Origin of the sequence: Streptomyces sp. RFCAC02 (assembly GCF_004193175.1) — a bacterium.
Classification (GTDB): domain Bacteria; phylum Actinomycetota; class Actinomycetes; order Streptomycetales; family Streptomycetaceae; genus Streptomyces.
In genome coordinates this window covers 5151351-5374196 of sequence record NZ_SAUH01000001.1, presented here as the reverse complement: position 1 = coordinate 5374196, position 222846 = coordinate 5151351, and the positions used below count along the sequence as shown (strand labels likewise).

General features: G+C 73.9%; 215 protein-coding genes, 5 pseudogenes and 4 CRISPR repeat arrays (2 of these 224 running past the window's edge). Of the genes and pseudogenes, 107 read left to right on the top strand and 113 right to left on the bottom strand.

Annotated elements, in window-relative coordinates:
* Together EMA09_RS24870 and EMA09_RS24865 are read left to right on the top strand one after the other, a co-directional pair.
* Positions 1–21, top strand: a pseudogene (locus EMA09_RS24870) (acetyl-CoA C-acetyltransferase); its annotated part reaches 1257 nt to the left of the window's first position; the annotation flags it as partial.
* A gap of 70 nt (positions 22–91) precedes the next feature.
* Positions 92–2002, top strand: coding sequence for an AMP-dependent synthetase/ligase (locus EMA09_RS24865; RefSeq protein WP_129843197.1), 1911 nt, complete (start codon positions 92–94; stop codon positions 2000–2002).
* Positions 2003–2008: 6 nt separating this feature from the next.
* Here the strand turns inward: EMA09_RS24865 and EMA09_RS24860 are convergent, their stop codons facing one another.
* Positions 2009–2413 carry a DUF3592 domain-containing protein gene (locus tag EMA09_RS24860; RefSeq protein WP_168220799.1) on the bottom strand — a complete coding sequence of 135 codons (405 nt, stop codon included), beginning with the start codon at positions 2411–2413 and terminating at the stop codon, positions 2009–2011.
* Between the two features lie 75 nt (positions 2414–2488).
* A complete protein-coding gene (locus EMA09_RS24855; protein ID WP_129843195.1) occupies positions 2489–3367 on the bottom strand; it encodes a glutathione S-transferase C-terminal domain-containing protein in 879 nt (292 codons plus the stop codon).
* Positions 3368–3909: 542 nt separating this feature from the next.
* On the opposite strand from EMA09_RS24855, the pseudogene EMA09_RS24850 reads away from it, so the two are divergent.
* Positions 3910–7058, top strand: a pseudogene (locus tag EMA09_RS24850) (glycosyl hydrolase 115 family protein).
* Between the two features lie 57 nt (positions 7059–7115).
* Entirely contained in the window at positions 7116–7973 is an 858-nt protein-coding gene (gene fdhD, locus EMA09_RS24845) for a formate dehydrogenase accessory sulfurtransferase FdhD (RefSeq protein ID WP_129843194.1), read from the top strand.
* Here fdhD and EMA09_RS24840 read toward each other — a convergent pair.
* The gene (locus EMA09_RS24840) at positions 7916–8953 is read right to left on the bottom strand and encodes a bile acid:sodium symporter family protein (protein ID WP_129843193.1); all 1038 of its coding nucleotides are present in this window, start codon (positions 8951–8953) and stop codon (positions 7916–7918) included. The two genes, fdhD and EMA09_RS24840, sit on opposite strands and share 58 nt — an antisense overlap.
* A 231-nt stretch (positions 8954–9184) precedes the next feature.
* On the opposite strand from EMA09_RS24840, the gene EMA09_RS24835 reads away from it, so the two are divergent.
* A complete protein-coding gene (locus tag EMA09_RS24835; protein WP_129844241.1) occupies positions 9185–9985 on the top strand; it encodes an aldo/keto reductase in 801 nt (266 codons plus the stop codon).
* 41 nt (positions 9986–10026) lie between these two features.
* Here EMA09_RS24835 and EMA09_RS24830 read toward each other — a convergent pair whose 3' ends face one another.
* On the bottom strand, positions 10027–10332 hold the full coding sequence (locus EMA09_RS24830; protein ID WP_129843192.1) for a 4a-hydroxytetrahydrobiopterin dehydratase: 306 nt from the start codon (positions 10330–10332) through the stop codon (positions 10027–10029).
* 49 nt (positions 10333–10381) lie between these two features.
* Positions 10382–12508, bottom strand: coding sequence for an alkaline phosphatase family protein (locus tag EMA09_RS24825; protein WP_129844240.1), 2127 nt, complete (start codon positions 12506–12508; stop codon positions 10382–10384).
* Positions 12509–12664: 156 nt separating this feature from the next.
* Here EMA09_RS24825 and EMA09_RS24820 point away from each other — a divergent pair, with 156 nt between their 5' ends.
* Positions 12665–13441 carry an MBL fold metallo-hydrolase gene (locus EMA09_RS24820; RefSeq protein WP_129843191.1) on the top strand — a complete coding sequence of 259 codons (777 nt, stop codon included), beginning with the start codon at positions 12665–12667 and terminating at the stop codon, positions 13439–13441.
* A 5-nt stretch (positions 13442–13446) separates the two neighbouring features.
* Complete coding sequence (locus tag EMA09_RS24815; RefSeq protein WP_240796721.1) at positions 13447–14133, top strand: VTT domain-containing protein; 687 nt, start codon at positions 13447–13449, stop codon at positions 14131–14133.
* A gap of 6 nt (positions 14134–14139) precedes the next feature.
* On the opposite strand, the gene EMA09_RS24810 is transcribed toward EMA09_RS24815, so the two are convergent.
* Complete coding sequence (locus EMA09_RS24810) at positions 14140–14748, bottom strand: TetR/AcrR family transcriptional regulator (RefSeq protein WP_129843190.1); 609 nt, start codon at positions 14746–14748, stop codon at positions 14140–14142.
* Positions 14749–14838: 90 nt separating this feature from the next.
* On the opposite strand from EMA09_RS24810, the gene EMA09_RS24805 reads away from it, so the two are divergent.
* Positions 14839–15072 (top strand): hypothetical protein, encoded by a 234-nt coding sequence (locus EMA09_RS24805; RefSeq protein WP_129843189.1) that lies wholly within the window; start codon positions 14839–14841, stop codon positions 15070–15072.
* Here EMA09_RS24805 and EMA09_RS24800 read toward each other — a convergent pair.
* Positions 15046–16080, bottom strand: a complete 1035-nt coding sequence (locus EMA09_RS24800) for an MBL fold metallo-hydrolase (RefSeq protein WP_129843188.1) — start codon at positions 16078–16080, stop codon at positions 15046–15048. The genes EMA09_RS24805 and EMA09_RS24800 overlap by 27 nt on opposite strands.
* Positions 16081–16241: 161 nt before the next feature.
* Here EMA09_RS24800 and EMA09_RS24795 point away from each other — a divergent pair, with 161 nt between their 5' ends.
* A complete protein-coding gene (locus tag EMA09_RS24795) occupies positions 16242–17048 on the top strand; it encodes a methyltransferase domain-containing protein (protein WP_129843187.1) in 807 nt (268 codons plus the stop codon).
* Positions 17049–17069: 21 nt separating this feature from the next.
* On the opposite strand, the gene EMA09_RS24790 is transcribed toward EMA09_RS24795, so the two are convergent.
* From EMA09_RS24790 to EMA09_RS24750, 9 genes are all read right to left on the bottom strand, one after another.
* Complete coding sequence (locus EMA09_RS24790) at positions 17070–17552, bottom strand: anthrone oxygenase family protein (RefSeq protein WP_129843186.1); 483 nt, start codon at positions 17550–17552, stop codon at positions 17070–17072.
* Positions 17553–17644: 92 nt separating this feature from the next.
* Positions 17645–17878 (bottom strand): LapA family protein, encoded by a 234-nt coding sequence (locus EMA09_RS24785; protein ID WP_240796553.1) that lies wholly within the window; start codon positions 17876–17878, stop codon positions 17645–17647.
* A 71-nt stretch (positions 17879–17949) separates the two neighbouring features.
* Complete coding sequence (locus tag EMA09_RS24780; RefSeq protein WP_129843185.1) at positions 17950–18366, bottom strand: CBS domain-containing protein; 417 nt, start codon at positions 18364–18366, stop codon at positions 17950–17952.
* A gap of 127 nt (positions 18367–18493) precedes the next feature.
* Positions 18494–19021 carry a DinB family protein gene (locus EMA09_RS24775; protein ID WP_129843184.1) on the bottom strand — a complete coding sequence of 176 codons (528 nt, stop codon included), beginning with the start codon at positions 19019–19021 and terminating at the stop codon, positions 18494–18496.
* 63 nt (positions 19022–19084) lie between these two features.
* Positions 19085–21100, bottom strand: coding sequence for an LpqB family beta-propeller domain-containing protein (locus tag EMA09_RS24770; protein WP_129843183.1), 2016 nt, complete (start codon positions 21098–21100; stop codon positions 19085–19087).
* Positions 21101–21114: 14 nt separating this feature from the next.
* On the bottom strand, positions 21115–22461 hold the full coding sequence (locus tag EMA09_RS24765) for a M20/M25/M40 family metallo-hydrolase (RefSeq protein ID WP_129843182.1): 1347 nt from the start codon (positions 22459–22461) through the stop codon (positions 21115–21117).
* The gene (locus EMA09_RS24760; protein ID WP_129843181.1) at positions 22454–23290 is read right to left on the bottom strand and encodes a M55 family metallopeptidase; all 837 of its coding nucleotides are present in this window, start codon (positions 23288–23290) and stop codon (positions 22454–22456) included. Before EMA09_RS24760 ends, EMA09_RS24765 begins: the two co-directional genes overlap by 8 nt.
* Positions 23291–23344: 54 nt before the next feature.
* Positions 23345–23680, bottom strand: coding sequence for an anti-sigma factor (locus tag EMA09_RS24755; RefSeq protein ID WP_129843180.1), 336 nt, complete (start codon positions 23678–23680; stop codon positions 23345–23347).
* 13 nt (positions 23681–23693) lie between these two features.
* Positions 23694–26456, bottom strand: a complete 2763-nt coding sequence (locus tag EMA09_RS24750) for an AAA family ATPase (protein ID WP_129843179.1) — start codon at positions 26454–26456, stop codon at positions 23694–23696.
* Between the two features lie 159 nt (positions 26457–26615).
* On the opposite strand from EMA09_RS24750, the gene EMA09_RS24745 reads away from it, so the two are divergent.
* From EMA09_RS24745 to EMA09_RS24735, 3 genes are all read left to right on the top strand, one after another.
* Positions 26616–26984: a nuclear transport factor 2 family protein gene (locus EMA09_RS24745; RefSeq protein ID WP_129843178.1), complete on the top strand. Its 369-nt coding sequence runs from the start codon at positions 26616–26618 to the stop codon at positions 26982–26984.
* Positions 26985–27044: 60 nt separating this feature from the next.
* Complete coding sequence (locus EMA09_RS24740; RefSeq protein WP_129843177.1) at positions 27045–27389, top strand: DUF1330 domain-containing protein; 345 nt, start codon at positions 27045–27047, stop codon at positions 27387–27389.
* Between the two features lie 186 nt (positions 27390–27575).
* Complete coding sequence (locus EMA09_RS24735; RefSeq protein ID WP_129843176.1) at positions 27576–28610, top strand: Rv2578c family radical SAM protein; 1035 nt, start codon at positions 27576–27578, stop codon at positions 28608–28610.
* 90 nt (positions 28611–28700) lie between these two features.
* On the opposite strand, the gene EMA09_RS24730 is transcribed toward EMA09_RS24735, so the two are convergent.
* The 3 genes from EMA09_RS24730 to EMA09_RS24720 all read right to left on the bottom strand — a co-directional run bounded on the left by EMA09_RS24730 (position 28701) and on the right by EMA09_RS24720 (position 30676).
* The gene (locus tag EMA09_RS24730; protein ID WP_129843175.1) at positions 28701–29186 is read right to left on the bottom strand and encodes a hypothetical protein; all 486 of its coding nucleotides are present in this window, start codon (positions 29184–29186) and stop codon (positions 28701–28703) included.
* Positions 29186–29854, bottom strand: coding sequence for a hypothetical protein (locus tag EMA09_RS24725; protein WP_129843174.1), 669 nt, complete (start codon positions 29852–29854; stop codon positions 29186–29188). Before EMA09_RS24725 ends, EMA09_RS24730 begins: the two co-directional genes overlap by 1 nt.
* Positions 29855–29965: 111 nt before the next feature.
* On the bottom strand, positions 29966–30676 hold the full coding sequence (locus EMA09_RS24720) for an HAD family hydrolase (protein WP_129843173.1): 711 nt from the start codon (positions 30674–30676) through the stop codon (positions 29966–29968).
* Between the two features lie 45 nt (positions 30677–30721).
* On the opposite strand from EMA09_RS24720, the gene EMA09_RS24715 reads away from it, so the two are divergent.
* Positions 30722–31525: an endonuclease/exonuclease/phosphatase family protein gene (locus EMA09_RS24715; protein WP_129843172.1), complete on the top strand. Its 804-nt coding sequence runs from the start codon at positions 30722–30724 to the stop codon at positions 31523–31525.
* A gap of 218 nt (positions 31526–31743) precedes the next feature.
* Here the strand turns inward: EMA09_RS24715 and prcB are convergent, their stop codons facing one another.
* The gene (gene prcB / locus EMA09_RS24710) at positions 31744–32595 is read right to left on the bottom strand and encodes a proteasome subunit beta (protein WP_240796552.1); all 852 of its coding nucleotides are present in this window, start codon (positions 32593–32595) and stop codon (positions 31744–31746) included.
* A 143-nt stretch (positions 32596–32738) separates the two neighbouring features.
* Between prcB and EMA09_RS24705 the strand changes: the two genes are divergently transcribed.
* The 10 genes from EMA09_RS24705 to EMA09_RS24660 all read left to right on the top strand — a co-directional run bounded on the left by EMA09_RS24705 (position 32739) and on the right by EMA09_RS24660 (position 42373).
* The gene (locus EMA09_RS24705; RefSeq protein WP_129843170.1) at positions 32739–33305 is read left to right on the top strand and encodes a GNAT family N-acetyltransferase; all 567 of its coding nucleotides are present in this window, start codon (positions 32739–32741) and stop codon (positions 33303–33305) included.
* A gap of 46 nt (positions 33306–33351) precedes the next feature.
* On the top strand, positions 33352–34134 hold the full coding sequence (locus EMA09_RS24700) for a TetR family transcriptional regulator (RefSeq protein ID WP_129843169.1): 783 nt from the start codon (positions 33352–33354) through the stop codon (positions 34132–34134).
* A 50-nt stretch (positions 34135–34184) separates the two neighbouring features.
* A complete protein-coding gene (locus EMA09_RS24695; protein ID WP_129843168.1) occupies positions 34185–35174 on the top strand; it encodes a CoA ester lyase in 990 nt (329 codons plus the stop codon).
* Positions 35175–35629: 455 nt separating this feature from the next.
* Positions 35630–36277 (top strand): phosphatidylserine decarboxylase, encoded by a 648-nt coding sequence (locus EMA09_RS24690; protein WP_129843167.1) that lies wholly within the window; start codon positions 35630–35632, stop codon positions 36275–36277.
* Entirely contained in the window at positions 36264–37121 is an 858-nt protein-coding gene (gene pssA / locus EMA09_RS24685) for a CDP-diacylglycerol--serine O-phosphatidyltransferase (RefSeq protein ID WP_129843166.1), read from the top strand. The genes EMA09_RS24690 and pssA overlap by 14 nt, the downstream gene beginning before the upstream one ends.
* A gap of 109 nt (positions 37122–37230) precedes the next feature.
* Positions 37231–37878: an MBL fold metallo-hydrolase gene (locus EMA09_RS24680; protein WP_129843165.1), complete on the top strand. Its 648-nt coding sequence runs from the start codon at positions 37231–37233 to the stop codon at positions 37876–37878.
* Positions 37879–37920: 42 nt separating this feature from the next.
* On the top strand, positions 37921–38700 hold the full coding sequence (locus EMA09_RS24675) for an exodeoxyribonuclease III (RefSeq protein WP_129843164.1): 780 nt from the start codon (positions 37921–37923) through the stop codon (positions 38698–38700).
* A gap of 75 nt (positions 38701–38775) precedes the next feature.
* Entirely contained in the window at positions 38776–39204 is a 429-nt protein-coding gene (locus EMA09_RS24670) for a DUF6278 family protein (RefSeq protein WP_129843163.1), read from the top strand.
* Between the two features lie 62 nt (positions 39205–39266).
* On the top strand, positions 39267–39683 hold the full coding sequence (locus EMA09_RS24665; RefSeq protein WP_129843162.1) for a hypothetical protein: 417 nt from the start codon (positions 39267–39269) through the stop codon (positions 39681–39683).
* Positions 39684–39688: 5 nt separating this feature from the next.
* Positions 39689–42373, top strand: coding sequence for an AAA family ATPase (locus tag EMA09_RS24660; protein WP_129843161.1), 2685 nt, complete (start codon positions 39689–39691; stop codon positions 42371–42373).
* Between the two features lie 28 nt (positions 42374–42401).
* Here the strand turns inward: EMA09_RS24660 and EMA09_RS24655 are convergent, their stop codons facing one another.
* Positions 42402–43145 (bottom strand): hypothetical protein, encoded by a 744-nt coding sequence (locus tag EMA09_RS24655; RefSeq protein ID WP_129843160.1) that lies wholly within the window; start codon positions 43143–43145, stop codon positions 42402–42404.
* Positions 43146–43275: 130 nt separating this feature from the next.
* Here EMA09_RS24655 and EMA09_RS24650 point away from each other — a divergent pair, with 130 nt between their 5' ends.
* Entirely contained in the window at positions 43276–43764 is a 489-nt protein-coding gene (locus EMA09_RS24650) for a MarR family winged helix-turn-helix transcriptional regulator (protein ID WP_129843159.1), read from the top strand.
* A 32-nt stretch (positions 43765–43796) separates the two neighbouring features.
* Here EMA09_RS24650 and EMA09_RS24645 read toward each other — a convergent pair whose 3' ends face one another.
* The 3 genes from EMA09_RS24645 to EMA09_RS24635 all read right to left on the bottom strand — a co-directional run bounded on the left by EMA09_RS24645 (position 43797) and on the right by EMA09_RS24635 (position 48099).
* Entirely contained in the window at positions 43797–44375 is a 579-nt protein-coding gene (locus EMA09_RS24645; protein ID WP_129843158.1) for a DUF305 domain-containing protein, read from the bottom strand.
* Between the two features lie 144 nt (positions 44376–44519).
* Positions 44520–46985: a SpoIIE family protein phosphatase gene (locus EMA09_RS24640; RefSeq protein WP_129843157.1), complete on the bottom strand. Its 2466-nt coding sequence runs from the start codon at positions 46983–46985 to the stop codon at positions 44520–44522.
* Between the two features lie 130 nt (positions 46986–47115).
* Positions 47116–48099, bottom strand: a complete 984-nt coding sequence (locus tag EMA09_RS24635; protein ID WP_129843156.1) for an aldo/keto reductase — start codon at positions 48097–48099, stop codon at positions 47116–47118.
* Between the two features lie 155 nt (positions 48100–48254).
* Between EMA09_RS24635 and EMA09_RS24630 the strand changes: the two genes are divergently transcribed.
* Positions 48255–49601 carry an MFS transporter gene (locus EMA09_RS24630; protein WP_129843155.1) on the top strand — a complete coding sequence of 449 codons (1347 nt, stop codon included), beginning with the start codon at positions 48255–48257 and terminating at the stop codon, positions 49599–49601.
* 113 nt (positions 49602–49714) lie between these two features.
* The gene (locus tag EMA09_RS24625) at positions 49715–50575 is read left to right on the top strand and encodes a siderophore-interacting protein (RefSeq protein WP_129843154.1); all 861 of its coding nucleotides are present in this window, start codon (positions 49715–49717) and stop codon (positions 50573–50575) included.
* Between the two features lie 17 nt (positions 50576–50592).
* Here EMA09_RS24625 and EMA09_RS24620 read toward each other — a convergent pair whose 3' ends face one another.
* Entirely contained in the window at positions 50593–51366 is a 774-nt protein-coding gene (locus EMA09_RS24620; protein ID WP_129843153.1) for a class I SAM-dependent methyltransferase, read from the bottom strand.
* A complete protein-coding gene (locus EMA09_RS24615) occupies positions 51363–52334 on the bottom strand; it encodes a UbiA family prenyltransferase (protein ID WP_240796551.1) in 972 nt (323 codons plus the stop codon). Before EMA09_RS24615 ends, EMA09_RS24620 begins: the two co-directional genes overlap by 4 nt.
* 237 nt (positions 52335–52571) lie before the next feature.
* On the opposite strand from EMA09_RS24615, the gene EMA09_RS24610 reads away from it, so the two are divergent.
* Positions 52572–53705: a Gfo/Idh/MocA family oxidoreductase gene (locus EMA09_RS24610; RefSeq protein WP_240796550.1), complete on the top strand. Its 1134-nt coding sequence runs from the start codon at positions 52572–52574 to the stop codon at positions 53703–53705.
* Between the two features lie 4 nt (positions 53706–53709).
* Positions 53710–54651 carry a sugar phosphate isomerase/epimerase gene (locus EMA09_RS24605; RefSeq protein ID WP_129843152.1) on the top strand — a complete coding sequence of 314 codons (942 nt, stop codon included), beginning with the start codon at positions 53710–53712 and terminating at the stop codon, positions 54649–54651.
* Positions 54652–54723: 72 nt separating this feature from the next.
* Here EMA09_RS24605 and EMA09_RS24600 read toward each other — a convergent pair whose 3' ends face one another.
* Both EMA09_RS24600 and EMA09_RS24595 read right to left on the bottom strand, forming a co-directional pair.
* Positions 54724–58572, bottom strand: a complete 3849-nt coding sequence (locus EMA09_RS24600) for a Pls/PosA family non-ribosomal peptide synthetase (RefSeq protein ID WP_240796549.1) — start codon at positions 58570–58572, stop codon at positions 54724–54726.
* Positions 58573–58996: 424 nt separating this feature from the next.
* Entirely contained in the window at positions 58997–59719 is a 723-nt protein-coding gene (locus tag EMA09_RS24595; RefSeq protein WP_129843150.1) for a FadR/GntR family transcriptional regulator, read from the bottom strand.
* Between the two features lie 162 nt (positions 59720–59881).
* Here EMA09_RS24595 and EMA09_RS24590 point away from each other — a divergent pair, with 162 nt between their 5' ends.
* Positions 59882–60367 (top strand): gluconokinase, encoded by a 486-nt coding sequence (locus EMA09_RS24590; RefSeq protein WP_129844235.1) that lies wholly within the window; start codon positions 59882–59884, stop codon positions 60365–60367.
* 38 nt (positions 60368–60405) lie between these two features.
* Positions 60406–61806, top strand: a complete 1401-nt coding sequence (locus EMA09_RS24585; protein ID WP_129843149.1) for a gluconate:H+ symporter — start codon at positions 60406–60408, stop codon at positions 61804–61806.
* 71 nt (positions 61807–61877) lie between these two features.
* On the opposite strand, the gene EMA09_RS24580 is transcribed toward EMA09_RS24585, so the two are convergent.
* A complete protein-coding gene (locus EMA09_RS24580; protein WP_240796548.1) occupies positions 61878–62678 on the bottom strand; it encodes a hydrolase in 801 nt (266 codons plus the stop codon).
* 260 nt (positions 62679–62938) lie between these two features.
* On the opposite strand from EMA09_RS24580, the gene EMA09_RS24575 reads away from it, so the two are divergent.
* The 5 genes from EMA09_RS24575 to EMA09_RS24555 all read left to right on the top strand — a co-directional run bounded on the left by EMA09_RS24575 (position 62939) and on the right by EMA09_RS24555 (position 66336).
* Complete coding sequence (locus EMA09_RS24575) at positions 62939–63424, top strand: hypothetical protein (protein ID WP_129843148.1); 486 nt, start codon at positions 62939–62941, stop codon at positions 63422–63424.
* A gap of 49 nt (positions 63425–63473) precedes the next feature.
* On the top strand, positions 63474–65264 hold the full coding sequence (locus EMA09_RS24570) for a gamma-glutamyltransferase (protein WP_129843147.1): 1791 nt from the start codon (positions 63474–63476) through the stop codon (positions 65262–65264).
* A 175-nt stretch (positions 65265–65439) separates the two neighbouring features.
* Positions 65440–65655 carry a hypothetical protein gene (locus EMA09_RS24565; RefSeq protein WP_129843146.1) on the top strand — a complete coding sequence of 72 codons (216 nt, stop codon included), beginning with the start codon at positions 65440–65442 and terminating at the stop codon, positions 65653–65655.
* Positions 65636–65848 (top strand): peptidoglycan-binding domain-containing protein, encoded by a 213-nt coding sequence (locus EMA09_RS24560; protein ID WP_129843145.1) that lies wholly within the window; start codon positions 65636–65638, stop codon positions 65846–65848. The genes EMA09_RS24565 and EMA09_RS24560 overlap by 20 nt, the downstream gene beginning before the upstream one ends.
* Before the next feature lie 74 nt (positions 65849–65922).
* Complete coding sequence (locus tag EMA09_RS24555; RefSeq protein WP_240796547.1) at positions 65923–66336, top strand: SgcJ/EcaC family oxidoreductase; 414 nt, start codon at positions 65923–65925, stop codon at positions 66334–66336.
* An 84-nt stretch (positions 66337–66420) separates the two neighbouring features.
* Here the strand turns inward: EMA09_RS24555 and EMA09_RS24550 are convergent, their stop codons facing one another.
* On the bottom strand, positions 66421–67158 hold the full coding sequence (locus EMA09_RS24550) for a dienelactone hydrolase family protein (RefSeq protein ID WP_129843143.1): 738 nt from the start codon (positions 67156–67158) through the stop codon (positions 66421–66423).
* 269 nt (positions 67159–67427) lie between these two features.
* On the opposite strand from EMA09_RS24550, the gene EMA09_RS24545 reads away from it, so the two are divergent.
* Both EMA09_RS24545 and EMA09_RS24540 read left to right on the top strand, forming a co-directional pair.
* Positions 67428–68252 carry an inositol monophosphatase family protein gene (locus EMA09_RS24545; RefSeq protein WP_129843142.1) on the top strand — a complete coding sequence of 275 codons (825 nt, stop codon included), beginning with the start codon at positions 67428–67430 and terminating at the stop codon, positions 68250–68252.
* Between the two features lie 193 nt (positions 68253–68445).
* Positions 68446–68856, top strand: coding sequence for a hypothetical protein (locus EMA09_RS24540; protein ID WP_129843141.1), 411 nt, complete (start codon positions 68446–68448; stop codon positions 68854–68856).
* A gap of 69 nt (positions 68857–68925) precedes the next feature.
* Here the strand turns inward: EMA09_RS24540 and EMA09_RS24535 are convergent, their stop codons facing one another.
* Positions 68926–69138, bottom strand: a complete 213-nt coding sequence (locus EMA09_RS24535) for a DUF397 domain-containing protein (RefSeq protein WP_129843140.1) — start codon at positions 69136–69138, stop codon at positions 68926–68928.
* 1 nt (position 69139) lies between these two features.
* Positions 69140–69985: a helix-turn-helix transcriptional regulator gene (locus tag EMA09_RS24530; RefSeq protein ID WP_129843139.1), complete on the bottom strand. Its 846-nt coding sequence runs from the start codon at positions 69983–69985 to the stop codon at positions 69140–69142.
* A 188-nt stretch (positions 69986–70173) separates the two neighbouring features.
* Here EMA09_RS24530 and EMA09_RS28510 point away from each other — a divergent pair, with 188 nt between their 5' ends.
* Both EMA09_RS28510 and EMA09_RS24525 read left to right on the top strand, forming a co-directional pair.
* On the top strand, positions 70174–70326 hold the full coding sequence (locus EMA09_RS28510; RefSeq protein ID WP_168220798.1) for a hypothetical protein: 153 nt from the start codon (positions 70174–70176) through the stop codon (positions 70324–70326).
* Between the two features lie 70 nt (positions 70327–70396).
* The gene (locus EMA09_RS24525) at positions 70397–71131 is read left to right on the top strand and encodes a radical SAM protein (RefSeq protein WP_129843138.1); all 735 of its coding nucleotides are present in this window, start codon (positions 70397–70399) and stop codon (positions 71129–71131) included.
* A 14-nt stretch (positions 71132–71145) separates the two neighbouring features.
* On the opposite strand, the gene EMA09_RS24520 is transcribed toward EMA09_RS24525, so the two are convergent.
* On the bottom strand, positions 71146–71529 hold the full coding sequence (locus EMA09_RS24520) for a hypothetical protein (protein ID WP_129843137.1): 384 nt from the start codon (positions 71527–71529) through the stop codon (positions 71146–71148).
* A gap of 80 nt (positions 71530–71609) precedes the next feature.
* Positions 71610–72353 (bottom strand): SDR family oxidoreductase, encoded by a 744-nt coding sequence (locus EMA09_RS24515; RefSeq protein WP_129843136.1) that lies wholly within the window; start codon positions 72351–72353, stop codon positions 71610–71612.
* 185 nt (positions 72354–72538) lie between these two features.
* Between EMA09_RS24515 and EMA09_RS24510 the strand changes: the two genes are divergently transcribed.
* From EMA09_RS24510 to EMA09_RS24500, 3 genes are all read left to right on the top strand, one after another.
* On the top strand, positions 72539–73438 hold the full coding sequence (locus tag EMA09_RS24510; protein ID WP_129844234.1) for a LysR family transcriptional regulator: 900 nt from the start codon (positions 72539–72541) through the stop codon (positions 73436–73438).
* Between the two features lie 79 nt (positions 73439–73517).
* Positions 73518–74939 carry an NAD(P)/FAD-dependent oxidoreductase gene (locus tag EMA09_RS24505; protein ID WP_129843135.1) on the top strand — a complete coding sequence of 474 codons (1422 nt, stop codon included), beginning with the start codon at positions 73518–73520 and terminating at the stop codon, positions 74937–74939.
* A 104-nt stretch (positions 74940–75043) separates the two neighbouring features.
* Positions 75044–76204 carry a glycerate kinase gene (locus EMA09_RS24500; protein WP_129843134.1) on the top strand — a complete coding sequence of 387 codons (1161 nt, stop codon included), beginning with the start codon at positions 75044–75046 and terminating at the stop codon, positions 76202–76204.
* 10 nt (positions 76205–76214) lie between these two features.
* Here the strand turns inward: EMA09_RS24500 and EMA09_RS24495 are convergent, their stop codons facing one another.
* The 5 genes from EMA09_RS24495 to EMA09_RS24475 form a co-directional block, all read right to left on the bottom strand.
* Entirely contained in the window at positions 76215–80702 is a 4488-nt protein-coding gene (locus EMA09_RS24495; RefSeq protein ID WP_346655854.1) for a putative adhesin, read from the bottom strand.
* Positions 80703–80972: 270 nt separating this feature from the next.
* Positions 80973–81338 carry a hypothetical protein gene (locus EMA09_RS24490; RefSeq protein WP_129843132.1) on the bottom strand — a complete coding sequence of 122 codons (366 nt, stop codon included), beginning with the start codon at positions 81336–81338 and terminating at the stop codon, positions 80973–80975.
* A gap of 16 nt (positions 81339–81354) precedes the next feature.
* A complete protein-coding gene (locus tag EMA09_RS24485; protein WP_129843131.1) occupies positions 81355–81606 on the bottom strand; it encodes a tetratricopeptide repeat protein in 252 nt (83 codons plus the stop codon).
* A 159-nt stretch (positions 81607–81765) separates the two neighbouring features.
* A complete protein-coding gene (locus EMA09_RS24480) occupies positions 81766–82326 on the bottom strand; it encodes a hypothetical protein (RefSeq protein WP_129843130.1) in 561 nt (186 codons plus the stop codon).
* On the bottom strand, positions 82323–83471 hold the full coding sequence (locus EMA09_RS24475; RefSeq protein ID WP_129843129.1) for an ROK family glucokinase: 1149 nt from the start codon (positions 83469–83471) through the stop codon (positions 82323–82325). Before EMA09_RS24475 ends, EMA09_RS24480 begins: the two co-directional genes overlap by 4 nt.
* Before the next feature lie 238 nt (positions 83472–83709).
* On the opposite strand from EMA09_RS24475, the gene EMA09_RS24470 reads away from it, so the two are divergent.
* Positions 83710–84699, top strand: coding sequence for a LacI family DNA-binding transcriptional regulator (locus tag EMA09_RS24470; protein ID WP_240796546.1), 990 nt, complete (start codon positions 83710–83712; stop codon positions 84697–84699).
* A gap of 426 nt (positions 84700–85125) precedes the next feature.
* Positions 85126–86280, top strand: a complete 1155-nt coding sequence (locus EMA09_RS24465; RefSeq protein WP_129843127.1) for an amidase — start codon at positions 85126–85128, stop codon at positions 86278–86280.
* A 16-nt stretch (positions 86281–86296) separates the two neighbouring features.
* On the opposite strand, the gene EMA09_RS24460 is transcribed toward EMA09_RS24465, so the two are convergent.
* Complete coding sequence (locus EMA09_RS24460; protein ID WP_129843126.1) at positions 86297–87487, bottom strand: cytochrome P450; 1191 nt, start codon at positions 87485–87487, stop codon at positions 86297–86299.
* A gap of 146 nt (positions 87488–87633) precedes the next feature.
* Entirely contained in the window at positions 87634–88044 is a 411-nt protein-coding gene (locus EMA09_RS24455; protein WP_129844233.1) for a ribonuclease domain-containing protein, read from the bottom strand.
* A gap of 378 nt (positions 88045–88422) precedes the next feature.
* Here EMA09_RS24455 and EMA09_RS24450 point away from each other — a divergent pair, with 378 nt between their 5' ends.
* From EMA09_RS24450 to aceB, 3 genes are read left to right on the top strand one after another with little or no spacing between them, the layout of a single operon-like run.
* The gene (locus EMA09_RS24450) at positions 88423–89214 is read left to right on the top strand and encodes an IclR family transcriptional regulator (protein ID WP_129843125.1); all 792 of its coding nucleotides are present in this window, start codon (positions 88423–88425) and stop codon (positions 89212–89214) included.
* A 51-nt stretch (positions 89215–89265) separates the two neighbouring features.
* Entirely contained in the window at positions 89266–89886 is a 621-nt protein-coding gene (locus EMA09_RS24445) for an NTP transferase domain-containing protein (RefSeq protein ID WP_129843124.1), read from the top strand.
* Between the two features lie 49 nt (positions 89887–89935).
* Positions 89936–91531, top strand: coding sequence for a malate synthase A (aceB, locus tag EMA09_RS24440; protein ID WP_129843123.1), 1596 nt, complete (start codon positions 89936–89938; stop codon positions 91529–91531).
* On the opposite strand, the gene EMA09_RS29130 is transcribed toward aceB, so the two are convergent.
* Both EMA09_RS29130 and EMA09_RS24430 read right to left on the bottom strand, forming a co-directional pair.
* Positions 91510–92040, bottom strand: a complete 531-nt coding sequence (locus tag EMA09_RS29130) for a DUF6204 family protein (RefSeq protein WP_240796719.1) — start codon at positions 92038–92040, stop codon at positions 91510–91512. The two genes, aceB and EMA09_RS29130, sit on opposite strands and share 22 nt — an antisense overlap.
* Entirely contained in the window at positions 92037–92702 is a 666-nt protein-coding gene (locus EMA09_RS24430) for a TetR/AcrR family transcriptional regulator (protein WP_129843121.1), read from the bottom strand. The genes EMA09_RS29130 and EMA09_RS24430 overlap by 4 nt, the downstream gene beginning before the upstream one ends.
* Positions 92703–92794: 92 nt before the next feature.
* On the opposite strand from EMA09_RS24430, the gene EMA09_RS24425 reads away from it, so the two are divergent.
* Positions 92795–93598 (top strand): ATP-binding cassette domain-containing protein, encoded by an 804-nt coding sequence (locus EMA09_RS24425; protein WP_129843120.1) that lies wholly within the window; start codon positions 92795–92797, stop codon positions 93596–93598.
* On the top strand, positions 93595–94371 hold the full coding sequence (locus EMA09_RS24420; RefSeq protein ID WP_129843119.1) for an ABC transporter permease: 777 nt from the start codon (positions 93595–93597) through the stop codon (positions 94369–94371). The genes EMA09_RS24425 and EMA09_RS24420 overlap by 4 nt, the downstream gene beginning before the upstream one ends.
* Before the next feature lie 314 nt (positions 94372–94685).
* Here the strand turns inward: EMA09_RS24420 and EMA09_RS24415 are convergent, their stop codons facing one another.
* The 3 genes from EMA09_RS24415 to EMA09_RS24405 form a co-directional block, all read right to left on the bottom strand.
* Positions 94686–95240 carry a glycoside hydrolase family 25 protein gene (locus EMA09_RS24415; protein WP_129843118.1) on the bottom strand — a complete coding sequence of 185 codons (555 nt, stop codon included), beginning with the start codon at positions 95238–95240 and terminating at the stop codon, positions 94686–94688.
* Between the two features lie 294 nt (positions 95241–95534).
* Positions 95535–97043, bottom strand: coding sequence for a glycoside hydrolase family 43 protein (locus EMA09_RS24410; protein ID WP_129843117.1), 1509 nt, complete (start codon positions 97041–97043; stop codon positions 95535–95537).
* A gap of 111 nt (positions 97044–97154) precedes the next feature.
* The gene (locus EMA09_RS24405; protein ID WP_206306095.1) at positions 97155–98207 is read right to left on the bottom strand and encodes a substrate-binding domain-containing protein; all 1053 of its coding nucleotides are present in this window, start codon (positions 98205–98207) and stop codon (positions 97155–97157) included.
* Positions 98208–98449: 242 nt separating this feature from the next.
* Between EMA09_RS24405 and EMA09_RS24400 the strand changes: the two genes are divergently transcribed.
* Together EMA09_RS24400 and EMA09_RS24395 are read left to right on the top strand one after the other, a co-directional pair.
* Positions 98450–100537 carry a cellulose binding domain-containing protein gene (locus EMA09_RS24400; protein WP_129843115.1) on the top strand — a complete coding sequence of 696 codons (2088 nt, stop codon included), beginning with the start codon at positions 98450–98452 and terminating at the stop codon, positions 100535–100537.
* Positions 100538–100717: 180 nt separating this feature from the next.
* On the top strand, positions 100718–101479 hold the full coding sequence (locus tag EMA09_RS24395; protein ID WP_240796545.1) for a class I SAM-dependent methyltransferase: 762 nt from the start codon (positions 100718–100720) through the stop codon (positions 101477–101479).
* 19 nt (positions 101480–101498) lie between these two features.
* A CRISPR array of direct repeats spans positions 101499–102320; the repeat unit is 29 nt; unit sequence GGGACCATCCCCGCGCGTGCGGGGAGCAC.
* A gap of 97 nt (positions 102321–102417) precedes the next feature.
* Here the strand turns inward: EMA09_RS24395 and cas2e are convergent.
* The 12 genes from cas2e to EMA09_RS24335 all read right to left on the bottom strand — a co-directional run bounded on the left by cas2e (position 102418) and on the right by EMA09_RS24335 (position 117599).
* Positions 102418–102768, bottom strand: a complete 351-nt coding sequence (cas2e, locus tag EMA09_RS24390; protein WP_129843113.1) for a type I-E CRISPR-associated endoribonuclease Cas2e — start codon at positions 102766–102768, stop codon at positions 102418–102420.
* On the bottom strand, positions 102765–103703 hold the full coding sequence (gene cas1e / locus EMA09_RS24385) for a type I-E CRISPR-associated endonuclease Cas1e (protein ID WP_129843112.1): 939 nt from the start codon (positions 103701–103703) through the stop codon (positions 102765–102767). The genes cas2e and cas1e overlap by 4 nt, the downstream gene beginning before the upstream one ends.
* Entirely contained in the window at positions 103700–104458 is a 759-nt protein-coding gene (cas6e, locus tag EMA09_RS24380; protein ID WP_129843111.1) for a type I-E CRISPR-associated protein Cas6/Cse3/CasE, read from the bottom strand. The genes cas1e and cas6e overlap by 4 nt, the downstream gene beginning before the upstream one ends.
* Positions 104458–105198: a type I-E CRISPR-associated protein Cas5/CasD gene (gene cas5e / locus EMA09_RS24375; RefSeq protein WP_129843110.1), complete on the bottom strand. Its 741-nt coding sequence runs from the start codon at positions 105196–105198 to the stop codon at positions 104458–104460. The genes cas6e and cas5e overlap by 1 nt, the downstream gene beginning before the upstream one ends.
* Positions 105195–106388 carry a type I-E CRISPR-associated protein Cas7/Cse4/CasC gene (gene cas7e / locus EMA09_RS24370; protein WP_129843109.1) on the bottom strand — a complete coding sequence of 398 codons (1194 nt, stop codon included), beginning with the start codon at positions 106386–106388 and terminating at the stop codon, positions 105195–105197. Before cas7e ends, cas5e begins: the two co-directional genes overlap by 4 nt.
* Positions 106385–108724 carry a type I-E CRISPR-associated protein Cse1/CasA gene (gene casA / locus EMA09_RS24365; protein ID WP_346655853.1) on the bottom strand — a complete coding sequence of 780 codons (2340 nt, stop codon included), beginning with the start codon at positions 108722–108724 and terminating at the stop codon, positions 106385–106387. Before casA ends, cas7e begins: the two co-directional genes overlap by 4 nt.
* Complete coding sequence (cas3, locus tag EMA09_RS24360; RefSeq protein WP_168220797.1) at positions 108717–111608, bottom strand: CRISPR-associated helicase Cas3'; 2892 nt, start codon at positions 111606–111608, stop codon at positions 108717–108719. Before cas3 ends, casA begins: the two co-directional genes overlap by 8 nt.
* 207 nt (positions 111609–111815) lie before the next feature.
* Positions 111816–112516: direct repeats of the CRISPR family, unit length 29 nt; unit sequence CTGCTCCCCGCACGCGCGGGGATGGTCCC.
* 97 nt (positions 112517–112613) lie between these two features.
* A complete protein-coding gene (locus tag EMA09_RS24355; protein WP_240796544.1) occupies positions 112614–114050 on the bottom strand; it encodes an MFS transporter in 1437 nt (478 codons plus the stop codon).
* 148 nt (positions 114051–114198) lie between these two features.
* Complete coding sequence (locus EMA09_RS24350; protein WP_129843107.1) at positions 114199–115569, bottom strand: 8-oxoguanine deaminase; 1371 nt, start codon at positions 115567–115569, stop codon at positions 114199–114201.
* Between the two features lie 77 nt (positions 115570–115646).
* Positions 115647–116561: a factor-independent urate hydroxylase gene (gene pucL / locus EMA09_RS24345; RefSeq protein ID WP_129843106.1), complete on the bottom strand. Its 915-nt coding sequence runs from the start codon at positions 116559–116561 to the stop codon at positions 115647–115649.
* 4 nt (positions 116562–116565) lie between these two features.
* Positions 116566–117180 (bottom strand): hydroxyisourate hydrolase, encoded by a 615-nt coding sequence (locus EMA09_RS29350; protein ID WP_129843105.1) that lies wholly within the window; start codon positions 117178–117180, stop codon positions 116566–116568.
* A 44-nt stretch (positions 117181–117224) separates the two neighbouring features.
* Complete coding sequence (locus EMA09_RS24335; protein ID WP_240796543.1) at positions 117225–117599, bottom strand: DUF5955 family protein; 375 nt, start codon at positions 117597–117599, stop codon at positions 117225–117227.
* 324 nt (positions 117600–117923) lie between these two features.
* Between EMA09_RS24335 and EMA09_RS24330 the strand changes: the two genes are divergently transcribed.
* Positions 117924–118610: a hypothetical protein gene (locus EMA09_RS24330; RefSeq protein WP_129843104.1), complete on the top strand. Its 687-nt coding sequence runs from the start codon at positions 117924–117926 to the stop codon at positions 118608–118610.
* Between the two features lie 15 nt (positions 118611–118625).
* Here the strand turns inward: EMA09_RS24330 and EMA09_RS24325 are convergent, their stop codons facing one another.
* From EMA09_RS24325 to EMA09_RS24305, 5 genes are read right to left on the bottom strand one after another with little or no spacing between them, the layout of a single operon-like run.
* Positions 118626–119729 carry a winged helix DNA-binding domain-containing protein gene (locus tag EMA09_RS24325; RefSeq protein WP_129843103.1) on the bottom strand — a complete coding sequence of 368 codons (1104 nt, stop codon included), beginning with the start codon at positions 119727–119729 and terminating at the stop codon, positions 118626–118628.
* Positions 119677–120879: an XdhC/CoxI family protein gene (locus tag EMA09_RS24320; protein ID WP_129843102.1), complete on the bottom strand. Its 1203-nt coding sequence runs from the start codon at positions 120877–120879 to the stop codon at positions 119677–119679. The genes EMA09_RS24325 and EMA09_RS24320 overlap by 53 nt, the downstream gene beginning before the upstream one ends.
* Positions 120880–120881: 2 nt before the next feature.
* Entirely contained in the window at positions 120882–123257 is a 2376-nt protein-coding gene (gene pucD, locus EMA09_RS24315) for a xanthine dehydrogenase subunit D (protein WP_129843101.1), read from the bottom strand.
* Positions 123254–123757 carry a (2Fe-2S)-binding protein gene (locus EMA09_RS24310; RefSeq protein WP_129843100.1) on the bottom strand — a complete coding sequence of 168 codons (504 nt, stop codon included), beginning with the start codon at positions 123755–123757 and terminating at the stop codon, positions 123254–123256. The genes pucD and EMA09_RS24310 overlap by 4 nt, the downstream gene beginning before the upstream one ends.
* Entirely contained in the window at positions 123748–124644 is an 897-nt protein-coding gene (locus tag EMA09_RS24305) for an FAD binding domain-containing protein (protein WP_129843099.1), read from the bottom strand. Before EMA09_RS24305 ends, EMA09_RS24310 begins: the two co-directional genes overlap by 10 nt.
* Positions 124645–124862: 218 nt before the next feature.
* On the opposite strand from EMA09_RS24305, the gene EMA09_RS24300 reads away from it, so the two are divergent.
* The gene (locus EMA09_RS24300) at positions 124863–126443 is read left to right on the top strand and encodes a PucR family transcriptional regulator ligand-binding domain-containing protein (RefSeq protein ID WP_129844231.1); all 1581 of its coding nucleotides are present in this window, start codon (positions 124863–124865) and stop codon (positions 126441–126443) included.
* Between the two features lie 146 nt (positions 126444–126589).
* The gene (locus EMA09_RS24295; protein ID WP_206305997.1) at positions 126590–127369 is read left to right on the top strand and encodes a hypothetical protein; all 780 of its coding nucleotides are present in this window, start codon (positions 126590–126592) and stop codon (positions 127367–127369) included.
* Here the strand turns inward: EMA09_RS24295 and EMA09_RS24290 are convergent, their stop codons facing one another.
* Positions 127370–128122, bottom strand: coding sequence for a GntR family transcriptional regulator (locus tag EMA09_RS24290; RefSeq protein ID WP_168220796.1), 753 nt, complete (start codon positions 128120–128122; stop codon positions 127370–127372).
* 159 nt (positions 128123–128281) lie between these two features.
* Between EMA09_RS24290 and EMA09_RS24285 the strand changes: the two genes are divergently transcribed.
* From EMA09_RS24285 to EMA09_RS24260, 6 genes are all read left to right on the top strand, one after another.
* Positions 128282–129115, top strand: a complete 834-nt coding sequence (locus tag EMA09_RS24285; RefSeq protein ID WP_129843098.1) for a (2Fe-2S)-binding protein — start codon at positions 128282–128284, stop codon at positions 129113–129115.
* Positions 129116–129339: 224 nt separating this feature from the next.
* Positions 129340–130350, top strand: a complete 1011-nt coding sequence (locus EMA09_RS24280) for a DUF2637 domain-containing protein (RefSeq protein ID WP_129843097.1) — start codon at positions 129340–129342, stop codon at positions 130348–130350.
* Positions 130351–130559: 209 nt separating this feature from the next.
* Complete coding sequence (locus EMA09_RS24275; RefSeq protein WP_129843096.1) at positions 130560–132014, top strand: FAD-dependent monooxygenase; 1455 nt, start codon at positions 130560–130562, stop codon at positions 132012–132014.
* Positions 132015–132087: 73 nt separating this feature from the next.
* Positions 132088–132414, top strand: a complete 327-nt coding sequence (locus tag EMA09_RS24270) for a PadR family transcriptional regulator (RefSeq protein WP_129843095.1) — start codon at positions 132088–132090, stop codon at positions 132412–132414.
* Positions 132411–132773, top strand: coding sequence for a DUF1048 domain-containing protein (locus EMA09_RS24265; protein ID WP_129843094.1), 363 nt, complete (start codon positions 132411–132413; stop codon positions 132771–132773). Before EMA09_RS24270 ends, EMA09_RS24265 begins: the two co-directional genes overlap by 4 nt.
* A complete protein-coding gene (locus EMA09_RS24260; protein WP_129843093.1) occupies positions 132770–133096 on the top strand; it encodes a DUF1048 domain-containing protein in 327 nt (108 codons plus the stop codon). The genes EMA09_RS24265 and EMA09_RS24260 overlap by 4 nt, the downstream gene beginning before the upstream one ends.
* 78 nt (positions 133097–133174) lie before the next feature.
* Here EMA09_RS24260 and EMA09_RS24255 read toward each other — a convergent pair whose 3' ends face one another.
* Genes EMA09_RS24255 through EMA09_RS24245 form a run of 3 tightly spaced genes read right to left on the bottom strand, consistent with a single transcriptional unit; the run spans position 133175 to position 136142 of the window.
* Positions 133175–133672, bottom strand: a complete 498-nt coding sequence (locus EMA09_RS24255) for a methylated-DNA--[protein]-cysteine S-methyltransferase (RefSeq protein WP_129843092.1) — start codon at positions 133670–133672, stop codon at positions 133175–133177.
* A complete protein-coding gene (locus EMA09_RS24250) occupies positions 133672–135195 on the bottom strand; it encodes an AlkA N-terminal domain-containing protein (RefSeq protein ID WP_240796542.1) in 1524 nt (507 codons plus the stop codon). The genes EMA09_RS24255 and EMA09_RS24250 overlap by 1 nt, the downstream gene beginning before the upstream one ends.
* A gap of 56 nt (positions 135196–135251) precedes the next feature.
* Positions 135252–136142, bottom strand: a complete 891-nt coding sequence (locus tag EMA09_RS24245; protein ID WP_129843091.1) for an MBL fold metallo-hydrolase — start codon at positions 136140–136142, stop codon at positions 135252–135254.
* 100 nt (positions 136143–136242) lie between these two features.
* On the opposite strand from EMA09_RS24245, the gene EMA09_RS24240 reads away from it, so the two are divergent.
* Complete coding sequence (locus EMA09_RS24240; protein WP_129843090.1) at positions 136243–136671, top strand: MarR family transcriptional regulator; 429 nt, start codon at positions 136243–136245, stop codon at positions 136669–136671.
* Here the strand turns inward: EMA09_RS24240 and EMA09_RS24235 are convergent.
* The 3 genes and pseudogenes from EMA09_RS24235 to EMA09_RS24225 form a co-directional block, all read right to left on the bottom strand.
* The gene (locus EMA09_RS24235) at positions 136662–137129 is read right to left on the bottom strand and encodes a PPOX class F420-dependent oxidoreductase (protein WP_129843089.1); all 468 of its coding nucleotides are present in this window, start codon (positions 137127–137129) and stop codon (positions 136662–136664) included. The genes EMA09_RS24240 and EMA09_RS24235 overlap by 10 nt on opposite strands.
* 116 nt (positions 137130–137245) lie before the next feature.
* Entirely contained in the window at positions 137246–139645 is a 2400-nt protein-coding gene (gene lon / locus EMA09_RS24230) for an endopeptidase La (RefSeq protein ID WP_129843088.1), read from the bottom strand.
* Positions 139646–139833: 188 nt separating this feature from the next.
* A pseudogene (locus tag EMA09_RS24225) lies at positions 139834–140960 on the bottom strand (NAD(P)/FAD-dependent oxidoreductase).
* 56 nt (positions 140961–141016) lie between these two features.
* On the opposite strand from EMA09_RS24225, the gene EMA09_RS24220 reads away from it, so the two are divergent.
* Positions 141017–141712 carry a TetR/AcrR family transcriptional regulator gene (locus EMA09_RS24220; protein ID WP_129843087.1) on the top strand — a complete coding sequence of 232 codons (696 nt, stop codon included), beginning with the start codon at positions 141017–141019 and terminating at the stop codon, positions 141710–141712.
* 40 nt (positions 141713–141752) lie between these two features.
* Here the strand turns inward: EMA09_RS24220 and EMA09_RS24215 are convergent, their stop codons facing one another.
* The 3 genes from EMA09_RS24215 to EMA09_RS24205 all read right to left on the bottom strand — a co-directional run bounded on the left by EMA09_RS24215 (position 141753) and on the right by EMA09_RS24205 (position 144717).
* Positions 141753–142181 (bottom strand): hypothetical protein, encoded by a 429-nt coding sequence (locus EMA09_RS24215; protein WP_129843086.1) that lies wholly within the window; start codon positions 142179–142181, stop codon positions 141753–141755.
* Between the two features lie 319 nt (positions 142182–142500).
* Positions 142501–143580, bottom strand: coding sequence for a cellulose binding domain-containing protein (locus tag EMA09_RS24210; RefSeq protein WP_129843085.1), 1080 nt, complete (start codon positions 143578–143580; stop codon positions 142501–142503).
* 192 nt (positions 143581–143772) lie between these two features.
* A complete protein-coding gene (locus EMA09_RS24205) occupies positions 143773–144717 on the bottom strand; it encodes a helix-turn-helix transcriptional regulator (protein WP_129843084.1) in 945 nt (314 codons plus the stop codon).
* A 151-nt stretch (positions 144718–144868) separates the two neighbouring features.
* Here EMA09_RS24205 and EMA09_RS24200 point away from each other — a divergent pair, with 151 nt between their 5' ends.
* The 12 genes from EMA09_RS24200 (at position 144869) to EMA09_RS24150 (ending at position 156324) form a co-directional block, all read left to right on the top strand.
* The gene (locus tag EMA09_RS24200) at positions 144869–146515 is read left to right on the top strand and encodes an acyl-CoA dehydrogenase family protein (protein ID WP_129843083.1); all 1647 of its coding nucleotides are present in this window, start codon (positions 144869–144871) and stop codon (positions 146513–146515) included.
* A gap of 133 nt (positions 146516–146648) precedes the next feature.
* Positions 146649–146732 (top strand): putative leader peptide, encoded by an 84-nt coding sequence (locus tag EMA09_RS29505; protein WP_346655876.1) that lies wholly within the window; start codon positions 146649–146651, stop codon positions 146730–146732.
* A 140-nt stretch (positions 146733–146872) separates the two neighbouring features.
* Positions 146873–148567 (top strand): nitrite/sulfite reductase, encoded by a 1695-nt coding sequence (locus EMA09_RS24195; RefSeq protein WP_129843082.1) that lies wholly within the window; start codon positions 146873–146875, stop codon positions 148565–148567.
* Positions 148564–148746 (top strand): hypothetical protein, encoded by a 183-nt coding sequence (locus EMA09_RS24190; protein WP_129843081.1) that lies wholly within the window; start codon positions 148564–148566, stop codon positions 148744–148746. Before EMA09_RS24195 ends, EMA09_RS24190 begins: the two co-directional genes overlap by 4 nt.
* Positions 148747–148840: 94 nt before the next feature.
* Entirely contained in the window at positions 148841–149560 is a 720-nt protein-coding gene (locus EMA09_RS24185) for a phosphoadenylyl-sulfate reductase (RefSeq protein ID WP_129843080.1), read from the top strand.
* The gene (gene cysC, locus EMA09_RS24180; protein ID WP_276324202.1) at positions 149557–150156 is read left to right on the top strand and encodes an adenylyl-sulfate kinase; all 600 of its coding nucleotides are present in this window, start codon (positions 149557–149559) and stop codon (positions 150154–150156) included. Before EMA09_RS24185 ends, cysC begins: the two co-directional genes overlap by 4 nt.
* 32 nt (positions 150157–150188) lie before the next feature.
* A complete protein-coding gene (gene cysD / locus EMA09_RS24175; protein ID WP_129843078.1) occupies positions 150189–151115 on the top strand; it encodes a sulfate adenylyltransferase subunit CysD in 927 nt (308 codons plus the stop codon).
* 1 nt (position 151116) lies between these two features.
* Entirely contained in the window at positions 151117–152457 is a 1341-nt protein-coding gene (locus EMA09_RS24170) for a GTP-binding protein (RefSeq protein ID WP_129843077.1), read from the top strand.
* A gap of 188 nt (positions 152458–152645) precedes the next feature.
* Positions 152646–153782, top strand: a complete 1137-nt coding sequence (locus EMA09_RS24165; protein ID WP_129843076.1) for an ABC transporter substrate-binding protein — start codon at positions 152646–152648, stop codon at positions 153780–153782.
* Positions 153783–153837: 55 nt separating this feature from the next.
* Positions 153838–154635, top strand: coding sequence for an ABC transporter ATP-binding protein (locus EMA09_RS24160; RefSeq protein WP_129843075.1), 798 nt, complete (start codon positions 153838–153840; stop codon positions 154633–154635).
* A complete protein-coding gene (locus EMA09_RS24155) occupies positions 154622–155584 on the top strand; it encodes an ABC transporter permease (protein ID WP_129843074.1) in 963 nt (320 codons plus the stop codon). The genes EMA09_RS24160 and EMA09_RS24155 overlap by 14 nt, the downstream gene beginning before the upstream one ends.
* Positions 155581–156324 carry a CbiX/SirB N-terminal domain-containing protein gene (locus tag EMA09_RS24150; RefSeq protein ID WP_129843073.1) on the top strand — a complete coding sequence of 248 codons (744 nt, stop codon included), beginning with the start codon at positions 155581–155583 and terminating at the stop codon, positions 156322–156324. The genes EMA09_RS24155 and EMA09_RS24150 overlap by 4 nt, the downstream gene beginning before the upstream one ends.
* A 40-nt stretch (positions 156325–156364) precedes the next feature.
* Here EMA09_RS24150 and EMA09_RS24145 read toward each other — a convergent pair whose 3' ends face one another.
* Complete coding sequence (locus EMA09_RS24145; RefSeq protein ID WP_129843072.1) at positions 156365–156838, bottom strand: hypothetical protein; 474 nt, start codon at positions 156836–156838, stop codon at positions 156365–156367.
* Positions 156839–156959: 121 nt separating this feature from the next.
* Entirely contained in the window at positions 156960–158060 is a 1101-nt protein-coding gene (locus EMA09_RS24140) for an FAD-dependent monooxygenase (protein ID WP_129843071.1), read from the bottom strand.
* Positions 158061–158227: 167 nt separating this feature from the next.
* Between EMA09_RS24140 and EMA09_RS24135 the strand changes: the two genes are divergently transcribed.
* Both EMA09_RS24135 and EMA09_RS24130 read left to right on the top strand, forming a co-directional pair.
* On the top strand, positions 158228–159184 hold the full coding sequence (locus EMA09_RS24135) for a GntR family transcriptional regulator (protein WP_129843070.1): 957 nt from the start codon (positions 158228–158230) through the stop codon (positions 159182–159184).
* Positions 159185–159283: 99 nt separating this feature from the next.
* Positions 159284–159688, top strand: coding sequence for a peptidase inhibitor family I36 protein (locus tag EMA09_RS24130; protein WP_129843069.1), 405 nt, complete (start codon positions 159284–159286; stop codon positions 159686–159688).
* A gap of 55 nt (positions 159689–159743) precedes the next feature.
* Here EMA09_RS24130 and EMA09_RS24125 read toward each other — a convergent pair whose 3' ends face one another.
* Complete coding sequence (locus tag EMA09_RS24125; protein ID WP_129843068.1) at positions 159744–160277, bottom strand: winged helix-turn-helix domain-containing protein; 534 nt, start codon at positions 160275–160277, stop codon at positions 159744–159746.
* A 432-nt stretch (positions 160278–160709) separates the two neighbouring features.
* Between EMA09_RS24125 and EMA09_RS29500 the strand changes: the two genes are divergently transcribed.
* From EMA09_RS29500 to EMA09_RS24105, 4 genes are all read left to right on the top strand, one after another.
* On the top strand, positions 160710–160808 hold the full coding sequence (locus EMA09_RS29500; RefSeq protein WP_346655852.1) for a putative leader peptide: 99 nt from the start codon (positions 160710–160712) through the stop codon (positions 160806–160808).
* 88 nt (positions 160809–160896) lie between these two features.
* Positions 160897–161394, top strand: coding sequence for a cysteine dioxygenase family protein (locus tag EMA09_RS24115; protein WP_129843067.1), 498 nt, complete (start codon positions 160897–160899; stop codon positions 161392–161394).
* Positions 161394–161807, top strand: coding sequence for a rhodanese-like domain-containing protein (locus EMA09_RS24110; RefSeq protein WP_129843066.1), 414 nt, complete (start codon positions 161394–161396; stop codon positions 161805–161807). Before EMA09_RS24115 ends, EMA09_RS24110 begins: the two co-directional genes overlap by 1 nt.
* A gap of 39 nt (positions 161808–161846) precedes the next feature.
* On the top strand, positions 161847–162398 hold the full coding sequence (locus EMA09_RS24105) for a GNAT family protein (RefSeq protein WP_240796541.1): 552 nt from the start codon (positions 161847–161849) through the stop codon (positions 162396–162398).
* Between the two features lie 22 nt (positions 162399–162420).
* Here EMA09_RS24105 and EMA09_RS24100 read toward each other — a convergent pair whose 3' ends face one another.
* Positions 162421–163650, bottom strand: a complete 1230-nt coding sequence (locus EMA09_RS24100; RefSeq protein WP_129843065.1) for an SAV2148 family HEPN domain-containing protein — start codon at positions 163648–163650, stop codon at positions 162421–162423.
* A gap of 123 nt (positions 163651–163773) precedes the next feature.
* Between EMA09_RS24100 and treY the strand changes: the two genes are divergently transcribed.
* On the top strand, positions 163774–166182 hold the full coding sequence (gene treY / locus EMA09_RS24095; RefSeq protein WP_129843064.1) for a malto-oligosyltrehalose synthase: 2409 nt from the start codon (positions 163774–163776) through the stop codon (positions 166180–166182).
* Between the two features lie 50 nt (positions 166183–166232).
* On the opposite strand, the gene EMA09_RS28505 is transcribed toward treY, so the two are convergent.
* From EMA09_RS28505 to EMA09_RS24075, 4 genes are all read right to left on the bottom strand, one after another.
* Positions 166233–167246: a DUF2599 domain-containing protein gene (locus EMA09_RS28505; RefSeq protein WP_168220795.1), complete on the bottom strand. Its 1014-nt coding sequence runs from the start codon at positions 167244–167246 to the stop codon at positions 166233–166235.
* Between the two features lie 197 nt (positions 167247–167443).
* Positions 167444–167838: direct repeats of the CRISPR family, unit length 29 nt; unit sequence GGGACCATCCCCGCGCGTGCGGGGAGCAC.
* Between the two features lie 84 nt (positions 167839–167922).
* The gene (locus EMA09_RS24085) at positions 167923–168720 is read right to left on the bottom strand and encodes a hypothetical protein (RefSeq protein WP_240796540.1); all 798 of its coding nucleotides are present in this window, start codon (positions 168718–168720) and stop codon (positions 167923–167925) included.
* Positions 168721–168822: 102 nt separating this feature from the next.
* A CRISPR array of direct repeats spans positions 168823–169400; the repeat unit is 29 nt; unit sequence GGGACCATCCCCGCGCGTGCGGGGAGCAC.
* A 139-nt stretch (positions 169401–169539) separates the two neighbouring features.
* Entirely contained in the window at positions 169540–169779 is a 240-nt protein-coding gene (locus EMA09_RS24080; protein WP_206305996.1) for a DUF397 domain-containing protein, read from the bottom strand.
* Entirely contained in the window at positions 169780–170649 is an 870-nt protein-coding gene (locus EMA09_RS24075) for a helix-turn-helix transcriptional regulator (protein ID WP_129843063.1), read from the bottom strand.
* Positions 170650–170925: 276 nt separating this feature from the next.
* On the opposite strand from EMA09_RS24075, the gene EMA09_RS24070 reads away from it, so the two are divergent.
* Genes EMA09_RS24070 through EMA09_RS24060 form a run of 4 tightly spaced genes read left to right on the top strand, consistent with a single transcriptional unit; the run spans position 170926 to position 172023 of the window.
* A complete protein-coding gene (locus EMA09_RS24070) occupies positions 170926–171282 on the top strand; it encodes an ATP-binding protein (protein WP_240796539.1) in 357 nt (118 codons plus the stop codon).
* On the top strand, positions 171279–171407 hold the full coding sequence (locus EMA09_RS29345; protein ID WP_276324201.1) for a hypothetical protein: 129 nt from the start codon (positions 171279–171281) through the stop codon (positions 171405–171407). The genes EMA09_RS24070 and EMA09_RS29345 overlap by 4 nt, the downstream gene beginning before the upstream one ends.
* Complete coding sequence (locus tag EMA09_RS24065) at positions 171404–171775, top strand: hypothetical protein (protein ID WP_129843061.1); 372 nt, start codon at positions 171404–171406, stop codon at positions 171773–171775. Before EMA09_RS29345 ends, EMA09_RS24065 begins: the two co-directional genes overlap by 4 nt.
* A 26-nt stretch (positions 171776–171801) precedes the next feature.
* A complete protein-coding gene (locus EMA09_RS24060; protein WP_129843060.1) occupies positions 171802–172023 on the top strand; it encodes a hypothetical protein in 222 nt (73 codons plus the stop codon).
* A 47-nt stretch (positions 172024–172070) separates the two neighbouring features.
* Here the strand turns inward: EMA09_RS24060 and EMA09_RS29120 are convergent, their stop codons facing one another.
* The gene (locus EMA09_RS29120; RefSeq protein ID WP_129843059.1) at positions 172071–172268 is read right to left on the bottom strand and encodes a DUF5708 family protein; all 198 of its coding nucleotides are present in this window, start codon (positions 172266–172268) and stop codon (positions 172071–172073) included.
* Positions 172269–172484: 216 nt separating this feature from the next.
* Here EMA09_RS29120 and EMA09_RS24050 point away from each other — a divergent pair, with 216 nt between their 5' ends.
* Together EMA09_RS24050 and EMA09_RS24045 are read left to right on the top strand one after the other, a co-directional pair.
* Positions 172485–173057: a hypothetical protein gene (locus tag EMA09_RS24050; RefSeq protein ID WP_240796538.1), complete on the top strand. Its 573-nt coding sequence runs from the start codon at positions 172485–172487 to the stop codon at positions 173055–173057.
* A 189-nt stretch (positions 173058–173246) separates the two neighbouring features.
* On the top strand, positions 173247–174179 hold the full coding sequence (locus EMA09_RS24045) for a hypothetical protein (protein WP_129843058.1): 933 nt from the start codon (positions 173247–173249) through the stop codon (positions 174177–174179).
* Positions 174180–174191: 12 nt separating this feature from the next.
* Here EMA09_RS24045 and EMA09_RS24040 read toward each other — a convergent pair.
* Together EMA09_RS24040 and EMA09_RS24035 are read right to left on the bottom strand one after the other, a co-directional pair.
* Positions 174192–174323 (bottom strand): annotated as a pseudogene (locus EMA09_RS24040) (aminoglycoside phosphotransferase family protein); the annotation flags it as partial.
* A gap of 76 nt (positions 174324–174399) precedes the next feature.
* On the bottom strand, positions 174400–175440 hold the full coding sequence (locus EMA09_RS24035; RefSeq protein WP_129843057.1) for an NAD(P)-dependent alcohol dehydrogenase: 1041 nt from the start codon (positions 175438–175440) through the stop codon (positions 174400–174402).
* 93 nt (positions 175441–175533) lie between these two features.
* Between EMA09_RS24035 and EMA09_RS24030 the strand changes: the two genes are divergently transcribed.
* Positions 175534–176142 carry a TetR/AcrR family transcriptional regulator gene (locus tag EMA09_RS24030; protein ID WP_129843056.1) on the top strand — a complete coding sequence of 203 codons (609 nt, stop codon included), beginning with the start codon at positions 175534–175536 and terminating at the stop codon, positions 176140–176142.
* Between the two features lie 79 nt (positions 176143–176221).
* On the opposite strand, the gene EMA09_RS24025 is transcribed toward EMA09_RS24030, so the two are convergent.
* Both EMA09_RS24025 and EMA09_RS24020 read right to left on the bottom strand, forming a co-directional pair.
* Positions 176222–177130, bottom strand: a complete 909-nt coding sequence (locus EMA09_RS24025; protein ID WP_129844222.1) for an aminoglycoside phosphotransferase family protein — start codon at positions 177128–177130, stop codon at positions 176222–176224.
* Positions 177131–177201: 71 nt separating this feature from the next.
* Positions 177202–178452: a neprosin family prolyl endopeptidase gene (locus EMA09_RS24020; RefSeq protein WP_129843055.1), complete on the bottom strand. Its 1251-nt coding sequence runs from the start codon at positions 178450–178452 to the stop codon at positions 177202–177204.
* 444 nt (positions 178453–178896) lie between these two features.
* On the opposite strand from EMA09_RS24020, the gene EMA09_RS24015 reads away from it, so the two are divergent.
* Positions 178897–179541, top strand: coding sequence for a hypothetical protein (locus tag EMA09_RS24015; protein WP_129843054.1), 645 nt, complete (start codon positions 178897–178899; stop codon positions 179539–179541).
* Here EMA09_RS24015 and EMA09_RS24010 read toward each other — a convergent pair.
* The 10 genes from EMA09_RS24010 to EMA09_RS23970 form a co-directional block, all read right to left on the bottom strand.
* A complete protein-coding gene (locus EMA09_RS24010) occupies positions 179507–180697 on the bottom strand; it encodes a pyridoxal phosphate-dependent aminotransferase family protein (protein WP_240796537.1) in 1191 nt (396 codons plus the stop codon). The two genes, EMA09_RS24015 and EMA09_RS24010, sit on opposite strands and share 35 nt — an antisense overlap.
* A complete protein-coding gene (locus EMA09_RS24005) occupies positions 180694–181152 on the bottom strand; it encodes a GNAT family N-acetyltransferase (RefSeq protein ID WP_206305995.1) in 459 nt (152 codons plus the stop codon). The genes EMA09_RS24010 and EMA09_RS24005 overlap by 4 nt, the downstream gene beginning before the upstream one ends.
* A 59-nt stretch (positions 181153–181211) precedes the next feature.
* Positions 181212–181904 carry a response regulator transcription factor gene (locus EMA09_RS24000; RefSeq protein WP_129843053.1) on the bottom strand — a complete coding sequence of 231 codons (693 nt, stop codon included), beginning with the start codon at positions 181902–181904 and terminating at the stop codon, positions 181212–181214.
* Complete coding sequence (locus tag EMA09_RS29340) at positions 181901–182029, bottom strand: hypothetical protein (protein ID WP_276324200.1); 129 nt, start codon at positions 182027–182029, stop codon at positions 181901–181903. The genes EMA09_RS24000 and EMA09_RS29340 overlap by 4 nt, the downstream gene beginning before the upstream one ends.
* 5 nt (positions 182030–182034) lie before the next feature.
* Complete coding sequence (locus EMA09_RS23995; protein ID WP_240796536.1) at positions 182035–183072, bottom strand: histidine kinase; 1038 nt, start codon at positions 183070–183072, stop codon at positions 182035–182037.
* Positions 183073–183403: 331 nt separating this feature from the next.
* Positions 183404–184006: a hypothetical protein gene (locus EMA09_RS23990; protein WP_129843052.1), complete on the bottom strand. Its 603-nt coding sequence runs from the start codon at positions 184004–184006 to the stop codon at positions 183404–183406.
* Positions 184007–184212: 206 nt separating this feature from the next.
* Positions 184213–184620 (bottom strand): hypothetical protein, encoded by a 408-nt coding sequence (locus tag EMA09_RS23985; protein WP_129843051.1) that lies wholly within the window; start codon positions 184618–184620, stop codon positions 184213–184215.
* A 207-nt stretch (positions 184621–184827) separates the two neighbouring features.
* Positions 184828–185409: a hypothetical protein gene (locus EMA09_RS23980; RefSeq protein ID WP_129843050.1), complete on the bottom strand. Its 582-nt coding sequence runs from the start codon at positions 185407–185409 to the stop codon at positions 184828–184830.
* A 15-nt stretch (positions 185410–185424) separates the two neighbouring features.
* Positions 185425–187647, bottom strand: coding sequence for a DUF6571 family protein (locus EMA09_RS23975; protein ID WP_129843049.1), 2223 nt, complete (start codon positions 187645–187647; stop codon positions 185425–185427).
* A 4-nt stretch (positions 187648–187651) separates the two neighbouring features.
* Positions 187652–187831: a hypothetical protein gene (locus EMA09_RS23970; protein ID WP_129843048.1), complete on the bottom strand. Its 180-nt coding sequence runs from the start codon at positions 187829–187831 to the stop codon at positions 187652–187654.
* Positions 187832–188326: 495 nt separating this feature from the next.
* On the opposite strand from EMA09_RS23970, the gene EMA09_RS23965 reads away from it, so the two are divergent.
* Both EMA09_RS23965 and treZ read left to right on the top strand, forming a co-directional pair.
* Positions 188327–189412, top strand: a complete 1086-nt coding sequence (locus EMA09_RS23965; RefSeq protein WP_129843047.1) for a lytic polysaccharide monooxygenase — start codon at positions 188327–188329, stop codon at positions 189410–189412.
* A 268-nt stretch (positions 189413–189680) separates the two neighbouring features.
* Positions 189681–191420: a malto-oligosyltrehalose trehalohydrolase gene (gene treZ / locus EMA09_RS23960; RefSeq protein ID WP_129843046.1), complete on the top strand. Its 1740-nt coding sequence runs from the start codon at positions 189681–189683 to the stop codon at positions 191418–191420.
* 4 nt (positions 191421–191424) lie between these two features.
* Here the strand turns inward: treZ and EMA09_RS23955 are convergent, their stop codons facing one another.
* Positions 191425–192060, bottom strand: coding sequence for a LysE family translocator (locus EMA09_RS23955; RefSeq protein ID WP_129843045.1), 636 nt, complete (start codon positions 192058–192060; stop codon positions 191425–191427).
* Positions 192061–192147: 87 nt separating this feature from the next.
* The gene (locus EMA09_RS23950) at positions 192148–192678 is read right to left on the bottom strand and encodes a CGNR zinc finger domain-containing protein (protein WP_129843044.1); all 531 of its coding nucleotides are present in this window, start codon (positions 192676–192678) and stop codon (positions 192148–192150) included.
* 86 nt (positions 192679–192764) lie between these two features.
* On the opposite strand from EMA09_RS23950, the gene EMA09_RS23945 reads away from it, so the two are divergent.
* From EMA09_RS23945 to EMA09_RS23935, 3 genes are read left to right on the top strand one after another with little or no spacing between them, the layout of a single operon-like run.
* Positions 192765–193358, top strand: a complete 594-nt coding sequence (locus EMA09_RS23945; RefSeq protein WP_129843043.1) for a putative glycolipid-binding domain-containing protein — start codon at positions 192765–192767, stop codon at positions 193356–193358.
* The gene (locus tag EMA09_RS23940; protein WP_129843042.1) at positions 193355–193897 is read left to right on the top strand and encodes a hypothetical protein; all 543 of its coding nucleotides are present in this window, start codon (positions 193355–193357) and stop codon (positions 193895–193897) included. Before EMA09_RS23945 ends, EMA09_RS23940 begins: the two co-directional genes overlap by 4 nt.
* Before the next feature lie 46 nt (positions 193898–193943).
* A complete protein-coding gene (locus tag EMA09_RS23935) occupies positions 193944–194930 on the top strand; it encodes a carbohydrate kinase family protein (protein ID WP_129843041.1) in 987 nt (328 codons plus the stop codon).
* Here the strand turns inward: EMA09_RS23935 and msrB are convergent.
* The 4 genes from msrB to EMA09_RS23915 form a co-directional block, all read right to left on the bottom strand.
* Positions 194884–195300: a peptide-methionine (R)-S-oxide reductase MsrB gene (gene msrB / locus EMA09_RS23930; protein ID WP_129843040.1), complete on the bottom strand. Its 417-nt coding sequence runs from the start codon at positions 195298–195300 to the stop codon at positions 194884–194886. The two genes, EMA09_RS23935 and msrB, sit on opposite strands and share 47 nt — an antisense overlap.
* 16 nt (positions 195301–195316) lie before the next feature.
* Positions 195317–196720, bottom strand: coding sequence for a UDP-N-acetylmuramate--L-alanine ligase (murC, locus tag EMA09_RS23925; protein ID WP_129843039.1), 1404 nt, complete (start codon positions 196718–196720; stop codon positions 195317–195319).
* A 95-nt stretch (positions 196721–196815) separates the two neighbouring features.
* On the bottom strand, positions 196816–197301 hold the full coding sequence (locus EMA09_RS23920; RefSeq protein WP_129843038.1) for an indole-3-glycerol phosphate synthase: 486 nt from the start codon (positions 197299–197301) through the stop codon (positions 196816–196818).
* Between the two features lie 254 nt (positions 197302–197555).
* Positions 197556–198326, bottom strand: coding sequence for a pyrimidine reductase family protein (locus EMA09_RS23915; protein ID WP_129843037.1), 771 nt, complete (start codon positions 198324–198326; stop codon positions 197556–197558).
* Positions 198327–198400: 74 nt separating this feature from the next.
* On the opposite strand from EMA09_RS23915, the gene zapE reads away from it, so the two are divergent.
* Positions 198401–199510, top strand: coding sequence for a cell division protein ZapE (zapE, locus tag EMA09_RS23910; protein ID WP_129843036.1), 1110 nt, complete (start codon positions 198401–198403; stop codon positions 199508–199510).
* A 15-nt stretch (positions 199511–199525) separates the two neighbouring features.
* Here zapE and EMA09_RS29335 read toward each other — a convergent pair whose 3' ends face one another.
* Complete coding sequence (locus EMA09_RS29335; RefSeq protein ID WP_276324199.1) at positions 199526–200905, bottom strand: serine/threonine-protein kinase; 1380 nt, start codon at positions 200903–200905, stop codon at positions 199526–199528.
* An 84-nt stretch (positions 200906–200989) separates the two neighbouring features.
* Complete coding sequence (locus EMA09_RS23900; protein ID WP_129843035.1) at positions 200990–201442, bottom strand: hypothetical protein; 453 nt, start codon at positions 201440–201442, stop codon at positions 200990–200992.
* A gap of 51 nt (positions 201443–201493) precedes the next feature.
* Here EMA09_RS23900 and EMA09_RS23895 point away from each other — a divergent pair, with 51 nt between their 5' ends.
* A complete protein-coding gene (locus EMA09_RS23895) occupies positions 201494–201676 on the top strand; it encodes a hypothetical protein (RefSeq protein WP_129843034.1) in 183 nt (60 codons plus the stop codon).
* Between the two features lie 54 nt (positions 201677–201730).
* On the opposite strand, the gene EMA09_RS23890 is transcribed toward EMA09_RS23895, so the two are convergent.
* Together EMA09_RS23890 and EMA09_RS23885 are read right to left on the bottom strand one after the other, a co-directional pair.
* Complete coding sequence (locus EMA09_RS23890; protein ID WP_129843033.1) at positions 201731–202084, bottom strand: hypothetical protein; 354 nt, start codon at positions 202082–202084, stop codon at positions 201731–201733.
* 22 nt (positions 202085–202106) lie between these two features.
* Positions 202107–202583 (bottom strand): hypothetical protein, encoded by a 477-nt coding sequence (locus EMA09_RS23885; protein ID WP_129843032.1) that lies wholly within the window; start codon positions 202581–202583, stop codon positions 202107–202109.
* Positions 202584–202703: 120 nt separating this feature from the next.
* Here EMA09_RS23885 and EMA09_RS23880 point away from each other — a divergent pair, with 120 nt between their 5' ends.
* The 3 genes and pseudogenes from EMA09_RS23880 to EMA09_RS23870 all read left to right on the top strand — a co-directional run bounded on the left by EMA09_RS23880 (position 202704) and on the right by EMA09_RS23870 (position 205629).
* The gene (locus tag EMA09_RS23880; protein ID WP_129843031.1) at positions 202704–203312 is read left to right on the top strand and encodes a GNAT family protein; all 609 of its coding nucleotides are present in this window, start codon (positions 202704–202706) and stop codon (positions 203310–203312) included.
* Between the two features lie 96 nt (positions 203313–203408).
* Positions 203409–204660 (top strand): annotated as a pseudogene (locus EMA09_RS23875) (DUF692 domain-containing protein).
* 42 nt (positions 204661–204702) lie between these two features.
* Positions 204703–205629, top strand: a complete 927-nt coding sequence (locus EMA09_RS23870; protein WP_129843030.1) for a TIGR04222 domain-containing membrane protein — start codon at positions 204703–204705, stop codon at positions 205627–205629.
* Positions 205630–205657: 28 nt separating this feature from the next.
* On the opposite strand, the gene hemQ is transcribed toward EMA09_RS23870, so the two are convergent.
* Both hemQ and hemG read right to left on the bottom strand, forming a co-directional pair.
* Positions 205658–206377, bottom strand: a complete 720-nt coding sequence (hemQ, locus tag EMA09_RS23865) for a hydrogen peroxide-dependent heme synthase (protein ID WP_129843029.1) — start codon at positions 206375–206377, stop codon at positions 205658–205660.
* 17 nt (positions 206378–206394) lie between these two features.
* A complete protein-coding gene (hemG, locus tag EMA09_RS23860; protein WP_129843028.1) occupies positions 206395–207798 on the bottom strand; it encodes a protoporphyrinogen oxidase in 1404 nt (467 codons plus the stop codon).
* A 203-nt stretch (positions 207799–208001) separates the two neighbouring features.
* Here hemG and EMA09_RS23855 point away from each other — a divergent pair, with 203 nt between their 5' ends.
* Complete coding sequence (locus EMA09_RS23855) at positions 208002–208958, top strand: DUF4349 domain-containing protein (protein WP_168220794.1); 957 nt, start codon at positions 208002–208004, stop codon at positions 208956–208958.
* A gap of 6 nt (positions 208959–208964) precedes the next feature.
* Here EMA09_RS23855 and hemE read toward each other — a convergent pair whose 3' ends face one another.
* Entirely contained in the window at positions 208965–209996 is a 1032-nt protein-coding gene (gene hemE, locus EMA09_RS23850; RefSeq protein WP_129843026.1) for a uroporphyrinogen decarboxylase, read from the bottom strand.
* A gap of 298 nt (positions 209997–210294) precedes the next feature.
* Here hemE and EMA09_RS23845 point away from each other — a divergent pair, with 298 nt between their 5' ends.
* The 7 genes from EMA09_RS23845 (at position 210295) to EMA09_RS23815 (ending at position 217720) form a co-directional block, all read left to right on the top strand.
* A complete protein-coding gene (locus tag EMA09_RS23845) occupies positions 210295–210885 on the top strand; it encodes a DUF3000 domain-containing protein (protein WP_206305994.1) in 591 nt (196 codons plus the stop codon).
* Between the two features lie 192 nt (positions 210886–211077).
* On the top strand, positions 211078–211743 hold the full coding sequence (locus EMA09_RS23840; protein ID WP_129843024.1) for a response regulator transcription factor: 666 nt from the start codon (positions 211078–211080) through the stop codon (positions 211741–211743).
* A 249-nt stretch (positions 211744–211992) separates the two neighbouring features.
* A complete protein-coding gene (locus EMA09_RS23835; RefSeq protein WP_129843023.1) occupies positions 211993–213261 on the top strand; it encodes an HRDC domain-containing protein in 1269 nt (422 codons plus the stop codon).
* 125 nt (positions 213262–213386) lie between these two features.
* Complete coding sequence (locus tag EMA09_RS23830) at positions 213387–214601, top strand: acetyl-CoA C-acyltransferase (RefSeq protein WP_129843022.1); 1215 nt, start codon at positions 213387–213389, stop codon at positions 214599–214601.
* Positions 214602–214662: 61 nt separating this feature from the next.
* Positions 214663–216792, top strand: a complete 2130-nt coding sequence (locus tag EMA09_RS23825; RefSeq protein WP_129843021.1) for a 3-hydroxyacyl-CoA dehydrogenase NAD-binding domain-containing protein — start codon at positions 214663–214665, stop codon at positions 216790–216792.
* 65 nt (positions 216793–216857) lie between these two features.
* Positions 216858–217196, top strand: a complete 339-nt coding sequence (locus EMA09_RS23820) for an NTP pyrophosphohydrolase (protein ID WP_129844218.1) — start codon at positions 216858–216860, stop codon at positions 217194–217196.
* Positions 217197–217312: 116 nt separating this feature from the next.
* The gene (locus EMA09_RS23815; RefSeq protein WP_129843020.1) at positions 217313–217720 is read left to right on the top strand and encodes a VOC family protein; all 408 of its coding nucleotides are present in this window, start codon (positions 217313–217315) and stop codon (positions 217718–217720) included.
* A gap of 24 nt (positions 217721–217744) precedes the next feature.
* On the opposite strand, the gene dxs is transcribed toward EMA09_RS23815, so the two are convergent.
* The 4 genes from dxs to EMA09_RS23795 all read right to left on the bottom strand — a co-directional run.
* Positions 217745–219652: a 1-deoxy-D-xylulose-5-phosphate synthase gene (dxs, locus tag EMA09_RS23810; protein WP_129843019.1), complete on the bottom strand. Its 1908-nt coding sequence runs from the start codon at positions 219650–219652 to the stop codon at positions 217745–217747.
* 163 nt (positions 219653–219815) lie between these two features.
* Positions 219816–221045 (bottom strand): sugar ABC transporter permease, encoded by a 1230-nt coding sequence (locus tag EMA09_RS23805; protein WP_129843018.1) that lies wholly within the window; start codon positions 221043–221045, stop codon positions 219816–219818.
* Positions 221042–221827: an ATP-binding cassette domain-containing protein gene (locus EMA09_RS23800; protein WP_129843017.1), complete on the bottom strand. Its 786-nt coding sequence runs from the start codon at positions 221825–221827 to the stop codon at positions 221042–221044. The genes EMA09_RS23805 and EMA09_RS23800 overlap by 4 nt, the downstream gene beginning before the upstream one ends.
* A gap of 118 nt (positions 221828–221945) precedes the next feature.
* Positions 221946–222846, bottom strand: partial view of a substrate-binding domain-containing protein gene (locus EMA09_RS23795; protein ID WP_129843016.1) — the 3' portion only. It continues 206 nt past the right edge of the window; the window shows 901 of its 1107 coding nt (coding positions 207–1107); its start codon lies beyond the right edge, outside the window — the gene reads right to left on this strand; its stop codon occupies positions 221946–221948.

Below are 222846 nucleotides of genomic sequence, written 5' to 3'. Positions count from 1 at the left end.
GGCGTGACGGCGCTGCTGGAGAGCACCGGCGAGCACGACGGCACGGAGCGGCGGGGCACGGGGACGGCGGCCGGCGGAAGGGCTGACTGACATGGGTGCGCGGCGTGATCTGCGGAGGGCCGCGCGGCGGCGCGACCTCGGCCGGCGGGCGGTGGTGGAGACGGTCCGCGAGAACGGGGTGGTGCGGGAGGCGCGGGTGCCGGCGCTGGTGCCGCCGCCGGCCGCGGGCAGTACGGCGGACATCCCGTTCACCAACGCGGCACAGGCGCCCGGCGCGGTCGTGGCCCGCCGCAGGGCGGCCGGCGGCGGGCGGTGGGAGGCGGTGACCGCCGCCGTGTTCGCGCGCGAGGTGACGGGCGTCGCCAAGGGGCTGATCGCCGCCGGACTCGCGCCGGGCGGCCGGGTCGCCCTGATGGCGCGCACACGGTACGAGTGGGCGGTCCTCGACTTCGCGATCTGGGCGGCCGGCGGGCAGAGCGTTCCCGTGTACGCGACGTCGTCCGCCGAGCAGATCGACTGGATCCTGCGGGACTCGGGCGCGGAGTTCGTCGTCGTGGAGACGGCGGAGAACGAGGCGACCGCGCGGGGCGTCTGCGGCGACCGCCGCCTGTGGCGGATCGACGACGGCGCGCTGGACGAGCTGACGGCGCTCGGCCGTGACGTGCCCGACGACGCGGTGACCGCCCGCCGCGCCGGGCTCGGCCCCGACGGCGTCGCGACGATCGTGTACACCTCGGGCACGACGGGGCGCCCCAGGGGCTGCGTCATCACGCACGCGAACCTGAGCGCCGAGACGGCGAACCTCGTGGAGCTGCTGAAACCCGTCTTCGATGAGGTCACGCGCCAGACCCCGACCACGCTGATCTTCCTGCCGCTGGCGCACATCCTCGGCCGCACCATCCAGATCGCGTGCCTCGCGGCGCGCATCGAGATCGGGCACTGCCCGAGCGTGCGGCCCGATGAGCTGCGGCCGGAGCTGGCGTCGTTCCGGCCGACGTTCGTCATCGGGGTGCCGTACCTGTTCGAGAAGATCCACGCGACGGGCCGCGCGCAGGCGGAGCGGATGGGGCGCGCGGCGTCGTTCGACCGGGCCGACCGGATCGCGGTGCGGTTCGCGGAGGCCGAACTGCGGGCGTTCCACGGGGGCGGCCGCGGCCCCGGCGTCGGGCTGCGGCTCGCGCACGCGCTGTACGACCTGCTGGTGTACCGGCGCGTACGGGCGGCGCTCGGCGGGCGGCTGCGGTACGCGATCAGCGGCGGGTCGCCGCTCGACCCCCGGCTCAACCTCTTCTTCTTCGGCTGCGGCGTCGTCGTCTACGAGGGCTACGGCCTCACCGAGACGACGTCGGCGACCACGCTCACGCCCCCGCTGGAGCCGCGCCCGGGGACGGTGGGGCGCCCGGTGCCCGGCACGGCGGTGCGGATCGCCGACGACGGCGAGGTCCTGGTGCGCGGCGGGATCGTGTTCCGGTCCTACTGGAACGACGCCGCGGCGACCGCCCGCGCCCTCGACGGCGACGCCTGGTTCGCGACCGGCGACCTCGGCGGCCTCGACGGCGACGGGCACCTCACGATCACGGGGCGGAAGAAGGACCTGATCGTCACGAGCGGCGGCAAGAACGTGTCGCCCGCCGTCCTGGAGGACCGGCTGCGCAGCCGCCCGCCGGTCGGGCCGTGCATGGTCGTCGGCGACGGGCGGCCGTACGTCGCCGCGCTGGTCACGCTGGAGCCGGACGCGCTCGCGCACTGGCTCGCGGTGCGCGGGCGGCCGCCCGGCACACCGCCGGCCGAGCTGTGCGACGACCCGGAGCTGCGGGCGGACGTGCAGCGGGCGGTGGACCACGCGAACGCGGCGGTGTCGCGGGCCGAGTCGATCCGGCGGTTCGTGATCCTGCCGGGCGCGTTCACCGAGGAGAACGGACTGCTGACGCCGTCGCTCAAGGTGCGGCGGCGCGCGGTGGCCGAGGCGTACGCCGGGGAGATCGCGCGCCTGTACCCCTGAGCCGTCTCAGAGGAACGCGCACACGATCCGCGCCGCGGCGGCCAGCACGCACACCGCGGCCGCGCAGGGCACGAGGACCCTCGCCCACCGGCCGTACGGGTCGACACGGTGGGCGGGGGCGGCGTGCCGGGGGCGGCGCGGGTCGTACAGGACGGTGAGCGCCCGTCCGACGGCGGGCGGCGTGGCCCTCGCGCGGGTCTCGTGGCGGACGTGCTGGCCGGTCAGGGTGGTGAAGGCCACGGCGTACCGCGCGCGGCGGTGGCCCGGCGCCCCGTGGGCGACGACTTCGCCGACCACACGCACGCCGTGCCGCCGCAGCCGTTCGTCGCGCAGGAAGGGGACGCCGGCCAGCAGGGTGACGGCCAGGGAGAGGAGCACGAGCAGATCGGCCGTGCCGGTCACTGCGGACACGGACCCTCCTATCGGCTGATTGCACGAATTTCCGGCGATCCTACTCGTTCCCGCCGGAAGCTCCCCTCCGGCCCCTCAGCGCGGCCGGCGATCCGAGGGAGCGGGCAGCGCGGCCACGGGAGTGTTCCAGTCCACGATCTGCACGGCCGCGCCCGCCGCCTCCCGGCCGCGGCAGCGGTGGTGGTGCCTGCGGGTGATGTCGTCGGGGCGCAGCAGCCCGCCGAACGCCGGCTCGGCGAGGAGGCGGCGGGCGTACGCCCACAGTCCCGCCCGGTCGGCGAGCCGGTGGACGGCCGCGGCGTCGAGGTGCCAGCGGTGCACGAGGTCGAGGTGGACGAGCGTCACCCACAGGTGGATGTCGGCCGCCGTGGGGGTGTCGCCGAGGAGGTAGGGGCGGCCGTGCGCGAGGCGTTCCTCCAGGAGGTCGAGGGAGGCGAACAGCCGGGCGAGCGCCGCGTCCCGCTCGGGGCCCGGATCCGTGGCGCCTGCGCGCTGGGCCGCCGCCGTGACGCCCCGGTCGCAGAGCCCGGCGACGGTGTCGACGGCCTCCGCCGCGCCGGCCGGACGCAGGTCGGCGCCGCCGCCGGGGAAGCGGACGGCCAGGTCGTGGCGTATGTCGGGGGCGTGATTGCTGACGACGCGGCCGGTCCAGCGGTCGGTGAGGGCCGGGGCGGCAGCGGGGCCGGGGTGCCGGTGGCTCGTCGCGGCGTACGCGTCGCGCAGGGCGCGGTACCCGCCGTCCGCGGTGTCGGGGACGGGAGGCAGCAGGGTCACGGGCATGCGGTCGGCCAGGCCCAGGAGGGCGTGCGTGATGGCGATGCCCAGGGAATCCGGACAGGAGAGGGCCAGGTACAGGTGGTAGCGGTGGGGCGCGGGATCGTATCCGTGGTCGGTGTCGGGGCCGATGCGGACGCGGATGGCGTGCGGCAGGGGGGACGACGGGTTCGCGGACATGGCTCTCCCTCGGGGGGGGCGGGACGGGACGGCGGGGGCGCGGCGGGAACACGCCCGCGCACGGGCCTACCGGGACGCTCGGGCCGGCGTACAGCCGGTGCTGCACACGCGCAGCAGGTCGATGTGACGGCGCGAGGTGAGCAGGGGCGGGTGCGGCGCCGGGCAGTCGGCCGCCGGTCCTCCGTCGCCCATGGGAGCCCCCGTCCGTCGTCCGGCCGCGCGGGCCGGGGCGCGGAGCGATACGGCGCGCCCGTTCCCCATCCTGTCCAGCCGGACGCCCGCTCAACCGCGGTCCGGGCACGCATCCAGCGCGCCGGCGGTTCCCCGCCCGGGTCGCGGACCGAAAATTTCCGGAGCCGGCCGAGTCCGGCAGGTCATCCCGTCAATGCTGCGGTGACACGGCCGGCCGGCGGAACCGACCGTTCACCGACTATTGACCTGGGCATGCCGCGTCATTAGCTTCATGCGGAACCCCGAAGGGGTGCTACCGGAATCCGTCTGAAAACTTTCGGTCCAACCTCCCCGTGTGGAGCCACGAACCCATGACGAGCCGCCGTTCCTTCCTCGGACTCCTCCCCCTGACCGTCGCGGCCACCGCCGCCACCACGGGCGCCGCGGCAGCGGCGCCCGCCCACCCCGCCGGCCACGGGGGCGCGGCCTCCGCGTCCCGGTTTCTGTCGACCTCCTGGCAGCCCGGCGCCCTCACGCTCGTGGCCGACGGCAGGGCGGCCCCCGTCCTGGTCAGCTCGGACGACCACCCCGGCGTCCTGCGGGCCGTGGGCGACCTGCGGGCCGACATCGAACGCGTCACCGGCGTCGAACCGGCGCTCGCCCACGACCGGCCGCCCGCGCGGGGGACGAACTCGTCATCATCGGCACGATCGGCCGCAGCCCGCTGATCGACCGGCTGGTCGAGGACGGCAAGCTGGACGTCGACGGCATCGCCGGGAAGTGGGAGACGACGCGCGAGCAACTGGTCCGCAACCCGCTGCCCGGCGTCCGCCGCGCCCTGGTCATCGCGGGCAGCGACCAGCGCGGCACGATCTACGGCGTGTACGAGGCGTCGCGGCAGCTCGGCGTCTCCCCCTGGTACTGGTGGGACGACGTGCCGCTCCCCCGGCACGAGCGCGTGTACGCCCTGCCCGGCCGCCACACGCAGGGCACACCCGCCGTGAAGTACCGCGGCTTCTTCATCAACGACGAGAACCCCGCGCTCGGCACGTGGGCACCCGCGTTCTTCGGCCCCGGCCTCGCCCCCGGCCACGAGGGCGGCTTCAACAGCGCGTTCCACAAGCAGGTCTTCGAGGTGATGCTGCGGCTGCGCGCCAACTACTTCTGGCCCGCCGTGTGGGGCCGCGCGTTCGCCGAGGACGACCCGCGCAACCACGCCGTCGCGAAGGAGTACGGCATCGTCATGGGCACCTCCCACGAGGCGCCCATGATGCGCGGCATCGAGGAGTGGAACCGGCACGCGGTCGCCGCACAGCGCGACGCCGCGGGGAACATCACGACGCCCGGCCACGACCCGTACGGCGGCACCGGCGAGTGGAGCTTCCGCCGCAACGGCGAGGCCATCAAGGAGTACTGGCGCGACGGCATCCGCCGCATGGTCGACGAGGACTTCGAGGGCGTCGTCACGCTCGGCATGCGCGGCAACGGCGACGTGAGCCTGCCCGACGGCGACGGCATCGAGCTGATGGAGTCGATCCTGGCCGCCCAGCGGGAGATCCTCACCGAGCTGGCCGGCCCCGACATCACCGGCATACCGCAGGTCCAGACGCTGTACAAGGAGGTCCAGCGCTACTGGACCGAGGGACTGCGCCCGCCGGACGACGTGACCGTCATCTTCTGCGACGACAACTGGGGCAACCTCCGCAAGGTCCCCGACCCCTCGCTGCCCGCGAGGTCCGGCGGATACGGCATGTACTACCACTTCGACTACGTCGGCGGCGGCCGCAACTACAAGTGGGTCGACACCGTCAACCTCGCCTCCACCTGGGAGCAGCTGAACCTCGCGCACACCGCCGGCATCGACCGCCTGTGGGTCGTGAACGTCGGCGACATGAAGGCCGAGGAGCTGCCGCTGCAGTTCTTCCTCGACTTCGCCTGGGATCCCGGGGCCTTCCCGGTCGACGGCCTGCACGACTGGGAACGCCGGTACGCCGCCGAGAACTTCGGCGAGGAGCACGCCGAGGACATCGCCGGGGTCCTGCACACCTACGGCGTCCTGCAGTCCCGCCGCAAGCCGGAGCTGCTGAACCGCCGCATCACCCTCGACCCGGCGAAGGACCCGGCGACCGACGCGTCGGCGGTGGTGTACGACGACCGCGCCACGCCGTTCAGCCTCACCGACTACCGCGAGATCGAGCGGGTCACCGACGAGTGGGAGCAGCTGGACGAGCGGGCGCAGCGCATCGGCGAGCGGCTGCCGGCCGCGTACCAGGACGCGTACTACCAGCTCGTGCAGTACCAGGTGGAGGCGTCGGCGAACCTGTACGCCCTGCGCTCCGCCGAGTTCACGAGCCTGCTGTACGCCGAGCAGGGCCGGGTGGCGGCAAACGGCCTCGCCGACGCCACGGACGCCCGGTTCGCCGACGACCAGGCCATGTCGGACTACTACAACAACACGCTCGCCGACGGGAAGTGGCACGGCTTCCAGACGCAGCCCAAGATCGGCTACGGGGACGTCGAGCGCTACGGCCCGAACGCGCCCTGGCAGCAGCCGGAGCGGGACAACGTCGCCCTCCCGGACGAGGTGTACCCGCCGGTGCGCAGGATCGCGCCGCGCGCGGGGGCCGAGATGGGGGTGGCGGTCGACGGGTCGGCGCTGTGGTGGCCGACCGCGGCGGAGGCGGCGGTGCTGCCGGAGTTCAGCCCGTACCAGAGCCAGCCGGAGCAGTACATCGAGGTGTTCAACCGGGGCGGCGAGCCGTTCGACTACCGAGTGGAGTCCGCCGAACCGTGGGTGACCGTCTCCGAGCCGGCGGGCCGTGTGGAGACGCAGGTGCGGCTGACCGTGGCCGTGGACTTCGACCGGGCGCCGCGCGGCCGTACGACGGTGCCGCTGACCGTGACGGGCGCGGGCACGAGCGTCGAGGTGTCGGCTGTGGTGGTCCGTCCCGAGGCGGGCCGGCACGGTCCGCGCGGTTTCGTGGAGGCGAACGGCTACGTGTCGATCGAGGCGGCGCACTACGACCGCGCCGTGGACTCGGGCGGCGTGCGCTGGACGCGCATCCCGGACATCGGCCGCACGGGCGACGGCATGACGCCGTTCCCCGTCACGGCGCGGCGCCGCACGCCGGGCGGCCGTTCGCCGCGCCTGGAGTACGAGCTGACGCTGTTCACGCCGGGCGAGGTGACCGTGCTGGCGTACCTGTCGCCGCGCAACAACGTGCTGCCGACGGACGGCCTCACCTACGCGGTCTCGTTCGACGACGACGATCCGCAGCGGGTGAACGTCACCGAGGTCACCGGCGCGGACGACACGACCATGAACCGGCAGTGGGAGCGGAACACGTCCGACAACGTGAACCTGACCCGCACGACCCACACGATCGACGGGCCGGGCCGGCACACCCTGAAGTTCTGGATGGTCGACCCGACCGTCGTCCTGCAGAAGCTGGTGGTGGACACCGGCGGCCTGCGCCCGAGCTACCTCGGCCCGCCCGAGAGCCTGCGCGTGCGGGACTGACGGCCCCGTCCGCCCCCGCGCGGCGCGGCCGGCGCCGCGCGGGGGCATGATGGCGGCATGGGAAGGGTCACCGAACGCCGCCGCACCGTCCGGGTCAGGAACGGCGCCGTGTCAGAGCGCGCCGACACCCTGGTGGGCGAGGAACCGCTGGAGATCCGGGTGAACGGGCGTCCGCTCGCCGTGACGATGCGGACCCCGGGGGACGACTTCGCGCTGGCCGCGGGCTTCCTGGTGTCGGAGGGGGTGATCGCCGGCCGGGCCGAGGTCGCGCGGGTCACCTACTGCGCGGGCGCCGCGGACGACGACGGCCGCAACACGTACAACGTCGTGGACGTGCGGCTGGCCGACGGGGTGGCGCCGCCCGCCGCGTCCCTGGAGCGCAACGTGTACACGACCTCGTCGTGCGGTGTGTGCGGCAAGGCCAGCCTGGACGCGGTGCGCACGACGGCCCGCTGGCCGCTGCCCCTGGCGGGCGGCCCGCGTCTCGCGCCGGAGACGCTCGCGGCGCTGCCGGACCGGTTGCGGGCGGCGCAGCGCGTGTTCGCGCGGACGGGCGGGCTGCACGCGGCGGGGCTGTTCTCCGGGGACGGCGAGCTGCTGGACGCGCGGGAGGACGTCGGCCGGCACAACGCGGTGGACAAGCTGGTGGGGCGTGCCCTGGAGCGGGGGCTGCTGCCGCTGCGGGACGCGGTGCTGCTGGTGTCAGGGCGTGCGTCGTTCGAGCTGGCGCAGAAGGCCGTGATGGCGGGTGTGCCGGTGCTCGCCGCGGTCTCCGCGCCCTCCGCGCTGGCCGTCGACCTGGCGCAGGAGGCGGGTCTGACGCTGGTGGGTTTCCTGCGCGGCGCGTCGATGAACGTCTACGCCGGCGCGGAACGGCTCGTGCTCGCCGCCCCGGCTCCGGCCCCGGCGTCCTGAGGAGCGGCGGCGGGCGCGTCGGCGGACCGTCCCCAGCGCCGCGCGAGCACCGCGCACACGATGAGCTGGAGCTGGTGGAACATCATCAGCGGCAGCACGGCGAGCGCGGTGTGCTCGGTGAAGATCACCCCGGCCATGGGGAGTCCCGAGGCGAGGGACTTCTTCGACCCGGCGAAGACGATCGCGAGCCGGTCGGCGCGGCCGAACCCGAGGCGCCGCGCCCCGTACCCGGTGAGCGTGAGCATGATCGTGAGCAGGACGCCCTGGACGCCGAGCAGGGCGACGAGGCGGGGCCAGCTCACCTCGCTCCAGACGCCGGCCGTCATGCCCTCGCTGAAGGCGGCGTAGACGACCACGAGGATGGAGCCCCGGTCCACCAGCGACAGCGTCGGTTTGTGCCGTTTCACGAAGCCGCCGATCCAGCGGCGCAGGAGCTGCCCGGCGACGAAGGGCAGCAGGAGCTGGCAGACGATGGCCAGCAGGGAGTCGGCGGAGAAGCCGCCGCTCGCGCCGATGAGTGCGGCGGCCAGCAGCGGTGTGACGAGGATGCCGAGGAGGCTGGAGAACGAGCCGGCGGCTATCGCGGCGGGGACGTTCCCCCCGGCCATGGAGGTGAAGGCTATGGACGACTGCACCGTCGACGGCACGAGGCACAGGAAGAGCAGGCCGTCGTAGAGGTTGTCCGGGAGGAGCCAGGGGACGAGCCCCCGTGCCGCGAGCCCGAGGAGCGGGAAGACGGCGAAGGTGCAGGTGATGATCGTGAGGTGCAGCCGCCAGTGCCGCAGTCCGTCCATGGCCTCCCGCGGGGAGAGCCGCGCGCCGTACAGGAAGAACAGCAGGCCGATGAGGACGGTGGCCGTGCGGTCGGCGGCGACGGCCGCCGGGCCGCTCGCCGGCAGCAGCGCGGCCAGGACGACCGTGCCGAGCAGCAGCACGATGAAGGGGTCGACGAACCGGGCCAGTCTGCGCATGGCGGACATTCTCTCCTCACCCCTCCTGGGCCGGGCCGGCGGGTCGGCGGAGCGGCACCGGGAACGGCGGGGAGGACACAGGTACGGTCATCACCGAATGGACGATAGAAAACGATAGAAGAAGAGCGAAAGTCCATCACCCATGGTCGCTCAGCGACCATCATCGATCAGAGAAGGAAAGAACAGCACGTGAGTACCGCTTCTCCGGTCCCCCTCGTCACGCTCGCCGACGGCGTCGCGATGCCGCAGCTCGGCTTCGGCGTGTGGCAGGTGCCCGACGACCAGGCGGAGACCGCCGTCGGCGAGGCGCTGCGGGCCGGGTACCGCAGCATCGACACGGCCCAGATCTACGGCAACGAGGAGGGCACCGGCCGGGCGCTCGCCGCCTGCGGCCTGCCGAGAGACGAGCTGTTCGTCACCACGAAGCTGTGGAACAGCCGCACCATCACCTGGACCAGGGACGAGGTCCTGCGCGCGTTCGACGCGTCCCTCGCCCGCCTCGGCCTCGACCGGCTCGACCTGTACCTCATCCACTGGCCGCGCCCCATGCGGGACGACTACCTGACGATCCTGCGGGCGTTCACCGAGCTGCGGGACAGCGGCCGGGTCCGCGCGATCGGCGTCTCCAACTTCAAGCCGGCCCACCTGCGGCGGCTGAAGGACGAGACGGGCATCGTGCCGACCATCAACCAGATCGAGCTGCACCCCTACCTCCAGCAGGAGGAGACCCGGGCCGTGCACGCGGATCTTGGCATCGTCACCGAGGCCTACTCCCCCCTCGGCTCCGGCAAGGGCCTCCTCGACGACCCGGTGATCACGCGCATCGCCGCCAAGCACGGCAGGACTCCGGCGCAGACCGTGCTGCGCTGGCACGTGCAGTCCGGCTTCGTCACCATCCCGAAGTCGGTCACGCCCGCCCGCATCAGGGAGAACCTCGACGTCTTCGGCTTCGCCCTGGACGACGAGGACATGGCGGCGTTCGCGGGGCTGAACCGCGACACCCGCTTCGGCGCCGACCCCGACGAGGCCGACTGGCCGTGACCGGCCACGCCCCGGCGCACAGGGCCGTCCCGACCAGGTGTCTAGACGGCCCCGTGCGCCGGGGCGATCTCCTCGATCCGGCCGGCCAGCCGCACATCCAGGTCGGTGAGCCGGCCGCCGGCGCTGTGCGTCGTCACGGAGACACCGACCCGGTCGTAGGTGACCGTGAGGTCGGCGTGGTGGTTCAGCTCCTCCTGGATCGACGCGATGTGCACCAGCAGCGCGACGGCCGCCAGGTGGTTCGGCATGCCGTAGCCGCGCACGAGGCGGCCGTCCTCCGCCGTCCAGCCGGACAGGCCCGTCAGTGCCCGGTCGATCTCCTGCTCCGTCAGCGGCTTCGCTGCCATGGCGCTCCACACTCCTCGTCGATCCGCGCGGCACCGTGCTGTCCCCACGCTACGGTGCCGCGGGCTCCGGTGCCTCCGCTGGGAGCGCCGGATGGATCATCGCCTCGTGCAGCCAGCGCCGCAGCACCCGGTGGACCGCCTCGGCGCCGACGAGTTCCCCGGACGGCTCGCCCGGCACCGCGGGCACCGGCGGCGACAGCGCGAGCGGCGACAGCAGGAACGCCCTGTTCTGCTCGCCGCCGAGACCGCCGTGACAGCCGAGCTGCTCCTCGAACGCGTGCACGGCACCGGTGTCCGGATCGACCGACGAGTTGATCATCAGATCGGCGGCGTGCGGGAACGCCGCCGCCCGCCGTACGGCCGCCGCCGCTCCCGGGCCGAACGGCGCCAGCGGATCGGCCCCCACCACGACGCCGCTCTCCAGCCGGAACTCCGATCCCCCCGCCCCCAGCACCACGGGACCGTGGCGCGCGCTGTCCACCAGGACGAAGCCGATGCCCGGGTGGTCGGTCAGCACGCGCAGCAGCCCGGGATGGCGGTCCTCGATCGTCTCGCGGTCCGCGCGCCCCGGCAGGTCGGGGAAGGAGACGAGCCCGAGGTTCCCCGAGCCGAGGACGACCGGCGCCGCGCCGCGGCCGGCCGCGGGCACCGGCGTCCCCGCGGCGCCGTCCCCCTCCTCGACGAGCGCGCGCGGCGGCTTCTCCGGCCGGCGCAGCGCCGCGCGCGCCGTGCCGCGCGCCTCCGCGCCGGCCTCGGGACGCCGGACCGTACGGGTGCCGGCGGCGGGCGCCCGGCCGCAGCCGGTCCGCACCAGCTCCTCCAGCGAGCAGCCGTGGGCGGCCTCGAACGTGGCGCCCCGGCTCTGCCCGTGGTCCGACAGCAGCACGAGGTGGTAGGGGCGCGGCGCGTGCGCGATGGCCTCGGCGACGTGCCCGACGCACCGGTCGAGCCGCCGCAGCACCTGCCGGGTGTCGCTGCCGCGCGGCCCCGAGTGGTGGGCCACCTCGTCGTAGGCGACGAGGTCGGCGTAGACGGCGGTGCGCCCGTTCAGCACGTCGCCGACGACGGCGGCCGTCACCACGTCGCGCTGCACGACCGTCGCGAACGCCCTGATCAGCGGATAGAGGCCGCCGCGCCCGACGCGCGGCCGGTCGCCGCGCAGCCGTGCCCGCAGCGCCTGGCACGGCTCACGCACCAGTTCGGCGAGGAAGGAGGCGGCGGTCCGCACGGCGTGGGCCGGGTCGGAGAAGTACGCGAAGTACCCGGCACGGGAGCGCTGCCCCCGGCCGCGCCGCGCCGCGACCGACAGGACGAGGGCGACCTGCCCCGCGCCGCCGGTGAACAGGTTGCCGCGGCTCGCGCCGTCGTGGCGGAGGAGCCCGGGGCCGCCGCTGCGGGCGACGGCGCGGCGCTGGAGCTCGGCGGCGGACGAGGGCCGGTTGCTGACGACGACCTCGCCCGTCTCCTTCTCGTACCAGCGGAAAGCGGGCACGTCATCGTTGCTGCCGTGCAGGATCGCGAGCTGGGCCGCGGCCGTCTGGCTCGACCAGTCCGTGCGCCAGGGCGTGAGGCGGTGCGTCGTGCCGCACAGCCGGGCGACGGTCGGCATGAGCGGCGCGGGTCCCGCCACCGCCTCGGCCAGCACGTCGTACCCCACGCCGTCGAGCTGGAGGAAGACGGTGCCGGGGGCGCGGCTGCGGGCCGGGACGCCGCGCAGGGCGCGCCAGCCGGCGAGGCGCCGCAGCCGCCTGCGCTGCTGCCCCCTGATGCGGACGGCGAGGAACGAGCTGGTCGCCGACGACGCAGTCGACACCACGGCGGCGACGAGCACCGCGGTCCCCGCGGCGAGCCCGCCGTGGCTCGACGGCACGATGCGCAGGGCGAGCAGCAGCAGCCAGCTGTTGAGGAGGAAGACGAGCAGGCCGAGCGCTATCGCGGGCACGAGGAGCAGCGCGCGGACGAGCCAGGGCCACACGATGGCGTTGAGGAACCCGAAGACGCCGGCGACCAGAGCCGCCGTCAGCCCGACCCGCGTGAAGCTCTCACCGTCCCGCGACTGGAGCGAGAAGTCGGGCAGGACGAGGGCGAGCGCGGCGAGGGTGGCCGTGCTGACCGCCCACACGACGAGGACGCGCAGCAGGACCGCACCGCCGGTCCGCCACGCCGTCACCCGCACCTGTCCGCCCTCCGCACTCCACCAATTCTCCACATCGCTCCCCCTCTGTCCCGGACCGCCTGCCCCTTCCTGGCATCCTGGAGCGTGTGCCCGGGCAGACGGACGCGGGTGCGCGGCGCTTCCGGAGGGCGCCGGCGGGCGGAAGGGGCTGGTGCGGTGCCGGTGGACATCACCTGGTGGGGACACGCCACCGTCACGCTCCGCGACTCCGGTACGACCGTACTGACCGATCCCCTGCTGACCCGCCGCTGCGCGCATCTGCGGCGGCGGCGCGGCGCGCTGCCCACCCCGGAGGCGCGGCGGCCCGACGCGGCCGTGATCTCCCACCTGCACGCGGACCATCTGCACGTCCCGTCGCTCGCCCTGCTCGCCCCCGGCACGACGCTGCTGGTGCCGCGCGGGGCGCTGCGGGCCGTGCCCCGGCTGCGGCGGCTGTGCCGGAGGCTTCGCGTGCGCGAGGTCGCCGAGGGGGACAGCGTGGCGGTGGGCGCGCTGACCGTACGGGCGGTCCCGGCGGTGCACGACGGGCGGCGGCTGCCGTTCGGCCCCGACCGGGTGCGGGCGCTCGGTTACGTGGTGGAGGGCGAGGCGCGCACGTACTACGCGGGCGACACGGACCTGTTCGAGGCGATGGCGCGGGAGGCCGGGCCGGTCGACCTGGCGCTGCTGCCGGTCGGCGGCTGGGGTCCCCGGCTCGGGCACGGCCACCTCGACGCGGAGCGGGCCGCCGAGGCGCTGACCCGGCTGCGCCCGCGCGCCGCCGTGCCGGTGCACTACGGCACCTACTGGCCGGTCGGCATGACGACGGTGCGGCCCTGGGAGTTCCACGCGCCGGGGGACGAGTTCGCGCGGCACGCGGCGCGGATGGCGCCCGGGGTGGCCGTGCACCGGCTCGGGCACGGCGAGAGCGTCCGGCTGGAGGTGGCCGGGTGACGGCGCTGTCGGTGACGGCGGAGTACGCGTCGGCGGTCGGGTCGGTGGTGCCCGAGTCGACGCAGCAGGCGACGGGCTACCCGTCGCTGTTCCTGCTGGTGCTGCTGGGTGCCCTGGTGCCGGTGGTGCCGACGGGGGCGGTGGTGAGTTCGGCGGCGGCCGTGTCGCTGCACCACTCGACGCCGTGGCTGTCGTCGCTGATCGTGTTCGGCCTGGCGACGTCGGCGGCGTTCCTCGGGGACGCGGCGCTGTACTGGCTGGGGCGGCGCGGGGTGCGTTCCGAGCACGGCTCGCGCTGGCTCGACCGCATGCACGACCAGGTGGCGCCGGACCGGCTGGTGCGGGCCGAGGAGCGGCTCGCACAGGGCAGCACGGCCGTGCTGCTCGTCTCGCGGCTGGTGCCTGCGGGCCGTATCCCGGTGATGCTGGCGTGCCTGCTGGCGAAGATGCCGATGCGGGTCTACCTGCGGGCGGACCTGCCCGCCGCGCTGGCGTGGGCGGCCACCTACCAACTGCTGGGGATGCTGGGCGGGGCGCTGTTCCCGCACCCGTGGCAGGGCGTGGTGGCGGCGCTGGTGCTGACGGTGCTGGTCGCGGCCGTGCCGCCGGTGTGGCGCCGGTTCCACGGCGGCGGGCACCGGGCGCAGGGCGCGCCGGGGCCGGAGGAGCGCACCGCGCCGGACGCGGGCTGAGGACCGTCAGGGAACGCCCCCGGCCCGCGGCAGGGCCGCCTCGACCAGGGTGTGCGCGGCGGCCGCGGCGGACCGGGCCGCCGTCGTCTCGCCCGCGATGGAGAAGCTGACGATGGCGCCCTCGTGCAGGCTCAGCAACTGGACGGCGAGGTCGTCGGGACGGGCCGCGCCCGCCTCGGCCAGGGTCGTGCGGAAGAGGTCGCGCAGCCACTTCTTCTCGGCGACGACGACGCGCCGCCCGGGGTGGTCGGGCTCGGGCAGTTCGGCGAAGGCGTTGATGAAGCTGCAGCCGCGCTCCGAGCGGTCGAGCCAGCCGGGGAGCACCTCGAACGGCACGAGGACGCGGCGCAGCGCGTCGCCGTCGGCCGCGCGGAGGGCCTCGGCGATCCGGTCGCGCCAGTTCCGGTCGCGTTCTTCCAGGTAGGCGACCAGCAGCCCGTCCTTCGAGCCGAAGCGGTCGTAGAGCGTGCGTTTGGTGACGCCCGACTCGGCCGCGATGGTGTCCACGCCGACCGCGTGGATGCCGCGCCGGTAGAACAGCTCCGACGCCACGTCGAGGATGCGCCGGGCGCCCGGCGTCAGACGGCCGTCCGTGCCCGTCCCGGTGGAACTCATGGATGGACCCCCTTGCGCTTCACAGATCTGTAAGCCTAGCATCGGAGTCACTTCACAGACCAGTGAACCAACGCGATGAGGAGAGGTCCGATGACCGGCGGATTCCGGGCACTGACCCGGCTGTTCAGTGATTTCGCCCAGGGAGTCCACGCCGCGCACGGCATACGCCACGGCGTCCCGCCCCGCCAGGAGCCCGAGGCGGGCGGGGTACGCGAGGCGCCCGACCCGCTCGGCCCGTCGCTGCGGCTGCGCTCCATCGGCACGGGCCGGTGGTACGCGCCCGGGCGGCCCACCGGCTCAGTCGCCGACGGCCAGGACGCGTGAGCCGCCCACCGGCAGGTCCCACAGCGTGTCGAAGGGCCGCCCGGCCGCGCGCCAGGCGGCCCGCAGCCTGACCAGCGGTTCGAGGGGCGCCTCCGCCGACAGCAGGAACGTCGCCCAGTGCATGGGCAGCATGAAGCGCGCCCCCACGTCGGCGAAGGCCCGCACGGCCTCCTCCGGGTTCAGGTGGACCGGCCGCAGCAGCCACGGCGGGTCGTACGCGCCGATCGGCAGCAGCGCTGCGTCCACCCCGCCGAAGCGTTCGCCCACCTCGGGGAGGAACGCGCCGTACCCCGTGTCCCCGGCGAAGTAGACCCGCCGGCCGCCGGGCGAGGTCAGCACCCAGCCGCACCACAGCGACCGGCACGTGTCCAGCAGGGTGCGCTTCGACCAGTGGTCGGCGGGCACGCAGTCGAACCGCACGGCGCCCCCCTCGCGCGCCGGCAGTTCCGCCGCCTCCCACCAGTCGAGCTCCGTGACGTGCGTGAAACCGCGCCTGCGGCACCAGGCCGCGAGCCCGGCCGGCACGAACAGCGGCGTACCGCTGGGCAGCCGCCGCAGCGTCGGCAGGTCCAGGTGGTCGAAGTGGTTGTGCGAGATGACCACCGCGTCCACGGGCGGCAGGTCCGCCCAGTCCACGCCGACCGGGGTGATGCGGGCCGGGGTGGCGAGGATGCGCCGTGACCAGACCGGGTCCGTCAGCACCGTGAGCCCGCCCAGGCGCACGACGAAGCTGGCGTGCCCGGCCCAGGTCAGGCCCACACCGCCGCGCGGCACCGCCGGCAGTGGCGCGGGCGCGTACGGCAGCCCGGCCGCCGCCCCGCGCACGACGTCCGCCGGCGGCCGCAGCGCGCCCCGGCGGGCCGCCCGCGCGAGGGTGCGCAGCCCCGGCAGCGGCGCGGTGAGCCGGTCGGCGAAGTCGCGCGGCCAGGACCGCCTCTCGAACAGGGGACGGAGCGCCACGCCGGCCGGCGGGACGGGGCGGCCCGGCGACCCGGTCAGGTCCGACATGCGCGCCTCCCTTCCCGGCCCCTCACACCTGCCGTTCCATGGACCGGCAGCACCGGGGCGGCGGCAACCCCGGGCGCCGGGACGATCGGCCGAAGCGGTGAGGTAGTCCGTATTCCGGAATGCAGTTGCTCGGAATGTGAGACGGGCGGCAGAGTACGAACATGCCGGAAGCCACGTACACCCATGGACATCACGAGTCGGTGCTCCGCTCGCACCGCTGGCGCACCGCCGAGAACTCGGCGGCCTACCTGCTGCCCGCCCTGCGGCCCGGGCAGGCCCTCCTCGACATCGGCTGCGGCCCCGGGACCCTGACCGCCGACCTCGCCGAACGCGTCGCCCCGGGCCTGGTCACCGGTGTCGACCGGGCGGCGGAGATCCTGCCGGCCGCCCGCGCGGAGGCCGAGCGGCGGGGGCTCACGAACGTCCGCTTCGCCGAGGCCGACGTCCACGCGCTGGACTTCCCCGACGACTCGTTCGACGTGGTCCACGCCCACCAGACGCTCCAGCACGTCACCGACCCGGTGGTGGCGCTGCGCGAGATGCGGCGGGTGTGCCGTCCCGGCGGCGTGGTGGCCGTACGGGACGTGGACTACGCGACGATGACCTGGTTCCCCGAGGTCCCGGGCCTCGACGGGTGGCTGGACCTCTACCGGCGGGTGGCGCGTGCCAACGGGGGTGAGCCGGACGCCGGACGCCGGCTGCTGTCCTGGGCGCGCGCGGCCGGGTTCACCGGCATCACCGCGTCGGCCTCCGTCTGGTGCCACGCCGACCCGGACGAGCGGGCCTGGTGGAGCGGACTGTGGGCCGACCGCACGGTGGCCTCGTCCTACGCCCGGCTGGCCGTGGACGGCGGGCACGCCACGCCGGACGATCTCACGGCGATCGCGGCGGCGTGGCGGGCGTGGGGCGCGGACGAGGACGCCTGGTTCGCCTCGACGCACGGCGAGCTGCTGGCCAGGGTCCCCTGACGGACGGCCGCCGCGGGCGCGTCAGCGGGCCGTCCGCCACAGGTGCATGCCCCAGCCGGCCAGGACGACGGTGACGACGCTCGCGGCGGTGCGGACCGCGTTCCAGCGCGCCCAGCGGGCCGAGAAGTCGGCCCAGGCGTCGGCGGAGGGCGTGGCGGCGGCCAGGACGTCGTTCATCGGCACGTTGATCGCGCCCGTGGGCATCAGTGCCCCGAAGAAGTAGACGGCGGCGGCCGCGAGGAACGCGATCGCGGCGGCGCGGTGCCCGGCGCGCAGCAGCAGCACGCCGGCGCCGGCCGCCGCCACGGGCACACCGACGAACGCCCCGAGGAAGAGCGGGTTCAGGATCTTCTCGTTCATGCTCTGCATCGCCCGCACGGCCTCCTCGGGTGCAATGGCGTCGAGCCCGGGGATCACCGAGACGGAGAAGCCGAAGAACGTCCCCGCCATCAGGCCGGCGGTGACGAGGGTGAGGATCGCGCAGATCAGCAGGAGTATCGCCATGCCGCCATTCAAGCGGGACCCAGTGCGCGGCGGCCATCGTCGAGGCGCTCACCCGGATGCGCGACCGTCCACCGGCGGCCCGTGCGGCCGGTTCAGTCGCGGGCGCGCAGGTGCGACCAGTACATGCCGCAGACGGCGCCGATGACGCCGGTCGCGAAGAGCGCGAGCCACAGCGGCATGGCGACCTCCGGCACGAGGAGCCGGATCTTGACGCTGCGGGTGTTCTCGAAGATGAAGACGAGCGTCAGGAGCGCCACGACCGCGACGATGACGCGGCCCCGGGTCCAGAACGCCATGGTCCTGCTGGTGCGCGGGCTGGAGGTCATGGCTCCAGGATGCGAGGAGCCCCCCGGTTCCGCCCGGCGGGCGGGCGCGGGGGGCGTACGCGGAGCGTGTGTCAGGCGTAGATGCGCGTGACGAAGTCGGCGATCCGGTCGTCGCTCAGCTCGCGCGCCAGGTCGGCCTCGCTGATCATCCCGACGAGGCGCTTGTCCCCGTCGATGACGGGCAGACGCCGGATCTGGTGGTCGCCCATCTCGTCCAGCACCTCGTCCAGCTCCGCGTCGGCGGCGATCCAGCGCGGGGTGCCCTGGGCCAGGTCGCCGGCGGTGACGCGGGACGGGTCGTGGCCGGCGGCCACGCACTTCACCACGATGTCGCGGTCGGTCAGGATGCCGCACATCCGCTCGTCGGCGTCGCTCACGGGGAGCGCGCCGACGTCCAGTTCGCGCATGACCTGGGCGGCCCGGTCGAGGGTCTCCGACGCGGTGATCCACTGGGCGCCCGGCGTCATGATGTCGGCGGCGGTGGTCATGGCATGCCTCCTGTTCGCCTCTTCGCGGTCGGCGCCGGCCGGCCGGGGCCGGCCGCGCCGCTGTTCCCGCCCATCCTCCCCCGGCCGGACATGTTGCGCCATTCGGGGGATTTCCACCGGGGCGGGCTCACACGCCGGTCTCGCCGGTCATCCCGTCGGCCAGCTCCCGCGCGATGTCGAGGTGCCCCGCGTGCCGCGCGTACTCCTGGAGGAGGTGGTGCAGGATCCAGCCGAGGGTGGGTGCCTCGGCCTCGGTCGCGAACCGGCCGCCGACGGGCGCCCGCGCGGCCAGGTCCGAGGCCAGCACGATGGACCGGGTGCGCGCGGCCTGCTCCTGGAAGAGGCGGGTGACCTCGGCGACGGTGAGCCCGTCGGGGACGGCCCAGCGGCCGTCCGAGCCGTGGTCGCCCCACGGGTCGGGGACGTCCTCGGCGAGGAAGCCCCAGATCAGCCAGCGGCGTTCCACGCGCTGGAGGTGCCACAGGAGTTGCAGCGGGGTCCAGCCGGAGGGCAGGCGGGAGCGGCCCATCTCCTCCTCGGTCAGCCCGGAGACCTTGGCGATCAGGACGGTGCGGTAGTGGTCGAGGTAGCCGAGCAGGAGCTCCTTGGGGTCGCCGAGGTCGTGTGAGGGCTCGGCGGGCAGGGGTGACGTCATGGGAGCAGGATGCCGCGCGGTGCCCGCGAGGCGTCAACAGCCGTACGGCCTCGGGTAGTTAGGTCATCCGGCCGGGTTCGGGGCGGCGAGGTCGAGCGGCGGCAGCTCCGGCCTGCTGACGCCGAACACCAGGGCGTACAGGGCGAGTTCCGCCTCCAGCGCACGGCGGATCGTGCCGGCCGCCCGGAAGCCGTGCCCCTCCCCCTCGAACGCGAGGTAGGCGTGCGGGACGCCGCGGCCGGCGACCTCGGCGAGGAACCGCTCGGCCTGCGCGGGCGGGCAGATCACGTCGTCGAGGCCCTGGAGCAGGACGAACGGCGCCGTGACCCGGTCGGCGTGGCCCACCGGTGAGCGCTCACGGTAGCGGTCGGGCACCTCGGCGAGCGGGCCGACCAGCGTCTCCAGGTAGTGGGACTCGAAGTCGTGCGTCTCGTCCGCGGCCCACGCGGTGAGGTCGAGGATCGGGTAGCTGATGGCGGCGCACGCGTAGCGGCCGGCCACGGCGGGCGCGACGAGGGAGGCGGCCGCCGTCCAGCCGCCGGCGCTGCCGCCGCGGATGGCGGTGCGGGCGGGGTCGGCGGCGCCCTCCTCCGCGAGCGCCGCGGCGACCGCGGCGCAGTCCGCCACGTCCACGACGCCCCAGGCGCCCTTCAGCCGGTCCCGGTACGCCCGGCCGTAGCCGGTGGAGCCGCCGTAGTCCACCTCGGCGACGCCGATGCCGCGCGAGGTGAAGTAGGCGATCTCCAGGTCGAGGACCAGCGGGGCGCGGGAGGTCGGGCCGCCGTGCGCCCAGACGACGTACGGCGGCAGCTCGCCGTCCGGTCCCGTGAACGACGGGTGGCGCGGCGGGTGGACGCGGGCGTGGACGGCGCGGCCGCCGGGCCCCGGCACGGTGACGGTGCGGGGCAGCGGGTAGTGCGCGGGGTCGACGGGGTCGTGGTGCGGCTCGGCGAGGACGCGGCAGTGGCCGGCGGCCGTGTCGAGGCCGACGATCTCGTGGTGGCGGTCGGGTCCTGCGGCGATGCCGGCGACCGAGGTGCCGCGCACGGCGAGCGAGGGCGACCACTCGGTCCACGGCCCCGGGGCGTCGGCGATCTCGCCGCGCGCGGGGTCGAGGACGCCGAGCCGCGCCTCGCCGCGGCCGTGCAGGACGGCGACCGTGCCGTCCGGGAGGGGCGCGAACCAGCGCTGTCCCACGCGCCACAGCGCGTCGGCGAACTCCTCGTCGCGCGGGCACAGGGCGGTGGCGTCGCCGGTGCCGGGGTCGACACGGTGGAGGTTCCACCAGCCGGTGCGGTCGGTCGCGGCCAGGAGCGTGCCGTCGGGCGCCCACTCGGCCTGCGCGATCGCCTCGGCCGGCCCGCCCATGATCGTGCGGGGGCCGGTCAGGCGCCGGGCCGCTCCCCCGCCGGTCACGTCGGCGAGCACCAGTTCGGTGCCGTCCCAGGGCATGCCGGGGTGGTCCCAGGCGAGCCACACGGCGCGGGCGCCGTCCGGGGACAGCCGGGGGCCGGTCACGAAGCGGTGCCGCTCGGCGGCGAGTTCGCGCACGGCGCGGCGGTCGCCCGCGGCCGACCCGTCGAGCGGTACGGCGACGGGCACCCGCCGCACGTCACCGGGACCCTCGCCGGTGAACTCCTCCAGGACGCCCCACACCTCCTCGCCCTCGATCCGCAGGTCGCCGAAGCGCAGGCCGCCGCCGACGGACGACAGCGGGGTCAGCGGGCGGGGCGCCGGGCCGCCCGGCGCGTCCGGCTCCATCGCGTACAGCCGCTGGTCGGCGAAGTGCGCGAACACCACGAGCGGCCCGCCGCGGTCGCGCGCCGCGCCGGCCCACGGGACGCCGCCGTACTCGATGAGGCGGCTGCGGACGTTCCACGGGGGCGGGAGCACCGACTCGGCCTGCCCGCCGCCGGCACGCAGCCGCAGCAGCGCGCGGCGGCCGCCCTCGGCGGGCCGGGGCGCGGTCCACCACAGCTCGTCGCCGACGGCGCCGAGGTACTCGGGCTTCCCGTCGTGGGCGGCGACCATGGCCGCGTCGATCGGTGAGGGCCAACTGCCGTACGGTGCGCGGTCCATGGGCTGGGTCTCCTCTAGAGGGCGAGCAGGGCGCGGTCGAGGACGCGGGTGCCGAAGTGCAGGCCGTCGACGGGCACGCGTTCGTCGACGCCGTGGAACATCGCCTGGTAGTCGAGGTCGGGCGGGATGCGCAGGGGCATGAACCCGTAAGCGGCCAGGCCGAGGCGGGAGAACTGCTTGGCGTCCGTGCCGCCGGACATGCAGTACGGGATGACGTGCGCGCCGGGGTCGAAGTGCAGCAGGGACTCCCTGAGCGCGGCGAACGCCGGCCCGTCCACCGGGGCTTCGAGGGGGATCTCGCGGTGCAGCGGCGACCAGGTGACGCCGGGGCCGGTGAGCCGGTCCATGGTGGCGGTGAACTCCTCGTCGCCGCCGGGCAGGACGCGGCCGTCGACGTGGGCAGTGGCGCGGCCGGGGATGACGTTCACCTTGTAACCGGCGTCGAACATCGTGGGGTTGGCGCTGTTGCGGAGGGTGGGGGCGACGAGGGCCGCAGCCGGGCCGATGGCTTCGACGAGGGCGTCCACCGCGCGCGCGACGGCGTCGGGGTCGGGGCCGTCGAAGTCGGGCACGGGGTGGCCGTACAGCACGGCGAGGTCCGTGAGGGCGGCGCGGACGGTCGCGGTGAGGCGCAGCGGCCAGGAGTGCTCGCCGATGCGCGCGACGGCGGCGGCGAGGCGGGTGACGGCGTTCTCCCGGTTGATCTTCGAGCCGTGGCCCGCGCGCCCGGTGGCGGTGAGGGTGAGCCAGGCGGTGCCGCGCTCCCCGCCGCCGACCGGGTAGAGGCGGCGGCCGTCGCCGGGGTGGAAGGTGTAGGCGCCGGACTCGCCGATGGCCTCGGTGCAGCCGTCGAAGAGGTCGGCGTGCTCGGCGACGAGGAAGCCGGCGCCGTACTGCGCGGTGTCCTCCTCGTCGGCGGTGAAGGCGAGGACGACGTCCCTGCGGGGCCGCACGCCGGCCCGCGCCCAGGCGCGGACGACGGCGAGGACCATGGCGATGGAGCCCTTCATGTCCACGGCCCCCCGGCCCCAGACGACGCCGTCGCGGATCTCGCCGGAGAACGGCGGCACGCTCCACTCGGCGGCGTCGGCCGGGACGACGTCGAGGTGGCCGTGGACCAGGAGCGCGGGGGCCGCCGGGTCGGTGCCGGGGACGCGGGCGACGACGTTGGTGCGGCCCGCCTCCTTCTCCAGCAGGCGCGGTTCGGCACCGGCCTCGGCGAGGCGGGCGGCGACGTACTCGGCGGCGGGCCGCTCGGCGCCGTCGCCGCCGCCGCGGTTGGTCGTGTCGAAGCGGATCAGGTCGGCCGTGCAGCGCACCGCCTCGTCCAGCGCTTCCGCGTCGATGTGGTGCTCAGCCATACCATTCCTCCACTGCGGCGGACACAACGGTCGTGACCGCCTTGAAACACCTGATTCCCTCGTACATGCTCGGCGCGCGGTACGCCACGCGGCAGGGGCCGGTCTGCTCGACGCCGGGCACGACGGTCGCCGCGCCGGCGAGGTGCTCGGCGTCGAACTCGATCTCCACCCGGCGCTCGCGCGGCGGGGCGGGCGCGTGGCGCACGGCGAGCGCCGCCGCCCGGGCCGCGGCGGCGCGGATGTCGGCGGCCGTACGGGCGGGCGTGCGGCAGACGGCGGCGTAGCGGGAGACGTAGTCCTTGACGGCGGCGCCGACCGCGTCGGGCGCCCACCGGGCGGCGTCGGCCACGGTGCGGTCGTCCCCGGTGACGAGGACGACGGGGGTGCCGTACTCGGCGGCGACGAGCGAGTTGAGCAGTCCCTCGCTCGCGCGCACGCCGTCCACGAAGACTCCGGTGAGGGAGTTGCCGAGGTAGGTGTGGGCGAGGACGCCCTCGTCGCCCGCGCCGGTGTGGTAGCCGACGAAGGCGATGCCGTCGATGTCGCCGTGCTGGACGCCCTCGACCATGCTGAGCGCCTTGTGCCGGCCGGTGAGGAGGGTGGCGCGGTCGTCGAGCTGTTCGAGGAGGAGGTTGCGCATGGTCATGTGCGCCTCGTTGACGATCACCTCGTCGGCGCCGCCGTCGAGGAAGCCGGCGATCGCCGCGTTCACGTCGGAGGTGAACATCGGCCGGCACCGCTGCCACTCGGGGGTGCCCGGGAGGCAGTCGGCGGGCCAGGTGACGCCCGTGGCGCCCTCCATGTCCGCCGAGATGAGGATCTTCGTCATGGCGCGCCACGTTACCGGCTGGGCCGGCCGGCGCACCTGATCACCGGGCCGCGGTCACACGTCGTAGTTGAAGCCGAAGGCGCGGACGCCCGTCTCGGTGCGCGGGCGGTGGCCGGTCCCCGCCCCGAAGGCCACGTAGGTGCCGGGGCCGTGGGTGTGTTCGCCCTCGATGATCTCGCCGGCGACGACGAAGTACGCCTCGCCGTACGCCGCGTGGACGTCCGGCTCGGGCCACTCGGCGCCGGGGTCCAGGTCGATGACCCACGTCCTGATGCCGGGCATGCCGGGGAGCGCCCGTACGCGGATGCCGGGGGCGAGGTCCTCGGCGGGCAGGTCGTCGACGGCGACGGAGAGGATCTCTCCGGTCCGTACCGTGCGGGGTGTCGTCATCCTCGGTGCTCTCTCAGAGTTCGTCGCGGGCGGCCAGGTCCCTCAGCTCGCCGCGGGAGGCGATGCCGAGTTTCGGGTAGGCCTTGTAGAGGTGGTAGCCGACCGTACGGTGGCTGAGGAACAGTTGCGCGGCGATGTCGCGGTTGGACAGTCCCCGGGCGGCGAGGCGGGCGATCTGGCGTTCCTGCGGCGTCAGGCCGGCCGCCGGGCCGCGTACGGGACGGGACGCGGTGTCCTTCGTGCCGGTCGCGGTGAGTTCGCCGCGGGCCCGCTCGGCCCAGGGCCGCATGCCGAGTCGCCCGAACGTCTCCAGGGCGTCGTTGAGGTGGGGGCGGGCCTCGGCCTTGCGCTGTGCCCGGCGCAGCCACTCGCCGTGGAGCAGGGCGGTCCTGGCGTACTCCAGGGGGCGGGCCTCCCTGTCGTGGGCGCGCAGCGCCGCCGGGTAGTGCCGCTCGGCGTCGCTGTCGGGACCGAGCAGGGCGCGGCAGCGCAGCAGGAGGGCGTCGGCCCACGGCTGCCGGACGGCCTCCGCCCACCGGGCGAAGCGCTCGACCGCCTCGCCGGCGCGTTCGGGGGCGCCCACCCGTACCGCGGCCTCCACCAGGTCGGGGACCGAGCGCACGGCGCAGAAGTGGTGGCGCATCGGTTCGCGGGTGAGCCGTTCGAAACGGGAGAGGGCGTCCTCGGCACGGCCGTGGCCGAGGGCGAGCAGGCCGAGCGACCAGTGTGCCCACGGCGCGCCGGGGGCGATGGAGCTCGCGGTGGCCCCCGACATCCCCGCGTCGGCGTGCCGTCGGCACGCCTCCTCGTCGCCCTCGGCGGCGTCCAGGTAGGCGAGCACGCTGCCGAACTGGCCGACCCACTGGCGCTGACCGGTGTCGCGGGCCAGCGCCAGCGCCTCGGCCGCGGTGGTGCGGGCGTCCCGGTGCCGGCCGGTGAAGACCTCGCCCTCGGCGACGAGGAACAGCACGGTGGGCAGGCGCCCGGCCGCACCGGCCGACCGGAGGTCCGCCGCGAGGGTCCTGGCCAGCCGGTAGGCGTCGGCGTCCTGGCCGCGTCCCATCGCCGCGCCGCAGAGAAGGACGAGCGACTGGTCGGGCACCCGGCCGCGACTGCGGACCGCGTCCAGGGTGTCGTCCAGGGAGGGCGGCGGACCCGGGCGTCCCCGGTCCAGCAGGCGACCGAGGAAACCGGCCACGGGGGCGAGAGGGTCGCTGTCCCGCAGCGGCACCCCCGCCAGCCGTTCCAGCGTCTGTGCGAGGTGCCGTTCGCCGAGGTACCAGGCGGTGTGCACGGCCTGGATGAGCATTCTCGCGGCCAGGGGCGGATCGGTGTCGCGGACGAGCGCGGCTCCGTCGATGAGCAGTTCCTGGGCGGCGGGGTACGCGCCCCGCCAGAACGCGGCGAGTGCCCGCACGTGCCGGGGCCCGGCCCCCAGCGCTGCGCTGTCGCCGGCGCGGTCGGCGGCGCGCCGTGCCAGTTCCTCGGCGCGGTCGAGCTCCCCCGCTTCGAGAGCGGCCTCCGCCGCGAGCAGTTCGCGGCGGGCTCGGCCGGCCGGCGCGACCGTGAGGCGGGCAGCTCGCTCGTACGCCGCGGCGGCCGCCCGGTGACCGCCGCGTCCGCGTGCCCGTGCGGCGGTGCTCTCCAGCGCGGTGGCGGCCTCGTCGTCGGGGCCGGTCGCGGCCGCCGCCAGGTGCCAGGCCCGGCGGTCGGCGTACTGCGGTGCGTCGAGCGCGGCGGCCAGGGCGCGGTGCGCCGCCAGCCGGTGGCCGAGCGCAGCACGCTGGTGGACGGCGGCGCGTATCAGCGGATGGCGGAAGACGACGGTGGTGCCGTCGGCGTCGCCGCGGCGGAGCAGCCCGGCTTCCTCGGCGCGGGCCAGGTCCTCGGTGCCCGCCCCGGCCGCCTCGGCCGCGCGCAGCAGCACGGCGACCTCGCCCCCTCCGTTCGCCGCGGCGAGCAGCAGGAGGTGCTGCGTGGTCGCGGGCAGGCGGCTGACCCGGCCGTGGAAGGCCAGGCACAGCCGGTCGGTCAGCGGCAGCGCGCCGGGGCTGAACCCGCTGTGCCGCTCGGCGGCGAGAGCCACGGGCAGCTCGGTCAGCGCGAGGGGGTTGCCCTGCGCTTCGGCGAGCGCGCGGTAGCGGACGGCCGGGGGGAGCGGGCGGCGGTCCAGCAGCGCCGCCGCCGCCTCGGGTGTCAGCCCGGTCAGGCGCCGCTCGGGCAGGCCGGTCCCCGGGAAGGTGCCCTCGCCGTCCCGGGCGGCGAAGACGATCACGACGCCCTCGGCGTGGAGTCTGCGGGCGGCGAAGACCAGCGCGTCCCGGGACGCGCCGTCGAGCCACTGCGCGTCGTCGACGGCGCACAACAGCCCCGCTCCGGCCGCGTACTCGGCCAGCAGCGACAGCACCGCGAGCCCGACGAGCAGGGGGTCGTGGCCCGGGGACGGGGCGAGGCCCAGCGCCGACTCCAGCGCGGCGCGCTGCGGTCCTGGCAGCGCCGCCAGGCGGTCGAGCACGGGGCGCAGCAGGAGATGCAGGCCGGCGAACGGCAGTTCGGCCTCGCCCTCCACTCCGGTGCCGCGCAGCAGCCGCATGTCCTGCGCGGCCGACGCGGCGTCGTCGAGCAGCGCCGTCTTCCCGATCCCCGGCTCCCCCCGCAGCACCAGCGCGCCGCTCCGACCGGCACGGGCGCCGTCGAGCAGAGCGGCGAGCGCCTGCCGCTCGGCCTGCCTGCCGTACAGCTCACCGGGTTGCCGCGCCACTCGCCGATCGTCCATGTCGCACGCATCATCGCTGCCGGGGGGACCGCGCGGCAACCGCCGACTCCGGTGAGGGGCGGCCGGTACGGAAGTACTTAAGCACGACGGATTCCGTGCCGCGCCGTGCTGCCTAGCTTTGTGGTCGTCGCCGCAGGGCGATCACAGAGAGGCAGATCCATGAGTGACATCAACGAGCTGGTCGAGCGCTACCTCGCCGCTTGGAACGAGACCGACACCGAGGCCCGCCGGCGCCTGATCGCCGAGGTCTTCACCGAGGACGCCGAGTACACCGACCCGCTGGTCACCGTCCGGGGCCACGCGGCGCTCGACGCCACCATCGCCGCCGTGCGGGGGCAGTTCGCCGGTCTGGTGTTCGGCCCGGGCGGCCCCGTCGACGCCCACCACGGCATCGCCCGGTTCACCTGGCACCTGGGACCCGAGGGGGGCGAACCGGTCGTCATCGGCTTCGACGTGGCGGTGCTCGGCGAGGACGGCCGCATCCGCCAGGTCCTCGGCTTCCTGGACAAGGTGCCCGCCGGCGCCTGACGTCCCTCGCCCCCCCGCGAACGCACACACGCACGGCAACGAACTCCGAGAGGTACGACGATGACCGCTTACATACTCGCCCACCTGCGCAGGACCGAGGAGACCCACCCCGAGGTGCTGGAGTACCTGGCGAGGATCCAGTCGACCCTCGACCCGTTCTCCGGGCGCTTCCTCATCCACGGCGGCACCGTGGACGTGAAGGAGGGCTCGTGGCCCGGCGACGTCATCCTGGTCGCGTTCCCCTCGATGGACCACGCCCGGCGGTTCTACGCCTCGCCCGCCTACCAGGAGATCAAGCCGCTGCGCACCAGGCACCTGGAGGGCGAGCTGATCATCGTCGAGGGTGTCGACCCCGACCACGACTCGTCGGAGATGGCCGCCGCGCTGCGGCGCACCGGCGAGTGACCCGCGCAGCGGGCCCGGCTCCCGCACGCGCACGGCCCTCCGCCGCACCCCCGCGCCGGAGGGCCGTCCGGGCGGGCTCAGGTCCGGCTTGACAGCATCGATTCGAACAGGTGTCCTAAGAAGGCCACAAGCGAATACGTGTTCGAATCAGCGGCACGAGCCCAGGACCCGAGGAGGCGGCCCCCCATGCGCTGGAACCACCTGAGCGACGACACCCCCGGCGCGGCCCCCGCCCTGTTCGGCACGGACGCGGTGACCCGGACGATCGACACCCCCGAGTTCCGCGGCATCACGTTCCACGAGGTCAGGGCCCGGTCGATCATCAACCGGGTGCCGGGCACCTCACGGATGCCGTTCGTCTGGACCGTGAACCCGTACCGGGGCTGCTCCCACGCGTGCGTCTACTGCTTCGCCAGGAACACGCACACATACCTCGATCTGGACACGGGCGCCGATTTCGATTCGCAGATCGTCGTCAAGGTGAACGCCCCGCAGCTCCTGCGCCACGAACTGGCCGGCCGCCGATGGCGCGGTGAGCACATCGCCATGGGCACGAACGTCGACCCGTACCAGCGCGCGGAGGGCCGCTACCGGCTCATGCCCGGCATCATCGAGGCGCTGCTCGACCGCGCGAACCCGTTCTCCATCCTCACCAAGGGCACGCTGATCCTCCGCGACCTGGAGCTGCTGCGCCGGGCGGCCGACGTCACCGACGTCGGCATCTCGGTGTCCGTCGGCTTCACCGACCGCGAGCTGTGGCGCACGGTCGAGCCCGGCACGCCCGCCCCCGAACGGCGGCTCGGCGTGATCCGCGCCCTCGCCGACGTCGGCATCCCCTGTTCGGTGCTGATGGCGCCGATCCTGCCGTACCTGTCGGACTCCCCCGCCCAGCTCCGCGAGACGGTGCGCGCCGTCGCCGCCGCCGGCGCCGTGTCCGTCACGCCGCTGACGCTGCACCTGCGGCCGGGCGCCCGCGAGTGGTACATGGCGTGGCTCGCCCGGCACCGCTCGGACCTGGTGCGGCGCTACGAGGTCATGTACGCCGGGGGCGCGTACGCCCCGAAGTGGTACCAGCGGCGCGTCACCCGCCAGGTGCACGAACTGGCCGCCGAGTACGGGATCGGCCCGGCCCGCAGGGGCGCGCCGCGCGGCCTGCGCGCGCCCGGGTCCGCGCCCGGCGCGGACGGCGAAGCGGCCGGCACGCAGCTCACCCTGCTGTGAGCGCGCGCCGGCCGCCGGCACGGTGTGGCGGCCCCGAGGCGTGGGGTACCCGGGGCCGCCGGTCGTCGCGGACGCCGTCGCGCCCGTGGGTCAGGCGCTGAGCAGCCGCTCCATGGTGTCGCGGTAGTCCAGCATGATCGTGCGCCACTGCTCGGTGTCGAGGCCGGCGCCGCGGCCGTCCCCGTCGCCGCCGTCCCAGTGCGTCCGCATCGCCCGCCGCCGCGCGGTGAGCGTCTCGGTGATGTGCGCCACGGCCGCCTCGAACACCGTGTCGACCTCGGCGACCGACTCGCGGGGTCCGTCGACGAACGAGCCGACCGCGTGCTGCAGGCGTTCGCGCAGCTCGGCCGCGTCGCTCGCCGGGATCAGCCCGTCACCGAGGCCGCCGGCGCCCGCCGGGGCGACCGGATCGACGGCGCCCACCGGGTCGACCGCCCCCGGCACCGGCTGCTCGTACGCTGCGGGCCCGGTCCCGTACGCCGGGGCGGGGGCCGTCGGCGGGTCCTGGGGCGCCGGGGGGACGGGCCGTTCCGCGGTCCTGGTGCCGTCCCGCATCGTGTCGCGCTGCTCCTCCATCACACACCGCCCTTCGTCGGTGCCGTCCCGCCGGGTGTGGTGCCGGCGGTACGGCTGTGCGTCGGCGTCCGGTCCGACCGGTTGCGCAGCAGGACGGACATCCGGCCGCCCTTGTGGTGCTGCTCGTCCTCGGGCTGGGCGCTCAGCAGGTCGTTGAACAGGTCGCGCGCCCGGACGACGGCCTCCCGCAGCTCCTCGGTCACCGCGCCGTCGGCCGGCTCCCGGCCGGCGAGGGCGTGGACCGTGCGGTAGCCCTCGACGTGCCGCGGGTGGTGCACCGACAGCGCGGACACCTGGTCGTCGTAGGCGTGCGACGGGTAGCCCCGCTCGTGGATGAGCTGGGTCAGCAGGTGGTCGGCCTCGGCGACCGCCCCGCCCGGGGACTCCACGAACTTCTCCTGGACGCGCGCCCAGCGCATCCGGTAGCGCTCGCGGTCCTCGGCGGACAGCGGGCGCATCCGCAGCCGGCCGTGCTCCCGCAGGCGCGCGGCCAGTTCCTTCCTGGCGGCCCTGGTGTCGCCGCCGTGCCGCGCGACCGTCCGGTCGTACTCGGGGCCGAACCGGTGCCGCAGTCTCCCGGCGCCGGCGGTCCGCGTGGACGGCGCCAGGACCAGCGCCAGTACGGCGAGGACGACCACGGCCAGGATGATGATCACTAGAGTGGACATGACTTCCCTTTCGCAGAGATCCTCTCGGCGAGGTTGTCGTGACCCTCCGGTTACCCCCGCTCCGCAGGACAAACGTCCCCGGCTGCGCGGAGCTTGGCCGCACCCCCGCCCTCAGGCGGCCGACCGCGCCAGCAGTGACGGGAGTTGACCGAGACCGGTGATACGGCGCGCGGGCGGCGGCACGCCGGCCGGCAGGCCCGGCGCGCCGGGCCGGTGGAGCCAGACGCCGAACAGCCCGGCCGCGTCGGCCGCCGCCGCGTCCCGGTCGGGCCGGTCCCCGACGTACGCCACCTCGCCCGGGGTCAGCCCCAGCGCGGCGCACGCGCCGTGGAACGCCTCGGGAGCCGGCTTGGCGTACCCCAGCTCCGCCGAGCACACGAGGGCTTCGAAACGGTCGCGCACACCGAGGGCGGAGAGTTTCGCGTGCTGGGTGGCGGCGCTGGAGTTCGACAGCAGGCCGTGCCGGTAGCCGGGCGTCAGGGCGTCGAGCGCCGGCAGGACGTCGGGGTGGAGCCGCGCCACCGCGTCGCAGCAGGCCCGGTACCGGCCGAACCACGCGTCGGCGGCGGCGTCGTCCAGCTCCTCGCCGAGGAAGTGGCGTACGCGCTCCCGCCGTTGCTCGTCGAAGGTCAGCTCGCCCGCCTCGAAGCGCGCGTACTGCGTCTCCATCACGGCGTGCCAGCGCTCCGCGGCGGCGGCCGGTGAGGCGTGCCGCCCGAGCACGCCCTCCGCGGCCAGGTGCCGCAGGACGCCGAGCCGTTCGGTCCCCGTGTAGTCGAAGATCGTGTCGTCGATGTCCCACACGACTGCCCGCAGCGCCATGCGGACGACGCTACCCGCCGCGCGGGAGCGGCGTAGCATCGGCGCGTGCGCGTCCTGACGTGGAACCTGTGGTGGCGCTTCGGCCCGTGGGAGCGGCGCCGCGAGGCGATCCTCGGCTGGCTGCGCCGCGAGCGGCCCGACGTGTGCGGCCTGCAGGAGGTGTGGGCGGCGGACGGCACGGACTTCGCGGCGCTGCTGGCGGACGAGCTGGGGCTGCACCGTGCGTTCGCGCCCATGGGCATGCCGTCCGCCTGGCGGGCGCGCGCCCCGGGCGTCGCGCTGCGCGCCGGTGTGGGGGTGGCGGTGCTCAGCCGGTGGCCGATCACGGAGACGGCGGTGCGCCGGCTGCCGAGCGGCGGCCCACGGAACGAGACCCGCGTCGCGCTGTTCGCCCGGATCGCCGCGGGGCGCCGTACGGTCCCGTTCTTCACGACGCACCTGCACTCGACTGCCGGCGCGACGGAGGTGCGGTGTGCGCAGGCCGCCGCGCTCGCGGACTTCGTGCGGGAGCGCGGCACGGGGGTGCCGGACGGCGTCCCCCCGGTGGTGACGGGGGACTTCAACGCGCCGCCGGACGCCGAGGAGGTGCGGCTGTTCCGGGCGGGTGCGGGGGTCGAGGACGTGTGGCGGTGCGCGCCGGCCGGCCGGCCCGACGCGACGCGGCGTCCGGGGCACAACGCGTACCGCCCGCCGGGCGCCGGGTCCCCGGACGAGTCGAGGATCGACCACGTCCTCGTGGGCGCGCCGGGCACGGGCCGGGTGCGGGACGTATGGCGCACCGGGGACCGGCCGCTGGGCGGGGTGTGGCCGTCGGACCACGCGGCGATCGTGGCGGATCTGGACGACTGAGCCCGGGCACGGGAGGCACAGCCACCGGGTCCCGTGCGGCGGACGCCGGACCGGCGGCCCTCCGACCGTCCACCCCGCGCGCCCCGAAGCAGCACGGCTCCCGCCATCGGGCGTGCGGGACAGCGGCCTTCGGGCTGCCCCGGCGCCCCCGCCCGGAGCCCGGACGAACACGGCCGTTGCCGACAGGCCGTGCGCCCTCGGGGGCACGGCCCCCGCCGTCAGGCGAACGGCACGGCCGCCTTCGGGCCGTCCGGGTCGGTGGCGCGCTGGGCGCCGACCGCGCGGGACCACTCCTCGACGGCCGCCTCGGGCACCTCCCGGTACCCGTCGTCCGTCACGAGCGCGACGATCGGGTACAGCCCCCGCGCCGTGTCCGGGCCGCCCGTCGCCGAGTCCTCGTCGGCCGCGTCCCACAGCGCCTGGAGCGCCGCCGTGACGGCCGCCTCCTCGTCCATCCCCGGCCGGTGCAGCTTCTTCAGCGCGCCCAGCGCGAAGACCGAACCCGAGCCGGTGCCGGCGAAGCCGTGCTCCTCCGAGACCCCGCCGATCACGTCGAACGAGAAGATCCGCCCCCGGCCGGCCGCCGTGTCGTACCCGGCGAACAGCGGGATGACGGCGAGCCCCTCCATCGCGGCGCCGAAGTTGCCCCGGACCATGGCGCTGAGCCGGTTCGCCTTGCCCGCCAGGGACAGGGACACGCCCTCGACCTTCTCGTAGTGCTCGAGTTCTAGCTGCAGCAGGCGGACCATCTCGACGGCGGGACCGACCGTGCCGGAGATCGCGACCGCCGAGAACTCGTCCGCCGGAAACACCTTCCGCGTCCCGCGGTGCGCGATCCGGCCGCCCGCCGTGACCCGGCGGTCGCCCGCGAGCAGCACGCCGCCCTCGTACGCGACGGCCACGATCGTCGTGCCGTGCGGGAGCGCGGAGGCGTCCCGCACCCGCGGCACGGGCCGCCCGCCGGGCAGCGCCCCGGGCGCGTGCCGCGCGAGGAAATCGAGGAACGAGGACGACCCGGGGGCCAGGAACGCCGGGGGCAGCGCCCCTCGGCCGGACACATCGACGGACACGGACAGTTCCCCTTCCCGCAGCCCAACTCTCCCCGGTCCCGGCCGGCGGGACCGCCGCCCATCGTAGGGGCGGAGCATCGTTCCGCGCCTCCCCGCGGCAAACCGCGGGACACCGCGCCCTGACCCCAACTACCGTGCACCGTATGCGCCCAGGGAAGGTGAAGTACGTCATCCGCGCGGCCACCGCGTCCGACGCCGAAGGCGTGGCCCGCGTCAGGGCGGCCGGCTGGCGCCACGCCTACGCCGAACTCGTCCCCCGCTCCTACCTCGACGCCATGGACCCCGCCGCCTGGGCGGACGGCATGCGCGACAGCTTCGCGCGGGGCGGCGCCCCGGCGCACCTCGTCGCCGACGCCGGCCCGGGACCGGACGGCGGCGTCGCCGGCTGGGCGTCCTTCGGCCCCTACCGGCCCGACCCGGCGCTCGACGGCCCGGCGCCCGACCCCGACGGCGGCGGCTGGGGCGAACTCCGCGCCCTCTACATCCGCCCCTCCCTCATCGGCACGGGACTCGGCCGCGCCCTGTGCGCGACCGCGCTCCACGGCCTGGAGACGCGCGGCCACCACCGCGTCCGCCTGTGGGTCCTCACCGGCAACGCCCGCGCCCGCCGCTTCTACGCCCGCGCCGGATTCACCCCCGACCCCGCCGCCACCCGCACCTTCACCGTCGCCGGTGAACCCGTCGAGGAGATCCGCTGCTCCCGCCCCTGACGGGCGACCCCGGCCGCGCGGAACGCCCGCGCACCCCGCCGGGGGCATGGAGTACGTTCGCCTCATGGCCCTTCCGCTGAAGTCCGCCCGACAGCCCAGTTCGCCGCAGCGCCTCCAGGTACGCCGCCGGCTCGCCGCCGCGGCGATGGAACTGTTCGCGAGCAAGGGCTACGAGGCGACCACGGTGGACGAGATCGCGGCCACCGCGGGCGTCGCGCGGCGCACGTTCTTCCGCCACTTCCGGTCCAAGGAGGAGGCGATCTTCCCGGACCACGACGACACGCTGGTGCGGGTCGAGGCCGTCCTCGCGGCGGCGCCCGCCCGCGAGCACCCCATCGACACGGTGTGCCGGGGCATCAAGCAGGTCATGCGGATGTACGCGGCGTCCCCCGCGGTCTCCGTGCAGCGCTACCGCCTCACCCGCGAGGTGCCGACGCTGCGCGAACGCGAGATCGCCTCCGTCTCCCGGTACGAGCGGCTGTTCACCCGCTACCTGCTGGGGCAGTTCGACGAGCAGTCCCACAACGGGGACGAGCCCCTCCTCGCCGAGGTCGCCGCCGGGGCCGTCGTCACCGCGCACAACCACGTCCTGCGGCGCTGGCTGCGCCGCGGCGGCGAGGGCGACGTGGAGGCCGAGCTGGACCACGCGTTCGCGATCGTCCGGCGGACCTTCGGCGCGCTGCCGGTGATCGCCGCGTCGTCCGGCGGTGCCGCCACCGCAGCCGTCGCGGGGAGCGGCGAGGTCGTCGTCGCCGTGGCCAGGACGAACGCCCCCCTCGACGAGGTCATGCGCACCATCGAGCGGGCGCTCGCCGGGCCGGCCGGCTGACCCGCGCACCGCACCCTCCGCCCGCACGCCGCTCCCGGAAGGCCACGCCCATGACCGTGCCCGCCCCGTCCGCCACCGCGCCGTCGCGTCCGCAGCGGGCGCGGCGCTCCTGCCTCGCGGTCCCGGGCAGCAACCCGCGCTTCATCGAGAAGGCCCGCACCCTGCCCGTCGACCTCGTCTTCCTCGACCTGGAGGACGCGTGCGCGCCGCTCGCGAAGGAGGACGCGCGGCACCGGATCGTCGCGGCGCTCACCGAGGGCGGCTGGGGCGGCAGGACGCGCGTCGTACGGGTCAACGACTGGACGTCCCCGTGGACGTACCGCGACGTGATCACGGTGGTCGAGGGGGCCGGCGCGCACCTGGACTGCCTCATGCTGCCGAAGGTCGCCGACGCCGCGCAGGTGCGGGCGCTCGACCTGCTGCTCACGCAGGTGGAGCGGGCGAGCGGGCTGCCGGTCGGCAGGATCGGGATCGAGGCGCAGATCGAGAGCGCCGAGGGCCTGGTGAACGCGGAGGCGATCGCCGCCGCGTCCCCGCGCCTGGAGACGCTGGTGTTCGGCCCGGCCGACCTCATGGCGTCGATCAACATGAAGTCCCTCGCGGTCGGCGAGCAGCCGCCGGGGTACCCGGCCGACGCGTACCACTACATCCTGATGCGGCTGCTGTTCGCCGCCCGGGCGCACGGGCTGCAGGCCATCGACGGACCGTACCTGCGAGTTCGCGACACCGACGGCTTCCGCGAGGTCGCGGGCCGCTCGGCCGCGCTGGGGTTCGACGGCAAGTGGGTCCTGCACCCGGCGCAGGTCGAGGCGGCCAACGAGATCTTCTCGCCCGCCCAGGAGGACTACGACCACGCCGAACTGATCCTCGACGCCTACGCGTACGCCACGTCGGGCGAGGGCGGGGCGCGCGGCGCCGCCATGCTGGGCGACGAGATGATCGACGAGGCGAGCCGGAAGATGGCCCTCGTCATCGCGGGCAAGGGGCGGGCCGCCGGGCTGCGGCGCACCGCGGTGTTCGAGCCGCCGGCCGCGGGCTGATCCGGGCGGCCGGGACCGGCGGATTTCCACGGCGGGCGGCCGTGCCGCCGGCGGCGGGGGCATTCGGGTGAGTGCCGCGCAATCCCCCCGTCCGGAACAGCGACTTCCGATGGCCGGAATACTTCGCGAAACCCTTCGCCGATCTCTTTGCCAAACATTGGGAAGCCCGGCGGGGCGACTCGGAATTGCACCCCGTCCGCGGTATTCGTCACACCGGGCGGCCCGGACCGGCCGCCGGGGGCAAAAGCCCTGCTCGCACGCCTGACGGCCGCGCGGCGCGGCCTGACGGGCCGGCACCGCGCGCCGGGGCGAATGTCCTCTTTGCACGCCGCGTTCCGCGATGCCCGGCGCCCCTACCGGCCCGCTGGCTTGCCGAGTTGCCGCCTGAAACCTATAGCATCGTCTCAGCCGCGCCGCTTCGGAAAGGCGTGGTTTCCCCGCTACGAAGGTCTTCCATGCCTTACCGCTCCTCTCCCCGTCCGGGCCGCCGGGTGCGTCTGGCGCGCGGCGCGTCCCCCTGGCTGCTGCCGACCGTGGCGGCCGCCGGTGTCAGCCTGGTGAAGTCCCGCCGGTCCGGCCGCTGGGCCGCCGTCGCCGTCCCCGCGACCGCGCTGGCCGCGGGCATGCTGTGGTTCTTCCGCGACCCGGAACGGGAGATCGGCCAGGGCCGGGTCATCAGCCCCGCCGACGGCGTCGTGCAGAGCATCATGCCGTGGCCGGACGGCAGGACCCGGGTCGCGATCTTCATGAGCCCGCTCAACGTGCACGTGAACCGCGCGCCGGTCGCCGGCACCGTCGCCTCCGTCGAGCACATCCCGGGCGGCTACGTCCCGGCGTTCGACAAGGAGAGCGAGAACAACGAGCGCGTCGTCTGGCGGTTCGACAGCGAGCTGGGCGACCTGGAGATGATCCAGATCGCCGGTGCCGTCGCGCGGCGGATCGTGCCGTACGTGCCGCAGGGCTGCAAGGTCGAGCAGGGCGACCGCGTGGGTCTCATCCGCTTCGGGTCCCGGGTGGACGTGTACCTGCCGGAGGGGATCGAGCCCGCCGTCGAGGTCGGACAGCACACCACGGCGGGAGTGACACGCCTTGACCGTGACTGACCGGAACGCGTCGGCGGCCTGGGTCGCCGACGCGGACGAGGGGGAGGAACCCGAGGACGCCATGCCGCTGTCGATGCGGCTGTCGATAGCGGACACCCTCACCCTCTCGAACGCCACCTGCGGCTTCCTCGCGGTCTACTTCACGACCACCGGTGTGCTGATCCCGCACCTCACCAACAGCGGCGACGCCGGCGTCGTGCGGAACAACGCCGCGACCGCCGTCCTGCTGATGCTGCTCGCGTCGGTCTTCGACCTGTGCGACGGCCTCGTCGCGCGCAAACTCCGCGCCTCCCCCATGGGCGCCGAGCTGGACAACCTGTCCGACCTGATCAGTTTCGGTCTCGCGCCGGCCTATTTCGTGCTGGTGTGGGGCATGGTCGTCGGGGACGTGCACGAGCCGCTGTCCGCGCTGGCCGCCACGGTCGTCCTGCTCGCGGTCGTCCTCAGACTCGCGCGCTTCAGCATCGTGACCATGCCGAACGGCGTCTTCCAGGGCATGCCGAGCCCCTTCGGGGCGCTCACGGTCGTGTCGATCGTGCTGCTGGAGCTGCCGTTCACGCCGACGCTGCTCGCGATCGTCGGCGTCGCGTGGCTGATGGTGAGCCGCGTCGAGTACCCCAAGCCGCGCGGCACGCTCGCCGTGGGCATGCTGGCGTGGATCGTGCTGAGCATGGCCCTGCTCACGGCCTGGGCGTTCGACGCGCCGGGCGGCCTGCTGATGCTGCAGACCGGCTGCTCGCTGCAGCTCGTGCTCGGGGCGGTCATCCCCCTGTTCGCGATGGCGCGGCGCGTGTACGCGTTCCGCGACCACCGGCGCGAGGCGCGGGCCGGCATCGAGCCGTGACGCGGGCGCCGGGGCCCGTCCGGCCGTCCCGCCCGCGTCCTGAGGGCGCGCGGGGCCGCCGGACAGGCCCTGCGGGCGGCTGTCAGTCGCCCGTAGCAGAATGGCGCGCATGGAGCTCACCAAGAAGGGACACGCCTGCGTACGCCTCACGCGGGCGGGGCGCACCCTCGTCATCGACCCCGGGGCGTTCAGCGAGCCGGACGCCGCCGCCGGCGCCGACGCCGTACTGATCACGCACGAGCACCCGGACCACTTCGACGAGGGCAGGCTGCGGGCCGTCCTCGACGGGTCGCCCGCCACCGAGCTGTGGACGCTGCGCAGCGTCGCCGACCAGCTCTCCGCCGCCTTCCCCGGCCGGGTCCACACCGTGGGTCACGGTGACACCTTCGAGGCCGCCGGCTTCTCCGTGGAGGTCCACGGCGAGCTGCACGCCGTCATCCACCCCGACATCCCCCGCATCACCAACGTCGGATACGTCATCGACGACGGCGCCCTCTTCCACCCCGGGGACGCGCTGACCGTCCCCGAGCGGCCCGTGCGGACGCTGCTGCTGCCCGTCCACGCCCCGTGGAACAAGCTCTCCGAGGTCGTGGACTACGTGCGCGCCGTCGGCGCCGACCACGCCTACGCCGTGCACGACGGCCTCCTCAACGACACGGGCCTCGGTCTCTTCACGAGGATGCTCGGCCCCGACGGGGTCGGCGTCGCCCCCACCGTCTACGACCGGATCGCCCCCGGCACGTCCGTCACCGTCTGACTCCCCCGCCGCGCACCGCCGCGCCCGTCCGGAAGTGTCCCCATGCGTATCGCCACCTGGAACGTCAACTCGATCACCGTCCGCCGCGAGCGGCTGCTGTCCTGGCTTGAGCGCACCGGCACGGACGTGCTGTGCCTGCAGGAGCTCAAGTGCGACACGGACGCCTTTCCCGCCGACACGCTCCGCGCCGCCGGGTACGAGGCGGCGGTCCACGCCGACGGCCGCTGGAACGGCGTGGCCGTCGTCTCCCGCGTCGGCCTCGACGGGGTGACCCACGGCTTCCCCGGCTGCCCCGAGTACGACGGGGTGGCGGAGCGCCGCGCGGTCGCCGCCACCTGCGGCGGGGTGCGCGTGTGGTCCGTGTACGTGCCGAACGGCCGGGAGGTCGGCCACCCGCACTTCGCGTACAAGCTGCGGTGGCTCGCCGCGCTGCGGGACACGGTGGAGGCTGACGCGGCGGGGAGCGCGCCGTTCGCGGTCCTCGGCGACTTCAACGTGGCCCCGGAGGACGCCGACGTGTGGGACATCTCCCTCTTCGAGGGCGCCACGCATGTGACGGCCGAGGAGCGCGCCGCCCTCGCGGCGCTGCGCGGCACCGGTCTGACCGACGTGATGCCGCGCCCGCTGAAGTACGACCGGCCGTTCACCTACTGGGACTACCGGCAGCTCGGCTTCCCGAAGAACCGGGGCATGCGCATCGATCTCGTCTACGGCAACGCCGCGTTCGCCGGGGCCGTGAGCGACGCCTACGTGGACCGCGAGGAGCGGAAGGGGAAGGGCGCATCCGATCACGCGCCGGTCGTCGTCGATCTGGACGTGTGAGATGACCGGAACTGTGAACAAGTAGTGACGCGTGCCTGTGGTGCGGGCGGGCGCGGGAATGGGATTCTTGGGGGCATGAACATCCCTTTCCTGGACAACTGGCGCAAGCACTCCACCACCACGGCCGTGCGTGCTTCCTGGCCGGACCCCGAAGGGGTTGCTCAGCTGCTCTCCGAGTGCGAGCTGCTGCGCGACCGCGCGCAGCGCGAGGGCGTGGTCCTCGGGGACACGCCGGTGTCCCTGGAGGCGCTCGACCAGTTGCTGCCGCGCTGGCGCGACGACCCGGAGGAACTCCCCTGGCTCGGCAACGACGCGGGGCTCTACCTGGGCACGGTGCTGGTGCGCACGGTGCCGGGCGCCCGCTGGGAGCCGGGTCCTGACGGCAGACCGGTCGTGGTGATGGCGTCGGGCCGCGAGATCGACGTCGTGTCGGCCGGCCAGGACTGGGCCGACACGGGCTCGCCCGAACTCTCGCAGGTTTACGCGGAGATCGCCGGCGACTGACCCCGCCCGCACAGCATCGTCGTCCGGTCGGATCCCCAGTCTCGAGCCAGTAGCCTGGTCCGGTGGTGGACGTGGGGGTCAGCGAGCTGCGACGGAGCCGTGAACGGCTCGCCAGGCAAGGCCGGGCGGCCGAGGAGGCAGGGGAGAGCGCGATCAGTGGGTTGCTGTTCTTCTACGCCGCGGAGTGCGGCCTGAAGGCCGAGGTACTGCACAGCATCCTGCAACGCAGAGACACATCCGGGCTGCCCGCGTATTTGCGTACGCATGATCTGCGTCGCCTCGCCAAGGCACTCAACCTCCGTGCTCCGTCACCGGATGGGGACCCGCTGCGCTGTCATCGGCACAGGGCAGGCACCCTCGTCGAGGGTCATCAACTGCACGAGGCATGGCGTTACGGTGCGGAGTTGCGCGCCGAAGATGAGAAGGCTGCGGTGGAAGCCTTGAAGTCGCTGCTTCGGAACGTCCGGAAGGGAGCATGAACGCCATGTCCGACAAGCTCTTCACCTGGGTGGACGTGGACGACCGGCTGGCAGGCGCGGCCGTCGACGGCCAATGGCCCCGGTGGCTGCTTGAAGCCGACGCGTGGTGGGACGGCCTGGAGCTCACCGTCCTGCCGGGTACCGGGAGCGACACGGTGCGCGACTGGCTCGACGGTCAGTTCGGCCTCGGATCGACCACTGGTTCCCCGGAGGAACCCGAACTGGCGTTGGACCGCCCACCATCTCTCCTTCCCCATGGACTGCCCATCCGTCTCGTCGAAGCGGAGTCCATCGATGTGGCTGCGCGCCGGCCGAGGCTCAGTGCACGGCGTGTCACCTCCGCACTCGCCGATGTCCTCCCCCGCCCGGCACCGGCGCAGTTCGCGGACAACACTCAACTGATCGCCTTCCATTCCTTCAAGGGCGGCGTGGGCCGGACCCTGCATGCCGTCGCACTGGCCGATCTCCTCGCCTCCCAGGGGCAGCGCGTGCTGCTGATCGACGCCGATCTGGAGGCGCCCGGGATCACGTGGATGTATCAGGCGCAGGGTGGACGCTGCGACATCGCGTACGAGGATGTGCTGGCTCTGCTGCATGCGTCGCAGGATGGTGATCCGACGCAGGCGGTCGAGATCGCCGCCGGTTACCTGCCCAACCAACGGGTGTCGCACTACCCGGGGACAGGCCGCGTGACGGTACTGCCGGCGAGCCGGCGGACGGCTCTCGGGCCGCCCCGCATCAGTCCGGCCGATCTGCTGACCGAGGACCGGTCCCCGTACTTCCTCACCGAGGCCATCACAGCGCTCGCCGTCGCCGCCGATGCCGACACCGTCGTCATGGATCTGCGGGCCGGGGCCTCCGAACTGGCGGCGCCCGTGCTGCTCGACCCACGAGTGACGAGAGTTTTCGTCACCACGGTCAGCAGTCAGTCCCTCCAGGGCACCGAGGCGATGATCCGGCAGTTGGGTGCCCAGTCCCCGGCTGTCGCCGGAGCCGATCCTACCCCCGGTGCGATCATCACCCAGTACCGGCTCGACGTCCATGACGGTCATGCGGACGCGGCGCGGCGAAGCCTGTCCGCAGCGCTCTCCTCCACTATCGCCCTGGCCGAAGCCGACGACTCCGCTCCCGACGATCTGGCGGTCGATGAGCAGGTACTGACGGAGCCCTCGCTGAGTCCATTCCGTGAGGAACTGCTGGCGCTCCCGCAGGGCTGGGACGCAGTGGTGGACGTGATCCGGCGCTGCGGCCTGCCGCAGACGGTGGCCGAGTTCGCGCCGAGCCGCGAGTTCGACACCGGGGCACTCGCGGAAGAACCGTCCTCCCTGGACGCGCGGCGACGGCAGCTGCAGGAGGCGGCGGGCCGTCTGGTCTTTGCCGAGCGACGCGGGATGGACGAGGGGCTCGGCTTCCTCACCACCGAGCCGGTGCGTCGGCTCATCGCCGATCACAGCACCGATCTTCCCGTGGTGATCGTCACCGGCGCGAAAGGCTCCGGCAAAACGTTCTCCTTCATGCGGATGTGCGCGGCCGGTTCCTGGGAGACTTTCGCACGGGAGAACGGTCAGGACGTCGAGCGGTCCGCCACGATCGTTCCGGTGCTCGACCCGGCCAATATCGCCGAACCCAGGACTGGCACCCTGTCCCCCCAGGATCTGCGCGATCGCGCGGCGCACGACGGACGGGGAGCCACGGCGGAGGGAATCAAGGACCTCCTCAGTGCCGCCCTCCGTGACGCACGGGCCGACGATCCGGAGTTCTGGCGATCCCGCTGGCTGGAGTCCCTCGCCTGGGCAGCGGGCGCCGAAAAGGGTGAGCCGGCCACGGAGTTCCTCGTGCGAAAGGGCCTGGACGGCCCTTCGGACCTCCCAGCGCGCCTCTTCGTCCTGGACGGCCTTGAGGATTGGCTGGAGTCACTGGATACGGAACCCAAGCGCGTCTGCCTGCGGACCCTGCTCATCGATGTCCCGGCATGGCTGCGACGGCTCCGGAACCGCCGCTTCGGTCTCGTGGTCTTCGTTCGACAGGACCTGGTGCGCGCGGCCATCAAGCAGAATCTCGGCCAGTTCCTCGATCGCTACTCCCCCTACGAGCTGCGCTGGGAGACCGAGGACGCACTGCGTCTCGCCCTGTGGGTCGCGGCGGGTTCCGAGGCGGTGCCGGAACCAAGAACCCCGATCGCGGACATGGTCTATGACGAGATCGTCGAGGCGCTCACCCCGCTATGGGGCGCGAAGCTGGGTACGGATCGGTCACGCGAGGCATGGACGGAGCGTTGGGTTCCCGCGGCGCTCGCGGACTTCAACGGACAGATCCAGGCCCGTGACGTCGTCCGGTTCATCTGCGAGGCAGCCGCGGCATCGATCGGAGACGGCCGTTGGTCGGACAGATTGCTGACCCCATCCGCCATGCGGCGGGCGCTGGGTGAGTGCAGTCGGGCGAAGGTGGACGAGATCCGCCAGGAGAATCCCCGTCTCGGACGACTGCTGCGGCACATGGCGACCTACGCCGACTCCGTGAAGATGCCGTTCGAGACGGCTGATCTGGGGCTGGGGACCGACGATGTGGATGCTCTCCGGCAATGGGGAGCCCTGAGCAGGGACACAGACGGCCGCTATCGCATGCCTGAGATCTATCGGCACGCGCTGGGCTTCCGCACCCAGGGCAGGGCACGTGTAGTACGCCTCTGAGATCCTTGCCGCCACAGCTCCGGCTCGGTCAGTTTCCCGCGGATTTGGCGAGTTTGGGGCCCGGGGTGGTCGCGCTGCGCGTCACGTCGGCGACGAGTTCGACCACGTCGGGGCCGTACGCCTGTGAGTTGACGACGCGCAGGAGAAGGCAGAAGTTGCCGCCCGAGCCGTGCTTGCGCGCCAGGCGGGTGTGGTGTTTCGCGAGGTAGCGGGCGGCGGCCTGGCTCGTGATCGACTTCTGGCCGCACGCGAGGAACACGGGGCGGCCCTCCTGGCCCGCCGTCAGCCGGGCGAGCAGCACGTGTTCGACCGAGCCGTTCTCCAGCCGGTACCGCTCACTGCCTATCAGGAACGCGCCGCGGTCCGGGCCGGGTTCACTGTCGGTGTTGACCATGACGCCGGGCAGCAGGCTGTGGAGGTGGGCGGCCATGCGGCGGTTGGTCATGGGGCCGCCGATGCAGAATTCGGTGCGTTCGCCGAAGCCCTGGCGCGCGCTCTCGCCGGAGAGCAGTTGCGCCTTGGCCCCGCAGTTCTTGATGACGGCGGCGAGTTCGATGAGGGCGAAGACGTCGTCGCGCGCCACCGAGCCGTCCGTGCCGGTGTCCCTGCCGACGACGAGCAGGCACTCGGAGTTGTCGGGCAGGCCGAAGAACCGCTGGAGGCGGCGGCGGGACCGGTCCGCCAGGTGTGCCCGCAGGAACCAGCCCACGGCCAGCGCGGCCAGTGCGGCGATGACCACGGCTGTCAGGAGGGTGCGCGCGTCCTCGTCCATGGCCGGGGACTCTACCGGTGCGCGCCCGGGTGGACGACCCCGCCCGCGAAACCGGTACGGACCGGGTCCTCGGGTACGGTGACCGGACGGGTGGGCGCGGGCGGCGCGCCCGCGGAGCAGAGGTGACGGAATGGCGGCGGACGGCGGGGAGCGGGCGGGTCTCGGCACCGACGAGGCGGTGCGGGCGATGCTGCTGCACATGCCGCGGGTGATCGGGCGGCTGAAGCGGACGCCGCTGCCGGAGCGGCTGCGGTCGGCCCGGCTCGCGCCGCGCCACCTGTCGCTGCTGGCGTATCTGCTGTTCGACGGGCCGATGGGGGTCGGGGAGCTGGCGGAGCGCCTCGAGGTCGCGCCGACGACGGTGAGCCTCATGGTGAGCGACCTCAGCCGGCAGGGCGTCCTGGACCGGCGCGCCGACCCGGCGGACCGGCGGCGGGCCATCGTCGCGCTCACGGAGGAGCCGGCGACGCGGGAGGCCATCGAGCGGTGGCTCGCGAACGGCTCCGCGGCCTGGCGCAAGGCGTTCGAGCCGCTGACGCCCGCGGAGCGCGCCCTGTTCGTGCGGACGATGCAGACGTACGAGGACGAGGCGGCGCGGGGCGACCTCCCTGGCGCCTGACCGGGCCGCCGCCGCGCGCGGCCTGCCGGGCGTCAGCCCGTGATGTCGTTCAGCAGCGCGGTCATCGCGCCGATCTCGGCGGTCCTGGTGGTGATGACGGCCTCGGCCAGCTCGCGGGCGGGTTCGTGGACGCCCCCGGACAGTTCGGTGCCGGCGAGGTCCACGGCCGTCTCGTGCCGGTCGATCATGAGGGTGAGGAAGGCGGCGTCGAACGCCTCGCCGTCCGTGGCGCTCAGTTCGTCGACCGCGTCGTCGCCCGGTGCGCCGGGGTCGGGGGCGGGTTCGTCCCAGTCGGCGAGCCAGTCGGTCATCGTGGCGATCTCGGGTTCCTGGGTGGCGACGACCCTGCCCGCCAGGTCGTCCACGTCGGTGGTGGCGGCGCGGCCGGGGGCCAGCCCGGCCAGCTCCACGGCCTCCCGGTGCAGCGGGATCATCGCGCGGAGGAACGCGGCGTCGGCCGCGTTGTGCCGGGGCTCGGGGCCGCCGGCGGCGTCGAGGGTGGCGTCGGCTGCGGGGGCGCCGTCACCGCCGCCGCAGGCCGTGAGCAGGACGAGGGCGGCACCGGCCGCGAACCGGGCGGCACGGCGTTGGGGGGAGCGGTGTGCGGTCATGCGGGTGCGACTCCTGGGACGGCGCGTGCGGGGCGTACGGGGGGCGGTACGCCGCTATGCACCGGAGTCGTGGACATCGCCGGGCAGCCATGCCGCTCATCATAAGTTCTGTCCGGTGGCGGGCCGGGGTGCGCGCGGGGCGCGTCAGCCGACCGGGCCGCCGAGCTGCTGCTCCGCCCAGATCGTCTTGCCCGTGGCCGTCTGGCGCGTGCCCCACTGCTGCGTGAGCTGGGCGACGAGCAGCAGACCCCGGCCGCCCTCGTCGTAGGTGCGGGCGCGCCGCAGGTGGGGGGCGGTGCTGCTGCTGTCGGAGACCTCGCAGATGAGGGACGACTCGCCGCGGATCAGGCGGAGCTGGATGGGGGGCGCGGCGTGCCGGATGGCGTTGGTGACGAGTTCGCTGACGACGAGTTCGGTGATGAACGCGGCGTCGGGCAGGTTCCACGCGACGAGCTGGTCGGCGGCGGCCTTGCGGGCGCGGGCGACGACGGACGGGTCGGCGGCCAGATCGAGGGTGGCGACGTGTTCCGCGTCGAGGGCGCGGGTGCGGGCCACCAGGAGGGCGGCGTCGTCGGTCTGCTTGTCGGGGAGCAGGGCGCTCATCACCGCGTCGCAGACGTCCTCCAGGGATTCGGAAGGCCCCGCGAGCACCTCCTCCAGCAGGTGCTGCCCGGTGTCGAAGGCGCGGTCGCGGGGGGTGAGGAGGCCGTTGGTGGCGAGGGCGACGAGGCTGCCCTCGGGCAGTTCGACCTCGCTGGCCTCGAACGGCAGGCCGCCGACGCCGAGCGGCGGGCCGGGCGTGACGTCGATGCGCACGGGGGTGCCGTCCGGGGCGACGATCACGGGCGGCGGATGGCCCGCGCTGGCGACGACGCAGCGCCGGGAGACCGGGTCGTAGATGGCGTACAGGCAGGTCGCGCCGATCTCGCCGACCGAGCTCGCGGCCGGGTCGATGGCGCCGGCCTGTTCGGCGAGGTGGGAGACGAGGTCGTCGAGGTGGGTGAGCAGCTCGTCGGGCGGCAGGTCCACGTCGGCGAGGGTGCGGACGGCGGTGCGCAGCCGGCCCATGGTGGCGGAGGCGTGCAGCCCGTGGCCGACGACGTCGCCGATGACGAGGGCGACCCGGGTGCCGGACAGCGGGACGACGTCGAACCAGTCGCCGCCGACCCCGCCGGCGCGGCTGCCGGCCGGCCGGTAGCGGGACGCGACGCGGACGGCGGCGTGGCCCTGGAGCCGCTGGGGCAGCAGGCTGCGCTGGAGGGCGAGGGCCGTGCCGCGCTCGCGGGCGTACCGGCGGGCGTTGTCGATGCTGACGGCGGCGCGGGCGCACAGCTCCTCGGCCAGCAGGAGGTCGTCGCGCACGAAGGGAGCGGCGCGGTTGCGCAGGAAGAGGGCGGTGCCGAGGACCGTGCCGCGGGCGCGCAGCGGCACGATCATCGCGGAGTGGAAGCCGAACCGTTCGGTGATCGCGTCGCGCTCGGGGTCCTCGCCGGACCAGCGGTCGAAGTCGGGGTCGCTGCTGTCGGCCATGATGGCGCGGCCCTCGGTGAGGCAGCGGACGGTCGTCGAGTCGGCCCGGTGGACGTAGGTGTCGCCGCGGGCGACGACGGCCTCGGGGATGCCCTCGGTGAGGGACTGGTGGGCGACGCGGCGCAGCCGGATCTCGCCGCGGGAGAGGGACGGTGGCGGCTCGCCGCCGCCGGTGACCTGCGGGAGCAGTTCGACGCTCGCGAAGTCGGCGAGGTCGGGCACGACGATGTCGGTGAGCTCCTGGGCCGTGCGGGTGACCTCCAGGGTGCTGCCGAGGCGGTCGCCGGCCTCCTTGAGGAGGGCGAGGCGGCGGCGGGCTGCGACCTGGTCGCTGATGTCCGATGAGGCGGCGAAGACACCGCGGACCTCGCCGTCCGGGGCGCGGACCGGGGAGATGTCGACGGCCCAGGTGATGTTCTCGGGGGTGGCGGGGTCGTCGGCGGTGCTGAACTCGAGCCGCTGGCGGCGGCCTCGCCGGCCGGCGTCGCGGGCGACCTCGGCCACGCGGCGGATGGCCTCGGCGATGTGCGGGCTGCTGGTGAGGAAGGGGGCGTCGGGCGCGACACCCGACCCTCCCGTGCTCAGCAGGTCCTCGGTCTCGCGCCCGATCGCCACGTCGCGGTCCACGCCCATGCGTTCGAGGGAGACGGCGTTGGTCCAGCGGATGCGGCCCTGGGTGTCGTAGACGCTGAGGGCGTTGCCCGACTGGTCGAAGGCCCATTCGAGGAGGCGGAGGTGCTCCTCGACGCGCTGCCATGGCGAGGCGGTCAGCAGCCAGCGCGTCTCGCCGGCGCCGTCGACGGAGGGGGCGGCGACCAGTCGGGCGGTGACGGCACGGCCGTCCGCGTGACGCAGGGCGACCCGGCCGTGCCAGGCGGCCCGTTCGGCGAGGCAGCGGCGGGCGAGCGCGGACACGTCCTGGGCGAGCAGCGGCGCGGCGGGCCGGTCGACGACCTCGCGGGCCGGCCGGCCGATGAGCCGCTCGGCGCCCGGGCTCCAGGCCCGGACGACGCCGTGGGCGTCCACCACCGCCGAGGCCGTGTCGGCCCCGGGGACGATGTCGCCTTCGGGTCGGTCCATCGTGTGCTTCCCTCTCACCGCGCCCGGGGGCGCGGGACGCCTCGCGCCGCCAATGCGCTCATACCTACGGAAACCGTATAGCCATGCGGGCGAATCCCGCCATGCCGTGCCCGCCGGGGCACGCGCGGTGTCACCAGCGGTGGTGGACCTGCTCGCGGATGCGCCGGTCGTACAGACCGGTGACGGCGTCGAGCGTGGCGGCGGGCAGGGGCGGCAGGTCGGCGGCGGCCGCGTTCGCCCGGGCCTGCTCGGGCGAACGGGCGCCGGGGATGACGGTGGTGACGCCGGGCTGCTGGATGATCCACCGCAGCGCCGTCTGCGCGGGCGTGGCACCGGCCGGCGCGAGGGCGGCGAACTCGGCCGCGGCCTCGATGCCGGTCGCCCAGTCGACACCGGAGAACGTCTCGCCCTGGTCGAACGCCTCACCGTGGCGGTTGAACGTGCGGTGGTCGTCGGCGGCGAACACGGTGTCGGCGGTGTAGCGGCCGGAGAGCAGGCCAGAGGCGAGGGGGACGCGGGCGATGATGCCGACGCCGGCCTCGCGGGCCGCGGGCAGCACCCGTTCGACGGGCTTGAGGCGGAACGGGTTGAGGATGATCTGGATGCTGGTGGTGCCGGGGCGCGCGATCGCGGCGAGCGCCTGGTCGCAGGTCTCGACGCTGACGCCGTAGCGGGCGACGCGGCCCTCGGCGACCAGCGTGTCGAGGGCGTCGAAGACCGCGTCGGAGGCGATGACCTCGCCGGGCGGGCAGTGGAGCTGCACCAGGTCCAGGGTGTCCACGGCCAGGTTGGCGCGGGAGCGGTCGGTCCAGGCGCGGAACGCGTCGAGGTGGTAGTTGGCCGGGTCCTGCGCCACGCGGCGGCCCATCTTGGTGGCCACCAGCAGGGGCGCGTCGGGGTGCGCGGCCCGGTAGCGGGCGATGAGGCGCTCGCTGCGGCCGTCGCCGTAGACGTCGGCCGTGTCGAGGAAGGCGACGCCCGAGGCGACGGCCGCGTCGAGGACGGCGAGCGCGTCGTCCTCGTCCACCTGTCCCCAGTCGGCGCCGAGCTGCCAGGTGCCGAGGCCGACGACGGACACCTGCTGTCCCGATCTGCTGAATGCTCGCTGCTCCACGGGGGCATTGTGGCAGGCGCCACTCCGCGGGAGAGAAGAGCCCCGGTCCGACCCCGTTGGCGGTGGTTTCGGCGACTTGAACCCGCTCGTCCCCGACGGACCGCACGGTTCTACGATGGTCGTACCGCATCCGCCCGATCCTCCCGAGGAGTGGCATGTCCTCGCCGTCGCCCACGGCCGTCCCCGACAGCGGCGCACCGGCGGGAGGCCGGCGGGCCTGGGCCGTCTGGGCGGTCGGGGTGCTGGCGTACGGGCTGTCGGTGATGCAGCGGACGTCGCTCGGCGCGACGGGACTCGACGCGTCCGAGCACTTCGGCGTCTCCCCCACGGCCCTGTCGGTCTTCGTGTTCGTGCAGGTCATCGTCTACCTGACGATGCAGATACCGGCCGGGCTGATCGTGGACCGGTGGGGGACGCGGCGGACCGTGGCGGTGAGCGGCACCGTCACGGCGTGCGGCCAGCTCCTGATGGCGCTGGCGCCGGGCGTGCCGGTGGCCGTGCTGGGGCGGGTGGTCGTCGGGGCGGGCGACGCGCTGACGTTCGTCGCGGTGCTCGCGCTGCTGCCGCGCTGGTTCCCGGCGCGGCGGGTCCCGCTGATCACGCAGATCACGATGATCCTGGGGCAGTCCGGGCAGATCCTGTCGGCGATGCCGTTCCTCGCGCTGCTGCACGGCGTGGGCTGGCCGGGGGCGTTCGGGTCGGCGGCGGCCCTGAGCCTGCTGGGCGGCGTGCTGGCGGTCGCGGTGGTGCGGGACGCGCCGGCCGGCGCGCGGGTGCCCGCGCGCGACCCCGTCTCCGCGCGGGAGATCCTGCGGCAGCTCCGGGTCATCTGGCGGCGGCCGGGGACACGGCTCGGCTTCTTCGGGCACATGGTGACGCAGTTCCCGATGACGGTGTTCTCGCTGCTGTGGGGCGTGCCGTACCTGGTGTCGGCGCAGGGCCTCTCGTCCGGGGCGGCGAGCGCGCTGCTCACGCTGTTCGTGGTGTGCGCGATGGGGATAGGGCCGGTGCTCGGCGTGCTGACGACGCGGTGTCCCCGGCGGCGGTCGTGGCTGCTGCTCGGGGTGGCGGGCGCGGCGGCGAGCGCGTGGACGGCGGTGCTGGCGCTGCCGGGTCCCGCGCCGCTGTGGCTGCTCGTGGTGCTCGTGGTCGTGCTGTCGGCTGGCGGTCCCGGCTCGGTGGTCGGGTTCGACATCGCGCGGACGTCGAACCCGCCGCGGTCGTTCGCGGTGGCGCAGAGCATGGTGAACATCGGCGGGTTCAGCGCGTCGCTCGCGGTGCTGTTCCTGGTGGGCGTGGTCCTGGACGCGGCGGGCGGGTACACGTTCGACGCGTTCCGGCTGGCGTGGCTCGTGCAGTACCCGTTCTGGGCGCTGGCGGTGACGGGGGTCCTCGTGACGCGGCGGAAGGCGCGGCGCGTCCTGGCCGAGGAACGGGTCGTGGCGTCGGGCGGCGGTGCGGAGCCGGTGCGGGCCGCCGGGGACGCGCCGGCCCGTGCCTGAGCAGCGGGAACAGCCGGAACCGGCCAAGTAAGGTATACCTAACATGAGGTGGGGGACGCCCCCCGTCTCCGGGACGCGCCCCGCGCCCGCCGCATGCCTGTACGGAGGACCACATGAACGACCGTCCGGCACCGCCCGCCCGCCGCAGGGTCACGCACCGGGGGCGCGTCCTGCGCACCGAACGCCTCACGCCGCACATGATCCGCGTCGTGCTGGGCGGCGACGGCCTCGCCGAGTTCCGCGCGGACGAGTGGACCGACCACTACGTGAAGCTGCTGTTCCCGGCCCCCGGGGCCGTCTACCCCGAGCCGTTCGACATGGCGGCGATCCGGGAGACCCTGCCGCGCGACCAGTGGCCGCGCACCCGCACCTACACCGTCCGCGCCTGGGACGCGGCCGCGCGCGAGCTGACGATCGACTTCGTGCACCACGGCACGTCCGGCATCGCCGGCCCCTGGGCCGACGCGGCGCGGCCCGGCGACGAGCTGCTGTTCATGGGTCCCGGCGGCGCGTACCGGCCCGACCCCGAGGCCGACTGGCACCTGCTGGCCGGTGACGAGAGCGCCCTGCCGGCGATCGCGGCGGCCCTCGAGGCCCTGCCGGACGAGGCGCCCGCGCACGTCCTCGTCGAGGTCGAGGGACCCGACGAGGAACAGAAGCTGCACTCGCCGGGCGACGCGCGGATCGTGTGGCTGCACCGGGGCGGGCGGCCCGTCGGCGAGGCGCTGGTGGAGGCCGTGACGGCGCTGGAGTTCCCCGAGGGGCGCGCCCATGTGTTCGTGCACGGTGAGGCGCACGCCGTGAAGGAGCTGCGGAGGCTGCTGCGGATCGACCGCGGTCTGACGCGCGAGCAGCTCTCCATCTCGGGCTACTGGCGGCTCGGGAAGGACGAGGACGGCTGGCAGTCGTCCAAGCGCGAGTGGAACCAGCGCATCGAGGAGGAGCAGGAGGGCGCCGCCCCCGCCGGGGACTGACGGGGGCTGGGCGGCGGTCAGGCGCGCGGGCGGGCGGTCGCGACGGCCTCCAGGTAGCCCGGCGGCACGAACCGCGTCGTCAGTCGTACGTCCGCGCCGCGCGGGCCTGCCATCTCCCGCAGCGCGGCCGGGCTGTACATCTTGCGGAAGCTGATGACGCCGTCGTGGACGTGCGCCGGGCCGCCCGTGAGGAACAGCAGGGGCACCGCGGCCAGGTACGCCGGGTGGCGCCAGCCGTCGATCAGCAGGAGGCGGCGTGCGACGCGTGTGCCCTCCCGCAGCACCCGGACGACGGCGGGCGGCGGCAGGTGGTGGAGCGACAGCGCGAAGACGGCGAGGTCGAAGCCGCCGTCGGGCGCGTCCATGGCCGTGGCGTCGAGGCGCAGGACGTCGGCCCGCGGATGCCGTCCGAGGGGTCCCTCGCGCAGCGCGCGGACGGTCGCGGGGTCGATGTCGCTGACGGTCAGCCGTACGGCCGGGTCGGCGGCGAGCAGCCGGCGTGCGAGGCCGCCGTGTCCCGCGCCGAGTTCGAGGACGCGCGGGGCCGGGGCGCCGTCCGCGCGGGCGAGGGCGAGCGTGCGGCGGGTGAAGACGCGGTGCCCGCCCGTCAGGCGGTGCATGCGGTCGAGGCCGCGCAGGACGCGGGCGGAGCGGTCGGGGCGTTCGGTGCCGTCGAGGTGTTCCGGCCGGTCGGTCTCGTAGCGGCGGTCGAGGCGGGAGGCACGGGGGCCGCCGCGTGGCAGGGCGGCGAACGGTTCCTCCGTCGCATGGTCCGTGCTGCGGTCCGTCATGCGGCCCGGCCGCCGGTGAGCGCGCCCACGAGCGCGCAGAACAGGACGAGCGCCGGGTAGAGGCTGGCCCGGTTGAACAGGGCGAGCGCGGTGTCGGGTCCCGGCGCGCGCAGCAGGCGCGTGGCCGGCCACAGCAGCGCCCAGGCCCCGGCGACGGCGGCGCCGGCCGGTGCGGCGGGGCCGATCGCGGGCGCGCAGGCGGCGAACAGGGCGACCCCGGCCCCGCTGGTGACGGTCAGGCAGACCACGACGACCGCGCCGGCGGCGCGCGGACCGTGCACGACGGGCACCGTCCGGATGCCGAGGGGCCGGTCGTCGTCCACGTCGGCCCAGTCGTTGGGCACGTTCCGCCCGCCGATCTCCCAGGCCGCCATCCACACGCAGAACAGGACGAGCAGCGGCCAGTCCGGCTGCCGCGTGACGACGAACCAGCCGGCCGCGGCGCCGACGGCCACCATGAGGCCGCTGAGCAGCGTCTTGTACGGGGTGACGCGGGCCAGGGCGCAGTAGCCGGCCTCCAGGAGGGCGGCGGCGAGGAACAGGACGGCGCACACGGCGTCGATGCGGGCGGCGAGGGTGAGGGCCGTGCCGCTGAGCAGGACGACCCAGGCGACGGCGACGCCGTACGGGAGCCGTCCCGTCGCGATGGGGTGGCGGGTGCCGGCGCCGTCGATGTCGAAGCCGCCGGCGGCGGGCGGCGCGGTGGCCGCCGGTGCCGGGGCGGCGGCGCGGCGGCGTTCGGCGTCGGCGCGGTCCACACGGGCGTCGATCAGGTCGTTGGCGGCGAAGACGGCCGCGTAGCCGGCGAACGCGGCGAGCAGCGCGGCCAGCAGCCGGCCGGCCGGGGGCGGCCCCGCCGCGGCGGCCGCGGCGACCATGGCGAGGAGGGGCTGCGCGACGCTGAGGGCGGCCTGAGTGCCGCGCGAGAGTCCGTAGAGTGCCCGGAAGGTCAGGGCGGGTGCGGTCACGCGTACTCCCGGTGGCGGTTGCCGTTCGTGATCGCCGACACCGTAGCGGGGCGGCGCGGTCGGGCGCCGGGGAACGGGCTGGGCCGTCCGGGTGGTTCGGCCGCGGGACGGGTTGGGCGGCTCCGCCCGCAGCTCCGCGCAGTGCGGCACGTACGCTCGCGCGGGGACACCCGCCGCCCCGGCGCGCGCCCGGCGTGCGCGGGACGGGTGTGCCCCGAGAGAAAGGAGACACCGAACGTGACGACCCGTTCCGCACGGCCCCGCGTCGCGATCCTCGGCCTCGGCATGATCGGCGAGGTCCACCGGCGCGCGGCGCTGCTGGCCGGCGCCGAGGTGACCGGCGTGCTGGGCCGCGATCCCGGACGGACCCGCGCCACCGCCGACGCCTGGGGCGTGCCCACGGTCTACCGCAGCGTGGAGGAGGTCGCCGCCGGCGACGCCGACATCGTGCACGTCTGCACCCCGAACGCCACCCACGCCCCGTACGCCCTCGCCCTCCTCGCCGCCGGCGGCAAGCACGTCGTGTGCGAGAAGCCGCTCGGCACGACCGTCGCCGAGGCGGAGGCCATGGCGGAGGCGGCGCGCGGCACGGGCGTGGTGACGGCCGTCCCGTTCGTCTACCGCTACCACCCGGTGGTGCGGGAGATCAGGGCGCGGCGCCTCGCCGGCGACCTGGGGACGCCGTACGCGCTGCACGGCAGCTACCTGCAGGACTGGCTGCTGTCGCCCGGCGCGACGAGCTGGCGCGTCGACCCGGCGGCCGGCGGCGCGTCGCGCGCGTTCGCCGACATCGGGTCGCACTGGTTCGACCTGGTGGAGTGGGTGAGCGGCGAGCGGGTCGCCTCGCTGGTGGCCGACACGCGGATCGCGGTGCCCGAGCGGCCGGCCGGGTCGGTGGCGTCGTTCTCGGGCGACGCGCCGGCGGACGCGGGGCGGGTGGCCGTCACGACGGAGGACATGGCGCTCGTCATGGGCCGCACCGCGAACGGCGTCCCCGTGTCGGCGACGATCTCGCAGGTCGCCGCGGGCCGCAAGAACCGGCTGTGGTTCGAGCTGGACGGGTCGGGCGGCAGCGCCGTCTTCGACCAGGAGAACCCGGAGTCCGCCTGGTTCGGCACGGCCACCGGTGCCGAGATCTTCCTGCGCGACCCGGGCGCGGGCGCGGCCGAGCAGCGGCGTCTCGCGACCCTGCCGCCCGGTCACGCGCAGGGCTATGCGCAGTGCTTCGAGTCCTTCGTCGCGGACACGTACGCCGTGGTCCGGGGCGAGGAGCGCGAGGGGCTGCCCACCTTCGAGGACGGCCTGCGCGCCGCCCGTCTCACCGAGGCGGTGCTGCGGTCGGCCGTGGAACGCAACTGGACGGAGGTCTGACGACATGAAGCTGGGATTCCTCACCGCGTGCCTGCCTGCGTGGCCGCTGGAGCGCATCGCGGAGTTCGCGGCGGCGACGGGCTATCAGGCGCTGGAGGTCGCCGTGTGGCCGACGGTCGGGGGCCGGGCCTTCGAGGCCGGGCACCTGCCCGTCGCGACGTTCACGGAGGCCGACGCCGACGCGGCGCGCGCGCTGTTCGACCGGCACGGTCTCGAACTGAGCGCGTTCGCCTACTACGAGAACAACCTGCACCCCGACCCGGCGCGGCGGGGCGAGATCGCCGCGCACCTGCGGCACGCGATCGACGCGGCGGCGGCGCTGGACGTCCCGTGGGTGGGGACGTTCATCGGCCGTGACCCGTCGAAGTCGGTGGCCGAGAACCAGCGCGAGGCGGAGCGCGTCCTGCCGCCGCTGGTGGAGTACGCGGGCGAGCGCGGTGTCGGCATCATCATCGAGAACTGCGTGATGGAGGGCTGGCACCCGGACGGCTACCCGGGCAACATCGCGTACTCGCCGGAGCTGTGGGAGTGGATGTTCTCCCTCGGCCTGTACCTGAACTGGGACCCGTCGCACCTGATGTGGCTCGGGATCGACCCGGTGGAGACGATCCTCCCGTACGCCGACCGCATCGTGCACGCGCAGGCGAAGGACGTGGAGCTCGACCCGCGCGCGAGGAACCGTTTCGGCTTCTTCGGCACGGTCGACAAGGAGGGTGACCCGTGGCGCACCGGCTGGTGGCGCTACCGCATCCCGGGCCGTGGCCAGGTGGACTGGACGCGGGTCGTGGACCGGCTGCACGAGGCCGGCTTCGGCGGGGTGCTGTCCGTGGAGCACGAGGACCCGCTGTGGGGCGGTGACGACGCGCGGATCACGGAGGGCCTGCGCATCGCGCACGCGACGCTGCGGCCGCACATCGGCCCGGCGGACCTGCCGCCGCGCGGCTGACCCCGCTGCGGGCGCGCCCCGGACCCCCGCGGTGGGGTCCGGGGCGCGCCGCGTTCCGTATGTGGCAGGGCCTCAGCGGGCGTCAGGGTGCACGGGGTTGCCCTGCCAGCGGGTGCCGGCGGGGAGGTGCTCGGCGGCCATGACGAGGGACGCGGGCCCGGCGGACGCGCCCGCGCCGATCCGGCCGCCGGGCAGGACGATGCCGTGCGGGCCGAGGGCGCCGCCCGTGTCGACGGTGACGGTGTCCAGGCGCATCACGCGGTCGTGGAAGAGGTGGGTCTGCAGGACGCAGCCGCGTCCGACGGCGGTGTCGTCGCCGAGGCGGACGAGGTCGGGTTCCGGGAGCCAGTGAGTCTCGCACCAGACGCGGCGGCCGACGCGCGCCCCGAGGGTGCGCAGCCACGCGGTGAGCAGGGGCGTGCCGAGGGCGGGGCGTACGAACCAGGGGACGGCCAGCGTCTCGACGAACGTGTCGTACAGCTCGTCGCGCCACACGAACGCGCTCCACAGGGGGTGCCTGCCGGGCTCGAAACGGCCGGTCAGGAGCCATTTGGCGGCGGTGGTCACGGTGGCGGCGGCGAGTCCGGCGGCCGTCAGGACCGGGCCGCACAGGGCGGCGGCGAGTGCCGGGCCGCCGTGCTCCCAGGCGAGGAGCAGGGCGTAGGTGACGGTGAGGCGGATGGCCGCGTCGAGGACGACCGGGACGGTGCGGCAGAGTTCGACGGCGGCGCGGGCGGCCCGGAGGCGGGTGGTGGGGGCGTAGGTGCGGGACGGGTCGGTGGGTTCGGGGGTCCGCTGGAGCGGGAGCGGGGGGTTGCCCAGCCAGGACGAGCTGGCGGGTACGGCGGGCGGGGTGGTGGCGAGGACGCCGATCAGGGCGCGGGGCGCGACGCCGCGGTCCGGGCCGACGATGCCGGAGTTGCCGACGAACGCGCCGTCGCCGACCCGCGCGGTACCGAGGTGGACCCGGCCGCCGGGACGCAGGGCGTAGGGGGCCGCGAGGACGTTGTCCGCCAGGAACGCCCGGTCGCCGACGCGCAGCAGGGACGGGAGGGCGTGCACGGTGGACAGTTCCGTGTCGTGGCCGATGCGGGCGCCCAGGAGCCTGAACCAGAGGGGGGTGAGCAGGGAGGCGTAGAGGGGGAAGAGCGTCCTGCGGGAGATGTCCAGCAGCGCGTGCGTGAGCCAGGCCGCCCAGCCGGCCGCGCTGTCGGCGGGGTGGACGCCCGGGCGTACGAGGCGGCCGAGGAGACGGACGGTCAGCGCGAGCGCCAGGGCGTGTGCCGTGACGCCGAGGGCGACCAGGAGGGTGGCGCGCAGCGGCAGGGCGGCAGGGCCGCCGATGGGGACGGTGAGGACCAGGAGGACGGCCGGGGCGGCGGCGGTCCAGGTGAGGAGCGTCAGCAGGGCGGGGCTGAGGAGGCGGACCAGCGTCCAGCGGCGGGCGTACGGCCGTGGGGTGGCGGTCGGCGCGTGACGGGCGGGAACGCGGCCCGTGACGCAGGTGCCCGGCGGGACATCGGCGTGGGCGCCGACCCGGGCACCGGGCTGGAGGACGGCGCGGGCACCGATCCTCGCGCCGCGTCCGATGCGCAGGGGGCCGACGTGGAGGGCGTCGGTGTCGAGGCGGTGGCCCGCGAGGTCGGCCTCGGGTTCGATCACGCAGTCGTCGCCGAACGTGGCGAGGCCGGTGACGGGCGGCAGCGCGTGCAGGGCGACGCGGGCGCCGACCCGGCAGCCGAGGAGACGGGCGTACCAGATGGCGAGGGGCGTACCGGTGACGGGCGTGAGCGCGAGGGTGTCGGTGAGGCGTTCGGCCGCCCAGAGCCGGAGGTGCCGGTGCCCGGCGCGGGGGTGGGCGCCCGGGGTGATGCCGTGGCACAGGACGCGCGCGGCACCGGCGGCCAGGAGGACGCGTCCGGGGAGGGAGGACAGCAGCAGCCAGGCGGGGGCGAGTGCCCACCAGTCGAGGGTGGGCAGGATGCCGGGGTGGCCGGCGGCGGCCAGGACGTTCCCCGCGAGGACGAGCGTCAGGAGCCAGCGGACGCCGGTGGGGGTGTGCAGCAAGGGCTGTGCGGCGCACTGGAGGAGACGGGTGCCCCGGCCGGTCGTACGGGGGCGTTGCGGCGGGGGCGGTGCGGCGGGCGGGGCCTGCGGGGTGGTGAGCAGCGTGCGCAGGGCGGCCGGGGTGGAGTTGCGGTACAGGTCGGCGACGGAGAGGCGGGGGAAGCGCTCGCGGAGGGCGGACACGAGGCGGGCGGCGGCGACGCTCGTGCCGCCGAGGTCGAAGAAGTTGTCGTCGGGTCCCGGGCGGGTGCCGAGGACGTCCGTCCAGCGGTCGAGCAGCCAGGCGTCCGCGGGGTCGGGGGCGGGGTCGTGCGCGTCGTCGGCCGGGAGCGGCCAGGGCAGGGCGGCGCGGTCGGCCTTGCCGGAGGTGCGGACGGGGAGTTCCGGCAGGACGGCGAGGCGGGGCACCAGCGCGGCGGGGAGCCGTTCGCGCAGCAGCGCGAGGGCGGCGGCCCGGTCGAAGGACCCGCGGCCGGGGTCGGGGACGACGTATCCGACGAGGATGTCGACGCCCGCGGGGGTGCGGCGGACGGCGGCGAGGGCGGCGGCCACGCCGGGCAGGCCGCGCAGGGCCGCGTCGAGTTCGCCGAGTTCGACGCGGCGGCCGCCGATCTTCACCTGGTCGTCGGCGCGGCCGGCGAACTCCAGGCCTTCGGGCCGGGCGCGGACGAGGTCGCCGGTGCGGTAGGCGCGGGGCCGGCCGAGGGCGGGCAGCGGCGCGAAGCGTTCGGCGTCCAGGCGTGCGTCGAGGTAGCGGCCGAGGCCGACGCCGCCGATGACGAGTTCGCCGGTGCCGCCCGGGGCGACCGGCCGGCCCTGCGGGTCGAGGACGGCCAGCTCCCAGCCGTCGAGCGGCAGGCCGATGAGGACGGGTCGGCCGGGGCGCAGGCGCGCGGCGCAGGCGACGACGGTGGCCTCGGTGGGGCCGTAGGTGTTCCACACCTCGCGGCCGTCGCGGGCGAAGCGGTGGACGACCTCGGGCGGGCACGGCTCGCCGCCGAGGATGAGCAGCCTGACGCCCGCCAGGGCCTCCCGCGGCCACAGCAGGGCGAGCGTCGGGACGGTCGAGACGACGGTGATGCCGCGCTCGGCGAGCCAGGGGCCGAGGTCGGCGCCGCCGCGCACGAGGGAGCGGGGCGCGGGGACGAGGCACGCGCCGTGGCGCCAGGCGAGCCACATCTCCTCGCAGGACGCGTCGAACGCCACCGAGAGTCCGGCGAGCACCCGGTCACCGGGGCCGAGGGGCGCGTCGGGCAGGAAGAGGCGGGCCTCGGCGTCGGCGAACGCGGCGGCGGCGCGGTGGGTGACGGCCACGCCCTTCGGCCTGCCGGTCGACCCGGACGTGAAGATGATCCACGCGTCGTCGGCGGGCGTGGGCGGCCCCTGGCGCCGGGCGGGCGTGCCGCCGGGGGTCGTGCGGATCAGGTGCTCGCCGGGGTGCCCGTCCTCGTCGTGGACGACGGCGTGGACGCGGGCCTCCGTCCAGACGAGCCGGGCGCGTTCGGCCGGATCGTCGGCGTCCACCGGGACGTAGGCGGCGCCGGAGGCGAGGACGCCGAGGATCGCGGTGTACAGACCGGCCGTGCCGGAGGCGACGCGGACACCGACGCGGTCCCCCGGCCCGATCCCGGCGGCGCGCAGCCGGCCGGCGAGGCGGCGGGCGGCGGTGTCGAGCGCGCGGTAGGTGAGCGGCCCGCCGGGACCGCCGTCGTCGAGGGCGGGCGCGTCGGGACTGTGCAGCAGGGAGTGACGGAAGACGTCGAGGAGGGTACGGGGCGGCGCCGCGGGTCCTGAGACGTACTGCGGCGCGGCCGGGCGCCCGAGGGGGACACCGGCGGAGAGATCGACTGACACGGCATGCCTTTCGCCCGCCATGGGCGGCGGTCGTCGCGGAACGGTGACAAACGCGGCACACGCTAGAAGGGAATTCTGTGAATTCCCTGAGAAAGTGTCGGTCCGATGATATGCCGAATTAACACTCCTCGGTTGTCGCTCAACTCGATTTCCATGAGCGGCAAGATCCCGTCGGGTGAACACATGCGCCGGATGTCGGTAGCCACTGGCATATACCTGCAGGTCGGGTCGGCGCCGGGAGGCCGATGCGAGGCGCGCCCACGCTGCGCGTGCACCGTTAATGGAATGTCGCCCTTATCGGTGGAACAACAGGGCGGCGGGAGAACACCCCGCACGCCGCAGCCGACCGGGAAGGCCGAATACTTCCGCTCATAGAACGCCCATACGACCCACGGTCGAATCCGAACGGCGTCGGCGGCGGGCGTCAGGGGGTGAGGATGTCCAGTTCGCGCAGTGCTCCCTCGGTGATGTCGCGGGTGAGGCGTTCGGCCGCCGTCGGGTCGCCCGTGCGGATCGCTTCGGCGAGGCGGACGTGGAGGGTGACCGCCGCCGGGTCGGGGGCGTCGAACATCACGTGGTGCCGCGTGCGCGCCGTGAGCACCTCGCGGACCACGCCGTCGAGGCGGGCGAACATCTCGTTCCCCGACGCCCGCAGCACGGCGCGGTGGAACGCCACGTCGTGCACCAGGTACTCCTCCAGGTCGCCGCCGCGCGCCGCCGCCACCATGTCCATCGCGTGCCGCGTCACCGCGGCGCACTCCTCGGGCGTCGCCACGGACGCCGCCAGGCCGGCGGCCACCGGCTCGATCGCCGACCGGAGTGTCGTGAGGGAGCGCAGTTGCCTCGGCCGGTCGGCACCCGCCATGCGCCACCTGATCACCCGCGGCGCGAAGACGTCCCACTCCTCCCTGGGCAGCACCGTCACGCCGACCCGCCGCCGGGAACGCACCAGGTGCAGGGACTCCAGGACGCGGACGGCCTCCCGGACGACCGTGCGCGAGACACCGAACCGCTCCGCCAGCTCGTCCGTGCGCAGGACACTGCCCGGCGGGTGTTCGCCGGCGGCGATCGCCGGGCCGAGCGCGTCGAGCAGGCGGGCGTGCAGGCCGGCCGGGCCGTCTCCGCCGTCGTCCGTGTCGTTCACCATGGGAGCATTATGTATGACGATTCGGCCACATACTCTTGATTACGTCGTACTCATGTCGTTGAGTGTGGCTTGTCGCCGTCCGCCCACCCCCGGGCGGCCGGAGAACCGGACAAAGGAGTGAGCGCGGTGGCAAAGGAGCACGACGCGCCGGTGGTCGTCGTCATGGGAGTGTCCGGTTCGGGCAAGTCGACCGTGGGCGCGCTGCTCGCGGAACGGCTGGGCGTCCCCTACGCCGAGGCGGACGACTTCCATTCCCCCGGGAACATCGCCAAGATGTCGGCCGGCACTCCGCTGACCGACGAGGACCGCGCCCCCTGGCTCGACGCCATCGGCGCCTGGGCCGCCGAGCGCACCGGACACGGCGGCGGCGTCGTGAGCTGTTCCGCCCTGAAGCGGGCCTACCGCGACCGGCTGCGGGCCGCCGCGCCCGAGCTGCTGTTCATCCACCTCGACGGCAGCCGCGAGCTGATCGCCTCCCGGATGGCCCGCCGCACCGACCACTTCATGCCCACCACCCTCCTCGACTCGCAGCTCGCCGCGCTCGAACCCCTCGACGCGTCCGAGCGGGGCACGCGGGTCGCCATCGACACCGACGCGCCACGGATCGCCGACCGGGCGGCCGACGCCGTGCACCGCCTGGCTTCCTGATCCCCTCCTCCCCCACACCCCCCACCTGGAGTCCCCCCATGCCGCTCCTCGATGACGAGGTGCCGGCGGTCGCCCTGGCCGCCGAGCCGATCACGTCCGCCGGGCACGGTCAGCTCGCCATAGCCGTGCTCGTCGGCATAGCCGTGCTCGTCCTGCTCATCACCCGCTTCAAGCTCCACGCGTTCCTCGCGCTGACGATCGGCTCGCTCGTGCTGGGCGCGGCGGCGGGGGCGCCCCTGGACAAGGTCATCGACAGCTTCAGCGGCGGGCTCGGCAGCACCGTCGCGGGCGTCGGCGTGCTCATCGCCCTGGGCGCCATCCTGGGGAAGCTGCTGGCCGACTCGGGCGGCGCCGACCGCATCGTCGACACGATCCTCGCCCGCGCCACCGCCCGCACCATGCCGTGGGCGATGGTGCTGATCGCGGGCGTGATCGGGCTCCCCCTGTTCTTCGAGATCGGGATCGTCCTGCTCATCCCGGTCGTCCTGCTGGTCGCGCGGCGCGGCGGCCAGTCGCCGGTGCTGATCGGTGTGCCGGCCCTGGCGGGCCTGTCCGTGATGCACGGCCTCGTGCCGCCGCACCCCGGGCCGCTCGCGGCGATCGACGCCGTGGACGCGGACCTGGGCATCACGCTGGCGCTCGGTGTGCTCGTCGCCATCCCGACCGCGATCGTCGCCGGGCCGCTGTTCGCCCGTTACGCGGCCCGCTGGGTGGATGTCGCGCCGCCCGCCGACCGCGCCGACGAGCGGACCGCCGTCGCGCCGGAGCGGCGCCCCGCGTTCGGGCCGACCGTGGCGACCGTCCTGCTGCCCGTCGTCCTCATGCTGATCAAGTCGCTGGTGGACATCGTCGTGGACGACCCCGACAGCGGGGTGCAGCGCGTGGCGGACGTGATCGGCGATCCGCTGATCGCGCTGCTCGCGGCGGTGATCGTCGGGCTGTTCACGCTCGGGCGGGCCGCCGGGTTCCGGCGCGAGCGGCTGTCCGGGGCCGTGGAGAGCGCGCTCGGGCCGATCGCCGGCATCCTGCTGATCGTCGGCGCGGGCGGCGGCTTCAAACAGGTCCTCATCGATGCCGGTGTCGGCGACATGATCCTCGACATCTCCGAGGACTGGAACATCTCGGCGCTGCTGCTGGCCTGGCTCATCGCGGTCGGCATCCGGCTGGCGACCGGCTCGGCCACCGTGGCGACGATCTCGGCGGCGGGCCTCGCGGCACCGCTGGCGGCCGACATGTCGACCGCGCACGTGTCGCTGTTGGTCCTCGCGATCGGCGCCGGCTCGATCTTCTTCAGCCATGTGAACGACGCCGGCTTCTGGCTGGTGAAGGAGTACTTCGGCATGTCGGTGGGCCAGACCGTGAAGTCGTGGTCCGTGATGGAGACGATCATCTCCGTGACCGGCCTGGTCCTGGTGCTGCTGCTGTCGCTGATCATCTGACGCGCCGCCCCGTGGCCCCGGGACGTTCCACGACGGACGTCCCGGGGCCGTTGCGCGCGCGGACGCGCGGCTCAGCAGCCGGTGCGGGTGGTGCCGACGGCGATGTCGTCGTACCAGAGGGTGTCGGTGCCCTGGCCGTAGCTCTCCCAGCCGAGGCGCAGGTCGGTGAGGTCGGGGCGCCAGGTGCGGTTCAGCCACTGGCCGTCGATGTCGTGGGTGGGCGTGCCGTCGACGGTGAGGCCGGTGACGGCCGTTCCGTCGACCCAGGTGTCGAGGAGCCCGGCCGACGCGTCGACGTGGAACTCGACGCACGACCACGTGTCCGTGGGCAGCGGCACGCTGAGCGCGACGCCTGCCGGGCTCTGTTCGGGCAGGGTCGCGTCGTCGGACTCGCGGTTCCACTGGAGCATGCCGTTCTGGCCGCCCATGCGCAGGTCGCGGGACTGGTCGGCGGCGTCCTCCATGGCGAGGAACGTGACGTGCTGCGTCGGCAGGTCGGTGGTGTGCCGGACCCAGAACCGCACGTACAGGTCGGAAGCCGCGGGCACGTCGTCGAGGTCGGTGCCGACGAAGACGTGGTTGCAGTAGCCGAGTCCGCCGTCGACGCGGACGGACCGGGTTCCGTCGTGGGCCACCGCGCTGTCGATGGCCGCCGTGCCGGTGCCGGAGCAGTCGGGGAACTCCGTGGCCCAGCGGCCGGCCGGCTGGGTGCCGGTCTGGGACTCGAAGTCCTCGCAGAAGCCGTCGGCCGTGCAGGCGGCCGTCGGGGCGGCGGACGCCGAGGCGGCGGCCCCGGCGGCGACGAGCGCGAGCGCGGCGGTGAGCGCGGCGGGGACGCGCCAGGAGCGGGGCAGTGCGCGGGAAGGATGCATGGGGGTTTCCTCCAGCTTGGGTGTGGGGGCCTCGGTGGCTCTCCCAGCCGACCATGGGAGCGCTCCCACACAGGAGGCTAGACCTCCCTCCGCCACGACGGCCAGACCGCCGCGCGTACATGTCACACGCCACGGCGGCGTACGCCCGCCCGTCTGCCACCCGACACCCGCACGTCCCTCGTCATCGGCGCACGGATGCGGCAGGATCGTTTTCCCCCACACCGTCCGACCATCCGCAGCGCGTCATGTGAGGGGATCGCATGCCGAGTTCCGAGCCGACCGCACCCGCGGCACGCCCCGCCCGGCCGGGCCTGCGGAGGAGCATCCTGACGCACGGCGCGGTCGGGGTCCTCTGCCTCGCCGTCGGCGCGGCCATCGGCGTGCCCGGCGGGACGGAGGACGGCGGGGGCGCCGCCGAACAGTCGCTCACCGCGGGGGCGTGGACGGCCCCGGCCCCCGCGGCGGCCGAGGAGACGCCGGAGCCGGCCGGCGAACCGGCGGACTCGGGCGCGTCGTTCGGCCCCGGCGTCTACCTCGTCGGCGAGGACATCGCCCCCGGCGAGTACCGGACCGCAGGCCCGGCCGCCGGCGTTCTCGCGCCCCTGTGCCGGTGGACCCTCACGAGCGATCCCGGCGGCGGCTTCGACGCGGTCCTCGCCAACGGCATGCCGGACGGCCCGGCCCGCGTCACCGTCGCCGAGGGTGCGTACTTCGAGACGAGCGGCTGCGCCTGGGAACCGGCCTGACCTGCGCCGCCCATCGCCCAGCTCGTACGAAAGACGTATGATCCGGCGCATGTTCACCACCCGTCCCACGCTCCAGGGCACGTTCGGCATGGTCTCCAGCACGCACTGGCTGGCGTCCCAGTCCGCCATGGCGGAGCTGGAGCGGGGCGGCAACGCCTTCGACGCCGCTGTGGCCGCCGCGTTCGTGCTGCATGTCGTCGAGCCGCACCTCAACGGCCCGGCGGGCGACGCGCCGATCATCCTCGCGCCCGCCGGCGGCCCGGTCCGGGTGCTGTGCGGGCAGGGTCCCGCCCCGGCGGGCGCGACCATCGCGCACTACCGGGGCCTCGGCCTCGACCTGGTGCCCGGCACCGGGCCGCTCGCCGCCGTCGTCCCCGGGGCGTTCGACGCGTGGCTCGTGCTGCTGCGGGACCACGGCACGCGCGGCCTCGCCGACGTGCTGGACCACGCCATCGGTTACGCCGAGGGCGGCCACCCCGTCGTGGAGCGCGTCGGGGCGACCGTGGAGAGCGTGCGGGAACTGTTCACCGAGGAGTGGACGTCGTCCGCCGAGGTGTACCTGCCGGGCGGCAGGTCGCCCGCGCCGGGCGAGCTGTTCCGCAACCCGGACCTGGCCGCGACCTGGCGGCGGCTCCTCGCGGAGGCGTCGGCCGCCGGCGGCGGGTCGCGGGAGGCCGTGATCGACGCGGCGCGGCGCGTGTGGCGCGAGGGGTTCATCGGCGAGGCGCTGGCGGCGCACGCGGCGCGGCCCGCGATGGACTCCTCCGGGCGGCGGCACGCGGGCGTCCTGACCGGCGACGACCTGGCGGGCTGGTCCGCCGCCTACGAGGACCCGCTGCTGTACGAGTGGCGGGGCTGGACGATCGCGAAGGCCGGGCCGTGGACGCAGGGCCCGGCGCTGCCGCAGCAGTTGGCGCTGCTCGACGACGGGATCGACGCCGCGTCGTACGGCTCCCCCGACTACGTGCACACCCTGGTCGAGGGCAGCAAGCTCGCCATGGCGGACCGGGAGGCGTGGTACGGGGACGCGGCGGACGTGCCGCTGGACGACCTGCTGTCACCCGCGTACAACGACGCGCGGCGCGCGCTGATCGGCGAGCGGGCCTCGTTCGAGCTGCGTCCCGGCAGCCCCGGCGGCCGTACGCCCCGGCTGGCCGCGTACGTGCGGGACGGCGTGCCGGGCGTTCCGGCGGCGCCGGGTTCCGGCGAGCCGACCGTGGCGCGCACGGGCGAGACGCGCGGCGACACGTGCCATGTGGACGTGGTGGACCGCTGGGGGAACATGGTGTCCGCCACGCCCAGCGGCGGCTGGCTCCAGTCCAGCCCGGTGGTGCCCGGTCTCGGGTTCCCCCTCGGGTCGCGGCTGCAGATGACGTGGCTGGAGGAGGGCCTGCCGTCGTCGCTGACGCCGGGGCGGCGCCCCCGCACCACGCTCAGCCCGTCGCTGGCGCTGCGCGGCGGGGAGCCGGTGCTGGCGTTCGGCACGCCGGGCGGGGACCAGCAGGACCAGTGGCAGACGCATTTCTTCCTGGCGGTGACGCTGCGCCCGGAGGTGCGCGGCGGTCTCGACCTGCAGGGCGCGATCGACGCGCCGAACTGGCACCAGGACTCCTTCCCCAGCTCGTTCTACCCGCGCGCCACGGTGCCGGGCAGCGTGACGGTGGAGTCGCGCGTCGGCGAGGACACCGTCGCGGAGCTGCGGCGGCGCGGGCACCTCGTGACCGTCGGCGATCCGTGGTCGGAGGGCCGGCTGTGCGCGGTGGCGCGTGACCCGGAGACGGGCCGCCTGTCGGCGGCGGCGAACCCGCGCGGCATGCAGGGGTACGCCGTCGGCCGGTGACCGCCGGCGGGGCAGGTGAGGAAAGCGCCGTGGAAGCGGCCTTCGCCAGGATGGTCCCGACAGCCCGCCCGGGGTGGCGCGTGGGGGTTCCGGTACCGGCGCGGGACTCGGGGCGGGGACGCGGCGGGGGACGGCCTCGATGCCCGGACCCGGCCACGACCGTGGAGGTCGTCCCATGCGGTGGGGAACGAAGTTCGGTGTGGCGGCGGGTGTGTGCGTCCTGCTCCTGTCCGGCCTGACGGCGACGTCGTCGGCGGCCACCGACGCGAGCGCGCAGGCGTACGCGTGTTACGTCAAGACCCGCGCCGGCACAGGCAAGTACTACGCCGGGTACTACAGCGGCGAGAGCGTCACGCCGAGGTTCGTCGTCGGTGACGGACGCGGACCTTGAGGCGCAGTGCCTGCTGCGCCACAGGGGGTTCAACACGGGGACGGTCGACGGGATCTTCGGCAGCAACTCGCAGGCCGCCGCGCGGCTGTTCCAGGCCACGGTCAACAAGCTCTGCGGCAGGCAGGTCCTGGAGACCGACGGCATCGTCGGGCCGAGGACGTGGCCCTACCTGCGTCGGGTGACCATCTGCTGACCGGGGCGTTCCGGGCCGGACCGCCGTCCCGGCCACTTGACTTCAAGGACCCTTGAGGTTCCATGATCGACCGCATGGACACGACGCGAGAGACGGACGAGGCCGCCGAGATCGAGGCGATCGGGCAGGTCGTGGCGACACTGGAGCATTCGCAGCGGCACGAGCTGCCGGACGAGTTCGTCGGCCTGTTCCGTGACGACGCGATCTGGACGACGGGGCACGGCAAGCGCCTGTTCGGCCGCGCGGCGATCTCGGAGTTCACGCACCGGGTGCTGCCGGGGGCGATGACGGACGGCACGGTGACGTACGAGGTCGAGTACGTCCTGTTCATCCGCCCGGACGTCGCCGCCGTCAAGGTCCGGGCACAGTACTGGACCTCGTCCGGCGAGCCGGACGGCAACCCGGGGACGCCCATGTACGTGATGGCTAAGGAGAACGGCCGGTGGCGTCTGGTCGCCTGCCAGAACACCGAGGTGATCGACGGCTGACGACGCGCCCGGGGTCCGACCGGCGGTGGAGCGGGGCGGCCACCGCTCCACCGCCGGTCGGGCAAGCCCGATCCGCCCGCTCGGTCAGTTGTTCCCGATCAGTGTGCGGTCGAGAAGGGGAAGCAGTCGCTCCCAGTGGCGCCGCAGGCCGGCGGGGTCGAAGGCGTCGGTGTCCGCCATGGTGAACCCGTGGACGGTGCCGGGGTAAATCTCGGACGTGTGGTCGATCTTCGCGGCGGCCAAGGCCCGGTTGAGTTGGCCGAAGGCTTCGGGTGTGAGGTCGCTCTCGGCGTGGCCGAAGTGGACCTGGGCGGTGATCGCGGCGAAGGCGTCCGGGCCGTCCGCGCTCACGGGGGCGTGGAAAGCGGCGAGGGCGGCCACCTTGCCGGGGTGGGCCGCGGCGGTCCGCATCGCGTAAAGGCCGCCTATGCAGTATCCGGTCACCGCGACCGGTCCGGTGGCGACCTCGGGCCGAGTGGTGAGGAATTCGAGGTAGGCGTCGGCGTCGCTCAGGACCCGTTCGGTGGTGTGCGCCTCGATCAGGGGCATCACCTGGGCCATGAGCGCGGGCCTGACGTCTTCTCCGATGTGCTCGGGAAGTTCGAGCACCGGCACCGGACCGTGCCGGTGGAAGAGGTTGGGGACGAGCACGTAGTACCCGTGCCCGGCCAGTTCGCGGGCCATCTCCCGCAGCACGGGCCGGATACCGAAACCGTCCGCGTACATCAGCACGCCCGGGTGCCGCCCGCCTCGGTCGGGGACGACGGCGAACGCGTCGGCCTGGCCGTCTGCGGTGGGGATGTGCAAGGTCTTGGTGAGCATGGGCTCTCCCGTCGTGGTCGATGTGTCGAGCTTGTGTTCAACACGACGGGGGCGGGGCACGCGCGGCGGCGCGGACTTCCCGATCGGACAGCGGACCGTCAGCGGCCCGTACGGCGCTCAGAAGAGCACCGGGTCACCGATCCGTGTGTGGCGCGATGCCGTCCCGGTTTTCATGACCGCGAGCCTATCCCACCGGGCGCAGGCCGGCGCCGGCATCCCGTGGGTGGGGGTGGCGGTTGTGGCGCTGAGCAGCGTGTTTCGATAGAGGCATGGTCGATGACAAGCTGCTGGAACGAGTCGAGGAGGCCGTGCGCACGGCTGCCGAGGCGGAGATCATGCCGCGCTGGCGGCGGCTGGCCGACGACGAGGTGGCGACCAAGAGCGGGCCGCACGATCCCGTGACGGTCGCCGACCGGGACGCGGAGCGGCGGCTCACCCGCGACCTGACGGCGCTGCTGCCCGGCTCGGTCGTCGTCGGCGAGGAGGCCGTGTCCGACGACCCGAGGCGGTACGCCGCGCTGGGCGGGGACGCGCCCGTGTGGGTCGTCGATCCCGTGGACGGCACGCGCCAGTTCGTACGGGGCGAGGCCGGCTTCGCGACGCTCGTCTCCCTGGTCGTGCGGGACGAGGTGATCGCGTCGTGGACGCTGGCCCCGGTGACCGGGCAGCTCGCCCACGCGCGGCGCGGTGAGGGCGCGTGGCTGGACGGTGAGCCGCTGCGGGCGGGTTCGCCCGAGCCGGGCAAGGTCCTGGAGGTGGCGTGTTCGCACCCGGACTTCACCACCGACGAGCAGAAGCGGGCGCTGTCGGCGCTGTGGACGGACGGCCTGGCGCAGCGCGCGTGCGGGGCGGCCGGGCTCGAGTACCTCGCCGTGGCGGCCGGGCGGGTGGACGCCCTGGCGTTCGACTGGCAGTTCGCGTGGGACCACACGGCCGGTCTGCTGCTGGTGTCGGAGGCCGGCGGCACGCACCGCACGCTGGACGGCGGGACGTTCCGCCCGTCGGGTGGGAACGCCCTGCCGTTCGCCGTCGCCCGCGACGAGGGGACGCTGCGGCGGGTGCGTTCCCTGCTCCTGGCCGGCAACGACGCCTGACCGCCGCGCGCCTTCGCGATTCGCCGTGGTTGAGAACTCAACCTGCTTGAACAGCAGGTGAATTCTTGATGTACCTCAAATTTTGCCGACGGCGTGCGCGAACCGTTCCTTCGTGCGAACGATCTCTCTAGGCTCCCGTCCCACGCGATCCGCCGGGTCGCGTCTGCCGACCAGAAGCTGGAGAAGCGAACACATGTGGAAGTTCTCGCGCAAGACGGCCCTCCGCGCTGGGGTCGTCGCCCTTGTGGCGGCCGTGACCCCGGTCCTCGCCTCGCCGTCCGCGCAGGCGATCACCTGGGACCACACGCTGCACACGGATGACGGGGACCCGGGCGGCAGGCTCCAGTTCGAGGCGTACGGCGACATCGTCCGGATCTGCGACATCGAGGCGGACGGCTGGGCCGTGGGGGTCCAGATCATCCGCAAGGTGGCCTGGGACAACTCCTACACGTTCCAGGTCGGTGGCAACGGCAACTGCGCCGAGCGCCGGGCCTCCCAGGGCTACCCGTTCGACATGACGGAGGGCCACCAGTACGAGTTCACGGTCTTCCTGGCGAAGGACGGCGGCCGGGCCTACCACGACGTCGCCACCTGGACGGCCTGATCCTGTCCGGCCGCGCCGCCGCATCGGTCGATGCGGCGGCGCGGCCGTGTCGGTCGCCGGCGGCGTCGGTCAGCGCGTGAGATCTCCGCGCTGCGCGGCGGCGACGAAGCTCGCCCACGCCGGGGCTTCGAAGGTCAGCACACCCCGAGCCCGGTCCTTCGTGTCCCGCACACCCTGACGCCCACCGCCGAGCCGACCCCGCTCGATGCAACCGCTGCCGTTGTTGCTGTACGTGCTCGTATGCCAAACGGCGCCCTTGGAGTCACGGGCGGTGGGAGTCATGTCATCGTTCCTTGTCGAGCAAATCGCGGACGTACTTCACCGAATCAGCCGGGGACAGAGCGGAGGCGGTCAGCTCGTCCCACGCCTGGCCGTAGCGTGACACGTCCGGCTGCTGTTCCAACAGCGTAGCTCCGCTCAGGTGCTCCAACCACACGACCGACGCCTTCGGTTCACCTCGCAGTGAGAACACAGTGAACGGTGGAAGTTCGTCAATCGGCAGTGATGCGGCCAGCGGGAGGACCTGGACCGTCACGTTAGGACGCGCTGCCATGTCGCACAGATGCCTAAGCTGATCTCTCGCCGTGGCATCGCCCCCTGGAATCCGGTGCAGCGCTGGCACATCGATCACTGCGCGCAGGATGAGGGATCGGTTATCCAGTAGGACCTTCCGTTTCATCCTGGTGTCCACGAGAGCGTCCGCACTGGCGGGTGAAACGGGCGCGATGATCTGCCGCGCGTACGCCTCCGTCTGCAGGAGACCTGGCACGACCATGGTCTCGTAGGTACGGACCAGTTCGGAGTCCGTCTCGAGCGTCAGGTAATCCTTCAGCTCGTCGTGCAGCAGCGGGCCGGCCTTGGTCCACCAGTCCACTCGGTGGATCTCCCGTGCCAGTTTCTTGAGGCTGAGCCGCAGTGTCTCGTCCTCGACGCCGTACAGCTTGAGCAGCGTCGTCAGATCGAGTTGCCTTATGCCGCGTTTCCCGGTCTCGATCTGCGAGATCTTCGGGTGGCCGCATTCGAGTGCGATCGCGGCGTCCTGAACCTTCAGCCCCGCCTCCAGCCGGAGACGGCGCAGTTCGCCGCCCAGCCGCCGGCTGCGCATGGTGGGCATGTCCGCTTGAGCCATGTGCGTCATGATGCCGCTCCGCCAACACCCGTCACAACGGCGGCATATGCCAAACGTCAACCTGCGACACCGATCGCCTAGGCACACTTGCCTAAGCGACCCGTCACGCCCCACTATCGGCACATGACGCGCAGCGCCGCAGGCACTACGCGACGTGGCCATCAGTGCTGCACAGAAGGCAGGTGCCCATGACCGTCACCGACGGACCGCAGTCCGAGCCGGAACTCCCCACCGATCCGCCCCCGGAGGCCGAATCGTCGGCCCTCGCGAAACTTTTCGAGGAGTGGGAGCGGCTCGACGCGGAGATCCGCGCCCACCTCGGGGACCGGTACGACCTGTGACACCCCCGCGTTCCCACCCCGTCGGCCCCGGCAGGTCCGGGGCCGCCCCCGCCCCCCGGAGACGAGCGTCATGACCCCCGGCATCCCCCGCGTCGAACTCCTGCTGACGGGCCGTCCGTGCTTCGCCTCCGGCCGTGACGCCCGTTCCGGTCTCATGACGCTCGCCGACTGGACGGCCGCCGTGGACGACATGACGGTGCTCGGCATCCCCGAAGTCCGGTTCGGCGGCGACGATCCAGCCCACTCCCCCGACCTGGTCCCGCTCCTCCGGCACGCCCTCCGTCTCGGCCTCACCGCCGAGGTCCACACCGTCCGCGCCAACGTGCCGCCCCACCTCTGGCACTGGCTGGCGATCGACGGCGCGCGTCTCTCCCTCACCTACTACAGCGACGACCCGGCCGAGCACGACGGCATCACCCGCGAACCCGGCAGCCACGGACGCGCCTTGGCCACCATCGTCAGAGCGCTCGACCTCGGCGTCCCGCTCCGCGTCACCCTGGTCAGGACGTCGGAGGAGCAGCGGATCGCCGGGGCCGTCGCCGAACTCACCGCGCTCGGCGTCACCGACCTGCGCGTCGAGCGGCCCCGGCGGGCGAGCCGCGCCGCCGTCCAGCGGCTCTGCTCACGCTGCTACTACGACCACGCCACCATCGACCCGAACGGCGACCTCCACGGCTGCGCGCTGAGCCGCCCGTTCCCCACCGGCAACGTGCGGTTCGAACGGCTCGCCGCCACCGTGGGGAACTACCGCCCGGCCGGGGACTCCGCCCGCACGACGGATCGGACCAACCGTGCCGCTCGGTGAACGGCCCGGACCCGCTACCGCTCGCCGCCGAAGGCACGGCGCAGCACGCCTGGCTTCTTGCCGGGCGGCGCGGCGGGTGGGGTCTCCCTGGTGTGGACGAGAAGCCCGACCGTGACCCGGAAGTGCTCCGTCAGTGTGGAAGGACGGCCCAGGTGCTCATTCCACGTCTCGTGCGTCACCTCCACCAGCCAGCTCGACTCGGAGGTCTGGAAGACGGCCCGTCCGCTCTCCTCAAGATCCCAGAGCACGGGGTGAGTCCTGCAGATCTCCTCCGCGCGGGACAGCGCCGCCTCCCGGTTGCCCTCGACACGGTGCTTCTCCGCCAGCACCCATTCCGACTCGGTGCCCCAGCCGCCGTCCGCCTCGACGAGCACGTACCACTGCGCATCCGTCTTCATGGCTCCCCCTGAGCGCGCCCGTACCGTCCACCGCGGTCTCCCGGCCGTCGCGGCGAGCATAACCGGCCGCGCGGTGCGCGTCAGAGCTGGGAGCCGCCGCCGTCCACGGGGAGTTCGGCGCCGGTCGTGAAGGTGGCGTCGAAGGCCAGGAACGCGACCGCCCGCGCGATCTCGTCCGTCCCGCCCAGGCGCCGCATGGGGTTCTCCGCGGCCATGCCCGCCTTCGTCTCGGCCGCGGCCTCGGCCGGCATCGACTTCTCCAGGATCCCGGAGTCGATCGGGCCGGGACTGACCGCGTTGACACGGATGCCGCGCGGCAGCAGTTCACGGGCCATGCCGCGGGTCATCGAGCGCAGGGCCGCCTTGCTGGCCGCGTACGCGCTGAGCGCCGGGAGCCCCAGGACGTTGGCGACGGACGTGGTGAGCACCACGCCGCTGCCCTCGGCGAGCAGCGGGGCGAGCTTCTGCACCGTGAAGTACGCGCCCTTGGTGTTGATGGCGAGGAGCTGGTCGAACATCTCCTCGGTCGTGGCCTCGAACGGCGCGAAGCCGTTGACACCCGCGTTGACGAACAGGGCGTCGACCGTCCCGAACTCCGTCTTCACCCGGTCGGCCAGCGCCTCGATGTCGGCCAGCGAACCGGCATCGCTGCGCACCGCCACCGCGCGGTCACCGAGCCGCCCGCGCGCGGCATCCAGCGCCTCCTGGTCACGTCCGGTGACCAGGACGCGTGCGCCACCGTCGGCGAACAACTGGGCGGTGGTGAGACCGAAACCGCTGCTCCCGCCCGTGATCACTATGTTCTTGCCCTCGTAGGCACTCATGTCGGAACCCTCTCCGTCCCTCGGGAACGACCGCCGGTGCGGCCCGGCGGGTCACCGTGCGTGGCGACATCTCCGAGTCAACTCCAGTACGGAAAAGGTGTCCAAGACCTGTTTCGCACCCCGCCATACCGTTCGCGCATGACGGTTACGCTGGAGTCGTGTCCGTCTCCGCCCCGCACCCCCCGATGGCCGACGCGGCCGTGGACCTCGACCTGCGGCTGGTCCGGTACTTCACGGTCGTCGCCGAACACCTCAACTTCGGCCGCGCCGCCGCCGCGCTGCACCTCGCCCAGCCGTCCCTGAGCCGCCAGATCCAGCGCCTGGAGGACGTGCTCGGCGTGCGCCTCCTCGACCGGACGCCCCAGGGCAGCCGCCTCACGCCGGCCGGCGCGGCGTTCCTCCCGCAGGCGCAGGCACTCCTCGGCACCGCCCGTCAGGCCGCGCTCGCCGCCCGCGCCGCCGCGCCGTCCCGCGCCATCACCGTCGGGTACGTCGAGGACCTGGTGGTCAGCCCCGCCGTGCGGGACCTGCGCCGCCGTCACCCCGGAGCCCACGTCCGCACCCGCCACCTCGACTGGGACGAGGCCGGCGCCCTGCCCGACCGCCGGGTCGACGTCCTCCTCATCCGCACGCCGCTCCCCATCCCGGACGACGGGCTGGAGACGACCGTCCTGTACGACGAGCCCAGGGTGCTCCTCGTACCGGCCGACCACCCCCTGGCGGGCCGGGAGTCGGTCACGCCGGGCGACTTCGGTGACGCTCCCCTCGTGGCCTGCGCCGGGATGGCCGCCGTGTGGAACGGGTTCTGGCGGCTCGAACCCCGGCCGGACGGCGGCCGTGCCCCGCTCGGCCCCCTGCTCGTGGACACGTTCGAGGACAAACTGGAGGTCGTCGCCGACGGACGGGCGATCGCCGTCGTGCCCGCGGGCGACCGGCGCCTGACGCTCCGGGACGACCTCACGACCGTGCCGATCGAGGGGATCGAGCCCTGCCAGGTCGTCGTCGCCACCCGCGCCGGTGACCGGAACCCGCTCGTCGCCGACTTCCTGCGCTCCGCGCGGGAGACTCTCGCACCGGGCGCCTGACGCGGCGTCCGCCCGTCACCTCGCGGGCGTATCCTCGGTGGTCCTTGTTCGCGGTGAGGGGAGCGTTGGGGTGCCGTCCATGCGTGACGCGGTGGTGGTGGGAGCCGGCCCGAACGGGCTGACCGCGGCTGTCGAACTGGCCCGCCGCGGCATGTCCGTCGAGGTCTTCGAGGCCATGGAGACGGTCGGCGGCGGCGCGCGCACCGAGGAGCTGACGCTGCCCGGCTTCCGGCACGACCCGTGCTCCGCCGCGCACCCGATGGGCGCCGGGTCGCCCGCGTTCGCGGCGATGCCGCTGGAGCGGTACGGGCTGACCTGGCTGCACGGCGAGCTGGCGATGGCGCAGCCGATGGACGACGGCACGGCCGTGGTGCTGGCGCGGTCGGCCGCCGAGACCGCCGCGTCGCTCGGGCCGCGCGACGCGGGCACGTACCGGCGGCTCGTCGCGCCGTTCGAGGGCCGGTGGGACACCCTCGCCGGGGACTTCCTCAAGGTGCCGTGGGACGGCGTGCCGCGCGACCCGCTGACGCTGGCGCGCCTCGGGCTCGTCGGCGTCCAGCCGGTGGCCGGGCTGATGCGGCGGTTCAGGGACGACCGGGCGCGCGCGCTGTTCGCCGGTCTCGGCGGGCACGCCATCGCGCCGGTGGGGACCCCGATGACGGCCGGCATGGCGCTGGTGTTCGCGCTGGCGGCGCACGCGCGCGGGTGGCCGGTGGCCCGCGGCGGGTCGCAGTCCATCTCGGACGCGCTCGCCGCCTACCTCGCCGACCTCGGCGGGACGGTGCACACGGGGTTCGAGGTGCGGCGTCTCGACGAGCTGCCGCCCGCGCGCGCGTACGTCTTCGACACCTCGCCGACGGCGCTGGCGCGGATCGCGGGCCTGGGCGGCGCGTACGCCGGGTACCGGTACGGCGCCTCCGTCTTCAAGATCGACTACGCGCTCGACGGCCCCGTGCCCTGGACGGCGCCCGAGGCGCGGCGCGCCACGACGGTGCACGTGGGCGCGTCGAGCCGGGAGATCGCGGTCGCCCTCAAGGCCGCCGCCACGACCGACCGTGCCCCGGTGCGGCCGTTCCTGATCACGACGCAGCCGACGCTGGTCGATCCGGGGCGCGCGCCGGAGGGCAAGCACGTGTTCTGGGTCTACGGGCACGTGCCGAACGGCTGGGAGGGCGACCTCACGGACGCGGTGGAACGGCAATTGGAGCGGTTCGCGCCCGGCTTCCGTGACCTCGTGCTGGCGCGCGCGGTGGCCGGCCCGGCGGACCTGGCCCGGCGGAACGCGAACTACGTCGGCGGCGACATCGCGACCGGCGCGTTCCGGGGGCTGCAGACGATGTTCCGGCCCCGCGTCGCGTTCAACCCGTACGCGACGCCGCACCCGGCCGTCTTCATCTGCTCGTCGGCGGCCTGGCCGGGCCCCGGCGTGCACGGCATGTCCGGGCACAACGCGGCGAAGGCCGTGTGGCGGCGCCTCGGCCTGAGCACCCGCCGGGGCTGAGCCCCGGCCCGTCCTGCCGCCCGCCGTGGGTCGCCGGATAAGGTCGCCACCGGCGCGCGGCCTCCCGGCGGCGGCCACCCGGAACGACCACCACAGGGGCGACGATGACGGACAGGCTGACGGACGGGGCGACCGCTGCCCCGCGGGTACTGATCGCGGCCGACAAGTTCAAGGGCTCGCTGACGGCGGCCGAGGTCGCCGAGCACACGGCCGCCGGCATCCTGGCGGCGCGGCCCGGCGCCCGGATCACCGCCCTCCCCGTCGCGGACGGCGGCGACGGCACGGTGGACGCGGCGGTCGCGGCCGGTTTCGAGCCGCACGAGGCCGAGGTCACCGACCCGCTGGGTGCCCCCGTCCGCGCGGTGTTCGCGCTGCGCGGCGACGTGGCGGTCGTGGAGATGGCGCAGGCGTCGGGCCTCGTGCTGCTGCCGCCCGGCACGTTCGCCCCGCTCACGGCGACGACGTTCGGCACCGGCGAGCTGATCACGGCGGCCCTGGACGCCGGTGCCCGCACCATCGTGCTCGGTGTCGGCGGCTCGGCGACGACCGACGGCGGCGCCGGCATGCTGACCGCGCTCGGCGCGCGGTTCCTCGACGCCGACGGCGACCCGCTCCCGCACGGCGGCGGCGCCCTGCGGGACCTGGCCACCGCCGACCTGTCCGGCCTCGACGCGCGGCTGAAGGACACCGCCGTCGTCCTCGCCAGCGACGTGGACAACCCGCTGACCGGCCCCACGGGCGCGGCCGCCGTCTACGGCCCGCAGAAGGGCGCCGGGGCGGACGACGTGGCCGCCCTCGACGCGGCGCTCGGCACCCTCGCGCGCATCCTGGAGCGCACGGAGGGGGCGCGCGCCGCCGACCTCGCGCGGGCGCCGGGCGCGGGCGCCGCCGGGGGCATCGGGTACGGGGCGCTGGTGGGTCTCGGTGCCGCCTTCCGGCCGGGCATCGAGGTGCTGCTCGACGTGCTGGGCTTCGAGGCGGCGCTCGCCGGCGCCGACCTGGTCGTCACCGGCGAGGGGTCCCTCGACACGCAGACGCTGCACGGGAAGGCCCCGGCCGGCGTCGCGGCGGCGGCGCGGGCGGCCGGGAAGCCGGTCGTGGCGGTGTGCGGGCGGCTCGCGATCGACGGGGACGCGCTGCGCGGCACAGGCATCGCGGCAGCGTACCCGCTGACCGCGCTGGAACCGGACCCCGAGCGCTGCATGGCCGAGGCGGGGCCGCTGCTGGAACGCGCCGCGCGGCGCCTCGCCGAGGAACAGCTGTAGGCGCCGCGGGTCATTCGTCGGCCACGGTGCGGCAGGCCGCCCAGTGGACGCGGCCCATGTTGGGCTGGAGCAGTTCGCTGAGACGGGTCGGTTCGGTGACGGTGCGGGCGTCGCCCATGACGAACAGGCCGCGCGGCGGTTCGAGGACGTAGTCGGGCATCATCTGCCCGGCCCGGTAGGTGTCGCTCGGCGTGGCCGAGCCGAGCTCTATGTCGTTGCCGAGTTCGGTGGAGATGCCCTCGCCGTGGTCGCAGTACACGGCGATGTCGGTGCCTTCGGGAACCTCGAACGTCAGGTCGTCGTGACGGCCGATCCCGCCGTGGCCGCTGAACACGGTCTCACCGTCCGAACGCCCAGGGAGCGGGCCGAAGTGATCGGCGGACTGGAAGTCGCCGGAGAAGGCGTCGAAGTACTCCGGGTCGAGACCCAGCGGGTCTGCGGCCGTGTGCGGGTGCGCGACGTACGCGACGGGGCTCGGCGCCGGGGCCAGGCCGAGCGGGTCGGGGCTCGTGTAGCGGCCGGTGGCCGGGTCGTAGTGACGGTGCAGGTTGTAGTGCCAGCCCGTCTCCGGGTCGGCGTACTGGCCGGGAAACCGCAGCGGCGTGTCGGCCGTGGCGCCGGGCGCGGGGCGGGCCGTGCCCCACAGCGTGGGGCGTGACTGCCAGACGACGGCGCCGGACTCGTCCACCAGCTCGGTGGGCGTCCCGACCAGGTCGGTGACGATGGCGAGGAACCGCACGTCGGTGTCGTCGGCGGTGGCGGTGGCCGCGCCGCGGGAGCGGGTCTCCGTCTGGGCCACGGGGGTCCGTCCCGCGCACGCCCAGGTGACCGTCGTGGCACCGCCGTCCGCCGTCGTCGTCTGCTCCAGCAGGACCGTGCCCGACCAGGTGAAGTCCGTGCGTTCCACGACGGTCGCGCCGTCCGGCGCGAGACGTTCCTTCGCGACGCGGCGGCCGAACGGGTCGTGGCGGTAGCGCCAGCGCGCCCCGTCCGGCGTCGTCACGGCGGTCAGCCGGTCGGCGGCGTCCCACTCGTACTCCCACGTGTCCAAGCCGCCGGAGAGACGTTTCACCTGCCGCCGGACGGTCCGCCCGGCCGCGTCGTACGTGTACCGCGTCCGGCCGGCACGGGTGACGCGGGTGCCGGAGTGCGCGCGGTCTCCGTCCGTGTCGGGGTGGGCCGTGCCGTGGGCCGAGGTGAGGTTGCCGTCCGCGTCGTAGGCGTACCGCTCGCTCCACCCGTCGGCGTGGACGTCGGTGACGCGGTGCCGCTCGTCGAGGGCGAAGCCGGTCGTCCCGTCCGCCCCGCCCAGGGCGACCGGGTGGTGCGCGGCGTTGCGCCGCCAGCCGCGCCGCAGCGTGACGCGGCCCCGGGTGGTCAGCGCGAGGCCCGCCGTACGGCCGGTCGCGTCGAGTTCCCTGGCCAGCGCCACATCCTGCCCGAGGAGGCGGCGCACCTCCCGCCCGGCGGCGTCCCGTTCGAAGGTGATGGCGCATCCGCCGCTGGTCAGGGAGGCGCGGCGGCCGGCCGCGTCGTAGGTGTGCGTGATGCGGTGCCCGGTCGGCGTGGTGGTGCTGAGCCGCCTGCCCAGGGCGTCGTACGTGTGGGTGACGGTCCGCCCGTCGCACGTCTCGCTCAGCACGCGGCCCGCGGCGTCGTAGATGAGGGTCACCTCGGCGTCGGCGCCGGTCGCGCGGACGATGCGGCCCCCGGCGTCGCGCGTGAACTCGGTGCGCACGCCGTCCGTCTCGACGGCGGACACGGCGTCGCGCTCGTCGTGGCGGAACGTCGTCGTGCGGCCGAGGGCGTCCGTGCGGCCGACGAGACGGCCGGCGGCGTCGTGCGCGTAGGTCACGGTGCGGCCGTCGAAGTCCGTCTCGGAGAGCAGGCGGCCGTCGGCGTCCCGGACGTACTCCCAGGTGAGGCCGGCGGCGTTCGTCACCCGTGTGAGACGCAGCTCGCCGTCCCGCTCGAACGTGTACCGCGAGCCGTCCGCCCGCGTCTGCGTGGCGGGCAGGCCGAACGGGCCGTAGGTGAACGTCGTCGTCCGCCCGGCCTCGTCGGTGCGGGTGAGCCGATTGCCCTCGGCGTCGTACGTGAAGCGGCGCGCTCCGCCCTGCCCGTCGGTGCGGACGAGCGGCAGACCGTCGGGGGTGCGCTCGACGCCGACCGGGCCGCCGGCCGGTCCGGTCGCGGCGACGGGCCGGCCGTACGCGTCGAACGTCGTGACCGTCGTGCCGCCGAGCGGGTCGGTGACCTCGGCGGGCAGGCCCGCGGCGTCGGTGCGGACGCGGGTCGTGTTGCCGAGCGGGGACGTGGTGGTGAGGAGGTGGCCCCGGTCGTCGTAGGTGTGGCGGGTCGTCGCGCCGGCCGGGTCGGTGACGGCGACGAGGTTCCCCCGCTCGTCGAACTCCCGCAGGACGCGCGACCCGTCGCGGGCGACGGCCTCCGTCCACCGGCCGTGCGTGTCACGCGTGAAGCGGGTCGTGCCGCCGTCGGGGTGCAGTTCGGCGGTCACGTCGCCGTTGTCGTCACGCTCGTACGTCGTGGTGCGGCCGAGGGGGTCGGTGACCGTGAGGAGGCGGTCGTAGCGGTCCCACGTGCGATGCGTGGTGTGGCCGAGCGCGGTGGTCTCGGACAGCAGTTGGCGGGCGTCGTTGAACCGGTAGACGGTGCTGTGGCCGAGCGCGTCCGTGTACGTGGTGGTGCTGCCGTCGTCCGTGTAGGCGATGCGTGACGCCAGTGCGCCGCCCGTGCCGTCGGTGGCGACGCAGCGGCCCCGGCGGTCGAACGTGTAGCGGAACCAGCGGCCTTCGCGGTCGGTCCACCCGGTGACGCGCCGCCGGTCGTCGTACACGTACGTGAGGGGGCGGTCGTCGGCGTCGTGGACAGCGGCGAGGTTGCCGCGCCCGTCGTAGGCGAAGCGCCGGATCAGGGGGTGCTCGGGGTGGCTCAGCAGCCGCAGTTCGGTCACGCGGCCGGCGTCGGTGGTGACACCGATGTGCCGGTCCGCGTCGTCGCGGACGGCGGACGGGGCGCCGGCCTCGTCGTACTCGACGCTCACGCGGTTGCCGTTGCGGTCCGTCATCGCGGTGAGGGGGAGGTCGGCTCCGGGGCGGCCCGGCACGGGGGCGAAGTGGAGCGTGTGCCCGGCGCCGCGCAGGGCGACGGTGATCGTGCCGCCGGGAACCCCGTCCCAGGTCAGCGGCGCGCGCGGCCCTTCGACGGGCAGGACCGGCTCCCCCGCGACGGGGCGGGGGTAGGAGAGGATCATGCCGTCGTCGGTGTGGAGGCGCAGGCCGTCCGGTTCGAGGACGAGGCGCTGGTCGAGCGTCGAGGTCCAGGACGGGCCGAACCACGTACCGCCGCGCAGGCCGCTGCGGTGGTGGCGGGCCAGGACGAGGGGGAGGACGCCCGCGAGTGACACGTCCGTGGCGGAGATGACGACCTCGCCGGTGGCCATGTCGATGGGGTCACCGCGGGTCGCGAGGCTCCGGGTGGAACGTGCCCGGGTCCTGACGGTGCGGCCGAGGCCGAGGGCGCCCTGGCGGAGGCCGCGCATGCCGGTGCGGGCGGCGGCGAGGCCGCCCTTGAGGCCGCGGGCGAGGCCGCCGAGGGTGGTGAGGCCCTTCATGCCGGGGATGCAGTCGAGTGCGGCGAACGCGACGTCGAGGAGACCGGCTTCTCCTCGGGCGTATTTGATCAATGTGTCGGCGAGGACGACGAGGGCTGCGGCGAGCACCACCCAGGCCAACGGCCCGCCGATGATCATGACGACGATGCCGAGGACCGCGACGACGGCTTTGCAGACATCGACGATCGTGTCCCAGTTCTCCGTCACCCAGTGGATCGCGTCTTCCCACCACTTGCGGTTCTGGATACCGGCGTCGGACGCCTCGTCGATGTCACGAGCGGCCTCGCGGGCAGCGTCCTCCCGCATCTCCCGCGCCTGCTCCGCCAACTGCCGGGCGGCATCGAGACGGCCCTGCGCATCGTCCACCCGCCCCTGAGCCGACTCCTGCGCCTGCTGCGCCGCCTGCCGATCACGCGTCGCAGCACGCACCTCCGCATCGTCCGGCGGCTCCGCACCCTCCCCCTCACGCTCCAGACGATCCGCCTCATCCCCCGCACGCGACACCCAATCCTGCGCATCCCCCAAAGCGCTCTGCGCCGCCGTCAGGTCAGCCTGCGCCGCGATCGCACGCTCCAGCGCCCGATCCGCATCCCCCTGCGCCGTCTCCAACTTCGGCCAATACGTCTGCAACGCCTGCGCGCACAAGTCGTACGAGTCCTGCAGCTTCGTCAGATTCTCCGGAACACCGTCGAACTCGTCCCGGAACGCATCAGCCGACAACCCCGACCAGTCCTGCACCGCACGATCCCCGGCAAGCCCCCGGATCTTCCCCAGCGCCTCACCGACACCGTCGGCAAACGTCTGCAAATCATCCGCAAGCGTCCGGACCTCGTCCGGATCCCCCGGAGTCGGATCGGAATCCATACCGACCGGACTCCAGTCCGCAGCACGTCCCACGGTGTCCCCCTCGGCCGATACGCAAGATCGGACCGGAAAGTACCGCACAAACGAACGACCGCGACGCCCGCCCCCTCCGAACTCCGCTCCGTACGACAACGGTCACAGCAGCGAAGCCTCCACTTCGGCGTCGGGGACCCGAGTCAGGACGCACGTCGCCCCCACGCCCGGGGAGGGCACGGGGGCGACGACGTCACGGCGACAAGACGGAACGGACGGGCACGGCGCGCGGCAGGCTCACACCGCGGCGGCCCGCTCGACGGCATCGAAGATGTCCGCGTCCGTCTCCCGCTGCCACTCGGGAAGAGCGTCCCAATCCGCGACGTAACCCGGCTTCGGTGCATCGAAGTGCCGGTGGATCTGGGCGATCCAGCACAGCGCGACGAACCGCCCCCGCTGCTCCCGCGTCAACTTGGCCGCGCTTCCACCGCTCACGGCGACGAAGTCACACACCTGCCCTTCCACGGCCGCGGCAGCCTCCCGCTCCCACTCCGGCGTCTCCTCCCACGGCGCGACATAGCCGGCCTTGGGCTCACCCGGGAAGTGTCTCCGCACCCCCGCGATCCACGCCTCACGGAACACACGCCCGGTACCAAGGGTCATTTCGTCCTCCCGGAGATCATTCGACTGCCGACATATCGGCGATTTCTGCATTCAGCGCGGCAACGCGGCTGTCCGACAGCAACGGGCCGAGAGTCCCGGCGAAAGCGGCGATCTTGCGGGCGAGGTAGCCGGACCGCGTCGCACGAGCCAGTTCCATCGCCTCGCGCACGTGGCCGATGACCTGATCGGCATCGTCACGCTGGACACCGCAGGAAGCGAGATCGATCAACACTCCGCCCTTGCGTCGCGACGACAGGGGCTTCGCCATCGCCGTCGTCAGCGCCTCCTCGGCATGCGCCGGGCGTCCGAGTGCTACGTAACAACTGCCCCGCTCCTCCGCCAGCCTGGAGCCGTCGAAGCCTGTCTCCCGCCGATGCCACCTCCGTCGAAGGACGGCTGATCCCCGTCGCGGTCCGGCCGTCCTCGGTCAGAGGTGGGCCGTCGAGGTCACGTAGACGCGGGGGCGTTCCTCGCTCGTCGTGTCCACCGTGACGGCGACCTCCGGTTCCGCGTCGGACTGCTGCACCGTGGCGCTCGTGTACGTGCGGTCGGGTTCGTCGAAGGACCAGCCCACGATGTCCGCGTCGGCGTCGCTCACGCTCACCCGGCCCTCGCGCAGATCGGAGGGGTCGATGCCGAGTTCGTGCAGGAAGCCGCTCAACTGGCCCGGGGAGCAGCGGAACTCGACGTACAGCTTGCTGACGTCCCACGAGTTCGTCTCGTAGTAGCCGACGTACGCCGAGCCGGCGGGGATCGGGACGTCGTAGATGCGGCGCTGCACCTTGCTCGGCCACTCGTAGATCAGCGCCTGCGCCGACGCCGTGCGGGCCTTGTCCTCGCCGCTGTCGCGGCTCTGGTAGGCGGACAGCGCGAGGTAGCCGGCGGGGATCGCGATCAGGAGCGCGACGACGACGAGGGCCAGCCAGCGGTGGCGCGGGCGGTGCGGGGGGCGCTGGGGCGCAGCCGGTGCCGTGGAGTGCGTGGTCATCGGCCGGCCGTCCTGCTCCTCGACGGCAGCCACAGGTCGAACGTCGCGCGGTGCACGCGGCCGGCGCGGCGGCGGTTCGCGCGGCGGAAGCGGCGGGCGACCAGACGCGCCAGGTCGGCCGCGCCGACCATGCCGGCGTCGGTCCCGAGTTCGGCGCGGACGATGGTGGCCTCCGGCCGGTAGCCGCGGCCGGTGAGCTGGCGGCGGAACGCGTCGCGCGCCGGGCCGATCAGGAGGTCGTCCGCGTCGCTGACGCCGCCGCCGATGACGAACCTGGCCGGGTCGAGGGCGGCGGCGAGGTTCGCGATGCCGACGCCGAGCCAGCGGCCGACGTCCTCGAGCAGCTCGACGCACATGGCGTCGCCTTCGCGGGCCAGTTCGCTGATGAGGGGGCCGGTGATGTCCCCGACACGGCCGCCGACGCGATCCAGGATGTGGTGGGCGACGGGCGACTCGGCCGCCGCGAGCTCCCTGGCCTCGCGGACCAGCGCGTTGCCCGAGCTGTACTGCTCCCAGCAGCCGCGGTTGCCGCAGGGGCAGCGGTGCCCGCCGGGGACGACCTGCATGTGGCCGAACTCGCCGGCCACCCCGTACGCGCCGCGCTTGACCCGGCCGCCCTCCAGTATGGCGCCGCCGATGCCGGTGCCGAGGGTGATCATGACGAGGTGGTCGGCGCCCCGGCCCGCGCCGAAGCGCCACTCGCCCCACACGGCGGTGTTCGCGTCGTTGTCGACCATGATGGGGACGGCGAGGCGGGCGGCGAGCGCGTCACGCAGCGGCTCGTTGCGCCAGGCGAGGTGCGGCGCGAACAGGACGGTGGACCGGTCGGTGTCCACCCAGCCGGCGGCGCCGATGCCGACGGCGTGCACGTCGTGCCGGTCGGAGAGGTCGAGGACGAGTTCGGCGATGGTGTCCTCGACGACCTTGGGGCTCTTGGACTTGTCGGGCGTCTCGGCGCGCACGCGCTCCAGGACGACGCCGTCCGGGTCCACGACGCCGGCCATCACCTTGGTGCCGCCGATGTCGATGCCGACGGTCGGCACGCGGGGCGCCGACAGGTGTGAGCGTCGCTCGCGGGCGGCGGCGGCGCTGCGGACCGTCGCACGGGCCGTCCGGCGGTTCACTCGCTCACGGTAGGTACTCATCGGGTCGATTCTGCCCTACGCGCCCCCGGGCCGGACGGGCGCCCGGCGGCCGGGGCGGGGCGTCATGGCGCCGCGGCACGTTCTGTCCGATCATGCGACGGATCACTCCGCGGGGTCGGGACGGGTCGGGTCCCGGCGCGCCGCGGACCGGAGGCCGGAGGTTCCGCCCGTGAAAAGCACCACGTGTCCCGTTCGCCCCCCGGACGCCGCCGGCTCCCCCCGCGCGTCACGTCCCGCCGTGCACGAGATCGCGCGCCGCGCCGGCGTGACGCGGGCGGTCGTCTCGCTCGTCCTGCACGGGCGGCCGGGCGTGCCGGACGCGGTACGGCGGCGGGTGCTCGCCGTCGCCGACGAGCTGGGGCGGCCGCCGGCCGGGCCTGCCTGGGCGTTCGGCCTGGTGATCGGCCGGCCGGCGCACACGCTGGGCCTCGAACCGTTCTTCATGCGGCTGATGGCCGGCATCCAGGGCGAACTGGCCGCCGACACGACGCCCCTGCTGCTGACGGTCGCGGCGGACGTGGAGGCGGAGATCGCGGTGTACCGCGACTGGTGGGCGCGGCGCGCGGTGGACGGCGTGTTCGTCGTGGACCTCCGGGTGGACGACGCGCGGGTGCCGGTGCTGGAGGACCTCGGGCTGCCGGCGGTCGTCGTCGGCGCGCCGCTGGGGGCCGGGTCGCTGCCCGCGGTGTGGAGCGACGAGGCGGCGGGCGTGGCGTCCGTGGCCGCGCACCTGGCGGAGCTGGGGCACCGGCGGATCGCGCGGGTGACGGGACCGGCGCGGCTGCGGCACACGGAGATGCGGACGGCCGCGTTCCACCGGGCGGCGGCGCGGCTCGGGCTGCGGGTGCGGACGGTGGAGGCGGACTACACGACGGGCGGCGGCACGGCGGCGACGCGCGCGGCGCTCGCGGACGGCGGCGGGGACGGACGTCCGACCGCGGTGGTGTACGACAACGACGTGATGGCCGTGGCGGGGCTCGCGGCGGCGCGCGGGCTCGGGCTGCGGGTGCCGGCCGACGTGTCGCTGGTGGCGTGGGACGACTCGGCGCTGTGCCGGCTCGTGGACCCGGCGCTGACGGCGCTCAGCCGTGACGTGCACGCGTACGGGGCGCTCGCGGCGCGGCGCCTGCGGGAGGCCGTGGCGGACGGGGTGTCGGTGAGCGAGGTGCGGGAGGCGGCGGCGACCCTGACGGTACGGGCGTCGACGGCGGTGGCGCCCGTGCGGTGAGCGCGGCTAGGCGGCTCGCGGCGTCGGATGCGGTGCATCGCAAGGCGCCGGATCGCAGCTCATACCCGTCGTATTCGCGCGATACGGCAACGCAGCGAGGTGCCGTGGCCGGCGTCGCGAGACAGGCAAGATCCGCCGGACAGGCCCTAGGCCGGATGTGCGGCGGGCCGAACGGCATTCGACCGGGTGGGAGGCGGTCGGCGTGTCGCCGCGCCGCCTGGTGTGCCCCCTTGACGGTGGCGGCGTACGGCGGTTTGACTCGGTGCTGCCCCGTCAGCCGGGCTGTCCGCGCCGTGAGTTGGGGCGGCGGACGGGCGTCGGTGACGGGCGGGATGACGTTCAGCCGCGCTGGGGCACCCTCCCGGCCGCGGCGCGGCTGAACCCGGGGCGGGTGTGCCGTGGCGCGGCCCTCGGGGAGGCGGGCCGGTGCGGGACGGGATCTACGGGACGCTCGGCGCGCTGGACATCGCCGCCGGGGTGCGGGGCGGTGATTTCTCGGCCGCCGAGGTCACGGCGGCGGCGCTGCGGGCGGTCGCCGCGCGGGACGGGGAGCTGCGCGCGTTCGCCGAGGTGTGGCCGGAGCGTGCGGCGGCCGTGGCGCGCGCGGTGGACGAGGCGGTGCGGGAGGGCGCCCGGCCGCCGCTCGCGGGGGTGCCGATCGCCGTGAAGGCCGTCGAGGGGTGGACGTCGCCGCAGAGCGCGCGGCTCGTCGCGGCCGGCTGTGTCCCGGTGGGGGCGGGGTCGGTCCCGGATCCGGCCGCCGGCCGGGCGTACCGCACCTGGGGGACGACGCCGCGCGGCCGCACGCTGAACCCGTGGCTCCCCGGCGGCTCGTCGGCCGGCTCCGCGGTGGCCGTCGCCGCCGGCATGGTGCCGCTGGCCACCGGGAACGACGGCGCGGGGTCGGTCCGCATACCGGCTGCGTGGTGCGGCGTCATCGGCCTGAAGCCGACGAACGGACGGCTCCCGGCACGCGACCGGGCGGGGCTCAACGTGGGCGGTCCCCTCGTGCGCGATCCGGCCGACGCCGCCGCGTGGCTGCGCGCCGTCGGCGGTCACGGTCCGCGGGCCGCTCCCCGGTCGGCGGCCGGTGCCCGGGTGACGTGGTCGGCGACGCTCGGGTTCGCCGCGACCGACCGGGCGGTGGCCCGTGTCGCGGCGGGCGCGCTGCGGCGCCTGTGCGGGGCCGCCGGGCTGGTGCGGGTGGACGTGCCGGTGCGGCTGTCGGACCCGGAGGCGGCGTGGTTCGCGCTGCGCTCCCCCGGCGGCGGCGGTGACCGGACGCTGAACGACGGGCGGCTCGCCGCCGTGTTCGGCGCCGCGGATCTCGTCGCCACCCCGACGACGCCGTTCCCGCCGCACGGGCACGAGGGGCCGGGCGAGCGCCTGCACACGGCGCTGACCTGGGCGTTCAATCTGAGCGGGCATCCCGCGATCAGCCTCCCGGCCGGTTTCACCGGGGCCGGGGAGCCGGTGGGCCTCCAGCTCGTGGCGCGGCACGGCGACGAGGCGCTGCTGCTGGCCGCGGCACGGCACCACGCCGCGGGGGCGGACCGGGGACTGCTGCCGGCGGACGCGTGACTCCCCGGGGCGCGGTCTACGGACGCCAGCGCACCGGTACGTGGGACGGGCCGTGGAACAGCAGGCCGGTGCGCCAGCCGCCCGGCGTGCCGTCGAGTGCGAGACCGGGAGCGCGCTCCAGCAGGGAACCGACGGCGATCCGGCCCTCCAGCCGGGCCAGGGGCGCGCCGACGCAGTAGTGGATGCCGTGCCCGAACGCCAGGTGGCCGCCGGTGTCGCGGCGGATGTCGAACCGGTCGGCCGCCGGGAAGCGCGCCGGGTCGCGGTCGCCGTCGGCGATGACGGGCAGGACGACGTCGCCCGCGCCGATGACCGTGCCCGCCAGCTCCATCGGCGCGGTCGCGTAGCGCGGGGTGGCCGTCGGGACGGGGGCGTCGTACCGCAGCATCTCCTCGATCGCGTTCGGCAGCAGCGACCGGTCGGCGCGCAGGGCCGCCGCCTGGTCGGGGTGGCGCAGGAGGGCGAGGACGCCGTTGCTGAGGAGGTGGACGGTCGTGTCGTGGCCGGCGACGAGGAGGAGCCAGGCCATGCCGAGGAGTTCGGGGGGCGAGAGGCGGTCGCCGTCCTCGTCGCGGGTCTGGATGAGGGCGCTGAGGAGGTCGTCGCCGGGCCGGCCGCGCTTGGCGGCGACCAGCTCCGTCATGTAGGCGCCCATCCGCGCCGCCGTCTCACGCTTCTCCTCGGGCGTGGCGAGGCCGAAGAGCGCGACCGTCCAGTCGCGGAACGCCTCGCGCTCCAGGAACGGGACGCCGAGCAGCTCGCAGATGACGGTGATGGGCAGCGGGAACGCGAGCGCGTCCACGAGGTCGGCCCTGCCGTCCGGGGCGGCGAGCATCGCGTCGAGCAGCCCGTCCGTGATCTCCTGCACGCGCGGCTCCATCGCGGCGACGCGGCGCGAGGTGAACTCCCGCTGGGCGAGCCGCCGCAGCCGCGTGTGGTCGGGCGGGTCCGTGATGAGCATGTGGGGGAACGGGGAGGTCTCCTGGATCTGCGCCTCGGGGCCTTCGGGGACGCGTTTGCTGAGGCGCGGGTCGGCGAGGGCGGCGCGGGCCGCCTCGTGGCCGACGACGAGCCAGCAGGGGTAGCCGTGCGGACTGATGACGCGGTGCACCGGCCCGCGCGCCCGCAGCGCCGCGTAGACGGGGTACGGGTCGCGGACGAACCCGTCGCCCAGCGCGCCCAGATCCAGTACGGCTTCGGTCGTCATCGTGCCTCCCCGGGGGCCATGGACCGGGCCATGCTAGGGCGGGCCGCCGTAGGACGGTCAACAGCCGCTTTCCGGCCACATCGGACGCAGGGAGGGGCGCCGGGGCCGTGTGGGCGGCCCCGGCGCCCGGGGGACGGGACGAGTGGTCAGCAGGTGTGGTCCACGAGGTCGAAGGAGTCGTAGTGGTCGGCCGTGTAGTAGTCCTCCTCGGGGGCCTCGCCCGTGACGATCCGGCGCTCGCCCCGGTCGTCGCTGCCTGGCGTGTCCACCGTGTACTCGTGGTAGTAGCCGGTGGGCTGGGTGGGGAGGAGTCCCTCGTGGTTGTGGAAGATCCCGCCGTCCTGGGGGTAGGGGAACGGGCCACCCTCCTCGATGAGGTAGAGGGTGTCGTGCGCCTCGGCCGGGAGGTCGGTGAGGCAGATGTCGCCGTAGGAGGCATACGGGGCGTACGCGGCGGTGGCGGGCGCGGGGGTGGCCGTGGCCTGGCCGCCGAGGAGCAGGGACGCGAGCAGGGCGCCGAAGGCGCCGGACCGTACGGTCCGCAACCGGGAAGTCATGCCCATGCCATCAGGATGACGCGCGTAGCGCCCGGCACGTCAACGGCGTTCGCCGGACATGTCCGATGAGTTCACACATACCGGGGGTGGCGCACCGTATCGCCGCATACGCCACCCGTGCGGTGCGGGGCGGGTGCGGTCGCGTGCCGCCGGGCCCTCGACCGGCGGACGTTCCCGGACCCGTCCCGCCGGGCGCGCCCGCGGCGCGCCCGTTCCGCATCGCGGGACCCTAACATACGCCCTGGTACGGCCGGGCGTTCACGCGTCCTTCGGCTCCGCGTGACGCCGTGTCAGCCGGCGGGACATCCACCGGGACCGGCGGCCGGCGGGGGCGGGTAGGCTGCGGCACGTCCGCTACTACCGAATGAGGGACGCGACGTGCCCCCGTCCGACGTGCGCAAGTCCTCCGCCAGCGGCGGGGTCCAATCACTCGAACGCGCCCTGGTCCTGCTGGAGCACATGGCCGACGCGGGCGGCGAGACGGGCCTCAGCGAACTCGCCGCGAGCAGCGGCCTGCCGCTGCCGACGATCCACCGCCTGATGCGCACCCTCGTCGCCACCGGGTACGTCCGCCAGCACACCAACCGCCGCTACGCCCTCGGCCCGCGCCTGATCCGGCTCGGCGAGAGCGCCGCCCGGCCCCTTTCCACCTGGGCGCGGCCGCACCTGGCCCGCCTCGTCGAGGGCACCGGCGAGACGGCGAACATGGCGCTGCTCGACGGCGACGACGTCGTGTACGTGGCGCAGGTCCCGACGCTGCGGCACTCGATGCGGATGTTCACCGAGGTGGGGCGGCGCGTCCTGCCGCACTCCACGGGGGTGGGCAAGGCGCTGCTCGCCGGGCTGCCCGACGCGGAGGTGCGGGCGCTGCTGGCCCGCACCGGCATGCCGGCGGCGACCGAGCGGACGATAACGTCGCCCGACCTCTTCCTCGCCGCCCTGCGCGAGGTCCGCGAGCGCGGCTACGCGCTGGACGACAGCGAGCAGGAGGTCGGCGTGCGGTGCATCGCCGTGTCCGTGCCGGACTCCCCCACCGCCGCGGCGATCTCGGTGTCGGGGCCGGCCGGGCGGGTGACGGACGCGGCGGCCGAGACGATGGTGCCGCTGCTGCGCGAGGTGGCACGCGATCTCGCCGCGGCCCTGGACGGCCGCCCCGACCGGCGCATCTGACGCCGCGCGCGGCGGCGCCTGCGCCGCGCGGCCCGGTACTAGGGTGACCGCATGACCCCCTCGGGGAACGCCATCGCCGGTCTGCTGCTCGCCGCCGGCGGCGGGCGACGGCTCGGCGGGCGGCCCAAGGCGCTGCTGCGGCACGGGGGGCGTCTCCTCGTGGAACGGGCGGCCGCCGCCCTCGGCGCGGCGGGCTGCGATCCCGTGCACGTCGTCATCGGCGCCGGTGCCGGCGCGGTGCGCGCCCGGGCCGACCTGCGCGGCTGCCGTCTCGTCGAGCATCCCGGATGGGTCGCCGGCATGGGCTCGTCCCTGCGCGCGGGCCTCGCCTCGCTGCCGCCCGTGGCCGGGGCGCTCGTCGCCCTGGTGGACCAGCCCGGGGTGGGCGCGCCCGCGATGGCGCGGGTCCTCGCCGCCCACCGGGGCGAGGGGACACTCGCCGCGGCGGTGTACGGGGGGCGGCGCGGGCACCCGGTGCTCATCGGCGCGGCGCACTTCGCCGGCGTCGCGGCGGCCGCGCGGGGCGATCGCGGGGCGCGCGGGTACCTCGGGGAGCGGGACGCGGCGGTCGTACGCGTGGAGTGCGGTGACATCGGACAGCCGGACGACATCGACCTGCCCGGCGACCTCGACCGGTTCGGGATACCGGCCGACATCATTGAACTTCCATGATGGGGAAACTAACATCCATTCAGCGTCTGCCCGAAGGAGTGACCGACCCATGTCAGCCGTCACCGTCGAAGCATCGAGGAAGCCGCCCCGGCAGGACGACGTGCTCACCGAGGAGGCGCTGTCCTTCCTCGCCGAGCTGCACCGCCGGTTCACGCCCCGCCGTGACGAGCTGCTGGCGACACGGGCGCGGCGCAGGGAGGAGATCGCGCGCACCGGCAGGCTCGACTTCCTCCCGACCGTCCAGCTCAGGGACGCCGAGTGGCGTGTCGCCCCGGCACCGCCGGCGCTCCAGGACCGCCGCGTGGAGATCACCGGGCCGCCCGACCGGAAGATGACGGTCAACGCCCTCAACTCCGGCGCCCGCGTGTGGCTCGCCGACTTCGAGGACGCCTCCTCCCCCACCTGGGCGAACGTCATCGGCGGCCAGGCCAACCTGATCGACGCCCTCACCCGCCGCATCGACTTCACCGACGAGCGCGGCAAGCAGTACGCCCTGAAGCCGGACGAGGAGCTGGCCACCGTCGTCGTGCGGCCGCGCGGCTGGCACCTGGACGAGCGGCACCTCACGGTCGACGGCCGCGAGATCCCCGGCGCGCTCGTCGACTTCGGCCTGTTCGCCTTCCACAACGGCGCCCGCCTCGCCGCCGAGGGCCGCGGCCCGTACTTCTACCTGCCGAAGCTGGAGTCGCACCTGGAGGCCCGCCTGTGGAACGACGTGTTCGTCCACACGCAGGAGGCCCTCGGCATCGCGCACGGCACGATCCGCGCGACCGTGCTGATCGAGACGATCACCGCCGCGTTCGAGATGGACGAGATCCTCTACGAGTTGCGCGAGCACGCCGCCGGGCTGAACGCGGGCCGCTGGGACTACCTGTTCTCCATCATCAAGAACTTCCGCGACGGCGGCGAGCGGTTCGTACTGCCCGACCGCAACTCCGTCACGATGACGGCGCCGTTCATGCGCGCCTACACCGAACTCCTCGTCCGCACCTGCCACCGGCGCGGCGCGCACGCCATCGGCGGCATGGCGGCGTTCATCCCGTCGAAGGACCCCAAGGTGAACGCGGAGGCGTTCGCGAAGGTCAGGGCCGACAAGGACCGCGAGGCGCGCGACGGCTTCGACGGGTCGTGGGTCGCGCACCCGGGGCTCGTGCCGGTGGCGCGCGACGCGTTCGACGCGGTGCTCGGGGACCGGCCGCACCAGAAGGACCGGCTGCGCGAGGACGTGAACGTCACGGCGGCCGACCTGCTCGCCGTCGACTCCATCGACGCCGCCCCGACGTGCGACGGCCTGTGCAACGCCCTGCAGGTCGGCACGCGGTACCTCCAGGCGTGGCTGTCGGGGCGCGGCGCGGTCGGCGTCTTCGACCTCATGGAGGACGTGGCGACGGCCGAGATCTCCCGCTCGCAGATCTGGCAGTGGATCAGGGCGGGCGTCACCCTCGACAACGGGGAGCGCGTCACCCGCGAGTACGTCCGCCAGGTCGCGGCCGACCAGATGGTGCAGATGCGGGACGAGGTCGGCGAGGACGAGTTCGTCGGCGGCGGCTGGGAGCGGGCGTACGACCTGCTGCTGCGCATCGCGCTGGACGACGAGTACGTCGAGTTCCTCACGCTGCCGGCCTACCGCCTCCTCACGGACTGACCGGGACCCCGACGGTACGACGCGTTCGGGGGGCGCGTCCCCGTCAGGTCCGGCGGCGGCCCTTGCGGCGGATCCTCACGGCCCGCAGGTCCGTGACGGCCACCCGCAGCACCCGGTACGGCAGCCCGTGCGCGTCGAGGGCGCCCAGGGTCTGTCCGGCGGGTCTCGCCTGTCTCGCGACGCCGGCTACGGCACCTCGCTGCGTTGCCGCATCGCGCGAATACGACGGGTATGAGCTGCGATCCGGCGCCTTGCGATGCACCGCATCCGACGCCGCGAGCCCGCGCCAAGACCCGCCGGACAGACCCTGGGGCGCGCGCCGTCGCCTCGGGCTCGCCGTCCTCCGGCGCCCCGGCCGGCACCTGGCAGCGGAAGGTGAACGCCGTCGCGCTCGCGTCGCAGGTGAACGTGCCTGCCTCGGTGAACGCCGCGCGGAACGCGCCGTCCGTCGTGCGCAGCGCGGCCCGCCGCTCCTCGTCGAGCGCGTCGAACGCGCCCCTGATCGTCACGCGGAACACGGCGTCCCCTTCTCCCCGGCCGGCGCGGGGGCGTAGTCGAGCAGTGCTCCGCCGAGGGCCTCCTCGGCGCAGTCGAGCAGCCGCAGGACGGCGGCCGCGATCCCGTCCGGCGGCTCGCCCGCCGTGATGCGGCCGCCGATCTCCGCGAAGACCTGGGCGTGGAGGCAGCCGAGCTGCGCGGCGACGACACGGGGCATCGGGTCGTCGGGCGCGGCGCCGGTCTCCGCCGCGAGGGCGGTGGCCAGCTCCTCGGTCATGCGGCGGCCGAGGTGTTCGAGGCGGGCGGTGAGGGTGGGGGCGGCGCGCATCATCGCGAAGACGGGCGGGAAGCCCTCGGTGAGGCCGAGCGCCGGGTCGCGGCGGCGGACCTCCTCGCGCAGCCGGTCGAGGACGGCGCGCGCGGCGGACCGGCCGGGCGGGCGTTCCCGCACCATGTCGGCCAGCCGGCCGGACGCCGCCTCGTCGCGCGGCAGAACGAGGTCCTCCTTGGACTCGACGTAGTTGTACAGCGTGTTCACGGAGACGTCGGCCGCGTCGGCGACCTCCGCGATGGTCACGCGGTCGAAGCCGCGCTCCACGAAGAGGCGCACGGCCACCTCGGAGAGACGCCGGCGCGTCTGCCGCTTCTTGCGTTCGCGGAGTCCTTCCGTCATGCCCGGGAGTCTAACCGCATGGCAAACTCTCACTCCAATCGAAAAATGAAGTGCATTGCAGTTTCTCAGTGGACTGTGGTTCCATCCGGGGCATGTCCACTCCACCCGCCCCTCCCCCCGACCCCGTGCTGCGCGCCCGTGGCCTCGCCAGGACGTTCCGGCTGCGCACCGGCACGGTCACCGCCGTCCGCGGCGTCGACCTGACCGTCGCGCGCGGCTCCGTGACGGGCCTCCTCGGACCGAACGGCGCCGGCAAGACCACGACGCTCCGCATGCTCGCCACCCTTCTGCGCCCCACCGGCGGCACCGCCGAGGTCGCAGGCCACGACCTGCTGCGCGACCCGCACGCGGTCCGCGCCCGCATCGGCCACGTCTCCCAGTCCGGCGGCCTCGACCCGTCCTGCACGGGCCGGGAGGAACTCGTCACCCAGGCCCGGCTGCACCGCCTGTCCCGCGCCGAGGCCCGCGACCGCGCCGAGGCCGTGGCCGCCGACCTCGGCCTCACCGGCCTGCTCGACCGCCCGGCCGGCACCCTGTCCGGCGGCCAGCGCCGCAGGCTCGAAGTTGCGCTGGGCCTGGTGAACCGGCCGGAGGTCCTGTTCCTCGACGAGCCCACCACCGGCCTCGACCCGGGCAGCCGGGCGGACCTGTGGGACCTGGTCCGCCGCATCCGCGCCGGACTCGGCACGACCGTGCTGCTGTGCACCCACTACCTGGACGAGGCCGACGCCCTCGCCGACCGCGTCGTGATCATCGACGGCGGGACGGTCGTCGCCGAGGGGTCGCCCACCGACCTCAAGCGCCGCGCCACCGGCGACCCGTCGGCCCCGCTCCAGGACGCCTTCCTCGCCCTCACCGGCCGCGCCCCGGCCGCCGACCCCCTGGCCCTCCCATGACCACCACCGCCCTCCGCGCGTTCCTCACCGACACCGGCACCGTCTACGGCCGCTGCCTGCGCGCCACACTGCGGTCGCGGACGTCCCTGTACTTCGGGATGCTGCAGCCGCTGCTCTTCCTCGCGCTCTTCGGCCCCCTGCTGACCGGCCTCGACCTGGGCACGGACGGCTCGTCGTGGCAGGCGTTCGTCCCGGGCGTCCTCGTACAACTGGCCCTGCTGGGCGGCTCGTACGTCGGCCTCGGTCTCGTCGTGGACCGAACGGCCGGTGTCGTGGACCGGATGCGCGCCACACCCATCGCACCGGCCGCCCTGCTGCTCGGGCGGACGCTCCGGGACGTCACCCAACTCGTCGCCCAGGCCGTACTGCTGCTCCTGCTCGGCATGGCGTTCGGCCTGCGCGCCACTGTGCCGGGCGTCCTGCTCGGTCTGCTGCTCGTGGCCGCCCTGTCGCTGGCCCTGTCCGCGCTCTCCTACGGCCTGGCGATGAACGTCCGCTCCACACCGGAGTTCGCCGCCATCGCGAACACCGCGGCGATGCCGCTGATGCTGCTGTCCGGCCTCCTGCTGCCGATGTCGCTGGCCCCGGGATGGCTGGACGGCGCGTCCCGCGCCATTCCGCTGCGCTACACCGCCGACGCCGTACGCGCGGCCTTCCGCGGCGACTACGCGGCGGGCGCGTTCGTCACCGGCACGGCCGTCACCCTGGCCGCCGCCGGCCTGTGCCTGCTCGCGGGCACCCGCCTCTTCCGCTCCGGCGCCGAGGGACGATGACGAACGCAACCGACCGCGCGCCGTCCGCAATACCGCCGGCACCGCGCCCGGCGGTTACTCAAGAAACCCTCAAATAGTGGTCTAGACACTCTTCGGTCGGCGTAGGCTGCTGATCGCCGACTTTCCACCGGCCCGGGCCGGTGGAATCGGTGTCCCCTGAAATACGGAACGCGCCCTCCCGGCCGATCGATCCGGGTCCGGTTCCCCTGCCGGCGTGCCGCGTTCCGCCCCCCGATCCGCTCCGGACCCGGGAATTCCCGGGTCCGGAGCGGTCCTGGCCGGCGGTGGCGCGACCGCCGGCCACGGGGTGGCGGTCAGGCGGATTCCGCCCAGTCCCGCAACTTGTCACGGCTGGAGAAATCCGCGACATTCTTGTCCAGGGGATCGTTCGTGTACTGGTGAATTCGCCACTTCGCCTCAATGCGCGGCTCGCCCGCGGTGCGGTAGTCCGCGATCCACAGGCCGTCACCCGCCTCCGACGTCGTGTCGCGGTTCAGCCAGAAGTCGCGGTTGCAGTAGAGAAGGACCCGGTGATGGGGGCGCAGCCGCTTCACCGCCGCCAGGAAGTCGTCCTTCTCCTTGTTGCTCGCACTGGTCCCCTCGGGTGTCGTCTCCCAGTCGGCGGCGAGGAGATCGCCGTCCTCGGAGGCGCAGTGCTCGACGAAGTACTCGGCCTGGGCGGAGATGTTGCCCGGCCACAGGAAATGGTAGAAGCCCACCACGCATCCGGCGTCCCGCGCCTTCGCGGCCTGCTTCTTCTGTTCAGGACTCACATAGGACCGCCCCTCAGTGGCCTTGACGATGACGAAGTCGAGGCCGTCCGTACTGAACGAACTGTTGTGGGCTGAGACATCGACGCCATGGAGCATAGGTTTTCCTCCACAAACCGTAGTCGCCTGCACACTTATGGTACGCAAATGGGTGAATTCGCCGCTGCCGTCCAGTCGTTCGAGATCGACTTCCGGCCAGCCCGTGTGCGCTCTTCCCCGTCGCGCGCACGAGCGGTTCGCGCCCTGAGCCGCCAGGAAGGAACGGGTTCGGTCGCGAGCGGTCCGTCCGGGAAACAAGGGGCACGCGAGGTGTCCCCCGGCCCTCCGGACGCACACCCGCCGGTTACCCGGGCACCACGCATTCAGTCCGATTCCGCCCGCCGGCGGCGGCGTTCAAGCCTCCAGCGGCTCGTGGTCGAACCAGTCGAAGCGCACGGTGCCCAGGGCCGCGTACGGGCCGATGACGCGGCCGGTGAAGCCTCCGGCGACCTCCGTGGACAGGTACCGGCCGTCGAGGTCGGCCAGGACGACGAACCGGCCGCCGGGCTCCTCGTACCCGAGGAAGAGAGTGTCGGGTCCGGTGCGCGGGTCGGTCATGTCCGCGGACGCGGACACCTCGATCCGCAGCACCACCGGGCCGGGCGGCACCGGCCGCGACGCCTGCACCGCGCGGAGCGGCCCGACCCGCGTGACCACCCGCACCTCGCCCGCGCCCGACTCCACGCGGCAGTGGTGCCGTTCGTCGAGACGCACGGCCAGGCCGCCGACCCCGTCCGCCGGATCGACCAGGGCGCGCACCCGGCAGGACAGGTGCTGCTGACGCCGGCCGACGAACGTGACGCCGTCCTCCGCCTCGTCGCCGGCCTGCCGGCGGGCGCGCAGGGTCAGCGAGCCGGGCCGCTCCTCCGTGGTGCAGTCCCGGTCGGACCGGGTGCGCGGCGAGATCCAGTACGGCGCGAGCCCGGGGCCGTCGAAGTCGTCGCGCACGGGCGGCACCGCGGCGGGCTCCAGCGGCCACGGGGGCGCGGGCATGTCGAGCGCCGGGGTGCCGACGACCGGCCAGCCGTCCTCCCAGGTCACCGGCGCCAGGAACGTCTCGCGCCCCAGCACGTGCCAGCCGGGGGAGCCGCCGCGCGCCCGCACGCCGAGGAACACCATCCACCACGACCCGTCGGGTCCCCGCACCAGGTCGGCGTGGCCGGTGTTCTGCACGGGGTGGTCGGTGCCCCGGTGCGTCAGGACCGGGTTGGCCGGGCACGGTTCGAACGGCCCCCAGGGCGCCGGGCCGCGGGCGATGGACACCGCGTGGCACCGTTCCGTGCCGCCCTCGGCGATGAGGAGGTACCAGTGGTCGCCGATCCGGTACAGGTGCGGCGCCTCGGGGGCCTTCGCGCCGGGGGCGCCGGACCACAGCCGGCGTGGCGGCCCGGTCACCCGGCCGGTGTACGGGTCGAGCGGAACCTGCATGACGCCCGCGCTGGTGCACCAGCAGTTCCCCTCGTCGTCCCACGCGAGGTCCGGGTCGATGCCCTCGACGTCCGGCAGCGGGAGCGGGTCCGACCAGGGGCCGGCCGGATCGGTGGCGGTGACGATGAAGGTGCCGCCGTCGCTCACGTTCGTGGTGATCAGCCAGAACCGGCCGTCGTGGTGGCGGAGCGTCGGCGCGTAGATCCCCCCGGACGAGGGGGAGCCGGGCGGCAGGCTCAACTGACCCGGCCGGTCCAAAGCGTTGCCGATCTGCGTCCAGTGCACCAGGTCACGGCTGTGGAAGAGGGGCACGCCGGGGAAGTACTCGAAGCTGGAGCAGGCGAGGTAGTAGTCGTCACCGACGCGGCAGACGCTCGGATCGGGGTGGAAGCCGGGGATCACGGGGTTGCGGAAGGTGTCGGCCGTCTCCGGCATGCTCCTGGCCAGTCCTCTCATGGGTGCGGGACACGGGCGCGCACGCCGCGAAAGTTTCGCCCCGGCGGGCCGACAGTTTCCCGGCGAGGCTAACGGGGGTACCAAGGGCGGTCAACGGTCCGCGAGTTCGCTCCCCGGCGGCGCGGTGCTCTCCCGGACGGTCAGGGTCGTGGCGATCTCGAGACCGAGCTGCGGCGCCTTCTCACCGCGCCCGAGCGCGAGCGCCAGCTCGGTCGCCGCCGCTGCCATCTCGGTGAGGGGCTGGTGGACGGTGGTCAGGGGCGGATCGACCCACGCGACGACCGGCAGGTCGTCGAAACCGACCACACTCAGGTCGCCGGGAATCCGCAGGCCCGCCTCGCGCGCCGCCCGGTAGACGCCGAGGGCCTGCAGGTCGTTCGCGGTGCAGATCGCGGTCGGCCGGTCCGGGCGCGCGAGCAGCCGGCGCGCCGCCGCCCAGCCGTCCTCGCGGGTGAGGTCGGCGTGCACGACCAGCTCCGGCCCGTCCGGCAGTCCTGCCTGCCGGAGCGCCGACCGGTGCCCGTCCAGCCGCGCCCGGCAGCACAGTACGTCCTCCGGACCGGCGACCACGCCGATGCGGCGGTGCCCGAGGCCGATGAGGTGACGGGTCGCGGCCCGGCCGCCCGACCAGTTCGTGGCGCCGACGAACGGCACGTCGTCCGGCAGTTCGGCGGTCGGGTCGAAGACGACGAACGGGATGCCCTTCGCGCGCAGTTGTCCGCGTTCGGCCTCGGAGAGCTGGGCCACCGACAGGACACAGTTCGGCCGCCGGGAGACCGTGTCGTCCCAGGTGCGCGGGCCGGCGTCGTGCAGCCCGAACTCCGAGACCAGCACGCCGACCCGGTGCTCGCGGGCGACGCGTTCCACACCCCGGATGATCTCCACGGCCCACAGGTCGCGCAGTTCGCGGAAGACGAGCTCCACCACGTTGCTGCGGCCGGCGCCGGCGGGCCTGCGGTAACCGTGCCGGTCGACCAGCTCCTCGACGCGGGCGCGCGTCCGCGCGGACACCCCCGACTTGCCGTTGATCACCTTCGACACGGTCGGGACCGACACTCCCGCCGACTCGGCGATGTACGCGATCGTGACCGGCCGGGACGCGTCGGGCTTCCCGGGAGGTCCCCCGGATGCGCTGCCGGCCATGGTGCCCTCCCCCGATCCGCCAACGGGTGCCTCCACGGCCGCCATTGTGGCACCGGGAAGGCCGGCCGTCCCCGCTCCGGCGGCTGTTGCGTTCTCCGCGCGGCGGCCGGGAAATTCTCCACCCCGACTCATTGACCTGTCCATGCCCCGTCTCCATTATGGGAGCGCTCCCAGACGCTCGGCGCCGTGCTGCTGAGCCCGGCGGCCGGGCTCCCGTGCCCGCCTGCGAAGGGACCACGCCCATGCTGCTCGCACACCGGCCACCCGGCCGGACCCGTACGGTCCGGGTACTGACCGCCGCGCTGGCCTGCGCCCTGACCACCGCCCTCGCGGTGGCCGACCGGACACCGGCAGCCGCCGACACGGCCGACACGCCGGACGTCGAGGTCTCGGTCAACGCCGCCCTGGGCCTCGGCACGCTCGACGAGGCGGCGTTCGGCGTCAACACCGCCATCTGGGACGCCCACATGAACGACCCCGAGGTCGCCACGCTGATGGGCGACGCCGGCATCGGCGCGATGCGCTACCCCGGCGGCTCGTACGGCGACATCTACCACTGGGAGGACCACACCGCACCCGGCGGCTACGTCGCGCCCGGCACCGGGTTCGACGACTTCATGGGCACGGTGCGGGCCACCGGCGCGCAGCCGATCATCATCGCGAACTACGGCACGGGCACGCCCGAAGAGGCCGCCGAGTGGGTCCGCTACGCCAACATCACACGCGGGTACGGCGCGAAGTACTGGGAGATCGGCAACGAGATCTACGGCAACGGCCATTACGGCGCCGGCTGGGAGGCCGACGACCACCCGGACAAGAGCCCCGCCGAGTACGCGCGCAACGTCCTCGCCTACGCCGAGGCCATGCGGGCCGTCGACCCGTCCATCAGCATCGGCGTCGTCCTCACCACCCCCGGCGACTGGCCGGACGGCATCACCGGCCCCGGCGACAGCGCCGACTGGAACCACACGGTGCTGTCCATGGTCGCCGACACCATCGACTTCGCCGTCGTGCACTCGTACCCGGGCGGCGCCACCGCCGACGAGGCGCTGGACCGCGTCGCCCGGCTCCCCGGGCAACTGCGGGAGGTCCGCCGGCAGATCGACCGGTACGCGGGGGACCGTTCCGCCGAGATCGGCATCGCGCTCACCGAGGTCAACTCGAACGTCCAGCAGAACAGCCGCCCCAACGGCCTGTTCGCCGCCGACGTCTACATGACCGCCCTGGAGAACGGCGTCTTCAACGTCGACTGGTGGAACACGCACAACGGACCGACCGAGGTGAACGAGGTCGACGGCGAGACCGACTTCAACGACGCCGGCCTGCTGTCCAGCGGCGGTTGCATCGGAGACGTGTGCCAACCGCCGCTGCACACCCCGTTCCACCCGTACTACGGCATCAAGTCCCTGACCACGCTCGGCGGGCCGGGCGACACCATGGTGGCCGCCTCGTCCAGCAGCGACGAGGTGTCCGTCCACGCCGTGCACCGGGCGGACGGCGACCTGAGCGTCATGCTCATCAACAAGGACCCCGACACCGCGCACCGGGCGGACATCGACTACGCCTCCTTCACGCCCGGACCGGGAGCCCCGGTCGTCCACCGTTACGCACGGGGCGACACCGACGTCACACGGGTCGCCGCGGCCGGGGACGGCCCGCAGATCCTCCCGCCGTACTCGATCACCACCATCACCGTCTCCCCGCAGTCGGGCGGCGCGGCGGTCGGCGCGCCGGGCGCTCCGCGGCTCACCGGTGCCGACAGCACCACGGCCACCGTGAGCTGGCCGGCCGCCGACGGCGCGCCGGTGGCCTACGAGGTGTACGAACGGACCGGGGGTGCGAACGCCCAGCTCCTCGGCACGACCACCGACACGTCGCTGACCCTGCGCAACCTGCCGCCGGGCACGGAGCACACCGTCAACGTCCTCGCCCGTGACGCGGCGGGGCACCTGTCCCGGCCGTCCGAGCCGCTGACCTTCGCGACCACCTCGCCACGGGACAGCACGTGCCTGGTGACCTACCGCGTGGACACGAGCTGGAGCAGCGGCTTCGTCGCCTCGGTGACCGTCTCGAACCTGGGCGACACGCCGATCAACGGCTGGACACTGGACTTCGTCTGGCCGGCCACGGGCCAGTCGGTGCAGAGCGCGTGGAACGCGCAGGTCAGCGGCTCCGGCACACGGGTCCACGCCACGGACACGGGCGGCAACGCACTCCTGGCACCGGCCGGCGGCTCGACGGCGACGTTCGGCTTCGTCGGCGCGAACGAGGCCGCGAACCCGACACCGACGACGTTCACACTGAACGGCACCGTCTGCCGTACGGCCTGACGACTCCCCCGCGCCCGACCGCCGTTCCGGCCCCTGCGACCGGGACGGCGGTCGCCGCCGCCTCCCCCGCGCGGTGCGGACTCCTGGACGACAGCCCGAAACCGGGACGCCCCGAATCGGCGTCGAGAAGGAGGACGACGCCGGCACGAGATGTCCGGACGACCAGAGGGAGACCGCGGCTTGCCCACCCCCGAGAACCACGCCGAGCCCGGCCCCGCGGCCCGGGTGAACGACTACGACGGCTTCGCCGAGGCGTATTCGGCCCTCAACGAGACCAGCCTCCTGAACGCCTACTACGAGCGGCCCGCGATGCTGTCCCTCGCGGGGGACGTGGCCGGCCGCCGGATTCTCGACGCCGGCTGCGGCTCCGGCCCCCTGTTCGCCGCGCTGCGCGATCGGGGGGCTCTCGTCACCGGCCTCGACTCCAGCGCCGGGATGGTGGAACTGGCACGACGGCGGCTGGGTGCGGACGCGGCCCTGCACGTGGCCGACCTGAGCGACCCGCTGCCGTTCGCCGACGACGCGTTCGACGATGTCGTCGCCTCGCTGGTGCTGCACTACCTGGAGGACTGGGGGCCGACGCTGGCAGAGATGCGGCGAGTACTCAGGCCCGGCGGACGCCTGATCGCTTCGGTGCAGCACCCTTTCGTGGACTACGCGATGCAGAATCCTCGGCCCGACTACCACGCGACCACCAGCTACACGTACGAATGGGACGACTTCGTGGGCCAACCCGCCCCGATGACCTTCTGGCGCAGACCACTGCACGCGATGACCGAAGCTTTCACAGCGGCCGGCTTCCGCCTGACAGTCATCAGCGAACCACGACCCGACCCGGCCGCCCGCGAGCTGTACCCCGACGAGTTCGACGACCTCTCGACGAAGATGTGCTTCATGCTCTTCGCACTGGAGACACCACCGGCCACCAGCACATCCGAGTGACGAACACGAGCGGTCCACATGGGCCGTCCCCGCGCATGCGGGGAGCACAAGTAGGGGCCGGGGAGCAGGTTGGCGGCGGTGGGACCATCCCCGCGCGTGCGGGGAGCACGGCACCATCCAGGACGTCGTCACCCATGTCGCGGGACCATCCCCGCGCGTGCGGGGAGCACCCTCGGTGCCCAATCCCGGGGCCGGCCGTCTTGGGACCATCCCCGCGCGTGCGGGGAGCACTCGCCCGTCATCATGTTGACCTCGAAGTCGGGGGGACCATCCCCGCGCGTGCGGGGAGCACGCCCATCAGTCGGATGCCAGCGCCGCGCTGCGGGGACCATCCCCGCGCGTGCGGGGAGCACTGCGGGACGTGCTGTGTCCCGACGGTGGGGCTGGGACCATCCCCGCGCGTGCGGGGAGCACTCCGCGATGTACGCGAACCGTGTCCTTGGCGAGGGACCATCCCCGCGCGTGCGGGGAGCACCGGGCCGGTGCGGAGGCCCGCACCATCCCCGCGGGACCATCCCCGCGCGTGCGGGGAGCACCCAGCATGATGACGAGGGGGCGTTCCTCATCCGGGACCATCCCCGCGCGTGCGGGGAGCACGTGATCACGGATCGCTACCGCCTGAATGATCAGGGACCATCCCCGCGCGTGCGGGGAGCACGTACTCAGCGGACCGCGTGAACGCCGACCCAAGGGACCATCCCCGCGCGTGCGGGGAGCACTCGCGACGTGCTCCCGCCATGTCACCAGCGCCGGGACCATCCCCGCGCGTGCGGGGAGCACTGACGGTCCTGCTCGGTCCACAGGCCGTGCGGAGGACCATCCCCGCGCGTGCGGGGAGCACTCTCGTTGAGCTGCGGTGTTTCGGCGTCGTGGGGCTGGTTTTACTTAACTTCGGGGAGTCGGGCATTTGGTGTGGAACGGGTGATTGGTGCCTGGTGTCATCGTCTGCCGTAGCGGAGTTGTTTGGCCGCCTTGCTCCAGCCCTTTTTCGGTCCGGTCCCGCTGTTGGGTGGCGGGGTCGATGGGCGGTGGATCAGTGTCAGGCCCTCGTGGTCTGTCGGGTGCCATGCGTGGTCGTGTGTGCGGAAGATGTAGCCCTGCTCGTTGTTCGCCGTGTGTGCCAGGAGTGCGCGGCCCTGGCCGGCGTACTGCCGTACCTCGTCCCACAGCACGTCGCGTACACGCGCGGACGGGCTCCCGATGAACACGCCCGCCGAGATTTCGAGAAGCCAGCGTGTGAGGAAACCCCTCAGCCCCGCCGGGCAGTTCGTCAGGACGATCACCGTCACCAGCCCGGCTCCTCGTCGTAGTTGAGCCCGGAGGCCACCGCCGTGCCCCGGTCGGACTGCAGGAGGACGACGTCCTCGCCCCGGTCGTCCGACGTGACGCCGAGCAGGTTCCTGATGTCGTCCACGCAGCGGTCGAGCAGCCCGAGTTCCGTGATGCGGTCGCGCAGAGCCCGGCGGGTACGCGAGCCGATGTCCTCCGGCCCTTCGGCCGCGGCGTCGAACGCGACGGGGATACCGATCTCCGTCTTGTAGAGGTCGGCGACGTCGAGCGCGAACGACAGTTCATGGCCGGAGTGGATGAAGCCGAGCGCCGGGCTGCAGCCGAGTGACGTGATGACGGCGTGGGCGATCCCGTACATGCACTGCGCGGCGGCCGTGATCGCCTGGTTGACGGTGTCCCCGTCGGCGAAGTCGCCCGGCGTGTAGTGGCGTCCGTGCCAGGGGACACCCGTACGGGCCGACTGGGCGCGGTAGCAGTCCTTGACGCGGCGGCCCTCGCGTCCGAGGAGTTCCTGCCGGGTCAGACCGGCCGGGTCCTCGTCGGGGAACCGCAGCCGGTACATGGCACGCGCCACCGCGAGACGTGTGCGCTGGTTCGCCCATGCCGTGGCCTGCGCCTCGACGAGTGCAGACGAGCGGGTGAGGGCGCGGCCGGACGCGTAGTAACGGACGCCTCGTTCACCGACCCAGACGGCCGCCGCCCCGGTCTCGCCGAGAACGCTCATCGCCTGGTGGGTGACGCGCGTTCCGGGTCCGAGAAGGAGCGTGCCGATGGTGGCCGACGGGATGTGGCGCACCCCGTCGGCGTCCTCAGCCGTGATGGCGTTGGCGTCGCGGTGGACAACGCACCGTTCGAGGTAGACGAACGAGAGACGTTCGGCCGTGCGCGTCAGGTGCCTGGGGGTGAGGGCTGTGCGCTGCGAAACGGTGCTCATGAGATCGGCGCCAGCGTCATGAGGCCGCACCCGTATGCCTTGGCCTTGCCCAGCCCTTGGGTGAGGGTGCGCCGCAGGACGTCAGCGTTGGTCACTTCGAGGCGGCCGTCGAACGTCGCGGTGACGATGGTGGCCCGGTTCCGGTCCGAAGTGGCGGTGGGCTTCCGGAAGACGAGAGGCCGCACGTCGCGGACGGTCAAGTGGTAGCGGTCGCCGGGGTACGGACGACCCTGGTGGGTGGTGCCGTCGGGCAGCAGGCGTTCGCCGTCGGCCTTCTCCGTGATCCGGAAGCCCGCGTGCTCCTGTTGTTCGAGCAGCCAGCCCATTTGGTGGACGGGCGTCCGGTGGGCGGTCCGCTTCCTCGGCTCGCTCTCCTTGCGGCGGACGAAATGCACCGGGTTGGCGGTGATGCGGAAACCCCACGTGCTGCCGGTCGTGATGCGGTCGAGGAACGGCGTGTACGGGTGGGTGCGCCAGCCCGGTTCCCCGTCGGTGACGGCGTGCGGCCACCCCGCCTGCTCCACGAGGTGCGTCAGATCCGGGCGGTACGGGGCGGCGATGAACAGGAACACCTCGGCCGGCGCGTTGGCGTCCAGCCGCCACAGCACCCGTGGACCGCCGGGGGCGCCGTTCCCCTCGGACGGGACGAGCTGCGGGAAGGACGCCATGACGGCGGCGTGCGTGACCTGGGGTGAGGAGATCAGCCGCCGGCCGCCCGAGCGTGCGGTGTTCACACGGAAGCGGGTCAGGAACATCAGGGGGCATCCTCATCCGGGAACGCGGTGAACGGGTCGTGGGCGGGCACCGGTTCCCTGCGCGTGGCGGCGCACGGGTTGGGCACCTCCACCCGGCGGGTGACGACGGTGCGCAGGGCGTGGCGGCGCCTGGCGGGTGAGAACGACAACGGCTGATCGCGCAGGCTGTCGCCCCGGGCGGCGTCGGAGTCCGGCCCGGGTTCGTGGAGCACCGTGAGTGTCACCTCGCGCTGGTGGCGCAGTTGCCGCTGGTACCAGGGCGACGCCTGCCAGCGCTCGCCCTCCAGCACGTCTTCGAGGGACGCGCCGTCGCTGATGTCCAGCTCGACCGGCGGGGACAGCGGGCACGACCGGCGCCCGAGACTGGGCGTGTAGACGGGAGCCCGCATGGCGGTGTGGATGTCTTCCAGAAGGTCGCGGGGTCCTTCGAGCGCGGCGAGGAAGACGGCGTCCGCGAGGTAGAACCGCTCGGTGAGCGGCATCGACTCCTCGGTCACCTGGTGGTGGGCGGTGTGGAAGTCACGGATCCGCGTGCCCGGCTGGTCGACGCGCACCCCGAACCGCAGGGCGGTGAGCCGTGCGAGGCCCGTGTCGTCGGCGCGTTCGACGCCGAGGGCGGCGGCCACCAGCCCGATGACGCCACTCTTCGTGGGGGCGTTCTCGGTGGTGCGGCGTACGAAGCGGGAACCGGCCCCCCAGGACTGCAGGGGGCCGGCGAGCCGCAGCGGCAGGACACTCATGCGGGCTGTCCCAGGGCGTCGGCGACGGCCTGCCCGGCCTCGGCGACCAGCGCGGACAGCTTGGGCACCTCGGTGGCGACGTCGGTCAGCTTCCCCGTGTGGAGGCCGATCCGCAGCACCCAACTGCGCGTGGCGTCGTTCCCGTACGCCCGCTCGATGTCGGGGATGTAGCCGGCGAGCCGCTCGGCGGCCTCGCGGAGGTGGCCGCTGCCGGTGTGGGCGGTGACCGGGTCCTCGAACGCGGCGACGTAGCTGATGGGCCGCGTGGTGCGGAGCGTGACGAGGACGGCGTCCGGGAGGGTGTGGTTGCCGAACGTGTTGATCTTCCCGGTCGGCATGGACGACACGAACGCCTCGATGAACGCCTCGACCGCGCGCCGCACGGGCTCGGTGGCCGGCCGGTCGTCGCGCTGCCCGTCGCCGAGGGTGGCCGCGAGCTGGTGGACGTTGACCGAGGCGTAGCGGTAGAGCGTGGCCGAGTTGAAGTCGGTCGTGCTGATCATGCCGGCGCCGGACTCCTCCTCCATGTTTCGGTCGTCCACGGCCGTGAAGTAGTCGGACTCGTTCTCCACCGGGTGGACGCTCAGGGCGTGGGCGACCTGCACGGCGGCGTCGACGTTGATGTCGGCGGCGTCGGCGACCATCCTGCCGAAGAGGGCGATGTCGACGGAGTGCTCGGTGTCGGCGAGTTCCTTGGCGCGGACCTTGTTCTTCTTGTCCTTCAGGAAGGCGGCCGGGTCGGCGGCGCCCTCGATGGCGAGGTCCGCGAGGTTGTCGAGCTGCCGGGAGCCGAGGAACATCAGGTACTTCGACTCCGGCACGGCGTCCTGCCCCTCCTCGCCGCCCTTGTTCTTGCGGGCCGGGGGCTCCAGCTTCTTCCCGATGATCGCGGCGAACACCTCGGCCGCCAGCGTCAGGGCGGCCGCGCGGTCGATCGACGGTTCCCGGCGGGTGATCCGCTCGGCCAGCAGGTCGACGACCTTCCGGGTCCGCACGCCCAGATCCCGGGGGTCCAGCAGCTTCTGCTCCCCGAAGTACTCACGGGTGGCACGCTTCCACGCCTGGCTGGAGACCCGCGCCCGGCGCGCGCCGCCGTAGACGGCCGACTTCGGCGCCCCGGTGTCGTCCCGGTTCAGATTGCTCGGCGGGACGGTCTGCAGCGCGTGGACGTCGACGTAGATGCTCTTCACTGGGCGTTGTTCTCCTCGGAATCGGCGGCGGTCGGGTCCGTGCCGGTGTCGGTCGTGAGGGGCGGGGTGTGGAACGAGCGGCCCCAGTCGCGGCGTACGGTGTCGCGTCCGCCGGGGGCCTGCCAGCGGTACAACTGCTCGGCGAGCAGGCCGTAGTCGAGCGGGACGTCGTCGCGGCGCAGCAGGTCCACGAGGTTCCGCAGGCGTTCGGTGAGGGCGCCCAGGTCCGTGGCCGTCCCGACGCGGACGAACCGCTTGCGGACCGGCCCGTCGATCTCGTCGGCCGGCAGGAGCCGCCGCACCGCCCGGCCGAGGCCGGTCGGAACGGCCGGCGTGGTGGCGCGGTGCATGGCGGTGGAGCGGGACTGTTGGTGCGACGCCCACAGGGTGAGGGCGATGTGCACGGCGTTCTCCGCCCACTCCGTCTCGGCGTCGGACATCCGCCGTTCGCCCTCGGGTACGGCGTGCAGGGGGCCGGTGTCGACCAGGCCCCACAGGTCGGCGTTCGCCGCCAGGTCGCGGCCCGCGCCGCGCCGCAGCCGTGCCAGCGCGGCCACGGCAGTGGACCTGTCGGCCAGATACCCGCTCTGCAGGGGGGCGATGAGGCCGGCGGTCGTATCACGGACCCGCTGGGGGGCGGTCGGTGGCGGCGCGGTCTGGGGGATCACGGGCGGGAGACCTCCGGTCGGGGAAGGGGAGCCGGGCTCGGCGGTGTATTCCTGGGCCAGGGCGCGGCGCAGTGCGCGCCAGAACATCCGCTCCGCGAGGGGCGCGTGCAGCCACACCTGCCGCTTGCCGATCTCGGTCACCCGGCCCTCCCAGGCGGGGTCACCGGCCTCGGTCAGCAGCCGGACGCCCAGGCGGTGCACGATCCGGTACGCCGTCCGCCGCCACAGGTCGCGCTGGGCGTACGGGTCCTCCGCGCCGCCCAGTTCGCTCAGCCATGTCCGGTAGGAGCCGTCCAGGGCGGCGTAGCCCAGGTCGTGGGCGGCGTCCTTCGCGGCGTCCGGCGCGTCGTTGGACGCGTCCTGGGCCGACGCGAGGTTCCGGGCCAGGTCCCCCAGCACGCGTACGGCCGCGTCGCTGTCCGCGACCGCCCCCTTGGCCTGTGTCCCGAAGCTCGGGTGATGGTGGTCCAGCAGGACGACCCCCATCGCGACACGGTCGTCGACGACCTCGTCGACCACCGACTGCTGCGTCCCGTACGTCATGCCGACCGTCCGCGCCCGGATACGGAAGGCAGGCGGCAGGTACCCCTCGGTCGTCAGCCGGGCCACCCAGTTGATGACCGGCGGGGCGAGGGAAGCGGCGGCCTCCGCGCCCTGCTGTCCACCGGTCGCGTCCGCGATCAGGGAGGCGAGCCCCCGCCACGCCGACCGGGCGGGATCGTGCTGCCGTGGCAGGTAGACGGGGACCTGCTTCAGCTTCTTCTCCTGCGCGGTGCTGCGCCGCCAGGCGGTCATGGGCTCCTGGGCGTGCCGGTTGTGCGGCGTGAGCGGATCGCCGTAGCCGATGACGACGCCGTGGACCCCGTCGTCGTCCCAGTGCAGGCGTACCCGCCGGGTCTGCCAGGTGTAGAGGTCGCGCAGGCCGCTGGGAACGCGCTCACCGCCGTCCGGTCCGGGCGGGCTCACGGGGCGGCGCCACGCGGGAAGGTCCTCGGCCTCGGCCCGGATTCCGGGCTCGTCGGCGGCGATGAGGTTCAGCAGGAGCGTCTCGCGCAACGTCTCGCCCTCGACGAACACGCCGCCGAGGGTGCCCGCCCACCCCACGCCGAGCGGGTAGACCTTGCCGCCCTTGACCCGTGGATCGTCCTCGACGCCGGTCTTGATGCCGGACGTGTCGTACGCGTGCGCGTGGACCAGCCAGCGTGCCGCCTCCGCGAACCCCACCCGTTCCACCGTGGGCATCCGGGCGCTGAGGAACGGCTTGCCCGTCGGCACGTCGGCCACGACCCGGTTGAGCGAGAACACCTCCCCCTTGCCGGTCCGCAGGCCGGGGACCTGGAAGAACGGTGTCCGTGGATGGAGCAGGTCGAACCGCTCCCGGTGCTCGTCGAGGTACCCGTCGACCGGCGCGAACGCCTTCGGGTCGTCCCACAGGTCGCCCCACGCCTCCGGATCCGACGGCCCGTCCACCGCGTCGTGCAGGACAGCCAGCAGCAGGCGGACGATGGCGAACTCCTGCGTCGCCAGGTCACCGGTGATCCGGCGTACGTCCCCGGCGCGGGCGAAGAGGTCCCGCAGGGAGACCTCGGACTCGCTGCCGTCGAGCCACTGCGCCCCGATCCACGGTCGGCTCGTCAAGTCGTAGGAGAGCGGGGAGCGTTCAGTCACGCGTCACCTCGAGTCCGTCCCTTTCGCTGTAGTGGAGCGAGAAGCCTGCCAGACGGGTCCGACAGTCCTCGTCGAGCTGGAGGATCAGTTGCCCGTCCAGCCAGGGACTTTCCTTGCCCTGCCACGGCTTCACCCAGGTCTCCTCCAGTTCGGCGATCGCCCGGTCGGTGACCTCCGGGTCGGAGAACTCGATGGGCAGTCGCAATCCGCACCGGGCGGCGGCGAGCGCGGCCTCCAGTGGAGGGACACGGTCCACGGGGAGTTCCAGCCCGGCTCCCTTGTCGAGCCATGGCAGCGTCGTCAGGGTCCCGTCGTCGCGGCGGCGCACCACCAGGACTTCCACGGCCGGCCGGCCGTCACGGACCTGGGCCTGCCCGGCCGGGGAATCGTCGGCGTCCCCCACGCCGGCCGCGATCCAGCCGATCAGCGAACGCCCGGGACGGCCGACCTCGCCGAGACGGAACACCGACGCTTTCTGCTCCTGCTCCCGGCGCCGCTTCTCGTGCCGCTGCCCGGCCTCGGCCAGGGCACCCGCCCAGCCCGCCGGACCGACGTCCCCGTCGCCGTAGGCCGCCTGGACGAGCGGGCTGATGTCCCCGGGCAGCCGCACCGGACGCCCTCCGTCCAGGTGCGGCAGCAGCACGGCGGCCGACCGCAGCAGCGCGTACGCCCCGTACACCGCCACCGATCCGCGCACCGGCGCGGGGGCGTCCGTACCGTCCCCCCAGTCGGCGCCGGTGACGAGGCAGCGGGCCACCGCCAGCCGCTCGGGGCGCGGACGGCGGTGCCGGTGCAGCCGGCCGATCCGCTGCAACAGCAGGTCCACCGGGCACAGGTCCGTGACCAGCAGGTCGAAGTCCACGTCGAGGGACTGCTCGGCGACCTGGCTCGCCACCACGATGTGCAGGCCCGACGGCCGCTCTCCGCCCGCCTCCCCGGGAGGCCCGAACCGGGCGAGCAGGTCAGCGTCATTGGCCGCCCGATCCACGTCGATGAACCGCGAGTGGGCGACGGTCACAACGTCGTCCCCGAAGCGTTCACGGAGGACCCGCGCGGTGTCGAGGACCCGCCGCACGGTGTTCCGCACGACCAGGACGCAGCCGCCGCCCTCCTTCTCCTCCGCCAGGCGGTCGGCGAGGGTCGCCACGTCGTCGTCCAGGCGCTCCAGGACCACTTCCCCGCCGTGATCCGACGCGGCGGGGGCCTCGACGACGGGGGCCTCGCCGGGCGCCACGGCGGTCAGCAGCGGGTAGTCCGTCGTCTCCTGGAGTGCGGCGAACTCCGGCGCGCCGCCGGGCACACCGGCGTACGCCTCCGCGAGCTGCCTCCTGCGGTCGGCGGGGAGCGTCGCGGACAGGACGACGACCGGGACCCGGTAGGCGCCCAGCCAGCTCAGGACCCGGTCGAGATAGACGCTCATGTAGGTGTCGTAGGCGTGGGCCTCGTCGATGACCACGACCTTGCCGGCGACGCCGAGATGACGCAGGACCAGGTGCCGGCTCTTGAGGCCCGCGAACAGCAGTTGGTCGATGGTCCCGGCGACGAAGGACGCGAGCATGGCCTTCTTCCGCCCGCGCAACCACTGATGGGCGACCAGTTCCGCCGACGCGGCCCGTCCGGGTCCCCGACTCGGGGACCGCTCGCCGTCCATGTCGACCGAGGCGGAGCCGCGGCCCCAGCGGCCACGCCGTACGTCGTCGAAGTCCTTGTTGAGCGCGGCCTTGGAGTGGGCGAGCTGCACGCTCAGCCGCGTGCCCGACGGTGACGGCAGACGGTCGAGCCAGCGCAGGAGCCGGGGGAACATGCCGTTGCTCGTGGCCATGGTGGGCAGCGCGAAGAAGACACCCCCGGCGCCCGAGCGGGCCGCCAGGATCTCGGCGGCCGCGAGGGCCGCCTCCGTCTTCCCCTCCCCCATCGGCGCCTCGATCACCATCAGTCCCGGGCGTTCCATCCGGCGGGCCAGGTAGACCGCCTGCGCCTGGACGGAACGGGGCACCGCGCCGGGCGGCAGCCGGAAACGGGCCGCGAACAGGTCCGCCACCTCGGCCGGGGGCTCCCCGGCCGCCCAGGGCGCCGGCAGATCGACAGCGGCCCAACCGGCCTCGACGCGCTTCTCGTCCGGGACTCCCGCGGCGTCGGGGAAGTAAGGGAAGAAGTCCGGGTTGCTGGCGATCCAGTCCGCCATGATCACGACTGCCGTGAGCAACGCCTGTACGGGCTGGGGTAGTTTCACCGTCTGCCAGGCCGTCAGACGCTCGGCGATCCCGTACTCCTCGGCGCAGGCGTCCAACAGCTCCGTCTGCACCCGCCCCCACAGCGGCTCGGACGGGCCGGGCGTACGCAGCAACTCGGGGTGGTCGTGCACCGCCCTGACCTGGAGCGACTCCGGCGGCACGCCGTGGTGTCCGCCGACGACGACGGTGAACTGGCCCGTGTGCCGGAGGTTCCAGCCATGCTTCTCCACGAGCCATTCCCCGAGCAACACCTGCCCGGCCAGCCCGTGCGGGGCGAGCCGTCGATCGGGGCCGTACTGGGCGTAGGTGCGCATGTCGAGTTGGGCGTCCCGCATGGTGTCGGCGAGGCCGTCGACCTGGCAGGCGAACGCGGGGGTGGCCTTGCCGATGTCGTGCACGGCCGCGAGCCAGCTCACCAGCCGGCGACCGTCGGCCTCACCGTCCGGCAGCGCCTCGGCGATCAGCGCTCGCAGGTTGGCGGGCAGCCAGGTGTCCCACAACAGGCCGGCGACGGCGGCGCTGTCGGCCATGTGCCGCCAGAGCGGCAGCCAACCGTCACTGTCTCGCTCATGCTTGGCCCAGACACGCCGCACCGGACCGACCAGCCGCGCCGCCAGGCCGGGAGGGGCTTCCCCGGATCTCCATGCCATGGCCGCATTAGACACGCTTCGACGCAGCGCATGTGCAGCTTTCCTGAAAGTCACCATGGCCCCGGCCGTACGATCGCATTACACCCGTGGCACGGAGAGGCGAGTTTGACGAACATGACCGTTTGGCGCACTTCACCCGCAATGCCGGAGTCGGCGAAGTTAAGTAAAACGGCCTACCCTCTCGCCTGAACCCGCAGCTCACGGAGTCTGCTCCCCGCACGCGCGGGGATGGTCCCAGCGAGAAACGCCGCTCGTTCAGGCCGTACCCCTGCTCCCCGCACGCGCGGGGATGGTCCCCTCCCCGGCGGTGCCCTGTGACCGCCGAGTTGCTGCTCCCCGCACGCGCGGGGATGGTCCCAACCTGCGGACCGCCGGGGACAACGCCCGCCGCTGCTCCCCGCACGCGCGGGGATGGTCCCGTTCTACGCCGGGGGCCGCCTCGACGGGCCGTCTGCTCCCCGCACGCGCGGGGATGGTCCCTGGCGCTCGTGGCCGCGCCGGCGGTGTCCCGCCTGCTCCCCGCACGCGCGGGGATGGTCCCCAGCGCATCGCCGAGTACTACGAGTACAGCGCCTGCTCCCCGCACGCGCGGGGATGGTCCCGCCTCCCGGGCGGCGTCGTGCATGCCGTCGTGCTGCTCCCCGCACGCGCGGGGATGGTCCCGTCCACTCGGGCTCGACGCCGAGGCGCTGGAGCTGCTCCCCGCACGCGCGGGGATGGTCCCAAGTCCGCGACGGACGTGCACCAGCTTGGCCTCTGCTCCCCGCACGCGCGGGGATGGTCCCTGGTCGGCTGGGAGGCCGGCGACCTTGACCGCGCTGCTCCCCGCACGCGCGGGGATGGTCCCCCGGGGAGACAGAACCCGGCGTACAGGCCGCCCTGCTCCCCGCGATCTCGCCCCGCTGGAGCTGCTCCCCGCACGCGCGGGGTGGTCCCGCGCCGCCGACGGAACGCCCGACCACCCCGGTCTACTCCCCGCAGACGCGGGGATGGTTTCCTTTGGGGTCAGGCTGGTGTGTGGTGGGGTTCTTCGGCTGTCAGGGGGGTTGCGATGTCTTCCAGGCCCTTGCGTTCTGCCTTCACGCCGAGGAACACCTCCACCAGGCCCGCCAGGACCATCAGTGCCGCGCCGATGCAGAAGGCGAGGGTTGTCTCGCTGCGGATGCCGCTCTCGGTCAGGCTCGCGAAGAGCAGGGGGCCGCTGATTCCGCCCGCTGCCGTGCCCACCGCGTAGAAGAACGCGATCGCCATCGCGCGGGTCTCCATCGGGAAGACCTCGCTCACCGTCAGGTAGGCCGACGACGCTCCGGCCGAGGCGAAGAACAGAGCCACGGTCCAGCAGGCCGTCAGGGTGTTCGCCGACAGCACGTCCTGCTGGAACAGGTACGCCGTGCCGAACAGCAGCAGGCCGGACAGGATGTAGGTTCCCGCGATCATCGGTTTGCGGCCCACCGAGTCGAAGAAGCGGCTCAGCAGCAGCGGGCCGAAGAAGTTGCCCAGTGCGATCACGGCGTAGTGCCAGCCCGTGTCGCCGGTCGGCACGTCGTAGAACGTGACGAGGATCGTCGCGAAGCCGAACGTGACCGCGTTGTAGAGGAACGCCTGGCCGACGAAGAGGGAGAGACCGAGAACCGCGCGGCGCGGGTAGCGGCTGAACACCGTGCGCGCGATCGTGATGAAGCCGATCGACTGGCGCTGTTTGATGGTGATCGCCTGATCGGTCTCGGACAGTTCGTGACCGGCGTGCCGCGCTGAGGACTCCGCCTCGTCCACGACCGTCTCGGCCTCCGCGTCATGTCCGTGGATGAACAGCCACCGCGGGCTCTCCGGAACGTGCCGGCGCACCAGCAGGATGACGAGGCCCAGGACGACGCCGAGGCCGAACGCCAGGCGCCAGCCGATGTCCACGGCGAACGTCTCGGTGCGCAGGAAGACCATCGACAGCAGGGCGCCGAAGAACGCGCCGATCCAGAAACTCCCGTTGATGACGATGTCGATCCGGCCCCGGTACTTGCTCGGGATGAGTTCGTCGATGGCCGAGTTGATCGCCGCGTATTCACCGCCGATACCGAAACCGGTCATGAAACGCATCAGGAAGAAGAACCACGGCGTCCAGGAAAATGCCGTGAGCGCGGTGGCGAGCAGGTACACCGCCAGCGTGAGCATGAAGAGTTTCCGGCGCCCGAAACGGTCCGTGAGCCAGCCGAAGAACAGTGCCCCGACGCACGCCCCCGTCACATACATGGCGGCCGCGAAGCCGCTGACCTGCGCCGCCGTGATGGCGATGCCGCTGCCGGGCTCGGCGAGGCGCTCCGCCATGTTGCCGACGAGAGTGACTTCGAGGCCGTCGAGAATCCACACCGTGCCGAGGCCGATGACAATGCGCCAATGCCAGCTCGACCAGGGCAATCGGTCGAGGCGCGCGGGCACGGTGGTGCGCACCGATCCCGTTCCGCCGTCAGCCGCGCGGGGCTTGGCCCGATCGGTCCCGTCCGGTCGCTGAGTTCCCTCGTCCTTGAGCACGATTCATTCTGTGCCCGCCATTCGGCGATCGCATGTCGGTCTTGTTCGGGCGCCGTGCGGAAAGCCGTCAGCGGGCGGCGGCAGCGGCGAGCCGGCGTGCCTCGGCCCCGGCTGCCCGTGCGACGGCGTCCTCGTCGGCCGTGAGCAGGCGGCCGGCCTCCACGACGGGGACGCCGCCGACCGTCGCCAGGGTCACGGGGGCGGGCGGACCGAGGACGAGGGCCGCGACCGGGTCGGTGATCGTGGAATGGCCGAGGCCGTCGAGCCGCCACAGCACGAGGTCGGCGAGCTTGCCCGGCTCCAGGGACCCCAGCTCGGCGTCGCGGCCGATGACGCGGGCGCCGCCGGCCGTGCCGAGGCGCAGGGCCTGGCGGACGGTGAGCGCGCGTTCACGGTGGGGTCCGAGGCGGGCGACGAGCAGGGCGTTGCGCAGCTCGGTGTGCAGCTCGCCCGCCTCGTTGGACGCGGTGCCGTCGACGCCGAGGCCCACCGGCACGCCGGCGGACAGGAGGTCCGGGACACGGGCGATCCCGGCGGCGAGGCGCGCGTTGCTCGACGGGCAGTGCGCCACGCCGGTGCCGGTGCGGGCGAACGCGGTGATGTCGCCGTCCGTCATGTGCACGCAGTGCGCCATCCACACGTCGGGGCCGAGCCAGCCGGCGGACTCCAGGTAGGCCGTGGGTCCCATGCCGAACCGCTCGTGACAGAACTCCGCCTCCTCGGCCGTCTCCGAGCCGTGGGTGTGCAGCCGCACCCCGAGGCGCCGCGCCAGCTCGGCGGACTCGCACAGGAGCTTCGTCGTGACGGAGAACGGCGAGCACGGCGCGACGGCGACCCGCACCATCGCGTCGGGCGCCGGGTCGTGGTGGGCGCGCACCGCGTCCTCGGTGGCGGCGAGGGCGTCGTCGGTGGCCTCGACGGCGAAGTCGGGCGGCAGCCCCCCGTCGGACGCGCCGAGGTCCATCGCGCCGCGCGCGGCGGTGAGGCGTACGCCGATCCCGCCCGCCGCCCGGATCACGGCGCCCAGCAGGTCGCCGGCGCCGCGCGGGAAGAGGTAGTGGTGGTCCACGGCCGTGGTGACGCCGCCGCGCGCCATCATCGCGAGGGAGGCGCGGGCGGCGGCGTGCACCATCGGCTCGTCGATGCAGGCCCAGACCGGGTACGAGGCGCGGAGCCAGTCGAAGAGGTGCGCGTCCTGGGCGAGGCCGCGGGTGAGCCACTGGTAGAAGTGGTGGTGGGTGTTGATCAGGCCGGGGGTGGCGAGGTGGCCGGTGGCGTCGATCCTGCGGGTGACGCCGCCGAGCCCGGCCGGCGCGGGTCCCGGGCCGACGGCCTCGATCCGGCCGCCGGAGAGGACGAGGTGGCCGGTGGCGTGCTCGGTGTCGTGCGCGTCCACGGTGGCGACGGCGCAGTTCTCGATGACGGTCCTGCCGCTCATGGGCTCCTCCGGGGTGGGTCACGGGTCTCGTGCGCGGTTGCCCGGGGAGCCGGGCGGCGATGCCGGCCGGTTCGGCGTCAGGGCGCGGTGAGGTCGGCGGGGATCCGGGCCTCGGCCCCGTCGCGCAGCACGGTGGCCTCGATCAGCCCGTACGGGCGGTCCGCGGCGTAGTAGACGGCGCCGTCGGAGGTTTCGTTCCGCAGGCCGAAGGGTTCGAGATCGACCGGGAAGTGGTGGTTGTTGGGCAGGGAAAGCCGGATCTCGGCGATCTCCGGCCGCTCGTCGATCACCCGCGCGCCCATGTCGTACAGCGTCTGTTGGAGTGACGAGGAGACGGAGCCGGCGAACGCCTCGAGCAGCAGGCCCGTCACGGCGGCGTGGTCCGCATCGAAGTCGCGGCCGGGCTCCGGCGGGCCGTCCGCCGCCTGCCGCCACACGGCCGTCACGTCCGTGGCGAGCACCCGGTCGTCCGTCTCCCGCAGGGTGGTGAAGCGGTCCCGCGCGAAGCCGCAGAACGAGGAGTCCGTCGTGTTCATCACCGTGACCCCCGTGACGCCGCCCAGGACCTCCCACCGCCCCGGCCCGCCGGCGCGGAGGGTGACCTGCGCCGTCCGCACGCCGTGCCCCCCGCGGACGAACGAGTGCGCCCCCGTGCCCGCCTGCGGCAGCCGGTCCCACGCGTACTCCTCGACGCGGACGCGCGCCCGGTCGATCGCCGGCAGCGAGGCGACGAAGTGCCGCGCGAGCAGCGCCGCGAACGCCTCGGGGGACGCGATGCCGTGCTCCCTGGCGAACGCGAAGACGGTGTTCTTCATGGTGTCGGTCGGCAGGACGTCCGCGTTCGAGCCGTCGAGGTGCGCCGCCGCCAGGTCGCCGGAGAGCGCGCAGGAGACGGACAGGTCCCGGACGTGGTGGACGGGGCCGTCGCGCGAGACGCGCAGGACGCGGGTCTCCGCCTTGCCGTACTGGTTCGGGCCGAGTGCGGGCGGCACGGGATCAGCTCCCCCGGTAGACGGAATGGCCGTACGGGCTGAGGAGCAGCGGCACGTGGAAGTGCTCGCCGGGGACGACGCGGAAGGTGACGGCGGCCTCGGGGAAGAACGGCGTGTCCACGGCGAACGTGAGCCGCGCCGCGTCCGCCGCGCCCGGCAGCGCGGGCAGCCCGCCGCAGCGGCCGTCCGCGTCCGTGCCGCCCGTCGCGTGCGGGGTGAACGGCGCGCCGCGGCCGTGGCGCACCGCGAGCGTGACGGGGACGCCGGCGGCCGGGCGGCCGGCGGCGGTGTCGAGGACGTGGGTGGAGACGGTCGCCGTGCCCTCCGCGAGACGGGTGAGGCCCGCCGCGGTGACGGCGGTGAGGCCGGCACGGGTGATGGCGGGCCCGGTGGCCGGGGTGGCGAGCGCGGCCGCGAGGGCGTCGTCACCGAGGGCGGCGACGGCGGCCTCGTTCGCGGCGAGCAGCGCGCCGGTCCCGGGGAACGGGCGGGCGGCGATGAGCCGTGCGGCCCAGGGGTCGGAGGGGCAGACCCGGAGGAGGGCGGCGCGGACGGCGTGTTCGTCGGCGCCGTCGAACCAGGCGAGGCCGGACGCCGCCGGCGGCGTGGGTGACGTCATGACACTCCAGCCAACCGCCCGTCACCTGCCGCGTCAACGAGCCGTCAGCGGTGGCCCGGGGGCCAGGCCACCGGGGGCGACACCGGGGGGCGCTGCCGGAACAGGTAGGGCTCGTCGCGGTCGTACCGCGAGACACCGAACATCTCCAGGGCGTCCCGCAGTTGCGCGACACCGAACGCCAGCGCGCTCACCGAGCCGATCGACGCGACGATCAGCAGCAGGGACTGGCGCAGTTCCGCCGCCACGAAATCACCCGACCGGGTCATGCGGTCGAGGGCGTCCAGTTCGCGGTCGGCGATCTCCCGGTCGGCCAGCGGGGCGGGGTGCCCGCCCAGATCGCGGCGCAATCGGTCGACGGCGGTCCGCAGGCCCGCGATCCGCGGGTCGGCGCAGGCCCCGCCGCGTGCCGCGGCGGTCACTGCCCAACGGGCCGTCTCAGCTTCTCCCGCCACTCAGCCCCTCCCTGCCGTCCTACTCACGATGCTGTGCCCCGTGCGGGCACGCCCGCGCGACGCGGGCGGCCGGTGGGCCGAACAAGGAAAGTAAATATCACTGTCCGCGTACCTCGCCATACGGACCGCGAAGTTCCGGCGGTCACATTCCGGTGAAAACTGCCACGCCATGATGACGCCGCGCAGTCGCCGGGACGTGTGCCGGCGCGGTGTGCCACGGGGCTGCGCGGGAGGGGCCGGATCGGGGACACTGGGTGCCGACCCCGAGAATTGCCTTCCCTGGAGCGTCAGATGGCCAGAAGCGTGCTCGTGCGCTGCCCGGACTGCCACCGGGAGCACACGTACGTCCCGCCCGAGTTCCCGTGCGTCTGCGGGGCGCCGGTGCCGCTGCCCGTCCTCACTTCGGGTGTCGCCCCGGCGATTTCCGTGCGTCACCGATCCTGGTCAGCGGCGTGGACGGAGGTTGACTGCACCCGCTGCGGTCACCAGGGACAGTGGCCGCAGCCGCAGTTCGACTGCTCCTGCGGCGTGACCGTCAGGCTGACGCTGCGGGACGGCGTGCCGGCCGGCGGCGGGGAGGGCCGGGAACCGTTCGGCCCGGTGGCGATCGAGACGGCGTGGGACGGTGTCGCGTGCGCGGCCGAGTTCCTCGGGTGGCTGGGGTTCTGGGGCGTGCGGGGCTCTGTGCCGCGGCCGCCGTCCGGGCTGGACCTGCGCGGTCCCTCCATCGTCGGCGTGGTGGACCAGGGCACCGAGCGCACGGGCGTCCGCCGCGTCGAGACGCTGTGGCTGCACGCGGCGACGGCGAACGCGCTGCCGGTGGCGTTCGCCGTCGCCGGGTTCGAGATGGGAGCGCGGGTGTGCGCGGACGACCTGCGGGTGCCGCTGTTCGTCCTCGAACTGTCCGGTACGCCGCGCGCGGTCAACACGGCGGCTGAACGGCTGGTGGCCGACGGGGCGCCGGACCGCGGCGAGTGATCCCGGGCGGGCGCGTCACTCCCAGCGCACGGTGTGGTCGGCGCCGGGTGCGTGGAACGCCAGGAGCGCCGCGCCCTCGGCCTCGACGGCCGCGCGCTCACCGGGCGTCGGATCGCCGAACGGCGTCAGGGTGAGCACGGCGGCCGTGCCCGCGCGGTCGGTGGTGAGCTGCCAGACGCCCGCGGTGAAGCCGTCGATGAGGAAGGCTGGCAGAGCGCGGTTCTTCCCCGCCCAGATGCGCGCCCGGTCCTCGGGCGTCATGACGCGGGAGCGATCCGCGTGGCCGATCAGCAGGTTGTCGTACTCCGGGAGGAAGCGGGGCGGCGCCGGGGTGTCCGGGTCGGGCCTGGGCGCGTCGGGCAGGTCGAACAGTTCGGTGCCCCGCTCGTCCCTGAAGACGGCCAGTTCATCCTTGAGCCGGGCGAACACCGGCCCGAGACCGGTCAGTCCGGACCAGGTGCCGGCGTCCTTGGCCGACGCGGGACCGAACGCGGCCAGATAGCGGCGCACCAGCGCGTCCGGCTCCGTGTCGGTGCCGAGGGGCGCACCGAGCCAGTGCTCGGCCGTCGTGTGCCGCGCCGCGCCGCCGCGCCGCCACAGGCCGCGCGGGGGCGTCTGCACCATGGGCAGGAAGGCACGGACGGCCTGCCCGAGCGTGTGCGGGTCGACGCCGGGCCACTCGGCGGCCAGCGCCTCGCCGAACTCCCGCAGCGTCCGCGGCTCCTCCTCGGCCAGCGCGCGCGCCGCGACCGCGAGCCGCGCGAGGTCGACGCCGTCGAGCCGGCCGCCGAATCCCGTGCGGATCGGCCCCTCCTTCGCCCGCTGGAGCACCGGGCGCAGGGCGAGGCAGTCGTCCGCCGTGACGGTGTGCAGCGTGGCGCGCTGGAGGCTGAGGCGGACGAACTCCCGTGCCTCGAAGCGCCGTGAGAACGCCTCGGCGTCGAAGCCGTCGAGACGCGACCACAGTGCGGTGTAGTGCGTGCCGGGGACCTGGGTCTGGAGGCCCACCAGGTGCCGTACGGCGTCCGCGGGGTCCATGGACGCCCTCCGCAGCAGCAACTGGCGTTCAAGCAGAGCGCGGTTGAGGGCACGACGGGTCATCACCGGGGGCAAGGTCATGGGCAGACCCTACGGAGGCGGTCCACGGCCCCGGCACGTGCCCCCGGGCGTGGATCGGCCGCCCGGCAGCGGCGTCCGCGTCACCGGTGCCGGTCAGCGGCGCGCCGGTGCCGCCGTGCCGGAGGGCGACGATCTCGGCGGCGATCGACAGGGCGGTCTCCTGGGGGGTGCGCGCGCCGAGGTCGAGGCCGATCGGGGACCGCAGGCGCGCGAGCGCGCCCTCGGTGACCCCGGCGTCCCGCAGCGCCCGCACCCGGGCGGCGTGGGTGCGGCGCGAGCCCATGGCGCCGACGTACGCGAGCGGCAGGGCGAGCGCGCGGGTGAGCAGCGGGACGTCGAACCGGGCGTCGTGGGTGAGGACGCACACGGCCGTGCGCGGGTCGAGGCGCGGGGCCTCGCGGTCCAGGTAGCGGTGCGGCCACTCGGTGACGACCTCGGCGGCGCCGGGGAACCGTTCGGGCGTGGTGAACACGGGCCGCGCGTCGCAGACGGTGACCCGGTGGCCGAGGAACGTCCCGGCCGTCACCAGGGCGGCCGCGAAGTCCACGGCGCCGAAGACCAGCAGACGCGGCGGCGGGAGGCTGGCCTCGACGAACAGCGTGCCGTGCGGGACGCGGACGGTGCCGGTGCGGCCGGCGCGCAGGAGCGCCGCGGCCTCCCGGGCGGCCACGTGGTCGGCGGCGCGCCCGGCGCCGAGCGTGCCGGCCACGGGCTCGCCGGGGCGGACGAGGAGCGCGCCGCCGGCGCCCGTGCCGGTGACGGGGCGGACGAGGGCCGCGGGCCGGCCGGCGGCGGCCGCGTCGAGCGCGGCGGCCACGACGGGGCGTTCCGGGTCGGCGGCGCGCACCGGCGTGACCAGGACCTCGATGCCGCCGCCGCACGTCAGGGCGGGCGCGAACGGGTCGTCGCCGGCCGGCCCGAAAGCCCGCGCGACCCGGCGGCCCCGCTCCAGCGCCGTCCGGCACAGGTCGTGCACGGCCGCCTCGACGCAGCCGCCCGAGACGCTGCCCGCCACCGCGCCGTCCGCCGCGACGGCGAGGGTCGCGCCCGGCAGTCTGGGGGCGCTGCCGCGCACCGCGGTCACGGTGGCGGCGGCCCAGTCCCGTCCCTCCGCCGTCCAGCGGCGCAGGGTCCCCGCGAGTTCGAGCACGGTCAGTCCTCCGGGGCGGTGCCGAGCCGGTCGGCGACGAGGTGGTCGGGGCGCACCGGCACCCGTCGGAGGGCGAGCCCGGTGGCGTCGCGCACGGCGGCGACGACGGCGGGGGTGCTCGACAGGGTGGGTGGCTCGCCGGCGCCGCGCAGGCCGTAGGGGGCGTGCGGGTCGGGGCGTTCCAGGATGTCGACGGGCATCACCGGGGTGTCCAGGACGGTCGGGATCAGGTAGTCGGTGAACGACGGGTTGCGCGCGCGGCCGTCGGGTCCGACGAGGATCTCCTCCATGACGGCGAGGCCGAGGCCCTGGAGCGCGCCGCCGTGGATCTGGCCGGTGACGGCGAGCGGGTTGACGGCCCTGCCCACGTCCTGGGCGGCGGCCAGTTCGACGACCTTCACGAGGCCGAGCGCCGTGTCCACCTCGACGACCGCGCGGTGGGCGCACAGGGCGTACTGCACGTGCCCGTTCCCCTGCCCGGTGACCGGGTCGAACGGCTCGGTCGGCCGGTGCCGGAAGACCGTCTCCCGCTCGACCGGGCCGTCGCGCAGGACGTCGGCGAGCGTCCCGACGGGCGTGCCCGCCGCGTCGAGCACGCGCCCGCCGGACAGCCGCAGCGCGCCGCCCGGCCAGCCGTGCCGCTCCCGGCCGATGCGCAGGACCTCGTCGCGGACGGCGGCGCACGCCTGCCGTACGGCGCCGCCCGTCATGTACGTCTGGCGGGACGCAGAGGACGAGCCGGCCGAGCCGAGCGTCGTGTCGGGCGGCGGCAGCACGACCCTGGTGACGCCGAGTTCGGTGCGGGCGACCTGCGCCTGCACGGTGACGTTGCCCTGCCCGACCTCGGCGGCGGCGCTGCGGACGGTGGCGACGGGCGCGCCGCCGTCCAGTTCCAGGCGGACGCGGGCGGTGGCGTAGTCGTCGAAGCCCTCGGAGTAGGCGGCGTTCTTGATGCCGATGGCGTAGCCGACGCCGCGCACGACGTCCTCGCCGTGGGTGGTGTTGGACAGGCCGCCGGGGAGGGCGCGCAGGTCGGGGGCGGCGCCCGGGGCGGTGGGCTCCCAGGGGCGCTCGGGCGGCAGGGGCCGGTCGCGGACGGTCCGGAGGAGTTCGGCGGCGGGCGCCGGCGCGTCGATGACCTGGCCGGTGGGCATGGTGTCGCCGCGGTCGACGGCGTTGCGGACCCGTACGTCGACCGGGTGGAGGCCGAGCGCGTCGGCGAGCCGGTCCATCTGCGACTCGTACGCGAAGCACGCCTGGACGGCGCCGAAGCCGCGCATAGCGCCGCACGGCGGGTTGTTGGTGTACAGGGCGAGGGCCTCGATGTCGGCGTGCGGCACGCGGTAGGGGCCGATGGCGAGGGACGCGGCGTTGCCGACGACGGCCGGGGAGGACGAGGCGTACGCGCCGCCGTCGAGGACGATGCGGGCCCGCACGTACACGAGGGTTCCGTCGCGCAGGGCGCCGTGCTCGTAGTGGAGGCGCGCGGGGTGGCGGTGGACGTGGCCGAGGAACGACTCCTCACGGTTGTAGACCATCTTGACGGGGCGTCCGGTGCTCAGCGCGAGGAGGCAGGCGTGGGCCTGCACGGACAGGTCCTCGCGGGCACCGAACGCGCCGCCCACGCCGGCCAGGGTGATGCGCACCTTCTCCGGCGGCAGGCCGAGGACGGGGGCGAGCTGCCGCTGGTCGGCGTGGAGCCACTGGGTGGCGACGTACAGGTCGATCCCGCCGTCGTCCGCGGGGACGGCGAGCCCGGACTCGGGTCCCAGCGGCGCCTGGTCCTGCATGCCGATCTCGTAGTCGCCGGTGACGACGACGTCGGCGGTGGGCGCGGCGGCGGCCGTGTCACCGCGTCGGACGGGCTGGCGGTGGAGGACGTTGGGGTGCGGTACGCGGGCGGCGTACGCGTCGGTGCGGTCCGGGTGGAGCACGGGCGCGCCGGGGGCGGTGGCGGTGGCCTCGTCGTGGACGACGGGCAGTTCCTCGTAGGTGACGCGGACGAGAGCGGCGGCGCGGCGCGCGGTCTCCGGGTGGTCGGCGGCGACGAGGGCGACGGGCTCTCCGTGGTGGCGCACGCGGTCGGCGGCCAGGACGGGCTGGTCGGTGATCTCCAGACCGTAGTGGGTGGCGGCGGGCAGGTCGGCGTGGGTGAGGACGGCGGCGACGCCGGGGACGGCGCGCGCGTCGGCGGTGTCGATGGCGAGGACGCGGGCGTGCGCGTGAGGGCTGCGCAGGGTGTGGCCCCACAGCATGTCGTCGTGGCGCAGGTCGGATGAGTACGCGAAGGTGCCGATGACCTTGCGGACGCCGTCGGGGCGGGCGGCGCTGTCGCCGACGCCGCCCGCCCCGGGGCGGGCACGGTCGGGGGCGGTCACCGGGCGTCCGTCTCGGCGCCGGCGGTGGCCTCGCGCGCGGTGCGGGCGGCGGCGAGGCGTACGGCGGCGAGGACGGCCTCGTAGCCGGTGCAGCGGCAGAGGTTGCCCGACAGGGCCTCGCGGATGTCGCCGTCGGACGGGTGCAGGTCCGCTGCGACCAGTGCCTCGGCTGCGACGATCAGGCCGGGCGTGCAGAAGCCGCACTGGACGGCGCCCGTGTCGAGGAACGCCCGCTGCACGGGCGTCAGGTCCCCGCCCGGTCCCGCGAGGCCCTCGACGGTGGTGACCTCGGCGCCCTCCGCCTGCCCGGCGGCCACGAGGCAGGCGCACACCAGGTCGCCGTCCAGCCGCACGGTGCAGGATCCGCACTCGCCCTGCTCGCAGGCGTTCTTCGAGCCCGGCAGGCCGAGCCGCTCCCGCAGGACGAACAGCAGGCTCTCCCCCGGCCACACGCCGTCGGCCGTCCTGGGCCGGCCGTTCACGGTCAGACTCACGCGCACGGGGCGCCTCCTCCGTCGGGTACGGACGCGCGGTGGGCGTCCCAGGTGCGGTGCAGGGTGCGGCGGGCGAGGACGCCGACGGCGTGCCGGCGGTAGGCGGCGGTGCCCCGCACGTCGTCGATGGGCGCGCAGGCGGCCGTCACCAGGTCGCCGAAGCGGCGCACCGCGGACGGCGGGAGCGGGGTGCCGCCGCTCCAGTGCCCGCCCTCCTCCAGCACGCCGGCGAGGAACGCCTCGGCCTCCGGCGCCCGTACGGGGGTGGGCGCGGCCGACCCGATGCCCGTCCGCACGGTCCTGGTGTGCGGGTGCAGGGCGATGGCGAAGGCGCAGACGGCGATCACCATGGCGTTGCGCGTGCCGACCTTCGCGAACTGCTGCGGGCCGCGTGCCGTGTCGATGTGGACGGCCGTGATCAGCTCGTCGGGCGCGAGGGCGTTCCGCTTGGGTCCGGTGTAGAAGGCGTCGACGGGGATGAGGCGGGAGCCGCGCGCCGATACGGCCTCGACGCGGGCGCCGGCGGCGAGCAGCGCGGGGTGGGCGTCGCCCGCCGGGGACGCGGTGCCGAGGTTGCCGCCGACGCCGGCCCGGTTGCGGATCTGCGGCGAGCCGACGGTGCGGGCGGCCAGCGCGAGGGCGGGGAGCGCCGTGGACAGGTGGGCGATGATGTCGCGGTACGGCACGGCGGCGCCGAGCCGTACGGTGTCGGGTCCCGCGTGCCAGGTGCGGAGTTCGGCGATCCGCGACAGGTCGACGACGCGCTCGGGACGGCGGCGGTCGAACGTCAGCTCGACCATGAGGTCCGTGCCGCCGCTCAGCGGGACGGCGTCGGGGTGGGCCGCCTTGACGGCGACGGCTTCCGGCAGGTCGGCCGGACGCAGGAACTCCATCAGCGTGCACTCCCGGGCACTCGCGGGCGGGCCTCCGGCCTCCCAGTACAGCGCGCGGCACGCCCGCCGGGCAGTCACCGATGCCCCGAAGCACCGGGCGGGTCGGCGGCCGGCTCCTGTAGATTCCTACGACGGACGACCGGGGCGGTGGGGCCGCGGCCGGCCGGCACCGCCGGGCGGTGCCCTGGGTGATCCACTCGATCGGGCGGGGGCTGCTCGTGCGTCTTGCGGCGCTGCTGGAGACGGGGGCGCCGGGCCTGCGCCTGCTGGCCGGCGGCGCGGCGGATCTCGAGCGCCGGGTCTCCGGCGTCATGACGACGGACCTGCGCGACCCGAGCCGCTACCTGCGCGGCGGTGAACTGGTCCTGACCGGCCTGGCGTGGTGGCGCGGCCCCGGGGACGCCGGACCGTTCGTCCGCGCCCTGGTCACCGCGGACGTGACCGCGCTGGCGGCCGGCGAGGCGGAGTTCGGCGCCGTCCCCGGGGAGCTGACCGCCGCCTGCGCCGCGTCGGGCCTGCCGCTGTTCGCGGTCCCCGAGGAAGTGCCGTTCGCCGACCTCACCGAGTACGTGATGCGCCGCGTGTCGGGGGAACGGGCGGGTGACCTCGCCGCCCTCGTGGAGCGGCACCGCAGGCTCGTCGACGCGGGCCCCGGGGGCGACGGGCCGCAGGCCGTCCTCGACCTGCTCCGCGGCGACCTGGGCCTGCCCGCGTGGGTGCTGTCGCCGACGGGCCGGCGGGTGGCGGGGCGTGAGCCGCTGTCGGCCGAGGTGGCGCGGGAACTCGTGCGGCAGGGACTCAGGGCCGCCCGCACCGGGCGCCCGGCACCGTACCGGTGCGCGGCGGGCGCGGTGCACGCCCTGTTCCCCATCCGGCCGGACGGCGGCCCGGCGGCGTCAGGACTGCCGGCCGACCGGCTGCTTGCCGTGCGCTCCGATCCCGCCGACTGGCCCGCGGAGCGGCACGCCCTGCTGGCGGGCGTGGCGCGGCTCCTGGCCGCCGAGCGGGACCCCGGCCGGGACGTGCGGGCGGTGCGCCGCCGCCTCGCCCGCGAGGTCGTCGACCTCCTCGCCGCGGGCGCGCCCGCCGCCGAGGTCGGGGCACGGCTGCGCGTCGCGCGGCCGGCGCGGACGCCCGCCGTGCCCGAGCCGCGCTGGCAGGTCGTGACGGCCCGTCTGACGCCGCCGGGCGGTGCCGGCCCCGGGGCGGACGCTGTGCGGACCATCCTGGAGGAACTGCTCCCGGACGCGGCCGTCGCGTCCGGGGACGACGGCGAGGCGGTGGCGCTCGTACCGGTGGCCGGTGAACTGCTCGCCGGGCCGCTGCTCGCCCCGGTGCGGACCGTCGTCGCGGCCGGTCTCGGCCCCGGCGCGCGGCTGACGTTCGGCGTGAGCGGCGCGGTGGCCGAGACGGCGTCGCTCGGCGGCGCGCTGGAGGAGGCGCGGCACGCCCGCCGGGCCGCCGCGGCGCGGCCCGGCCCCGTCGAGGGCGCGGGCCGGGAGGACCTGGCGTCGCACGTGCTGCTGCTCCCGTTCGTGCCCGGGGACGTGCGGCGGGCGTTCACGGGGCGGCTGCTCGATCCGCTGCGCGCGTACGACCGGCGGCACGGCGCGCAGCTCGTGCGGACCCTGGAGGAGTTCCTGGCGGCCGACCGTTCGTGGACGCGCTGCGCGGCGCGGCTGCACGTCCACGTCAACACGCTGCGTTACCGCATCGGGCGCGTCGAACACCTGACGGGCCGTGACCTGTCGCGTCTTGAAGACGCGGTGGACTTCCTGCTGGCGCTGCGGATGCGGTGAGTCAGCACCCCCGCGAGGGGCGCGGACGGCGTCCGGAGGAACTTGTGAACTGTTTCACGCAGCCCTCTTGGCCCCGCGCCCGGGGCCGTGCTGAGATGCAGTCGGATCACGGACGTATCTCGGCTCGACGAAGCGCTGGAGGGCATGTGACGGAGACCGCCGTACCACTTTCCGTGAGACCTGCGGGCGGTGACCCGCTCGACAGCGCGGTATGGCGACTGAGGTCACGGGGCTGCTGGGAGGACGCCGCGAGCCTCCTGGAGCCCCGGGCGGCGAGCGACCCCCGGGCGGCCCTCTCGCGTGCCGCGCTGCTGGTGGAGCGCTGCCTGTTCACCTCGGAGGGCTGGGGCAGGGCGGAGGAGGCGCTGCGGGCCGCCGAGTCCCTGGTGCCGGGGGACGAGGAACGGGGGGCCGCCGCCTGCGAGCGCGGGTTCCTCGCGTTCGCCTCGACCTGGCTCGGGGTCCGCGACCGGGCCGACGAGGCGCGGGCGGCGCTCGGCCGCGCGGCGGCGCTGCTCGCCCCCGACTCGCCGGGGCGCGCGCTCCTCGACTTCCGGCGCGGCCTGATGGCCGAGCACGTCAGCGGCAACCCGCAGGCCGCCGAGGCCGGCTACCGGCGGGCGCACAACGAGGCGGTGCGCCGGGGGGACGCCCTGCTCGGCTCGTACACCTGGCAGCGGCTGGGCGCCCTCGCCGCGCTCGCGGGGGACGCGCAGGAGGCGCGGCACGGGTTCACGCAGTCGCTGCGGCTGCGGGAGGAGGCCGGGTTCCTGGTGGGGATCGCGCCGGCGCTCGTCGCGCTCGCCGAGGTGGAGCCCGAGCCGGAGGCGCAGCGGCTCATGGCGGAGGCGCGCCGGCTCTTCGGGCTGCTGGGGGGCGTCCCGCGCTGGCTGGGGCCGCGCCTCGAACCGCCGCCCGAGGACTGATCAGGACCCGTCGGGGCCGGCGAGGTGGTCGCGGGCGAGCCGTTCCGCGGCCACGAGGTCGCCCGCGGCGAGCGCGTCGAGGAGCGCGCCGTGCTCCAGCGCGTCGGCCAGTAAGGCGGCGGGGTCGGGCAGCGGGGCGTGCGCCGGGGGCGTCTGGGCCTTGCGGTGGAGGTCGTGGGCGACGGCCACCAGGTGACGGTTGCCGGTGAGCCCGAGGAGCGCGCGGTGGAAGCGGCGGTCGGCGTCGGCGTACGCGGCGCGGTCGCCCATCGAGGCGGCGAACACGGTGTCGTCGGCGAGGGGGCGCAGGTCGTCCCAGCGCTCCGGGGGCAGGGTGCGGGCCAGGCGCAGCAGGGCCGGCACCTCCAGGGCGGCGCGGACCTCGGCGAGTTCGGCGGCGTCGCGGCGGCTGCGGGCGGCGACACGGAAACCGCGGTTCGGGACGGTCTCGACCGCGCCCTCGCTCACGAGCTGCTGCATGGCCTCGCGGACTGGGGTCGCCGAGACTCCGTACCGCTCGGCGAGCGCGGGCGCCGAGTACGTCGCGCCGGGGGCCAGCTCGCCGGTGGCGAGGGCGTCGCGCAGCGCGGCGAGCACCTGGGCGCGGACGGAGTGGCGCTGCGGGGGCGCGGGGGCCGGGCCGGCTGCGGCGGGCGGCCGGCCGGGGGCCGGGTGCGGGCCGACGCGCCGGGACCCGCTTCCGTTCGGGTGGGCTCCATGGCGTCCGGTCCGTCCCTTCGTGCCCAAACTCAACGCGGTTCCAGCACCCTAGGGCCTGTCCGGCAATCCTGCCTTCCCCGCGACGGGACCGCCGGACGGACCCCGGGGTCCGCCGGCCCCGGCGCGAACCCCTCGCGATCGTCAGGTAAGGTAAGGCTAACCTGCACAAGATCACGATCCACCGGTGGTTCCATGACCGTCCCCGCCCTCGCGACAGCCACACCGCTCGGCCCCGCGTACCGCCGTGTCACCGAGGCCATGCCGGCCCTGCGGATCACCGAGGAGGCCGGGGCGCTCCCCGAGGGCGAGGGCTGGGTGCGGGGCGACGCGCTCGCGGAGGACCCGGCGGTGCTCGACGCGTTCTGCGCCCGGGACGCCGAGCAGATCCGCGCCGACTACGGGCGGACGGCCCGGCCCGACGTCGTGGCGGCCTTCGCGCTGCACCGGTACGCGTGGCCGGCGGCCGTCCTGTTCACCGTGCCGTACTTCCTGCTGCGACGCGTGCCGCTGCTGGCACCGGGCGACGTGGCGTTCCACCGGGGCGCGTACCGGATGAGCGTGCGGACGGGCGCGTTCGTCTGCCTGCCGGACGACCCGGCCGCCGCCGACCCGCGGGCGCGCGTCGTACCGGACGAGGAGGCGCTGCGGGCCGCGCTGCGGCAGGCGGCGGCCGACCACCTCGGCCCGGTGCTCGCGGCCTTCGGTCCGCGCATGCGGCGCGGACGGCGGGCGCTGTGGGGCGCGGCGACCGACGAGCTGGTCGAGTCCCTCTGGTACTTCGGGCACCTCTTCGACGAGGAGGAGCGCGCGATGGAGGAGGCCGGGCTGCTGCTGCCCGGCGCCACCGCGCCGTACACGCAGGGGGCGTCGTTCCGCGCGCTGACCGGCCCGGCCGGCGAGCGCCTGATGACGCGCGACCGGGCGAGCTGCTGCATGTTCTACACGCTGCGGCCCGAGGCGACCTGCGTGACGTGCCCGCGCACCTGCGACAGCGAGCGCGTGACGCGGCTGGCGGCGGCCGGCTGACGGGCCGGCAGCTCATAACAGATTGCTCACCGGCGCGCCCGGTTTTCGACGGAACGCCACGCGACCGGGGGATTCGCCCCGGAATCGGCTGACGTCGCCTCAGGTAGCATCCACAGTTCTTCCGTACGGCCGGGCCGCCCGGGGCGCGCGACGCCCCCGCCCCCGGTCCGTCTTCGATCCGGCACGGGCAGCGCGCCTCCGCGCGCCTGGCGAGGGGCAGGTTCATGGCACTGACGGACATAGACGTGAGCTGGGGCGTGGCGGGCTGCGTGCTGCTCGCCGGCATGCTGCTCGCCGTCTTCCTCCTGACACGCGGACGCCGGCCGAGCGGCGAGCACGCCGACACCGGCGACTCGTGGGAGCGCATGGAGGCCGCACGCAGGCGCCGGGAGCGGAGCTACGCGATCCTCTCCTACACGCTGCTGTTCTGCTGCGCCGGCGTGGCCGCCGCCCTCTCGTTCCAGGGCCTGGTCGGCTTCGGGCGGGAGAACCTGGACCTGTCCGGCGGCTGGGAGTACCTGGTGCCGTTCGGGCTGGACGGGGCGGCGATGTTCTGCGCCGTGATCGCGGTGCGCGAGGCGAGCCACGGCGACTCGTCGATGGGCTCGCGCCTGCTGGTGTGGCTCTTCGCGGGGGCCGCCGCCTGGTTCAACTGGGTCCACGCCCCCCGCGGCGCGGACCACGAGGGCGCGCCGCAGTTCTTCGCCGCCATGTCGCTGTCCGCGGCGGTGCTGTTCGACCGCGCGCTGAAGCAGACGCGGCGCGCGGCGCTGCGTGAGCAGGGGCTCGTGCCGCGTCCGCTGCCGCAGATCCGCTTCGTGCGCTGGCTCCGCGCCCCGCGCGAGACGTACGCCGCCTGGTCGCTGATGCTGCTGGAGGGCGTCCGGTCGCTGGACGAGGCGGTCGAGGAGGTCCGCGAGGACCGCCGTACCAAGGAGGACGAGCGCCGGCGTCGCCGGGAGCGCCGGCACCTGGAGCGGGCGCGGCTGAAGGCCATCAGCCGTCAGCGGGGCGCACTGGGGCGCGGCGGCCGGGGCGAGGTCCCGGCGGTGACGGCCGGTGAGCCGGCGCAGTCGGCGCCCGCCGCGCTGGAGGCGGGCGGCGCAGGACAGCCGAGAGCGGCGCTCGGCACCTCCGGCTCCGCCCCGGCCGGTGACGACGGCTCGTTCGCGGCCGAGCCGAGGCTGGACTCGCTGGAGGAGAAACTCGCCCGCATCGAGCGGCAGTTCGGCTGACGTGCGGATCGGTCCGCCGCGCGTGGAAACCGTTGGACGGGATGCCGTCCCGGCTTGTAGCGTGCGGTGGACCGTGACGCCGCCCGAGGAGGTGAGACCCATGACGCTGTATCGATGTGGGTGCTCCCCCTCCCCGTCACGGCCTGGCGGCTGACGCAGCCGCCGCCGGGAGCGCCTTTCCGCAGAGGGCACTCCCGAAAGGCTTCACCATGCACTCCTCGCATGTCCCCGACGGCCCGTACGACGTGATCATCGCCGGGTGCGGTCCGACCGGCGCGATGCTGGCCGCCGAACTCCGGCTCCACGGCGTCCGGGTGCTCGTCCTGGAGAAGGACACCGAGCCGGTCTCACCCATCCGCGTCGCCGCCCTGCACATGCGCAGCATGGAACTGATGGCGATGCGCGGGCTCCTGGAGCGCCTCCAGCAGCACGGGAGGAAGCGTCCGGCCGGCGGATACTTCGCCGCGATCGGCACTCCCGCGCCCGAGGGGCTCGATCCCGCGTACGCCCACCTGCTGGGCATTCAGCAGCCGGTCGTCGTCCGCCTGCTCGAAGAGCACGCGATCCACCTGGGCGCGCGGATCACGCACGGGCGTGCCGTGACCGGTCTCGCGCAGGACGACGAGGGCGTGACCGTCGAACTGGCCGACGGCGAGCGGCTGCGCTCGCGCTTCCTCGTCGGCTGTGACGGCGCGCGCAGTACGGTGCGCACGCTGCTCGGTGTCGGTTTCCCCGGCGAGCCCTCGCGGAACGACACGCTGATGGGCGAGATGGAGGCGGGGGCGCCGCAGGAGGAGATCGCCGCCCGGGTGTCCGAGATCGGACAGGCCCTGCCGCGCTTCCAGTTCAGGCCCTTCGGCGGGGGCCGGTACGGCGTCGTCGTCCCCGGCGTGGGAGCCGGTGACCGCGCGGAGCCGCCCACCCTGGAGGACTTCAGGGAGCGGCTGCGCGCCGTCGCGGGGACCGATTTCGGCGTGCACTCCCCGCGCTGGCTGTCCCGTTTCGGGGACGCCACCCGGCTCGCGGAACGCTACCGGGCCGGGCGTGTGCTGCTGGCCGGCGACGCGGCGCACATCCATCCCCCCATCGGCGGTCAGGGGCTCAACCTGGGCGTGCAGGACGCGTTCAACCTCGGCTGGAAACTGGCCGCGCAGGTCCGCGGGTGGGCGCCGGTGACCCTGCTGGACACCTACGAGGCCGAACGCCGTCCGGTCGCCGCGGCCGTCCTGGAGAACACCCGCGCCCAGACGGAGCTGCTGTCCACCGAGCCGGGCCCGCGGGCCGTGCGCGGGCTGCTGACCGAGCTGATGGCCTTCGACGAGGTGAACCGCCACCTGTTCGAGAAGATCGCCGCGACCGGCATCCGCTACGACGTCGGGGAAGGCCCCGACCTGCTCGGCCGCCGGCTGCCCGACATCGCGGTGAAGGACGGCCGCCTCTACGGCCTGCTGCACCGGGGGCGCGGCCTGCTGCTCGACCGCACCGGACGCCTGGGCGCCGCCGGCTGGTCGGACCGGGTGGACCACCTCGCGGACCCCACCGCGGCGCTGGACGTCCCCTGCGTCCTGCTGCGGCCCGACGGTCACGTCGCCTGGATCGGCGACGATCAGCGGGACCTGGACGACCACCTGTCCCGCTGGTTCGGCGAGCCCGCGGGCCACTGACACCCCCACTATTCAGTGGTACCGTGTAGCAGTACCCGGCACCACAGAGTACTGGATTCGGGGAGGGTTCGCGTTGGACGACCTGACAGAGATGCTGAAGGGCACCCTCGAAGGGTGCGTGCTCCAGATCATCGGCAGCGAGGAGACCTACGGGTACGCCATCACCCGCCGGCTGAACGACCTCGGCTTCACCGATGTCGTCGAGGGGACGGTGTACACCATCCTGCTGCGGCTGGAGAGGAACGGACTCGTCCGGGTGACGAAACGGCCGTCCGGAGTCGGACCGCCGCGCAAGTTCTACGCGCTCAATGACGCCGGCCGGGAGAGACTCGCGGCGTTCTGGGCGAAATGGCAGTACGTGTCGTCACGCATCGACAGGCTCAGGGAGGACGGGAGATGAGCTTCTGGGAGACCGTCACCGGCAGTGATCTCACGAGGCAGTGGAAGGCGTTCGAGACCAGGGCCGCGGCCCTTCCGGACGAGCACCGGGCGGCGTGGGAGCAGATCAAGGGCCACCTCTTCCCCTACGGGGACTTCACCGGCCGCAACCTGACGCCGATCGCCGACGCCGCCCTGGCGCTGCTGGAGGAGTCGGCGGCGGACGGGCAGCGCGTCCACGAGGTGCTCGGCGACGACATCGGGGGCTTCTGCGCCGCGCTGGCCGGCGGCGAGGGCGCCCGCACCTACCGCGACCGGTGGCGCGAGCAGTTGAACAGGAACGTCGCGAGGAAGCTGGGCCGGCTGGAGGGGACGAGATGAGCATCCGGGACATCGTCGAGGGCAAGAAGCAGTGGCGGGCGCATGTGGCGCGGGTCAAGGCGCTCCCGCCGGACTACCGGATCGTCTACCAGGAGATGCAGAAGTACCTGTTCAAGGTGGGTCCGGTCGAGCTGGCCGACGGGCATCTGCTCTCCGGGGTCGTCGACTTCTTCGAGGAGGGCGCCGCCGGGGGCAAGGGCGTCCTGGAGCTGATCGGCAGCGATGTCGCCGCGTTCTGCGACGACCTGATCAAGGACTCGCGCACCTACGCGGACCTGTACCAGGAGTCCCTGAGCAAAAACCCCGGCACGGGCGCGCGGTAGCACCCGCCGTCCCGTCCCCCGGGTGTCCCCCCGCGCGCATGGCACCGGCGCGGGGGGACACCCCTGTGTGCCGCCCTGTCAGATGGCGGTGAGCTGCGCGGGGAGGACGCCTTCGAGGCCGAGGAGGAGCTGCTTCCTGTGCAGGCCGCCCGCGTAGCCGGTGAGGGAGCCGTTCGCGCCGAGCACCCGGTGGCAGGGGCAGACGACGGACAGCGGGTTCGCGCCGATGGCGCCGCCCACGGCGCGTACGGAGGCGCGCGGCAGGCCGGCGCGCGCGGTGACCTCGCCGTAGGTGAGGGTGGCGCCGTACGGGATGGTGTGCAGGGTGGACCACACCCGCTGCCGGAACGCGCTGCCCACCGGCTCCAGGTCGAGGGTGAACTCGGTCAGCTCACCGGCGAAGTAGGCGTCGAACTGGCGCGCGGCCCCGGCGAACGCGGCGTCGTCGCGCGTCCAGTCGTCCCCGACGCCCGTGGCGCCCTTCTGTCCCGGCACGGTGACGGAGGCCAGGGTGCCGGGGCGCGGTCCCGCGATCAGCAGGTCGCCGAGGGGGCTGGGGTGCACGGTGTAGAGCATCAGGCGTTCTCCCTGGTGTGGGTGTGCGGCGGGCGGTGCCCGCTGTCGTCCGACGGCGCGGGGGCCGGCGAGGTGGCGTTCCACAGATGATGGACGGCGTACGAGCGCCAGGGCCGCCACGCGTCGGCGGCGGAGGCGTCGGCGCCGACGAGGCGCAGGCCGTGACGGACCCCGGCGTCGCCGGTCAGCAGGACATCGGGGTCGCCGAGCGCCCGCATCCGCAGGTAGCCGGCGGTCCAGGGGCCGATGCCGCGCAGGGCGAGGAGGGCGCGTTCGGTCGCGTCGCGGTCGGCGCCCGGGTCGAGGGACACGGTGCCGTCGGCGAGTGCGGCGCACACCGTGCGGATGGTGGCGCGGCGAGACTCGGGCATGCCCAGCTCGGTGAGGGCCGCGCCGGCGAGGGTGCCTGCGTCGGGGAAGGTGTGGGTGAGCCCGCCGTCCGGCGCGTCCAGCGGCTTGCCGTGGGCGGCGACGAGGGTGCTGCCCAGCGTGCGGGCGCCGGCGACGGTGATCTGCTGCCCGAGGACCGCGCGGACGGCCAGCTCGGCCGGGTCGGCGGCGCCGGGCGAGCGCAGGCCGGGGCGTGCGGCGACGAGGGGGGCGAGGTACGGGTCGGCGCCGAGGCGTTCGGCGACGGCGTACGGGTCGGCGTCGAGGTCGAACAGGCGGCGTACGCGCTGCACGGCGGTCGTCAGGTCGCGGGGGTCGGCGAGGAGCAGGCGGCACGGCAGCCAGTGGCCGCCCGCGCGGCCCGGGTACTCCCCCACCTCGGCGATGCCGGTGCCGTGCGGCAGGACGAGGGTGCGGCGGTAGCGGCGGCGGCCGGGCGTCCCCGTCACCTCCTCGACGCCGGCCAGGGCGCGCAGGGCGAGGAAGTCGAAGACCTGGCGCGCGTCGTAGGGGCCGCGGTGGGCGAGGCGCAGGGAGATGCCGCCGGCGCCCGTGCCGGTGGCGGCGTGGTCGCGGGGTGCGGTGGCGCGCAGTTCGGTGGGGGTGCGGCCGTACACGGCGCGGACGGTGTCGTTGAACTGGCGGACGCTCGCGAAGCCCGCGGCGAACGCGACCTCCGTGATCGGCATGCCGGTGGTCTGGATCAGGACGCGCGCGGTGTGGGCGCGCTGGGCGCGGGCGAGGGCGACGGGACCCGCGCCGAGTTCCTCGGTGAGCTGGCGCTGCACCTGGCGGGCGCTGTAGCCGAGGCGGCTGGCGAGGCCGGCGACGCCCTCGCGGTCCACGACGCCGTCCGCGATGAGCCGCATGGCGCGGCCCACCGCGTCGGCGCGGGCGTTCCACTCGGCGGAGCCGGGCACCGTGTCGGGGCGGCAGCGGCGGCAGGCGCGGAACCCGGCCGCCTGGGCCGACGCGGCGGAGCAGTGGAAGCGGACGTTCTGCCGCTTGGGGGTGGTGGCCGGGCAGCTCGGCCGGCAGTACACCCCGGTGGTGACGACGGCGGTGAAGAACACGCCGTCGAACCGTTCGTCGCGGCTGCGCACCGCCTCGTACCTGCTGTCATCGGTCAACACCCCTCCAGTGTGCGCCGTGCCCGGCGGGTGGACTGGCGGGAATCGGACACGGAGGTTCAGTCGTCCACCGGCTCCCAGACGGGGCCCCGGGCGGTGGTCACGACGCGGCCGAAGGGGACGTCGGCGAAGTGGTTGCCGTATCCGACGACGCCGGGTCCGGCGAGTTCGGCGAGGAGCCGGCGACGGCTGTCGGCGGCGGCGGTGACGTCGGTGTCCGGCGCGGTGCGCCACTCGGGGTGGTCGAACTGGCCGGGCGAGTGGAGGGTGTCGCCGAAGGCGATGAGGCGGCGGCCCCCGCCGGTGATCTCGTACGCGGTGTGGCCGGCCGTGTGACCGGGGAACAGGCGCAGGCGGACGCCGGGGAAGATCTCCTCGCCCTCCGGGACGGTGCGGACCCGCCGGGCGAGGGCCGCGAGGGCGGCCCGGGTGACGCCCTCCGCCTCGGCGTGCGCGCGGTGCTCCCATTCGGGTTCCGAGAACAGGTGGACGGCCCCGGGGAACGGCGACCGCCCGGTCAGGGGGTCGGTGTGGGCGGCCCAGCCGACGTGGTCGGGGTGGAGGTGGGTGACGGCGATGGCCTCGATGCGGGAGGGGGCGACGCCGGCGGCCACGAGTCCGTCGACGAGGGCGCCGCCGCGCAGCGCGCCGATGGGGGCGCCGGGGACGGCGGGCAGGTCGACGGGGCCGACACCGGAGTCGATGAGGAGGGCGCGTCCGTCCCGCTCGACGAGGAGCGCGCCGATGCTGCCGACGAGGTTGCCGGTGGCGTCGAGGTGTGCGGCACGCTCACCGGTCCAGGTCTCCGGCGTGGTGTCGGGGAACCAGCCGTGCGGGACGAGCTGGACGGCACCGTCCGGTACGTGGGTGACGGTGAGGTCGCCAAGGCGGAGGGAGCGGGTGCGGGCGGGGCTGCGGAAGCGCTCGCCGAGGAGCGTGGGCGTCGTCATGGCACGACGATATGCTTCAAGCTCACAAACTTCAAGCTTTAGTTATTCGAGCTGTAAGCACCCTGGCCGGCGCTGCCCGCCCGCGGCTACGATGACCGGCATGACCGCCTCCCCGGACGCGAGCGCCCGCACCGAACGCGAACTGTGCGGCCTGGTGGGCGCGCTGGCCCGGAAACTGGACGACCACGTACGGGAGCGCGCCGCCGCCCTCGACCTCACCGGGCCGCAGGCGACGGCGCTGCGCGAACTGGGCGGGCCGCTCACCATGAAGGAGCTGGCCGCCCGCATGAGCTGCGAGCCGTCCAACGCCACGTTCGTCGTGGACCGGCTGGAGCGCCGCGGCCTCATCGAGCGCCGCCCCCACCCCACCGACCGCCGGGCCAAGGAGATCCACCTCACCGCCGGGGGCGCGGAGCTGCGCGAGCGGCTGATGGACCTCCTCGCGCACCGGTCCCCCGTCGCCGCGCTCAGCGGACACGAGCAGGACGAGCTGCGGCGCCTCCTGCTGCGGGCGACGGATCAGCGCTGAGCCAGCCGGGCGGGGAAACCGCCGGTGGCGACCGGCCCCCAGCGGAGCGGGGTCACCCGGATGAGGGACTTGCCCTGGCGCGCCATCGCCGTGCGGTACTCCGCCCAGTCGGGGTGCTCCCCCGCGATGGTGCGGTAGTACTCGACCAGCGGCTCGATGGCGTCCGGGACGTCGAGGACCTCGGCGGTCCCGTCGATCTGCACCCACGGGCCGTCCCACTCGTCGGACAGCACGACGACGCTCACCTCCGGGTCGCGCCGGGCGTTCACCGCCTTCGCGCGCTCGGGGTAGGTGGCGATGACGATACGGCCGCCGTCGTCGACACCACAGGTCAGCGGCGACGCCTGCGGGCTGCCGTCGGCGCGCCGCGTGATGAGGAGCGCGCGGTGTCTCGGCCGCACGAAGTCGAGCAGCCGCTCCCGGTCCACGGGAGTGTTCGTAGCGATCGAAGGACTCATGCCGCAGCACCCTACGCGCCCCGCCCGGCCGCCCGCGCGGGGGTCCCGGGCACCGCGCACGGCCGCCGGCGGCGGGTCGGACGACCCACCGCCGGCGGCCGGGGGACACGCCGCGGTCAGGCCGCGACCGCCACCGCCGGGGCACCCGCGGGGGCGAGCGCCAGGTCCAGGACCTGGCGGACGTCCGTCACCGGGTGGACGTCGAGCCGCTCCAGCACCTCGGCCGGCACGTCGTCGAGGTCGGGCTCGTTCCGCTTGGGGATGATCACGGTCGTCGTCCCCGCGCGGTGCGCGGCCAGCAGCTTCTGCTTCAGGCCCCCGATCGGCAGGACCCGCCCGGTCAGCGACACCTCGCCCGTCATCGCCACGTCCGGCCGCACCTGACGGCCGCTGAGCAGCGACGCCAGGGCCGTCGTCATGGTGATGCCGGCGCTCGGCCCGTCCTTCGGCACCGCGCCCGCCGGGATGTGCAGGTGGACGCCACGCTCCTTCAGGTCGCCGACCGGCAGCTCCAGCTCGGCGCCGCGCGAGCGCAGGTAGGACAGGGCGATCTGCGCGGACTCCTTCATCACGTCGCCGAGCTGCCCGGTCAGGGTCAGCCCCGCGCCGCCGGTCTCCGGGTCGGCGAGCGACGCCTCGATGTACAGGACGTCGCCGCCCGCGCCGGTGACCGCGAGCCCGGTGGCCACGCCCGGCACCGCCGTGCGGCGCTCGGCCGGCTCCTGGGCCGCCTCCGGCGTGTGGTGCGGACGCCCGATCAGGTCCCGCAGGTGCTCATCGGACACGGCGAACGGCAGCGACGCCTCGCCCAGCTCCGCCCGGGCCGCGACCTTCCGCAGCAGGCGGGCGACCAGGCGCTCCAGGGCACGGACACCGGCCTCGCGCGTGTACTCGCCGGCCAGCTTCCGCAGCACGCCGTCCGTCACCGTCACCTCGTCCTCGGTGAGCCCCGCGCGCTCCAACTGCCTCGGCAGCAGGTGGTCACGGGCGATGACGACCTTCTCGTCCTCCGTGTACCCGTCGAGCCGCACCAGCTCCATCCGGTCGAGCAGCGGCTCGGGGATGGCCTCCAGCACGTTGGCGGTGGCGAGGAAGACCACGTCCGACAGGTCGAGGTCGACCTCCAGGTAGTGGTCGCGGAAGGTGTGGTTCTGCGCGGGGTCGAGCACTTCGAGGAGGGCGGCGGCCGGGTCGCCCCGGTAGTCGCTGCCGACCTTGTCGATCTCGTCGAGCAGGACGACCGGGTTCATCGAACCGGCCTCCTTGACCGCCCGCACGATGCGCCCCGGCAGCGCCCCGACGTACGTGCGCCGGTGGCCGCGGATCTCCGCCTCGTCCCGCACGCCGCCGAGCGCCACCCGCACGAACTCGCGCCCCATCGCCCGCGCCACGGACTGGCCGAGCGACGTCTTGCCGACGCCGGGCGGCCCCACCAGGGCCAGCACAGCGCCGCCGCGCCGCCCGCCGACGACCCCGAGGCCGCGGTCGGCACGCCGCTTGCGCACCGCCAGGTACTCGGTGATGCGGGCCTTCACGTCATCGAGACCGGCGTGGTCGGCGTCCAGCACGGCCCTGGCGCCGGCGATGTCGTACGCGTCCTCGGTGCGGACGTTCCACGGGATGTCGAGCACGGTGTCGAGCCAGGTGCGGATCCAGCCGCCCTCGGGGCTCGCGTCGGAGGCGCGCTCCAGCTTGTCGACCTCCTTCAGCGCCGCATCCCTGACGTGCTCCGGCAGGTCGGCGGCCTCGACGCGGGCGCGGTAGTCGTCGCCCTCGTCACCGGAGTCGCCGCTCAGCTCGGCCAGCTCCTTGCGGACGGCGTCGAGCTGGCGCCGCAGCAGGAACTCGCGCTGCTGCTTGTCCACGCCGTCCTGCACGTCCTTGGCGATGGACTCGGCGACGTCCTCCTCGGCGAGGTGGTCGGCGAGGAGCTTGGTGGCCAGCCGCAGCCGCTCCACCGGATCGGTCGTCGTGAGCAGGGCGAGGCGCTGCTCCACGGTGAGGAACGGGGAGTAGCCCGCGTTGTCGGCGAGCGCGCCCGGGTCGTCGATGCCGGAGATCCGGTCCACGACCTGCCAGGCGCCGCGCTTGCGCAGCCAGGTGGTGGTCAGCGCCTTGTACTCCTTGGCCAGCTCGGTGACGGCACCGGGCAGCGGGTCGGGGGCCGTCTCGGCGACGACCGTGCCCTCCACCCACAGCGCGGCGCCGGGGCCGGTCGTCCCCGCGCCGATCCGGACCCGGCGCAGGCCGCGCACCAGGGCACCCGGATCGCCGCCGGCGAGCCGGCCGACCTGCTCCACCCGGCCGACGACGCCGAGGTCCGCGTACGAGCCGGCGACGCGCGGCACCAGCAGCACGCGCGGCTTCCCGCCGCGCGGCGCGGCGGCCTGGGCGGCTTCCACGGCGGCGCGCACCTCGGCGTCCGACAGTTCGAGCGGCACCACCATCCCCGGCAGGACCACCTCGTCGTCCAGCGGCAGGACGGGCAGGGTGAGTGTGTCGAGCGACGAAGTCATGAACTCTCCCTAAGCAGGCTCATTGAGTTACATCGACTCAATGCCCGGACGCCCCTCCTTTGTTCCCCGCCCTCTTCCGTGTTCGCTGTGAGCGATCGACCACGGGGCGCGCGGGCGCGTCCGTGGCCTGGGGAACGCGCTCCCGCGCCGCCCTGTTCCCCCGCGCGCCGCCGGCCCGCCTGCGGTGGTCAGGAGGGCTGGACCTCGTCGAAGACGGCGAGGGCCCGGGCCGGGTCCGGGCTGACGAGGCGATCGAGGCCGGCCGCCGTGATCTCCGCCCACTTCCCGGCCCGCGCGCACATCCGTTCCTCGAAGGCCCGGACGACCCCGTCCAGCTCGCCGGGACCGGCGGCGGCGATGGACTCGGCGAGCTCGGCGCCCTCGAGCAGCGCCAGATTCGCGCCCACCCCCAGCGGCGGCATCAGGTGGGCGGCGTCACCGAGGAGCGTCACCCCCGGGACGTGTGCCCAGGTGTGGGACACGGGCATGACGTGGAGGGGGCGGTGGGCGAACGCGGCGCCGTGGCGGATGAGGTCGAGGACCGGGGCGGGCCAGCCGTCGAACCGCTCCAGCAGGTGCGACCGCACGGCCTCGGTGTCGGTCAGGTCGAGACCCGCGACCGTGTGCCAGTCGAGCGGCGCGCGGAACTGGGCGTACACCTTGACGTGGCCGCCGCTGTTGCGCTGGGCGCCGACCGAGCAGTTCACGCCGTACACCGCGAGCGCGCCGTCACCGACCAGCCGGGCGAGTTCCGGGTGGCGGGTGTCGATGTCGTCCAGGGAGGTCTCGACCAGCGTGATGCCCGTGTAGTGCGGCCGCGCGGGCGAGACCGCGGGGCGGACGCGGGACCAGGCGCCGTCCGCGCCGACCACCAGGTCGAACGCCTCCTGCCGCCCGTCCGCGAAACGGACCAGCGCGCCGTCCCCGTCCTGCGGCACCACCTCCGTCACGCCCCGCCCCCACTGGACCTCCAGGGGGCCGAGGAGCAGGTCCCGGAGCTGCCCCCGGTCGATCTCGGGATTGGCCCGCTCGCCGGGATCCGGCTTCCAGTCGCGCAGGACGGTCCCGTCCATGCCCAGGATGCGCAGGGCCTGCCCCTCGGGACGGGACAGCTCCCGGAACTCCGCCAGCAGCCCCGCCTTCTCCAGCGCGAGCTGACCCAGCCCCGCGTGCAGGTCCAGCGTGCCGCCAGGGGGCGGGCGTCACGGGACGGGTCCCGTTCGAGGACGGTGGCGGGGTGGCCGTGGCGGTGCAGAACGCGGGCGAGGGCCAGGCCGGCGGGTCCGGCACCGACGACGGCGATACGTTGTCTCATACCGATACACCGTATTGGCTCGCTACACCGTATGGCAACCGGCTACGGTGGTGGCCATGACCACTGTCTGGGACCGGCCCGAGCCGCCGGCACGCCCCGCGCCGCTCGACCGGGAACGGATCGTCGCCGCCGCCGTCGCACTGGCCGACGAGGGCGGCCTCGACGCGGTGTCGTTCCGCAAGGTCGCCGCCCGCCTGGGCGCCGGCCCGATGCGGCTGTACGGGTACATCGCCACCAAGGAGGAGCTGCTCGACCTCATGGTGGACGAGGTCAACGCCGAGATGCTCCCCGACGGGGAGAAGGGTGACTGGCGGGCGGCGCTGCGCGGTCACGCCCACCGCACCCGGCGGGCCGCCCTCCGTCACGAATGGCTGGCCGACCTGCTCGGGGGCCGCCCGGCGCTCGGGCCGAACGCCCTCGCCGTGCGGGAGGCCGCGCTGGCGCCCGTCGCCGCCGTCACCGACCTCGACACCGCCATGCGCGCCGTGGAGACCGTCGGCGCCTACGCCATCGGCGCGATCAGGCGCGAGGTGGCCGACCTGCGGGCCGAGCGCGCCACCGGCCTGTCCGAGCGCGACTGGCAGCGCGCCCACGGCCCGCGCCTGCGGAGAATGCTGGAGACCGGCCGTTTCCCGGCGCTGTCCAGGGCGGTGTACGACGGCACGGACGTGGACGCCGCGACGTCCTTCGCGACCGGCCTCGACTGGGTCCTCGACGCCGTGGCCGCCAGAATCGGCCGGCCGCCGGCGTGACGCGGGGCGTCACACGGGCGGCCGGGCGGCGCGGTACGGATCAGGCGATGCCCGAGACCCAGGAACCGCACTTGTTCGTGTAGATGCCGTACGAGCTGTTGTAGGGGCACACGCGGAAGCTGATCTCCGTGCCCTCCGTCATGTGCATCGTCCAGGTCGAGGCGGCCCCGTACCCGCCCGTGACTGTGTGGCTGTACGGGCCGGTCGCGTCCATGTCGTACCGGAAGTACTGCACGATGACGCCGTACCCGTCCGGGTTGTTGTCCTGCAGCACCAGCTTCTCCGTGCCGTCGCCGACCTCGCTCTCGAAGCCGGACCAGCCGCACCGCTGGTTGCCCAGCGAACTGCTGTACGTGTAACCGCAGTAGGCCCGGGCATCGGACGCGGCGGCGGCCGGGGTGGCGGTGGCAGCCACCATGCCGCCCACTGCGGCGAGGGGCACGGCGAACCGCGCGAGGATCTTCTTCATCGCTCTCTTCCCTGGTCGGTCCTGGTCGCCCGGACCCGGAGTGCCGCGCCCTCCGGTCACGCGCTTCCCGTCAGCGAAGACCCGGCGGATCGGCACCCCGAGCCGGTCGACGTCGGCGCACACGGCAGGGGTGAACGGCCGCCGGGGCCGACAAGGTCGACCGGGACGGCATGATCCGTTCACGTGCCGTCCGGCATTCTGTCGTCCGAACGGTGCCCGGGCAATACTCCGTTCACATTCCGCACACCTTTGCGGTGACGGGAACAGCGGAGCACCCGGCCCCGCCGGCGGGGCGGGACCGGGTGCGGTGGACGGTGCGTCAGGCGGTCGTGCAGGCCGCGCCGTTGAGGGTGAAGCCGGTCGGGGGTGCCGCGTTCCCCGTGTGGGCGGCCTGGTAGCCGATGCTCACGCTGGCGCCCGGCGCGATGGTGCCGTTCCAGGCCGCGTTGGTCGCGGTGACCGTGCCGCCGCCCGAGCTGTAGCCGGCGTTCCACCCGGAGGTGATGCTCTGCCCGGCGGGCAGCGTGAAGCCGAGCGACCAGCCGTTCACGGCGGTGGTGCCGGTGTTCGTGATCGTCAGGGAGGCGGTGAGCCCCGTGTTCCAGGCGTTGACGCTCGCGCCGACCGAGCAGGCGCCGGGCTCCGGGTCGGGACCCGGGTCCGTGCCGGGGTCGGTGGTGTCGAGGGCCGCCGCGAGGGCCGGGTACCAGCGGGCCTCCAGCTTCTGGATGCCGGTGGTCTCGTTCGGGTGCACGCCGTCCGTGGTGTCCGCGGCCGTGTCGAAGCCCGTCCACTGGTCGACCACCGTGATCGGCGACGCCTCGGTGCTGTTCTCCTCCGCCCAGCCCGGTATGGCGGCGTTCAGGTTCACGACGCCCTGGGCGCAGTCGGAGCAGCCGGCCGGGTTCATCGGCGGGATCTGCGCGACGACGAGCCGCACGTCCGGGTTCTGGGCGCGCATCTGCGCCAGCAGGGTGCTGTAGGCGTCCAGGATGGTGGCGGGCGGCAGGTGGCTCCAGACGTCGTTCGTGCCGAGCATCATCAGCACGATGTCCGGGTCGGTGCCGGACAGCCAGCCGGGGAGCTGGTTGTCATTCGCGATGCCGGTGGCGAGGAATCCGCCGTGCCCCTCGTTGTCGCCGTCGAACGCGCCCTGGCAGTACGGGTTCTGCAGGGTGCCGACGAAATCGACGTCGGTGTATCCGGTGGCCTGGAGGTGCTGCCACAGCAGCGCGCGCCAGCAGCCGTTGTTGCCGGTGATGGAGTCCCCGAGCAGCATCACCCTGGTCGGCGTCGCGGCGGCGGCGGGCTGCGCCGCGAGGCCGGCGGAGACCGCCACCAGCAGGGTGACCAGCAGGGCGAGGAGGCGGCCGAGCGGGCTTCGTCGTGTAGTGGGCATGACACTCCTAGCGTTCGGGGACGGCGGCGGGCGGACGCGCGACGCCGGCCCCGAGGCGCGAGGGTGTCCGGCGGCGACGCCCTGGGAGCGCTCCCAAACAGGGACTATCGGGGTGCCGGCGACCTGCGTCAATCCCCGTGACGGACACCCGTCCCCCACCTTGTCGAACACCGTTCCGGCACGCGGAGGTGCCTACTGCTCCCGCATCACCCGTAGCAGGAACTCCTCGGTCGCCCGCGGCGGCTCGGACTGCACGACGAGACGGTTCATCATGTGCCGGTACAGCTCGATCTCGGTCGGCTTGTCCGGGTAGACGCCGCCGGTGAGCTGCTCCAGGTAGACCACGTCGGGCAGTTCGCCGCCCGGCGGGCGCAGCACGGTGATGGGGCCCGCCACCGCCGCGTGGCAGCCGGCCGCGAACGGCATGACCTGGATGGTGATGTGCGGCTGCCGCCCGGCCTCGATGAGGTGTTCGAGCTGCGCGCGCATCAGGTCGGAGCTGCCCATGGGGCGCCGCAGCGCCGCCTCGTCGATGACGACCCACAGGTGGGGCGGCCGGTCCCGGTCCAGGACGCGGCGGCGTTCCATGCGCAGCCGCAGCCGGCGTTCGAGGCGCTCCTCGTCGGTGTCGCCGCCGAGGCGCAGCACCGCCCGCGCGTACCCCTCGGTCTGGAGCAGGCCGGGGATGAACTGGAGCTCGTAGCCGCGGATGACGGTGGCGGCCTGTTCGAGGCCGAGGTACACGTTCAGCCAGCTCGGGACGATGTCGTGGTAGACGTGCCACCAGCCGGGGACGTTGCTGGCCCGGGCGAGGGCCAGGAGGGTGGCGCGCTCGTCGTCGTCCGTGACGCCGTAGAGGGTGAGGAGGTCCTCGACGTCGCGCGGCTTGAAGCCGGTGCGGCCCATCTCCAGACGGCTGATCTTGGAGTGGGACGCGCGGATGCGGCGGCCCGCCTCCAGGCCGGTGATGCCGCTCTCCTCCCGCAGGCGGCGCAGGCGGGCGCCGAGCATCATGCGGGGGACGGTCGGCCCGGTGCGGTCGGTGGGCGGTGGACCGGCGGGGACGGCTCCGGCGCAGGTGTCGGGGCGGGCGTGGAGGCGTGTGTCGATGGCGTCTTCCCGGCGCGTCACGCCCATGGTCTGCTCCTATCGCAGTAGCCGCGAACGCCCAACTGTACTAAAGGAGTCGCTCCGGGAGAGGGCGCGTGGCGACGGCTTCCGCACACCGTGTCGTCCCCCCGCGCGCGGTGGTGGTGACGCACGGGCGCCGGCGGCCTACCGTGGCCGCATGAGTGCGAGCACCCACGCGGTGACCAATCAGCCCCCGCCGCTCACCGGATACGACGTGTTCGGACAGGACGCGGCGCTCACCGAGGGCGTCGCCCGGTACGCCGCCGGTGCGGCGGACGCGATCGCCGGGGAGCTGGGCGTTCTCGGGCGGCTCGCCGGGTCGGCGGAGGCGCGGGAGTGGGGCGGGACGGCCGACGCGTATCCGCCGGTGCTGCGCACGCACGACCGGTACGGCCACCGTGTGGACGAGGTGGAGTTCCACCCGTCGTGGCACCGGCTGATGGAGCACGCGGTGGGTGCGGGGCTGACCGACGCGTGGTCGGGTCCCGCGGGGCAGGTGCGGCGCACGGCGGGCTTCCTCGTGTGGACGCAGGTGGAGGCGGGGCACCTGTGCCCGGTGTCGATGACGCACGCGGCGGTGCCGGCGCTGCGTGCGCAGCCTGATCTGGCGGCGGTGTGGGAGCCGTTGCTGACCTCGCGGGAGTACGCGCCGGGGCTGCGGCCCGCGGTGGAGAAGCCGGGCGCGCTGGCCGGCATGGGCATGACGGAGAAGCAGGGCGGGTCCGACGTGCGGGCCAACACGACGCGGGCCGAGCCGCTCGACGGGGCCGGCCGGTACGCGCTGACCGGCCACAAGTGGTTCTGTTCCGCGCCGATGTGCGACGTGTTCCTCGTCCTCGCGCAGGCGCCGGGCGGGCTGACGTGCTTCCTGCTGCCGCGCGTGCTCCCGGACGGCGGCCGGAACACCTTCCGCATCCAGCGGCTGAAGGACAAGCTCGGCGACCGGTCGAACGCGTCGTCCGAGGTCGAGTTCGACGGGACGACGCAGGCGTGGCGGGTCGGCGACGAGGGACGTGGCGTCGCGACCATCATCGAGATGGTGGCGGCGACCCGGCTCGACTGCGTGACGGGCTCGGCGGGGCTGATGCGGCAGGCGGTGTCGCAGGCGCTGCACCACGCGACGCACCGGTCGGCGTTCGGGCGGACGCTGGCGGAGCAGCCGCTCATGCGGAACGTGCTGGCCGATCTGGCGCTTGAGTCGGAGGCGGCGACGGCGCTCGCGCTGCGGCTCGCGGCGGCGCAGGACGCGGCGGCCGCGGGCAGCGCGGCGGAGCGGCACCTGCTGCGGCTCGCGCTCCCGGCCGCCAAGTACTGGGTGACGAAGCGCTGCGCGCCGCTGGTGGCCGAGGCGCTGGAGTGCCTCGGCGGGAATGGGTACGTCGAGGAGTCGGGGATGCCGCGGCTGCTGCGCCAGTCGCCGCTGAACTCGATCTGGGAGGGGTCGGGCAATGTGCAGGCGCTCGACGTGCTGCGGGCGCTGCGCCGTGAGCCGGGCGCGCTGAACGCGTATCTGTCGGAGGTCGGCCTCGCGGCCGGCGAGGACCACCGGCTGGACGCGGCGATCAAGGACGTGCTGACGCGGCTGTCCGATCTGGAGGGGATCGAGGGGCGGGCGCGGCTGCTGGTGGAGCGGCTGGCGCTGGTGCTCCAGGGCGCGCTGCTGGTACGGCACGCGCCGGCGGCGGTGGCGGACGCGTTCTGCGCGTCGCGGCTCGGCGGGGAGGCCGGGCTGGCGTTCGGCACGCTGCCGGCGGGCGCGGGCACGGCGGCGATCGTGGAGCGGTCGCGGCCGGTCGTCGGGTGACACGCGCGTACGGACGGCGGCCCGTTCGCGACCTTCTGTGACCACATTCTCACTCGTCTCACCATATGAGACATACGCGTCCGCATGATGGGCGCTGGTGGACTCGACGGTCACCGCGTGCCACGCTGCGGTCATGTCTGAAGCTGGTACTGCCCTGGTGAGTCGGCGCCACGTCGATCTCGGTCGAATGTCCAGCGCCATCTGTCCGGCGGTCTGAGCCGCTTTCCGCCGTTCGCCCGACATCCCCCGAGCCGCTTCCCCTCCCGCACCATCCCGACTCTGTCCCGGTGCCCGCGCAGTCGCGGGCCGCTTCGGGCCGGAGCCGCCCTGCTGCCTGCAGAAAGACTCGACGCAACCATGTCCGACACCGCGAAGAAGCCCGCCGCACCGTCCCGTCGCAAGGCCGGCCGCCACCGCGGCGAGGGTCAGTGGGCGGCAGGCCACTTCACCCCGCTCAACGCCAACGAGCAGCTCAAGAAGGACGACGACGGTCTCAATGTGCGGACACGCATTGAGACGGTCTACGCCCGCGGCGGTTTCGACTCCATCGACGGGCAGGACCTGCGCGGCCGGATGCGCTGGTGGGGCCTGTACACGCAGCGCCGCCCCGGGATCGACGGCGGGAAGACCGGCGTCCTGGAGCCCCACGAGCTGGACGACGAGTACTTCATGCTCCGCGTCCGCATCGACGGCGGCCGTCTGACCACCGAGCAGCTCCGTGTCATCGGCGGGATCAGCGAGGAGTTCGCCCGCGGCACCGCCGACATCACCGACCGGCAGAACGTCCAGTACCACTGGATCCGCATCGAGGACATGCCGGAGATCTGGCGCCGACTTGAGGGCGTCGGCCTGTCCACGACCGAGGCGTGCGGCGACGTCCCCCGCGTCATCATCGGCTCGCCCGTCGCGGGCATCGCCGAGGACGAGATCATCGACGGGACCCCGGCGATCGAGGCCATCCACCGCCGCGTCGTCGGCAACAAGGCGTACTCGAACCTGCCGCGCAAATTCAAGACCGCCGTCTCCGGCTCCCCGCTGCTCGACGTCGTGCACGAGATCAACGACGTGGCGTTCGTCGGCGTCGTGCACCCCGAGCACGGCCCGGGCTTCGACGTGTGGGTCGGCGGCGGCCTGTCCACGAACCCGCGCCTCGCCGTCCGGCTCGGCGCCTGGGTGCCGCTGGACGAGGTGGCCGACGTGCACGAGGGCGTCGTCGGCATCTTCCGCGACTACGGCTACCGCCGCCTGCGCAACCGCGCCCGCCTCAAGTACCTGATGGCCGACTGGGGTCCGGAGAAGTTCCGCCGCGTCCTGGAGGACGAGTACCTGCGCCGTCCCCTGATCGACGGCCCGGCGCCCGAGAACCCGCCGCACGCCTGGCGCGACCACATCGGCGTCCACCGCCAGCGCGACGGCCGCTACTACGTCGGCTTCTCGCCGCGCGTGGGCCGGGTGGACGGCGCGACGCTCACCAAGATCGCCGAGATCGCCGAGGCCCACGGCTCCCGGCGCGTGCGCACCACCGTCGAGCAGAAGATGCTGATCCTCGATGTCCCCGGGGACCGCACGCAGTCGCTCACCGAGGCACTCGAAGCCCTCGACCTGACGACCGAGCCGTCCGTCTTCCGGCGCGGCACCATGGCCTGCACGGGCATCGAGTTCTGCAAGCTCGCCATCGTCGAGACGAAGGCGCGCGCCACCTGGCTGATCGAGGAGATGGAGCGTCGGCTCCCGGAGTTCGACGAGCCGCTGCTGATCAACGTCAACGGCTGCCCCAACGCCTGCGCCCGCACCCAGGTCGCCGACATCGGTCTCAAGGGCCAGCTCGTCATGGACGACGACGGCCGGCAGGTCGAGGGCTTCCAGGTGCACCTCGGCGGCTCCCTCGGTCTCGAACCGGGCTTCGGCCGGAAGGTCCGCGGCCTCAAGGTCACCGCCGAGGGCCTCGCCGACTACGTGGAGCGCGTCCTGCGGGCCTACCTCGACCAGCGTGAGCCGGGCGAGCGGTTCGCCGCCTGGGTCGGCCGTGCCCCCGAGGAGAGCCTGGCATGACCGAGCGCGCCGCGCCGTTCTTCTGCCCGTACTGCGGCGAGGAGGATCTGTTCCCGAACGCCGAAGCAGGCCACGGCGGTTGGGAATGCGCCGCCTGCAACCGGGCGTTCCGGCTCTCGTTCGTCGGACTGCTCGCCCGGGGGCTCGACCGCCGGGACGACGGCGGCGCGGTGACCTGACCGGTCCGCCGCGCGGCCGGCGGCCCCGCGCGAGCCGCCGCCGGCCGCATGTCCGACCGTCCGCTTGACCCCACCAGTCGAGGAAGGGGCACCCATGACCACCGCCACCACCACCGCGGGCCGACGGCCCGCCGACGAGCTGCGGCGCATCGCCGAACAGGCCGGCCGGGACCTGGAGGACGCGCCCACCCTGGAGATCCTGCGCTGGGCCGCCGAAACGTTCGGCCCCCGGATGTGCGTCACCGCGTCCATGGCCGACGCCGTCGTCGCGCACCTCGCCGCCCGCGCCCGGCCCGGCATCGACGTCGTGTTCCTCGACACGGGCTACCACTTCCCCGAGACGATCGGCACCCGCGACGCGGTCGCCGCCGTCATGGACGTGAACGTCATCACGCTGACGCCGCGTCAGACCGTCGCCGAGCAGGACGCCGAGCACGGCCCGCGCCTCCACGACCGCGACCCCGACCTGTGCTGCGCGCTGCGGAAGGTTCGGCCGCTGGAGGAGGGCCTGCGCGGCTACGAGGCGTGGGCGACGGGTCTGCGCCGCGACGAGTCCCCCTCCCGGGCTAACACGCCGGTCGTCGGCTGGGACGAACGCCGCGGAAAGGTCAAGATTGCCCCGATAGCGCGGTGGACCGATGACGATGTGGAGGCGTACGTGGCGGAGCACGGCGTCCTCACCAACCCCCTCCTTCAGGACGGTTACGCCTCCATAGGCTGCGCGCCCTGCACGCGCCGGGTCCTCGACGGCGAGGACGCGCGCGCCGGGCGCTGGGCGGGGCTCGCGAAGACCGAGTGCGGGCTCCACGCGTGAGCACCCCGACGACCACACCCACAGCGACGACGACGAGGAAGCGGGAGATGAGCGAGACAGCGGAGCGGGGCGCCACCGTCTGGCTGACGGGCCTGCCCAGCGCGGGCAAGACGACGATCGCCCGCGCGCTCGCCGCGCGGCTGGCCGCAGCCGGGCACCGCACGGAGGTCCTCGACGGCGACGAGATCCGCGAATTCCTCTCCGCGGGGCTCGGGTTCACCCGCGAGGACCGGCACACGAACGTCCAGCGCATCGGCTTCGTCGCCGAACTCCTGTCCTCCCACGGCGTGCTGACGCTGGTGCCCGTCATCGCCCCGTACGCCGACAGCCGCGAGGCCGTCCGCAAGCGGCACGAGGCCAACGGCACCGCGTACATCGAGGTCCATGTCGCGACGCCCGTCGAGGTCTGCTCCGAGCGCGACGTGAAGGGCCTGTACGCGCGGCAGGCCGCCGGGGAGATCTCCGGCCTGACGGGCGTGGACGACCCGTACGAGCCGCCCGCCGGCCCCGACCTGCGCATCGCCGCCCACGAGCAGTCCGTCGACGACTCCGCCGGCGCGCTGCACGCCCTGCTGGACGAGCGGGGGCTGCTGTGACGACGGCGCACCACGACCGAGAGGAGAGCGGCGTGACCGCGTTCACCGGAAGCGACGGCGGCCCCTACGCCCTGCCGCACCTGGACGTGCTGGAGTCCGAGGCGGTGCACATCTTCCGCGAGGTGGCGGGCGAGTTCGAGCGGCCGGTGATCCTCTTCTCCGGCGGCAAGGACTCCATCCTCATGCTGCACCTGGCGCTGAAGGCGTTCGCGCCCGCGCCGCTGCCGTTCGCGCTGCTGCACGTCGACACCGGGCACAACTTCCCCGAGGTCCTGGAGTACCGCGACCGCGTCGTCGCGCAGCACGGGCTGCGGCTGCACGTCGCGCTCGTGCAGGACTTCATCGACAGCGGCCGGCTGCGCGAGCGGCCCGACGGCACGCGCAACCCGCTGCAGACCGTCCCGCTGCTCGACGCGATCGAGCGCAACCGTTTCGACGCCGTCTTCGGCGGCGGCCGGCGCGACGAGGAGAAGGCGCGGGCGAAGGAGCGGGTGTTCTCGCTGCGCGACGAGTTCGGCGGCTGGGACCCCCGCAGGCAGCGGCCGGAGCTGTGGCAGCTCTACAACGGGCGGCACGCGCCGGGCGAGCACGTGCGGGTCTTCCCGCTGTCCAACTGGACCGAGCTCGACGTGTGGCAGTACATCGAGCGGGAGAAGATCGACATCCCGTCGATCTACTACGCCCACGAGCGCGAGGTGTTCCGGCGCTCCGGCATGTGGCTGGCGCCCGGCGGGTGGGGCGGTCCCGCGGACGGCGAGGAGCTGACGCGCCGTCTGGTGCGCTACCGCACCGTCGGCGACATGTCCTGCACGGGGGCCGTCGAGTCGGACGCCGCCACCGTCGAGGCGATCATCGCCGAGATCGCGTCGTCGCGCCTCACCGAGCGGGGCGCGACGCGGGCCGACGACAAGCTGTCGGAGGCCGCCATGGAGGACCGCAAGCGCGAGGGGTACTTCTGACATGTCCGGCGCCACCATCGGCCTGCACGCGACGTCCCTGCTGCGGTTCGCGACCGCGGGATCGGTCGACGACGGCAAGTCCACGCTCGTCGGCCGGCTGCTCCACGACTCCAAGTCGGTCCTCGCCGACCAGTTGGAGGCCGTCGAGGCGGCCTCCCGCAACCGCGGCGCGGACGCCGTGGACCTCGCCCTCCTGACGGACGGCCTGCGCGCCGAGCGCGAGCAGGGCATCACCATCGACGTGGCCTACCGCTACTTCGCCACGCCGCGCCGCCGCTTCATCCTGGCGGACACCCCCGGGCACGTGCAGTACACGCGGAACATGGTCACCGGCGCCTCGACCGCCGAGCTGGCCATCATCCTCGTCGACGCGCGCAACGGCGTCGTCGAGCAGACCCGCCGGCACGCCGCGGTCGCCGCGCTGCTGCGGGTGCCGCACGTCGTGCTCGCCGTCAACAAGATGGACCTCGCCGGCTACGCGGAGCCGGTGTTCGCGCGGATCGCCGAGGAGTTCGGGGCGTACGCGGCCTCCCTCGGCGTGCCGGAGGTGACGGCCATCCCGATCTCGGCCCTCGCCGGCGACAACGTGGTCACGCCCTCGGCCACGATGGACTGGTACGGCGGCCCGACCGTCCTCGAACACCTGGAGACGGTGCCGGTCACCCGGGACCCGTCGGGCGACCCGGCGCGCTTCCCCGTGCAGTACGTGATCCGGCCGCAGACCGCCGAGCACCCCGACTACCGGGGCTACGCCGGGCAGATCGCGTCGGGTGTGCTGCGGGTCGGGGAGCGCGTCGTGGTGCAGCCGTCCGGGCGGACGAGCCGTATCGAGTCGATCGACGCGCTGGGCCAGTCCGTCGACGTGGCGTGGGCCCCGCAGTCCGTGACGATCACCCTGGCGGACGACCTGGACATCTCGCGCGGCGACCTGCTGGCCCCCGCGGACGGCGCGGCGTCGGCGACCCAGGACGTCACGGCGACCGTCTGCCACCTCCACGACCGGCCGCTGGAGCCGGGCGCGCGGGTGCTGCTCAAGCACGCGACGCGCACGGTGAAGGCGATCGTGAAGGAGATCCCGTCCCGCCTGACGCTGGACGACCTGTCCCAGCATCCGGACCCGCAGCGGCTCGTGGCGAACGACATCGGCCGTGTCGTGGTGCGGACGGCGGAGCCGCTGGCACTCGATGCCTACGCGGCCTCCCGTTCGACCGGCTCGTTCCTGCTCATCGATCCCTCGGACGGCGCGACGCTGACGGCCGGCATGGCCGGCGAGGCGTTCACCGGCGCCGCCGCCGCGACGGCCGCGCAGGCGGCCCCCGACGAGGACGGCTGGGACTTCTGAGATGACCACACCGGCGGGGGACGCCTTCTCGACGTTCGCCAAGGAAGGCGGACGCATAGGCAGCGGAGTGCTCGGCAGCGGCCAGGGCGGCATCGGGCGATGTGCGCGCTGAGGTGACCCGCACCTCAGCCGCCGTGCCCTGCCCGTTCCCTGCCGCTCATTCCGTTGCCCCGAGAGGATCCCCCGCCGTGACCGCTGCCCGCGCACGCGCCGTCAGACCCGTCCGCCGCCTGTTCACCGCCGCACTGGCCGTCCCCGCGCTGATCGCCGCGCTCGGCGCGTGCGGCTACGGCTCCGAGGCGGAGGACAGCGACGACACCCCCTCCCCCGCCTCCGCCGACGGCCCGACGCTGTCCGTGGACGAGGTGAACATCGGCTACTTCGCCAACATCACGCACGCCACCGCCGTCATCGGCCTGGAGGACGGCGGCCTGATCCGCGAGGAGCTGGGCGGCACGACGGCCGCCACGCAGGTCTTCAACGCCGGCCCCTCCGCCATCGAGGCCCTGAACGCGGGCGACGTCGACGTCACCTTCATCGGCCCGAACCCGGCCGTCAACGGCTGGGCGCAGTCCGGCGGCCAGAGCCTGCGGATCGTGGCGGGCGCGGCGTCCGGCGGCGCGTCCCTCGTCGTGGACCCCGACACGATCGGCAGCCTGGACGACCTCGCGGGCAAGCGCATCGCGACCCCGCAGCTCGGCAACACGCAGGACGTCGCGCTCCTGTCCTACCTCGCCGACCAGGGCTACGAGGTCGACCCGCAGTCCGGCGAGGGCGACGTGTCGGTCCTGCGCATCGCGAACGCCGAGATCCCCGCCGCGTTCGAGAGCGGCGACATCGACGGCGCCTGGGTGCCCGAGCCGACGGCCGCGAACCTGGTGGCGCGCGGCGGCACGACCCTGCTCGACGAGGGCGAGCTGTGGGAGGACGGCCGCTACGTCGTCACCCACGTCATCGCCTCCCAGGACTTCCTGGACGAGCACGCCGACGTGGTCGAGGCGATCGTGCGCGGCGTCGTGCGGACCAACGCGTGGATCAACGAGAACCCGGACGAGGCGAAGACCGCGTTCAACAGCGGCCTCGCGGCCCTGCCGGGCGGCAGTGAGCTGCCGGCGGACGTGCTGGACCCGGCGTTCGAGCACGTGGAGTTCCTGAACGACCCGCTGGCGGCGACGCTCAGCACCGGCGCCGAGAACGCGGTCACGGCGGGCCTGCTGGAGGAGCCGGACCTCTCGGGCATCTACGACCTCTCGATCCTGAACGGGGTGCTGGCCGAGGAAGGCCTGCCCGAGGTGGACGACGCCGGTCTGGGCGTCGAGGACTGACCCGCGCCCGCCCGCACCCGACTCCCCGACCTCCTGACCCCTGGAGCTGACACCGATGGCAACCGCCCTCGACACGCCGGACCGTGACGGCACGGTCCCGGCCGACGGGTCCGCCGTACGGCTCGACCACGTCTCGAAGTCCTTCGGCCGCCCCGGGCGGCAGCAGCTCGTCCTGGACGACATCGACCTCGATGTCGCGCCGGGCGAGTTCGTCACCCTGATCGGGGCGTCCGGGTGCGGGAAGTCCACCCTGCTCAACCTGGTCGCGGGGCTCGACGGCGCGTCCGCCGGCACCATCACGGTGCCCGGCGGGCGCCCGGCCCTCATGTTCCAGGAGCACGCCCTGTTCCCCTGGCTCACGGCCGGCCGCAACATCGAACTCGCCCTGCGCCTGCGGGGCGTCCCCAAGGCCGAGCGCCGTCCCGAGGCCGAGCGGCTGCTCGATCTCGTGCGGCTCGGCGGGGCGTACGGCAAACGCGTGCACGAGCTGTCGGGCGGCATGCGGCAGCGCGTCGCCCTCGCCCGTGCCCTCGCGCAGGACAGCCGGCTCCTGCTGATGGACGAGCCGTTCGCCGCGCTCGACGCCATCACCCGGGACGTGCTGCACGAGGAGCTGACCCGTATCTGGCACGAGACGGGCATCTCCGTCCTGTTCGTCACGCACAACGTGCGGGAGGCCGTACGGCTGGCGCAGCGGGTCATCCTGCTGTCGTCCCGGCCCGGCCGGGTCGTCCACGAGTGGCGCGTCGACATCGACCAGCCGCGCCGCATCGAGGACCCGGACGTGTCCGCCCTGTCCATCGACATCACCGAACGGCTCCGGGAGGAGATCCGCCGCCATGGCCAGCAGTGACACCGCCGCCGCGCAGTCCGGCACCCCGGGGACCGGCACGGGTACCGACGACACCGCGCCGCCGCCCGCCGCGGCGCCGGCCGGCGACCTCGCCGGTCTCGAAGCGGGCCTCGACGCCCTGGAGACCCCGGCCGGCACCGACCGCGAGCCGGGCCGCGCCGGCCGGCTCGTCCTGACGAAGATCCTGCCGCCGCTGGTGGCGATCGGGCTCGTCCTCGCCGTCTGGCAGCTCGTGTACGTCGCCGAGGTCCAGCCGCACTACCTGCTGCCGGGGCCGGCCGACGTGTACGGCGAGTTCGAGGAGATGTGGCTCGCCGGCACCCTGCTCGACTACGTGTGGACCAGCATCTCGCGCGGCATCCTCGGCTTCCTGATCGCCGTCGCCATCGGCACCGTCCTCGGCCTCGTCGTGGCGCGCGTCAAGCTCGTCCGGGCGGCGATCGGGCCGATCCTGACGGGCCTCCAGTCGCTGCCGTCCGTGGCGTGGGTGCCCGCGGCCATCATCTGGTTCGGCCTGTCGAGCAGCACGATCTACGCGGTGGTGCTGCTGGGCGCCGTCCCGTCCATCGCGAACGGCATCGTCGCCGGCGTGGACCAGATCCCGCCGCTGTTCCTGCGGGCGGGGCGCATGCTGGGCGCGCGCGGGCTGACGAGCGTGCGGCACGTCCTGCTGCCGGCCGCCCTGCCCGGCTACCTGGCCGGCCTCAAGCAGGGCTGGGCGTTCTCGTGGCGGTCCCTCATGGCCGCCGAGCTGATCGTGTCGTCCCCCGACCTCGGCACCGGCCTCGGCCAGCTGATGGACAACTTCCGCACGATGCAGAACATGTCGGGCGTCCTTGCCACGATCATCCTCATCCTCGTGGTCGGGGTCGCGATCGACCTGCTCGTGTTCTCGCCGCTGGAGCGGCGGGTGCTGCGCGGGCGCGGACTGCTGGCGCGGACGTCGTGACGCTCCTGCTCGTCGCGCACGGCAGCCGTGACCCCCGGCACGCCGCGACCGTCGCCGCGCTCACCGCGCGGGTGCGGGCGCTCGCGCCGGGGGTCACGGTGGCGGCCGGGTTCCTCGACTTCTGCGTGCCGGACGTGGACCGGGCCGTGGAACGGCTGCACGCCGAGGGCGAGCGGCACATCGTGGCCGTGCCGCTGCTCCTCAACCACGCCTTCCACGCGAGGACGGACATCCCCGCCGTCCTCGCCGGCTGTGCCGCGCGCTTCCCGGGGCTCACCATCGCGCAGGCCGAGGTGCTGGGTCCCGACCCGCTGCTGCTGACCGCGCTGGAGCGGCGCCTCGCCGGGGCCGGTCTCGACCGGGCGGCGCGCGCGGTGACCGGTGTCGTGCTGGCGTCGGCGGGCTCGACCGACCCGCGGGTGCCGGTCGTGCTCGACGCGCTGGCCGGACGGTGGCGGCGGACGGCGGGCTTCGCGGCGGTCCTGCCGGCGTACGCCACGGCGGCCCGTCCGACGACGGCCGAGGCGGTGCGCAGGCTGCGCGCCGCGGGCGCGCGCCGGGTCGCGGTGGCGCCGTACGTCATCGCGCCGGGCCGCCTGCCGGACCGCATCCTGGCGGGCGCGCGGGAGGCGGGCGCCGACCTCGTGGCGCCGGTGCTCGGCGCGGCGCCGGAACTGGCCCGTGTCGTCCTCGCCCGCTACACGGCGGCGCGGGCGGCCGCCCCGGCGCTGGCGGGCTGACCGCCGCGTTCCCGGCACGCAGGCCCGGAAGGCGCCGTCGTCAGGGGCGGAAGCGCCGGGCGAAGCCCCGGAAGACGCCGTCGTCCTCCGCGCCGTTGACGAAGCTCTCCCAGTCCATGTTGCCGATCGAGATGTTGTTCTCCAGGGACGGCAGTGCTTCGGGTATGACGCGCAGTTCGCCGTGTCCCGGCTTCGGCCCGTCGTCGTCCTCGTCGAACTCCTCCTCGTCGTCCTCGTCGTCCTCGTCGAAGGGGTGGACGGCGAGCAGCGGCATCCCGGGCGTCGTGAGGGTGGTCCTGTCGGCCACGATCAGCATCTCCGTGTCGGGCGACGCGGAGATGAGCTGTTCCGGCGTCGACCCGCTGTAGGCGGGGTCGTCCACTACGTGCAGGTACGCGAGGGAGCCGTCCCGGTTCGGCGTCCCGATCGCCGCGCGGAGGGCCTGCCAGGCCGGCTCGTCGGAGAAGTCGGTGCGGACGAGTCGGGTGTGCTCCGTCTCCGGCAGGTTCTTCACTGGCGTTCCCTCTCCGCGTGGGGTCCGTGGTGCGACGGGCCGGACCGGCCCGTCGTGATCTCCGTGGCAACGCTATCCGCCGGGTCCGACAGCGGAATCGCCGCTCGCACCCCACGTGCCGTCAGCCGTCCAGCGAGATCGCGTTCTTCGCCCGCCCGACGGACTCATCCGACGCCGGTCCGCCGGGGTTCTCGGTGGCCAGGGCCTGGTTCAGGGCGACGAAGGGCCGCATCCGCTCCTCGTAGCGCGTGTACGCGGCGAGGTGGTCGCTGCCGGCGCGGGCAAGGCTGTCGGCCAGCACGTACGCGCCCACGAGCGCCAGGCTCGTCCCCTGCCCCGACAGCGGGGACGGGCAGTACCCGGCGTCCCCCAGCAGGGCCACCCGGCCCCGCGACCACCGGTCCATGTGGATCTGCGCCATGGCGTCGCAGTAGAGGTCGGGCGCCTTCGCGGCGGCCCCGGCGAGGCGGGCGCCCTCCCACCGCATCGCCGCGAGCCTGTCCACGACCAGGCGCCGCAGCATGTCGCTGTCACGGCCGAGGGGTTCGGACTCGAAACCGAAGGTGATCCGCAGCTCCGTGTTGTCGCGCACGGGCATGATGCCGAAGCCCGTGCCGCCGTCCCGCAGCCACGCCTGCCAGTTGTCCAGGCCGAGGAAGTTGTCCGCCCCGAACACCGCGACGTACGTGCCGAGGTGGCGGACGAACCGCTCCTCCGGGCCGAACGCCAGGCGGCGCACGGCCGAGTGGAGGCCGTCGGCCCCGATCACCAGGTCGAAGGTGCGGGCGGGGCCGTGCGCGAACCCGACGCGCACGCCCGAGGCGTCCTCCTCCAGCGCGGTGACGCCGTCGCCGAAGACGTACTCGACGTCGTCGCGCGTGCGCTCGTGCACCATCCGCACCAGGTCGTCGCGCAGCAGCTCGATGTCCTCGTTGTCGAGCCGGCCGCTGCTGTACGTCGCCTCGGTGGAGCGGTGCACCTCGTTGCCGTCGGGGTCCAGGACGGACATGCCGCGCATGTGGGTGCGCACCGCGCTGGCCCGCTCCAGCAGGCCCATCCGCTCCACGACGCCGAGCGCGACGCCGCGGATGTCCACGGCCTGGCCGCCGGCGCGTACGCCCGGGGCGCGTTCGACGACGGTGGGCGCGAAGCCGTGGTGGCGCAGCCAGTGGGCGAGGACGGGGCCGGCGATGCCGCCGCCGTTGATGAGTACGGTCTGCATGAGGGGCTCTCCCAACGCTTCGTGCGGTGCGAACGCTCAGGAACGTACGCCGTACGCGCAGGCCGCTCAACTGCCCGAACTCCCCGCCTGTACTAGGGCAGACACGGTCCGTGGGGCATTGCCGCTGCTACCCTCTGCGCTAGTACAGGGCAGGGAGGCGGCAGGACGTGACGAAGGCCACACACGGGGGCGGCGATCCGCCGTACCTGCGCATCGTCGCCTCGATCCGGCGGCGCATCGCGGACGGTGGACTGGCCCCCGGCGACCGGGTCCCCTCGACCCGGCGGATCGCCGAGGAGTGGGGCGTCGCGCTCGCCACCGCCACCAAGGCCCTGACCACCCTGCGTCTCGAGGGACTCGTCGAGACGCGGCCCCGCATCGGCACGGTCGTCGCCGGTACCGCCCCCGCCCCGGCCGCCCGCAGACGCGCCGTCCCCGACCCGGAACGGGAGCTGAGCCTCGACCGGATCGTGCGCGCCGCCGTCCTGATCGCCGACGCCGAGGGGCTCCCGGCGCTGTCGATGCGCGGCGTCGCCGCCCGGCTCGGCGTCGCGCCGATGTCGATCTACCGCTATGTCCCCAGCAAGGACGAGCTGGTCCTGCTGACGGCCGACGCCGCGTTCGGCGAGGAGACCTACCCGTCGGACGCCCCCGGCGACTGGCGCTCCCGCGTCGAACTCGGCGCCCGGATCCTGTGGCGCGTGTACCGGCGACACCCGTGGCTGGCCCAGCTCGGCTCCCTCACCCGCCCGCTGCTCGTGCCGAACCTGATGGTCCACGCGGAGTGGATCCTGAGCGCCCTCGACGGCCGCGGTCTCGACCCGGTCGCCCAGTTCGACATCCACGTCCTGCTCTACAGCCACGTCCAGGGGCTCGCGGTGCACCTGGAGATGGAGGCGCAGGCCGAGGCGGCGACGGGCCAGTCGGAGGACCAGTGGATGAACAGCCGCGCCCCCGACATGCGGGGCCTCGTGGAGTCCGGCCGCTTCCCGACGTTCGCCCGGCTCGTCGGCTCCTTCGCCGACGGCTACGACCTGCGTCTCGACGTGCTCTTCGAGGCCGGTCTCACGGCGCTCCTCGACGGCCTGACACCCGTGGTCGAGGGCCGCGCAGCCCCCGCCTGACCCGTCCGGCCCACCTGACACGCCGTGCACGCCCCCTCCCCCGCGCCGCCGATTCCCGATAACGTCCCCGGCGGATCTCGAGTCAAGGAGTGTGTGCGGATGAGGAACACGATGCGTGCCCTTGCCATGCTGGCGGCGGCCGGGGTCGCGGTCGCGCTGCCGGTCTCCACGGCCCAGGCGGCCGACGGGTACGACCGGTGCCCCGACGGCCACTACTGCATGTTCTCGGGCCTCGACGGCACCGGCGACATGATCGCCCTGCAGGCCGACACCCCGGACCTCGCGGCGCTCGGCATGGACGACCGCGCCAAGTCGGACTGGAACCGCACCGGTTCGACCATCCACCTCTGGTCGGACGCCGACTACTCCGGCTGCACGGCCGTCACTTCGGCCGGGCCGACCGGCAAGGGCAACTTCTTCTCCGACTACCGCGACTTCTTCAGCTCCGTGCAGTTCGACGGCCCCGGCGGCCCGAGCTGCGGCACCCCGCCCGGCGAGGGCTGATCCGGCGGCCGGTCCCCGTGCCCGCGGCCTGCGGGTACGGGGGGCCGGCCGGTGGTCAGGCGGCGGGCACGTACTTGTAGCCGACGCGCCGCACCGTCACGATGCGCTCGCGATGGGCCGCGCCGAGCTTGCGGCGCAGGCGCGCGATGTGCACGTCCACGGTCCGCTGGTCGCCGACCGGCCCGTAGCCCCAGATCATGGAGACGAGCTGCTCGCGGCTGTAGACCCGGTGCGGGTGCCCCACGAGGTGCGCGAGCAGTTCGAACTCCAGGTAGGTCAACGGGACATGGCGCCCGTCCACGGTGACGGTGCGCTCGTCGCGGTCCACCGTGATGGCGGACGGCCCGGCGTGCCGCGGCACGGCGCGCACGGCCTCCGGCGGCGGCGTGCCCTGCGCGGAGAACAGTTCGCCGAGCCGGTCCGGCGCGGTCCCGGCGGGTGCCAGGACGAGGTAGCCGACGAGCGGCACGGCGCCCTCGCCCGTGGCGGGGACGTGCGCGCTCTGCGGGAGCACCGTGACGGTGAGGTCCGAGAGCGCGGCGAGATCGGGAACGGTCGACAGGTCGGGCAGGGCGGTCAGGTGCCGCATGGTCGGCTCCCCTCCAGTGGTCGGGACCGGGCCGCCGCGGCGTCGTCTTCGACGGGGGCGGCGCACCGGGAGGCGGCGGGGTCCGGGGGTGCCGGGGCTCGCCGCGTGTGCGGGACAGTCGGGATCCCGGCGTCCGGCCGACGGTGGTCCTCCCGTGCGCGGAGCGGCGCGCGCCGACGGGGCGGTGCGGGCGGGGAGGGAGGAGTCAGCGATGCGGGACGCCGGGGAACGGCGGCCGGTCCTGGCCGCGTTCAGCGAACGCCGGCACAGATCGCGCTGGCCTGCCGCCGGAGATCGACGTGCAGCCGCGCCACGAGAAGCTCAGCCTGACTCACGGTACTTGACGATGCCAGCGCACCGGTGTCCCGTCAAGACGGGCGGCCGTGGACAGGGCTTGACCGGCGGCCCGGCCTGGCTGTACACCTTGGCGCCATGCCGACCAGCGAACGCCTCGTCACCCGCCGACACGTGGACCTGCTCCGCGTGGCGGGCGCGCTGTGTCGTGCCGGCCGCAGCCCCCGCCGTCACTGAGCCGGGGCCGACCCCGCCCCGCGGCCACCGCCGGGCACGGCCGTCATCGCCGCCCACCTTTTCTCCGCACCACCCGAACGAGGCACCCATGTCCGCACCCTCCCCTGCCCTGCGCACCCCGCACACCGCTCCCCTCACCCCGGCCCGGCTCGCCGACATCGCCCGGGGGTACGCCGCCCGCTCCGACCTGTGGCGGCCCAAGGTCCGGTTCACGACGCCGGACCGCTGGTACGCGCGCCTCGACCACACCGACACGTTCGAGGTGTGGCTTCTCACATGGCTGCCGGGCCAGGGCACCGAGATCCACGACCACGGCGGCTCGTCCGGCGCCTTCACGGTGGTCGACGGCACCCTGACGGAACGCTCCTTCGGCGACCTGGACGGCGACCACGCCCCCGTCTCCCGCGCCCTCGCGACGGGGGAGCTGCGGTCGTTCGGCCCCCGGTACGTCCACGAGGTGACCAACCGGGGCACGCGCCCGGCCGTCAGCGTCCACGCCTACGGGCCCGCACTCGCCACCCAGTCGTTCTACGCCTGGGAGTCCGCCGGACTGCGGCTCCTGCGCACCGACGCGGTGGAGGACTGATGGCGGGGGACGTCGTACCGGGGATCGACGCGCGGCTCGCGGCCGAGCGCCGCGGTCTCGACCGGCTGACGCCGCGCGAGGCGTACGAGGAGGCCGCGGCGGGCGCCGTGCTCGTGGACACGCGGCCGGCGTTCCAGCGCGCGGCGGACGGCACGGTGCCGGGCGCGCTCGTCATCGAGCGCAACCACCTGGAGTGGCGCTGCGATCCGACGTCGGGCGCCGCCGTGCCGGAGGCGACGGGACCCGACGTGCGGTGGATCGTGCTGTGCGACGAGGGGTACGCCTCGTCGCTGGCCGCCGCGTCACTGCGGTCGGTCGGCCTGCGGCGGGCGACGGACGTGGCGGGCGGCTTCCAGGCATGGCGCCGGGCCGGCCTGCCGGTCACCCCGCCCGGCGGGAGCGCGTCCGGTTAGGCTGGCCCCCGGATCGAACGGGCGAGCGAGGAGCACGGTGTGGTGAACGGCGCGGGCGTACCCGGACCCACCGACAACGGCCTCGTCCTGCGCGCCTGGGCGCCCGGCGACCTGGCGGCGGTGCGCGAGGCGTTCTCCGCGCCCCTGATGGAGCGGCAGTTCGGGAAGCCGTTCCCGCCGGACGGCGTGGTCGACGACACGGCCGCCGCCCACTGGCTCGCCGCGCGCGCCGCCGAGCGGGAGGCCGGCGTCGCGTACTCGTTCGCCGTGACGGACGCCGGCGCCCTCGTCGGCTGCGCGGCGGTCGGCGCCGTCAACCGTACGCACGACTCCGGCTGGGTCTCGTACTGGACGGTGCCCGCCGCGCGCGGACGGGGCGTCGCGGGCGCGGCGGTGCGTTCCCTGGCCGCCTGGTGCTTCGGCGACCTCGGCCTGCACCGCCTTGAGCTGGGCCACCGCGTGGACAACCCCGCGTCCTGCCGGGTCGCCGTGGCCGCCGGCTTCGCCGTCGAGGGCCTGCAGCGCGCGAAACTCCGCTACGGCGACACCCGCCACGACGTCGAACTCCACGCCCGCCTCGCCGACGCCTGACCACCGCCCCCGCCGCCGCACGTCACGACACGGCCCGCGAGTCCTCCCACATCCACTCGAACTCCTCCCGGTACGTCTCGAACAGCGTCGGTTCCCCGTCCACCGCCGGCTCCTCGCGCCGTATCACCGAACGCCCGGCCCGCCGCAGCACCAGCGCGGGCGTCTCCATGCCCCGGCTGCGCCGCAGGTACGACTGCACGACGGCGACACCGCCGGGACCGTCCGCGTCCACGAAGTACGCGCTGAACCGCGGCGTGTCGTCGAACACCCGGATCTCGAACGCCTCCGGGTCCCGCACCCGCGCACGCACCCGCCGCACCTGGAGGATGTTCGTCTCGACGAGCCGTCCCAGCTCCCCGCGCTTCATCCCCAGCTCCCGCTCGCGGCGCCGCATCGCGCCGCCCGCCGGGTTCAGGAACAGCAGCCGCACCCGGCACCCCGACTCCGCCAGCCGCAGCAGCCGCCGCCCCGGATAGTTCTGCACGAGCAGCCCGAGCCCCGTCCCCACCGCTTCGAGCCGCCGCGCCCCGCCGAACAGGTCCTCGGCCGGAAGCTGCCGCTGGAGCCGCACCCGGTCGGGGTGCGCCCCCGCCACATCGGTGAACCGGTCCCCCACCAGCCGCTCCACCGCGTCCGCCGGGAGCCGCGCGTGCTCCGGCGGCGCGCCCTGGTCCAGGAGCCGCAGCAGGCGGGCGCAGCCGCGTTCCGCCTGGTCGAGGACGGCGCGGCTGATGCCCCGGTTGCGCGTGACGGCGCTGCGGGCGGTCTCCAGCTCGTCGAGTGTCAGCTCCAGCTCGCGGCGGTTGTCCAAATACGGCGCGAAGCAGGGCCAGTGCTGCACCATGAGTTCCCGTAGCTGAGGGAGCGTCAGGAAGGCGAGCACCGTGTCATCGGCAGGATCGAGCACATGTCCTCTGCGGCGGCTCACCTCGCGCAGGGCCGCGGCGCGCCGCACCCACTCCTGGCCGGCCGGGCCGGCCGCCGCGATCTCCCAGTCGTCGCCGTGCACCGGCTCGTACACCGGCCGCAGGACGGCGGCGACGACGGACCGCAGGCGCTGTTCGAGGAGGTTGAGCCACACGTACGCGCGGCCGGCGCGCTCCACGCGGGTGCGGACCTCGGACCAGTCGTCCGGCGACCACTCCAGGTCGGTCCCGATCTCCACCGGTCGGGGGACGGTGACCGCGCCGGGCTGCGCCTCGGCGGTCTCCTCCCCGTTCCCCGAGGGCAGTTCCAGCCCCGAAGAGCTCACCGCCTGCACCGCCTTCCGCCCCGCTGATGGATCAAGGAAGCCTACTGCGGCGCGTACGGGGCACGCAGCTCGCTCGTCGCCCCCGGGCGCTTGCGCGGGCGGCGCCCTGGGCAGAGGTCCAGCATGACGACGCGCCGTACGCCCTCGTCCACGTACCGGGTCCAGCTCGGACCCGCGTTCCCGTTCGCGGCGGCCGAGGAGATCGTGCCGTACGCCGCGTCCCTCGGGGTCACGCACCTGCACCTGTCGCCCGTGCTCGAGGCCGTGCCCGGCTCGGAGCACGGGTACGACGTGACCGACCACCGCCGGGTGCGGGAGGAGCTGGGCGGCGAGGCCGGGCTGCGGAGCCTCGCCGGCGCGGCCCGCCGGCACGGCCTGGGCATCGTCCTCGACATCGTGCCCAACCACATGGCGGTCCCGGCCGCGGCCGACCTGAACGCGCCGCTGTGGGACGTCCTCGCGCACGGCCCGGGCGCGGCGCACGCGCACTGGTTCGACATCGACTGGGAGGCCGGCGGCGGGAAGGTGCTGCTGCCGGTCCTCGGCGGCCCCCTGGGCGACGAGCTGGCGTCCCTGACCGTCGAGGACGGCACGCTGCGCTACTGGGACCACCGCTTCCCGCTGCGGCCCGGCACCGAGCACCTGCCCGTCGCGGAGCTGGTCGAGGCGCAGCACTACCGGCTCGCGTGGTGGCGCCTCGGCCGCACCGAGCTGAACTACCGGCGCTTCTTCACCATCTCCGACCTCATCGCCGTGCGGGTCGAGGACCCCGGGGTGTTCGACGCCACCCACGCGACGGTGCTGCGGCTCGTCGCCGACGGGCTGGTGGACGGGCTGCGGATCGACCACCCCGACGGGCTCGCCGACCCTGGCGCGTACCTGCGGCGGCTGCACGAGCGCACCGGCGGCGCGTGGATCGTCGCGGAGAAGATCCTCGGCTCGGGCGAGCAGCTCCCCGCGTCGTGGCCGATCGCCGGCACCACCGGGTACGACGCACTGCGGCACGTCGACGCCGTCCTCACCTCCGGGGCGGGGTGCGAGCGGCTGACGGAGCACTACCGCACGTTCACGGGCGCGCCGCCGGACCTGGGCGGCGTATGGGCGGAGACGGTGCGGCGCGCCGCGTACCGCATGATCACGCGCGAGCTGGCCGCCGAGACGGACCGCCTCGCGCGGGCTGCCGGGGCGGCCTGCCGCGCCCTGCCGGAGCTGCGGCTGCGGGACCACGCGCCGTGGGCGCTGCGCACGGCCCTGGTGGAGCTGCTGGTCGGGCTGCCGGTGTACCGCCCGTACGTGACGGCGGACGGCCCGGCGTCACCGGTGGACACGGCGCTGCTGGCGACGGCGGCCGACGGGGCGCGGGCCGCGTTCCCCGTGCCGGGCGAGGCGGCGGCGGTGGACACCGTGCGGGACCTGGTGCTCGGCGGGTTCGGGCGGGCGGGGGACGAGGTGCGGGTGCGGTTCGCGCAGCTCGCGTCGGCGCTGCGGGCCAAGTCGGTGGAGGACACGGCGGGTTACCGGTACGCGCCGCTGCTGTCGGCGGCCGAGGTGGGCGGCGAGCCGGGCACACCGTCGCTGCCGCCGGCCGCGTTCCACGCGTTCTGCGCGCGCATGCAGCGGGACTGGCCGCTGACGGGCACCGTGCTGTCGACGCACGACACGAAGCGCAGCGGCGACGTGCGGGCGGCCCTGGCGGCGCTCTCGGAGGTGCCGGACGCGTGGGCGGCGCTCGTCACACGCCTGACGGAGGAGACGGCATCGGCCACCGGGGTACGCGCCCCGGATCCGCACCTGGCGTGGACGGTGTGGCAGACGGCGTACGCGCTGGGCGGCGGGGCGGAGGGGGAACGGCTCGGGGACACCGTCGTGAAGACGATGCGCGAGGCGGCCCTGCACACGACGTGGACGGAGCCGGACGAGGCGTACGAGAGCGCGGCACGCCGGTTCCTCGCGGCAGGCCCCGGCGGCGCGGCGGGCGGCGAACTCGCCGCGTTCGTGCGGGACGTCGCGCCCCTCGTCCGGGCGAACGTGCTGGGCGCGGCGCTGCTGCACCTGACGATGCCGGGCGTACCGGACGTGTACCGGGGCAGCGAGACGCTGTACACGGCCCTGGTGGACCCGGACAACCGAAGGGTCCCCGACCTGCCGGTGGCACGCCTCGCCGCCCTGGACGGCGAGGCGGGCACACCGGCCGACCTGGCGGACGAGAAACTGCGGTTGACGGCGACGGCACTACGGCTGCGCCGCGACCACCCGGAGTGGTTCGGCCCCGAAGGGGACTACCACCCGCTGGAGGCGGAGGGCGAGGGAGCAGACCACTGCCTGGCCTTCACGCGCGCGGACCGGGTACTGACGGCCGTGACACGCCTCCCCGGCACCCTGGCGGAAAACGGCGGCTGGACCACCACTCACCTGCAACTCCCACCGGGCACATGGCACGACACCCTGACCAGCCAAAACTGGTCGGGCACGACACCACTGACAGCCCTATTCGCAACAACCCCGGTGGCACTCCTGGTACGCATGCCCTGACCGCACCGGGTGCCCTCCCCGCAGCCCGGACGGAGGGCACCCGATCTCCGTCAATCCCAGTTGCACCAGTGGCCCAGGAAGAGGATCGGGTCGAGTGCGTCCTCCATCCCGATGTCGGCGCGCCACGACTCCAGGTCCCAGCTGTCCTGGGTGTTCCACTCCCCCGGGAAGATCTGGTCGGAGAAGGCAGCGTGGCAGGCGAACTGTTCGTACATGGACCGGTGTTCCGTCTCGCTCACGCCGTTCGGGTAGGGCGCCATGGACCAGATCTGGTTCCAGGCGCCCACGAAGTCGGTGCGACCGTTGATGAATCCGCTTTCCGTGGGGTAGGCGCGGACGACGACGTCGCCCGACCCGACGGGAATCTCGACCCGGGTCTCCGTGAACCAGTCGGTCCCCGCGGTGCCGGAGTAGCCCACGCACTCACCGGTGCATCCCTCGACGCCGTTTCCTGCGCTCCAGAAGAGGGTCGAGTTGTTCGAGGAGAAGGTCTGGTAGATCGACTTGTAGTCCTCGTCCCAGCCTTCGTCGGAGGTGGGGTAGCCGAACGGGCCGCTCTCCCAGCCGTACTCGCCCCACAGCCGGCCGATCTCGCCCCAGACGGGGTGGGCGCCGTTGGAGAGGGTCGGGTGCCAGTAGACGGTGCCGCCCTCGAACTCCTGCCGCTTCCCGAGCCCGTCCGGGTTGGTCAGCTCGTCATCGACGGGGTACCCGAGGTCCCCTTGTTCCCAGCCGAGGGAACCCCACTTGTCGAGGATGGCGCCCCAGACGGGATGCGCGCCGGTCGTGGGGGTCCAGTAGATCGAGCCGTGCTCGAACGTGTTGTAGCGACCCCGCCCGTCCGGGGTGACAAGCTCGCCGGACGTCGGACAGCCCAGTGGGGAGGTCTGGCGCCCCATCTGGTCGTACTTCACCAGGATTTCGCCACCGACCTGCTGCCCGCAGATCTCCTCGGCCGCCGCCGGGACGGCCTGAACGGTCAGCACGGCGAGAACGGCGGCCAGGACGACGGCCGCGCCCCGGAACAGAGCGGCCGGGCGGCGTAACAGTGGCGTGGGGGTCATCGAGCGAGGCTCCTCTTCACTGGTCCCGATCACGCGCTACGGCGCGCACGCACGGCCGAACCCATCCCGGCCGGCGGGGAGACCTACCCCGCCCTCACCCCCAACCCGCCACGACCGGCCAAACAAACGCAAAAACCGCCCACTTCCCGTACACCGACGGCCAGAACAGCAGGAAACACCGACAGAGAACGTGGGTCAGACCCATCCCCGCGCGTGCGGGGAGCACAAGGACGCGCACGAGCGGGAGTACCGCGGCGCGGGACCATCCCCGCGCGTGCGGGGAGCACTCACAGCCGGAACGCGCCGTGCAGATCGCGCAGGGACCATCCCCGCGCGTGCGGGGAGCACATCGGCCGCCTGTTCCTGGGCCAGGAGGAGCAGGGACCATCCCCGCGCGTGCGGGGAGCACTCCAGTGCTTCGTCAGCCGACGGGGCCAGATCGGGACCATCCCCGCGCGTGCGGGGAGCACGTCGGGTGGTCAGACCCGGCGCCGTCGCTGTCGGGACCATCCCCGCGCGTGCGGGGAGCACGGCGGGCGCCCCCACGCACGTCGGCACGTCCGGGGACCATCCCCGCGCGTGCGGGGAGCACACTCGCCGACCTGGGGTTTTAGGCGGCGGAGAGGCCGGAAAACATGAACTTCGCCGAGTCCGGCATTCTTGGCGTATGGGGTGATCAGTTTGTGGCCACACCCCGGTGATCCGCCCAGGCTTCGGCAGCGGCCACCATGGCTCGCAACCAGGATTCGTCTCCACGCCGTTCGGCCATCTCGCGCCACATGCGGACCATGGCACGCGCGAAGGCGTCGACGGCCCTGCGGTCTGCGCTGTCCCATGCTGCGTTCCCAGTCAGCCAGGAATCGGCCTCCTCGGCGGTATGGCCGGCGGAGACGAGCTGCACGGCGAGCATGGACGGGTCGATGAACCCCGCGCCGCGTGTGGGCCACGACCAGTCCACGACCCAGGCTCGGTCGTCCCTGATAAGTACGTTGCGCGGGTGGATATCCGCATGAAGAAGTGCGTCGCCCCGGAACATCCGGGCCTCGTCATCTCCGACGAACCGGTTCCACCTGTTTTCACGCCATTCTTGGGCGACCGGTGGACACGCCAGCGCACTGATGCGGTTCAGCGCATCCGCGACCAGCGGCAGATCGGGTGATCCCGGATCGAAATCAGCGTGCCGGCCGTCAACCAGCTCAAACCCGAGGAGGATCCAGTCTCTGTCTTCCACCGCCCAGCGCAACACGGGCGAGACCGGCTGAACATACCGATTGATCAGCCGTTCTCGAATGATCGAGTCCCTTCTGCCTCCCGGGCGATTCCACATGCCCTTGACGAAGAACTGCCCGGCCTCGCCCTTCACCAACCCGGTGAAATGAGAACGTTCGGCTTCCCGCAGATGCCTTACCTCCGTCACCTCCCCGGTGTGGGCACGCATCAGGGGCCACAGCTCTGGCGCGGGCTCCAACTGCACGCTTCCCTCATCTCTTGGGGGGACATTCATTACTCGGGTACCCCGGGCCGCACTCATCGTTCGGCCGCAGCGCGGATCGCACACCTCATCCGGTGACACGAATCGACCATCCCCGCGCATGCGGGGAGCACGTTCCCGCAGCGCCCTGCACGAGCCGGGTGTCGGGACCATCCCCGCGCGTGCGGGGAGCACCGCATCTCCAGGTGGACCGCGGACTTATGGGTGGGACCATCCCCGCGCGTGCGGGGAGCACCGGGAGAGGGACCCCCCTCCCGTAGGTGCCTGAGGACCATCCCCGCGCGTGCGGGGAGCACGTGCCGCAGTTCAGCGATCTCGCGGCGACGGCGGGACCATCCCCGCGCGTGCGGGGAGCACCCCCGGAGTTGAAGGAGGAAGACGAGCGCCTGGGGACCATCCCCGCGCGTGCGGGGAGCACGAGCAGAGGCTCGACGCCAGTGAGCGTCACCCGGGACCATCCCCGCGCGTGCGGGGAGCACAAGGACTCCGGCATCGGCTACCTCAAGTCCCGGGGACCATCCCCGCGCGTGCGGGGAGCACGACCCGCGTCTGACGAGCGCCGTCGACGAGTTGGGACCATCCCCGCGCGTGCGGGGAGCACCCCTGGAGCGCCGCCGCATCCTGCGGGCTGAGGGGACCATCCCCGCGCGTGCGGGGAGCACACTCGCCGACCTGGGGTTTTAGGCGGCGGAGAGGCCGGAAAACATGAACTTCGCCGAGTCCGGCATTCGTAGCAAAGGGGTCCTGATGTCCCTCCGGGTGCGAGAACGCCCGTGTAGACCCGCACTCATTGGGTCACGTTCAGCCTGCGGCCGGGACGTCGAACGCGCCGCCCTTGGCCGCGCTGATGAACGAACGCCACGCAGCGCATGAGACGTAAGCGGGAGCAGCCCGCCGGTCCTTGGTATCGCGTACCCCGATCACCGGCGCACTCCCACCCATACCGACCTCGACACAGTTGCTGTCGTTCGCCGTGAAAGAACTCGTGCGCCAGGCGATACCCCGCAGATCGGCTGCGTGCATGTCGGTCCGTTCGGGCATTCAGATCATCTCTTTCTCGACTTGCTCGATCCGCTCAAGGCTTTCTTCTTGCGTCAGTGCAGCACTCCGCAGATTACGGTGAAGACGATTCAACCGGCGAACCGTTAGAGCATCGTCGCGGAAACGGTTACCCCCGGCCGTTTCCATGAATGCCACGTCCGAATCCGTTCCGTCCCCCATGCCGAACAGGATGAACGCACCGCAGGCGGCGCCGGTTTCGCCCGCGCTGAAGGGGATGACCCGGAACTCGACGTGCGGCAGAGCACACGCATCCTTCAGTGCACGAAGTTGGCCCCGCATCGTCGCCACTCCTCCGACCTGCATCCGGAGTGCAGCCTCATTGACAAGCACGCCGAGTTCCAAAGGAGTCGCTTCTCGGAGTCTCTCCTGCCGAGTCATTCTGACCTCGACCAAGCTGTCAACCTGGTCAGGCCCCAGCGCCGCGAAGCCAGTAGCCGTGACGGCCCGCGCGTACGACTCGGTTTGCAGCAGGCCGGGGATGAAGAGCGGTTGGTACTCAAGACTCGTTACGGCTTCGGCCTCGTAAGTCATGAACTCGCCGTAGCTCACCGAGACCACGTCTCCGTGGGCGTGCCACCACGGCGCCACGCGCTGGCGTCCCCTGATCATCAGCTCGTGCAGTTCGCTGCGTTGTTCCGGCGCCACGCCGAAAAGGTCCATCAAGGCTTCGAAGTCCCGCTTCGAGCAGGCTCGCTTGCCCAGCTCTATGCGGCTGATCTTGGACAGGTGGCAGTCCAGATGCCCGCCGACCTCCTCGGCCGTCATCGCATGGGCATCGCGCAGCTTCCGCAGCGCGCCACCGAGCTTGCGTCGGGCAGCAAGAGGTCCACTGCTGGACACGACAGCCATTGCCATCCCCTCACGTGACAGTCCGGAGCCTTGAGGCTACCCGAGCGTGGCCACCCGGTCCCTCATCCGGGCGAACAGATGGCAAGTAGCCATTCTTGGGTCTGGCTCGCGCTAGCATCACCTCCAACGTGATCCCGCGACGCTGCGCATCTCTTCGATGACTCGTTGTGCGTTGTCGCGGGTGTGGTCTGCGTGCGTTCGGGAGGGTTCATGGTGGGTCGGGCTCAGGTGGCTGAGCGTGGACAGCGGGTGTTCGCGTGGGAGTTGGTTGCGCGGGTGAGTGGGGTTGAGACGTGGCGGCGGACCGTTTCGCTCGTGCTGCGGGACTGGGACGCGTCGCCGGATGCCGTCGAGGTCGTGCGGCTCGGGGTCTCCGAACTCCTCGGGAACGTCGCGCGGCATGTGCCGGACCCGTGGTGCCGGTTGCGGCTGGTGTGGCGTGGTGGGCAGGTGCGGGTGGCGGTCTGCGACCGGTCGCCGGTCATGCCCCTGATCCGTGAACCGGACTGGCATGCGGAGTCGGGGCGCGGCCTGTGGCTGTTGCGGTCGGTGGCGCGGGAGTTCGGGTGCGAGCCGGGGGTGCGGGGCGGGAAGACCGTCTGGTTCCTGACCGGCGAGGCGGTGGGGGCGTGACCGTCCTCGGGCAGGTGCTGGCGGTGGTGGCGTTCGTCGCGGCCGGGGCGCTGCCGGGAATGTGGGGCCTGCTGCTGTGGATCGTGCGCACGCTGGGGGCGTCGGCGGACGAGGGGCCGTCGTGAGCGGGCCGCAGTTCGTGTGCGGACGGCGGGTACGCCTGCCGCCGTCGTTCCTCCTCCTCCCCCTCGACGCGCCCGCGCGGGTCGTCAGGTGCGAGCTGGCCGAACACCCGCCGGACCACGAGCACATGGCTTTCGCCGCCGAACGCCCCGGCTCCCGCGACGAAGCCGTCTGGGCCGCCTGGGCCGACACCGACTCCGAAGTCCGCTTCCACGTCCTGCCCGACTGCGACACCGGAAACGATGCGTCCGCCGGGCCGGAAGAGGAGTTCTGCACCCTCTACGCCGGCCACATCCCCCGCTGCTCCTGGGCCATCGAGGACCCCGAGAGCGCCGTCGAGATGCTCCTCGCCACCCTCCCACCCCTCTGACTCCCGTATCGACAAGGAGACCCGCGATGGTCAGCGCCCGCACCCGCCTCCGCCAGGCCCTCCGTACCGCCGCCGAGGAAAGCAAGGAGGAGATCATCGCCGCCTACCTCGACGGCGAAAGCCTCAACTCCCTCTGCCGCCGCTGGGGCGTCTCCAGCACATGGCTGACCACCCGCCTCGACACCTGGGGCATCCAACGCCGCACCCAGGCCGAGGCCTTCGCGATCCGCCGGAAGCGCGGGACCTGAGCGGACGGACGGCACCACGAACGCGGGCGCCATGCCCCGCCCAGTGCTCAGCGCCGCGTGCCTGTGGCTCTGGCCGTGTGGAAGAGGCCCGCGCATATCAGGACACCGCCGAGCACCATGAGAACGACTCCCACCTTGGTGAGGCTGACGACCGGTGTGTCCACCCCTCCGGCGAACAATCTCAATGCCAAGCCGACGAGGAGGGTAACGGCTCCTTCAGCCAGGTTCTTGGTCGCAGGGCTCATTGGCGCACGTCTCCCGTCGGTCAGGCCCGGTCGCTCGTGGCACGGTCCCGGGTCCGGTCTCAGCGTAGGAAGGGCCGGTCGGCGTCTCGTCAGCCCGAGGAACCAACCCCACTGCACCGTTCGTTGCAGACCGACTCGGACCTCCCCCCGTTGCCCACCGCATGAACGGGACGCCGCCATGGCCACGATGGCGCCCCGCCTGCTCGGATCGGGCCCATGAGTGGCACGCTCATCGACGACACACTCAGGGACGAACTGGCGGACGCGGCTTGTTCAGCCGGGGAACGGGGAATCATGGACAGGTTCGAGACGGGAAGCCTGGGGCTCATGCCCGGGCAGAAGGTCCGAGCCAGGGTCCTCAGCCATCATCCGTGGGGCGTGCTCGTCGAGATCGACGGTCACGAGAACGCCGGCTTCTCGGCCTCCATCGACATGATCGCGCAGTTCTCCCGTACGACGAGCAGTCACGACGAACTGCTCGCCCTCTTCCCGCCCATCGGCGCGGAAGTCGACGCGGTCATCGAGCGGATCCGCCGCTGGCACCCACCGGTATCGGTACGGCTCAGCATCCGCCCCGCCGACCTGGAATCACTGGTCCGGCCCTGCGGCTTCTGCGGCGACGGGGTCACGCTGAGCCCGGGAGGAGACGGCCTCGTCCTGGACTCACGGAGCAACGACGGTCCGGGGAGTCACACGATCATCTCCCACCGGCACTGCCTGGCCGAGCGTCTTCACCCGCAGAATTCCGGGGAACGCGCGCGGGCGTTGCAGATCGGACGCAAGGACTGATGGTTCGGCACTCGCGACCGTCGGGAACGCGGCCCGGCGCATCGGCCGGTCCTGCTGGCGCATCGCCGCCGGTGGCCCCGCGCTCAATCGTCGTGCCGAGCTGGACAAGGGCGTGCGACGCACCTGGCGGTGCACACCATCGCCCATCCGAGCGAACGCCCAGGTAGCGGTGGCTCCTAGGCTTCCGTCATGCGGTGCAGCGATGTCACGCGGGCGGACGGCACGTGGGTGGGGCTGTCCCTCGACGTACGGGGGCGTCCCCGGCCGGGGTTGTGCGTGTCCAGCGCGGGGCGTCGTCTGCTCCTCTCCCAGGAGTCGCGGCCCGTGCTGCTCGCCGTCGTGGACGAGCACTTGGGCGGCGTCGATTACTGGCGCACAGACGGGTACCGCTCCTTCGTCCCGCCGCTCCGCGCCGACACGGGGCGTGCCCTGGCGGGGAGCCCGGAGCGGTGGGCGCACCGTTTCGCCCGGTACGTCCTCGACTCGCCGGACAGCCCGGTGCACGAGGGCCGCTGGCTGCTCACGTCCGACAGCCCGCTCCCGCGCTGGCGTCACGCCGACACATCGCACGCCGAGTACTGGGGCTCGATGCTCGTCGAGGGGCATCCGGACGGGTACATCGACTGGTTCCTGCACTCGGGTTCGTGGGAGATCCTGCCGCTCCGGCCGATGCCCGACGCCGACGACGGCCGGGTGAAGGCGTACCGGAAGCAGGCCCGTGAAGGGACGCTCCCACCTGTGCTGCTGTGGTGGGTCAGCGGCCTGGACTGCCACCTGATCCTGGACGGTCACGCGCGGCTCGCCGCGGCGATCGCCGAGTCCGTGGAGCCCCCGCTGCTGCAGTTGCACCGCACGATGCCGCGTGACGAGCTGGCCGGGCGTGTCGATGACGCCGTGAGCCTGTACGAGTCCGAACTGGCGCGCTTGGCCCGGCTGCGCGCCGTCCACGGCCCCACCGTCCCGGACGGCGCGGCGATCGCCGGCCCGCAGCTCGCCCGCAGCCTCCACGATCTGGAGACCGCGCAACAGCCCACGTGGGCCTGGCCGCTGCCGGGTGGGGAGGCCGAGTGGCACCGTGTCGCCCGCGAGGTGACGGCCGGCCGGAACTGGCCGGCCGCCTGAGTCGCGGCGGTCTCACATGCGGGATCTCAAGATGTCGACCTCGCAGCCCGGTGCGAACGGGTCGAAGCCGTGCTCGGACCGCCAGCGGATCCGCAGCGACCACCACGGGCGGACCACGTCGAGGTCGACACCGCCGCCGTAGCCACCTGCTCGGGCGTGAGAGGGCCGGAGTGCCCGAGCCACGCGCGGCCCGCACGCCACGGCCCGGCCGACTGTCTCTTCAGTCCAGGTCGGACATGTCGAGCACGAATCGGTAGCGGACGTCCTTTCGCCGGAGACGGTCGAGCGCCGTGCCCACCTGTGACGACGGGAGTATCTCGATGTCGGCGGCGACGCTGCTGTCGGCGCAGAACTGGAGCATCTCGGCTGTCGCCAGGCGTCCTCCGCTCCCCGCGGAACTGAGCTTCTTGCGGCCGATGAGCAGGTCCGTGACCTCGACGGTGACGGGGCCCAAGTACCCGAGGAGGCTGAGAGTGCCGTCCATCGCCACCAGCTTCAGATACGGGGCCAGGTCGTGAGAGGCGGAAATGGTGTCGATGACGACGTCGAAGGTGTCGCGTGCCGTGGCCATCTGCCGGCTGTCAGTGGAGTCGATGAAGTCGTGAGCGCCGAGCCTGCGGGCGTCGTCGCGCTTGTCGCGGGTGCGGCTGATGACGGTCGTGGTGGCGCCGAGTGCCACGGCCATCTTGACCGCGAGGTGGCCCAGGCCGCCGAGCCCGGCCACGGCGACGCGACTGCCGGGGCCCACGCCGAGGGAGCGCAGAGGTTCCCAGACGGTGACGCCGGCGCACATCAGCGAGGCGGCGGCGGCCGGGTCGAGGCCGGAGGGGAGCGGGTAGGCGAAGGTGTCGCGCACGACGTACTCGCGGGAGTAGCCGCCCAGGGTGGTCGACCCGTCCTGCCGGTCGGTGCCGCCGTAGGTCAGGGTCGGGAAGGAGTGGCAGAAATTCTCCTGTCCGGCTTCGCACATGGCGCACGCGCCGCAGGAGTCGACGATATTGCCCACCGCGACGCGGTCACCGACCGAGAAGGTGGTCACCTCGGGGCCGGCCTCGATCACCACACCGGTGAATTCGTGACCGGGCACCAGGGGCGCTTTCGTGTGCCGGCCGTAGGCGTGCAGGGCGTGCAGATCGCTGTGGCACACGCCGCAGTAGTCGACCTGCACCGCGATGTCGTCCGGGCGCAGGTCACGGCGCTCCAGCGACGTGCGCCGCAGCCCCGTCGGGCCGGCCGCCCGCCATCCGGTGGTCGTTCGCACACCCACTCCTCAAACAGACTGTTCGGTCTATCGAAGACTAGACACAGCCGCACCTCAAGGCAAACCGACTGTTCTGTTCGGTAGGCTGCGGGCATGCCGGAACAGCCCCAGACCTCGCGAGGCGCCGCGACCTACCGGCGCATCCTGGACGCGGCCACCGAAGAGTTCGCCCAGCACGGCATCGCCGGGGCGCGCATCGCACGCATCGTGACGGCAGCGCGCACGAACAAGGCACAGCTCTACGGCTACTTCGGCGACAAAGAACGACTCTTCGATGCGATCTTCCTCGGCTCGCTGGAACGCATCACCAACGTCGTGCCCATCGACGCCGACGATCTCGCGGAGTGGGCCGTCCGCCTCTACGACGAGTACCTGCGCCGCCCCGACCTCATCCGGCTGGCGACCTGGGCACGACTGGAGCGCCGGCCCGCCGGGCACCTCGTCGAGACCCACCAGCACTACGACGACCGCAAGCTCGCGGCCATCGCCGAGGCCCAGGCCGCCGGGCGGGTCCGCGCAGGTGACCCGTTCGACATCATGGCCATGGTCATCGCCATGTCCATGGCCTGGTCACCGGTCAGCAACGTGTACGCGGCCAGCAGTCAAGAACCCGATGCCGTACATGACCAGCGCCGCGCCCTCCTCCGCGTCTGCGTCCAGAGCGCCACAGCGACCGGCGGAGGCGGCGCATCACCCTCATGACTGCCATGAACACCCCTGGTGACGCTCACGCGGCTGTTCATGTCCGGACCGGCAGATCGGCGTCTTCGCTCGCGGAGTCTCAGGTCTCGGCGATGAGTTGATCGACGACGTGTCGCGCCGCCGCCGCGTCGCCCCCTCCGGAGCGCAGCGCACCGGCCCACGTGGTCAGGGCTTTCCAGAGCGCCCAGCCGCGTCCCCGCGCCCACAGCGCCGGGTCCGCCGACAGGCCGTCGCGGAGCGCAGTGCGGCTCTCTCCCGACAGCAGGGTCCACGCGATCGTCAGGTCGCAGGCGGGGTCCCCGACGCCGCACGTGCCGAAATCGATGACGGCGGTCAACTCCCCGTCCCGCACCAGGAGGTTGCCCGGCGCCACGTCGCCGTGGAACCAGACCGGCCGGCCGTCCCAGGGCGCCCGCACCGCGCACCGCCAGACCTCGGCGACGGCATCGGCGCGCACCCGCCCGGCCAGTGCCCCGAGCGCCCGCCGCACCTCGCCGTCGTAGGTGAGGAGCGGCCCGCCCCTGAACCAGTTGTGCTGCCCCGGCGCCGGACCGCCGACCGGGTCGACGCGCCGAAGAGCGGCCAGGAACGCGGCGAGTGAGCCGGCGAACCGGACGGGATCGGCGATGTTCTCCCTGCTCGCGGGCTCACCGCTCAGCCACCGGTACACCGACCACGCGTGGGGATAGCCCTCACCGGGCGCGCCCTTGGCCAGGGGAACGGGGATGCGCAACGGCAGGCGTCGGGCGAGGACGGGCAGCCACCGGTGTTCCTTGTCGACGGCCTCCGCGTACGCCGCCGCGCTGGGCAGCCGCACCGACATGTCGCTCCCGAGGCGGAACGTCCGGTTGTCCCAGCCCTCTTCGGCGACGGGCCGCACCGGCAGGCCGGCCCACCGCGGGGACTGGGCGGAGACCAACCGCCGTACCAGCGCGGCGTCCGCGGGGAAACGCTCGGGAACGGGGTCCACGTTCGGCGTCCCGCTCATCTCTTCTGCCACGGCACGCAGTCTGGCAGCCCGTTCTCACGCGGTCACCGGTGCCGCGGGAGCGGGAGGGCTCAGCAGGGCGTTCCGCCCGGGCCGCCGAAGAAGGCGTAGGTGCCCCAGTCGTAGGACGATGAGTTGTTGGTGATCTCGATCGAATAGCAGGAACCGGTGACCGAGCCCGAATCGGCCAGGTTGGCGTAGACGGCTCCGCCGCTCGCCGGGTTGACCGCCACGGCGCGCTGGTAGGCGGCCCTGCCGAAGCCGGCCGAGGCGTGCTGGCCCGAGCCCATGGGCGGCCACAGGGCGAGGCCGGACGCCGCCTCGCCGCCGAACTTGGCCCGGGTGGCTCCGTTGGTCAGGGGGCCACCGTTGAACCAGGAGACGGGGATGCAGCCGATCGGCTGGTCGTCGAAGTAGAACCACCACCGCTGGTCAGTGAGGTAGAAGCCCATCTTGTACTCGATCTGGGTGCCGCCGGACTGGGAGGCCAGCAGCTTGGCACCCGGCTTCACATACGGGTTGGCGACGGGCTGGAAGACGCCGTGGTCCAGGTTGTAGAAGGAGTCGCCGTCCTCGTAGTTGTCCCGGGTCGCGAAGACGAACAGGTGAGGGGCGGTGTCGCCGTAGAGCGTGTGGTCCACGTGCCAGCCGCACTCCACGGTCTGCAGGAGCGTGCCGCCGTGGCCCGCGCTGTACCACTGCTGGCTGAACGTGCCCTGGAAGGTGGGCACGATGAACGGACTCCAGACGTTGACCCTGCTCGATCCGCCCAGGCAATCCAGGTCCTGCTCACCGGTCGCGTACCGTCTCGGCAGGTTGTCCATGCGGGCGGTCGAGGCGAATCCCGGAGGACCGGCGGGCCAGTCCTTCGCCGAGAACGTCGCCAGGTTCGGGAAGCGGCACAGCGTCGACAGGGTGGTGCGGTACAGGGACGTGGTGCCGGCGGGCAGCGGACGTGCCGCTTCCCCGCTCGGCGGCCGGGTGCCGGCGATGCCGCGCGAGCGGGGGTCGGGGGGCGTCGGCCCGTCGGGTTCGGGGACCTGTGGCGGGCCTTCGGCCGGTGCGGCGGCGAGGGATCCCCAGCGCCGGGCCGCCGGGTGGGTCTCCTCCGGTACGCAGTCGGCGACCTGGCCGTCGGCCTCGACGTAGCTGTCCACGGCGTCGACGTCCCGGTAGCGGTCCAGGAGGTACGCCTTCATCTCGTCGAAGGCGTCGGCGCTCTCGACGGCGGCGCCGGGCAGGTGGCGGGCTTCTTCATAGGTGGCCGACGCGACGGACGCGAGAAAGGCGTCGAACGGCTGAGGGGAGATTTCACCCGGCATGAGAGACCTCTTTCGCTCGTGCACGGGGCCGATGCCGGGCCGACCGTGGCTGAACAAGCAGTCCGTGGCGCGGAAGCCGTCAGGCATCGCGGACTGCTCCGGGAGAGGGCCTGCGGCGGCAATATCACCATGTCGCCGCACCTTTCCCGGGCGGGAACCACGCGGTCCGCGCTGCAGGCGGTCAGCGAACGCTCCATTCGAATGCCGCCCCGCGGACCGGCCCGACCTCATTTGTCGGCGGTGCAGAATTGATTCGCCATTGTTCCGCCCATTTCACGGAGTCGCGCGGAGAATCCACGGCGGTGACATTTCTGCGTCCAGAATGGCACAACCGTCTCGCGCCGCAAGTCGAGCCTTTCACGGCGGCCCGGTGGGGAACGGCTCGGTGCCGCTTCCGGAACCTTCGCGCCGCCGGGTGTCGGACCCTCCGGGCATGCTGGCGGTATGGGGATGCTGGGGAGCCGGCCGCTGCGCGATCGGCATGAAGTGGAGGCGGTGCTGCGTGACGGCGCCGAGCGCATCGGGGCCGCCGCTCCGGGACTGCGGTACCGGGTCGTCGGCACGGCGGCGGCGTGTCTGCAGGGCGTCGACGTGCCGGTGGGCGACATCGACGTCCTGGTCCGCAGACGCCAGGACGTGGATGCCGTCGCCGAGGCGCTGGCGGACGTGCCGCGCGTGAGCGCGCCGCGATGGATCGGCGTCTCCCGGCAGTACTTCGCCTGCCACCTCCTGGACGGTGTCCGCTTCGAGGTCAGCACGGCGGAGGTGCCGTGCGACGAGGACGGGTGGGAAGCCCAGGGTCCCGGCCCCTGGCGGCACCGTGTCGCCGTGGACGGCGACGGTCGGTCCGTGGACTGTGTGCGCCTGGAGCTGCGGCTGACCACGGAGTTCGTCCGCGACCGCCCCGACCGTTACCGGCCGCTCCTGGCCCACCTCGGCACGCACGGTGCCGATCTCGGGCTCCTGCGGCGGAGCATGGCCGCGCGCCGGGTGCCGGAGAGGTTCACGCCACTCATACGAGGGCTTCCGGCGATGCGCACGCGGCCGGGGGCGGTCATGCCGCCGGAGCCGCTCCGGCGAAGGCCGTGAGGATCGTGTCGATGTGCGCGTCCGTGTGGACGGCCTGCGGTGTCACCCGGATCAGTGCCGCGCCCTCCGGGACCGCAGGCGGCACCACCGCGTTCGTGAACACCCCCGCGTCGAACAGCCGTTGCCACAGCAGAGCGCACCGCACCGATTCACCGACCCGGACCGGTATCACGGGCGTGCGGGCCGTGCCCGTGTCGTACCCGAGCGCCCGCAGGCCGTCGTGCAGCCGCGCCGTGTGCGCGAGGACGCGGGCGCGCCGCTCCGGCTCGGACCGGACGATTCCCAGCGCCGCCAGGGCCGCGCCCGCCGCGGCCGGTGGCAGCGCGGCGGCGAACAGCAGTGACCGCGCGTGGTACTTGAGGTATTCGACGACGTGCGCCGGGCCGGCCAGCACCCCGCCCGTCGAGCCGAAGCACTTGGAGAACGTCCCCGTGAACAGGTCCACCTCGGCCAGCAGTCCGAAGTGCTCGGCGACGCCGCGCCCGCCCGCGCCGAGCAGCCCGATGTCGTGCGCGCCGTCCACCACGACGCGGGCGCCGTGACGGCGGGCGATGGCGGTGATCTCCGGCAGCCGGCACAGGTCGCCCTCCATCGAGAACAGCCCGTCCGTGACGACGAGCTTCCCCACGGCCGGGCCGGCGGCGGCGAGGAGGCGTTCCAGGTGGGCCATGTCGGCGTGGCGGTAGCGGCGGTGGGCGGCGAGGCCGAGGCGCGCGGCGTCGTGGAGGGAGGCGTGGTTCGCGGCGTCGCCGATCACGACGTCACCCCGGTCGAGGAGGGCGGCGAGCGCCAGGTTCGTCTGGAACCCGGTGGTCGCCACGACGGCCGCCTCCCGGCCGAGGAACGCGGCCATGCCGTGCTCCAACTCCTCGTGCAGGGCCAGCGTGCCGTTGAAGGCGCGCGAGCCGGAGCAGGACGTCCCGTACCGGCGCACCGCGTCCGCCGCCGCGGCCCGGACGCGCGGGTCGGAGGCGAGGCCCAGGTAGTCGTTGCAGCCGGCCATGACGAGGCGGCGGCCGTCCACGACGGTCTCCCCCGCGTGCGCCGACGGCGTCGCCGCGCGGTAGTACGGCCGGACCCCGGCGGCGGCGAGGGGGCCGTACGCGGCGAGGCGGCCGGACCGTTTGGCGAAGATGTCGGCCCCCCGGCCGCTCACGGCCGGCGGTCCGCGAGGGCGAGCGTCATCAGCGGCAGCATCCGCCCCGGGATGGAGCCGGACGGCGTGACGCCGATGCGTGACGCGCCCATCGCCCGGTAGAACGGCACCGCGTGCGGGTCGGCGTCGAAGGTGAGGCTGGTGTGCCCGGCCCGTCCGGCGGCGACCGCCGTGTGCTCGAACAGGCGCCTGCCGACGCCCTGCCCGATGCACTCGGGCTCGACGAACATCATCCTCAGCCGCCCGTCGGGAGGCTCCCCCACGAACGTCGAGAACCCGATGACGCGGCCGTCGCGCTCGGCCACCGCCGTGGTCGCGATCTCCTCGGCCGTGACGGTCAGTTCGTCGCGGCAGGCGGCCATGAACGCCGCGTCGTATCCCCAGTGGGCCTTCGACCGGAGCGCCAGCTCACCGAGACACCCGGCCTCGTCCGCCCTCGCCGCCCTGATGAGCACGTGCGTCCCCTTCGTTCGTCGTGCTGTCGTGGAGGACGGCGTACGCCGCCCCGCCGGTTTCACCCCCGGGGCGCCAGGCCCCCGCCGGCGCCCGGCGTCACGAGCCCCGTCTCGTACGCCACGACGACCGCCTGCGCGCGGCTGCCGAGGCCCAGTTTCGTCATCGTCCGGTTGAGGTGCGTCTTGACGGTCGCCTCGCTGATGCGCAGCCGGTCGGCGATCTCCTGGTTCGCGAGGCCGCGCGCCGTCAGCCGCAGGACCTCGACCTCGCGGGTGGTCAGGGCGGTCAGCCCGTCCGGCGTGTGCGCGGCCGGGCGGACGCGCTGCGCGAACGTCTCGACCAGGCGGCGCGTCACGCTCGGCGCGAACAGCGTGTCGCCGCCCGCGACGGCCGCGACGGCGGCCAGCAGCCGTTCGGGTCCCGCGTCCTTCAGGAGGAATCCGGACGCGCCGGCGCGCAGCGCGCCGTATACGTACTCGTCGAGGTCGAACGTCGTCAGGACCAGGACGCGCGGCGCCGGCTCGTCCGCCTCCGCGAGAATGCGGCGGATCGCGGTGATGCCGGTCATGCCCGGCATGCGGATGTCCATGAGGACGACGTCCGGCCGGGTCGCGCGCGCCCGCTCGACGGCCTCCTCGCCGTCCGCCGCCTCCCCGACGACCTCGACGCCGGGCGCCGCGCGCAGCAGCGCCACCAGGCCGACACGGATGAGGAACTGGTCGTCGACGACGAGGACGCGCGTCGCCGTCACCCGTCGTCCTCCGCCGGGGGCGTGGCGCGGGCGGAGGTGGGCAGGGACAGGCGCACCGCGAATCCTCCTTCGTCCCGCGGGCCGATGCTGATCGTTCCGCCGTAGAGCTTGGCGCGCTCGCGCATTCCGATCAAGCCGTGCCCCCGGGGGCGCCGGGCGGGCGGGGCGTGGCGGGGCCGGCGCCGTCGTCCGTGACGGTGAGGGTGAGGCGGTGGGGCTCGTAGCGCAGTTCGACGGTGGCGCGGGCGTGGCGGGCGTGCTTGATGACGTTGGTCAGGGCCTCCTGGGCGACGCGGTAGGCGCACAGCTCGACGCCGGGCGCGAGCGGCCGCGGCTCGCCCTCGACGCCGAGCCGGACGCGGACGCCCGCGGCCCGTACGCGTTCGACGGTCTCGGCGAGCCGGGCCAGGCCCGGCATGGGCGGGGACGGGTCGCCGCCGGCCGTGCCCGTGTCCCGCGACTCGTCGGTGCGCAGGACGTGGAGCATGCGGCGCAGTTCGTCCAGGGCCTCGCTGCTGGTGGCCTCGATGGTGTCGATCGCGGTGCGCGCGGTGGGGAGGTCGGTGCTCAGGACGAACCGCGCGAGGCCCGCCTGCACGGATACGACGGACAGGTGGTGCGCGACGACGTCGTGCAGTTCGCGGGCGATGCGGTCGCGTTCCTCGGCGACCTCGCGGCGGGCGCGGTCGGCCTGCTCGGCGCGCAGGCGGCGCGCCAGTTCGGCGGAACGGCGCGCGGTGATGCCGAAGCGCCACAGGACGGCGGGGAACACGACGGCCTGGCCGACGACCGACGGCGGCGAGTCCGTACCGCTGACGGCGCCCGCGTACAGCCACGTCACGCCCAGGAGCGCGGCGCAGGCGATCGATACGCGGGTGGTGCGCAGGGCGGCGACGGTGTAGGTGGCGAGCATTGGGCCGAAGGTGCTGACGACCGGCCAGTAGCCGAGGCCGATGTAGACGGCCCAGGCAGCGTGGATGAACAGGCAGACGGAGACGGGGTATCTGCTGCGGAGGATGACGGAGAAGTTGGCCAGGGCGACCAGTGCGTAGGCGGGGGCGTCGAGTTCTGGCTGTCCCTGACTCGGTGACTCGTGGCCGAGCAGGACCGCGACGGCGGTCAGCGCGCCCGCGATCAGCGCATCGACGGCAAACGGGCGGATACGCACCGGCGCAGCGTAACCCCGCCGCGCGGCCGGGTCGTCAAACGGCGGCGGTAGGGGCGTACGTACCGCGGAAGTTGTAGGCAAGGGCGGCTTACCGCGTGGGTGGTGCTGCGAAGTCAGCCCAGCATGGGACGACGGGGGCCGCGCGCGGGCCGTAACGTCGGTGACGGCACCACGGCGAGGTGGGACCCCGTTCCCCGTCGCCGCGCCGCCCGCGGTACGGACTGGGAGCAGCGGTGTTTCCGAGGGGGAACGCACCGCGGGCGGCGCCACAAGCACGGCCCGGCCGCCACGGGGGCCGCCGGGCCGCGCCCCGCCCCGCCCCGATGCCGGCTCAACGGCCGCAGAACCGCTGGGGCATCCGGTCGAACCACTCCTGCGCGACGGGAACGATGAGGCGGCTCAGCTCCTCACTGAAATTCTCGTCGTCCCTGTTCTGCAAGCTGATGAGAAGTTCGACGCCCTCGATATCGATCTCGGACGAGGCACAATCGGTATGGGCGATGACGTCTTGCTGCCACAACCGTACGGGGAAGGGAGCACTTTCCATCTCTCTGGCCTCATTCACATCCAAATTGCCGAAAGCCTCGGGAATGGCAGTGTCTACACCTCGGCCTGTCTCCTGGAGAGGGCGTGCCTGGATCAGCAGGATGGGAAGTTGGTCTACCGCTACATAGCAACTACCGGATGGCAGCGTAACTCCCGGTTCCGCCCCCATCGCCTCGTCAGCAGTACGCACTGTGCCGCCGGGTGGCATGAGAGGGTCATAGAGATCTTGGTCATCAGTCAGGCCGCAGAGGCTCTCCGGGAGCGCGTACTCGCGCTCTTCGTCCTGACCTGATTCCGATGTACAGGACGATGCGAGGACCAAGGGAACCATCAGCGTCGTGATCAAGAATCGCCCTCTCGCAGGCAACAGACCCTCCTTGTCAGTCACTGGGATTTCTCCGATTCTCCTTGATCGCGATGCCGTCGATGAACGAACCGTTGACGCTAAACAGTTCAAGAATTGGCCCTGCGAGCCATGGCGTCATTAATGGACAGGAGACTCTCTGCCCGGTTGGCGGCACTCATGGCGGCATATGCATCCGGGGCGTTACTGACCTGCCACGGGGGCCGCCGGGCCGCGGCCCTCGTGCCAGCTCAACGGCCGCAGAACCGCTCGGGCATCCGGTCGAACCACTCCCGCGCGACGGGAACGATGAGGCGGCTCAGCTCCTCGCTGTAATCCTCGTCGTCGTCCCGGTGCCTGAGGCTGACGAGAAGCTCAACGCTTTCGGTGCCGGACTCGGAAGAAGCGCAGTCGGTGTGCGCCATGGCATCCTGCGACCAAACCCTTGCGGCCAGCGGGCTACCGGCCACTTCTTCGGCATCATCCGGATCGAGCCAGCCGTATCCTTCGGCGAACGCAGCACCGAATTGCTGACCGGAGTCCTCCGTCTCCTCCGCTTGGATCAGTATGACGGTCTCCGCGTCGACAATCACCGAACAGTGCCCGAACGGCAGCCTGCTGCCCTGCTCTTCCCCCTGGGACCTGTCGTCGGTCTTCACTTCTTCCCCAGGTGGGAGTAGCGGCTCATACAGACCCTGGTCGATCTCCAGCCCACAGAGCGTGTCGGGGGAGGGCGTACTCGCGCTGCTGCTCTTCCCGAGGGCTGGACGTGCATGCCACACACATGAGCAAGGGCGCCACGATCGCCGCGACCGAGCACCGGAGAAGCCGCGATGACGGCGATACGTCTGCGGCGCGCTGGCGGGTCACGGCACACATGAGGAGTAGCGGTCGGGCAAGAGATCGAACCACGCCTGCGCGACAGGATTGATGAGCCGAGCGAGTTCCTCGCTGAAGTCCTCATCGGCCTGAAATTCCGCGTTGATCAGCACGTCGATGCCATATACCTCATAATCCCCGTCTCGGGAAGGCGGAGCACAGTCCGTGTGGGCGATAGCCGCGTGGGGCCATACTTTCGAGACGATTGGACTGTCAGTCACCTCTTCCGCAGCTTCAGGATCCAGGTCTTCGGTCAAAAAACCTCCAAGTTCCTGCTCGACCTGCCGAACAGGGGCAACCTGAATGACCAAAATATACTCATGATCCACACTCAACGAGCAACTGCCCTCGATCCAGGTTGTCCCCTCCGCCCCAATAGCGACAGAGCTGTCATCGACCCACACTTCCTCACCCGGGGGAAAGAAGGGCGCGTAGAGGTCTTGGTCATCTATGAGGCCGCAGAGCGTGTCGGGAAGGGCGTACTCCCGCTGCTGTGTGCCGTCAGATACGCAAGCGGCGCACAAGAATGCGGGCGCAGTAAGCATCGCGGCGAGACGTAGCACTTTCACCTGACAAGCCTCCCGTCAATCGCTGGGGTTGATTCGATTGTCCTTGAGGACATTTCCGCTGATGTAAGTGGTGCTCGCGCCGTCCAGAACGCTGTCCTCCAGTAGTCGACGATCCAGGGAACCTTCCGGGATCTGCTGGCCCGCCAGTGCGGCATCGATCACCGCTTCGACGGTATCGAGGAATGCGACACGAGATTCAGCATAATTCCGCTGGGCATCCTGGGTGGCTTCGATTGAATTGTCGATCCGGAACAATTCAAAGGCGGCATCGGTGATGCTCTGCTGCTGCAGAGATGTTATCGCGGCTTCCCCCGGATAGTCTTTCAGTCCACCGAAGATCAGGCCGCTCATTGCAAGCGTGGTCAGTTCCTTCGCCTGGTCTATCAGGGCGTCACGCGTCGTGGGGCTCATGGCATCGTCGTATTGCGCGGTTGCCGTCGCGTCGGTCAGGATTCCGGCTGTGAAAGCATGCCGATTCACCACGGAAGCCGTCGCATCACGCAAATTCTGCTCATCGTCCAAGCGGGAACCGATTACCTCGTTGACGGAGAGGAACATCTCGGCCTGGTTGGCGGCGCTGACCGTGGCGTAGGCATCCGGGTTGTGCCCGATCTGCCACAGAAGGCGTCCGGTGCCCGCTGAGTCGAAGGACACCTCACCCATGTCTGGGCCGATGCCGCGGGAAGCTGTTCCGACTTCTCCGACGTACTCGGCCGCTATATCGCCGAGGATTGGTTGCATGTAGGTGTAGCGGGTGTCCGTCACGAGGTCGGGGTCTGCTGCGAAGTGGTTCCAGAGGTGTTCGGCGATGCGGATGTTGGCGTCGGAGTGGGTCTGGCCGGGGTTGAGTCCTTCGGAGGCTGCGCGGCCGGTGACTGCGGCTTGTACGGCGTCGGCGAAGCCGTCGTGCACCGGGACCGGCGTGGTGTGTGCGCCTGTCGGCACGAGGATTTGTCCGAAGTGGCGTTCATGGACCAGGTAGTCCAGCCGGTCGTTGCCGTCCTGGGGGTCGAGGTAGGAGGCGGCGACTTCCGGTTGGGCGCCCATCAGGCCCAACGCGCCGTCCACCGGATCCCTGGCGAGCCAGGCGGAGTCGAAGGACAGGGCGGAGTTGCCTGTCTCCAGGTCGGCCACGATCGTCTGCCAGATTCCGGCGTCGCCGCCGGTGGCCGGGTTCTCGGCGGCCAGGAGGTCGTCGGTCAGGTCGTGGAGGAAGCGTTCCGAGTAGGTGCCCTCGGCCGCCTGGAGCTGTCCCACCAGGAGCTGGTAGCCCCGGACCGTCTCGTTCGTCACGCCGGGCACCGTGTACTCCGTGAGTCCGGCCTCGTGCAGGTCGGTCATGAAGCCGGTGTAGAAGCGGCCCTCCTCGGTCCGTGACCACTGCGCGTACTCGGCAGAGCCGGGGGTCAGCGTCGGGACGTCCGTCGCCGTGGCCAGGACGGCGGCCAACTGGCCGTGCAGCTGTTCGGCGCGCGCACGGTGCGCCTCACTCAGGTCTCCGCCCAGGGATTGCCCGGTGAGCAGCGCGGACAGGTCGATCAGGCCGGACGCCCCCATGCCGTCCAGCAGGGCGCGGGAGAACTCGGGGTCGTCGGCGTTGTGGTCCAGCAGCCAGGACAGTTCCTGCCATTCGGCAGGGGACAGTTCCTCCCCCTCGCCCAGCCGTCCCAGCAGTTCCTGTGCCCGGCCGCCCAGGACCTCGTCCAGGCCCGAGGACGCGGAGCCGTTGAAGACACTCCCCGCGGGGGCGTCCACCACCTCGACGAGGGCCAGGCGCAGGTTCTCGTCCGCCTCGCCGACGCGGGCGACGGCACGGTTGAGGGCGAGCTGCCACTCTGCGCGCGCGTCCTCGAGCTCCGGGATGCCCGTACGGTCCAGGGCGTCCAGGACCGCGCCCGTGCCGTTGACCGCGAAGCCCGCCTCCTCGGCCTCGGCGACGACGTCCAGCAGCGCTCGGCGGGCCTCGGTCAGGAGGGACACGCCGTCCCGGAGCAGCGCCACCAGCGCGCGTGCCTCCGTCTCGGCAGCGCCCAGTTCCGCCGTGGTCGTGGAGAGGCGCAGATCGGCGGCCTCCGCGCTCAACCCCTGCCACGCGGCATGCGTGCCGGCGAGGGCGCCGACCCGTGCCGCGTAGTTCTCGCCGACCTCGGCGATCTTCCCGGCGGCCGACTCCAGATCGTCCGCCGCTGCGGTCAGGTCGGAGAAGTCGCGTTCGACGATTTCCGCGTAGCTCGGCACGGGGTCACTCCGCGTCGGCTATGGCCGTGTTCAGGGAACGCAAGTGGAGCCCGGTCTCCACGTCGAGCGCCGAGAAGCCGTTGCCCACGCCCCGCAGCATGCCGGCCTGGCCCGACAGCTCCCCCGTCAGTGAGGCGACCTTGCCCGCCCAGGCTTCCCCGGCCCGTTCCAGTCCACGGGCCACGGCCCATCCCGTCCTGCGCGAAGCGGCAGCCGCCACGGCATCGACCACCTCGGTCCCCGCACGGTCCGTGTCCGGCAACAGCTCGTCCTCGATGTACAAGGCGGCGTCCGTCTGATCCCGCGTCCGTACGCCGAGCCCGCCGGCCCCATCCCCCGAACGAGCAGCACCGATACTCCGCAGCTCAGCCCACTCGTCGTCGAAACCCCCCACGTCCCCCCTCACCGAGCGTCATGCCATGGCCGCAAACCGTCCCACCGTAGAACACACGCAAGCGATCACGCCACTCGTCACAGAGCATCAGGAGGGCGGCGACATGGCGGCGCCCCGCACCGGCCCTGCCGGACGCCGCCCGTCGCACGGCCGGAACATGTCAAAAAAGTCCCGCGGTGCCTCTTTACACATTCCTGACGCCGCGTTACGTTCGCCCCAATTGGGAGCGCTCCCACGTAACCATCCCGCACCACTCGCTCATCACGGCGAAAGGGACGCAACGCGATGAGAGACCGGTCAACCCCCCGCACGCGTCTGAAGAGATCGGCTCTTCTGACGCTCCTCGCCGCGCTCCCCGCGCTCTGCCTGGTGATGTTCACCGGCGGCAGCGCGTCGGCGCACGGCGCACCCATGGACCCCGGCAGCCGTACGTACCTGTGCTGGAAGTACAGCGCCAACGCCTCCGGCGCCATGGACCCCCAGAACCCCGCCTGCCGCGCCGCCCTCAACACGAGCGGCGCCAGCGGCTTCTACAACTGGTTCGCCGTGCTGCGCTCGGACGGCGCGGGCCGGACGGAGGGGTTCGTCCCCGACGGTGAGCTGTGCAGCGGCGGCGCCGTGGTGTACGACTTCTCCGGCTTCGACCTCCCGCGCACCGACTGGCCGTACACGCACCTCACCTCAGGCGCGACGCACGAGTTCACCTACAACCCGTGGGCGCACCACCCCGGCACGTTCCACCAGTACGTGACGGTCGACGGCTGGGACCCGACCCAGCCGCTCACCTGGGACGACATCGAGGACGTGCCGTTCCACTCCGAGACGGACCCGCCCTACCGGGGCTCGGTCGGCAACGCGGAGTCGGAGTACTACTGGGACGCGCAGCTCCCGTCCGGCAAGACGGGCCGCCACATCATCTACACGGTGTGGGAGCGCTCCGACAGCCAGGAGACCTTCTACAGCTGCTCCGACGTCGTCTTCGACGGCGGCAACGGCGAGGTCACCGTCCCCACGGGCGACGACAGCGGCGAGAACCCGGACCCCGGCCCCGACCCGGGCCCGGTCGAGGGCGACTGCACGGCGACCCTGGGCACGGTGAGCAGCTGGAACGGCGGCTTCCAGGCCGAGATCAAGGTCACCAACACGAGTGATGGCACGATCTCCAACTGGACGGCCTCCTGGACCCAGCCCACGGGCAACTCGATCCAGAGCGTCTGGAACGGATCGCTGACACCACACGGTGACCACATCACGGTGAGCAACGCGGCGTGGAACGGACAGCTCAACGCCGGTTCCTCCACCACGTTCGGCTATACGTCGAACGGCACCCCGCCGTCCGCCGACACGGTCCTGAGCTGCGGCGTGAGCTGACGCCCGACCGGAAAGCGGACCGATCCCGGTGCCGGGGGCGCGCCGGCACCGGGATCCCCACCGCGGGCGACACCGCCCGCCCCCGACTGCTGCCGGAGCTGATCGGCTGACGCAGCGCCCCGTGCAGCAACGCCCCGGAACCGGCCGCCGCCCCGAATTCCCCAGCCCCCGCCCGGGGCGGCGGCCCGGCTCCGGGGCACCTCCGCGCCGCGAGCGCGCCGCCGTGGCGTGATTGCCCCGGGGACGCCGGACCCGGAGCATGGTGCCCATGCTGTTCGACGTATGGGCACCGCACGCGGAAAGCGTCACGCTGGAGTTGTCCGGACGGTCCGTCCCCCTCTCCCCCGACCCCGACCGGGCGGGGTGGTGGCGGGCGGAGGCGGACGCCGCCCCGGGGGACCGGTACGGCTTCGCCCTCGACGGGGGCGACGTCCTGCCCGATCCCCGGGCGCGCCACCTGCCGGAGGGGCCGGAACGGCCCGGCGCGGTCGTCGATCTCGCCGCCTTCCCGTGGCGGCACCCGTGGTCGGGGCGCGGCCTGCCGGGCGCGGTGCTGTACGAGACGCACGTCGGGACGTTCACGCCGGAGGGGACGTTCGACGCGGCGGCCGGGCGGCTCGCGCGGCTGGCGCGCCTCGGGGTCACCCATGTGGAGCTGATGCCGGTGTGCCCGTTCCCCGGGCGGCACGGCTGGGGGTACGACGGGGTGGCGCCGTGGGCCGTGCACGAGCCGTACGGCGGCCCGGAGGGTCTGCAGCGGTTCGTGGACGCGGCGCACGGGCACGGGCTCGGTGTCGTGCTGGACGTGGTGCACAACCACCTCGGTCCGTCGGGCAACCGGCTGCCCGACTTCGGCCCGTACTTCACCGACCGGCACCACACGCCGTGGGGTTCCGCGGTGAACCTGGACGCCCCCGGGTCGGACGACGTGCGGGCGTACTTCATCGGCAGCGCCGTCGCGTTCCTGCGGGACTTCCGGCTCGACGGGCTGCGGCTCGACGCGGTGCACGAGCTGGCCGACGACCGGGCCGAGCCGATGCTCGCGGAGCTGTCGGCCGCCGTGGACGCGCTGGCGGCCGAGGTGGGGCGGCCGCTGTTCCTGATCGCCGAGTCCGACCGCAACGACCCGCGGACGACCGCGCCGCGCGAGCGCAACGGCTTCGGGCTCCACGGCCAGTGGAACGACGACTTCCACCACGCCCTGCACGCCGCGCTCACCGGCGAGTCCCAGGGCTACTACGCCGACTTCGCGCGCGCCCCGCTGGCCGCGCTCGCCGCGACACTGACCCGCGGTTTCCTCCACGACGGCGGGTGGTCGGCGTTCCGCGGCAGGTCGCACGGCCGCCCGCTGGACCCGGCGACGCCCGCGTACCGGCTGGTCGGCTACGACCAGACGCACGACCAGATCGGCAACCGCGCCCTCGGCGACCGGCTGGCCGCGCTGATCGGCCCGCGCCGGCAGGCCGTGGCGGCGGCGCTGGTGCTGTGCGGGCCGTTCACGCCGATGCTGTTCATGGGCGAGGAGTGGGGCGCGACGACGCCGTGGCAGTACTTCACGGACCACCAGGACCCGGACCTCGCGGAGGCGGTCAGGTCGGGGCGGCGGCGGGAGTTCAGCGCGCACGGGTGGGCGGAGGGGGACATCCCCGACCCGCAGGACCCGGCGACGCGCGACCGTTCCTGCCTGGTGTGGCCGGACGAGGACGACGCGCCGTGGCTGCTGGACTGGCACCGCCGCCTCATCGCCCTGCGCCACCGGTACCTGCCGGCCGGCCTGACCCTGGCCGACGTGACGGCCGCGTACGACGAGGACGCCGGGTGGCTGCTCCTGCGCAACGGGCCGCTGACGGTCGCGGTGAACCTCTCCCCCGACGCGGCGGCCCGCCTCCCCCTCGGCGACGGCACCTTCACGCCGCTGGCGGCGTCGGCCGAGGGCATCACGCACGACGCGGACGGCGCGCTGGCCCTGCCGCCGGAGTCCGCCGCCGTCCTGCTGCGGGAGGGCTGAGGGGTCACGCCTCCAGGGCCAGCCGGACGCCGAGGGCGACCATGACGCCGCCCGAGACCTGTTCGATACGCCGCCGGACGCCGCCGCGCGCGAGGAAGGACGCGAGGCGGCTCACGCCCCACACGTAGCAGGCGTAGTAGCCGGTCTCGAAGACGGCCCAGACGGCGGCGAGCAGCAGCATCGTCGTGAGGTGCGGCGCGCCGTCGGGGACGAACTGCGGCAGGAACGCCATGGCGAAGACGCCCGCCTTGGGGTTGGCCAGGTTCAGCAGGAGGCCGGCGCGGTAGGCCCGGAAGGCGGATGTACGGGCGCCGCCCGCGCTCTGCGCGCCGCCTGCCGGGAAGCCCTCCCCGGCGGTACGGCGGGCGGCCCGGAGCGTCTGGACGCCGAAACCGACGAGGACGGCGCCGCCGGCGATCCGGACGATGTCGTAGGCGACCTCGGACGCGTCGAGGACGGCGGTCAGCCCGAGCGCGGCGAGGACGCCCCACAGGAAGACGCCGCTCTCGTTGCCGAGGACCGTCCACATCCCGGCGCGGCGGCTGTGCAGGGACTGCCTGATGATCAGGACGGTGCTGGGTCCCGGTGACGCGGCGACGAGCAGGCAGGCCCCGAGGAAGGCGGGGAGGTGGCTCCACATGGGCGTCATCCTGGCCGTGCGTCCCCCGGCCGCACCATCTGTTTTCCGGCACAGCGGCACGCGCTCGGCCGCTCCGGCCGCCCTGGTCTACGGAGCGGTCCCGGTGGCGTGCTTCCTGCGGTGCCGCCGTACCTTCGCGATGCTTCCGCAGGACCGCCCGTCCGGGCCGCCCGCGGTCATCAGGCACCAGCGTTTGCCGGCGTTCCTGGTCGAGTCGTAGAACACCCAGCGGCAGTCGGGGCACGCCTTCATCCGCGGCCACCGGCCCAGCGCGACCGCTTCGAGGACGGTGCCGAGCGTCCCCGCCGCCGGGCCGCCCGGGTGCCGGAAGGCGAGGGCGCCGCCGGTGACGGCGACGCCGACGCCGAGCCGTCCGATCCACTCCGTGACGCGCTCCTCGGCCCCCGGTTCGCGCTCCACGGCGGCGCGCAGGTCGTCCCGGAGCGCGCGCAGCGCCGCGCGCTCGTCCGGCGGGATGCCGTGGCGGTCGGCGTAGGCGTCGAAGAGGTCGGTCGGGCGCCGGGTGTCGTTGGGGACGAGCCAGGTGTTGAGCAGTTCCCTGACCCGTTCGAGATCCCCGGGCGCGTCCTGCGAAGGCCCCTCACCGTTGTTAACCACCCAACCAGGTTACCGGTTGCGCGACCGTGCGACCCCGTTGTTAACTATCCACAGTATTCACCGGTTAACGACCACGGAAGGACGGCATGCGCACGGAAGTCGTCTGGACCTCGCTGCGCTGGGCGGGGATCGAGCACATCGTCTGGACCCGGGACCGCGACGGCACGGCCCACGCCGCCAGCGTGGCGGTGCACGCCCTCCCCGAAGGCACCGCGCACGTGCGCTACGACCTGGCCACGGACGAGGCTGGGCACCCGCGACACGTGTCCGTGGGAGTGAGCGGCCCGAGCGGCGACCGCCACCTCTCGCTCACCCACGACGGCCGGGGCACGTGGACCGGGGCAGACGGCCGCCCGCTCCCGGAGCTGGCCGGCTGCACGGACGTCGACATCTCCTGCACTCCGCTGACCAACACGCTGCCCATCAACCGGCTGGCCGCCGCCACCCTGCCGACGGCCGACCTGCGCGTGGCCTACGTGACCGTCCCCACGCTGGAGGTCCGCCCCGTCGGCCAGCGGTACACGCGGCTCACCACCGGCGGAACCCAGGCGGCGTACCGCTACCGGTCGGCCTCGTTCACGGCCGACCTCACCGTGGACGGCCACGGACTGGTCATCGACTACCCCGGCGGCTGGCGACGCGCCGGCGGCCCGCCCGACCCGCCCCGGAGCGCCCCATGAACACCGCACCCGGCCACGCCCTCGCCGACCTGCCCGCCGACGCCCCCCACCCGGACCACACCGGCCTCCTCTCCCTGTTCGGCCAGTTCGTCGGTACCTGGGACATGGACGTGCGTTTCCACGACGAGGACGGCACGCTGCTCTCCCGGCGGCCCGGCACCTGGTCCTTCGGCTGGGTCCTCGACGGGCGCGCCGTGCAGGACGTCCTCACCTATCCGCGCACCGACGGCCCGGGAGCCGGCGCCCCGGGCGTCCGGGGCATCGGGACCAGCCTGCGTTTCCCCGACCCCGCCACCGGCACGTGGCACGTCTACTGGCTCGGCGCGGTCACCGGCGTCACCGTCGTGCTGCACGGCGGCGGGGACGGCCGGGACATCCTCCTGGAGAGCGAGCCCGAGACCGACGGCACCCTCAACCGCTGGCGTTTCACCGACATCTCCGCCGACGCCTTCCGCTGGACCGGCCACGCGTCCACGGACGGGGGCCGCACCTGGTGGCTGAACCAGGAGATGCTCGCCACCCGGTCGAAGGCGGGCTGACCGGTCCCGGGTCCCGGTGTCCGAGGGGACGGTTACGATCGGTCGCGTGACGGACACGGAGCGGGAGCGGCCCGGCGGGGACGACGTGCTGGTGGTGGGCGGCACCGGCGTGGACACGATCGTCCGGGTCCCCGGCCTGGCCGTCCCCGAGGGGGACTCGCTCTTCGTGCCGCCGGTGCGGGACGTCGCCGGCCACACCGGTACGGCCGTCGCGCTCGCGCTGCGCGCCCTGCACCGGCGCGTCCGGCTCGTGGACTTCATCGGCGACGACCCGCAGGGCGCGCTGCTGCGCGACCGGTTCGCGGCGGCCGGCGTCACCGTGGACGCGCTCCCGGCCCCCGCCGGGACCCCGCGCGGCGTGAACCTCGTGGACGCGGCGGGCCGCCGCTTCTCGTTCTTCGACGGCCGCCACCCGCCGGACCTGCTGATGCCGCCCGGCGCCGTCCTGCCCCACGCCGCGCGGGCGCGTCACGTGCACCTGACCCGCAGCCCCATGAACCGCGACCTGCTGCCCGCGCTCGCCGGACGCGGCGTGCCCCTGTCCACGGACCTCCACGACTGGGACGGCGACGACGAGCGGGCGCACCCGTGGGCGTTCCACCCCGACCTGGTGTTCCTCAGCACCGCGGCCCTCGGCGGCCGCACCGGGGACGTGATGCGCGCCGTCCTGCGGCGCGGCAGGGCACGGCAGGTGGTGGCGATGGACGGGGCGCACGGCTGCCACGTCCTCGGCCGGGACGGCGCGGTGCGGAGCGTCCCGGCCGTCGTGCCGCCCGATCCGGTGGTGGACAGCAACGGCGCGGGCGACGCGTTCGTCGCCGCGTGGCTGCACACCCGGCTCGACGGCGGCGGCACGGACGCCTGCGTACGGGCGGGGCTCGTCGCCGGCGCGTACGCCTGCACCCGGCACGGCACGGCCGAGACGCACCTCACCGCCGCGGCGCTCGCCACGGCGGTGAGGGCTCTGCCGGCGGAGCCGGGGGCCGTCAGGCGGCCGGCTCCTGCGGGTCGAGACGGATGGCGATGGAGTTGATGCAGTACCGCAGGTCGGTGGGCGTGTTGTAGCCCTCGCCCTCGAAGACGTGCCCGAGGTGCGAGCCGCAGTTGGCGCACAGCACCTCGGTGCGCGGCCGGCCCGGCAGCGAGTGGTCCGCCCGGGTCACCACGGCGTCGGTGTCCGCCGGGTCGTAGAACGACGGCCACCCGCAGTGCGACTCGAACTTCTCGCCCGAGCGGAACAGCTCGACGCCGCACGCCCGGCAGTTGTAGACCCCGACGGTCTTCGTGTCGGTGTACTCACCGGTGAAGGCCCGCTCCGTGCCCGCCTCGCGCAGCACGTGGTACTCCTCCGGGCTGAGCTCCCGGCGCCATTCGTCGTCGGACTTGTGGACCTTGAACTCCACGGGACTTCTCCTTCACTTACGCGGTGAGCCGGGCGAGAACGCGCGTGCCGAGCTCGGTCACGTCACCCGCGCCCATGGTGACAACAAGGTCACCCGGCTTCGCCATTCCCGCGACCGCGCCGGTCGCCGCGTCCCGGTCGTGCTCGGCGCGCACGTCGGCGCCCAGCGCGCGGGCCGCGTCGATGACCAGGTCGCTGGTGACGCCGGGCAGCGGGTCCTCGCGGGCCGGATAGATGTCCAGCACGAGGGCCGCGTCGGCGAGGGCGAGGGCGCGGCCCATCTCGGCGCCCAGCTCCCTCGTTCGGCTGAACAGGTGAGGCTGGAAGACGATCAGCACCCGCCCGGCGGCCCCGGAGACCGCGCCGCGCAGCGCCTCGATGTCGGCGGTCATCTCGGTCGGGTGGTGGGCGTAGGAGTCGATGACCTGGACGCCCTCGGCCTCGCCGATGAGCTGGAGGCGGCGGCGGACGCCCGTGTAGGAGCCGAGGGCGTCGGCCAGCGCCTCGGCCGGCACGCCGGCGGCGACCCCGGCGGCGAGGGCGGCGACGGCGTTGTGGGCGTAGTGGCGGCCCGGCACGGCGACGCGGAACGTCAGCTCCCTGCCGTCCAGGACGACCGTGACGTCGCTGGTCAGGCCGGCCGGCGCGACGCGGACGATCGTCACGTCGGCGTCGGGCGTCTCGCCGTAGGTGACCAGACGCGGCCCGCCGCCGCGCGCGGTGAGGCGGGCGGTCAGGTCGCGGGCACCGGCCTGGTCCGCGTTGACGACGAGGGTGCCGCCGGGGACGACGCGGTCGGCGAACTGCTCGAACGCCTCGTGGATCTCGTCGATGGACGCGTAGTTCGCGTGGTGGTCCAGCTCGACGTTGAGGACGATGGCGACCTCCGGCGCGTACCGCAGGAAGCTGCGGTCGCTCTCGTCCGCCTCCGCCACGAACAGGTCGCCGTCACCATGCTCGGCGTTCGACCCCGGCGCGTCCAGGTCGCCGCCGATGGCGTACGAGGGGGTGAGCCCGAGGGCGGTGAGCGCGACGGCCAGCATCGAGGTCGTCGTGGTCTTGCCGTGCGTCCCGGCGACGGCGACGGCCCGCCGGCCCTCCATCAGCGCGGCCAGGGCGGCGGAGCGGTGCACGACCGGCAGGCCGCGGCGGGCGGCCTCGGCCAGCTCCGGGTTGTCGGGCCTGATGGCGCTGGAGACGACGACGGAGGTGGCGTCGGGCGGGAGGTGCTCCGCGGCGTGCCCGATACGGACGGTGGCGCCGGCCGAGCGCAGGGCGGTCGCCGTCGCGGACTCCCGGCTGTCACTGCCGGTGACGGTGGCGCCGCGGCGGGCCAGGATCTTCGCGATGCCGGACATCCCGGCGCCGCCGATGCCGACGAAGTGGGGCCGTTCCATCGCGGGCGGGATGGCCGGTGTCATGCGCGTCTCTCCTGATCGGGGGAGGTGCCTGCTCGGGCGTGGTCACTGATTGTCGCACCCCGGCCGTCCCGGACCGCGTCGGCCGACGCCGCCCGTCAGGCGGTGTGTGCGAAGAGCCGCAGCACGGGCACCCCGACCTTGTGGCGGGCGCGGGACGCCCAGTCGCGGTGGAACAGCTCCTCCACGTAGTGCGGCGCGGTCAGGACCACCACCTCGTCGGCGTTCGTCTCCCGCACGACGGCCGTGAGCGCGTCGAGCGGCTTGTCGCCCGCGAGCCGCCCCACCGCCTCGGTGCCGGCCGCGCGCAGGGCGCGCAGCGTCAGGTCGAGGGCGTGCTGCGCGGTGGTGGGCTCCTCGCCGTCCTCCTCGACGGTCGTGCCCTCGGTGAGGTCCGCCTCGTGCACGGCGCCGGCGAGCTGGCCGACCGCCACGTCGTCGAGCGCGCGCAGGAGCTGGTCCTGGTCGCCGCGCGGCTGCATCAGCACCACGAACGACTGCCGCTCGTCCTCGTGGAGGGTGGTGACGAGGTCCACGTCGGCGGGCGCGATGGCCTTCTCGATCATCAGAACTGTAGTGACCATGGGAGCGCCCTTCGTCTCGGCCGTGCCCCCCGTACCCCGGCAGAAACCATCCTTCGCCGGGTGCGCGCGGGGCGTCGCGTTGTTCAGTCTGCCCAGGGGCGGATAAGCGGAACGCCCGGTTCCGGGGGCTTGACGGCACGCCCCCCGCCGGTCGTCCGCCACCGCGGCCCGCTGAGCACCGTGCGTGTACCCGGGATACCCCCCGGCGAGTCAACGGCCGTCCGGGTGATTTCCCCCGCCCGGGTGGAGCCGCGTCAGCCGCGCCGGTACCGCCCGAACAGGAAACCGGAGTCCTCCAGCAGATCGGTGAGCGCGAGGTCCCGCGGCTCGGGGATCTCCGGGCCGCTCATGAGGCGCGGCGCGGTGCCCACGGTGTAGCGCGGCGAGGTCGCGAGGCACAGTTCGTCCACCACGCCAGCGGCGGCGAGCTGGCCCAGCAGCCGGGGGCCGCCCTCGGTGAGCAGCCGGGTGTGGCCCCGCTCGGCCAGCGCGCGCTTGAGCCGTACAGGGTCGGCGCCCGACTCGTCGCCGGCGACGATCACCTCGACCCCGGCGGTACGGGCCGCCGCGAGTCCGTGGGCCGGTGCCTTGGCGCCGGTGACGACGAGCGTCGGCACGGCCGGCTCGGTGAACAGCGGCAGCGAGAAGTCCAGGTGCAGGCTCGCGCTCACGACCGCGATCGCCGGCACCGTCGTCTGCCCGGCGGCGCGCCGCCGCCCGGTGAACTCCGCACGCTGCCGCGCGGGCCGGTACCCCTCCTCGCGGACCGTCTCGGCGCCGACGACCACCACGTCGGCGAGTGCCCGCAGGACACCGAAGATCCGCATGTCGGCGGCGCCGGACAGCGGCTTGGAGCGGCCGCCGTGGTGGGCGGCCCCGTCGAGCGACGACACCATGTTGGCGCGCAGCCAGCCGCCGTCGGCGTGCTCGGCGGGGTACGCGTAGGCGTCGGCGATCTCGGTGAGCTCCCACTCCCGGTCCACCGCGGCGGACGGGTCCTGGGGGGCGGGGAACAGGCGTCGCATGGGCCGCAGTGTGGCACACGGCCCCACCGGCTCCCCGGGGCCGGGCCGATCGGGCGCACGTAGACTGGGAGATTGTGTCAGCCAGCACCACGCCCCCAGCGAACGGACCGGGCTCCGGCGGCCCGTCCGGCGACCCGGCCGCCCTCACCGAGCGGGAGCCCCGGGTGCCGCCCGAGCGCCTGGTGGCCGAGCTGGTGCCGCCGCCGCGGTTCGGCTCGGCCCGTTTCGACACCTACATACCCGACGCCTCGCAGCCGAGCCAGCACGCCGCGGTGAAGACGCTGGGCGAGTTCGCGTCCTCCCTCGGGGGCGACGCCGGGCAGCCGCCCGCCCGCCGCGGTCTGTGGCGCCGCGCGCGCCGCCCCGCCGCGGCCCCGCAGCCGCGCGGTGTCTACCTCGACGGCGGGTACGGCGTCGGCAAGACGCACCTGCTGGCCTCCCTGTGGCACGCGGTCCCGGCGCCGCCGGAGCGGAAGGCGTTCGGCACGTTCGTGGAGCTGACGAACCTCGTCGGCGCGCTCGGCTTCCAGCAGACCGTGGCCACGCTCGCGGGCCACCGGCTGCTGTGCATCGACGAGTTCGAGCTGGACGACCCGGGCGACACCGTGCTCGTGTCGTCGCTGCTGTCGCGGCTGGTGGACGAGGGGGTCGCGCTCGCGGCCACGTCCAACACGCTGCCGGGCAAGCTCGGCGAGGGCCGGTTCGCCGCGGCCGACTTCCTGCGGGAGATCCAGGGCCTGGCCGCTCAGTTCCGCACCCTGCGCATCGACGGCGAGGACTACCGGCACCGCGGGCTGCCGAAGGCCCCCGAGCCGCGGTCCGACGCCGAGGTGACGGCGGTGGCGCGGGCGACGCCGGGCGCCACGCTGGACGACTTCGGCGCCCTCCTCGACCACCTGGCCCGGGTCCACCCGAGCCGCTACGGCGCGATGTGCGACGGGGTGACGGCCGTCTGCCTGACGGACGTCCGGCCCGTTCCCGACCAGAGCACGGCGCTGCGGCTCGTGGTGCTCGCCGACCGGCTCTACGACCGCGAACTGCCGGTCCTGGCGTCCGGCGTGCCGTTCGACCGGCTGTTCTCCCCCGAGATGCTGAACGGCGGCTACCGCAAGAAGTACCTGCGCGCCGTGTCCCGCCTGACCGCGCTCGCGCGGGAGGCGGGCTCCCTGCCGGCCGCCGCCTGAGCGGCGGCGGGACCGTCAGGTCCGGGTGTGCCCCGGTTTCCCGGAGGGGAGCCGGACGAGGCTGACGATCAGGAACAGGCACCCGAGGGCGTACACGTAGGCGCCCGGCCCCAGGTCGTCCTGGAGGGAAGCGCTCCCGACCGAAAGGAGCAGCAACGTGATCAGTCCGCTGCTGAGGGCGGTGGTGAGCTTGTGCAGGAACCGCACCGTCCGGGGGACGCTGTCCGTCGTCCGCAAGCACGCCACGCTGGTGCAGACGCTCAGCGCGGCGGCCACGGCGAACGGCCAGGCGCCCTCGGACAGGTCGGCCATGACGGACCGGCTCTCGACGGCCGGAAGGAACAGAGAGAGCACGAGGGCCGCCATGGCGAAACCGAGCGGCAGCGTGCCGCGACGGCGCGTTGCGGGCGGCGGAGGCGGCGGCGGGGGAACCACCGGGGGCCGGTGGGCGGCTGGCGCGGGCGTCGGCGCCGGCGGATCCGGTTTCGGGGGTGGCGCGGTCGCGGTGACGGTGAGCGCGCGGGCGACCGCCGGCGGGAGCCAGGCGGTGGCCCCGTCGGTGATCTCGGTGGGCGCGTGGCCGGCGCTGTCCGGTACGGCCGGGGCCAGTTCGTCGACCAGGGCGGAGACCGCGGGCCGCCGGGCGGGGTCCTTGGCCAGGCAGCGGGCGACGACTCCGGCGAGCGGTGCCGGCAGCCCGGTGAGGTCCGGTTCCTCGTACGCGATGCGGAAGTTGAGGGCCTGGGCGGACCCGCTGCCGAACGGGCCGGTGCCGGTGGCCGCGTAGGCGAGCACCGCGCCGAGGGCGAACACGTCGGTGGCGGGGGTGACCGGTGCGCCGGTGAGCTGTTCCGGCGCCATGAAGCCGGGCGTGCCCACGACCGTCCCGGTGCGGGTGAGCGCCGTCGCCTCGGCCGCGACGGAGATGCCGAAGTCGACGACCCGCGGGCCGTCCGGGGCGAGCAGGACGTTCGACGGCTTCAGGTCGCGGTGGACCAGCCCGGCCGCGTGGACGGCCTCCAGCGCCTCGGCGAGTCCGGCACCGAGCGCCCGCACCGCGTCCACCGGCCAGGGACCGTGCGCGGCGACGGCCGTGTCGAGGGCCATGCCGGGCACGTAGGCGGTGGCGAGCCACGGGGGCGACCCGTCGGGGTCGGCGTCGACGACGGCGGCGGTGAAGAAGCCGGTGACCTTCCGCGCCGCGGCCACCTCACGGGCGAACCTGCGGCGGAAGCCGGCGTCGTCGGCCAGTTCGGGGCGGACCACCTTGACGGCCACCAGCCGCCCGCTGGGCGAACGCCCGAGGTAGACCCTGCCCATTCCCCCGGCACCGAGGCGCGCGGTGATCCGGTACCTCCCGACGCCGCGCGGGTCGGTCGGCTCCAACTCGTCCACCGGACTCTCCCCCTCGGACTCGGCTCAGCGTGCATTACACATCACCGAGGCCAATGGCGCACGTTTCCGGCCGACTTGCCGCCGTCAGAAGCTCCAGCAGTACAGGCCGCCGCCCGCTTCCACCGCCGAGGCCGCGAGCCGGGCGACTCCCCGCAGGACCGTCGGCAGATCGTCATCGGTCATGCCGTCCCCGTCCTCGGCCCCGAGTCGCGCGGTCCAGCGGCCCGCCAGCTCCTCGAGTGCGGCGGGGCTCGCGCCGGCCAGCGCCCGGGTCAGCCGCTCCGGCAGGGCGAACACCTCGATGCCGTCGTTCAGGGGGTCGGTGACCCACTCCGGCCACGCCCACCCGTGGAGCCGCTCGATCGGCGGCAGTCCGGCCGACGGCTCGGCGAAGTACAGGTCCCACTCGGCGATGGCACTGTCCGCATCGATGAAACGGCAGGTCACGGACTCGAACTCGGCACCGGGACCCCGCAGCCGGGTACCGGCGGCGGCCTCGTCGTCGGGGGCGAGGAAGAACACTGCATCCTGGGCCACCCGAGCATGATGCCAGCCCACCGACGGGCGCGGTCCCGTACAGTCACCGGCATGACGGAGCAGACCTGTTCGTCCGGGGAAACCCCCGCCGTACCGGACGGCCCGGCGGACGCCCTGGAACTCCAGGAGCTGCGGGCACTGGCCGCCCACCGCGCCCGCCGATCCCGGGGCGAGGACATCGGCATCCCGCACGAGGAGGCGTTCCGCCGCGTCTTCGGCGCGCACGGCCCCTGACACACGACACCGCCGGCGCGGCCCACGCCCCTTGCACGGGCCGAGCGGAATCCCCTAGTCGGTTTTCCGAGGGTGCCCGACCTTGGCGAGCTTCAGCCAGCACACCCGCTTCTCCTGGTCGAACAGGTACCAGACCCGGCCACCGCCCGTCACTTCAAGCTGCCACTGCGGCAGTTCACGGCCCTGGTGCACGGCGCTGGCCAGGTCGAACCTCAGCCGGTGGTGCCGTTCCGTCGGAGGGAAGGGGGCCGGGTTGGTCCGCATCTCGTCCCAGGCCCTGCGGGTGTTCCCCGGTGCCTGCCGACACAGGTCCTGCCACCCGGACACGGCGTCCTTCGTCGCGAAACGCACGTCGAACTCGCCGGCCACCGGTGGCGGCGCGACCGGGTCTCCCCTGCCCAGTGACACCGGTCAACAACTCCCCACGCAGTCAGTCGGTGAACTCGACCGGCCCCAGATCGTCTTCCGTCCGCTGACGCAACTGGGCGGCCAGGTCGGGGTCAACATAGACCTCGGCGGTGGACTTCCATGCCGCGATGAAAGAGGCCAGCGGAGCGACGGCCCCCAGATCGGAAGCGGCACGCGCTGTCTCCAGGAACTCGGCGACGAACTCCCGCCGCGCTTCCTGCGGCAGGAAGCGCACCCAGGGGAACGCTTCGGGAACGGCCTGCGTGAGCATGTGCATCGCGTCGGGGCCATTCTTGATCAGCGCGACGAACATCCGTGTCATGGAGTCAACCGTTTGCGCCGCCTCCTCGATCTTGCTCGCCGTCGTGAGGTACAGATCCTCCTCGCCTCGGCGATGCAGCCGAATGCCCTTGCGGACGGCGCCCTGCATCCGGGCGACAGTGTCCTTGGGCTTCTGCAGCAGCTCTGAGAAGTTCGCTTCGGCGTGGATCGCAGCCATACTTCAAAGGTACTTCAAAGGCGCCGATCCCGCACCCGGGGGACGCGGCGGCGCGGCCGGGGAGCGCGGGCGGTCGGGGAGCGTCGTGAGCCTGGCGCGGCCCGGTGGGAGGATGGGGGTATGCCGTTGTTGGTCGAGCCGCTCATTCCCGCCGGGCGTTTCTCCGGTGTGGAGCAGCCGGTGATTCCCGTCGCGGGCGGGCTCGTCGCGCGGCCGTGGCGGGCGGGGGACGCCGCCGCCGTCGTGGCGGCCTTCGCCGATCCGTCGATCCAGCGGTGGCACACGCGGCGCGTGGACGGCGAGGACGAGGCCGCCGGGTGGATCGGGCAGTGGCGGCGCGCCTGGCGCGAGGAGACCGCCGCGCACTGGGCGATCGCCGACGCCCGCACCGGCGCCGTGCTCGGGCGGGTCTCGCTCCAGCGCTTCATCCTCGTCGGCGGGCAGGCCGAGATCGCCTACTGGGTCGTGCCCGGCGCGCGGGGTGCGGGGGTGTGTACGCGGGCCGTTGACGCGGTGGCCGGGTGGGCACTCCGCGACGGCGGGTTCCACCGCGTCGAACTCGGGCACTCGGTCGCGAACCCGGCGTCCTGCCGCGTCGCGGAGAAGACCGGTTTCGCCCTGGAGGGCGTACGCCGCCGCGCCGTGCTGCACACGGACGGGCTGCACGACATGCACCTCCACGCGCGGCTGCGCCCGGCGGCCGGCGGCGAAGCTCAAATCCCGCTCTGAACCGCGCCACCCCCCTTCCCCGCTCCCGGCACGGAACCGACACTCCTTCCACGGCGTCTTCGCAGCCGATCGGGGGACGGAAGGAGGGGCGGCGGCATGGGAAGTCTCGGTACGGGCATCGGTTGGCGGCCCGAAATAGCCGACGGCATCGAGGAGTTGGCCGGACTCGACTGGGTCGAGGTGGTCGCGGAGAACACCTGCGCCGACCATCTCCCCGCGGGTCTTCAGCGGCTCCGCGCCCGCGGCACCACCGTCATCCCGCACGGGGTCTCGCTCGGTCTCGGCGGCGCCGACCGGCCGTCCCCGGCGCGGCTCGCCCGCCTCGCGTGGGTCGCCGAATCGCTCGGGGCGCCGGTGGCGACCGAGCACATCGCGTTCGTCCGGGCCGGGGGCCTGGAGGCCGGCCACCTGCTGCCCGTGCCCCGCACCCGGGACGCGCTCGACGTCCTGTGCGAGAACGTCCGCATCGCCCAGGACGCCCTGCCCGTGCCCCTCGCGCTGGAGAACATCGCCGCCCTCTTCCCCTGGCCCGACGACGAGCTGACAGAGGGCCAGTTCCTCACGGAGCTGGTCGAACGCACCGGGGTCGGCCTCCTCATCGACGTCGCCAACCTCCACACCAACCACGTGAACCGCGGCGAGGACCCCGCAACGGCCCTCGACACCCTGCCGCTGGACGCCCTCGTCTACGTCCACGTCGCGGGCGGTGTCGAACGTGACGGCGTGTGGCACGACAGCCACGCCCACCCCGTCCCGCCGCAGATCCTCGACGTGCTCGGCCTGCTGTGCGACCGGACGCGGCCGCCCGGCGTCCTGCTGGAGCGCGACGAGGCGTTCCCGCCGGTGGACGAGCTGGCCGCCGAACTCGACGCCATCCGCGCCGTCCTGGAGGGTGAGCGCCGTGCCGCCGCGTGACGCCGCGCCGGACGGCACCGACGCCGCGCGGGAACGTCTCGCCGCCGCCCAGCACGCCCTCCTCGCCGCCCTCACCGCGGGCGCGCCCGACCCGGCCGGCTTCGACCCGGACCGGCTGCGCGTCCAGCGGCAGGTGCTCGCGGCCAAACGCGCCGGCGTCATCGCCACCATCGAACCCGGCATCCCCGCGGCCCTCGGCGGCGACTACCGGCGCCTCGCGCTCGCCCACGCCCGCTCCCGGCCCCTCACGGGCGGCTACCGCGACGACGCGGTGGCGTTCGTCCGCGACCTGCTCGCCGGGGACGCGCTCGACGCGGCACCCGGCGCGCGGGAGAGCCTCACCCGGTGGCTCGCCAACCGCACCGGCACCGCTCCCGTGCCGGCCGGCCGCCTCGCGCGGCTGCTGCGCCGGCCGGCACGTCCCCGCCGGTGACCCGCCGTCCCCGGAGGGACGACGACACGAACGGAGATCACCATGCTCGTCTTCGTCCCGGCCGCCTGCCTCGTCCTCGCGGCGGGTCTCGCGGTCCTGATCACGGCGCGCTCCCGCGCGCACCGCGCCCGGCCACCGCGCTGGGACACGGACATCCGCTCGACGTACGAGGCCGCGTTTCTCACCGGCGGGCCGCGCCGCGTCGCCCAGACCGCCGTGTGCGCCCTGATCGACAAGAAGGCGCTGCGCCCCGACGGGACGGACCTGCGCGTCGTGAAGCCCGTCGCGAAGGGTGACCTGGAGCGGGAGGTCATGACCCGGATCGGCGACGACTGGCACGCCCCCGTCTCCACGGTCGTCGCCGATGTCGCCGGGTCGGCCGCCGTGCAGCGGATCGGCTACACCCTCGTCAAGCGCGGCCTGATGTGGGACCCGGAGCTGCACCGCGCGTGGCGGCGCGCCGCGAACCTCGCCGCCGTGCTGGCCGCCACCGTGTCGGTGACGACGCTGGTGGCCATCGTGCTCACCGGCCGCCTCGGGCTGATCACGCTCCTCGTCGCGACCGGGATCGCGCAGGCGGTCGTGGCGATGCTGCGGGTGGGCCGCAGCCGGCTGACGAACCCGGGCCGGTCCGCCGTCATCCGGCTGCGGCGCCACGACCCGTACGCGAAGCAGGGGAACGCCGGCCGGGTGGCCGTCCGCGGTCCCGAAGCGCTCGACGACGCCGCCGTGCGGGTACTGCTCATGGCCACCGCCGCCGGGGCGGCCGGCACGTCGGCGACGGCCGGCACCGGGTCGTCCGGCACGTCCACCGGCGACTCGGCGTGGGGTGCGGCCTGCGGCTCGGGCGGCGACGGCGGCTCCGGGGGTGACGGCGGGTCCGGCGGTGACGGCGGGTCGAGCTGCGGCGGCGGTTCGAGCTGCGGGTCGAGCTGCGGGGGCGGCTGCGGCGGGGGCGGCGGCGACTGAGCGCCGCCGGCCCCGCGCGGGGCGCCCGTCAGGCCAGGCCGGCGACCAGCTCGGCCAGCGGCTTCCGGCGCCCCGTGAAGAACGGGATCTCCTCGCGGACGTACAGCCGCGCCTTGGAACCGCGCAGGTGGCGCATCAGGTCCACGATGCGGTGCAGTTCGTCCGCCTCGAACGCGAGGATCCACTCGTAGTCGCCGAGGGAGAAGGACGCCACCGTGTTGGCGCGCACGTCCGGGTAGCCGCGGGCCATCTTCCCGTGATCGGCCAGCAGCGCCCGGCGCTCCTCGTCCGGCAGCAGGTACCAGTCGTACGAGCGGACGAACGGGTAGACGCTCACGTAGTCGCGCGGCGTCTCGTCCGCGAGGAACGCGGGGATGTGGGACTTGTTGAACTCGGCGGGGCGGTGCAGCGCCATGTTCGACCACACGGGGGCGAGCGCCCGGCCGAGCCGCGTGCGGCGGAACCGGTTGTACGCGTCCTGGAGGGCGTCCGACGAGCCCGCGTGCCACCAGATCATGAGATCGGCGTCGGCGCGCAGACCGGACAGGTCGTAGGTGCCGCGCACCGTCACGTCCTTCTCCCCGAGCTGCTCGAACAGCTCGGCGACCTCGTCCGCGTACCCGGCGCGGTCCTCGGGCAGCACGTCGCGCAGCCGGAAGACGGACCAGAGGGTGTAGCGGATGACGTCGTTGAGCTCCTTGGCGCGCTTGCCGGGCGAAGGGGGCGGTACGGGCGATGCAGCAGTCATGGCACCATTCTCCCGCCTCACTCCGTGCTCTCGTCGCGGGGTACCGGCGGCAGCGCCGCCAGCAGCTCGGTGACGGCCCGCGTGGCGCTCGCGACGCACGCGGGGATGCCGACGCCGTCGTAGGAGGCGCCGCACAGCCGCAGGCTCGGCAGGGCGTTCAGGTAGCCGCGGACCCGGGTGATCCGCGCGGCGTGGCCCACGGTGTACTGCGGCAGGCCGTTGTGCCAGCGGGTGACGAGGGAGTCGACCGGTTTCGCCGAAAGACCGACCGCGTCGCCGAGGTCGTCGAGCGCGGCGCGCACCAGGTCGTCGTCGTCCCGGCCGAGCGCCGCGGCATCGCCGTACCGGCCGACGGAGGCGCGCAGCAGGAAGAGCTCGGGCGCCGCGGCGGCCGCCCAGTCCCACTTGCCGCTGATGAAGGTGGCGGCCTTGATGGACCGCCCGTCCACGGCGGGGACGAGGAAGCCGCTGCCGCGCGGCAGGGTCGCCAGGTCGTCGCGGCGCAGGGCGAGCGTGATGATCGCCATCGACGCGTACTCGACGGCCGCCAGCTCGCCGGCCGCCGCGGGCGCCTCGGCGGCGAGCAGGCGGGCCGCGGCGTCGGCGGGGACGGCGAGGACCACGCCGTCGGCGACGAGCGAGTGCCCGTCGGCGAGGGCCGCCGCCCAGCCGCGCGCCGTGCGGCGCAGGCCGGTGACGGCGACGCCCGTCTCCAGCACGCCGCCCCTGGCCCGGCAGGAGTCGGCGAGCGCCGCGGTCAGCGTGCCGACGCCGCCGTCGAAGCCGGCGAACACCGGCTCGCCCGGCGTGCGGGCGGGCGCGGCCCGCTGGACGGCGCGCACGGCGCCGAGGAGCGTGTCGTGGTCGCGGGCCGCCTCGTAGAGGGCGGGGACGGCCGATCGCAGGGAGATCCGGTAGGCGTCGCCCGCGTAGACGCCGCCGAGGAGCGGTTCGACGAGGCGGTCGACGACCTCGCGGCCCATGCGCTCGGCGACGAGCTGTCCCACGGCCACGTCGTCGCCGATCTCGACGGGCGGCAGCTCGTTGTCCCGGGTGATCTGCGCGAGGCCGGCGTCGGACAGCACACCTGCGAGGGCGGCGGCGGTCGACGGGACGCCCATCACATGGCCCTGCGGCATGGGCCGCAGGGCGCCGCGGGTCCAGATCGTGGAGCCGGCGACGGCGGGGGGCCGCATCGCGTCGCCGAGGCCGACCTCGCGGGCCAGGGCCACGGCCTCCGGCCTGCGGGCCAGGACGGACTCGGCGCCCAGGTCGACCTGGACGCCCGCGACGCTGCCGGAGCGCAGCTTGCCGCCGAACCGGTCGGACGTCTCCAGGAGGGTGACCCGGAGTCCTGCGGCCAGCAGCCGGTGAGCGGCGGTGAGGCCGGTGACCCCGCCGCCGACGACGATCACATGCATGTCTCCACTCTCCCAGACGCCGGGAAGGACTCCCGACCGAGTCCCGGCCGTGACCGGTTCGGGACCGGCGGGCGCGAACCCTTCCGCCGCGCGCCCCGTCCAACCGCCGTAGGGAATCGGTGCGAAGAGGGGACGGGACGATGCGGACGGCAGTGGGCGGTACAGCGGGGAGACCCGGGGGCGGTGCGGTGCGCGGGGCGCGGATGGCGGCTCTCGCGCTGGCGGGGGTGCTCGCGCTCGCCGCGTGCTCGGACGACGGCGGCGGGAGCGCGGGCGGCGACACCGACGAGGCGGCGGTCGCGCCGTACGAGCCGGCGCCGGGCGGTGCGCGGGAGGACGCCGGCGGCTCGTCCGAGAGCGGCGGGGACGCGTCGGACGGGGACGCGGCCGGCGGGGAGACGGGGACCACCGCCCCGGTCGCGGCGGACGGCCGGCAGGTCATCAGGACGGCGTGGCTCACCGTGTCGGCCGACGACGTGCCCGGCGCGTACGCGGACGCCCTGGCCATCGCCTCGGCGGCGGGCGGCTTCGTCAGCTCGGAGAACACCTCGGCCGACGGCGGCGAGCAGGTCTCCAGCATCACCCTGCGCGTGCCGCAGGACCGCTACGACCGCGTCGTCACCGACCTGGCGGAGCTGGGCGAGCTGGTGGACCGCCAGGTGACCACCGAGGACGTGACCGAGGAGCTGGTGGACACCGAGAGCCGGCTCGCCACGCAGCGCGAGAGCGTGGCCCGCGTCCGGGCGCTGATGGACGAGGCCGCCTCGATCCGGGACATCGTCGCCCTGGAGGGCGAACTGGCGGCGCGCCAGGCCGAACTGGAGTCCCTGGAGGCCCGCCTCGAGGAGCTGAACGGGCAGGTCGCCCTGGCCACGATCACGCTGGAGCTGGTCGGACCGGACACGACGGTGGCCGAGGAGGACGACGACCCGTCCGTGACGGGGGCGCTCGGCGACGGCTGGGACGCGTTCACCGGCACGCTGCGGTGGGCCGTCGTGGTCATCGCGGTGCTGCTGCCGTTCCTCGGGGCTGCGGCCCTGGTGCTGCTCGCGCTGTGGCCGGTGGTCCGCCGCAGGCGGCGGACCACCCCCGTGGCCGTGCGCGAGGAGACGCCGGCCCCGGACGACGACGGCGCGGACGTGACACCCGCCGCGCCGTGACCCGGGTCAGCGCGCCGTCTGCTCGTGCACGTAGGCCGTGAGACGGGTCAGCGCGTCCGGGTCGGTGGTCGGCAGGACGCCGTGCCCCAGGTTGAAGATGTGGCCGGGCAGCCCGGCGGCGGCGTCGAGCACCCGCCGGGCGTGCGTCTCGACCGCCTCGCGCGGCGCGAACAGCACGGCCGGGTCGAGGTTGCCCTGCAGCGCCTTGCCGGGGCCGACGCGCCGCGCCGCCTCGTCGAGCGGCACCCGCCAGTCGACGCCGACCACGTCGGCGCCCGCCTCGCCGAGCAGGCCGAGCAGCTCACCGGTCCCGACACCGAAGTGGATACGCGGCACCCCGTGGTGCGCGACGGCGTCGAACACCTTCCGGGACGCGGGCAGCACCGACGCGCGGTAGTCGGCCGGCGCGAGCGCGCCGGCCCACGAGTCGAAGAGCTGGACGGCCGACGCGCCCGCCTCGATCTGCACGGTCAGGAACGCCGAGGTGATCACCGCGAGCCGGTCGAGCAGCTCCGCCCACAGCTCCGGGTCGCCGTACATCAGCGCCTTGGTGTGCTCGTGGTTGCGCGACGGGCCGCCCTCCACCAGATAACTCGCGAGGGTGAACGGCGCGCCCGCGAAGCCGATCAGGGGCGTGTCGCCCAGCTCCGACGTCACCATCCCGACGGCCTCGGTGACGTAGGACACGTCGCCGGGCTCCAGCGGACGGAGCTGCGCCAGGTCGGCGCGGCTGCGGATCGGCCGCGCGACGACCGGGCCGACACCGGGCTTGATGTCCAGGTCGACCCCGATGGCCTTCAGCGGCACCATGATGTCGCTGAAGTACACGGCGGCGTCCACGTTGTGCCGGCGCACCGGCTGGAGGGTGATCTCCGTGACGAGGTCGGGCCGCATGCAGGAGTCGAGCATCGCGACGCCCTCACGCGTCTTGCGGTACTCGGGGAGGGAGCGGCCGGCCTGGCGCATGAACCACACCGGCGTGTGCGGGACCGGCTCACGCCGGCAGGCGCGGAGGAAGGGGGAATCGGCGAGTGTCACGAGGGGAAGTCTCGCACGACCGGCGGATTGACCGGCGCGGGCGGGTGTGGCCCACCGCCGCCCGGGCGGCCCGCCGCCGAGGGCCTGTCCGGCGGGGCGCGCCCGCCCCACGACGCCGGCCACGGCACCTCGCCACGCTGCCGTACCGCACGGATGCGGACGGGTACGAGCTGCGGTCCGGCGCCCCGCGACGCACCGCGTCCGACGCCGCGAGCCTGCGACAAGTCCCGCCGCACAGACCCTAGGGTTACCGGCCATGGCATCGTCCCGACCCCCGCAGGCGGAGGAGACCGCACCCATGAACGACCCCGGTGCGCGGGCGCCGTTCGCCTTCCGGCAGGCGGTCACCTCACTCGCCGCGGTCAGGCCGCGCCCCGAGGTGCGTCTGTCCCCCCTGCCCGCGCCCCGGCGGCTCGCGCCCTACGCCCACGCGGTGGGCGCGGCGGTGCAGGTGGACGGCGAGGAGCTGGCCGACGGCCGCTTCGTCCTGCTGCACGCGCCGGACGGCGACGAGACCTGGCGGGGCGACTTCCGCGTCGTCACCCTGGTGCGCGCCGACCTCGAACCCGAGCTGTCCACCGATCCCCTGCTGCCCGAGGTCGCCTGGACGTGGCTGACGGAGGCGCTGGAGGGGCGGGGGCTCGACGTGCGGGAGCCTGGCGGGACGGTCACCCGCGCGGAGTCCCGCTACTTCGGCGGCCTCGCCGACCGGCCCGCCGGCGCGGAGCTCGAGATGCGGGCCTCCTGGACGCCGGGCGACGGCGCCGACGCCGCGGCGCACCTGCTCGCGTGGTGCGCGCTGCTCGCCCAGTGCGCGGGGCTGCCGCCCGAGACGGCCGGCACGACGGTGACCGCGCTCCCCCGCCGCCGGGGTCCCCGGCCCGCCTGAGCGGACGCGCGGCGACCGTGTGCACGTGCGTACGGCGTCAGTACGGGACGGCTTGTCACCGGTTCGTGATCATTCCCTAAAGGCCGGGGAGCTTCGTGCCGAAGCCAGTAGGGACCCTTCCATCCGGAACGCCCCGGCTCCTCCCGGGGAGTCGGTTTCGGTCCATCCCCACCCCACCCTCCGGGAGGCCCGGTGTCTGTTCTTCTTGAGCACCCCACAAGCCTGGTCGCCTACCGCCCGAACAAGCCGACCGCCATGGTCGTCGTGGCCGACCCCCGTGTCCGTTCCACCGTGACCCGCCACCTGTGGGCTCTCGGCGTGCGGGACGTCATCGAGGCGTCGTCCATCGCGGAGGCCCGCCCCCGAGTCGCCAACCCCCGTGACATCTGTGTCGCGGACGTCCACCTGCCCGACGGTTCCGGGCTCACCCTCCTGTCGGAGACCCGGGCGGCGGGCTGGCCCAACGGGCTCGCGCTGTCGGCCGCCGACGACATCGGGGCCGTGCGCAACGCCCTGGCCGGCGGCGTCAAGGGCTACGTCGTCACCGGCACCCGCAACTCCCTCGGCCCGCCCACCCGGCACGGTGCCTCGCACATCGGCGCGGCTGCGCGCGGCGGCCTGCACCGTCGCCAGCCCGGTGCCCCGGCCCACCAGGGCGGGTACCGGGAGCTGTCGGGCCGGGAGGTCGAGGTCCTGCGGCTCGTGGCCGAGGGCCAGTCCAACAAGGCGATCGGCGTCTCGATGGGGCTGTCCGCCCTGACGGTCAAGAGCCACCTGGCCCGGATCGCGCGCAAGCTCGGCACCGGCGACCGTGCCGGCATGGTGGCCGTGGCGCTGCGGACCGGCATCATCCACTGATCCGCACGCCGTACCCCTCTCCTTCCCTCCTCACTTCTCCCCCTCTCCCCCTGCCCTTTTCCGCCCCCTCCCCTTTCCGCCGCGGGACGCCGCCGTGCCTCCCGCCACCGCTCCGCTCCCCCGCCCGGCGAGCGCGTTCCGTGACCGGTCCCCCGGGGCCGCCGCGTCCGCGCGTACCGGGCCGGGGGTGGCCGGGGAGGCGGAACGGGCAGACGTTGTGCACCGTGCGCACAGAGTTAGTCTTGACTGGTGACCGACGCCCAGCAGACCGCCGACGCGAAGACAGGATCATCCGAGGCTGAGCCGTCGGGACCGGCTCCGGTCCCCCTGCTGGCCCCCCGGGAGGGCGTCCCCCCGGTCACGGCCGACGCCGAGGCGTTCGCCCGCGTCGTGGCCGCGTTCGCCGAGGGCAGCGGTCCGGTCGCCGTCGACGCCGAACGGGCCTCCGGCTACCGCTACGGGCAGCGCGCCTACCTCGTCCAGCTCCGCCGCGAGGGCGCGGGCACCGCGCTGATCGACCCGATCGCCTGCCCCGACTTCACCCCGCTGAACGACGCCCTCGCCGACACCGAGTGGGTCCTGCACGCGGCGACGCAGGACCTGCCCTGCCTGCGGGACATAGGCATGGTCCCGAAGCGCCTGTTCGACACCGAACTCGCGGGCCGGCTCGCCGGGTTCGCGCGGGTCGGGCTCGGCCTCATGGTCGAGCGCGTCCTCGGCTACAGCCTGGAGAAGGGCCACTCGGCGGCCGACTGGTCCACCCGTCCGCTGCCCGAGCCGTGGCTGCGGTACGCCGCCCTCGACGTGGAGCTGCTGGTCGACCTGCGGGACGCCCTGGAGGACGAGCTGCGCGGGCAGGGCAAGCTGGAGTGGGCGCTGGAGGAGTTCGCCGCCATCGCCGCCGCGCCACCGCCCGTGCCGCGCAAGGACCCGTGGCGCCGTACGTCCGGCGTGCACCGGCTGCGCAAGCGGCGGCAGCTCGCGGCCGTCCGTGAGCTGTGGACGACCCGCGACCGGATCGCGCAGCGGCGCGACATGTCGCCGACCAAGGTGCTGCCGGACGCCGCGATCATGGCGGCGGCGCTGGCGATGCCGGCGGACGCGCGGGCGCTCGCCTCGGTGCAGGGTTTCGGCGGGGCGCGGATGAACCGCAAGCAGCTCCAGCGGTGGCAGGAGGCCGTGGACCGGGCGCGCGCGCTGCCCGACGCGGCCCTCCCCCAGCTCGGGCAGGAGCCGTCGTCGGGGCCGCCGCCGCACCGGGCGTGGGGCGACAAGGCCCCGGCCGCCGCCGCGCGGCTCGCCGCGGCGCGGTCCGCCGTCACGGCGCACGCGGAGGAGCTGCGCCTCCCCCAGGAGAACCTGCTGTCCCCCGAGGTCGTGCGGCGGCTGTGCTGGGAGCCGCCGGCGCCCGCGACGCCCGAGGCGGTGTCCCCAGTGCTGCGGTCGCTGGGCGCCAGGGAGTGGCAGATCGAGCAGACGGCCCCGCTGCTGGCGCGGGCCATCGAGTCGGCCGGCTGACGGGCCGCCGTCACGGGGGCGCGCCCCCGCGCGTCCGCCCCGCCGTTTCCCGCTCTGGCGCCCAGTCGTTACCGATGAGTAGCATGGTCGTCGGAAGGAACTTTCCGGCGTGGAGGAGTGCCATCGTGCCGCGTACCGTCAGGGACGTCGTCTTCGTTGACGGCGTCCGTACCCCGTTCGGCAAGGCGGGTCCCAAGGGGATCTACCACGAGACCCGCGCCGATGACCTGGTGATCAAGTGCATCCGCGAGCTGCTGCGCCGCAACCCCCAGCTCCCCCCGGACCGCGTGGACGACGTCGCGGTCGCGGCGACCACGCAGACCGGTGACCAGGGGCTGACCATCGGCAGGACCGCCGCGCTCCTCGCCGGTCTGCCGACGAGTGTCCCCGGCTACGCCATCGACCGCATGTGCGCCGGCGCGCTGACCGCGGTGACGACGAGCGCGGGCGCCATCGCGTTCGGCGCGAGCGACGTCGCGATCGCGGGCGGCGTGGAGCACATGGGGCGCCACCCGATGGGCGAGGGCATCGACCCGAACCCCAGGTTCGTCGCCGAGAAGCTGGTGGACGACTCCGCGCTGTTCATGGGCATGACCGCGGAGAACCTGCACGACCGCTTCCCGCACCTGACCCGGGAGCGGGCCGACGCGTACGCGGTCCGCAGCCAGGAGAAGGCGGCCAAGGCGTACGCGGACGGCCGCGTGCAGCCGGACCTGGTGCCGGTCGCGGTGCGGCGCACCTCCCCCGAGGGCGGCGAGACGGGCTGGGGCCTGGCCACCGCCGACGAGCCGATGCGGCCCGGCACGACGATGGAGGCCCTCGCCGGCCTGAAGACGCCGTTCCGCCCCCACGGCCGTGTGACGGCGGGCAACGCGGCCGGCCTCAACGACGGCGCGACGGCCTCCGTCATCGCGGCCGAGGACGTGGCCCGCGACCTGGGGCTGCCGGTGCGGATGCGGCTCGTGTCCTTCGCGTTCGCCGGGGTGGAGCCCGAGGTGATGGGCTACGGCCCGGTGCCCGCCACCGAGAAGGCCCTCGCGAAGGCCGGTCTCGGCATCGGGGACATCGGCCTGTTCGAGATCAACGAGGCGTTCGCCGTGCAGGTCCTCGCGTTCCTCGACCACTACGGCATCGCGGACGACGACCCGCGCGTGAACCCGTACGGCGGCGCCATCGCGTTCGGTCACCCGCTGGCCTCGTCGGGGGTGCGGCTGATGACGCAGCTCGCCCGGCAGTTCGAGGACCGGCCGGACGTCAGGTACGGGCTGACGACGATGTGCGTCGGCTTCGGCATGGGCGCGACCGTCGTCTGGGAGAACCCGCACTGGGAGGACCGGTGACATACGGGGCAGACGCGGTGATGCACGGGACACGAGGGTTCGAGACGGACGGAGGACGCCCGTGAGCGGTGCGGGTGAGGTACTGCGGGAGGCCGCCGAGCGGTTCCCCGACGAGGTGGTCACGCAGGCGCACGTACGGCATCTGGACCTGCCGCACGGCGCGGGACGGTTCGCGCTGATCACGCTGGACAACGGGTTCGACCACCGGAAGCCGACGACGCTCGGCCCCCGCTCGCTGGCGAACCTGGACGCGGCGCTCGACCGGGTCGAGGCGGAGGCGGCGGCCGGGGAGATCGTGGCGGCCGGCGTCACCGGCAAGCCGTTCGTGTTCGCGGTCGGCGCGGACCTGAAGGGCGTGAGCGTGCTGCGGGAGCGCCCGGAGGCCCTGGCGATCGGCGCCGGCGGGCACGCGGTGCTGCGGCGGTTCGCGTCGCTCGGGGTGCCGAGCTTCGCCTACTGGAACGGCGCGGCCATGGGCGGCGGTGTCGAGGTCGGGCTGCACTGCACCTACCGGACGGTCTCGGCGACCGGCGGCCCGTTCGCGCTGCCCGAGGTGTTCCTCGGCCTGGTGCCCGGCTGGGGCGGCTGCACGCTGCTGCCGAACCTGATCGGCCCGGACGCCGCCGTCACCGTCATCATCGAGAACGCCCTCAGCCAGAACCGCATGCTGACCGGCCCCGCCGTCCACGAGCTGGGCATGGCCGACGCCCTGTTCGAGGGCGCCGACTTCCTGGAGCAGTCGCTCGTGTGGACCTCGGCGGTCCTGCGCGGCGAGCTGGCGGTCGCGCGGCCCGAGGTGGACCGCGGCGCCGCGTGGGACGCGGCGGTGGAGCGCGGCCGTGCCTTCGCCGAGAGCAAGGTGCACGGCGCGGCGCCCGCCGCCGCCCGCGCGCTCGACATCATCGCGCAGGCGCGCGACGGCGGCCTGGACGAGGGCTTCGCCGCCGAGGACGAGGCGCTGGCCGACCTCATCATGGGCGAGGAGCTGCGCAGCGGCCTGTACGCCTTCGACCTCGTGCAGCGGCGGGCGAAGCGGCCCGCCGGCGCGCCCGACAAGGCGCTCGCCCGCCCGGTCACCAAGGTCGGGGTCGTCGGCGCCGGCCTGATGGCGTCGCAGCTCGCGCTGCTGTTCGCCCGCAGGCTCCAGGTGCCGGTGGTGCTGACCGACATCGACCAGGAGCGGATCGACAAGGGCGTGGCGTGGGTCCGCGCCGAGGTCGACAAGCTGCTCGGCAAGGGCCGGATCACGGCCGATGCCGCCAACCGGCTGAAGGCGTCGGTCACCGGCTCGCTGGACCGGGAGGCGGCGTTCGGGGACGCGGACTTCGTGATCGAGGCCGTGTTCGAGGAGATGGGCGTGAAGCAGGAGGTGTTCGCCGACCTCGAGGCGATCGTCCCCGAGCACGCGGTCCTCGCGACCAACACCTCGTCCCTGTCGGTGACGCGGATGGCGTCCCGGCTGAAGCACCCGGAGCGGGTCGTCGGCTTCCACTTCTTCAACCCGGTGGCCGTGCTGCCGCTGCTGGAGATCGTGCGCGCCGCGGAGACGGACGACGCGACGCTCGCGACGGCGTTCGCCGTGGCGCGGAAGCTGAAGAAGTCCGCCGTGCTGGTGAAGGACGCCCCGGCGTTCGTCGTGAACCGGATCCTGACCCGCTTCATGGGCGAGGTGCTCGCCGCGATCGACGAGGGCACGCCGGTCGAGGTCGCCGACCGGGCGCTCGCGCCGCTCGGCCTGCCGATGTCGCCGATCCAGCTCCTCGACCTCGTCGGCCCCGCCGTGGCGCACCACGTCGCGGGCACGCTGCACGAGGCGTTCCCCGAACGGTTCGGCGTCTCGGAGAACCTCGGGCGTGTCGTCGCCGCCGGGCGGCGGTCGCTGTACGTCCAGGACGGCGGCGCGCCGCGCCTCGACCCGGAGGTGGCGGCGCTGTTCGAGACGGGTTCGGCGCCGCTGACGGAGGAGCAGGTGCGGGCGCGCGCGCTCGACGCGATCGCCGAGGAGATCGGGCTCATGCTCCGGGAGGGCGTCGTCGCCGAGGTGCTGGACATCGACCTGTGCCTGCTGCTCGGCGCCGGGTGGCCGTTCCACCTCGGCGGGATCGGCCCGTACCTGGACCGCGAGGGCGTCTCGCAGCGGGTCCTCGGGGAGCGGCTGCTCCCGCAGGGCGTGGCGAGCGTCCCCGCGTGAGCGAGGGCACGCGGCACGCGGCGCCCGGTCCGTCCCCGCGCGGGACGGGCCGGGCGCCGCTCGTCGTGGTGGACGGCGCGAACGTCGTCGGGTCCGTGCCGGACGGCTGGTGGCGTGACCGGCGGGGCGCGGCCGAGCGGCTGCGGGACCGGCTGACGCGCTATCCGGGGCCGGTGGACCTCGTGCTGGTCGTGGAGGGCGCGGCGCGGGGTGTCGCCTCCGTCCCCGGCGTCCGGGTGGTGGCGGCGCCGGGCAGCGGCGACGACCGGATCGTGGAGCTGGTGCGCGAGGAGGGGGGCGGCGGGCGGCCCACGCTGGTGGTGACGGCCGACCGGGAGCTGCGGGGACGTGTCGGCGCGCTGGGGGCGGACGTGACGGGCCCCTCGTCGGTGCGCGACCTGTGAGGGCGGCGCCCGCGCGGGAGCGATGAGTTTTCCGCGCGGCCCGGGTCTGATCGGGTACGGGCCGCGCTCACGGCGGCCCGGACACGACCGACGTCCAGCAAGGAACGGGGCCCGCCATGACCGCCAAGATCTTCGTGAACCTGCCCGTGAAGGACCTGGAGCGCAGCAAGCGGTTCTTCCGCGACCTGGGCTACGCGTTCAGTCCGCAGTTCACCGACGAGAACGCGGCCTGCATCGTGATCAGCGAGGACATCTTCGTGATGCTGCTGACCGAGCCGTTCTTCCGGAACTTCACGCGGCGGGCCGTCGCCGACACCTCGGCCGTCACCGAGGCCATCGTCACCCTGAGCGCCGACAGCCGGGCCGCCGTGGACGAGCTGGTGGAGCGGGCGCTGGCGTCGGGCGGGTCGCCGTCGATGGACCCGATCGACGAGGGACCGATGTACGGGCGCGGCTTCCTCGACCCGGACGGCCACCACTGGGAGGTCATGTACATGGACCCGGCCGCGCTGCAGGGACACTGAGCGCGGCCGGGCCGGCAGGCGTCGTCAGGCGCCGGTGGGGGCGCTCACATCGCCGGTGAGGCGGGCGACGAGGCCGGTGACCTGGCGGGCGATGTCGGGCCCGGTGAGGCCGACCTCGGCGAGGACCTGGTCGCGGGTGCCGTGCGGCAGGAACCGTTCGGGGATGCCGAAGTCGCGCAGCGGCACGTCCACGTCCGCGTCGCGCAGCGCCTGGGCGACGGCCGAGCCGACGCCGCCGGCCCTGCTGTTGTCCTCGACGGTGACGACGACACGGTGCTCGGCCGCCAGGCCGGGCAGCGCCGGGTCCACCGGCTTCACCCAGCGCGGGTCCACGACGGTGCTGCTGATGCCGTGGGCCTGGAGCAGCTCGGCGGCCTCGAGGCAGGCCGGGGCCAGGGCGCCCACCGACACCAGGAGGACGTCGGGCCGCTCGGTGCCGGCCTCCGGCCGCCGCAGGACGTCCATGCCGCCGACGCGGCCCACGGCCGGGACGGGCGGGCCGACCTTGCCGCGCGAGAAGCGCACGACGGTCGGCGCGTCCTCCACCGCGACGGCCTCGCGGAGCTGGGCGCGGAGCTGGTCGGCGTCGCGCGGGGCCGCCAGCCGCAGCCCGGGGACGCACTGGAGGATCGACATGTCCCACATGCCGTGGTGGGACGCGCCGTCCGGCCCGGTGACGCCGGCCCGGTCCAGGACGAACGTCACACCGCACCGGTGCATCGCCACGTCCATGAGGACCTGGTCGAACGCGCGGTTGAGGAAGGTCGCGTAGACGGCGAAGACGGGGTGCAGGCCGCCCGAGGCCAGCCCGGCGGCGGACACCGCGCCGTGCTGCTCGGCGATGCCGACGTCGAACACGCGGTCGGGGAACTCCTCGGCGAACCGGGCCAGACCCACCGGGCGGAGCATGGCGGCCGTGATCGCCACCACGTCGTCGCGCTCGCGGCCCACCCGCACGATCTCGTCGCCGAAGACGGACGTCCAGTCGGCGCCCGAGGCCGCCACGGGCAGCCCGGTGTCGGGGTGGATGACGCCGACCGCGTGGAACTGGTCGGCCTCGTCGTCGCGCGCTGGCTGGTAGCCGCGGCCCTTCTCCGTCAGGCAGTGCACGATGACGGGTCCGCCGAACCGCTTGGCGCGGTGCAGGGCCGCCTCCAGGGCCTGGATGTCGTGGCCGTCGATCGGGCCGACGTACTTGATGCCGAGGTCCTCGAACAGGCCCTGCGGCGCGATGACGTCCTTCAGTCCCTTCTTCGCGCCGTGCAGCGTTCCGTAGAGCGGGCGGCCGACGACGGGCGTCCGCTCCAGCATCTGCTTGCCGCGGGCGAGGAACCGCTCGTACCCGGCGGTCGTGCGCAGCGTCGCGAGGTGGGTGGCGAGGCCGCCGATGGTGGGCGCGTAGGAGCGCTCGTTGTCGTTGACGACGATGACGAGGGGGCGGTCCTTGGCTGCGGCGATGTTGTTCAGCGCCTCCCAGGCCATGCCGCCGGTCAGGGCGCCGTCACCGGTGACGGCGACCACCTGGCGCCGCTCGCCGCGCAGCTCGTACGCCTTGGCGAGGCCGTCGGCCCAGCCGAGGACGGTGGACGCGTGGCTGTTCTCGATGGTGTCGTGCTCGGACTCGGCGCGGGACGGGTAGCCGGAGAGGCCGTCGCGGGAGCGCAGCCCCGAGAAGTCCTGGCGGCCGGTGAGCAGCTTGTGGACGTAGGACTGGTGGCCCGTGTCCCACAGCACACGGTCGGTGGGCGAGTCGAACACGCGGTGGAGCGCGATGGTCAGCTCCACCACGCCGAGGTTGGGACCGAGGTGGCCGCCGGTGCGGGCCACCGCGTCGATCAGGAAGGAGCGGATCTCCCCCGCGAGGTCCACGAGTTGTTCCGGGGTGAGCCGGTCGAGATCGCGCGGTCCCGAGATGCTGTTCAGCAGCGGCACCGTTCCTCCTTGCGTCGGGGTTGAGCGGCCGTCCGTCGAGTTTAGTGTGACCGGCCCCGGCGCGCGGCTCGTGGACGGGGGATACGCCCGGTGGCGGAACGGACCGGGCCACCCGGCGGTGGCACGGGCCGTTCCGTCACCGGACATGATCGTCCCCGGCCGGTTACGTCCGTCCGGAGGTGCGTTGTGTCCGCCGGGAGACGGAGTCGACCACCACGGCGAGGAGGAGGACCGCGCCCGTGATCATGTACTGGATCTCCGAGGACATGTTCATGAGGTTCAGGCCGGTGGTGATGGACTGGATGACGAGGGTCCCGAGCAGTGCCGACCATATCCAGCCGCGCCCGCCGAAGAGGCTCGTGCCGCCGATGACGGCGGCGGCGATGACGTTCATCAGCAGGTTCCCCGAGCCGAGGTCCTTGGACGCGCCGCCGGCCTGCGCCGCGTAGAACAGGCCGCCGACCGCCGCCAGCATGCCGGCCAGGGCGAACACCGTCAGCCGGATGAACTCCACGTTGATGCCGGCGCGGCGCGCCGCCTCGGCGTTGCCGCCGACCGCGAAGATGTGCCGCCCGTACGTGGTGCGGCGGACCATGTAGTCGGCCAGCAGCAGGACCACCAGGAACACGACCACCGCAAGCGGCAGGCCGCGGTGCTGGTTCAGCGTCCAGGCGGTGTAGAACGCGGCGACCGCGACGAGCGCCACCCGCACCCCGATCTCCAGGACCGGGCGGGGCGGGAGCTGGGCGCGGACGCGGCGGCGCTCCCGCAGGACCGAGGAGATGAGGTACCCGGCCGTGACGGCGGTGGCCAGGCCGTACGCGGCGGCGATGTCGCTGAAGTAGAAGCCGGTCAGGTCCTTGACCAGACTGTCGCGGGGGATGTTGAGGGTGCCCTCCGAGCCCATGACCCAGATCTGGACGCCGCTCCAGCCGAGGAAGCCGGCGAGGGTGACGACGAACGCGGGGACGCCGACGTACGCGAAGAAGGCGCCGTGGACGGCGCCCGCGGCCGCCCCGGCGGCGATGGCGAGGACGATGGCGAGAAGGTCGTCCACGCCGTGGGTGATGGACGTCACGGCCCAGATCGCGGCGCACAGGCCGGCGACGGAGCCGATGGACAGGTCGATCTCGCCGAGGAGCAGGACGAGGACGATGCCGACCGCCATGATGCCGGGGCCGGCGACGTACACACTGATGTTGCTCAGGTTGCGCGGGGTGAGGAAGCTGCCGGTCTGCGCCTCGAAGACGACGGCGATCACGACCATGGCGACGACGACCGGCAGGGAGCCGAGCTCGCCGCCGGTGAGGCGGCGCCGGAAGTCCTCCAGATAGCCGCGCGGCCCGCGCTCGCCGAGCGGCAGCCGCATGAGGGTCCTGTCCGGCCCGGTCATTCGGTGCCGTCCTTCCTGCCGCGCCGGCGGGTGACCGCGTTGTCCGTGGCCCCGGTGATGGCGGCGATGATCTCCTCGCCGGTGGTCGTGGACACGTCGAAGACGCCGTTGTTGCGGCCGAGGCGCAGCACGGCGACATCGTCGGCCACGGCCCGTACGTCGGCGATGCTGTGGCTGATGAGGACGACCGCGAGCCCCTGCTCGCGCAGCCGCTCCACGAGGTCGAGGACCTGCGCGGTCTGCTCGACGCCGAGCGCGGCGGTCGGCTCGTCGAGGATGACGACCTCCGGGGCGCCGACGAGGGCGCGGGCGATCGCCACGGTCTGGCGCTGGCCGCCCGAGAGCGCGGCGATCGGGATGCGGACGTCCGGGATGCGGATGGACAGGGTGTCGAGCAGCTCGCGGGCGCGCCGCTCCATCGCCACGTCGTCCAGGACGGTGCGGTGACTGGTCTCGCGGCCGAGGAAGAGGTTGGCGACCACGTCGAGGTTGTCGCACAGGGCGAGGTCCTGGTAGACGGTGGCGATGCCGAGGTCCTGGGCGTCGTGGGGCCGGGACACGCGGACCGGCTCCCCCTTCCACAGGATGGCGCCCGCGTCGATGGTGTGGACGCCGGCGATGGTCTTGATGAGGGTCGACTTGCCCGCGCCGTTGTCGCCGACGAGGGCGGTCACACGGCCGGGGCGTATCTCCAGATCGACGTCGGTGAGCGCCTGGACGGCGCCGAACCGCTTGGAGACGCCCCGCAGTTCGAGCACGGGAGGTGCGGCGGTTGCGGTCATGGAACGGGTCAGCTCCTGCTCCTCGGTACGGCCGTCCCGCGGACGCCCCGGCGCGGCGGCCGGCCGCCCCGGGCGAGGGGGCGGCGGCGCGCCGCGGCCGGGCGGCGGGCGGGACGGCTCAGCTCAGTCCGGCCTCGGCGCAGGCGTCCGCGTACTCGTCGGTGCAGATCTGGTCGACGGTGTAGACGTCGTCGGCGATCACCGTGTCGAGGATGTTGTCGACGGTGACGGCGACCGGCTCGTACAGGCGGGCCGGGATGCCGTCGTCCGTCTCGCTGTCGACGGTGTCAGGGGCGAGGTCGCCGAGCTCGTCGCCGCGTATCAGCGCCACGGCCATCTCGGCGGCCGTGTCGGCCTCCTGCCTGAGCGCCTTGTAGATGGTGAACGCCTGCTGGCCGGCCACGATGCGCTGCAGGCCGGCGAGTTCGGCGTCCTGGCCGCCGACGGGGACGTCCGTGATGCCGGCGGACTGCAGGGCGGTGACGACGGCCGCCGCCATGCCGTCGTTGCCGACGTAGACGGCGTCGAAGCCGTCGTCGCCGAGCGCCTCGATGGCGTCCGTCATCTTCTGGCCGGCGTCGGGGGCCTGCCAGCCGGGGATGTCCTGGTCGAAGACGATCTCTGCGGTGCCGTCCAGGACGGACAGGGCGCCTTCCTTGAACTGGGCGGCGTTGGGGTCGGTGGGCGACCCGTTGATCATGACGACGCGGGACCCCTCGGCCCCGTCGCCGAGCGCCGCGAGCAGGGACTCGCCCTGCAACTGCCCGACGCGCACGTTGTCGTACGACACGTAGCCGCTGATGGGGCCGTGCGCCAGCCGGTCGTAGGCGACGACGGGCACGTCCTCGGCGGCCGCCTCCTCCACCCAGGAGGCCGTGGCGGTGGCGTCGACGGCGTCCAGGATGATCGCGTCGACGCCCTCCGTCAGCATCGCGTCGAACTGCTGCTTCTGCGCGTTGACGTCCTCGCTCGCGTTGGCGTACTGCACCTCGCAGTCGGGGCACAGCTCCTCGATCTTC

What these genes read in the sequence shown, in the direction of transcription:
- EMA09_RS24865 (WP_129843197.1), top strand. Translation starts at nt 92, where the DNA reads ATGGGTGCGCGGCGTGATCTGCGGAGGGCCGCGCGGCGGCGCGACCTC.
- EMA09_RS24855 (WP_129843195.1), bottom strand. Translation starts at nt 3,367, where the DNA reads ATGTCCGCGAACCCGTCGTCCCCCCTGCCGCACGCCATCCGCGTCCGC.
- fdhD (WP_129843194.1), top strand. Translation starts at nt 7,116, where the DNA reads ATGGGAAGGGTCACCGAACGCCGCCGCACCGTCCGGGTCAGGAACGGC.
- EMA09_RS24840 (WP_129843193.1), bottom strand. Translation starts at nt 8,953, where the DNA reads ATGTCCGCCATGCGCAGACTGGCCCGGTTCGTCGACCCCTTCATCGTG.
- EMA09_RS24835 (WP_129844241.1), top strand. Translation starts at nt 9,185, where the DNA reads ATGCCGCAGCTCGGCTTCGGCGTGTGGCAGGTGCCCGACGACCAGGCG.
- EMA09_RS24830 (WP_129843192.1), bottom strand. Translation starts at nt 10,332, where the DNA reads ATGGCAGCGAAGCCGCTGACGGAGCAGGAGATCGACCGGGCACTGACG.
- EMA09_RS24810 (WP_129843190.1), bottom strand. Translation starts at nt 14,748, where the DNA reads ATGAGTTCCACCGGGACGGGCACGGACGGCCGTCTGACGCCGGGCGCC.
- EMA09_RS24805 (WP_129843189.1), top strand. Translation starts at nt 14,839, where the DNA reads ATGACCGGCGGATTCCGGGCACTGACCCGGCTGTTCAGTGATTTCGCC.
- EMA09_RS24800 (WP_129843188.1), bottom strand. Translation starts at nt 16,080, where the DNA reads ATGTCGGACCTGACCGGGTCGCCGGGCCGCCCCGTCCCGCCGGCCGGC.
- EMA09_RS24795 (WP_129843187.1), top strand. Translation starts at nt 16,242, where the DNA reads ATGCCGGAAGCCACGTACACCCATGGACATCACGAGTCGGTGCTCCGC.
- EMA09_RS24790 (WP_129843186.1), bottom strand. Translation starts at nt 17,552, where the DNA reads ATGGCGATACTCCTGCTGATCTGCGCGATCCTCACCCTCGTCACCGCC.
- EMA09_RS24785 (WP_240796553.1), bottom strand. Translation starts at nt 17,878, where the DNA reads ATGACCTCCAGCCCGCGCACCAGCAGGACCATGGCGTTCTGGACCCGG.
- EMA09_RS24780 (WP_129843185.1), bottom strand. Translation starts at nt 18,366, where the DNA reads ATGACCACCGCCGCCGACATCATGACGCCGGGCGCCCAGTGGATCACC.
- EMA09_RS24775 (WP_129843184.1), bottom strand. Translation starts at nt 19,021, where the DNA reads ATGACGTCACCCCTGCCCGCCGAGCCCTCACACGACCTCGGCGACCCC.
- EMA09_RS24770 (WP_129843183.1), bottom strand. Translation starts at nt 21,100, where the DNA reads ATGGACCGCGCACCGTACGGCAGTTGGCCCTCACCGATCGACGCGGCC.
- EMA09_RS24765 (WP_129843182.1), bottom strand. Translation starts at nt 22,461, where the DNA reads ATGGCTGAGCACCACATCGACGCGGAAGCGCTGGACGAGGCGGTGCGC.
- EMA09_RS24760 (WP_129843181.1), bottom strand. Translation starts at nt 23,290, where the DNA reads ATGACGAAGATCCTCATCTCGGCGGACATGGAGGGCGCCACGGGCGTC.
- EMA09_RS24755 (WP_129843180.1), bottom strand. Translation starts at nt 23,680, where the DNA reads ATGACGACACCCCGCACGGTACGGACCGGAGAGATCCTCTCCGTCGCC.
- EMA09_RS24750 (WP_129843179.1), bottom strand. Translation starts at nt 26,456, where the DNA reads ATGGACGATCGGCGAGTGGCGCGGCAACCCGGTGAGCTGTACGGCAGG.
- EMA09_RS24745 (WP_129843178.1), top strand. Translation starts at nt 26,616, where the DNA reads ATGAGTGACATCAACGAGCTGGTCGAGCGCTACCTCGCCGCTTGGAAC.
- EMA09_RS24740 (WP_129843177.1), top strand. Translation starts at nt 27,045, where the DNA reads ATGACCGCTTACATACTCGCCCACCTGCGCAGGACCGAGGAGACCCAC.
- EMA09_RS24735 (WP_129843176.1), top strand. Translation starts at nt 27,576, where the DNA reads ATGCGCTGGAACCACCTGAGCGACGACACCCCCGGCGCGGCCCCCGCC.
- EMA09_RS24730 (WP_129843175.1), bottom strand. Translation starts at nt 29,186, where the DNA reads ATGGAGGAGCAGCGCGACACGATGCGGGACGGCACCAGGACCGCGGAA.
- EMA09_RS24725 (WP_129843174.1), bottom strand. Translation starts at nt 29,854, where the DNA reads ATGTCCACTCTAGTGATCATCATCCTGGCCGTGGTCGTCCTCGCCGTA.
- EMA09_RS24720 (WP_129843173.1), bottom strand. Translation starts at nt 30,676, where the DNA reads ATGGCGCTGCGGGCAGTCGTGTGGGACATCGACGACACGATCTTCGAC.
- EMA09_RS24705 (WP_129843170.1), top strand. Translation starts at nt 32,739, where the DNA reads ATGCGCCCAGGGAAGGTGAAGTACGTCATCCGCGCGGCCACCGCGTCC.
- EMA09_RS24700 (WP_129843169.1), top strand. Translation starts at nt 33,352, where the DNA reads ATGGAGTACGTTCGCCTCATGGCCCTTCCGCTGAAGTCCGCCCGACAG.
- EMA09_RS24695 (WP_129843168.1), top strand. Translation starts at nt 34,185, where the DNA reads ATGACCGTGCCCGCCCCGTCCGCCACCGCGCCGTCGCGTCCGCAGCGG.
- EMA09_RS24690 (WP_129843167.1), top strand. Translation starts at nt 35,630, where the DNA reads ATGCCTTACCGCTCCTCTCCCCGTCCGGGCCGCCGGGTGCGTCTGGCG.
- EMA09_RS24680 (WP_129843165.1), top strand. Translation starts at nt 37,231, where the DNA reads ATGGAGCTCACCAAGAAGGGACACGCCTGCGTACGCCTCACGCGGGCG.
- EMA09_RS24675 (WP_129843164.1), top strand. Translation starts at nt 37,921, where the DNA reads ATGCGTATCGCCACCTGGAACGTCAACTCGATCACCGTCCGCCGCGAG.
- EMA09_RS24670 (WP_129843163.1), top strand. Translation starts at nt 38,776, where the DNA reads ATGAACATCCCTTTCCTGGACAACTGGCGCAAGCACTCCACCACCACG.
- EMA09_RS24660 (WP_129843161.1), top strand. Translation starts at nt 39,689, where the DNA reads ATGTCCGACAAGCTCTTCACCTGGGTGGACGTGGACGACCGGCTGGCA.
- EMA09_RS24655 (WP_129843160.1), bottom strand. Translation starts at nt 43,145, where the DNA reads ATGGACGAGGACGCGCGCACCCTCCTGACAGCCGTGGTCATCGCCGCA.
- EMA09_RS24650 (WP_129843159.1), top strand. Translation starts at nt 43,276, where the DNA reads ATGGCGGCGGACGGCGGGGAGCGGGCGGGTCTCGGCACCGACGAGGCG.
- EMA09_RS24645 (WP_129843158.1), bottom strand. Translation starts at nt 44,375, where the DNA reads ATGACCGCACACCGCTCCCCCCAACGCCGTGCCGCCCGGTTCGCGGCC.
- EMA09_RS24640 (WP_129843157.1), bottom strand. Translation starts at nt 46,985, where the DNA reads ATGGACCGACCCGAAGGCGACATCGTCCCCGGGGCCGACACGGCCTCG.
- EMA09_RS24630 (WP_129843155.1), top strand. Translation starts at nt 48,255, where the DNA reads ATGTCCTCGCCGTCGCCCACGGCCGTCCCCGACAGCGGCGCACCGGCG.
- EMA09_RS24625 (WP_129843154.1), top strand. Translation starts at nt 49,715, where the DNA reads ATGAACGACCGTCCGGCACCGCCCGCCCGCCGCAGGGTCACGCACCGG.
- EMA09_RS24620 (WP_129843153.1), bottom strand. Translation starts at nt 51,366, where the DNA reads ATGACGGACCGCAGCACGGACCATGCGACGGAGGAACCGTTCGCCGCC.
- EMA09_RS24605 (WP_129843152.1), top strand. Translation starts at nt 53,710, where the DNA reads ATGAAGCTGGGATTCCTCACCGCGTGCCTGCCTGCGTGGCCGCTGGAG.
- EMA09_RS24595 (WP_129843150.1), bottom strand. Translation starts at nt 59,719, where the DNA reads ATGGTGAACGACACGGACGACGGCGGAGACGGCCCGGCCGGCCTGCAC.
- EMA09_RS24590 (WP_129844235.1), top strand. Translation starts at nt 59,882, where the DNA reads ATGGGAGTGTCCGGTTCGGGCAAGTCGACCGTGGGCGCGCTGCTCGCG.
- EMA09_RS24585 (WP_129843149.1), top strand. Translation starts at nt 60,406, where the DNA reads ATGCCGCTCCTCGATGACGAGGTGCCGGCGGTCGCCCTGGCCGCCGAG.
- EMA09_RS24580 (WP_240796548.1), bottom strand. Translation starts at nt 62,678, where the DNA reads ATGCATCCTTCCCGCGCACTGCCCCGCTCCTGGCGCGTCCCCGCCGCG.
- EMA09_RS24575 (WP_129843148.1), top strand. Translation starts at nt 62,939, where the DNA reads ATGCCGAGTTCCGAGCCGACCGCACCCGCGGCACGCCCCGCCCGGCCG.
- EMA09_RS24570 (WP_129843147.1), top strand. Translation starts at nt 63,474, where the DNA reads ATGTTCACCACCCGTCCCACGCTCCAGGGCACGTTCGGCATGGTCTCC.
- EMA09_RS24565 (WP_129843146.1), top strand. Translation starts at nt 65,440, where the DNA reads ATGCGGTGGGGAACGAAGTTCGGTGTGGCGGCGGGTGTGTGCGTCCTG.
- EMA09_RS24555 (WP_240796547.1), top strand. Translation starts at nt 65,923, where the DNA reads ATGGACACGACGCGAGAGACGGACGAGGCCGCCGAGATCGAGGCGATC.
- EMA09_RS24550 (WP_129843143.1), bottom strand. Translation starts at nt 67,158, where the DNA reads ATGCTCACCAAGACCTTGCACATCCCCACCGCAGACGGCCAGGCCGAC.
- EMA09_RS24545 (WP_129843142.1), top strand. Translation starts at nt 67,428, where the DNA reads ATGGTCGATGACAAGCTGCTGGAACGAGTCGAGGAGGCCGTGCGCACG.
- EMA09_RS24540 (WP_129843141.1), top strand. Translation starts at nt 68,446, where the DNA reads ATGTGGAAGTTCTCGCGCAAGACGGCCCTCCGCGCTGGGGTCGTCGCC.
- EMA09_RS24535 (WP_129843140.1), bottom strand. Translation starts at nt 69,138, where the DNA reads ATGACTCCCACCGCCCGTGACTCCAAGGGCGCCGTTTGGCATACGAGC.
- EMA09_RS24530 (WP_129843139.1), bottom strand. Translation starts at nt 69,985, where the DNA reads ATGGCTCAAGCGGACATGCCCACCATGCGCAGCCGGCGGCTGGGCGGC.
- EMA09_RS28510 (WP_168220798.1), top strand. Translation starts at nt 70,174, where the DNA reads ATGACCGTCACCGACGGACCGCAGTCCGAGCCGGAACTCCCCACCGAT.
- EMA09_RS24525 (WP_129843138.1), top strand. Translation starts at nt 70,397, where the DNA reads ATGACCCCCGGCATCCCCCGCGTCGAACTCCTGCTGACGGGCCGTCCG.
- EMA09_RS24520 (WP_129843137.1), bottom strand. Translation starts at nt 71,529, where the DNA reads ATGAAGACGGATGCGCAGTGGTACGTGCTCGTCGAGGCGGACGGCGGC.
- EMA09_RS24515 (WP_129843136.1), bottom strand. Translation starts at nt 72,353, where the DNA reads ATGAGTGCCTACGAGGGCAAGAACATAGTGATCACGGGCGGGAGCAGC.
- EMA09_RS24510 (WP_129844234.1), top strand. Translation starts at nt 72,539, where the DNA reads ATGGCCGACGCGGCCGTGGACCTCGACCTGCGGCTGGTCCGGTACTTC.
- EMA09_RS24505 (WP_129843135.1), top strand. Translation starts at nt 73,518, where the DNA reads ATGCGTGACGCGGTGGTGGTGGGAGCCGGCCCGAACGGGCTGACCGCG.
- EMA09_RS24500 (WP_129843134.1), top strand. Translation starts at nt 75,044, where the DNA reads ATGACGGACAGGCTGACGGACGGGGCGACCGCTGCCCCGCGGGTACTG.
- EMA09_RS24495 (WP_346655854.1), bottom strand. Translation starts at nt 80,702, where the DNA reads ATGGATTCCGATCCGACTCCGGGGGATCCGGACGAGGTCCGGACGCTT.
- EMA09_RS24490 (WP_129843132.1), bottom strand. Translation starts at nt 81,338, where the DNA reads ATGACCCTTGGTACCGGGCGTGTGTTCCGTGAGGCGTGGATCGCGGGG.
- EMA09_RS24485 (WP_129843131.1), bottom strand. Translation starts at nt 81,606, where the DNA reads ATGGCGAAGCCCCTGTCGTCGCGACGCAAGGGCGGAGTGTTGATCGAT.
- EMA09_RS24480 (WP_129843130.1), bottom strand. Translation starts at nt 82,326, where the DNA reads ATGACCACGCACTCCACGGCACCGGCTGCGCCCCAGCGCCCCCCGCAC.
- EMA09_RS24475 (WP_129843129.1), bottom strand. Translation starts at nt 83,471, where the DNA reads ATGAGTACCTACCGTGAGCGAGTGAACCGCCGGACGGCCCGTGCGACG.
- EMA09_RS24460 (WP_129843126.1), bottom strand. Translation starts at nt 87,487, where the DNA reads ATGACGACCGAAGCCGTACTGGATCTGGGCGCGCTGGGCGACGGGTTC.
- EMA09_RS24455 (WP_129844233.1), bottom strand. Translation starts at nt 88,044, where the DNA reads ATGACTTCCCGGTTGCGGACCGTACGGTCCGGCGCCTTCGGCGCCCTG.
- EMA09_RS24445 (WP_129843124.1), top strand. Translation starts at nt 89,266, where the DNA reads ATGACCCCCTCGGGGAACGCCATCGCCGGTCTGCTGCTCGCCGCCGGC.
- aceB (WP_129843123.1), top strand. Translation starts at nt 89,936, where the DNA reads ATGTCAGCCGTCACCGTCGAAGCATCGAGGAAGCCGCCCCGGCAGGAC.
- EMA09_RS24430 (WP_129843121.1), bottom strand. Translation starts at nt 92,702, where the DNA reads ATGACGGAAGGACTCCGCGAACGCAAGAAGCGGCAGACGCGCCGGCGT.
- EMA09_RS24425 (WP_129843120.1), top strand. Translation starts at nt 92,795, where the DNA reads ATGTCCACTCCACCCGCCCCTCCCCCCGACCCCGTGCTGCGCGCCCGT.
- EMA09_RS24420 (WP_129843119.1), top strand. Translation starts at nt 93,595, where the DNA reads ATGACCACCACCGCCCTCCGCGCGTTCCTCACCGACACCGGCACCGTC.
- EMA09_RS24415 (WP_129843118.1), bottom strand. Translation starts at nt 95,240, where the DNA reads ATGCTCCATGGCGTCGATGTCTCAGCCCACAACAGTTCGTTCAGTACG.
- EMA09_RS24410 (WP_129843117.1), bottom strand. Translation starts at nt 97,043, where the DNA reads ATGCCGGAGACGGCCGACACCTTCCGCAACCCCGTGATCCCCGGCTTC.
- EMA09_RS24405 (WP_206306095.1), bottom strand. Translation starts at nt 98,207, where the DNA reads ATGGCCGGCAGCGCATCCGGGGGACCTCCCGGGAAGCCCGACGCGTCC.
- EMA09_RS24400 (WP_129843115.1), top strand. Translation starts at nt 98,450, where the DNA reads ATGCTGCTCGCACACCGGCCACCCGGCCGGACCCGTACGGTCCGGGTA.
- cas1e (WP_129843112.1), bottom strand. Translation starts at nt 103,703, where the DNA reads ATGAGCACCGTTTCGCAGCGCACAGCCCTCACCCCCAGGCACCTGACG.
- cas6e (WP_129843111.1), bottom strand. Translation starts at nt 104,458, where the DNA reads ATGTTCCTGACCCGCTTCCGTGTGAACACCGCACGCTCGGGCGGCCGG.
- cas5e (WP_129843110.1), bottom strand. Translation starts at nt 105,198, where the DNA reads ATGAGTGTCCTGCCGCTGCGGCTCGCCGGCCCCCTGCAGTCCTGGGGG.
- cas3 (WP_168220797.1), bottom strand. Translation starts at nt 111,608, where the DNA reads ATGGCATGGAGATCCGGGGAAGCCCCTCCCGGCCTGGCGGCGCGGCTG.
- EMA09_RS24350 (WP_129843107.1), bottom strand. Translation starts at nt 115,569, where the DNA reads ATGAGCGGCAGGACCGTCATCGAGAACTGCGCCGTCGCCACCGTGGAC.
- EMA09_RS29350 (WP_129843105.1), bottom strand. Translation starts at nt 117,180, where the DNA reads ATGACGTCACCCACGCCGCCGGCGGCGTCCGGCCTCGCCTGGTTCGAC.
- EMA09_RS24330 (WP_129843104.1), top strand. Translation starts at nt 117,924, where the DNA reads ATGGCCAGAAGCGTGCTCGTGCGCTGCCCGGACTGCCACCGGGAGCAC.
- EMA09_RS24325 (WP_129843103.1), bottom strand. Translation starts at nt 119,729, where the DNA reads ATGACCTTGCCCCCGGTGATGACCCGTCGTGCCCTCAACCGCGCTCTG.
- EMA09_RS24305 (WP_129843099.1), bottom strand. Translation starts at nt 124,644, where the DNA reads ATGGAGTTCCTGCGTCCGGCCGACCTGCCGGAAGCCGTCGCCGTCAAG.
- EMA09_RS24285 (WP_129843098.1), top strand. Translation starts at nt 128,282, where the DNA reads ATGACCGTCCCCGCCCTCGCGACAGCCACACCGCTCGGCCCCGCGTAC.
- EMA09_RS24280 (WP_129843097.1), top strand. Translation starts at nt 129,340, where the DNA reads ATGGCACTGACGGACATAGACGTGAGCTGGGGCGTGGCGGGCTGCGTG.
- EMA09_RS24275 (WP_129843096.1), top strand. Translation starts at nt 130,560, where the DNA reads ATGCACTCCTCGCATGTCCCCGACGGCCCGTACGACGTGATCATCGCC.
- EMA09_RS24265 (WP_129843094.1), top strand. Translation starts at nt 132,411, where the DNA reads ATGAGCTTCTGGGAGACCGTCACCGGCAGTGATCTCACGAGGCAGTGG.
- EMA09_RS24260 (WP_129843093.1), top strand. Translation starts at nt 132,770, where the DNA reads ATGAGCATCCGGGACATCGTCGAGGGCAAGAAGCAGTGGCGGGCGCAT.
- EMA09_RS24255 (WP_129843092.1), bottom strand. Translation starts at nt 133,672, where the DNA reads ATGCTCTACACCGTGCACCCCAGCCCCCTCGGCGACCTGCTGATCGCG.
- EMA09_RS24245 (WP_129843091.1), bottom strand. Translation starts at nt 136,142, where the DNA reads ATGACGACGCCCACGCTCCTCGGCGAGCGCTTCCGCAGCCCCGCCCGC.
- EMA09_RS24240 (WP_129843090.1), top strand. Translation starts at nt 136,243, where the DNA reads ATGACCGCCTCCCCGGACGCGAGCGCCCGCACCGAACGCGAACTGTGC.
- EMA09_RS24235 (WP_129843089.1), bottom strand. Translation starts at nt 137,129, where the DNA reads ATGAGTCCTTCGATCGCTACGAACACTCCCGTGGACCGGGAGCGGCTG.
- lon (WP_129843088.1), bottom strand. Translation starts at nt 139,645, where the DNA reads ATGACTTCGTCGCTCGACACACTCACCCTGCCCGTCCTGCCGCTGGAC.
- EMA09_RS24220 (WP_129843087.1), top strand. Translation starts at nt 141,017, where the DNA reads ATGACCACTGTCTGGGACCGGCCCGAGCCGCCGGCACGCCCCGCGCCG.
- EMA09_RS24215 (WP_129843086.1), bottom strand. Translation starts at nt 142,181, where the DNA reads ATGAAGAAGATCCTCGCGCGGTTCGCCGTGCCCCTCGCCGCAGTGGGC.
- EMA09_RS24210 (WP_129843085.1), bottom strand. Translation starts at nt 143,580, where the DNA reads ATGCCCACTACACGACGAAGCCCGCTCGGCCGCCTCCTCGCCCTGCTG.
- EMA09_RS24205 (WP_129843084.1), bottom strand. Translation starts at nt 144,717, where the DNA reads ATGGGCGTGACGCGCCGGGAAGACGCCATCGACACACGCCTCCACGCC.
- EMA09_RS24200 (WP_129843083.1), top strand. Translation starts at nt 144,869, where the DNA reads ATGAGTGCGAGCACCCACGCGGTGACCAATCAGCCCCCGCCGCTCACC.
- EMA09_RS29505 (WP_346655876.1), top strand. Translation starts at nt 146,649, where the DNA reads ATGTCTGAAGCTGGTACTGCCCTGGTGAGTCGGCGCCACGTCGATCTC.
- EMA09_RS24195 (WP_129843082.1), top strand. Translation starts at nt 146,873, where the DNA reads ATGTCCGACACCGCGAAGAAGCCCGCCGCACCGTCCCGTCGCAAGGCC.
- EMA09_RS24190 (WP_129843081.1), top strand. Translation starts at nt 148,564, where the DNA reads ATGACCGAGCGCGCCGCGCCGTTCTTCTGCCCGTACTGCGGCGAGGAG.
- EMA09_RS24185 (WP_129843080.1), top strand. Translation starts at nt 148,841, where the DNA reads ATGACCACCGCCACCACCACCGCGGGCCGACGGCCCGCCGACGAGCTG.
- EMA09_RS24170 (WP_129843077.1), top strand. Translation starts at nt 151,117, where the DNA reads ATGTCCGGCGCCACCATCGGCCTGCACGCGACGTCCCTGCTGCGGTTC.
- EMA09_RS24160 (WP_129843075.1), top strand. Translation starts at nt 153,838, where the DNA reads ATGGCAACCGCCCTCGACACGCCGGACCGTGACGGCACGGTCCCGGCC.
- EMA09_RS24155 (WP_129843074.1), top strand. Translation starts at nt 154,622, where the DNA reads ATGGCCAGCAGTGACACCGCCGCCGCGCAGTCCGGCACCCCGGGGACC.
- EMA09_RS24140 (WP_129843071.1), bottom strand. Translation starts at nt 158,060, where the DNA reads ATGCAGACCGTACTCATCAACGGCGGCGGCATCGCCGGCCCCGTCCTC.
- EMA09_RS24130 (WP_129843069.1), top strand. Translation starts at nt 159,284, where the DNA reads ATGAGGAACACGATGCGTGCCCTTGCCATGCTGGCGGCGGCCGGGGTC.
- EMA09_RS24125 (WP_129843068.1), bottom strand. Translation starts at nt 160,277, where the DNA reads ATGCGGCACCTGACCGCCCTGCCCGACCTGTCGACCGTTCCCGATCTC.
- EMA09_RS29500 (WP_346655852.1), top strand. Translation starts at nt 160,710, where the DNA reads ATGCCGACCAGCGAACGCCTCGTCACCCGCCGACACGTGGACCTGCTC.
- EMA09_RS24115 (WP_129843067.1), top strand. Translation starts at nt 160,897, where the DNA reads ATGTCCGCACCCTCCCCTGCCCTGCGCACCCCGCACACCGCTCCCCTC.
- EMA09_RS24110 (WP_129843066.1), top strand. Translation starts at nt 161,394, where the DNA reads ATGGCGGGGGACGTCGTACCGGGGATCGACGCGCGGCTCGCGGCCGAG.
- treY (WP_129843064.1), top strand. Translation starts at nt 163,774, where the DNA reads ATGACGACGCGCCGTACGCCCTCGTCCACGTACCGGGTCCAGCTCGGA.
- EMA09_RS28505 (WP_168220795.1), bottom strand. Translation starts at nt 167,246, where the DNA reads ATGACCCCCACGCCACTGTTACGCCGCCCGGCCGCTCTGTTCCGGGGC.
- EMA09_RS24080 (WP_206305996.1), bottom strand. Translation starts at nt 169,779, where the DNA reads ATGCCCGAACGGACCGACATGCACGCAGCCGATCTGCGGGGTATCGCC.
- EMA09_RS24075 (WP_129843063.1), bottom strand. Translation starts at nt 170,649, where the DNA reads ATGGCTGTCGTGTCCAGCAGTGGACCTCTTGCTGCCCGACGCAAGCTC.
- EMA09_RS24060 (WP_129843060.1), top strand. Translation starts at nt 171,802, where the DNA reads ATGGTCAGCGCCCGCACCCGCCTCCGCCAGGCCCTCCGTACCGCCGCC.
- EMA09_RS29120 (WP_129843059.1), bottom strand. Translation starts at nt 172,268, where the DNA reads ATGAGCCCTGCGACCAAGAACCTGGCTGAAGGAGCCGTTACCCTCCTC.
- EMA09_RS24050 (WP_240796538.1), top strand. Translation starts at nt 172,485, where the DNA reads ATGAGTGGCACGCTCATCGACGACACACTCAGGGACGAACTGGCGGAC.
- EMA09_RS24045 (WP_129843058.1), top strand. Translation starts at nt 173,247, where the DNA reads ATGCGGTGCAGCGATGTCACGCGGGCGGACGGCACGTGGGTGGGGCTG.
- EMA09_RS24030 (WP_129843056.1), top strand. Translation starts at nt 175,534, where the DNA reads ATGCCGGAACAGCCCCAGACCTCGCGAGGCGCCGCGACCTACCGGCGC.
- EMA09_RS24025 (WP_129844222.1), bottom strand. Translation starts at nt 177,130, where the DNA reads ATGAGCGGGACGCCGAACGTGGACCCCGTTCCCGAGCGTTTCCCCGCG.
- EMA09_RS24020 (WP_129843055.1), bottom strand. Translation starts at nt 178,452, where the DNA reads ATGCCGGGTGAAATCTCCCCTCAGCCGTTCGACGCCTTTCTCGCGTCC.
- EMA09_RS24015 (WP_129843054.1), top strand. Translation starts at nt 178,897, where the DNA reads ATGGGGATGCTGGGGAGCCGGCCGCTGCGCGATCGGCATGAAGTGGAG.
- EMA09_RS29340 (WP_276324200.1), bottom strand. Translation starts at nt 182,029, where the DNA reads ATGCGCGAGCGCGCCAAGCTCTACGGCGGAACGATCAGCATCGGCCCG.
- EMA09_RS23965 (WP_129843047.1), top strand. Translation starts at nt 188,327, where the DNA reads ATGAGAGACCGGTCAACCCCCCGCACGCGTCTGAAGAGATCGGCTCTT.
- treZ (WP_129843046.1), top strand. Translation starts at nt 189,681, where the DNA reads ATGCTGTTCGACGTATGGGCACCGCACGCGGAAAGCGTCACGCTGGAG.
- EMA09_RS23955 (WP_129843045.1), bottom strand. Translation starts at nt 192,060, where the DNA reads ATGTGGAGCCACCTCCCCGCCTTCCTCGGGGCCTGCCTGCTCGTCGCC.
- EMA09_RS23945 (WP_129843043.1), top strand. Translation starts at nt 192,765, where the DNA reads ATGCGCACGGAAGTCGTCTGGACCTCGCTGCGCTGGGCGGGGATCGAG.
- EMA09_RS23940 (WP_129843042.1), top strand. Translation starts at nt 193,355, where the DNA reads ATGAACACCGCACCCGGCCACGCCCTCGCCGACCTGCCCGCCGACGCC.
- murC (WP_129843039.1), bottom strand. Translation starts at nt 196,720, where the DNA reads ATGACACCGGCCATCCCGCCCGCGATGGAACGGCCCCACTTCGTCGGC.
- EMA09_RS23920 (WP_129843038.1), bottom strand. Translation starts at nt 197,301, where the DNA reads ATGGTCACTACAGTTCTGATGATCGAGAAGGCCATCGCGCCCGCCGAC.
- EMA09_RS23915 (WP_129843037.1), bottom strand. Translation starts at nt 198,326, where the DNA reads ATGCGACGCCTGTTCCCCGCCCCCCAGGACCCGTCCGCCGCGGTGGAC.
- EMA09_RS23895 (WP_129843034.1), top strand. Translation starts at nt 201,494, where the DNA reads ATGACGGAGCAGACCTGTTCGTCCGGGGAAACCCCCGCCGTACCGGAC.
- EMA09_RS23885 (WP_129843032.1), bottom strand. Translation starts at nt 202,583, where the DNA reads ATGGCTGCGATCCACGCCGAAGCGAACTTCTCAGAGCTGCTGCAGAAG.
- EMA09_RS23880 (WP_129843031.1), top strand. Translation starts at nt 202,704, where the DNA reads ATGCCGTTGTTGGTCGAGCCGCTCATTCCCGCCGGGCGTTTCTCCGGT.
- EMA09_RS23870 (WP_129843030.1), top strand. Translation starts at nt 204,703, where the DNA reads ATGCTCGTCTTCGTCCCGGCCGCCTGCCTCGTCCTCGCGGCGGGTCTC.
- hemQ (WP_129843029.1), bottom strand. Translation starts at nt 206,377, where the DNA reads ATGACTGCTGCATCGCCCGTACCGCCCCCTTCGCCCGGCAAGCGCGCC.
- hemG (WP_129843028.1), bottom strand. Translation starts at nt 207,798, where the DNA reads ATGCATGTGATCGTCGTCGGCGGCGGGGTCACCGGCCTCACCGCCGCT.
- EMA09_RS23855 (WP_168220794.1), top strand. Translation starts at nt 208,002, where the DNA reads ATGGCGGCTCTCGCGCTGGCGGGGGTGCTCGCGCTCGCCGCGTGCTCG.
- EMA09_RS23845 (WP_206305994.1), top strand. Translation starts at nt 210,295, where the DNA reads ATGAACGACCCCGGTGCGCGGGCGCCGTTCGCCTTCCGGCAGGCGGTC.
- EMA09_RS23815 (WP_129843020.1), top strand. Translation starts at nt 217,313, where the DNA reads ATGACCGCCAAGATCTTCGTGAACCTGCCCGTGAAGGACCTGGAGCGC.
- EMA09_RS23805 (WP_129843018.1), bottom strand. Translation starts at nt 221,045, where the DNA reads ATGACCGGGCCGGACAGGACCCTCATGCGGCTGCCGCTCGGCGAGCGC.
- EMA09_RS23800 (WP_129843017.1), bottom strand. Translation starts at nt 221,827, where the DNA reads ATGACCGCAACCGCCGCACCTCCCGTGCTCGAACTGCGGGGCGTCTCC.